Annotated in this window: 214 protein-coding genes, 1 tRNA gene and 2 pseudogenes (1 of these 217 only partly in view); 66 read left to right on the top strand and 151 right to left on the bottom strand. The window is 72.4% G+C overall.

Going from position 1 to position 227,499, the window contains the following annotated elements; genetic code table 11:
- Positions 1-242, bottom strand: the start of a protein-coding gene (locus ABT369_RS13690) for a polyamine ABC transporter substrate-binding protein (RefSeq protein WP_350612069.1). It extends 955 nt beyond the left edge of the window; the window shows 242 of its 1,197 coding nt (coding positions 1-242); the start codon lies at positions 240-242; the stop codon falls past the left edge of the window.
- Positions 243-489: 247 nt separating this feature from the next.
- Between ABT369_RS13690 and ABT369_RS13685 the strand changes: the two genes are divergently transcribed.
- The 6 genes from ABT369_RS13685 to ABT369_RS13660 all read left to right on the top strand — a co-directional run bounded on the left by ABT369_RS13685 (position 490) and on the right by ABT369_RS13660 (position 9,565).
- On the top strand, positions 490-990 hold the full coding sequence (locus ABT369_RS13685) for an Lrp/AsnC family transcriptional regulator (protein WP_350612068.1): 501 nt from the start codon (positions 490-492) through the stop codon (positions 988-990).
- On the top strand, positions 987-2,369 hold the full coding sequence (locus ABT369_RS13680) for an aspartate aminotransferase family protein (RefSeq protein ID WP_502891742.1): 1,383 nt from the start codon (positions 987-989) through the stop codon (positions 2,367-2,369). Before ABT369_RS13685 ends, ABT369_RS13680 begins: the two co-directional genes overlap by 4 nt.
- Positions 2,354-2,944: a pyridoxamine 5'-phosphate oxidase family protein gene (locus ABT369_RS13675; RefSeq protein ID WP_350612067.1), complete on the top strand. Its 591-nt coding sequence runs from the start codon at positions 2,354-2,356 to the stop codon at positions 2,942-2,944. The genes ABT369_RS13680 and ABT369_RS13675 overlap by 16 nt, the downstream gene beginning before the upstream one ends.
- Entirely contained in the window at positions 2,941-4,290 is a 1,350-nt protein-coding gene (locus tag ABT369_RS13670) for an NAD(P)/FAD-dependent oxidoreductase (RefSeq protein WP_350612066.1), read from the top strand. Before ABT369_RS13675 ends, ABT369_RS13670 begins: the two co-directional genes overlap by 4 nt.
- An 80-nt stretch (positions 4,291-4,370) precedes the next feature.
- Complete coding sequence (locus tag ABT369_RS13665; RefSeq protein WP_350612065.1) at positions 4,371-9,095, top strand: hypothetical protein; 4,725 nt, start codon at positions 4,371-4,373, stop codon at positions 9,093-9,095.
- A gap of 17 nt (positions 9,096-9,112) precedes the next feature.
- Positions 9,113-9,565 (top strand): hypothetical protein, encoded by a 453-nt coding sequence (locus ABT369_RS13660; RefSeq protein ID WP_350612064.1) that lies wholly within the window; start codon positions 9,113-9,115, stop codon positions 9,563-9,565.
- A 48-nt stretch (positions 9,566-9,613) separates the two neighbouring features.
- On the opposite strand, the gene ABT369_RS13655 is transcribed toward ABT369_RS13660, so the two are convergent.
- On the bottom strand, positions 9,614-10,063 hold the full coding sequence (locus tag ABT369_RS13655) for a metallopeptidase family protein (RefSeq protein WP_350612063.1): 450 nt from the start codon (positions 10,061-10,063) through the stop codon (positions 9,614-9,616).
- A gap of 164 nt (positions 10,064-10,227) precedes the next feature.
- Here ABT369_RS13655 and ABT369_RS13650 point away from each other — a divergent pair, with 164 nt between their 5' ends.
- Positions 10,228-10,581: a DUF3499 domain-containing protein gene (locus tag ABT369_RS13650; protein WP_350612062.1), complete on the top strand. Its 354-nt coding sequence runs from the start codon at positions 10,228-10,230 to the stop codon at positions 10,579-10,581.
- A gap of 88 nt (positions 10,582-10,669) precedes the next feature.
- On the opposite strand, the gene ABT369_RS13645 is transcribed toward ABT369_RS13650, so the two are convergent.
- A complete protein-coding gene (locus ABT369_RS13645) occupies positions 10,670-10,927 on the bottom strand; it encodes a WhiB family transcriptional regulator (protein ID WP_033364663.1) in 258 nt (85 codons plus the stop codon).
- A 383-nt stretch (positions 10,928-11,310) separates the two neighbouring features.
- Here ABT369_RS13645 and ABT369_RS13640 point away from each other — a divergent pair, with 383 nt between their 5' ends.
- On the top strand, positions 11,311-11,805 hold the full coding sequence (locus ABT369_RS13640) for a signal peptidase I (RefSeq protein WP_350612061.1): 495 nt from the start codon (positions 11,311-11,313) through the stop codon (positions 11,803-11,805).
- A 21-nt stretch (positions 11,806-11,826) separates the two neighbouring features.
- Here ABT369_RS13640 and ABT369_RS13635 read toward each other — a convergent pair whose 3' ends face one another.
- Together ABT369_RS13635 and ABT369_RS13630 are read right to left on the bottom strand one after the other, a co-directional pair.
- Entirely contained in the window at positions 11,827-14,295 is a 2,469-nt protein-coding gene (locus tag ABT369_RS13635; RefSeq protein ID WP_502891745.1) for a bifunctional FO biosynthesis protein CofGH, read from the bottom strand.
- 144 nt (positions 14,296-14,439) lie between these two features.
- Entirely contained in the window at positions 14,440-15,876 is a 1,437-nt protein-coding gene (locus ABT369_RS13630) for a hypothetical protein (protein WP_350612059.1), read from the bottom strand.
- Between the two features lie 124 nt (positions 15,877-16,000).
- On the opposite strand from ABT369_RS13630, the gene cofD reads away from it, so the two are divergent.
- Genes cofD through ABT369_RS13615 form a run of 3 tightly spaced genes read left to right on the top strand, consistent with a single transcriptional unit; the run spans position 16,001 to position 18,578 of the window.
- Positions 16,001-16,957, top strand: a complete 957-nt coding sequence (cofD, locus tag ABT369_RS13625; protein WP_350612058.1) for a 2-phospho-L-lactate transferase — start codon at positions 16,001-16,003, stop codon at positions 16,955-16,957.
- A complete protein-coding gene (locus tag ABT369_RS13620; protein ID WP_350612057.1) occupies positions 16,954-18,033 on the top strand; it encodes a coenzyme F420-0:L-glutamate ligase in 1,080 nt (359 codons plus the stop codon). Before cofD ends, ABT369_RS13620 begins: the two co-directional genes overlap by 4 nt.
- Positions 18,030-18,578 carry an NUDIX hydrolase gene (locus ABT369_RS13615; RefSeq protein ID WP_350612056.1) on the top strand — a complete coding sequence of 183 codons (549 nt, stop codon included), beginning with the start codon at positions 18,030-18,032 and terminating at the stop codon, positions 18,576-18,578. The genes ABT369_RS13620 and ABT369_RS13615 overlap by 4 nt, the downstream gene beginning before the upstream one ends.
- Before the next feature lie 565 nt (positions 18,579-19,143).
- On the opposite strand, the gene ABT369_RS13610 is transcribed toward ABT369_RS13615, so the two are convergent.
- The 3 genes from ABT369_RS13610 to ABT369_RS13600 all read right to left on the bottom strand — a co-directional run bounded on the left by ABT369_RS13610 (position 19,144) and on the right by ABT369_RS13600 (position 23,777).
- The gene (locus ABT369_RS13610; protein ID WP_350612055.1) at positions 19,144-20,262 is read right to left on the bottom strand and encodes a mannose-1-phosphate guanylyltransferase; all 1,119 of its coding nucleotides are present in this window, start codon (positions 20,260-20,262) and stop codon (positions 19,144-19,146) included.
- A gap of 110 nt (positions 20,263-20,372) precedes the next feature.
- Positions 20,373-21,521 (bottom strand): glycosyltransferase family 4 protein, encoded by a 1,149-nt coding sequence (locus tag ABT369_RS13605; RefSeq protein ID WP_350612054.1) that lies wholly within the window; start codon positions 21,519-21,521, stop codon positions 20,373-20,375.
- 168 nt (positions 21,522-21,689) lie between these two features.
- Positions 21,690-23,777 (bottom strand): FG-GAP-like repeat-containing protein, encoded by a 2,088-nt coding sequence (locus ABT369_RS13600; RefSeq protein ID WP_350612053.1) that lies wholly within the window; start codon positions 23,775-23,777, stop codon positions 21,690-21,692.
- 97 nt (positions 23,778-23,874) lie between these two features.
- On the opposite strand from ABT369_RS13600, the gene ABT369_RS13595 reads away from it, so the two are divergent.
- Positions 23,875-24,516: a TIGR03089 family protein gene (locus ABT369_RS13595; protein WP_350612052.1), complete on the top strand. Its 642-nt coding sequence runs from the start codon at positions 23,875-23,877 to the stop codon at positions 24,514-24,516.
- On the opposite strand, the gene ABT369_RS13590 is transcribed toward ABT369_RS13595, so the two are convergent.
- The 4 genes from ABT369_RS13590 to ABT369_RS13575 all read right to left on the bottom strand — a co-directional run bounded on the left by ABT369_RS13590 (position 24,500) and on the right by ABT369_RS13575 (position 28,882).
- Positions 24,500-26,449 (bottom strand): acetoacetate--CoA ligase, encoded by a 1,950-nt coding sequence (locus tag ABT369_RS13590; RefSeq protein WP_350612051.1) that lies wholly within the window; start codon positions 26,447-26,449, stop codon positions 24,500-24,502. The two genes, ABT369_RS13595 and ABT369_RS13590, sit on opposite strands and share 17 nt — an antisense overlap.
- An 89-nt stretch (positions 26,450-26,538) precedes the next feature.
- On the bottom strand, positions 26,539-27,654 hold the full coding sequence (locus tag ABT369_RS13585; protein ID WP_350612050.1) for a hypothetical protein: 1,116 nt from the start codon (positions 27,652-27,654) through the stop codon (positions 26,539-26,541).
- On the bottom strand, positions 27,651-28,196 hold the full coding sequence (locus ABT369_RS13580) for an RNA polymerase sigma factor (RefSeq protein WP_350612049.1): 546 nt from the start codon (positions 28,194-28,196) through the stop codon (positions 27,651-27,653). Before ABT369_RS13580 ends, ABT369_RS13585 begins: the two co-directional genes overlap by 4 nt.
- Positions 28,197-28,360: 164 nt before the next feature.
- On the bottom strand, positions 28,361-28,882 hold the full coding sequence (locus ABT369_RS13575) for an acyl-CoA thioesterase (RefSeq protein WP_350612048.1): 522 nt from the start codon (positions 28,880-28,882) through the stop codon (positions 28,361-28,363).
- Positions 28,883-28,906: 24 nt separating this feature from the next.
- On the opposite strand from ABT369_RS13575, the gene ABT369_RS13570 reads away from it, so the two are divergent.
- Positions 28,907-30,961 carry a hypothetical protein gene (locus ABT369_RS13570; protein WP_350612047.1) on the top strand — a complete coding sequence of 685 codons (2,055 nt, stop codon included), beginning with the start codon at positions 28,907-28,909 and terminating at the stop codon, positions 30,959-30,961.
- Between the two features lie 173 nt (positions 30,962-31,134).
- A complete protein-coding gene (locus ABT369_RS13565) occupies positions 31,135-32,508 on the top strand; it encodes a carbohydrate-binding protein (protein WP_502891741.1) in 1,374 nt (457 codons plus the stop codon).
- Between the two features lie 57 nt (positions 32,509-32,565).
- Here ABT369_RS13565 and ABT369_RS13560 read toward each other — a convergent pair whose 3' ends face one another.
- The 3 genes from ABT369_RS13560 to ABT369_RS13550 are packed head-to-tail and all read right to left on the bottom strand — an operon-like array spanning position 32,566 to position 36,620.
- Complete coding sequence (locus ABT369_RS13560; RefSeq protein WP_350612046.1) at positions 32,566-34,692, bottom strand: putative bifunctional diguanylate cyclase/phosphodiesterase; 2,127 nt, start codon at positions 34,690-34,692, stop codon at positions 32,566-32,568.
- A 10-nt stretch (positions 34,693-34,702) separates the two neighbouring features.
- Positions 34,703-35,857 carry an FIST signal transduction protein gene (locus ABT369_RS13555; RefSeq protein ID WP_350612045.1) on the bottom strand — a complete coding sequence of 385 codons (1,155 nt, stop codon included), beginning with the start codon at positions 35,855-35,857 and terminating at the stop codon, positions 34,703-34,705.
- Between the two features lie 52 nt (positions 35,858-35,909).
- Positions 35,910-36,620 carry a TetR/AcrR family transcriptional regulator C-terminal domain-containing protein gene (locus ABT369_RS13550; protein WP_350612044.1) on the bottom strand — a complete coding sequence of 237 codons (711 nt, stop codon included), beginning with the start codon at positions 36,618-36,620 and terminating at the stop codon, positions 35,910-35,912.
- Positions 36,621-36,716: 96 nt separating this feature from the next.
- On the opposite strand from ABT369_RS13550, the gene ABT369_RS13545 reads away from it, so the two are divergent.
- The gene (locus tag ABT369_RS13545; RefSeq protein ID WP_350612043.1) at positions 36,717-38,198 is read left to right on the top strand and encodes an MDR family MFS transporter; all 1,482 of its coding nucleotides are present in this window, start codon (positions 36,717-36,719) and stop codon (positions 38,196-38,198) included.
- On the opposite strand, the gene ABT369_RS13540 is transcribed toward ABT369_RS13545, so the two are convergent.
- The 3 genes from ABT369_RS13540 to ABT369_RS13530 all read right to left on the bottom strand — a co-directional run bounded on the left by ABT369_RS13540 (position 38,185) and on the right by ABT369_RS13530 (position 45,473).
- The gene (locus tag ABT369_RS13540) at positions 38,185-38,832 is read right to left on the bottom strand and encodes a VC0807 family protein (RefSeq protein ID WP_350612149.1); all 648 of its coding nucleotides are present in this window, start codon (positions 38,830-38,832) and stop codon (positions 38,185-38,187) included. The two genes, ABT369_RS13545 and ABT369_RS13540, sit on opposite strands and share 14 nt — an antisense overlap.
- Positions 38,829-43,925, bottom strand: a complete 5,097-nt coding sequence (locus tag ABT369_RS13535; protein WP_350612042.1) for an SCO7613 C-terminal domain-containing membrane protein — start codon at positions 43,923-43,925, stop codon at positions 38,829-38,831. The genes ABT369_RS13540 and ABT369_RS13535 overlap by 4 nt, the downstream gene beginning before the upstream one ends.
- Before the next feature lie 126 nt (positions 43,926-44,051).
- On the bottom strand, positions 44,052-45,473 hold the full coding sequence (locus tag ABT369_RS13530; RefSeq protein WP_350612041.1) for a UDP-glucose dehydrogenase family protein: 1,422 nt from the start codon (positions 45,471-45,473) through the stop codon (positions 44,052-44,054).
- A gap of 188 nt (positions 45,474-45,661) precedes the next feature.
- On the opposite strand from ABT369_RS13530, the gene ABT369_RS13525 reads away from it, so the two are divergent.
- Positions 45,662-46,810, top strand: a complete 1,149-nt coding sequence (locus ABT369_RS13525) for an acyl-CoA dehydrogenase family protein (protein ID WP_350612148.1) — start codon at positions 45,662-45,664, stop codon at positions 46,808-46,810.
- Positions 46,811-47,048: 238 nt separating this feature from the next.
- On the opposite strand, the gene ABT369_RS13520 is transcribed toward ABT369_RS13525, so the two are convergent.
- From ABT369_RS13520 to ABT369_RS13480, 9 genes are all read right to left on the bottom strand, one after another.
- Positions 47,049-47,450, bottom strand: a complete 402-nt coding sequence (locus tag ABT369_RS13520; RefSeq protein WP_350612040.1) for a PPOX class F420-dependent oxidoreductase — start codon at positions 47,448-47,450, stop codon at positions 47,049-47,051.
- A 36-nt stretch (positions 47,451-47,486) separates the two neighbouring features.
- Positions 47,487-47,780: a hypothetical protein gene (locus ABT369_RS13515; protein WP_350612039.1), complete on the bottom strand. Its 294-nt coding sequence runs from the start codon at positions 47,778-47,780 to the stop codon at positions 47,487-47,489.
- A gap of 104 nt (positions 47,781-47,884) precedes the next feature.
- The gene (locus ABT369_RS13510) at positions 47,885-48,193 is read right to left on the bottom strand and encodes a hypothetical protein (protein WP_350612038.1); all 309 of its coding nucleotides are present in this window, start codon (positions 48,191-48,193) and stop codon (positions 47,885-47,887) included.
- Between the two features lie 38 nt (positions 48,194-48,231).
- Positions 48,232-48,783: a 3'-5' exonuclease gene (locus ABT369_RS13505; RefSeq protein ID WP_350612037.1), complete on the bottom strand. Its 552-nt coding sequence runs from the start codon at positions 48,781-48,783 to the stop codon at positions 48,232-48,234.
- A gap of 70 nt (positions 48,784-48,853) precedes the next feature.
- A complete protein-coding gene (gene purE / locus ABT369_RS13500) occupies positions 48,854-49,339 on the bottom strand; it encodes a 5-(carboxyamino)imidazole ribonucleotide mutase (RefSeq protein WP_502891744.1) in 486 nt (161 codons plus the stop codon).
- Positions 49,340-49,368: 29 nt separating this feature from the next.
- Entirely contained in the window at positions 49,369-50,499 is a 1,131-nt protein-coding gene (locus ABT369_RS13495) for a 5-(carboxyamino)imidazole ribonucleotide synthase (protein ID WP_350612036.1), read from the bottom strand.
- A 107-nt stretch (positions 50,500-50,606) separates the two neighbouring features.
- A complete protein-coding gene (gene abmR / locus ABT369_RS13490) occupies positions 50,607-51,176 on the bottom strand; it encodes an ATP-binding transcription factor AbmR (RefSeq protein ID WP_350612035.1) in 570 nt (189 codons plus the stop codon).
- A 131-nt stretch (positions 51,177-51,307) separates the two neighbouring features.
- Positions 51,308-53,278, bottom strand: coding sequence for a thioredoxin domain-containing protein (locus ABT369_RS13485; protein WP_350612034.1), 1,971 nt, complete (start codon positions 53,276-53,278; stop codon positions 51,308-51,310).
- Between the two features lie 66 nt (positions 53,279-53,344).
- Positions 53,345-54,094: a class I SAM-dependent methyltransferase gene (locus ABT369_RS13480; protein ID WP_350612033.1), complete on the bottom strand. Its 750-nt coding sequence runs from the start codon at positions 54,092-54,094 to the stop codon at positions 53,345-53,347.
- 78 nt (positions 54,095-54,172) lie between these two features.
- Here ABT369_RS13480 and trpB point away from each other — a divergent pair, with 78 nt between their 5' ends.
- From trpB to ABT369_RS13465, 3 genes are read left to right on the top strand one after another with little or no spacing between them, the layout of a single operon-like run.
- A complete protein-coding gene (gene trpB, locus ABT369_RS13475) occupies positions 54,173-55,354 on the top strand; it encodes a tryptophan synthase subunit beta (protein ID WP_350612032.1) in 1,182 nt (393 codons plus the stop codon).
- Positions 55,351-56,061, top strand: a complete 711-nt coding sequence (gene trpA / locus ABT369_RS13470; protein ID WP_350612031.1) for a tryptophan synthase subunit alpha — start codon at positions 55,351-55,353, stop codon at positions 56,059-56,061. Before trpB ends, trpA begins: the two co-directional genes overlap by 4 nt.
- 46 nt (positions 56,062-56,107) lie before the next feature.
- Positions 56,108-56,833, top strand: a complete 726-nt coding sequence (locus ABT369_RS13465; protein WP_350612030.1) for a GntR family transcriptional regulator — start codon at positions 56,108-56,110, stop codon at positions 56,831-56,833.
- Positions 56,834-56,853: 20 nt separating this feature from the next.
- Here ABT369_RS13465 and ABT369_RS13460 read toward each other — a convergent pair whose 3' ends face one another.
- The 5 genes from ABT369_RS13460 to mca form a co-directional block, all read right to left on the bottom strand.
- Positions 56,854-57,489 carry a hypothetical protein gene (locus ABT369_RS13460; protein ID WP_350612029.1) on the bottom strand — a complete coding sequence of 212 codons (636 nt, stop codon included), beginning with the start codon at positions 57,487-57,489 and terminating at the stop codon, positions 56,854-56,856.
- Between the two features lie 115 nt (positions 57,490-57,604).
- Positions 57,605-58,219, bottom strand: a complete 615-nt coding sequence (locus ABT369_RS13455) for a TIGR03086 family metal-binding protein (protein WP_350612028.1) — start codon at positions 58,217-58,219, stop codon at positions 57,605-57,607.
- 112 nt (positions 58,220-58,331) lie between these two features.
- On the bottom strand, positions 58,332-60,977 hold the full coding sequence (locus ABT369_RS13450) for a putative bifunctional diguanylate cyclase/phosphodiesterase (RefSeq protein WP_350612027.1): 2,646 nt from the start codon (positions 60,975-60,977) through the stop codon (positions 58,332-58,334).
- A 224-nt stretch (positions 60,978-61,201) separates the two neighbouring features.
- Positions 61,202-61,423, bottom strand: coding sequence for a hypothetical protein (locus tag ABT369_RS13445; protein ID WP_350612155.1), 222 nt, complete (start codon positions 61,421-61,423; stop codon positions 61,202-61,204).
- 4 nt (positions 61,424-61,427) lie between these two features.
- A complete protein-coding gene (gene mca, locus ABT369_RS13440; protein ID WP_350612026.1) occupies positions 61,428-62,309 on the bottom strand; it encodes a mycothiol conjugate amidase Mca in 882 nt (293 codons plus the stop codon).
- Positions 62,310-62,406: 97 nt separating this feature from the next.
- Between mca and ABT369_RS13435 the strand changes: the two genes are divergently transcribed.
- Both ABT369_RS13435 and greA read left to right on the top strand, forming a co-directional pair.
- Complete coding sequence (locus ABT369_RS13435; protein ID WP_350612025.1) at positions 62,407-62,832, top strand: DUF4307 domain-containing protein; 426 nt, start codon at positions 62,407-62,409, stop codon at positions 62,830-62,832.
- A gap of 87 nt (positions 62,833-62,919) precedes the next feature.
- Positions 62,920-63,420: a transcription elongation factor GreA gene (gene greA / locus ABT369_RS13430; RefSeq protein ID WP_350612024.1), complete on the top strand. Its 501-nt coding sequence runs from the start codon at positions 62,920-62,922 to the stop codon at positions 63,418-63,420.
- 30 nt (positions 63,421-63,450) lie between these two features.
- Here greA and ilvA read toward each other — a convergent pair whose 3' ends face one another.
- From ilvA to ABT369_RS13410, 4 genes are read right to left on the bottom strand one after another with little or no spacing between them, the layout of a single operon-like run.
- The gene (ilvA, locus tag ABT369_RS13425; protein WP_350612023.1) at positions 63,451-64,674 is read right to left on the bottom strand and encodes a threonine ammonia-lyase; all 1,224 of its coding nucleotides are present in this window, start codon (positions 64,672-64,674) and stop codon (positions 63,451-63,453) included.
- On the bottom strand, positions 64,671-65,297 hold the full coding sequence (locus ABT369_RS13420) for a hypothetical protein (protein WP_350612022.1): 627 nt from the start codon (positions 65,295-65,297) through the stop codon (positions 64,671-64,673). Before ABT369_RS13420 ends, ilvA begins: the two co-directional genes overlap by 4 nt.
- Positions 65,294-66,682, bottom strand: a complete 1,389-nt coding sequence (locus tag ABT369_RS13415; RefSeq protein ID WP_350612021.1) for an amidase — start codon at positions 66,680-66,682, stop codon at positions 65,294-65,296. Before ABT369_RS13415 ends, ABT369_RS13420 begins: the two co-directional genes overlap by 4 nt.
- 42 nt (positions 66,683-66,724) lie before the next feature.
- A complete protein-coding gene (locus ABT369_RS13410) occupies positions 66,725-67,864 on the bottom strand; it encodes a cystathionine gamma-synthase (protein ID WP_350612020.1) in 1,140 nt (379 codons plus the stop codon).
- Between the two features lie 33 nt (positions 67,865-67,897).
- Here ABT369_RS13410 and ABT369_RS13405 point away from each other — a divergent pair, with 33 nt between their 5' ends.
- Both ABT369_RS13405 and msrA read left to right on the top strand, forming a co-directional pair.
- Entirely contained in the window at positions 67,898-68,314 is a 417-nt protein-coding gene (locus ABT369_RS13405; protein WP_350612019.1) for an HIT family protein, read from the top strand.
- A 63-nt stretch (positions 68,315-68,377) separates the two neighbouring features.
- A complete protein-coding gene (msrA, locus tag ABT369_RS13400; protein ID WP_350612018.1) occupies positions 68,378-69,049 on the top strand; it encodes a peptide-methionine (S)-S-oxide reductase MsrA in 672 nt (223 codons plus the stop codon).
- 79 nt (positions 69,050-69,128) lie between these two features.
- On the opposite strand, the gene ABT369_RS13395 is transcribed toward msrA, so the two are convergent.
- Positions 69,129-69,374, bottom strand: coding sequence for a hypothetical protein (locus ABT369_RS13395; protein WP_350612017.1), 246 nt, complete (start codon positions 69,372-69,374; stop codon positions 69,129-69,131).
- Between the two features lie 10 nt (positions 69,375-69,384).
- Here ABT369_RS13395 and ABT369_RS13390 point away from each other — a divergent pair, with 10 nt between their 5' ends.
- On the top strand, positions 69,385-69,846 hold the full coding sequence (locus ABT369_RS13390) for a hypothetical protein (protein ID WP_350612016.1): 462 nt from the start codon (positions 69,385-69,387) through the stop codon (positions 69,844-69,846).
- A 35-nt stretch (positions 69,847-69,881) separates the two neighbouring features.
- Here the strand turns inward: ABT369_RS13390 and ABT369_RS13385 are convergent, their stop codons facing one another.
- Positions 69,882-70,073, bottom strand: a complete 192-nt coding sequence (locus ABT369_RS13385; RefSeq protein ID WP_350612015.1) for a hypothetical protein — start codon at positions 70,071-70,073, stop codon at positions 69,882-69,884.
- Positions 70,070-70,537, bottom strand: coding sequence for a hypothetical protein (locus tag ABT369_RS13380; protein WP_350612014.1), 468 nt, complete (start codon positions 70,535-70,537; stop codon positions 70,070-70,072). The genes ABT369_RS13385 and ABT369_RS13380 overlap by 4 nt, the downstream gene beginning before the upstream one ends.
- A 194-nt stretch (positions 70,538-70,731) precedes the next feature.
- Here ABT369_RS13380 and ABT369_RS13375 point away from each other — a divergent pair, with 194 nt between their 5' ends.
- The gene (locus ABT369_RS13375; protein ID WP_350612013.1) at positions 70,732-71,421 is read left to right on the top strand and encodes a hypothetical protein; all 690 of its coding nucleotides are present in this window, start codon (positions 70,732-70,734) and stop codon (positions 71,419-71,421) included.
- A gap of 81 nt (positions 71,422-71,502) precedes the next feature.
- Here ABT369_RS13375 and ABT369_RS13370 read toward each other — a convergent pair whose 3' ends face one another.
- Both ABT369_RS13370 and ABT369_RS13365 read right to left on the bottom strand, forming a co-directional pair.
- Positions 71,503-72,720, bottom strand: coding sequence for an IPT/TIG domain-containing protein (locus ABT369_RS13370; RefSeq protein WP_350612012.1), 1,218 nt, complete (start codon positions 72,718-72,720; stop codon positions 71,503-71,505).
- A 369-nt stretch (positions 72,721-73,089) separates the two neighbouring features.
- Complete coding sequence (locus ABT369_RS13365; RefSeq protein WP_350612011.1) at positions 73,090-73,431, bottom strand: hypothetical protein; 342 nt, start codon at positions 73,429-73,431, stop codon at positions 73,090-73,092.
- 126 nt (positions 73,432-73,557) lie between these two features.
- On the opposite strand from ABT369_RS13365, the gene ABT369_RS13360 reads away from it, so the two are divergent.
- Complete coding sequence (locus ABT369_RS13360; RefSeq protein WP_350612010.1) at positions 73,558-75,213, top strand: aminotransferase class V-fold PLP-dependent enzyme; 1,656 nt, start codon at positions 73,558-73,560, stop codon at positions 75,211-75,213.
- Positions 75,214-75,256: 43 nt separating this feature from the next.
- On the top strand, positions 75,257-76,186 hold the full coding sequence (locus tag ABT369_RS13355) for a S1C family serine protease (protein WP_350612009.1): 930 nt from the start codon (positions 75,257-75,259) through the stop codon (positions 76,184-76,186).
- A 122-nt stretch (positions 76,187-76,308) separates the two neighbouring features.
- Here ABT369_RS13355 and ABT369_RS13350 read toward each other — a convergent pair whose 3' ends face one another.
- The 4 genes from ABT369_RS13350 to ABT369_RS13335 all read right to left on the bottom strand — a co-directional run bounded on the left by ABT369_RS13350 (position 76,309) and on the right by ABT369_RS13335 (position 80,709).
- The gene (locus tag ABT369_RS13350; protein ID WP_350612008.1) at positions 76,309-77,556 is read right to left on the bottom strand and encodes an acetyl-CoA C-acetyltransferase; all 1,248 of its coding nucleotides are present in this window, start codon (positions 77,554-77,556) and stop codon (positions 76,309-76,311) included.
- Between the two features lie 393 nt (positions 77,557-77,949).
- The gene (locus ABT369_RS13345; protein ID WP_350612007.1) at positions 77,950-78,732 is read right to left on the bottom strand and encodes an SGNH/GDSL hydrolase family protein; all 783 of its coding nucleotides are present in this window, start codon (positions 78,730-78,732) and stop codon (positions 77,950-77,952) included.
- A gap of 419 nt (positions 78,733-79,151) precedes the next feature.
- Positions 79,152-80,240 carry an SGNH/GDSL hydrolase family protein gene (locus ABT369_RS13340; RefSeq protein ID WP_502891740.1) on the bottom strand — a complete coding sequence of 363 codons (1,089 nt, stop codon included), beginning with the start codon at positions 80,238-80,240 and terminating at the stop codon, positions 79,152-79,154.
- A gap of 55 nt (positions 80,241-80,295) precedes the next feature.
- Complete coding sequence (locus ABT369_RS13335) at positions 80,296-80,709, bottom strand: PPOX class F420-dependent oxidoreductase (protein ID WP_350612005.1); 414 nt, start codon at positions 80,707-80,709, stop codon at positions 80,296-80,298.
- 129 nt (positions 80,710-80,838) lie between these two features.
- Between ABT369_RS13335 and ABT369_RS13330 the strand changes: the two genes are divergently transcribed.
- Together ABT369_RS13330 and ABT369_RS13325 are read left to right on the top strand one after the other, a co-directional pair.
- Positions 80,839-81,189: a YkvA family protein gene (locus ABT369_RS13330; protein WP_350612004.1), complete on the top strand. Its 351-nt coding sequence runs from the start codon at positions 80,839-80,841 to the stop codon at positions 81,187-81,189.
- 28 nt (positions 81,190-81,217) lie between these two features.
- Complete coding sequence (locus ABT369_RS13325) at positions 81,218-82,582, top strand: cystathionine beta-synthase (RefSeq protein WP_350612003.1); 1,365 nt, start codon at positions 81,218-81,220, stop codon at positions 82,580-82,582.
- A 6-nt stretch (positions 82,583-82,588) separates the two neighbouring features.
- Here ABT369_RS13325 and ABT369_RS13320 read toward each other — a convergent pair whose 3' ends face one another.
- The 3 genes from ABT369_RS13320 to ABT369_RS13310 all read right to left on the bottom strand — a co-directional run bounded on the left by ABT369_RS13320 (position 82,589) and on the right by ABT369_RS13310 (position 83,919).
- Positions 82,589-82,924, bottom strand: a complete 336-nt coding sequence (locus ABT369_RS13320) for a hypothetical protein (protein ID WP_350612002.1) — start codon at positions 82,922-82,924, stop codon at positions 82,589-82,591.
- The gene (locus ABT369_RS13315) at positions 82,924-83,691 is read right to left on the bottom strand and encodes a Bax inhibitor-1/YccA family protein (RefSeq protein ID WP_350612001.1); all 768 of its coding nucleotides are present in this window, start codon (positions 83,689-83,691) and stop codon (positions 82,924-82,926) included. Before ABT369_RS13315 ends, ABT369_RS13320 begins: the two co-directional genes overlap by 1 nt.
- Positions 83,692-83,838: 147 nt before the next feature.
- Positions 83,839-83,919 (bottom strand) — tRNA-Leu (locus ABT369_RS13310).
- Positions 83,920-84,116: 197 nt separating this feature from the next.
- On the opposite strand from ABT369_RS13310, the gene ABT369_RS13305 reads away from it, so the two are divergent.
- The gene (locus tag ABT369_RS13305) at positions 84,117-85,775 is read left to right on the top strand and encodes a hypothetical protein (protein WP_350612000.1); all 1,659 of its coding nucleotides are present in this window, start codon (positions 84,117-84,119) and stop codon (positions 85,773-85,775) included.
- Positions 85,776-85,781: 6 nt separating this feature from the next.
- On the opposite strand, the gene ABT369_RS13300 is transcribed toward ABT369_RS13305, so the two are convergent.
- The 10 genes from ABT369_RS13300 to ABT369_RS13255 all read right to left on the bottom strand — a co-directional run bounded on the left by ABT369_RS13300 (position 85,782) and on the right by ABT369_RS13255 (position 94,418).
- On the bottom strand, positions 85,782-87,146 hold the full coding sequence (locus tag ABT369_RS13300; protein WP_350611999.1) for an NAD(P)/FAD-dependent oxidoreductase: 1,365 nt from the start codon (positions 87,144-87,146) through the stop codon (positions 85,782-85,784).
- A gap of 94 nt (positions 87,147-87,240) precedes the next feature.
- On the bottom strand, positions 87,241-87,816 hold the full coding sequence (locus ABT369_RS13295) for a hypothetical protein (RefSeq protein WP_350611998.1): 576 nt from the start codon (positions 87,814-87,816) through the stop codon (positions 87,241-87,243).
- Complete coding sequence (locus ABT369_RS13290; RefSeq protein ID WP_350611997.1) at positions 87,816-89,144, bottom strand: DUF58 domain-containing protein; 1,329 nt, start codon at positions 89,142-89,144, stop codon at positions 87,816-87,818. The genes ABT369_RS13295 and ABT369_RS13290 overlap by 1 nt, the downstream gene beginning before the upstream one ends.
- Before the next feature lie 6 nt (positions 89,145-89,150).
- Positions 89,151-90,140 (bottom strand): AAA family ATPase, encoded by a 990-nt coding sequence (locus ABT369_RS13285; RefSeq protein ID WP_350611996.1) that lies wholly within the window; start codon positions 90,138-90,140, stop codon positions 89,151-89,153.
- Entirely contained in the window at positions 90,137-90,802 is a 666-nt protein-coding gene (locus tag ABT369_RS13280) for a hypothetical protein (RefSeq protein WP_350611995.1), read from the bottom strand. Before ABT369_RS13280 ends, ABT369_RS13285 begins: the two co-directional genes overlap by 4 nt.
- A complete protein-coding gene (locus ABT369_RS13275; protein WP_350611994.1) occupies positions 90,792-91,535 on the bottom strand; it encodes a DUF4129 domain-containing protein in 744 nt (247 codons plus the stop codon). Before ABT369_RS13275 ends, ABT369_RS13280 begins: the two co-directional genes overlap by 11 nt.
- Positions 91,536-91,544: 9 nt before the next feature.
- A complete protein-coding gene (locus tag ABT369_RS13270; protein ID WP_350611993.1) occupies positions 91,545-92,237 on the bottom strand; it encodes a uracil-DNA glycosylase in 693 nt (230 codons plus the stop codon).
- Positions 92,238-92,247: 10 nt separating this feature from the next.
- Complete coding sequence (locus ABT369_RS13265) at positions 92,248-93,210, bottom strand: DUF1700 domain-containing protein (RefSeq protein WP_350611992.1); 963 nt, start codon at positions 93,208-93,210, stop codon at positions 92,248-92,250.
- 85 nt (positions 93,211-93,295) lie between these two features.
- On the bottom strand, positions 93,296-93,622 hold the full coding sequence (locus tag ABT369_RS13260) for a PadR family transcriptional regulator (protein WP_350611991.1): 327 nt from the start codon (positions 93,620-93,622) through the stop codon (positions 93,296-93,298).
- A gap of 121 nt (positions 93,623-93,743) precedes the next feature.
- Positions 93,744-94,418 (bottom strand): LppU/SCO3897 family protein, encoded by a 675-nt coding sequence (locus ABT369_RS13255; RefSeq protein ID WP_350611990.1) that lies wholly within the window; start codon positions 94,416-94,418, stop codon positions 93,744-93,746.
- Between the two features lie 157 nt (positions 94,419-94,575).
- Here ABT369_RS13255 and ABT369_RS13250 point away from each other — a divergent pair, with 157 nt between their 5' ends.
- Positions 94,576-94,998, top strand: coding sequence for a hypothetical protein (locus tag ABT369_RS13250; RefSeq protein WP_350611989.1), 423 nt, complete (start codon positions 94,576-94,578; stop codon positions 94,996-94,998).
- A gap of 61 nt (positions 94,999-95,059) precedes the next feature.
- Here ABT369_RS13250 and ABT369_RS13245 read toward each other — a convergent pair whose 3' ends face one another.
- Together ABT369_RS13245 and ABT369_RS13240 are read right to left on the bottom strand one after the other, a co-directional pair.
- A complete protein-coding gene (locus tag ABT369_RS13245; protein WP_350612146.1) occupies positions 95,060-95,962 on the bottom strand; it encodes a Ppx/GppA phosphatase family protein in 903 nt (300 codons plus the stop codon).
- Between the two features lie 19 nt (positions 95,963-95,981).
- Entirely contained in the window at positions 95,982-96,485 is a 504-nt protein-coding gene (locus ABT369_RS13240; RefSeq protein WP_350611988.1) for an amino-acid N-acetyltransferase, read from the bottom strand.
- Between the two features lie 24 nt (positions 96,486-96,509).
- Here ABT369_RS13240 and ABT369_RS13235 point away from each other — a divergent pair, with 24 nt between their 5' ends.
- Entirely contained in the window at positions 96,510-96,995 is a 486-nt protein-coding gene (locus ABT369_RS13235; protein WP_350611987.1) for a cellulose binding domain-containing protein, read from the top strand.
- A gap of 76 nt (positions 96,996-97,071) precedes the next feature.
- On the top strand, positions 97,072-98,022 hold the full coding sequence (locus tag ABT369_RS13230; RefSeq protein WP_350611986.1) for a phosphotransferase: 951 nt from the start codon (positions 97,072-97,074) through the stop codon (positions 98,020-98,022).
- Here ABT369_RS13230 and ABT369_RS13225 read toward each other — a convergent pair.
- From ABT369_RS13225 to pdxR, 5 genes are all read right to left on the bottom strand, one after another.
- Positions 97,999-98,514 carry a DUF501 domain-containing protein gene (locus ABT369_RS13225; RefSeq protein ID WP_350611985.1) on the bottom strand — a complete coding sequence of 172 codons (516 nt, stop codon included), beginning with the start codon at positions 98,512-98,514 and terminating at the stop codon, positions 97,999-98,001. The genes ABT369_RS13230 and ABT369_RS13225 overlap by 24 nt on opposite strands.
- Entirely contained in the window at positions 98,511-99,062 is a 552-nt protein-coding gene (locus tag ABT369_RS13220) for an FtsB family cell division protein (protein WP_350611984.1), read from the bottom strand. The genes ABT369_RS13225 and ABT369_RS13220 overlap by 4 nt, the downstream gene beginning before the upstream one ends.
- Positions 99,063-99,142: 80 nt before the next feature.
- Positions 99,143-100,423 (bottom strand): phosphopyruvate hydratase, encoded by a 1,281-nt coding sequence (gene eno / locus ABT369_RS13215; protein ID WP_350611983.1) that lies wholly within the window; start codon positions 100,421-100,423, stop codon positions 99,143-99,145.
- 95 nt (positions 100,424-100,518) lie between these two features.
- Positions 100,519-102,120, bottom strand: a complete 1,602-nt coding sequence (locus ABT369_RS13210) for a DUF885 domain-containing protein (RefSeq protein ID WP_350611982.1) — start codon at positions 102,118-102,120, stop codon at positions 100,519-100,521.
- A 156-nt stretch (positions 102,121-102,276) separates the two neighbouring features.
- Entirely contained in the window at positions 102,277-103,647 is a 1,371-nt protein-coding gene (pdxR, locus tag ABT369_RS13205) for a MocR-like pyridoxine biosynthesis transcription factor PdxR (protein ID WP_350611981.1), read from the bottom strand.
- A 71-nt stretch (positions 103,648-103,718) separates the two neighbouring features.
- Between pdxR and ABT369_RS13200 the strand changes: the two genes are divergently transcribed.
- Complete coding sequence (locus tag ABT369_RS13200; protein ID WP_350611980.1) at positions 103,719-104,699, top strand: EamA family transporter; 981 nt, start codon at positions 103,719-103,721, stop codon at positions 104,697-104,699.
- Positions 104,585-105,373: a patatin-like phospholipase family protein gene (locus ABT369_RS13195; RefSeq protein WP_350611979.1), complete on the top strand. Its 789-nt coding sequence runs from the start codon at positions 104,585-104,587 to the stop codon at positions 105,371-105,373. Before ABT369_RS13200 ends, ABT369_RS13195 begins: the two co-directional genes overlap by 115 nt.
- Here ABT369_RS13195 and ABT369_RS13190 read toward each other — a convergent pair.
- The 9 genes from ABT369_RS13190 to ppc all read right to left on the bottom strand — a co-directional run bounded on the left by ABT369_RS13190 (position 105,343) and on the right by ppc (position 118,545).
- Entirely contained in the window at positions 105,343-106,392 is a 1,050-nt protein-coding gene (locus ABT369_RS13190) for a glycoside hydrolase family 26 protein (RefSeq protein WP_350611978.1), read from the bottom strand. The two genes, ABT369_RS13195 and ABT369_RS13190, sit on opposite strands and share 31 nt — an antisense overlap.
- Before the next feature lie 10 nt (positions 106,393-106,402).
- Entirely contained in the window at positions 106,403-107,149 is a 747-nt protein-coding gene (locus ABT369_RS13185; protein ID WP_350611977.1) for a methyltransferase domain-containing protein, read from the bottom strand.
- Entirely contained in the window at positions 107,146-108,624 is a 1,479-nt protein-coding gene (locus tag ABT369_RS13180; RefSeq protein ID WP_350611976.1) for a lipopolysaccharide biosynthesis protein, read from the bottom strand. The genes ABT369_RS13185 and ABT369_RS13180 overlap by 4 nt, the downstream gene beginning before the upstream one ends.
- Positions 108,621-109,493 carry a sulfotransferase domain-containing protein gene (locus ABT369_RS13175; protein ID WP_350611975.1) on the bottom strand — a complete coding sequence of 291 codons (873 nt, stop codon included), beginning with the start codon at positions 109,491-109,493 and terminating at the stop codon, positions 108,621-108,623. Before ABT369_RS13175 ends, ABT369_RS13180 begins: the two co-directional genes overlap by 4 nt.
- 2 nt (positions 109,494-109,495) lie before the next feature.
- Positions 109,496-110,704 (bottom strand): hypothetical protein, encoded by a 1,209-nt coding sequence (locus ABT369_RS13170; protein WP_350611974.1) that lies wholly within the window; start codon positions 110,702-110,704, stop codon positions 109,496-109,498.
- A complete protein-coding gene (locus tag ABT369_RS13165) occupies positions 110,701-112,086 on the bottom strand; it encodes an O-antigen ligase family protein (protein ID WP_350611973.1) in 1,386 nt (461 codons plus the stop codon). The genes ABT369_RS13170 and ABT369_RS13165 overlap by 4 nt, the downstream gene beginning before the upstream one ends.
- Positions 112,083-113,936 (bottom strand): Wzz/FepE/Etk N-terminal domain-containing protein, encoded by a 1,854-nt coding sequence (locus ABT369_RS13160; protein WP_350611972.1) that lies wholly within the window; start codon positions 113,934-113,936, stop codon positions 112,083-112,085. The genes ABT369_RS13165 and ABT369_RS13160 overlap by 4 nt, the downstream gene beginning before the upstream one ends.
- A gap of 214 nt (positions 113,937-114,150) precedes the next feature.
- Positions 114,151-115,665 carry an adenylyl-sulfate kinase gene (gene cysC, locus ABT369_RS13155; protein WP_350611971.1) on the bottom strand — a complete coding sequence of 505 codons (1,515 nt, stop codon included), beginning with the start codon at positions 115,663-115,665 and terminating at the stop codon, positions 114,151-114,153.
- A 69-nt stretch (positions 115,666-115,734) separates the two neighbouring features.
- Positions 115,735-118,545 carry a phosphoenolpyruvate carboxylase gene (ppc, locus tag ABT369_RS13150; RefSeq protein ID WP_350611970.1) on the bottom strand — a complete coding sequence of 937 codons (2,811 nt, stop codon included), beginning with the start codon at positions 118,543-118,545 and terminating at the stop codon, positions 115,735-115,737.
- 222 nt (positions 118,546-118,767) lie between these two features.
- Here ppc and mfd point away from each other — a divergent pair, with 222 nt between their 5' ends.
- From mfd to ABT369_RS13135, 3 genes are read left to right on the top strand one after another with little or no spacing between them, the layout of a single operon-like run.
- On the top strand, positions 118,768-122,370 hold the full coding sequence (mfd, locus tag ABT369_RS13145) for a transcription-repair coupling factor (RefSeq protein WP_350611969.1): 3,603 nt from the start codon (positions 118,768-118,770) through the stop codon (positions 122,368-122,370).
- A gap of 14 nt (positions 122,371-122,384) precedes the next feature.
- Positions 122,385-123,092 carry a hypothetical protein gene (locus ABT369_RS13140; protein ID WP_350611968.1) on the top strand — a complete coding sequence of 236 codons (708 nt, stop codon included), beginning with the start codon at positions 122,385-122,387 and terminating at the stop codon, positions 123,090-123,092.
- 5 nt (positions 123,093-123,097) lie between these two features.
- Positions 123,098-124,036, top strand: coding sequence for a nucleoside triphosphate pyrophosphohydrolase (locus ABT369_RS13135; protein WP_350611967.1), 939 nt, complete (start codon positions 123,098-123,100; stop codon positions 124,034-124,036).
- Positions 124,037-124,082: 46 nt separating this feature from the next.
- Here the strand turns inward: ABT369_RS13135 and ABT369_RS13130 are convergent, their stop codons facing one another.
- From ABT369_RS13130 to ABT369_RS13115, 3 genes are all read right to left on the bottom strand, one after another.
- Positions 124,083-124,622, bottom strand: a complete 540-nt coding sequence (locus tag ABT369_RS13130) for a phosphotransferase family protein (protein ID WP_350611966.1) — start codon at positions 124,620-124,622, stop codon at positions 124,083-124,085.
- Positions 124,623-125,378: 756 nt separating this feature from the next.
- On the bottom strand, positions 125,379-125,879 hold the full coding sequence (locus tag ABT369_RS13120) for a MerR family transcriptional regulator (protein ID WP_350611965.1): 501 nt from the start codon (positions 125,877-125,879) through the stop codon (positions 125,379-125,381).
- Positions 125,880-125,960: 81 nt separating this feature from the next.
- On the bottom strand, positions 125,961-126,776 hold the full coding sequence (locus tag ABT369_RS13115) for a WecB/TagA/CpsF family glycosyltransferase (protein ID WP_502891739.1): 816 nt from the start codon (positions 126,774-126,776) through the stop codon (positions 125,961-125,963).
- A gap of 80 nt (positions 126,777-126,856) precedes the next feature.
- On the opposite strand from ABT369_RS13115, the gene ABT369_RS13110 reads away from it, so the two are divergent.
- The 5 genes from ABT369_RS13110 to ABT369_RS13090 all read left to right on the top strand — a co-directional run bounded on the left by ABT369_RS13110 (position 126,857) and on the right by ABT369_RS13090 (position 132,064).
- Positions 126,857-127,780: a sulfotransferase gene (locus tag ABT369_RS13110; RefSeq protein WP_350611963.1), complete on the top strand. Its 924-nt coding sequence runs from the start codon at positions 126,857-126,859 to the stop codon at positions 127,778-127,780.
- Positions 127,777-128,733 (top strand): glycosyltransferase family 2 protein, encoded by a 957-nt coding sequence (locus ABT369_RS13105; protein ID WP_350611962.1) that lies wholly within the window; start codon positions 127,777-127,779, stop codon positions 128,731-128,733. Before ABT369_RS13110 ends, ABT369_RS13105 begins: the two co-directional genes overlap by 4 nt.
- Before the next feature lie 11 nt (positions 128,734-128,744).
- Entirely contained in the window at positions 128,745-129,500 is a 756-nt protein-coding gene (locus ABT369_RS13100; protein ID WP_350611961.1) for an alpha/beta fold hydrolase, read from the top strand.
- A complete protein-coding gene (locus tag ABT369_RS13095) occupies positions 129,497-130,702 on the top strand; it encodes a CysS/YqeB C-terminal domain-containing protein (RefSeq protein ID WP_350611960.1) in 1,206 nt (401 codons plus the stop codon). The genes ABT369_RS13100 and ABT369_RS13095 overlap by 4 nt, the downstream gene beginning before the upstream one ends.
- 144 nt (positions 130,703-130,846) lie before the next feature.
- Positions 130,847-132,064, top strand: a complete 1,218-nt coding sequence (locus ABT369_RS13090) for an NADP-dependent isocitrate dehydrogenase (protein ID WP_350611959.1) — start codon at positions 130,847-130,849, stop codon at positions 132,062-132,064.
- A 52-nt stretch (positions 132,065-132,116) separates the two neighbouring features.
- On the opposite strand, the gene ABT369_RS13085 is transcribed toward ABT369_RS13090, so the two are convergent.
- Positions 132,117-132,980, bottom strand: coding sequence for a bifunctional methylenetetrahydrofolate dehydrogenase/methenyltetrahydrofolate cyclohydrolase (locus tag ABT369_RS13085; protein ID WP_350611958.1), 864 nt, complete (start codon positions 132,978-132,980; stop codon positions 132,117-132,119).
- 31 nt (positions 132,981-133,011) lie between these two features.
- Between ABT369_RS13085 and ABT369_RS13080 the strand changes: the two genes are divergently transcribed.
- On the top strand, positions 133,012-133,929 hold the full coding sequence (locus tag ABT369_RS13080; RefSeq protein ID WP_350611957.1) for a serine hydrolase: 918 nt from the start codon (positions 133,012-133,014) through the stop codon (positions 133,927-133,929).
- A gap of 33 nt (positions 133,930-133,962) precedes the next feature.
- Here the strand turns inward: ABT369_RS13080 and purH are convergent, their stop codons facing one another.
- A complete protein-coding gene (gene purH / locus ABT369_RS13075; RefSeq protein WP_350611956.1) occupies positions 133,963-135,495 on the bottom strand; it encodes a bifunctional phosphoribosylaminoimidazolecarboxamide formyltransferase/IMP cyclohydrolase in 1,533 nt (510 codons plus the stop codon).
- The gene (gene purN / locus ABT369_RS13070; RefSeq protein WP_350611955.1) at positions 135,488-136,099 is read right to left on the bottom strand and encodes a phosphoribosylglycinamide formyltransferase; all 612 of its coding nucleotides are present in this window, start codon (positions 136,097-136,099) and stop codon (positions 135,488-135,490) included. Before purN ends, purH begins: the two co-directional genes overlap by 8 nt.
- A gap of 220 nt (positions 136,100-136,319) precedes the next feature.
- Between purN and ABT369_RS13065 the strand changes: the two genes are divergently transcribed.
- Positions 136,320-136,907: a DUF4190 domain-containing protein gene (locus tag ABT369_RS13065; RefSeq protein ID WP_350611954.1), complete on the top strand. Its 588-nt coding sequence runs from the start codon at positions 136,320-136,322 to the stop codon at positions 136,905-136,907.
- Positions 136,908-136,994: 87 nt separating this feature from the next.
- On the opposite strand, the gene ABT369_RS13060 is transcribed toward ABT369_RS13065, so the two are convergent.
- The 4 genes from ABT369_RS13060 to icmB all read right to left on the bottom strand — a co-directional run bounded on the left by ABT369_RS13060 (position 136,995) and on the right by icmB (position 141,191).
- Positions 136,995-138,299 (bottom strand): cell division protein PerM, encoded by a 1,305-nt coding sequence (locus ABT369_RS13060; RefSeq protein ID WP_350611953.1) that lies wholly within the window; start codon positions 138,297-138,299, stop codon positions 136,995-136,997.
- A gap of 64 nt (positions 138,300-138,363) precedes the next feature.
- Positions 138,364-139,251 (bottom strand): succinate--CoA ligase subunit alpha, encoded by an 888-nt coding sequence (gene sucD, locus ABT369_RS13055; protein ID WP_350611952.1) that lies wholly within the window; start codon positions 139,249-139,251, stop codon positions 138,364-138,366.
- 5 nt (positions 139,252-139,256) lie between these two features.
- Positions 139,257-140,432, bottom strand: a complete 1,176-nt coding sequence (sucC, locus tag ABT369_RS13050) for an ADP-forming succinate--CoA ligase subunit beta (RefSeq protein WP_350611951.1) — start codon at positions 140,430-140,432, stop codon at positions 139,257-139,259.
- A 360-nt stretch (positions 140,433-140,792) separates the two neighbouring features.
- Positions 140,793-141,191: a coenzyme B12-dependent isobutyryl CoA mutase small subunit gene (gene icmB, locus ABT369_RS13045; RefSeq protein WP_350611950.1), complete on the bottom strand. Its 399-nt coding sequence runs from the start codon at positions 141,189-141,191 to the stop codon at positions 140,793-140,795.
- A 304-nt stretch (positions 141,192-141,495) separates the two neighbouring features.
- Here icmB and ABT369_RS13040 point away from each other — a divergent pair, with 304 nt between their 5' ends.
- Positions 141,496-142,161: a M23 family metallopeptidase gene (locus ABT369_RS13040; protein ID WP_350611949.1), complete on the top strand. Its 666-nt coding sequence runs from the start codon at positions 141,496-141,498 to the stop codon at positions 142,159-142,161.
- A 591-nt stretch (positions 142,162-142,752) separates the two neighbouring features.
- On the opposite strand, the gene ABT369_RS13035 is transcribed toward ABT369_RS13040, so the two are convergent.
- Together ABT369_RS13035 and ABT369_RS13030 are read right to left on the bottom strand one after the other, a co-directional pair.
- Positions 142,753-144,318 carry a PQQ-binding-like beta-propeller repeat protein gene (locus ABT369_RS13035; protein WP_350611948.1) on the bottom strand — a complete coding sequence of 522 codons (1,566 nt, stop codon included), beginning with the start codon at positions 144,316-144,318 and terminating at the stop codon, positions 142,753-142,755.
- Positions 144,319-144,350: 32 nt separating this feature from the next.
- Positions 144,351-144,959: a CGNR zinc finger domain-containing protein gene (locus ABT369_RS13030; protein WP_350611947.1), complete on the bottom strand. Its 609-nt coding sequence runs from the start codon at positions 144,957-144,959 to the stop codon at positions 144,351-144,353.
- 38 nt (positions 144,960-144,997) lie between these two features.
- Between ABT369_RS13030 and ABT369_RS13025 the strand changes: the two genes are divergently transcribed.
- Complete coding sequence (locus ABT369_RS13025) at positions 144,998-145,411, top strand: hypothetical protein (RefSeq protein ID WP_350611946.1); 414 nt, start codon at positions 144,998-145,000, stop codon at positions 145,409-145,411.
- A 308-nt stretch (positions 145,412-145,719) separates the two neighbouring features.
- Here the strand turns inward: ABT369_RS13025 and ABT369_RS13020 are convergent, their stop codons facing one another.
- A complete protein-coding gene (locus ABT369_RS13020) occupies positions 145,720-147,024 on the bottom strand; it encodes an acyltransferase family protein (protein WP_350611945.1) in 1,305 nt (434 codons plus the stop codon).
- A gap of 93 nt (positions 147,025-147,117) precedes the next feature.
- Between ABT369_RS13020 and ABT369_RS57960 the strand changes: the two are divergent.
- A pseudogene (locus ABT369_RS57960) lies at positions 147,118-147,343 on the top strand (transposase domain-containing protein); the annotation flags it as partial.
- Between the two features lie 117 nt (positions 147,344-147,460).
- Here the strand turns inward: ABT369_RS57960 and ABT369_RS13010 are convergent.
- The 3 genes from ABT369_RS13010 to pcrA all read right to left on the bottom strand — a co-directional run bounded on the left by ABT369_RS13010 (position 147,461) and on the right by pcrA (position 151,073).
- Complete coding sequence (locus ABT369_RS13010) at positions 147,461-147,766, bottom strand: hypothetical protein (RefSeq protein WP_350611943.1); 306 nt, start codon at positions 147,764-147,766, stop codon at positions 147,461-147,463.
- Positions 147,759-148,553 (bottom strand): nucleotidyltransferase domain-containing protein, encoded by a 795-nt coding sequence (locus ABT369_RS13005; protein WP_350611942.1) that lies wholly within the window; start codon positions 148,551-148,553, stop codon positions 147,759-147,761. Before ABT369_RS13005 ends, ABT369_RS13010 begins: the two co-directional genes overlap by 8 nt.
- Positions 148,554-148,673: 120 nt before the next feature.
- Entirely contained in the window at positions 148,674-151,073 is a 2,400-nt protein-coding gene (gene pcrA, locus ABT369_RS13000; RefSeq protein WP_350611941.1) for a DNA helicase PcrA, read from the bottom strand.
- 297 nt (positions 151,074-151,370) lie between these two features.
- Between pcrA and ABT369_RS12995 the strand changes: the two genes are divergently transcribed.
- Entirely contained in the window at positions 151,371-151,664 is a 294-nt protein-coding gene (locus tag ABT369_RS12995; protein ID WP_350611940.1) for a chorismate mutase, read from the top strand.
- A gap of 17 nt (positions 151,665-151,681) precedes the next feature.
- Complete coding sequence (locus ABT369_RS12990; protein ID WP_350611939.1) at positions 151,682-152,410, top strand: PIG-L deacetylase family protein; 729 nt, start codon at positions 151,682-151,684, stop codon at positions 152,408-152,410.
- Between the two features lie 137 nt (positions 152,411-152,547).
- Here ABT369_RS12990 and ABT369_RS12985 read toward each other — a convergent pair whose 3' ends face one another.
- Both ABT369_RS12985 and ABT369_RS12980 read right to left on the bottom strand, forming a co-directional pair.
- The gene (locus tag ABT369_RS12985; protein ID WP_350611938.1) at positions 152,548-153,204 is read right to left on the bottom strand and encodes a response regulator; all 657 of its coding nucleotides are present in this window, start codon (positions 153,202-153,204) and stop codon (positions 152,548-152,550) included.
- Positions 153,201-154,481 (bottom strand): PspC domain-containing protein, encoded by a 1,281-nt coding sequence (locus tag ABT369_RS12980; RefSeq protein WP_350611937.1) that lies wholly within the window; start codon positions 154,479-154,481, stop codon positions 153,201-153,203. Before ABT369_RS12980 ends, ABT369_RS12985 begins: the two co-directional genes overlap by 4 nt.
- A gap of 160 nt (positions 154,482-154,641) precedes the next feature.
- Between ABT369_RS12980 and ABT369_RS12975 the strand changes: the two genes are divergently transcribed.
- The 3 genes from ABT369_RS12975 (at position 154,642) to ABT369_RS12965 (ending at position 158,336) form a co-directional block, all read left to right on the top strand.
- Positions 154,642-156,687, top strand: coding sequence for a PspC domain-containing protein (locus ABT369_RS12975; protein WP_350611936.1), 2,046 nt, complete (start codon positions 154,642-154,644; stop codon positions 156,685-156,687).
- Positions 156,684-156,926, top strand: coding sequence for a hypothetical protein (locus ABT369_RS12970; protein ID WP_350611935.1), 243 nt, complete (start codon positions 156,684-156,686; stop codon positions 156,924-156,926). Before ABT369_RS12975 ends, ABT369_RS12970 begins: the two co-directional genes overlap by 4 nt.
- Positions 156,927-157,082: 156 nt before the next feature.
- Positions 157,083-158,336, top strand: coding sequence for a phosphatidylserine decarboxylase (locus tag ABT369_RS12965; RefSeq protein ID WP_350611934.1), 1,254 nt, complete (start codon positions 157,083-157,085; stop codon positions 158,334-158,336).
- A 68-nt stretch (positions 158,337-158,404) separates the two neighbouring features.
- Here the strand turns inward: ABT369_RS12965 and ABT369_RS12960 are convergent, their stop codons facing one another.
- The 5 genes from ABT369_RS12960 to ABT369_RS12940 form a co-directional block, all read right to left on the bottom strand.
- Complete coding sequence (locus tag ABT369_RS12960) at positions 158,405-159,397, bottom strand: CDP-alcohol phosphatidyltransferase family protein (protein ID WP_350612145.1); 993 nt, start codon at positions 159,395-159,397, stop codon at positions 158,405-158,407.
- Between the two features lie 291 nt (positions 159,398-159,688).
- A complete protein-coding gene (locus ABT369_RS12955; protein WP_350611933.1) occupies positions 159,689-160,402 on the bottom strand; it encodes an NUDIX hydrolase in 714 nt (237 codons plus the stop codon).
- A 5-nt stretch (positions 160,403-160,407) separates the two neighbouring features.
- Positions 160,408-161,343, bottom strand: a complete 936-nt coding sequence (locus ABT369_RS12950; RefSeq protein ID WP_350611932.1) for an NUDIX domain-containing protein — start codon at positions 161,341-161,343, stop codon at positions 160,408-160,410.
- A 106-nt stretch (positions 161,344-161,449) separates the two neighbouring features.
- The gene (guaA, locus tag ABT369_RS12945; RefSeq protein WP_350611931.1) at positions 161,450-163,003 is read right to left on the bottom strand and encodes a glutamine-hydrolyzing GMP synthase; all 1,554 of its coding nucleotides are present in this window, start codon (positions 163,001-163,003) and stop codon (positions 161,450-161,452) included.
- On the bottom strand, positions 163,000-164,655 hold the full coding sequence (locus tag ABT369_RS12940; RefSeq protein WP_350611930.1) for an FAD-dependent oxidoreductase: 1,656 nt from the start codon (positions 164,653-164,655) through the stop codon (positions 163,000-163,002). The genes guaA and ABT369_RS12940 overlap by 4 nt, the downstream gene beginning before the upstream one ends.
- A 77-nt stretch (positions 164,656-164,732) precedes the next feature.
- Here ABT369_RS12940 and ABT369_RS12935 point away from each other — a divergent pair, with 77 nt between their 5' ends.
- A complete protein-coding gene (locus tag ABT369_RS12935) occupies positions 164,733-165,989 on the top strand; it encodes a M48 family metalloprotease (RefSeq protein ID WP_350611929.1) in 1,257 nt (418 codons plus the stop codon).
- A gap of 396 nt (positions 165,990-166,385) precedes the next feature.
- Here ABT369_RS12935 and ABT369_RS12930 read toward each other — a convergent pair whose 3' ends face one another.
- Positions 166,386-167,645: an ABC transporter substrate-binding protein gene (locus ABT369_RS12930; RefSeq protein ID WP_350611928.1), complete on the bottom strand. Its 1,260-nt coding sequence runs from the start codon at positions 167,643-167,645 to the stop codon at positions 166,386-166,388.
- 318 nt (positions 167,646-167,963) lie between these two features.
- On the opposite strand from ABT369_RS12930, the gene ABT369_RS12925 reads away from it, so the two are divergent.
- Positions 167,964-170,795: a sensor histidine kinase gene (locus tag ABT369_RS12925; protein ID WP_350611927.1), complete on the top strand. Its 2,832-nt coding sequence runs from the start codon at positions 167,964-167,966 to the stop codon at positions 170,793-170,795.
- On the top strand, positions 170,792-171,211 hold the full coding sequence (locus ABT369_RS12920; protein ID WP_425556692.1) for a roadblock/LC7 domain-containing protein: 420 nt from the start codon (positions 170,792-170,794) through the stop codon (positions 171,209-171,211). Before ABT369_RS12925 ends, ABT369_RS12920 begins: the two co-directional genes overlap by 4 nt.
- A gap of 213 nt (positions 171,212-171,424) precedes the next feature.
- Here the strand turns inward: ABT369_RS12920 and ABT369_RS12915 are convergent, their stop codons facing one another.
- Both ABT369_RS12915 and guaB read right to left on the bottom strand, forming a co-directional pair.
- Positions 171,425-172,543 carry a GuaB3 family IMP dehydrogenase-related protein gene (locus ABT369_RS12915; RefSeq protein ID WP_350611926.1) on the bottom strand — a complete coding sequence of 373 codons (1,119 nt, stop codon included), beginning with the start codon at positions 172,541-172,543 and terminating at the stop codon, positions 171,425-171,427.
- A gap of 38 nt (positions 172,544-172,581) precedes the next feature.
- On the bottom strand, positions 172,582-174,081 hold the full coding sequence (guaB, locus tag ABT369_RS12910) for an IMP dehydrogenase (protein WP_497980230.1): 1,500 nt from the start codon (positions 174,079-174,081) through the stop codon (positions 172,582-172,584).
- A gap of 122 nt (positions 174,082-174,203) precedes the next feature.
- Here guaB and ABT369_RS12905 point away from each other — a divergent pair, with 122 nt between their 5' ends.
- Complete coding sequence (locus tag ABT369_RS12905) at positions 174,204-174,596, top strand: DUF5319 domain-containing protein (RefSeq protein WP_350611924.1); 393 nt, start codon at positions 174,204-174,206, stop codon at positions 174,594-174,596.
- A gap of 69 nt (positions 174,597-174,665) precedes the next feature.
- Here the strand turns inward: ABT369_RS12905 and ABT369_RS12900 are convergent, their stop codons facing one another.
- A complete protein-coding gene (locus ABT369_RS12900) occupies positions 174,666-175,424 on the bottom strand; it encodes a helix-turn-helix transcriptional regulator (protein WP_350611923.1) in 759 nt (252 codons plus the stop codon).
- A 180-nt stretch (positions 175,425-175,604) separates the two neighbouring features.
- On the opposite strand from ABT369_RS12900, the pseudogene ABT369_RS12895 reads away from it, so the two are divergent.
- A pseudogene (locus tag ABT369_RS12895) lies at positions 175,605-175,979 on the top strand (WhiB family transcriptional regulator); the annotation flags it as partial.
- Positions 175,980-176,111: 132 nt separating this feature from the next.
- On the opposite strand, the gene ABT369_RS12890 reads toward ABT369_RS12895, so the two are convergent.
- The 3 genes from ABT369_RS12890 to groES all read right to left on the bottom strand — a co-directional run bounded on the left by ABT369_RS12890 (position 176,112) and on the right by groES (position 180,422).
- Positions 176,112-177,620, bottom strand: coding sequence for a molybdopterin-dependent oxidoreductase (locus tag ABT369_RS12890; protein WP_350611922.1), 1,509 nt, complete (start codon positions 177,618-177,620; stop codon positions 176,112-176,114).
- A gap of 754 nt (positions 177,621-178,374) precedes the next feature.
- The gene (groL, locus tag ABT369_RS12885; RefSeq protein WP_350611921.1) at positions 178,375-180,018 is read right to left on the bottom strand and encodes a chaperonin GroEL; all 1,644 of its coding nucleotides are present in this window, start codon (positions 180,016-180,018) and stop codon (positions 178,375-178,377) included.
- 95 nt (positions 180,019-180,113) lie between these two features.
- Positions 180,114-180,422 carry a co-chaperone GroES gene (groES, locus tag ABT369_RS12880; protein ID WP_497980226.1) on the bottom strand — a complete coding sequence of 103 codons (309 nt, stop codon included), beginning with the start codon at positions 180,420-180,422 and terminating at the stop codon, positions 180,114-180,116.
- A gap of 195 nt (positions 180,423-180,617) precedes the next feature.
- Between groES and ABT369_RS12875 the strand changes: the two genes are divergently transcribed.
- Complete coding sequence (locus tag ABT369_RS12875; RefSeq protein WP_350611920.1) at positions 180,618-181,823, top strand: class I SAM-dependent methyltransferase; 1,206 nt, start codon at positions 180,618-180,620, stop codon at positions 181,821-181,823.
- On the opposite strand, the gene ABT369_RS12870 is transcribed toward ABT369_RS12875, so the two are convergent.
- Positions 181,783-182,529 (bottom strand): hypothetical protein, encoded by a 747-nt coding sequence (locus ABT369_RS12870; protein ID WP_350611919.1) that lies wholly within the window; start codon positions 182,527-182,529, stop codon positions 181,783-181,785. The genes ABT369_RS12875 and ABT369_RS12870 overlap by 41 nt on opposite strands.
- 17 nt (positions 182,530-182,546) lie before the next feature.
- Here ABT369_RS12870 and ybaK point away from each other — a divergent pair, with 17 nt between their 5' ends.
- Together ybaK and ABT369_RS12860 are read left to right on the top strand one after the other, a co-directional pair.
- Positions 182,547-183,026, top strand: coding sequence for a Cys-tRNA(Pro) deacylase (gene ybaK, locus ABT369_RS12865; protein ID WP_350611918.1), 480 nt, complete (start codon positions 182,547-182,549; stop codon positions 183,024-183,026).
- Between the two features lie 13 nt (positions 183,027-183,039).
- Entirely contained in the window at positions 183,040-183,312 is a 273-nt protein-coding gene (locus tag ABT369_RS12860) for a DUF1707 SHOCT-like domain-containing protein (RefSeq protein WP_502891738.1), read from the top strand.
- On the opposite strand, the gene ABT369_RS12855 is transcribed toward ABT369_RS12860, so the two are convergent.
- Genes ABT369_RS12855 through tsaB form a run of 6 tightly spaced genes read right to left on the bottom strand, consistent with a single transcriptional unit; the run spans position 183,305 to position 189,185 of the window.
- Positions 183,305-185,035: an ABC transporter ATP-binding protein gene (locus ABT369_RS12855; RefSeq protein ID WP_350611916.1), complete on the bottom strand. Its 1,731-nt coding sequence runs from the start codon at positions 185,033-185,035 to the stop codon at positions 183,305-183,307. The genes ABT369_RS12860 and ABT369_RS12855 overlap by 8 nt on opposite strands.
- A gap of 2 nt (positions 185,036-185,037) precedes the next feature.
- Positions 185,038-186,711: an ABC transporter transmembrane domain-containing protein gene (locus tag ABT369_RS12850; protein WP_350611915.1), complete on the bottom strand. Its 1,674-nt coding sequence runs from the start codon at positions 186,709-186,711 to the stop codon at positions 185,038-185,040.
- Between the two features lie 46 nt (positions 186,712-186,757).
- On the bottom strand, positions 186,758-187,015 hold the full coding sequence (locus tag ABT369_RS12845; RefSeq protein ID WP_350611914.1) for a hypothetical protein: 258 nt from the start codon (positions 187,013-187,015) through the stop codon (positions 186,758-186,760).
- 25 nt (positions 187,016-187,040) lie between these two features.
- Complete coding sequence (tsaD, locus tag ABT369_RS12840; RefSeq protein ID WP_350611913.1) at positions 187,041-188,081, bottom strand: tRNA (adenosine(37)-N6)-threonylcarbamoyltransferase complex transferase subunit TsaD; 1,041 nt, start codon at positions 188,079-188,081, stop codon at positions 187,041-187,043.
- Positions 188,074-188,523, bottom strand: coding sequence for a ribosomal protein S18-alanine N-acetyltransferase (gene rimI, locus ABT369_RS12835; RefSeq protein ID WP_350611912.1), 450 nt, complete (start codon positions 188,521-188,523; stop codon positions 188,074-188,076). The genes tsaD and rimI overlap by 8 nt, the downstream gene beginning before the upstream one ends.
- 11 nt (positions 188,524-188,534) lie before the next feature.
- Positions 188,535-189,185 (bottom strand): tRNA (adenosine(37)-N6)-threonylcarbamoyltransferase complex dimerization subunit type 1 TsaB, encoded by a 651-nt coding sequence (gene tsaB / locus ABT369_RS12830; protein ID WP_350611911.1) that lies wholly within the window; start codon positions 189,183-189,185, stop codon positions 188,535-188,537.
- Positions 189,186-189,267: 82 nt separating this feature from the next.
- Between tsaB and ABT369_RS12825 the strand changes: the two genes are divergently transcribed.
- Complete coding sequence (locus ABT369_RS12825) at positions 189,268-191,331, top strand: Hsp70 family protein (RefSeq protein WP_350611910.1); 2,064 nt, start codon at positions 189,268-189,270, stop codon at positions 191,329-191,331.
- Between the two features lie 516 nt (positions 191,332-191,847).
- Here the strand turns inward: ABT369_RS12825 and tsaE are convergent.
- From tsaE to ABT369_RS12775, 10 genes are all read right to left on the bottom strand, one after another.
- Complete coding sequence (tsaE, locus tag ABT369_RS12820; RefSeq protein WP_350611909.1) at positions 191,848-192,327, bottom strand: tRNA (adenosine(37)-N6)-threonylcarbamoyltransferase complex ATPase subunit type 1 TsaE; 480 nt, start codon at positions 192,325-192,327, stop codon at positions 191,848-191,850.
- Positions 192,324-193,400: an alpha/beta fold hydrolase gene (locus ABT369_RS12815; RefSeq protein WP_350611908.1), complete on the bottom strand. Its 1,077-nt coding sequence runs from the start codon at positions 193,398-193,400 to the stop codon at positions 192,324-192,326. Before ABT369_RS12815 ends, tsaE begins: the two co-directional genes overlap by 4 nt.
- Positions 193,401-193,420: 20 nt before the next feature.
- A complete protein-coding gene (locus ABT369_RS12810; protein WP_350611907.1) occupies positions 193,421-194,857 on the bottom strand; it encodes an NAD(P)H-hydrate dehydratase in 1,437 nt (478 codons plus the stop codon).
- Between the two features lie 23 nt (positions 194,858-194,880).
- Complete coding sequence (gene glmS / locus ABT369_RS12805; RefSeq protein WP_350611906.1) at positions 194,881-196,752, bottom strand: glutamine--fructose-6-phosphate transaminase (isomerizing); 1,872 nt, start codon at positions 196,750-196,752, stop codon at positions 194,881-194,883.
- Positions 196,753-196,837: 85 nt separating this feature from the next.
- Positions 196,838-197,596 carry an SDR family oxidoreductase gene (locus ABT369_RS12800; RefSeq protein ID WP_350611905.1) on the bottom strand — a complete coding sequence of 253 codons (759 nt, stop codon included), beginning with the start codon at positions 197,594-197,596 and terminating at the stop codon, positions 196,838-196,840.
- 12 nt (positions 197,597-197,608) lie between these two features.
- Positions 197,609-198,955: a phosphoglucosamine mutase gene (gene glmM, locus ABT369_RS12795; RefSeq protein WP_350611904.1), complete on the bottom strand. Its 1,347-nt coding sequence runs from the start codon at positions 198,953-198,955 to the stop codon at positions 197,609-197,611.
- Positions 198,956-199,083: 128 nt separating this feature from the next.
- Entirely contained in the window at positions 199,084-199,596 is a 513-nt protein-coding gene (gene rpsI / locus ABT369_RS12790; protein WP_350611903.1) for a 30S ribosomal protein S9, read from the bottom strand.
- A gap of 20 nt (positions 199,597-199,616) precedes the next feature.
- On the bottom strand, positions 199,617-200,060 hold the full coding sequence (gene rplM / locus ABT369_RS12785; protein WP_350611902.1) for a 50S ribosomal protein L13: 444 nt from the start codon (positions 200,058-200,060) through the stop codon (positions 199,617-199,619).
- A 173-nt stretch (positions 200,061-200,233) separates the two neighbouring features.
- Positions 200,234-201,574, bottom strand: a complete 1,341-nt coding sequence (locus tag ABT369_RS12780) for a nitrate/nitrite transporter (protein WP_350611901.1) — start codon at positions 201,572-201,574, stop codon at positions 200,234-200,236.
- A 121-nt stretch (positions 201,575-201,695) separates the two neighbouring features.
- Positions 201,696-202,409: a hypothetical protein gene (locus tag ABT369_RS12775; RefSeq protein WP_350611900.1), complete on the bottom strand. Its 714-nt coding sequence runs from the start codon at positions 202,407-202,409 to the stop codon at positions 201,696-201,698.
- A 372-nt stretch (positions 202,410-202,781) separates the two neighbouring features.
- Here ABT369_RS12775 and nirB point away from each other — a divergent pair, with 372 nt between their 5' ends.
- Genes nirB through ABT369_RS12760 form a run of 3 tightly spaced genes read left to right on the top strand, consistent with a single transcriptional unit; the run spans position 202,782 to position 206,706 of the window.
- Positions 202,782-205,247, top strand: a complete 2,466-nt coding sequence (gene nirB / locus ABT369_RS12770) for a nitrite reductase large subunit NirB (RefSeq protein ID WP_350611899.1) — start codon at positions 202,782-202,784, stop codon at positions 205,245-205,247.
- Positions 205,244-205,570, top strand: a complete 327-nt coding sequence (gene nirD / locus ABT369_RS12765; protein ID WP_350611898.1) for a nitrite reductase small subunit NirD — start codon at positions 205,244-205,246, stop codon at positions 205,568-205,570. Before nirB ends, nirD begins: the two co-directional genes overlap by 4 nt.
- Positions 205,567-206,706, top strand: coding sequence for a uroporphyrinogen-III synthase (locus ABT369_RS12760; RefSeq protein WP_350611897.1), 1,140 nt, complete (start codon positions 205,567-205,569; stop codon positions 206,704-206,706). The genes nirD and ABT369_RS12760 overlap by 4 nt, the downstream gene beginning before the upstream one ends.
- A 15-nt stretch (positions 206,707-206,721) precedes the next feature.
- Here the strand turns inward: ABT369_RS12760 and ABT369_RS12755 are convergent, their stop codons facing one another.
- From ABT369_RS12755 to ABT369_RS12740, 4 genes are all read right to left on the bottom strand, one after another.
- Positions 206,722-206,967, bottom strand: coding sequence for a DUF2630 family protein (locus ABT369_RS12755; protein WP_350611896.1), 246 nt, complete (start codon positions 206,965-206,967; stop codon positions 206,722-206,724).
- Positions 206,968-207,323: 356 nt separating this feature from the next.
- Positions 207,324-208,124, bottom strand: a complete 801-nt coding sequence (thiD, locus tag ABT369_RS12750) for a bifunctional hydroxymethylpyrimidine kinase/phosphomethylpyrimidine kinase (protein WP_350611895.1) — start codon at positions 208,122-208,124, stop codon at positions 207,324-207,326.
- Positions 208,125-208,174: 50 nt separating this feature from the next.
- Positions 208,175-209,818 carry an ABC-F family ATP-binding cassette domain-containing protein gene (locus ABT369_RS12745; RefSeq protein ID WP_350611894.1) on the bottom strand — a complete coding sequence of 548 codons (1,644 nt, stop codon included), beginning with the start codon at positions 209,816-209,818 and terminating at the stop codon, positions 208,175-208,177.
- Between the two features lie 29 nt (positions 209,819-209,847).
- Positions 209,848-210,450: a class I SAM-dependent methyltransferase gene (locus ABT369_RS12740; protein ID WP_350612144.1), complete on the bottom strand. Its 603-nt coding sequence runs from the start codon at positions 210,448-210,450 to the stop codon at positions 209,848-209,850.
- A gap of 136 nt (positions 210,451-210,586) precedes the next feature.
- Between ABT369_RS12740 and ABT369_RS12735 the strand changes: the two genes are divergently transcribed.
- Complete coding sequence (locus ABT369_RS12735; protein ID WP_350611893.1) at positions 210,587-213,232, top strand: hypothetical protein; 2,646 nt, start codon at positions 210,587-210,589, stop codon at positions 213,230-213,232.
- 461 nt (positions 213,233-213,693) lie between these two features.
- Here ABT369_RS12735 and truA read toward each other — a convergent pair whose 3' ends face one another.
- From truA to ABT369_RS12605, 26 genes are all read right to left on the bottom strand, one after another.
- Positions 213,694-214,503: a tRNA pseudouridine(38-40) synthase TruA gene (gene truA, locus ABT369_RS12730; RefSeq protein ID WP_350611892.1), complete on the bottom strand. Its 810-nt coding sequence runs from the start codon at positions 214,501-214,503 to the stop codon at positions 213,694-213,696.
- A gap of 70 nt (positions 214,504-214,573) precedes the next feature.
- Positions 214,574-215,101, bottom strand: a complete 528-nt coding sequence (gene rplQ / locus ABT369_RS12725; protein ID WP_350611891.1) for a 50S ribosomal protein L17 — start codon at positions 215,099-215,101, stop codon at positions 214,574-214,576.
- A gap of 30 nt (positions 215,102-215,131) precedes the next feature.
- On the bottom strand, positions 215,132-216,154 hold the full coding sequence (locus ABT369_RS12720; protein WP_350611890.1) for a DNA-directed RNA polymerase subunit alpha: 1,023 nt from the start codon (positions 216,152-216,154) through the stop codon (positions 215,132-215,134).
- 83 nt (positions 216,155-216,237) lie between these two features.
- On the bottom strand, positions 216,238-216,864 hold the full coding sequence (gene rpsD / locus ABT369_RS12715; protein ID WP_350611889.1) for a 30S ribosomal protein S4: 627 nt from the start codon (positions 216,862-216,864) through the stop codon (positions 216,238-216,240).
- Positions 216,865-216,878: 14 nt separating this feature from the next.
- On the bottom strand, positions 216,879-217,289 hold the full coding sequence (rpsK, locus tag ABT369_RS12710; protein WP_223099064.1) for a 30S ribosomal protein S11: 411 nt from the start codon (positions 217,287-217,289) through the stop codon (positions 216,879-216,881).
- 41 nt (positions 217,290-217,330) lie between these two features.
- Complete coding sequence (gene rpsM, locus ABT369_RS12705) at positions 217,331-217,711, bottom strand: 30S ribosomal protein S13 (RefSeq protein WP_350611888.1); 381 nt, start codon at positions 217,709-217,711, stop codon at positions 217,331-217,333.
- A 172-nt stretch (positions 217,712-217,883) separates the two neighbouring features.
- Positions 217,884-218,000, bottom strand: a complete 117-nt coding sequence (rpmJ, locus tag ABT369_RS12700; RefSeq protein ID WP_014440745.1) for a 50S ribosomal protein L36 — start codon at positions 217,998-218,000, stop codon at positions 217,884-217,886.
- An 82-nt stretch (positions 218,001-218,082) separates the two neighbouring features.
- Positions 218,083-218,304, bottom strand: coding sequence for a translation initiation factor IF-1 (infA, locus tag ABT369_RS12695; RefSeq protein ID WP_007073013.1), 222 nt, complete (start codon positions 218,302-218,304; stop codon positions 218,083-218,085).
- Positions 218,305-218,490: 186 nt separating this feature from the next.
- On the bottom strand, positions 218,491-218,988 hold the full coding sequence (locus ABT369_RS12690) for a DUF1707 SHOCT-like domain-containing protein (protein ID WP_350611887.1): 498 nt from the start codon (positions 218,986-218,988) through the stop codon (positions 218,491-218,493).
- Positions 218,989-219,057: 69 nt separating this feature from the next.
- Positions 219,058-219,906, bottom strand: coding sequence for a type I methionyl aminopeptidase (map, locus tag ABT369_RS12685; RefSeq protein ID WP_350611886.1), 849 nt, complete (start codon positions 219,904-219,906; stop codon positions 219,058-219,060).
- A gap of 30 nt (positions 219,907-219,936) precedes the next feature.
- On the bottom strand, positions 219,937-220,590 hold the full coding sequence (locus ABT369_RS12680) for an adenylate kinase (protein ID WP_350611885.1): 654 nt from the start codon (positions 220,588-220,590) through the stop codon (positions 219,937-219,939).
- Positions 220,590-221,927: a preprotein translocase subunit SecY gene (secY, locus tag ABT369_RS12675; protein WP_350612143.1), complete on the bottom strand. Its 1,338-nt coding sequence runs from the start codon at positions 221,925-221,927 to the stop codon at positions 220,590-220,592. Before secY ends, ABT369_RS12680 begins: the two co-directional genes overlap by 1 nt.
- A gap of 196 nt (positions 221,928-222,123) precedes the next feature.
- Positions 222,124-222,582, bottom strand: a complete 459-nt coding sequence (gene rplO / locus ABT369_RS12670; RefSeq protein WP_350611884.1) for a 50S ribosomal protein L15 — start codon at positions 222,580-222,582, stop codon at positions 222,124-222,126.
- 4 nt (positions 222,583-222,586) lie between these two features.
- The gene (gene rpmD / locus ABT369_RS12665; protein WP_350611883.1) at positions 222,587-222,769 is read right to left on the bottom strand and encodes a 50S ribosomal protein L30; all 183 of its coding nucleotides are present in this window, start codon (positions 222,767-222,769) and stop codon (positions 222,587-222,589) included.
- A 2-nt stretch (positions 222,770-222,771) separates the two neighbouring features.
- Complete coding sequence (gene rpsE, locus ABT369_RS12660; protein ID WP_344615997.1) at positions 222,772-223,398, bottom strand: 30S ribosomal protein S5; 627 nt, start codon at positions 223,396-223,398, stop codon at positions 222,772-222,774.
- Positions 223,399-223,413: 15 nt separating this feature from the next.
- The gene (rplR, locus tag ABT369_RS12655; RefSeq protein ID WP_350611882.1) at positions 223,414-223,809 is read right to left on the bottom strand and encodes a 50S ribosomal protein L18; all 396 of its coding nucleotides are present in this window, start codon (positions 223,807-223,809) and stop codon (positions 223,414-223,416) included.
- Positions 223,806-224,348 carry a 50S ribosomal protein L6 gene (rplF, locus tag ABT369_RS12650; protein WP_350611881.1) on the bottom strand — a complete coding sequence of 181 codons (543 nt, stop codon included), beginning with the start codon at positions 224,346-224,348 and terminating at the stop codon, positions 223,806-223,808. Before rplF ends, rplR begins: the two co-directional genes overlap by 4 nt.
- A gap of 13 nt (positions 224,349-224,361) precedes the next feature.
- Complete coding sequence (gene rpsH, locus ABT369_RS12645) at positions 224,362-224,769, bottom strand: 30S ribosomal protein S8 (protein WP_350611880.1); 408 nt, start codon at positions 224,767-224,769, stop codon at positions 224,362-224,364.
- Positions 224,770-224,832: 63 nt separating this feature from the next.
- Positions 224,833-225,018: a type Z 30S ribosomal protein S14 gene (locus ABT369_RS12640; RefSeq protein WP_190249376.1), complete on the bottom strand. Its 186-nt coding sequence runs from the start codon at positions 225,016-225,018 to the stop codon at positions 224,833-224,835.
- A 12-nt stretch (positions 225,019-225,030) separates the two neighbouring features.
- The gene (gene rplE, locus ABT369_RS12635) at positions 225,031-225,594 is read right to left on the bottom strand and encodes a 50S ribosomal protein L5 (protein ID WP_350611879.1); all 564 of its coding nucleotides are present in this window, start codon (positions 225,592-225,594) and stop codon (positions 225,031-225,033) included.
- Entirely contained in the window at positions 225,594-225,908 is a 315-nt protein-coding gene (gene rplX, locus ABT369_RS12630; protein ID WP_350611878.1) for a 50S ribosomal protein L24, read from the bottom strand. Before rplX ends, rplE begins: the two co-directional genes overlap by 1 nt.
- A 2-nt stretch (positions 225,909-225,910) precedes the next feature.
- Entirely contained in the window at positions 225,911-226,279 is a 369-nt protein-coding gene (rplN, locus tag ABT369_RS12625) for a 50S ribosomal protein L14 (protein ID WP_033357657.1), read from the bottom strand.
- A gap of 87 nt (positions 226,280-226,366) precedes the next feature.
- The gene (gene rpsQ, locus ABT369_RS12620; protein ID WP_344615991.1) at positions 226,367-226,651 is read right to left on the bottom strand and encodes a 30S ribosomal protein S17; all 285 of its coding nucleotides are present in this window, start codon (positions 226,649-226,651) and stop codon (positions 226,367-226,369) included.
- A 2-nt stretch (positions 226,652-226,653) separates the two neighbouring features.
- A complete protein-coding gene (rpmC, locus tag ABT369_RS12615) occupies positions 226,654-226,893 on the bottom strand; it encodes a 50S ribosomal protein L29 (protein WP_350611877.1) in 240 nt (79 codons plus the stop codon).
- Positions 226,893-227,318, bottom strand: coding sequence for a 50S ribosomal protein L16 (gene rplP / locus ABT369_RS12610; protein ID WP_203845084.1), 426 nt, complete (start codon positions 227,316-227,318; stop codon positions 226,893-226,895). The genes rpmC and rplP overlap by 1 nt, the downstream gene beginning before the upstream one ends.
- Positions 227,302-227,499, bottom strand: a 198-nt coding sequence (locus ABT369_RS12605) for a hypothetical protein (RefSeq protein ID WP_350611876.1), incomplete at its 5' end; no start/stop codon positions are given. The genes rplP and ABT369_RS12605, both read right to left, overlap by 17 nt.

The following is a 227,499-nucleotide window of genomic DNA, read 5'->3' as shown; positions in this document are numbered from 1 at the left end:
GACGGGCGCTTCTTGTCGTCGTTGGCGTCGACGTCGATGTAGAGCGGCCAGTTGGACCAGTTGAGCTTCTTCTCCGTCGCCGAGGCGTCGGTGCCGATGCAGGCGGCCTTCTCCGCGTCGTTCTTCTTCGCGGGCTTCGTGCCGCACGCCGCCAGCGTCCCGCCGGACGCGACGATGGCACCGCTGGCCAGCAGACTGCGAATCAGGGTCCGGCGCGAGAGGCCGGCGGCTTGGTTTCGCACAGGGGCTCCTACGGATCTCGATATCGATCACCCGAACTGGGGGTGGTGACCGACGACTGATCCTGACACGGGGTGCCATCACTCACAAGGGATTCCGTTGTCACGATCGGGCCGCACAACGAAAAACGCTATGAAGTCAACTTGGGGTCACGATCGTCATCTCGCCGAAACGCGGGGAGGACAGTCTGCAACGTTTTCCGGGCCGTCGGCAACCCTAACGATTCCGTAGATTGATCGTTGGCCAGCCATGGAATCAGTTGCCAAAGCCCGCATCCTGGGTCAGAATCCACAGGTGACCGAGCCCGCCCTCGACGACGTGAACAAGCGCATCATCGAGCAGCTGCAGCGCGACGGCCGCATGTCCTACGCCGCCCTGGCGAAGGTCGTGGGGCTGTCGGAGGCGGCCGTGCGCCAGCGGGTGCAACGCCTGCTGGACACCGGCGTCATGCAGATCGTGGCCGTCACCGATCCCCTCACGCTCGGCTTCGCCCGCCAGGTGATGATCGGGGTCAAGGTCGAAGGGGATCTCCGCCCGGTCGCCAAGGCGCTCGCGGGGGTCCCGGAGATCGACTACGTGGTGATCTGCGCCGGCGGCTACGACCTGCTCGTCGAGCTGGTCTGCACCGACGACGAGCATCTCCTCGACCTCATCAACGACACGGTGCGGAGCATCCCCGGCGTCACCGCGACGGAGACCTTCGTCTACCTCAAGCTCGCCAAGCAAACCTATGCGTGGGGGACCCGATGACCACCGACCAGCAACCCGACGCCGCCGCGCTGGACAACGCGGCGCGCGATCACCTGTGGATGCACTTCACCCGCCTGTCGGACTACGCCGAGAACCCGGTGCCGGTCATCGTGCGGGGCGACGGCGCCTACATCTACGACAGCCACGGCCGCCGCTACCTCGACGGCCTCTCCGCGCTCTTCGTGGTGCAGACCGGCCACGGCCGCCACGAGCTCGCCGAGGCCGCCGCCAAGCAGGCATCCGAGCTGGCGTACTTCCCGCTGTGGTCCTACGCCCACCCCAAGGCGATCGAGCTGGCCGAGCGGCTCACCAGCCTGGCCCCGGGCGACCTGAACCGGGCGTTCTTCACCACCGGCGGCTCCGAGGCGGTCGAGAGCGCCTGGAAGCTCGCCCGCTCCTATTTCCGCAAGGTCGGCAAGCCGCTGAAGACGAAGGTGCTCTCGCGGTACGTCGCCTACCACGGCACCTCGATGGGCGCGCTGTCGATCACCGGCGTCCCGGCGTTCCGGCAGGACTTCGAGCCGCTGGTGCCGGGCGCCTTCCGGGTGCCCAACACCAACTATTACCGCCGGCCCGACCAGTCGATGACGCCCGAGCAGTTCGGCGTCTGGGCCGCGGACCGCATCGCCGAGATGATCGAGTTCGAGGGGCCTGACACGGTCGCCGCGGTCTACCTGGAGCCCGTGCAGAACGCGGGCGGCTGCTTCCCGCCCCCGCCCGGGTACTTCCAGCGGGTCCGCGAGATCTGCGACCGGTACGACGTGCTGCTCGTCTCCGACGAGGTGATCTGCGCGTTCGGGCGGCTCGGCGAGTACTTCGGGGCCGACCGCTACGGCTACCAGCCCGACATCATCACCTGCGCGAAGGGCCTCACCAGCGGCTACATCCCGCTGGGGGCGATGCTGGTGTCCGACCGGCTGGCCGAGCCGTTCCTGCACGGGCGGAACTGGTTCGCGCACGGCATCACCTACGGCGGGCACCCCGTCGCGTCCGCGGTGGCGCTGGCCAACCTCGACATCTTCGAGCGCGAGAACCTCAACGAGCACGTGCGCGCGAACTCGGCGCTGTTCCGCTCCTACCTCGAGCGCCTGCACGACCTGCCGATCGTCGGCGACGTGCGCGGGGACGGGTACTTCTTCGGCATCGAGCTGGTCAAGGACAAGACGACCAAGGAGACCTTCAACGAGGCCGAGTCCGAGGCCCTCCTGCGTGGCTTCCTGTCCAAGGCGCTCTTCGAGGCGGGGCTGTACTGCCGCGCCGACGACCGCGGCGACCCGGTGATCCAGCTCGCGCCGCCGCTGATCTGCGGCGAGGAGCAGTTCGCGGAGATGGAGCAGATGCTGCGCGCGGTCCTCACCGAGGCATGGAACCGCCTGTAGAGCGCACGCGGATTCGCCGGCTGCCCGACAAGGCGGTCCGTGAGCGTTCCGCGCTGCACGCCGTGCTCGACGCCGGGATGGTCGCCCACGTGGCGTTCGTCCACGATGGACAGCCGTACGCGATTCCGGTCGCGTACGGCCGCGACGGGGACTCGGTGCTGTTCCACGGTTCGAGCGGGAGCCGGCTGTTCCGCCTGCTGGCGGGCGGCGCCCCGGGCTGCCTCACGGTCACCCTGCTGGACGGGCTGATCCTGGCGCGCAGCGCGTTCGAGGCGTCGATGCGGTACCGCTGCGCCATGGTCCTCGGCTCGTGCACGGTCGTCGAGGATCAGGCGCCGGCGCTGCGGGTGATCAGCGAGCACCTCACGCCCGGGCGGTGGGACATGATCCGGCCCCCGTCCCGCAAGGAGCTCGCGGCGACGCTCGTGCTGCGGCTGCCGCTGGCCGAGTGGTCGCTGAAGGTGAGCGACGACTGGCCCGAGACCTCGCCCGAGGACGCCGGCTGGTACCCGCCGACCGGCGTGATCCCCATCCGCACCGAGCTCGGTGCGTTCCTGCCGGGCGAGGCGCCATGAGCTTCTGGACGGCGGTACTGCCGCCACAGCCCCCGCGCCCGCCCCTCGCCGGCGACGAGGAGGCCGACGTGTGCGTTGTCGGCGCCGGGTACACGGGCCTGTGGACCGCGTACTACCTCGCCGTGGCCGATCCCTCGCTGCGCATCACGGTGCTGGAGGCCGAGCACGCCGGCTTCGGGGCGAGCGGCCGCAACGGCGGCTGGTGCTCGGCCCTGTTCCCCAAGTCGGTCGGCTACCTGGAGCGGGCGTTCGGCCGCGAGGCCGCCCTCGCGCTGAACGCGGCGATGGAGTCCGCCGTGGACGAGGTCGGCCGGGTCGCCGCGGCCGAGGGCATCGACTGCGACTACGCCAAGGGCGGCACCGTGGTGCTGGCCCGCTCCCCGGCGCAGCTCGCCCGGGCCCGCGCGGAGGTCGCCGAGGCCGCGCGCTACGGCATCGAGCTGCACCTGCTCACGGCCGCGGAGGCGAAGGCGCGCGCGGGCGCGACCGACGTGCTGGGCGGCACCTACACCCCGCACTGCGCCGCGATCCAGCCCGCCAAGCTCGTGCGCGGCCTGGCCGCGGCGTGCCTGCGGCGCGGCGTGCGCATCTACGAGCGCTCCGCGGTGACGCGCCTCGACCCCGGGGTGGCCACCACCGCCCACGGCCGCGTCCGCGCGCCGATCGTCGTGCGGGCGACGGAGGGCTTCACGCCGCGCCTGCCTGGCCACCGCCGTGCCATCACGCCGCTGTACTCCCTCATGATCGCCACCGACCCCCTGCCCCCGGCGTTCTGGGCGGAGGCGGGGCTGGCCGCCCGCGAGACGTTCGCCGACGGCCGCCACCTGATCATCTACGGCCAGCGCACCGCCGACGATCGCCTGGCCTTCGGCGGCCGCGGCGCCCCCTACCACTACGGCTCGGCGATCGACCCCGCCTTCGACCACGAGCCCCGCGTCTTCGCCGACCTGGCCCGCGTGCTGCGCACGCTGTTCCCGTTCATCGGCGACGAGGTGCCGGTCGCCCGCACCTGGGGCGGTCCGCTGGGCGTGGCCCGCGACTGGATGGCCTCGGTCGGCCTGGACCCGGCGACGGGGCTGGCCTGGGCCGGCGGCTACGTCGGCGACGGCGTCGGCACCGCGAACCTGGCCGGCCGCACCCTGGCCGACCTGATCACCGGCGCCGGCAGCGACCTGGTCCGGCTGCCGTGGGTCGGCCACCGCTCCCCGAACTGGGAGCCGGAGCCCCTGCGCTGGCTGGGCATCAACGCGAGCCTGCGCCTGATGACGACGTCCGACGCCGCCGAGGCCCGCACCGGGCGCCCCGCGAAACGGGCCGAATTGATCTCCCGAATGCTCGGTAACTGATCATTCCGCACCATTCACGCGCCGCCGAATGAGCCGATCAGCCCAATCCATCCGGCTCATTCTTTCTTAGAATTCCAGACATGGCTGAGCCGGCCCGGATCGCCGAGATCGCGCGGGGCTTCGCGGTGCGTTCCTGGGCGCTCGGCCGGATCGAGACCTGGCTGAACCGGGTCGACGGACCCCCGGCCATGCTACTCACGGGCCGTCCGGGCAGCGGAAAGTCGAGCGTCCTGCTGCAGGCGTGGGCCGGCTTCGAGGCCGCCGGCGAGCACCGCCGGGTCATCGCGACCGTCCTGCGCCATTCCAAGGTCGACAATGCGTTCGACGCGAGTCATCTGCTCGTCCAGATCATCGACCGGCTCAAGGCGGGCACCGACGACGATCATGTGCTGAGTGTTCGCGCGCCCGCCGTCGTCATCGAAAACGTCAATCAACAGGTCGGCAGCGCCGAGCGCGTCGCGGCCGTCGCCATCACCGTGAACGCGACGAATTTCTCCGCGCTCAGCGGGCTCGTGCCCGAGGCCGAACGGCGCATCCGGGCCACCCCGCCTTCCGAGCCGGCCCTGATCCTGATCGACGCGCTGGACCAGGCCGAGGACGAGGGGGCCGAGGAGTTCCTCCGGGTCCTGAACACGCTGACCGCCGCCGCCCAGGGCACCGGCGTGCGGTTCCTGTGCGCCAGCCGGCGCCGCGGCTCCATCTGGCTCGACCCCGCCCGCAGCGTGACGCTCGACCTCGTCGACGACGCCGAGGACCTCGACGGGGAGCTGCGGACGTACCTCGGCCGGCGCTTCGCCGCGGTGCCCGGCGACGACCGCGGGCGCCTGGTCGAGGCCCTGGTCGGCGGCGCCCAGGGCAACTGGCTGTGGGCCACGACCAACGCGGCCGCGCTGGAGGCCGAGATCGCGGCGTCCGGCCGGGTGCCCCAGCCCATCCGGCTCTCGGCGGGGCTGGCCGGGCTCTACGAGGACGGCATCCGGCGCATCCAGCAGCACGTCAGTCGGCCGGCCTGGGAGTCGAAGGTCCGGCCGCTGCTGGGCGCCGTCGCGTGCTCGTTCAGCGGCGGCCTCGGCCCGACCGAGCTGCGCTGGGTCACCGGGCTCGACGACGCCGACCTCGACTCGCTCATCGAGGTCTGCCATCCGTTCGTGGAGCCCGACCCGCGGCGGCGGATCCGGCTCTTCCACCCGGACTTCGGCCGCTGGCTGCTCGCCGGGAACATCGCCGGCATCTCGGAGGCGGCCGAGCACCTGCGCCTCGCCATCGGGCTGACCCGGCTCGGCACGAGCGCCAACTGGGGCCCCGTCACCGAGGACTACGCGGCCTCGTGGGTGCTGGGCCACTGGTTCTCGCTGTTCGTGCTCGACCCCTTCCACCCGGACGCGGAGCGGCACGAGCGCGAGGTCGAGCGGATCCTCGCCGAGCCCCGCTGGCTGGAGCGGGCCGGGCCGATGCTCGAGACGATCGAGCAGGCGGGCCGGATCGTGCCGCGGCTGCGCCTGCCGGGGCTGGCCCTGCCGCTCTCCGTCGGGTTCCGGGCGCTGATGCACTCCGACTCCGTGAACCGGTACATCGGCGTGCAGGTGCTGTCGGCCCTGTCCATCCAGGACCTCGACGAGCACGCGGCGCTGGCCGGCAACGAGCGCACCGACTGGCTGAAGCAGCGGCTGCCCGACTACCAGGCGCGCGTGTCCCGGGCGATGTGGGGCGGCCTGCTGCGCGGCTACTACCTGGTCGTCAGCGACTCCGGGCGGCTCGAGGTCGCGCTGGCCCCGAGCTGCGTGGTCGACCTGCTGTCCCCGGACTCGGGCTGGCCGAACCCGGACAGCCTGGAGGCGGCGGCGATCGCCCTCGCCGGCACGGTCCGGCCCGGCCAGATCCCCGAGCTGCTGAGCCGGCTCGAGGCCATCGCCGCCGACCCCGCCCGGCCGTCGGAGATCCATCGGGTCGCGCACGTGTGCATCGGTACGGTGCGCCGGGACCGGGCCGCGGGCCGGGACGATCTCATCGCGGCCGTCGCCGCCTTCGTGGCCGCGTGGCGGCTGATGCGGCCCGACGACCCCAACCTGGTCGACGGCGCGATCAACGTGGCGAACACCGTCCGCGACCTGGCCGATCCGGCGCCGGAGCACCTCGACCTGCTGGTCCAGGCCCAGACCGAGATCCAGGAGCTGCGCCGGGCGGGCGACGACCCCGCCTGGCTGCTGTCGCTGAACCTGCTCGGCGACGCGCACCTCGCCCGCGCCGACGCCACCGAGGACGACGACGCCCGCGCCGCGGACCTCGAGGCCGCGCTCGCCGCCTACCTCCCGCCCTGGACGATGGCCCCCGAGGACGACGACCTCCGCCTCGTCTTCGCCATCGGCGTCGCCGACATCCTGCGCCGGCTGCCGTCCCCCTCCCCCGACCAGCGCGACCTGCTGATCCGGGCCCAGGCCGAGGTCCGGGACCGGCGCCGCGCCGCCGGCGAGCCGGCCTGGCGCAACTCGGCGAACCTGCTCGGCGACGCCTACCGGGCCCGGGCCGCCACCTGGCCGGACGACCTCGCGGTCGCCCGCGCGTTCGACCTCGGCGCCGCGCTCGACGCCTACCAGCAGGCCTGGTCGGGGACGCCCGGCGACGACGAGAACCGCCTCATGTTCACCGCCGACCTGGCCGACGCCCTCCGGGAGCTGCCGGACCGCTCGGCCGAGCAGGTCGAGCTGCTGATCGCGGCGCAGACCGAGATCCGCGACCGCAAACAAGCGGCCGGCGACCCCGGGTGGGTGCTGGCGGAAAGCCTGCTCGGCGACGCCTACGGCGAGCGGGCCGGGCACCGGCCCGAGGAAGACCCGGCCCGGGCCGCCGACCTCGACGCCGCCCGCGCCTCCTACCTGCGGACCTGGGAGGCGTCGGCCGCCGACGACTCCCTGCGCCTCACCTACGCCGCCGACCTGGCCGACGCGCTCCACGCGGTCGCCCAGCCCTCGGCCGCGCAGCTCGACCTGCTGATCAGCGCGCAGACCGAGGTCCGGGACCTCTCCCGCGCGGCGGGCAACGCCTCGTGGCCGCGCGCGGCCGGCCTGCTCGGCGACGCCCTCGGCGCCCGCGCCGTTACCCGGCCCGACGACGACCCCGGCCGCGAAGCCGACCTCGAGGCCGCCGTCGACGCCTACGTGGAGGCCTGGCGGGCGACGGCGCAGGACGAGGACGACGATGATCACGTCGACTTCGCCATCGACGTCTCCAACGCCGTCCGCCGGCTGGACGAGCCGTCGGCGGAGCACCTGGACCTGCGGATCGCGGCCCAGATCGAGATCCGCGACGCCCGGCACCGCGACGGCGATCCGCAGTGGCCGCTCGCCGCGGCGCTGCTCAGCGGCGCCTACCTGGACCGGGCGACCGCCCGTTCCGAGCCGCCCGACGCCGACGACCTCGCGGCGGCGCTCGAGGCCGCCCGGCCGGCCTGGACCGCGACCGCGGACGAGCCCGAGCACCGGGCCGACGCCGGGGTCGCCCTGGCCAATGCCCTGCTGACGATGCCGGACCGCACACCCGGGGAGCTGGATCTCTGGGTCGCCGTCCAGCGGGAGCTGCACGACCTGCGCGTCGCGGCCGGCGATCCGCTGTGGCCCCAGTCGGCGAACATCCTCGGCGACGCCTACACGGCCCGGGCCGAGGCCGCGCCCGACGACGACACCCGCGCGGCCGACCGCGACGCCGCGCTCGCCGCCTATCTCCAGGCCTGGCAGGGCGCGCTCCCGGACGATCCCCGCCGGCTCACCTACGCCATCGACGCCGCCCGGGCGCTGCGCGAGCTGCCGGAGCCGTCGCCGGGGCAGCTCGACCTGTGGATCCGCGCGCAGACGGAGATCCGCGACCTGCGCCTCGCGGACGGCGACGAGGACTGGCACCAGTCGGCGAGCCTCCTCGGCGACGCCTACACGGCCCGGGCCGGGGCCGCGCCGGACGACGACGCCCGCGTCGCGGACCTCCTCCGGGCGATCGAGGCCTACGACGAGGCGCTGAGGGCGGTGGCCGCCGACGACCCCGACCGCCGCCGGGACTACGCGATCATGCTGGCCGACACCATCCGCGAGCTGCCGGTGCCGTCCGACGCGCTGGTCGACCGGTGGGTCGAGGTGCAGCTGGAGATCCTGGACCTGCGCCGCGCGGCCGGCGAGCCGGGGTGGGAGTCCTCGGCGAACCTGCTCGGCGACGCCTACGCCCTGCGGGGCCGCCGGCGGCCGGACGACGAGACCGCCGCCGTGGACGTCGCGGCCGCGCTCGCCGCCTACCTCGAGGCGTGGCGGGCGGCGGCCCCGGACGACGAGCACCGGGTCACCTACGCGGTCGACGTCGCCGACACCGTTCGCGAGCTGCCGGCGCCGTCGGACGAGCAGCTCGACGTGTGGATCCGGGCGCAGACCGAGATCCGCGACCGGCGGCGCGCGGACGACGACCCGCTGTGGATCAACGCGGCGAACCTGCTCGGCGACGCCTACGCCGCGCGGGCCGACAGCCGCTCCGACGAGGCGCTGCGCGTCGCCGACCTCGGCCGGGCGATCGCGGCCTACGACGAGGCGCTGGCCGCGACGCCGGCCGACGACGCGCGCCGGCTCGACTTCGCCATCGACGCGGCCAACGCCCAGGTGATCCACGCGGCGATCGCCCGGCAGAACGGGCGCGCGGCCCTGGACGAGGCCCTGCGCAAGGTCATCGCCGAGGTGACCCGCACGCAGGATGACTACTCCAAGCTCCAGCGCCTGCTGCCGGTCATCTTCGCCCGGCTGCGGCGCCACGAATGGTGGACCTACTCCGGCTAGCCCGACTGGGAGACCCCATGGACATCGCGATCATCGCCACCGGAGCCGTCACGCTGCTGGCGCCCTACGTGCGCAAGGCCGCCGAGGAGTACGCCGGGGCGGCCGGGCAGGCGGTCTGGGAGGCGACCCAGCGGCTCTACCGGCGGCTGCGGAGCGCGCTGACCCCGGACCCGGCGGCGGCCGACGCGATGGCCCGGTTCGAGCGGGCGCCGGAGGCCGAGCAGGAGGCCTTCGTCCGCGTGCTCACCGCCCGGCTGGCCGCCGACCCGGACCTGGCCGACCAGGTCGCGGAGTCCATCGCCACGGCGAAGCGGGCGGGCGCCACCGTCCACGTCATCCAGCGGGTGGTCGAGGCCGAGCGCGTGGTCGGGGCCGAGGTGGGCCGCATCCGGGGGGACCGCTCGCTGCGGGTCGACCAGCAGGTCGAGCGGGGCAAGGACGTGCTGGGCGTGCGGATCGACGAGCTCTGAGACGCGGGCCCGCTCGACGGGTCCACAGTGGAGCCGTGCGGGGAGCGCTCAGCCCTCGAGCTCGTCCGGCGACACACCCAGCAGGTTGGCGACCTGCTCGATGATCACGTCGTGGACGAGGTCGGCCAGGTCGTCGTGGTCGGCGGCGCGGAACTCGAGCGGGCGGCGGTAGAGGACGATGCGCGGCGGGACCCCGTGCCGGCCCGGGCGGCCGGGCAGCAGGCGGGCCAGCGGGACCTCGCCGTCCTCGAGCACGTCGGAGTCGTAGACGTTGAGCTCCGGGGGCACGTCCTCGACGGCGAACTCGACCCCGGCCAGCTCCTGGGAGAAGCGCTGCTCCAGCTGCTCGACCGAGTCCAGGACGAGATCGTCGAACATCTCGGCGCGCGTGCGGGACATCGGCAGCGACGCGGGGACCAGGCGGCCGCGCAGCCCCCGGCCGTGCCGGTCGCGACCGCGCCGGCCCGGTCCACTGCGTCGTCGGTCTGGGCTCGCCACGATGTTCAGCGTAGCGCCAGGTTCCCGCCTCGGGCTCGGTGCGGCCGCCGCGGGTCGCCGGGCTCTTGCGACGGTCGCCCGTGCGGGCGTGTCGCCGTGGTCACGTCGGCGTGTCGCGAGCCTTAGGGGACGACGCGGAGGCCTTCGAGCGATACCGTCTGGCCGTGAGGACCCCACGTCGATGCTCGCGCAACGGTTGCCCCCGATCTCCCGTTGCGACGTTGACGTACGTTTATGCCGAATCGACCGCAGTTGTCGGTCCGCTGGCCGCGTTCGCCGAGCCGCACTCCTACGACCTGTGCGAGTCGCACGCCCGCGGGCTGACCGCGCCGCGGGGATGGGACCTGGTGCGGCACGAGGGCGAGTACGGTCCCCCGCCGCCGACCAACGACGACCTCGTGGCGCTCGCGGAGGCGGTGCGCGAGGCGGCCCGGCCGGCGCCCAACCGCGAGGAGCCTGACCAGCAGCATCCACTCGGCCGGCGCGGGCATCTGCGCGTCATTCCCCCCGACGCGTAGATTATTCCTCCGACCGCATAACAATTCCAAGAAAATGGGCGCCGACCCCCAAAAGGAGATCGGCGCCCGAATTCGAAAATCCGATCCGCTAAGCAGCCCGTCGTTTGAGCTTGCGACGCTCGCGTTCCGAGAGCCCACCCCAAATCCCGAAGCGTTCGTCGTGCCCGAGCGCGTACTCCAGGCAGTCCGCCCGCACCTCGCAGCGCGAGCAGATGCGCTTGGCCTCGCGCGTCGACCCGCCCTTCTCCGGGAAGAAAGCCTCCGGGTCGGTCTGCGAACACAGAGCGCGCTCTTGCCACTCCGGAGCGTTACCCAGCAGGTCGGCCACGACTGGTCGGCCGTCCATCAGCGTGCCTCCTTCTTGCGCACCGGCGTCAATGCCGGCGCAACCCCCCACGCGGAAGGCGCATGTCCTACAAGGTTGCTGTACCTCGGCGCGGTGTTCCTTATGTCCGCTTGACAGGTTGTCGGAACCCATCCGGCGAACATCCCCCGTGAAATTACACGCGTGTAATGCGTGCGTCGTCAAGCCGAACCTGCTAAATAGGCCCGCTCGGGCGATCGCTTGCACCCCGTGCCGTACCCATACCGACGAAGCCCCACCGGAGGTAACGGGCGACACGCCGGACGCGCCGGAAGAGTCTTGGAAAGTTTGCTCAAGCCGCGCGTGACCTGGCCGAACTGCGCCGATGTGCGGCAAAAGCTGAGATCCGACCTCACGGCCCGCCCATGATCCACCGAGTGCTCCTGGGCGCCGCCGTCTCCGTGATCATGTTCACCGTCGGCGTCGCCGGCCTGGGGTGGAAGCCCTACGTCGTGATGTCCGAGTCCATGGCGCCCTCGATACACGCGGGCGACCTCATCTTCGTCGACCCGCACGCGCAGTCCGTCGCGCAGTACGAGATCGTCACGTACAACGATCCCCGGGGCCCGGTCACGCACCGGGTCGTGGCACAGGCGGCGGACGGCGCGCTGACGGTCAAGGGCGACGCGAACGCGCAGGCGGACACGCGCGCGGTCGACCGCAAGCACGTGGTGGGGCCGGTGCGGCTGATCTTGCCCCACGTGGGGTGGCCGGTCGAGCAGGTCCGGACCCACCCCGTGAAGATCGCCCTGGGCGCGCTCGTGCTCGCCCTGCTCATCCCCGGCCGGCGCATCTTCGCCCTCATCTTGCTGGGCGCCCTCGTGGCCGGCGTGGCGATGGTCCCGACGACCGTGGGCTAGGCCCCGTCCCGGACCTCTTGCTCAGACGCGACCGTAGGTGGTGGTGCGGCGGCGCACCGGACGGCCGGCGGCCTGGCCGATCGCCTCCAGCTCCTCCTTGGTGCGGGCCGAGCCGTGCTCGGAGCCCGCCATGCGCGAGATGGTCTCCTCCATGAGCGTGCCGCCGATGTCGTTGGCGCCGCCGCGCAGCATCGCGACCGTGCCCTCGTCGCCGAGCTTCACCCAGGAGCACTGGATGTTGGGGATGCGCCCGTGCAGCAGCACGCGGGCCATGGCGTGCACGGCACGGTTGTCCCGCCAGGTGGGGCCCGGACGCGCGATGCCCGCGAGGTAGATGGGCGCGCTGTGGTGCACGAACGGCAGCGCCACGAACTCGGTGAAGCCGCCGGTGCGGTCCTGGATGCCGGCCAGGACCCGGAAGTGGCCGAGCCAGTGGCCGGGGTGGTCGACGTGGCCGTACATCATCGTCGAGCTCGACCGGATGCCCAGCTCGTGCGCCGTGCTCACCACCTCGACCCAGGCCGACGTGGGCAGCTTGCCCTTCGTGAGCACCCAGCGGACCTCGTCGTCGAGGATCTCGGCGGCGGTGCCGGGGATGGTGTCGAGGCCGGCTTCCTTGAGCTGGGTCAGCCAGTCGCGGATCGACACGCCGGCCTTGGACGCGGCGGTCACGACCTCCATCGGGCTGAACGCGTGCACGTGCATGCCGGGCACCCGCGCCTTGACCGCTCGCACGAGCTCGGCGTAGGCGCTGATGGGCAGCTTCGGGTCGATGCCGCCCTGCATGCAGACCTCGGTGGCGCCCGCGTTCCAGGCCTCCTCGGCGCGGTCGGCGACCTGCTCGTACGACAGCCGGTAGGCGTCGGCGTCGCGCTCCCGCTGGGCGAAGGCGCAGAACCGGCAGCCCACGTAGCAGACGTTGGAGAAGTTGATGTTCCGGTTCACGACGAACGTGATGTCGTCCCCGACGGCCTCGCGGCGCAGGTCGTCGGCGATGCCGACCAGCTCCTCCAGCCCGGCACCGTCCACATTGAACAGCGCCAGGGCGGCCGCCTCGTGCTCGGGCCGCAGCAGGGCGCCCGGGTCGCTCGCGGCCAGCTTGAGTCCACTGTGGACGTCGGAGTCCAGGCGCTCGGTCGCGGTCTGCCGCACGCGCGTGGCGACCTCGTTCCAGTCACCGTAGACGGTGTCGAAGTCGCCGCGGCGGTCCGCGCTGCGCCCCTGCTCGTCGATCGCGGTGTGCAGGTCGGTGCGGCCGCTGTCCTCGTGCCCTCCGTCCGGCTCCTGCCACGGCCGGCCGACCGGCATCGCGGACTCGTCGGCCAGGCCCGAGTCGCGCTCCATGAGGGCCTCGACGTGCTCCACGAGGCGGGCATCGAGCCACGGCACCCCGCGGCGGGCGTACTCGGGGTAGATGGTCAGGCGCTCGCGCAGTACGAAACCGGCCGCTTTTGTCCTTGTGGCCAGCTCGTCGAGGGCCGGCCAGGGGCGCTCGGGGTTCACGTGGTCCGGGGTCACCGGGCTCACGCCGCCCCAGTCGTCGATCCCGGCCCGGATGAGCAGCGCGTACTCCTCGTCGATCAGGTTCGGCGGGGCCTGGATGCGCGCCTTGGGCCCCAGCACCAGCCGGGCCACGGCGATGCTCGCGGCCAGGTCCTGCAGCTCGGCGTCGGGCATCCCGCGCATCGCCGTGTCCGGCTTGGCGCGGAAGTTCTGGACGATGACCTCCTGGATGTGGCCGTACTCCCGCATCGTCCGGCGCATCGCGAACAGCGACTCGGCCCGCTCGTCCAGCGTCTCGCCGATGCCGATGAGGATGCCGGTCGTGAAGGGCACGCCGACCCGCCCGGCGTCTTCGAGCACCCGCAGCCGGACCGCGGGCTCCTTGTCCGGCGAGCCGAAGTGCGGGCCGCCCGGCTCCGACCACAGGCGGGTCGCGGTGGTCTCGAGCATCATGCCCATGCTCGGCGCGACCGGCTTGAGCCGCTGCAGCTCCGCCCACGACAGCACGCCCGGGTTGAGGTGCGGCAGGAGACCGGTCTCCTCCAGCACCGCGATGGCGCACGCGCGCAGGTAGGACAGCGTCGAGTCGTAGCCGCGCTCGTCCAGCCAGCGCCGGGCCTGGGGCCAGCGCTCCTCGGGCCGGTCGCCGAGCGTGAACAGGGCCTCCTTGCAGCCCTGCCGGGCGCCCTCGCGGGCGATCTCGAGCACCTCGTCGATCTCGAGGTATTCGGCGGGCAGCCGGTGCGGCACGGTCGCGAAGGTGCAGTAGTGGCACCGGTCCCGGCACAGCCGGGTGAGCGGGATGAAGACCTTCTTGGAGAACGTGATGACGCCCGGGCGGCCGGCGTCGGCGAGCCCCGCGTCGCGCACCGCGCCCGCGATGCCGAGCAGTTCGTCCAGGGCCGCGTCGCGGGCGCTCAGCAGGACGGCCGCCTCGGTCGCGTCGAGCGTCCGGCCATCGGCCGCCCGCCGCAGTGCCCGGCGCATGGCGTTGCCTTCGGTGCCTCTACCTTCAGGTGTCACCACCGAACTGTAGGCCGCCGAGGGGCGATTCCTCGCCAGGCCGGTGTGTGACGTAATACGACCCGTGGCCGCGACTGGGTCGCGGCCACGGGTGTTCGGGCGGGACGGTCAGTTACCGGGCGGAATCGCCTGGGTGCGCTGGGTCGCCTCGCCCTCGTCGTCCTTCTTGGCACTCGGGTGCAGCACCGTGGTGCGGTCCGGGTCCACGGCCTCCTGCGCGGCCGTCTCCTGTGCGGCCGGCTCGGCCGGCTTGACCACGGGCGCCTGCTGGGTGGCGTCGGGGTCGGCCGGGCTGAGCACCGCCGTGCCCTCCTCCTCGGCCGGGGCCGGGTGAGTCGAGTGGCCACCCGGCCAGCCCGCCGAGGCGAACCCGCCGGGCGGCGTCGACGACTGGGCGTCGGCCGGAGAGGCCGAAACGGGCTCGTCGGCCACCGGGGTCGGGGCCGGCGCCGTGTAGGCGGCGAACGGCGAGCTCAGCGGCGGCCCGGAGGCCGGCTGGGCCGCGGGCGCCGCCGTCTCGGCCGCGGCCGGAGCAGCGGGCACAGCCGGAGCGGCCGGCGTCGCGTACGCCGGGGTCGCGTAGGCGGGCGCCGCGTATCCACCCGAGGTCGGCTGGGCCGGGTAGCCCTGGGGCTGCGCGGCGACCGCCGGCGTGCCGCCCGTGGTCGGCTGCTGCCAGCCCTGGGTGGTCGGCTGCGGCTGGGCGTAGGCCTGCTGGGCCGGCTGCTGGGCGGCGCTCGGCTGCGGCTGGGCCGCGGCGGGCTGGGAGCCGGTGACGTAGCCGGTCTGCTGGGCGGCGTACGCGGCCTGGTGCTGCGCGTACTGCTGGGCGTACTGCTGCTGGGCGTAGGCCTGCTGCTGGTACTGGTAGCCCTGGTACGGCGAGGCGACCGGCTTCGGGGCCGTGTAGGCGCCGAGGTAGATCCTCGCGGCGAGGAACAGCCCGAGGCCGATGAGCGCGAGGCCCGCCAGGTGCTCGAGGAAGCCGCCGAGCGCCCAGCCGATCGGGCCCTCGCTCTGGAAGTCGCCGATGAGGCCGCCGAGCAGCAGCACGAGACCGAGCACCGCGGCGATGGCGTATTCGATCATCGCCATGAGCACGACGATCTTCGCCCGCGGCGTGACCGGGTCGAGGAGCAGCACGAGCACGACCGCGACGATCGGCAGCAGGATGACCTCGAAGCCGATCACGTTGGAGAACGACGCGGTCGCCGTGGCCAGGAACGAGTTGAACAGGCCGGTGAGGACGCGCACGAGCCCCGCGAGCAGGATCAGCGCGACGGCGCCGAGCAGGCCGAACGCGGCCAGCTCCCGGTAGGGCTCCAGCAGCCCGCGGGCCTTCTTCACATCCGGGGGCGCGACCGGCGCGACGGGAACGGTCTGATACTGCTGCGCGGCTCCGGAGACCGGGGCGGCCTGGTACTGCTGCTGCGCGGCACCCGAGACGGGAACAGCCTGCGTCGCCGGGGCCGGGGTCTGATACTGCGGCGCCGCCTGGGGCTGGTAGGCCCCGGTGGGGGTCGGATCGGGTGGCTGGGTGCTCACTGGCTCTCCCGAAGTGAAGCGGTCCGTGCAACAGGTCGCCAGCAGCCTAGCTGCCGGCGGCGATTCTCGCGTCCGTGAGAGACCCCCAACGGCGGCGTGACGGCGGTGGGGCAGGATTGGACGCATGCGGATCGTGGTTCTTGCAGGTGGCATCGGCGGCGCGCGCTTCCTGCTCGGGGTGCGCGCGGTGGCCCGGGAGACGGGCGCCGACGTCACCGCGGTGATCAACGTGGGCGACGACGTGACCCTGCACGGGCTGCGCATCTGCCCCGACCTGGACAGCGTGATGTACACGCTCGGTGGCGGAGCCGACCCGGAGCGCGGCTGGGGCCGGGTCGGCGAGAGCTGGACGGTCAAGGAGGAGCTGGCCGCCTACGGCGCGGAGCCCACCTGGTTCGGCCTCGGCGACAAGGACATCGCGACCCACCTGGTGCGCACCCGGATGCTGGAGGCGGGCTACCCGCTCTCGGCGGTCACCGAGGCGCTCTGCGACCGCTGGCAGCCCGGAATCCGCATGCTGCCGGCCAGCGACGACCGCGTGGAGACGCACGCCGTCGTGGAGGTCGACGGGGCGACCCGCGCGATCCACTTCCAGGAGTGGTGGATCCGCCACCGCGCACAGATCCCGACGCAGCGGTTCGTGTTCGTCGGGGCCGAGACCGCGAAGCCGGCCGCGGGAGTGCTGGACGCGATCGCGCAGGCGGATGTCGTACTGGTGGCGCCGAGCAATCCCGTGGTCTCCATCGCCCCGATCCTCGCCGTGCCCGCGATCCGCGACGCCGTGGCCGGCGGCCGGGCGCCGGTCGCCGGGTTCTCCCCCGTCATCGGCTCCGCCCCGGTGCGCGGGATGGCCGACAAGTGCCTGGAGGTGATGGGCGTGGAGTGCAGCGCGGCCGGCGTCGGCGGGCTGCTCGGGGCCCGGTCACAGGGCGGGGTCCTCGACGCCTGGCTGGTCGACTCGTCGGATGCGGGTGTGGTCGTACCAGGCCTGCAGGTGCGGGCCGTCCCGCTCTGGATGACCGACGAGGCCACGACCGCGACCATGGTCCGCGACGCGTTCGCCACGGTGGGTGTCGCATGATCCCGTCGCTGGAGGTCCGCCCCGTCGCCGGCATCGGCGAAGTGCGGCCGGGCGACAACCTCGCCGAGCTCATCACCGGGGCGGCCGACTGGCTCCGCGACGGCGACGTCCTCGTGGTCACCAGCAAGATCGTGAGCAAGGCCGAGGGCCGGCTGGTCGAGCTGCCGCCCGAGGGGCCCGACCGCGACGCCGCCCGCGAGGCCGCGCTGCGCGCCGAGACCGCCCGCGTGGTCGCCGAGCGCGGCCCGACCCGCATCGTGCAGACGCACCACGGGCTCGTGCTCGCCCAGGCCGGCATCGACGCGTCCAACGTCGACTCCACGCACCTGGTGCTGCTGCCCAAGGACCCGGACGCCTCGGCCCGGGCGCTGCGCGAGGAGCTGCGCGAGCGCTTCGGGCTCGACGTCGCCGTCGTCATCACCGACACCATGGGCCGGCCGTGGCGGCTCGGCCTCGTCGACTTCGCGATCGGCGCGGCCGGCGTCGACGCGGTGGTCGACTACCGGGGCCAGCGGGACGCGTACGGCAACGAGCTCCAGCTGACCCAGATGGCCCAGATCGACCAGCTGGCCGCCGCGGCGGAGCTGGTGAAGGGCAAGACGGCGCAGGTGCCGGTCGCGGTGGTGCGCGGGTTCGCGCCCGGCTTCGCGCCCGACCACGGCCGCGGCGCCGCCGAGCTCATTCGCGGGGCCGATGCCGATCTGTTCGCGCTCGGTACCGCCGAGGCCACCGCCCGCGGCCTGCGCGCCGCCGCCGAGCTGCCCGACGCGACCGGCTTCGCCCCAGCCGACGGACCCGTGCGCCTGCCCGCCCTGCCGTTCCCGCAGACACGCAGCGTGACGGTTCCGGCCGACACCGTGGCGGCCGTGATCGTGTGGTCCCCGGCCGGCGATCTGCGCGCCGCGGCCGAGGCGGGCCGGACAGCGGAGCGGTTGCGAGCCGTACTCGCAGCTGACGGGCTTGCGAGCGGCTGGCTGGAGGTCGCCGATCCGGCGACACTCGCCGCCGAGCTGCCCGAAGGCGGCGTGCCCCTCGGCGTGCTCGTCATCGGGCGCGGTAGCCTGCCGTCACTATGACGACGCTGCACGAGGACGCACTGGCGGTGCTGTCGGACTGGGCGGCTCCCTCGCCGGAGGCCGAGGCGAGCCGACAGCGGTTCCTGGATTTCGTACGGCCCGATCCGACCACCGTCTGGCGCGAGCACACCGGCGGCCACGTGACCGCGAGCACCCTGGTCGTGGACGCCAACGCGGAGCGGGTGCTGCTGTGCCTGCACGGCCGGGTCAACCGCTGGATGCAGCTCGGCGGGCACTGCGAGCCGGTGGACACCACGATCGCGGGCGCGGCCCTGCGCGAGGCGTCGGAGGAGTCGGGCATTCTCGGTCTGCGGGTGAGCGAGGCGCCGATCGACCTCGACGTGCACCATGTGCACTGCTCGGGCGGGTCGTCGCTGCATTACGACATCCGGTATGCGGCGATCGCGCCGGCCGGGGCCGTTGAGCTCGTCAGCGCGGAGTCCAGTGCGCTTGGGTGGTTTGCGCCTGATTCGCTGCCTGAGCCGCTTGCTGATGCTACTGAGCAGTTGGTTGGGCCGGCGCTGGCTTGGGCCAAGCGCGTCTGACTCGGCTGGTGCTGATCCGGGATATGTCATGACTCGTTCCTCGTCACGACATATCCGGATTTATGCGGTGCCGGGTCAAATATCGGGTGTGCTGGGGTCAGCGGCGGGCGAGTTCGGCTTTTGCCGCAAAACGGACGGGAGCTGAACCGCTCGCGAAGTCCGGGGATGGCCGCGGTCGCGCATGAGCGGGGGCCTCGAGAAGGGGCCGTGCATGGGTCGCGGCCGGCGACTCGAAGTGCGAGAAGCAGTCGTGCATAACCGGGGCCCGCACACGCGAAGTACGAGAAGCGGTCGTGCACAGGCGGGGACCGGCGCGCACACAGCACGGGAAGCAGTCGTGCCCGAACGGAGACCGACGCACACAAAGCGCGAGAAGCAGTCGCGCATAGGCGGAGAGCGGCGCGCACAGAGCACGGGAAGCAGTCGTGCACGAACGGAGACCGGCGCGCACACAGCACGGGAAGCAGTCGTGCGCGAGCGGAGAGTGCGCACACACAGCGCGAGAAGCGGTCGGGGGGAACGTTCGGGCCCGGACGAAGCGCCCGGGCCCGGGGCAAGCGCCGCCCTACAGCAGTTCGCTCGAGCCGCGCTCCTTCAGGGAGTCGACCAGCTTCTTCACGTCCTGGGCGCGGGCGCGCGGGCAGATCAGCAGCGCATCCGGCGTGTCCACGATGATCAGGTCGCTCACGCCCACCGCGGCCACCAGGCGGCCCGAGCGCGGGACCACGACCACGCGCTCCGCGTCGTGCATGAGGACCGTCGGCTTCGGGGAGACGACCGGGTCGTCGATGACGCCGCCGAGCTCGACCACCACGTTGCCCGCGGTGTCGGTCTCCAGCAGCTCGCCCAGGGTGTGGAAGTCGCCGACGTCGTTCCAGCCGAAGTTGCCCGGCACCGTGCCGACCAGGCCGGCTCGGCCCGCGCCCTCCATGACGCCGAAGTCGACCGAGATCTTGGTCAGGCCGGGCCAGATCTCGGCCAGGACCTCCTCGCGCTCGCGCGACTCCCAGGACTCGGCGATGCGCCGCAGGCCGTCGTGCAGGGCCGGCTGCTGGCGGGCGAGCTCGTCGAGGAACACGTCCACGCGCCAGACGAACATGCCGGCATTCCAGAGGTACTCCCCCGAGTCGACGTAGCGCTGGGCCACGTCGAGCGCGGGCTTCTCCGCGAACTCGGCGACCTTGCACACGTCGCCGGTGCCCGTGGGCTCGCCGACGTGGAGGTAGCCGTAGCCGGTCTCCGGGTGGGTCGGCGTGATGCCGATCGTCATGAGCAGGCCGTCCTCGGCGCCCTGGATCGCCCGGTGGAGCGTGTCCTGGAAGGCCGGGACGTCGCGGACCAGCTGGTCGGCGGCGAACGCGCCCATGATGGCGTGCGGGTCGCGGCGGGCGATCACCGCCGCGGCGAGACCGATCGCGGCGCAGGAGTCGCGCGGCGTGGGCTCGACGAGGATGTTGCCCTCCGGCAGGCCCGGCAGCTGCCGGGCCACGGCGGCCGCGTGCGCTACGCCGGTCACCACGAATGTGGACTCGGGCGTCGCCAGGCCTTCGAGACGCCCGTACGTCGCCTGGAGCAGCGACAACGGGGTCCCGGTGAGGGCGTGGAGAAACTTCGGATGGCCGGCTCGCGACAGCGGCCATAGCCGCGTGCCGCTGCCACCTGCAGGAATCACCGCGTAGAACACGCGCCCATCATGCCCGGAAAAGGGCGCCTTCTCACAACTCGGGGGTGTCAACACCATTACCGAAATTGCCTCGCACCGTTTCGGCGGGTGACATTCGGGGTCACCCGGGGTCAGTAACCGCGGGGGCCCGCGGCTCTGGCCCATGCGGCGAGGTGGACCTCGGCGCTGGACTCCCAGGTGAACTCCTTGGCGCGCGCGGCGCCGGCCTTGGCCAAAGCGTTACGTCGCTCCGTGTCGTCGAGCAGTGCCGCAAGGTCGCGGGCGATCTCGTCGGGGCTCGGCCCGGTGTAGGCCACCGCGTCTCCGCCCACCTCCGGCAGGGAGAGTCGCGGCGTGGTGAGCACCGGCGCGCCGCAGGCCATCGCCTCCAGGATCGGCAGGCCGAAGCCCTCGCCGAAGGACGGGTAGGCCGCGACCACCGCGCCGCCGAGGAAGCCCGGCAGGTCCGCGTAGCGCAGGTAGCCCGGGCGCAGCAGGCGCAGGTGGCTGGGGACCTCCGCGATGGCCCCGTCGATCTCGTCGTCGTGGCCCTGGCCGCCGGCGACCACCAGCGCGGGCGGGTCCGGCCGGTCGCGCACGGCCGAGATCCAGCCGCGGATCAGGCTGGGCACGTTCTTGCGGGGCTCCTTGGCCCCCAGGAAGGCGACGTACTCCGTCGACCCGAGCCCCAGCCGCGCGCGCACGCGGGCCTTCTCGTCGTCGCTGGGCGCGTGGAACGCATCCGGGTCGACGCCGTGGTAGGCCACGTCGATGCGGGTCGGGTCGGCGTCGAGCAGGCGGATCAGCTCGTCGCGGGTCGCCTTGCTGGGCACGATCACCCGGCTGGCGCGCCGCAGCGACGTCTTGATCGCGGAGCGGAAGAACGTGCGGCGGGACTTGTCGTAGTGCTCGGGCTCGGTGAAGAACGTGGCGTCGTGGACCGTCACCGTCACCGGGCACCCCGCGCGCAGCGGGCACGTGTAGAAGGGCGAGTGCAGCACCTGGGCGCCGACCTGCTGGGCGAGCATCGGCAGGCCGGTCTGCTCCCACGCCAGGCGGGCCGGGCGGTGCGCGGCCGCGGCGGGGGCGGACATGATTCGCGCGTTCGGCAAAAGCCGCCCGTAACGCTCCGCGTCGGTGCGCTGGCACACGACGGCCAGGTCGGCGTCGAGCGCGCCCAGCGCGCCCAGGAGACCGTCGACGTAGCGCCCCACCCCGCCTCGGTCGGCTGGGACACTCGTGGCGTCTACGAGCACGCGTGGCGGTCGGCCGGGGGTCACGGGGCACTCCCTTTGAACTCGATGCGGATCTTCGGTGCGACGGTCTCGCGGCAAAGCCTACGCCCGATCCGCCGGTGATCGATGTCCACGACGCGACTCGCATCGTGAGTTCCACCCAGGATTCAGCCTGAATCAACTCATGTGCCGGTCGCGGAGTTCAAGTTTTGCTCAATTCAGCGGCATCGGTACGTCGCCGGGCGCTCCGACCTCGTACTTCCCTATTCCCCGCACGTCGAACCGCCCGTCGTGGTACACCGCGAGGTCCGCGCGCCCGTCCCCGTCGTACTGCCCCGGCACCGGCGTGTCGCCCGGGTCGCCGAGGCGCACAGGTGCCTGGCCGGTGACCGTGAACTGCTGCGTCGACGGGGACCACACGGCCGCGTCGAGCCGGCCGTCGCCGTCGTAGTCCGCGGGCACCGCGATCGCGCCGGGCTCGCCGAACTGCCACTCGCGGATCGCGCGGATCGCCCACAGGCCGGTGGACGGGCGCCAGATCGCGGGCTCGGCCTTGCCGTCGCCGGTGTAGTCGCCGGGCACGGGCTGGTCGCCGGTCTGCCCGAGCTGCAGCTCGCCGACGCCCTTGATGTACCAGACCCCGTTGGACGGCCGGAACACGGCGAGATCGGCCTTGCCGTCGCCGTCGTAGTCGGCGGGGGCCGGCACGTCGCCGGGCAGGCCCCACTGGGCGACCGAGCGCCCCTCGCCGGTGAGCAGCATCGTCCAGTTGCCGGTGATCGGCGACCAGGTGGCCACGTCGGCCTTGCCGTCGCCGTTGTAGTCGGCCGGCACCGCGATCTCGTTCGGGCCGGACGTGAAGATGGGCTGGGCGATCCCCTGCAGCCGCACGGTGCCGTCGGCCGGGCGGTAGGCCGCCATGAGCGACCGCACGGTCTGCGGCTTGACCAGGTCCCCGAGCAGCTCGGCGGCGCGGTCGCGGATCGCCGGCAGGGCGTCCGTCCCGCGGGCGCCCGGGCACTCGGTGGGGTTGGTCTGGCGGTGCGGGAAGACGCGCGGGACGGTGACGGTGGTGCCGGCCGGATACCGCGACGTGGAGCCGCCCCCGGTCAGCGTCACGTTTCCGCGCGGGTCGATGGCCTGGCTGAGTGAAAGTTTCCACGCGGTGTACTTGGCGGCCGACTCCACCACGGCGGACGGGACGGTCACGGAGGAGTACGTGCCGATCATGGCGATGCCGGCCGTGCCGGTGTTGAAGCCGCCCGCCTGGGCCCCGACCACGGGACGGCTCAGCCCGCCGGCCCGGCCCTCCCAGAGCCGGCCGAACCGGTCCACGAGCACGTTGTAGCCGATGTCGCCCCAGCCGCGGCTGACCGTCTGGTACTGGTAGATCGAGCGCAGGATCTTGGGTACGTCGGCCTCGGAGTAGTCGTTGCCCGTCGCCGTGTGGTGCACCGCGACCGCCTTGACCATCGGCGCGTACTGCGGCCGCCAGTCCATCAGCTGCTCGTTGGCCCCCCAGGAGGCGCGGCGGTTGATGGCCGGCATGAACGGCCGCAGCGCGACCGGCGCGTCCTCGAGCACGGGCGGGACCGGGGGCGCGGCGTCGGCGGGCGAGTCGGTCGGGTCGATGAGGTCGGCGGCGAGATCGTGCGGGGCCGAACCACCGGTGGCGCTGACGGTGATCTGCACGCCGTCGCTCGGCCCGACCCAGACGAGATCGGAGCCGCCGCGCTCGACGGGGCCGGCGGCCGGCGCGCTCGGCGAGGGCGAGGCCTTGCCACGCGGCCGGGCCGGCGCGGTCTCCGGATCGCGGTCGGCCTCGCCGGCGCCGACGGTCTGCCACGCGCTCCAGGCGCCGCCCGGGGTGTGGTGGCGCACGGCGACGCTGACCGCGCCGATGCGCTCGGTCTCGCGCCAGGTGACGCCGACGGCGCTGAAGGGCGCGACGGAGGTGCGGGTGACGGTGAGCGTCCGGCTGCGGGTGGTCTTGTGGTAGCCGCCGTCCAGCGGCACGTCCTCGAGCACCCCGCTCTGGGCGCTCACCCCGTCCGCGGGCCGGTCGAAGTCGCCGAGCGCGACGCGGGTCACGCGGGTGGGCACGCCGCTGCCGCCCGGGGCCGTGGCCGCCGGGTTGGCCCACTCGACCGGCGCGGTGAGCCCCTCGGCGGCGACCGGGGGCTCGCTCGTGCGGGCCGCGGCGCCACCGCCGATGGCCCCGGCGGCGAGGAGGGCGAGCGAGCAGCCGGCGAGGGCGACCAGCCTGTTGCGCCGGTATCGTCGCGTTGCCCAGACACCCATCTCGCTTGCCCCATCTCGCTAGAAATCAGGTGAGATGCTATGGAAGGGATTAATTGGACATATGGGGAATACAGTTCCTTCACTCTTTGCGGCATTTGTGGGTAAAGACCCGTCACTTCCGTTCCTGACGTTCTATGACGACGCGACCGGGGAGCGGACGGAGCTGTCCGGGGCGACGCTGGCCAACTGGGTGTCGAAGACCGCGAACCTGCTGGTCGACGGGTGCGGGCTGGGGCCGGGCGACGTGGCCGCGGTGCGGCTGCCCGCGCACTGGCAGACCGCGGCGGTGCTGCTCGGCGCGTGGACGGCCGGGCTGAGCGTGGCCTACGGGGAGCCGACGGGCGCGGGGGCCGATGTCGAGTTCGCGTCGCTGACGGCAGCGGAGACGGGCGCGCCGGGGCCGGCCGACCGGTACGTGCTCGGGCTCGCGCCGATGGGGCTGCCGATGCGTGGCGGGGTGCCGGACGGGTTCGCGGACTACGTGGCCGAGGTACGGCAGTTCGGCGACCACTACCCGGGGCCGGTCGGCGGGGCCGGGACCGAGGACCTGGTCGAGCGCGCGCGGGCGCTGGGCTACCCGGCCGGGCGCGTGCTCGTGGACGCCGTCGCGCACCCGGACCCCGTCGAGTGGCTCGTCGCGCCGCTCGTCGCCGGGGCCAGCATCGTGCTGAGCGTCAACAGCGACCCGGCGAAGCTCGAGCAGCGCGCGGCGTCGGAGCAGGCTACCGCCGTGCTGTGACGAAGTACTGCAGCGACTCCGGGTTCGCCAGCGCGCCCTTGGCGGCCGCCCGATCCACCGGCGTTCCCGTGAGAATGCGCTTCACGGGCACCTCCAGCTTCTTGCCCGACAGCGTGCGCGGCACGGCCCCGACCTGGAAGACCTCGTCGGGGACGTGTCGCGGCGAGAGCGCGGTGCGCAGCTCCCGGGCGATGCGCGCCCGCAGCGCGTCGTCGAGGGTCACGCCGTCGGCCAGCACCACGAACAACAGCAGCTCACCGGCCCCGCCCTCGGGGTCTTCCAGGTGTACGACCACAGAGTCCACGACCTCGTCCAGCCCCTCCACGACCGAGTAGAACTCGCTCGTGCCGAGCCGGACGCCGCCGCGGTTCAGGGTCGCGTCCGAGCGGCCGGTGATCACGCACGCGCCGCGCTCGTCGATGGTGATCCAGTCGCCGTGCCGCCACACGCCCGGGTAGGTGCCGAAGTACGCCTCGGCGTAGCGGCTCCCGTCCGCGTCGCCCCAGAACCCGACCGGCATGCTCGGCATCGGGGCGGTGATCACCAGCTCGCCGAGCTCGCCCACCACCGGGGTGCCGTCCGCCGCGAACGCCTCGACCCGCGCGCCGAGCGCCCGGCAGGCGATCTCGCCGGCCCGCACCGGCAGCAGCGGCACTCCCCCGACGAAGGCGGTGCAGACATCGGTACCGCCCGAGGCCGACGCCAGCAGCACGTCCTTCGACACGGCGTCGTAGACCCACTCGAAGCCCTCGGGCGGCAGGGGCGCGCCGGTGGAGCCGACCCCGCGCAGGCGGCTCAGGTCCGCGAAGTCCTTCGGCACCAGCCCGGCCTTGCGGCAGGAGAGCAGGAAGGGGGCGGAGGTGCCGAAGTACGTGGTGCCGGTCTCCTGCGCCACCCGCCACAGCCAGCCGAGGTCGGGGTGCGCCGGGTTGCCGTCGACCAGCACGACCGCGGCGCCGACGGCGGGGCCGGAGACGAGGTAGTTCCACATCATCCAGCCGGTCGTGGTGAACCAGAAGAACCGGTCCCCCGGGCCGAGGTCGTGGTGCAGGGCGAGCATCTTGAGGTGCTCGAGGAGGATGCCGCCGTGGCCGTGCACGATCGGCTTCGGCAGGCCCGTCGTGCCCGAGGAGTAGAGGACGTACAGCGGGTGCGCGAACGGGACCGCGGCGAACTCCAGCGGCTCGTCGGTCGCCGCGGTGAGCCCGGACCAGTCGTCCCGAGCCGGGTCTGTGTCTTGGTTCAGGTATCCGATGCGCACCACGTGCTCGACCGACGGCAGGGCCGCGTGGATGGCCTCGACCTCGGCGGTACGGTCGATGGGCTTGTCGCCGTAGCGGTAGCCGTCGACCGCCACGAGCACCTTCGGCTCGATCTGCTGCCAGCGGTCGACGACGGAGCGGGTGCCGAACTCGGGGGCGCAGCTGGAGAAGATGGCGCCGAGGCTGGCCGCGGCGAGCAGGAGCACGAAGGTCTCGGGGATGTTCGGGGCGTAGGCCGCGACCCGGTCTCCCTCGCCGACCCCCAGCCGCCGCAGCCCCGCCCGCGCCCGGCGGACCTGCTCGCGCAGCTCGGCGGCGGTCAGGTCGACGGGTCCGCGGGTCTGCGAGCGGGCGATCACGATCGGCTCGTCGCCGGCGACCCCGGGCATGCGCAGGACGTGCTCGGCGTAGTTGAGGCGGGCCCCCGGGAACCACCGGGCGCCGGGCATCGTCGCGTCGGGCAGGGTGTCGCTGGGCGCCACATGCGCGAGGACCTCGAATTGGTCCCAGATCGCGCGCCAGAACTCGGCGGGCTCGTCGACCGACCACTGCCACAGTGCCTGGTAGTCGTCGAAGGCCAGGCCGCGCTCGGCCTCCAGCCGGTGCAGGAATGCCCCGATGCGGGTGTTCTCGCGCACGTCCGACGGGGGTTCCCAGAGCACCTTTGCCATTGGTCCATCTTGCGATACGCGTGAACGGTCGCTCAGTGTGGGTGAACCCCATCCGACCCCTCGATCGGATGGGGCCCGCCCACATCGCGCTACTTCGTCCTCACGGACCCGCTCGGCTTGGGCGGGTTGCTCGGCCGCACGGCGGGGGCCGGGCGGGGCTGGGTGCCGTAGTCGATCAGGCCGACGTTGCCCGGGTTCAGGGCCAGATTCTTGGACGGCCAGGCGCTGCCCGCGTGGCGGCCCGTGGCCGAGTCGAACAACCAGCAGTCCACGGTGCCCCCGCCGTTGGGTTCACGATCCATGCAGACGAGGTCGTACGGCCGGTTGTCGATCTTCGCCGTGGTCGCCTTCACGTCGGGCATCTTCGCGAGCGCCTTGTAGATGGCGGCCCGCTGCTGCGGTGTCCAGAACGGCTCGGAGTAGTCGATCAGCTCGAAGGCGTCCTTCCAGATCATGGAGTCGGCCGGGCGGCCGGGGTACTCGGTCTGGGCCCACTGCCGCCAGTACGTGAGGAGCCGGCCCGGGTCGGTGGGCAGGCCGGCCAGGAACTGTGCGGTCGGGCGGTACATGCCCGCCGGGGTGGCCGCGGCCTGGTCGATCTCCGCCTGGGTGCTCGGCGCGTCCATCGTCTGCGTGCCGTCGGTCCGGCGGACGCGGAGGGTGACCATGGTGACCGGGTCCATCCAGAGTTCGTGGATGTAGGCCTGCTCGCCGGCGGTCAGGTTGTACGTCTTCACGTAGAGCACCTGCCCCGCCGGGACCGGCATCGGCTGGGCGCTCGCCCCCGCGTCGGCCAGGCGATCCATCGCGGCGACCGCCTTGGCGTGCGTCGCGCCCCCGTCACCGCTGACCTTGGCGTTGAGCGGAGCCCGGGTGCCGATCGCGACCGGGATGTCCGCGGGCTTGCCGTTCGTGGGTGCGCCGGTCGTGGGTGCGCCGCTGGTGGCCGGGCGCCCGGCCGGGGCCTGGCCGCCGTCGCCCGCCGGGCCGCCCGCTTCCTTCACGGCCACCGCCGCGCCCACGACCACGGCCAGGGCCGCGGCCGCGCCGGCGGTGGCCAGCAGCCACTGGCGGCGGCGCGCCGGGGGGCGGTACTCGCCGCCGGCCAGCCGGTAGCGGCCCTTCACGAGCACCCCCTCCGGCGGGGCGTCCAGGGCCCCGCGGAACTCCCGCAGGGCCAGAAGGTCCTTATCGTCAGTGCTCATCGTCGCTCCGCCTCGTCGAGTGCCTTGCGCAACTTGGTCCGGGCCCGGTGCAGCGCCGACTGGACAGTGCCGAGGGGCAGGTGCAGCGCCTCGGCGATCTCCGCGTACGACAGGTCGGCGACCGCGAACAGCAGCAGAACGTCGCGCTGGCGGGCCGGCAGCTTGGCGAGCACTCGCGCGACAAGGCGCGCCCGCTGGCCGGCGTCCACCCGTTCGTCCGTCCGGGCCGCGTGACTCTCCGCCGACACCCGCACCAGCAGCGGGTCCGCGCCCGTCCGGGCCAGCGCCCGGTAGCCGCGCACCTCGTCGCGGCGATGGCGGAACAGCACGTTGGTGGCGATGCCGAACAGCCACGGGAGTGGGTCGGCGCCGGGGTCGACGGTGTGGCGTTTCTCGTACGCGACCAGAAACGTCTGGGCCACCGCGTCCTCGGCGAGATCCGGCCCCACCCGGCGCGCGCAGTAGCGGTACAGCGCCCGCGCGTGCCGGTCGTAGAGGGCGGTGAAGCCGTCCGCGATCAAGAGGTTGCCTTCCGGGTCCACACACCTTCTTGTCCGGTGTCCGGCGCGCTGTTCCCGGGTTTTTCTCGCCCTTGCCACCGCGGAGGCCGGGATGTCTGGCGGGAGCGACGGTCAGTGACTGACGCGGACCCGAGCCATGGACCGCTTCTGACCTTTCAGCTTTTGGCCCTTCAGCTCTTGACCCTTCAGCGGCTTGATCGATGCTGCTGGATCGCGTCCCGGCGGGCGAGACGGTGCTCGCGTCGGATTTCCGCCTCGCGCCACCGGCTCTCGTCGACGGGCGAATCGGGAACCACGGCGGGGACGGGGCGGGGCTTGCCCTCGGCGTCGATGGCGACGAAGACGAGGTACGCCGTCGCCACGACCAGCGGGGCGGCCTCGCTGACCACGTCCCAGCGCTCGGCCTCGAGCCGCACGCCCACTTCCATCGAGCTCGTGCCGGTCCAGTTGACCTGCGCGAACGCGTGGACGAGGTCGCCGACGCGCAGCGGTTCGAGGAACGCGATCTCGTCGATCGAGACGGTCACGGCCGTCCCGCCGCTGTGCCGCGCGGCCGCCGCGCCCGCCACGTCGTCGATGAACTTCATGATCACGCCGCCGTGGACGGTGCCGTAGAGGTTGACGTCGACCGCGGTCATGATCCGGCTCAGCGTGACCCGCGAGTAACCGGTGGGGCGGCCGGGCGTTCGGGCGGTGTGCTCGGTCATGCCAAAGACGGTACGGTGCGAGCCATGCGACACGTCGGAAGCCTGATCGCGGGGATGTTCATCGCCCCGATCGCCTGGCTGCTGATCGCGATCGGTCAGCAGCAATCCGCGGAAACCGTGGCGAAATGGGTCGAGCGCGGCGCTTTCGACTCCGTCGACCTGCTCGTGCCCGCCGCCTACCTCCTGGGCGCCGGCCTGCTCATCGGGCTCATCGCCAGCCTGCGCATCTCGCCCGTCGGCCCGATCGTCGCGGGGCTCGCGCTGCTCGCCACCTACGTGAGCCTCTTCATCGACCCGCTGTCGGTGATGAACAGCCTGCCCCGCGACCTGGCGATCGCCTCGCTGAAGGTGGACCTGCGCCTGCCGATCGTCAACGGCACCACCGCGGTGCTCGGGCTCGCGCTGCTCATCGCCGCCTTCAGCGTCAAGCGCTGGCGGACCTGGCCGACCGCGGTGCCGCTGGTGCCGGCGGCGGGCGAGGGGCCGGCGGATGCGCACGAGTACCCGCTCGGACAGGGCCCGGCGGCTCCGCCCCCCATGGCCCGGCCCGCGTACTCGCCGTCCTCCACCACGACCGCGTTCCCGGCCGCCGCCACGTCGGTGCTGCCGGCGGCGGGCGGGTTCGGCGCCGCGCCGCCCGCGCCCACCGACGAGACGCAGCCGGTGCCGCGGTTCGCCCCGCCGGCCGCCGCGCCGTTCGTGCCCGCGCCGCCGCCGGTCTCCACGCCGCCGGTTTCGGCGCCGCCGGGGGCCTTCGTGCCGCCCGGGTCGGCTCCGCCGCCGTTCGCCGCGCCGCCGCTGCCGGTGTCCACGCCGCCGTTCATTCCGCCGGCGCCGCCCGTCTCCGCACCTCCCGTCTCCGGACCGCCCGTCTCAGGACCGCCTGTTTCCGGGCCGCCGCCCGTGCCGTTCCCGCCGGCGCCGCCCGCGGCCGCGCCGCAGCCGGTCTTCACGCCGCCGCCCGTCTCCGCGCCGCCGCCCGTCTCCGCGCCGCCGCCCGTCTCCGCGCCGCCGCCCGTCTCCGCGCAACCGGTCGTTTCCGCGCCGCCGGTCGTTTCCGCGCCGCCTGTGGCTGCTGCGGAGCCGGGCTGGTTGACGCCCGAGGACGACGCGCCCGCTACCGGGGCCGTGGCCTACAGCCGGGGGGCCAGCTCGCCGCCGCCGGCCGACGACGCGCCGCCGTCCTGGCCGGTGCCCGCCTCGCCCGCGCCGACGCCCGGGTCGCCAGACACGCCGTCGGGCTCCTGGCCCGTCGTCCCGGCGCCGAGCGCGCCCGCCGACACCGACACCGCGGCCGACATTGAGGCCGAGAGCGAGTCGGAGGCGACCCGGCCGCTGCACGCGGGCGAGAGCGCCAGCGGGCTGCCGTCGCGCGCGGCTCGGGGGCCGGCCGAGGAGGAGCGGTCGATTCTCGCCGGGCCCTCGTTCGACGGGTTCGCCGTTCCGCCGGCGCGGCCGGGGCGCGAGGAGGAGACCGAGGCGTTCCACCCGGGCTCCCAGTCGCCCGCGGCGCCGCGTCCGCGGCATTCGGCCCCGCCGGCCGGTGCCGGCGAGCCGGAGGAGCGGCGCGGACGGTTCCAGCCGATGGCGCCGCAGCCGCCGGTCGAGGAGGCCACCACCGTGATCAAGGCGCCTTCCGCGGACGAGGCCACGACCGTGCTGCCGTCCGGCGCCCCGGCCCGTTCCGCGGAGCCGGTCGAGGATCCGGATGCCACGACGCTGTGGCCGTACGGCGGCGGCGACGAGGCCACGACGCAGCTCGCGGCGCCGGTGGCCGATGCCGAGGCGACCGCGAACTTCGGGTTCGGGGAGCAGGCAGTCAGCCCGGCCGAGGCGGCCGAGCGGCGGGCGGCGTTCGCGCGGGGCGAGGCGGAGCGGCGGGCGACCGCGGCGCAGTCCCAGCTCGATCGCATCGCGGCGGAGCGGGCCACCTCCCAGGCGACCGGCCCGCAGCCGGCCGCGAACCAGCCGGACGCGGGACAGCCGGACGCGGGACAGCCGGACGCGGCCGCCACGGCGGACGATCCGCAGCCGCGCCGGGACAACCCCTGGGCACAGCCGCCGCGCGATCGGGCCTGAGCCGCACGTCGATCACCTTCTGGCCCCGTCGCTCGGCTCGAGCGGCGGGGCCATTGTCGTGCACGTCCATCGATGGATCAATCGACGGCGCTTTAAGGTTCCCGACCCTTACATTTAATAGTGTTAACTGATAACGTCCCTGCTCATCGATCCATCGATGGGCAGGAGGTCCCGTGAGATCTCGTCGTCGCACAATCGCCCTGGTGACCGGGGCGGCCGCGGCTCTCGTTACGGCACTGGCCCTCGCGCCCGTGCTCGGGGCCCAGGCCGCCACGAACGTCGCCGCCGCCGCGTGTTCGGCGCCGGTCTGGGCCGAGGGCAACACATACACCGCCGGCCAGCAGGTGACGTACAACGGCCACACGTACCAGGCGCTGGTGACCCACACCGCCTATGTGGGCGCCGGCTGGAACCCCGCGGCCACGCCGTCGCTGTGGAAGGACCTCGGTGCCTGCTCGGGCGGCGGGACCACCTCCCCCACCGCCTCGCCGTCGCCGTCGCGCACCACGTCCCCGTCGCCGTCGACCTCCCCGAGCCAGTCGCCGTCGGCCTCGCCGAGCAAGTCCCCGAGCACGTCGCCGACCGGCGGCACGGGCTCCTGCGCGGTGAAGTCCCGGCCGGCCGGGAAGGTGCTGCAGGGCTACTGGGAGAACTGGGACGGCGCCTCCAACGGAGTGCACCCGGGCCTCGGCTGGATTCCGATCACTGACAGCCGGATGGCGCAGCACGGGTACAACGTCATCAACCTCGCCTTCCCGGTCATCCGCTCCGACGGCACCGTGCTGTGGGAGAACGGCATGGACTCGGGCGTGAAGGTGCCGACGCCGGCCGAGATGTGCCAGGCCAAGGCGAACGGCATGACGCTGCTGATGTCCATCGGCGGCGCCGCGGCCGGCATCGACCTGAGCTCGTCGACGGTCGCGGACCGGTTCGTGGCCACGATCGTGCCGATCCTCAAGGCCAACAACTTCGACGGCATCGACATCGACATCGAGACCGGGCTCACCGGTAGCGGCAACATCAACACGCTGTCGACGTCGCAGGCCAACCTCATCCGCATCATCGACGGCGTGCTGGCCCAGATGCCGTCGAACTTCGGCCTCACCATGGCGCCGGAGACGGCCTACGTGACCGGCGGCAGCGTGACGTACGGCTCCATCTGGGGCTCGTACCTGCCGATCATCAAGAAGTACCTGGACAACGGCCGCCTGTGGTGGCTGAACATGCAGTACTACAACGGCTCGATGTACGGCTGCGCCGGCGACTCGTACTCGGCCGGCACGGTCCAGGGCTTCACGGTGCAGACCAACTGCCTGAACTCGGGCCTGACGATCCAGGGCACCACTATCCGGATCCCGTACGACAAGCAGGTCCCCGGCCTGCCCGCGCAGTCGGGTGCCGGCGGCGGCTACATGGCCCCGTCGCTGGTGTCGCAGGCGTACAACAGCGTCAGCGGCATCAAGGGCCTGATGGACTGGTCGATCAACTGGGACGGCTCGAAGAGCTGGACCTTCGGCGACAACGTGAAGTCGCTGCAGGGCCGCTGACCGCACACTTCGATTCCGCACCGAGGAAGGGCCGGGCGCGCATGCCCGGCCCTTCCGTCATGCCGCCCGGTGCAGGGACGGCGACTCCAGCAGCGGCGGGATCGCGGCCGGGTCGAGCGGCCGGTGGAGGTGGAACCCCTGGCCGAGGGAGCACCCCAGCCGCTGTACCGCATCCAGCTGCGCCTGGTTCTCGATGCCCTCGGCGACGACCCGCAGCCCGAGGATGTGCCCGAGCTCCATGATGGTCGAGACCAGCGCCATGTCCCGCCCGGTCAGCTGGGTGCGCGCGATGAACGCGCGGTCGACCTTGAGCTCGTCGACGGGCAGGTCGCGCAGGTAGGCCAGCGAGGAGTACCCGGTCCCGAAGTCGTCGATCGACATCTGCACCCCGCGCGCCCGCAGCCGGCTGAGCGCCAGCACCGCCGGCTTCGGGTCGCTCATCAGCACCGACTCGGTGAGCTCCAGCGTGACCGCGTTCGTGGGCAGCCCGGCGGCGGCCAGGGTGCGGGTCACGTCCTCGACGAAGCCCGGCCGCACCAGCTCCCGCCCGGAGATGTTGACGTTGAGCGTGAGCCCGGGCCGGCGCCGCCGCCAGGCCGCGACCTGCCGGGCCGAGCTGGCCAGCACCCACTGCCCGATGTCGGCGATGAGCCCCGACTCCTCGGCGATCGGCAGGAACTCGCCCGGCGCGACGATGCCGCGGCCCGGGGAGTTCCAGCGCAGCAGCGCCTCCACGCCCACGACCGAGCCGGCGTCGAGGCGGACCAGGGGCTGGTACACCAGCCCGAACTCCCCCTCGGCGAGCGCCCGCTGCAGGTCGGCCCGCAGCGAGAGGTAGTGCAGCGCGGCCGCGTGCATGGCCGGCTCGTAGACGACGACCCGCCCGGGGCCGTCCTGCTTCGCGCGGTACATCGCCAGGTCGGCGCAGTTGAGCAGCTCATCGGGCGACCCGTTGCCGTCGGCGCCGGGCAGGGCCGCGCCGATGCTCGCGCCGATGTAGACGGTGCGGCCCTTGACCCGGAACGGCTCCCGCACCGCGGCGATGATCCGCTCGCCGGTCGCCACCGCGGTGTCGCGGTGCGCGTCGCCGAGCAGCACCGCGAACTCGTCGCCGCCGAGGCGGGCCACGGTGTCGCCGACGCGCACGCAGCCGCGGATCCGCTCGGCGACGTCGGCGAGCAGTTGGTCGCCGGCGTCGTGGCCGAGGCTGTCGTTGACCGCCTTGAACCGGTCCAGGTCGATGAAGAGCACGCCGGCCCGCGGGCGGCCGTTGAAGGCCTTCAGGAACAGGGCTCGGCTGGGCAGGCCGGTCACGTGGTCGTGGTGGGCCTCGTGGACCAGCTCGACGGTGCGCGCGTCGGTGAGCGCCAGGCCGACCTGCTGGGCGAAGGCCTCGAGCTGGTCGGCGTGGTAGCCGGCGGCGTCGCCGGCCCGGGCCACCAGACTCCCGGCGATCTCCCCGGTCACGAGCACCGGCACGGCGATGACCGCGTGCCCCTGCTCGTCCTCGTCCACCTGCAGCGAACCGGTGTCCATCGCCGCCCGGGCCGCGTTGCCGGGGCGGTCGCCGGGTCCGACGCCGCCCGCGGAGGACGCCACCCGCGGCGCCGGGTCGGCCAGGATCAACGCGACGTAGGCGTCGCCCAGCAGCTCGGCCGCGCCGCCGGTGATCGCGTCGAAGGTCTCCTGCAGCGGGCGCCGGCTCACGATGCCGCGCTGGATGGCCAGGAGGGTCTCCACGAGCCGGGTCTCCCGCTCGCGGTCGGCGCGCAGGGTCTGCTCGGCGGCCAGCGCCCGGGCGCCGCGCATGGCGGCACCGAGCATCTGGGCCATGCCCTGCAGCGTCTGGCGCTCCTCGGGCGTGAACGGCTCGTCGAGCCGGCCCAGGATCAGCGCGCCCGGTAGGCCCGAGCCGAGCTGGCTCGGCACGGCGTGGACGTCGCCGAGCCCCGGGATGTCCACGATCCCGCCCGCCGAGGACAGGGCGAGCAGGTCGCGCTCGGGCGCGGCGCCGCCGAAGCCCCACGCGCCGCGCGGGCGCCCGCCGAGCACGACGAGACCGATCTCGGCCTCGACGATCTCGGCGGCCCGCTCCACGGCGAGCGCGATGGCGGCCTCCTCGGAGCCGGCCGCGTTGACGGCGACGAAGTACTCGGTCAGCTGAGCGGTCGACCAGGCGGTCACGAGACTCCCCTCAGGCCAGCGCGAGGGCGACCAGGGTGAGCTGGTGCAGCCCGGAGGCGCCGCGCACCCGTGCGATCTCGCCCAGCGTGTAGAGGCCGGCGAAGGGCACGTCGCCGAGCGCGGCGCGCATGGCCGCCACCTCCGCGGCGATGCCGTCCTCGCCGAGGGTGAGCTTGCGGCCGCCGCAGTCGAAGGCGAGCAGGCCGAGCGGCTCGGCGCCGCCCAGGGCCGCCGTCGCCGCGCCGATCGCGTCTCCCGCGCCGCGGACGAGCTCGTCGCGCTCGGCCTCCATCAGCCAGACCAGGGCGCCCTGCGGGATCTCGGCGGTCCCGGAGACCGAGCGCTCCTCGTCGTCGCCCGCGTGCAGCGAGCGGATATCGAGGCCGCTGCGCCGGGCCAGGCCGACGGGCTGGAGGTTGACCCCGTCCTGGAACAGCTCGGCGGCGGTGCCGGGCGCGCCGGCGCCGGACGCGGCGGCCCTGCGCAGGAGCACGTCGAGGGCGGGTTCGCCGTCGAGCTCGTAGATGCGCTCGCCCACCGAGCGCGTCACGATCAGCGGCGGCTCGACGCGGCGCCAGCCGTGCGCGATGCCGATGCCGATCGGGCGGTCGGAGCCGAGTGCGACGCCGACGACGCTGCCGGCCAGCACGCGGTCGCCGAGGAACTGGGCCCGGCCGTGGGTGAGGCCGCCGACGAGCGGTACCGCCGCCCCCACCACCGAGTAGGCGCCGCGCACGATCTCGTGCGGGCCGAGCGCGGTGCCGTCGCCGACGAGCAGCAGCGCGGTGTGGGGCGCGTCGATCTCGGCCATCGCCGCGGCCGCCTCGGCCCCGGCCGCTCGGGCGCCGAGCCCGGCGATACCGGCCGCGCGGGCGCACACGGTGAAGCCAGGGCCGCCCAGGGCCGCGACCGCCACGCCGTGCTCCGTCGCGCCGGCCCCGGTCAGCTCGCCGAGGCCGACGCCGCCGACCACGACGGCGTCGCCCGCCTCGGCCCGGACCCCCGCGAGCACCGCCACCGCGTCGTGCCCGCCGGAGGTGAAGACGAAGACCGCGGCTGGAGTACGCCCGGCGATCGCCTGGGCCGCGGCCTCGCCGCCGGCCTTCGCGGAGTCGGCGGCCGTGCTGTGCCCGGCGCCGAACCAGCGCTCACTCGTGCTTGACATGGCCCTGCTATCGGCACGGCCCCGGGCAAGCTGAGCCGCCGTAACGCGGACCTCAGGGCAGGGTCGCGGCGAAGCCGTCCAGCAGCCAGTCCAGCCCCTCGTCGAACTCGGCGATCCACTCGTCGACGCCGCCGCGCAGCAGCCCGTGGCGCCCGGCCTCGGCCAGGTGCGGCAGCTCCCCGCCGGCGACGAGGCCCTCGAAGTACGCGTCGGTCGAGGCGCGCCACTCCTCCTCGGTGAGCTGGTCGCGGCGCCGGGCCGCGAGCTCCTGGCTGCCGAGCGTGGCGAACCCCCACAGATAGGTGTCGACCGCGCGCAGCAGGCGGACCGAGCGCTCCGGGGGCAGCCCGAGGCTCGCGATCGCGGCGAGGGACTGCTCGGCGTGGCGGGCCGCGTTCGGGCCGATCGGGGCGCGGGCGCCGAACTGGGACATGATCCACAGGTGCCGGCGCCCGACCGCGATCTGGCGGTGGAGCACGGCCTTGAGCGCCCGGCGCCAGTCCCCCTCCGGCACCTCGTCGACCAGCATCTCGCCGAGCACCTGGTCGACCATGAGGTCCACCAGGTCGTCCTTGCGCTCGAAGTACGAGTACAGGCTCATCGGCCGCGCCGAGAGCTCGGCGGCCACGCGGCGCACCGAGACGGCCTCGAGCCCCTCCCGGTCGGCGATGTCGACGGCGCAGGCCACGACCGCCTCGCGGGTGAGCTTGTCCGGCTTGGCCGCGGCGGGACGGGTCCAGACGGGTCCGCGGGCTTCGGTCACGGCGGCCAGTCTAGCGGTGTACGAGGATCCGATACGCCGTATCAATCGATGATACGCTGTATCGCATTCCGATACGACGTACGAGGGAGTGGGGAGATGGCGGAGAAACTGCCGCGGGAGCTGGTCGCGCTCGTCGGCGCGATCCTGCTGGGCGTGTTCCTGGTCCAGATGGACTCGACGATGGTCAACATCGCGCTGGAGAGCCTCCGGCGCGACTTCGGGGCCGACCTCGGCACCGTGCAGTGGGTCAGCGCCGCGTACCTGCTCGCGATGGCCGCGGTGATCCCGGTGGCCGGCTGGGCGATCGACCGCTTCGGTGCCCGGTCCGCGTGGCTGGCCTCGCTGGGGCTGTTCACGCTCGGCTCGCTGCTGTGCGGGCTGGCCTGGTCGGCCGGCAGCCTCATCGCGATGCGGGTCGTGCAGGGCGCCGGCGGGGGGATGCTCATGCCGCTGTTCCAGACGATCCTCGCCCGCCGCGCCGCCGGGCAGCGGTTCGGGCAGGTGATGGCCCTGGTCGGCGCGCCGATGCTGCTCGGGCCGGTACTAGGACCGGTGCTCGGCGGCGTGCTGGTCGACGGCCCGGGCTGGCGCTGGATCTTCCTCGTCAACCTGCCGATCTGCGCCGTCGCGGCCTGGGCGGCGGCGCGCGTGATGCCGGTCGAGCGCATCGAGCGCCCGGCCCGCCTCGACGTGCTCGGGCTGGCCCTGCTCTCCCCCGCCCTCGTCGCGATCGTGTGGGCCCTGTCGCGGGCCGGCACCGACGGCGGCCTGCACCCGGCGTCCGCGCTCGCGCTCGGCGCGGGTGCCGCGCTGCTGGGCTGGTTCGTCGTCCACGCGCTGCGGGCGGCCGATCCGGTGGTCGACCTGCGCCTGTTCCGCAGCCGGGCCTTCACCGCGTCGTCGGTCGTGATGTTCCTCGGGATGATCGCGCTGCTCGGCACGCTGCTGCTGATTCCGCTGTACTACCAGCAGGTCCACGGCTTCACCCCGCTGCACGCGGGCCTGCTCATGGCCCCGCACGGGGTCGGCTCGGCCCTGGCGCTCACGGTCGCCGGGCGCCTGGCCGACCGTTTCGGCGGCCGCCGGATCGCGCTCACCGGCGCGCTGCTGCTGCTCGGGGTGACGATCGCGCTCACCCGGCTCTCGGCCGGGACGAGCCAGTGGACGATCGCGGCGCTGATCGCGCTGGGCGGGGCCGGCTTCGGCGGCATCATCGTGGCCGCCCAGTCCGGGGTCTTCGCGGGCCTCAACCGGGCCGAGGTGCCGCACGCCACCACCGCGGTGCGGGTGTTCCAGCAGGTCGGCGGCTCGTTCGGGGTGGCCGTGCTGGCCGTGGCCCTGCAGCGCGGCGCGTCCGGCGCCCGCTCCCTCGACGCGCTCGCCGGCGCCTTCGGCCACACCTTCTGGTGGGCCGCCGGGGCCGCGGCCCTGGCCCTGGTCCCGATCCTGCTGATGCGCGGGAAGACCCCGGACGGCGCGGTGGCCCCGGCCCCCTCGCCCGGGACCACCGCACACGGGACCGCCGCACCCGAGGCCACCGCGTCCGAGGTCACCGCGTCCGAGGTCACGCGAGCCTGACGGCGGCCTCCGCCGCGGCCGCGCGGGCCTGGATGCGCCGGATGTACCGGACCTGCCAGGCCGCCAGGATCACCATCGTGGCGATGAACAGCACGGTGGAGGCGGTGACCGCGGCCGACGTGGACAGGGCCAGCACCAGCGGGATGCGCGCGGCCGCGTCGAAGAGCAGCCCGGCGCCCCAGGTCGCGGACATGACGCGGAAGCTGCGCCGGAAGCCGGGCAGGTCCCGCCACTTCTGCTCGAACTCGGCCGCCTTGGCCGGGTCGCCCTCCTGCATGCGCAGCGCGGCGTGGTAGATCAGCGGGCGGCCGACGAAGCAGGACACCACGAAGGCGAGGCCGGCGATGCCGGTGCCGAAGGACTCCTTGATCAGCAGGAACTTCGGCGAGCCGGTCAGGAACGACAGGCCGAGGCCGACCAGGAACACGCCGAGCATCACGGCGGCGAAGACGTCGAAGCGGCGGGCCCGGGTCGCGACCCAGAGGATCCGGGCACGCGCAGGGCTATTCGCGCTACGCCGCGGAGTTCGGCCGGCGCTACTACGCCCTGCAGCGCGACTGGGCCCGCTGGGTCGTCGAGCAGATGGACCGGGACGCCGCCGGCCCGCCGGACGGCACGGACTGACCCCGTTCAGCGCATCCCGCGGTAGACGCCCCGCAGCCGGTCCAGCCGCTGCCGCTGCTCGTAGGTGGCGCCCAGGCTGATCAGCAGCACGCCGGTGCCGGTGAACAGCAGCAGCATCATCCAGAACGGCAGGCCGATGCGGAACAGCTCGTTCACCGTCGCGATCACCGTCACCGCGGCGCCGACCGCGACCGGGGCCTTCTGCTGCCGGGCCGCGCCGATGGCCACGCAGATGACGCCGGCCAGGATCAGCAGCACCTGGCGCAGCGCGGGCGATTCGGGCTGGGCCACGGCGATCGCGAGGCTGGGGCCGAAGCCGGCCACGAGCGCCGGCCCGTAGGCGAGCCAGCTGCCCAGCTCCGGCCGGTTGCGAATCTCGATCAGGCCGGTGATGAGGGCGAGGCCGGCGAACGGGAGCGTGTAGGCCTCCGGGACCGCGACCCGCACGGTCATGAGCAGCAGCCAGATCGCCAGCAGCTCGGCGACGGACGCGGCCACGATGAGGGTCGTGCGCTGGCGCGGGCTGCGGCCCTTGCGCGCCGCCGACAGGCCCAGGATCGCCCCGACGGCGGTCAGGGCGGCCGCGGTGTGCGCCCACGAGCCGAGGGTCATCAGCACGGCGATGACGGCGCCGGCGTACCCGGCCGCCTCGACCGTCATCGCCTCCCGGTTGATGCTGTCGCTGGGCCGCAGCCGGGGCATGGCCGCGCCCAGCACCAGCAGCGCGGTCGCCACGATCAGCAGCGGGAACGCACATTGCTTCAGGCCCAGGCCGGCCGCGAGCCCGGCGGCCACCGCGAAGCCCTCGGCGGTCGAGGCGGCCACGTTCCAGCCGAGCATCCGCGCGGTCGCGGTCTTGCCCCAGATGCCGCCGATCGCGCCGACCACCACCGAGCCGGCCAGCCAGGTCAGGGTCTGGCTGCGGGTGGCCATGCTCCCGGCGCCGCCCGCGCCCGCGGCCAGCACCGCGATGACGAACACCAGCCGCCGGGCGCCGGTCATGAGCCGCGCGTCGGGGCTGTCCGGGCTCGGCGGCAGCGTCAGGGCCAGGCCCAGGCCGGCGATGGTGGCCACCAGCAGCGCCAGCGTCGGCTGCACCGGCCACGGCGCGTCGAGCGCGGCCGGGGCGATGAGCAGCGTCAGGGCCGCGCCGGGCACCACGATCGCCACGGCCCGGTTGGCGATCGCCTGCGCGTCGCCGCCCAGCCCCACGGCCATCAGGGCGGCGGCGACGGTGAGCAGGAAGGCGCCCAGCACATGGGTGCTGTTGCCTGCGTACTGCGCCAGCGGCCCCAGATGCGCCGCGGTGGCCGGGGTGCCGGTCCACGGCTGCTGGAGCCAGCGGTACGGCCCGGCGAGCGCGGCGAACAGTGCGGGCGCGATGAACACCACGACGATCGCGGCCGGGATGCCGGCGGCGGCCGCGACGCCCATCGCGAAGTTGCGCGGGATGCGCTGCTCGCCGGCGCGCGCGCCCGGGCGGCGGCCGGAGCGGTCGGGCCGGAAGCGCCCGAGCTCGGGTTCGGCCGGGCGGTACCAGTTCGCCCGCAACAGCTCCGCGAGCACCCCGAGCAGCGCGGCGGCCGCGGCGTAGACGACCGCGCCGTCGCGCTGGACCACGAGCGCCGCCACGGCCGTCGTGGTCGCCGCGACCGCGACGCCGGTGCTGACGTAGGGCATGTATCCGGGCGCCTGCTGCGCCCCGGCCGCGGCGACGGCGAGGCCCACGGCGGCGGTCGCGAGCGCGGCGATGAGGATGGTGCTGGGCCGGTCCGGGTGCAGGCTGCCGACCATGGCCGCGGCCGCGCCGGTGAACGCGAACAGGGCGCCGGCGACCCCGGCCCCGCCGACGACGGTCAGCGGGCCGCCGTCGACGTCGTCCGCGCCGTCCTCGCCATCCTCGTGGGGATCACTGGCGCGCTCGCCCGCGGCCGCGCGCCGCAGGGCGACTGTGCGGGCCAGGGCGGCGACGAAGGCGCCGCTGATGCCGAGCGCGGCCAGGGTGCCCGCGGTCGCGCCCGGGCGCACGAGGCTCGCCCCGGCCGCGTAGAGCCCGGCGACGAGGGCGGCGCCGAGGCGCGTGTAGACCCCGCGCCAGCTGCGGGCGAAGGAGGCCCACGCGGCGACGCCGGTGGCCGCGGCCCAGCCGATGACCATCGGGGCCGACCAGCCCAGGCCCAGCCCGACCGGCGCGCCGAGGGTGGCGAGCACGAGGGCGGCCGAGGCGGTGTCGTCGCCGTAGGGCTGCGGCAGCGCGATCGCGGCCGCCCCGGCGAGCAGCAGCAGGGCGATCGGGATCTGCCAGCCGAACTCCGCGAGCCCGTGCGCGGTCTGCGCCCAGCGGGCGTCCAGCGGGGCGTGCCACATGGGGTCGGCTGCCCGGATCACCCCGATCGCGCCGATCACCGACAGCGCACCGGCGTAGAGGCCGGTGCCGAAGCCGACCATGGCCGCGCCCGCGACCGGCCCCCGCCGCCACTCCTCCGGCAGCGACGAGCGGGCCGCGACCGCGACGAGGAACACGAGCACGGCGAGGACCACGACCTCGATGCCGGAGGCGGCCAGGGACACGGCCCGGGCCAGGGCGCCGATCGCGGCGATGGTGACCGCCGCGGCGGCCGCGTCGGAGCCGGTGAACTCGACGCCGAAGGTCTGCCGGTCGTCCATGCGCGGCGCCGCCCACAGCATCACCGCGGCGACGAGCATGAGCAGGCCGATGACGAAGTCGATGGTGGTCGCGCCGGGCGCGATGACCGTGGCGAGGCCGACCGCGACGGCGCCGGCGGTGGCCCCGGCCAGCAGCGGCACGCTCGGCTCCCCGCCGGCGCGGTCCCGGGCGACCTGGATCAGGGCGGCCACGCCGAGGCTGACCGCGAGCGCGAGGAAGCTCAGCACCAGCACGACGGTCGCGCCGCCCGGCAGGCCGCCGAAGACGATCGCGGCACTGGACGCGGCCGCGCCGGGCAGGGCGAAGAGCGCGCCCCCGGCGGCGGCGTCGGCGACCCGCTGGGTGACCGCGAGCCGGTCGCCGTCGGTCTGGTGCGGGCGGGGCAGCCATGCGATCGCGGCCCCGGCGACGGCGATCGCGGTCAGGGTGAGCGCGGTCGCGCCCGGGCGGACCAGGGCGGCCGCGGCGGCGTAGAGGCCGAGCACGAGCGCGGCGCCGAGGCAGACCCACGCGGTGTGCGGGGCGCGCACGCGCAGGGCCAGGGCCCCGATCACGACCGCCGCACTGACCGCCAGGGCCGGGATCGCCAGCCAGCTCAGGCCGAGCGCGGCGGGCGCGACGAGCAGGGTCAGGGCCGCGCCGACGACCGCGATGTCGGTCCGCAGCTCGTCCGGGGCCACCTCGGGACCCACGTTGTCGCGCAGCCGGACCGCCACCGGGTCGCTGCGGCCGCTGAGCATGAGGATGCAGGCGCCCGTGAGCAGCAGGATGGCGACGACGTACTGCCAGCCCTCCGGCCCGACGGCGGCGTGGATGCGGGCCTCGTACGCCCCCAGATCCGCCTTCCAGACCGGCCACGCGGCCCGCAGCGGCGCGGCGATGCCGGGGAAGGCCCGCACCAGCACCAGCAGCGTGGCCCCGGCGGCCGCGACCGACACGGCGTAGCGCGGCCCCCGGCGGGCGTCCTCGGGCAGGAACGGCACCCCCGCGGCCGCGACGGTCACCGCGAGCGCGAGGAACAGCGGGGTGGAGCCGGGCAGCCAGACGGCGCCGACCCGCGCGATGGCCACGATGACCGCGCCGGTGGCCACGCCCGCGGCGATGTCCGGCAGCATCCCGCGGCGCCAGGTCAGCGCGCCGCCGACGCCGAGCGCGGCGGCCACGAGCATGGCCGCGGCGGCCTGCAGGGTGGGGACACGCTCGTCGGTGAGGGCCAGCCCGACCGCGGCCGCCAGCAGCGCGACGCCGGTGGCCACGGCGAAGAGGATCCAGGCCAGGTCGCGCATGAGCCCGTCGGCGATGCGGTTGGTGCGGCCGGTGTGGGCGAGCTCGTCCTCGGCGGCGGCGTCCTCGTGGTGCGCGTCGAGCCGTCGTTGGATCGACTGCTTGAGCGCGACGGCGAAGCCAAGGTCGATCAGCGCCACGCCCGACAGCGCGATCGCCCAGCCGGTCGGGCCGTGGATCGCGTCGTAGAACAGCAGCGGCAGGACCGGCTGCAGGGCCAGCAGCGTCGCGTAGCGGGAGGCGATGAGGTGGCTCTGCATGCTGTACACGGCGGCGACCCCGGCCGTGAGCAGACAGACGAGGCCCAGATAGGTGCTGAACTGGGGCCGGTCCGCGCCCAGCAGCTTCTCCGAGCGCACCACGTAGCCGTCGAGCAGCACGAGCAGCAGGGCGACGGACGCGACGGTCTCGGCGGTCGCGCTCAGCCCGCGCTTGACCAGCACGAGCGGCAGGGCCAGGGCGATCGCGGTGATGACGGCCAGGGACAGCACCCGGCCGACGGTGCCGATGCTGCCGAACGCGTCGAGGGTGAGCACGATCGCGGCGCCGGCCAGCAGCAGGCCGCCGAGCGCCAGGACCGACGCCTGCATGCTGCTCTCGGTGGCCTCGGGCTGGTCGCCGGGCGGGAGGCTCTTCTGGCCCCCGCTCGGCCGGCGCGGCGGAGGGGGCGCGTTGAGCGGCGCGATGCGGGGCCCGCCGGCCGCGGGCACGTGCCCGCTCTCGGCCGTGTGCGGCGCGCGGGGCGAGAAGCGCTGCTGGCTCGGCGGCAGCGTCGTGGTCGCGGTCGTGGTCGTCGTGACGGCCACCGGCTCCGCGGGCGCGCTCGCCGGGGTCGCCGCGGGCGGGACGGCCTCGCGCTGGCGGCCCAGGAGCGGCCGCTTCGCCTTGGCTTCCTGGGCGGCGCGCTCGGCGTCGACGGCCGCGCGGACCTTGCGCCGGAGGCTGTCGCGCTGCGCGGAGGTGTGCGCGAGCTGCTTGCGCAGCATTTGCGTGTTTTCGGTGAGGTCCCGCTTCTTCTGCTCCAGCGCCGCGACGGTCCGCTGGAACAGCGCGAGGGCCGCCGCGTCCGAATCGTGCGGCCGGCCGCACGAACGGCAGCCGGTGGCCTCGCTGGCCGGCCCACCGCACGCCGGGCACGGATACGTCTCCACGCCACTCCTCCCCCGGTGCTCTCGGCCGGGACTCCGCGGTGCGGTGCCCCGGCCGTTCACGCCCTACTGGGAAGAATGCCTTGTTTCGCCGGGCGACGAAAGCGATGTGCCCGTTCGGGAGGTTCTCTATGAAACGACCGGGCGCCCCATGCCGCGGTACTCCCAGCCGGCCGCGACCCAGACCGCCTGGTCGAGGCAGTTCCGGCCGTCGATGACCTTCTTCGCGGAGACGAGCGGCGAGAGCGCCTGCGGGTCGGTGTTGCGGAACTCTTCCCACTCCGTGAGCACACAAACGAGGTCGGAGTCGGTGACCGCGTCGGTGAGCGTCTTGGCGTAGGAGACGTCGCCGACCTCGGCCCGGGCCTGCTCCATGCCCTCCGGGTCGTAGACCGTGACCTCGGCGCCGGAGCGGGCGAGCTTGCGCACGACCGAGAGGGCCGGCGAGTCGCGCACGTCGTCGGAGTTGGGCTTGAAGGTCGCGCCCAGCACCGTGATCTTGGTGCCGGCCAGGTCCGGGCCGGCCGGGCCGTAGCCGCGGCCGAGCAGCTCGGCGGAGAGCTGGACGATCTTCTGCCGGCGGCGCTGGTTGATCAGGTCGACCTCGTGCAGGAACCGCAGCGCCTCGCCGACGCCGAGCTCCTGGGCGCGGGCCTGGAACGCGCGGATGTCCTTGGGCAGGCAGCCGCCGCCGAAGCCGACGCCGGCGCGCAGGAACTTGTTGCCGATGCGGGCGTCGTAGCCGATGGAGCGGGCCAGCTGGGTGACGTCGGCGCCGGCCGCCTCGCAGACCTCGGCCATCGCGTTGATGAAGGAGATCTTGGTGGCCAGGAACGCGTTGGCCGCGACCTTCACGAGCTCGGCGGTGGCGAAGTCGGTGACCACGACCGGGACCTCGCGGTCCTCGGTGACGGCGAGGTCGAAGACGCCCTTGTGGGCCGAGTAGAGCATGCCGGTCGCCCACTCGGACTTGACGCCGAAGATGACGCGGTTGGGCCGCAGCACGTCCTCGACGGCCACGCCCTCCTGCAGGAACTCGGGGCTCCAGGCCACCTCGACGCCGAGGTCGACGGTCGAGTGCCGGGCGACGAGCTGCTCGATCCACTCGGCGGTGCCGACCGGGACGGTCGACTTGCCGACGATGAGCGCCTTGCGGGTCAGGTGCGGCGCGAGGTTGGAGACGGCGCTCTCGACGTGGGAGAGGTCGGCGGCCATGCCGTCGGGGCGCTGCGGGGTCCCCACGCAGATGAAGTGGATGTCCCCGAACTCGGCGACCTCTTCGTAGGAGGTGGAGAACCGCAGCCGACCGGCCGACAGGTTCTTGCGCAGCAGCTCGTCGAGGCCGGGCTCGTGGAACGGCACGTCGCCGCCCGCCAGCTTGGCGATCTTGGCCTCGTCGATGTCGAAACCGATCACCTCGTAACCGAGTTCCGCGAAGCAGATGGCGTACGTCGCGCCGAGATATCCGGTGCCCAGGAAGGTCAGCCGGGGCCGCGCCGAACCGGACGGCGGGGCTACGACAGGTGGGGTGCTGGGGTACGCGATGGTCACGCCTTGTCTCCGCTCGATCGAGGTCTGCTCGGCCGACCCTCACCTGGTGGGATCGGGCCGACGTCGCCACGGCGAGGATAGACCCTTGGAAGCTACCGTGCCTCCGGCCATTTCGTTACTCGTCGGTATGCTCACAGCGGCGGGCTACTGAACGCGGGTTCAGTAGCGCTGTGACGAGGGGGTTTGCCGTGTTCGAGGTGTATGCACTGCCCGAGGAGCACATCGCTGTGCGTGAGGCTGTGCGCGCGGTCTGTGACGGCAAGGTCGCACCGAACGCGGCGGCTGCGGACGAATCCAGCGAGTTCCCTCAGGCGTCGTACGACGCGCTGCGTGCATCCGACTTTCACGCGCCGCACATTCCTGTCTCCTATGGCGGCGCCGGAGCCGACGCGCTCGCCACCGCGATCGTCATCGAAGAGGTCGCGCGGGCCTGCGCCTCGTCCTCACTCATCCCGGCCGTGAACAAGCTCGGCACCATGCCGCTGCTGCTGGCCGGCTCCGAGTCGCTGAAGCAGCGCTACCTGCCCGCGGTGGCCCGCGGCGACGCGATGTTCTCCTACTGCCTGTCGGAGCCCGACGCCGGCAGCGACGCAGCCGGAATGAAGACCCGCGCGGTGCTGGAAGGCGACACCTGGGTCCTCAACGGGGTCAAGCGCTGGATCACCAACGCCGGCGTGAGCGAGTACTACACCGTCTTCGCCGTCACCGATCCCACCGCGCGCGCGCGAGGCATCTCGGCCTTCGTGGTCGAGAAGTCCGACGCCGGCGTGAGCTTCGGCGCACCCGAGAAGAAGCTCGGCATCAAGGGCAGCCCGACCCGCGAGGTCTACCTCGACAACGTCCGCATCCCGGCCGACCGCATCATCGGCGCGCCCGGCACCGGCTTCGGCACCGCGATGCGCACCCTGGACCACACGCGCGTGACGATCGCGGCGCAGGCCCTGGGCATCGCGCAGGGGGCGCTGGACTTCGCGCTCGGCTACGTCCAGGAGCGCAAGCAGTTCGGCAAGCCCATCGCGGACTTCCAGGGCATCCAGTTCATGCTGGCCGACATGGGCATGAAGCTGGAGGCCGCGCGCCAGCTGACCTACGCCGCGGCGGCGAAGTCGGAGCGCGGCGACGCGGATCTGACGTATTTCGGCGCGGCGGCGAAGTGCTTCGCCTCGGACGCGGCCATGTCCATCACAACGGACGCGGTGCAGCTGCTCGGCGGCTACGGCTACACGAAGGACTTCCCGCTGGAGCGCATGATGCGCGACGCGAAGATCACGCAGATCTACGAGGGCACGAACCAGGTCCAGCGCATCGTCATGGCCCGCCAGCTGCTGCAGGCCTGACCGATCGCGAGAGGCCGGCCCCGGCGCTCGGCGGCGCGACCGGGACCGGCCTCTGCTGTACTGCCACGACGACCATCTATCTATTTACGTCTTGTGTCAAGTCCGGAATTAACACCCGCGTTACAGACCGGGCGCGCCGCCGTTCTCGTCGGCCGCGTTCACCTGGGTGATTTCGGTCGGCCCGAGGTGAACCCGGGCCCGCCGTGGTGACCCCGCCGTCACCCTGGAGCCGGTTTGCCTACTGGTCGAGGGCGTGCGGCGGCCAGACGTGCCATGCGGCGATGTCGATGATCGCGGTGGTCCGCGGCTGCTCCCGGTTCGCGTAGGGCTTGCCGGTGTAGTGCGTGGCGATGCGGTCGATGTCCACGAGCTCCGGGTCGTCCTTGAGCTCGGCGACGGTGCCGGTGACGGAGATGTGGGTGTACCAGTTCTCCTTGTCGAGCACCGTCAGGCTGACGCGGGGCTCCTGGCGCAGGTAGGCGAGGCGCTTGCGACCGGCGTCCATGTTCACGACGATGCGGCCGTCCTCGAAGAGGTACCAGGTGGCCACCGAGACGGGCTGCCCGTCCTGGCGCACGGTCGCGATGACGGCTGGGTTGGGCTGGGCGAGCAGCCGCTGCAGAGACTCAGGAAGTGTCACGTCTCCACCGTACGATCCCGCCGGCGGGCGCGGTCGCTACCCGATGCGGTCGCGGAGCCAGGCGATGAGCGCCGGGTATTCGCCGAGGATCCGGGCCACGGCCGCGGTGTCCTCGGGCCGCAGGAGCCGCTGCTCGGCGATGCAGGCCGCCTGCTCGGCCAGCAGCCGCTCGGCCTCGGCGTCGTTGCCGCCGGCGACGGCCCGGTTGCGCAGGCGCGCGTAGCACGCGATCGCCTCTTCGACGGCCTCGAGCGCGGCGTCGTAGCGCGCGCTGTCCCGCCGGTTCCACTCGAACGACCCGACCCCGCCGACCGCCGAGTAATCGGACATCGATCCTCCTCACCGTCAACGCGACGCGGTCACTGTACCGCTACGCCATGGCTGCGTGGGGTCACCGATCGAAGTTCGAAAAGCCCGACCTTTTCCGCCCCAGATCAGCGCACCTGACGGCGGGCGTTGATGATTCGCACGAGTCGAATCAAGCGCGGCGCCACGACGAGGATCGTGCCCGCGAGAAGCAGCAGCAGGGTCACCGAGGCCACCCCGGCGACGACGACACCGCTCACCGCGCGGGCCGGCTCGGCGCCGGGAACGGTCCTCGGCGGCGCGGCGGCCGCGCGGCCGAACGCGAGCGCGGAGGCCACGGTGGCACCGCCGACCAGCGCGTGCGCCGTCCACCGGTGGAGCTTGCCGCCCTGGTGCGCCGTCATGCCGTACCCGCCCTCGTCCGCCCGAACCAACACCTCCGATAACGGAAGAAACAGACAAAGAGTTGCGCCGATCAGGCGATGCGGGCCCATTGGCCGCGCTCGGCCAGGTGCAGCACGAGCGCGGCGATGTTCCAGGCGTCGTCCGCGCCGTTGTGGTGGCGCCCCTCGAGGGGCAGGCCCGCCGTCTGCAGGGCGCCGGCCATGCCCTGCCTGCGCAGTCCGTGCGCGTCGGCGAAGACGGCCTTCGCGTTGGTGTGGTCGGAGCCGAAGGGGTACCGCTGCCGCCCCTGACATTGCCGCTCGAACTGCTTGCGGTCGTAGTCGCCCCAGCTCGCCCAGGGCCGCGAGTCACTGCGGTGCACGGTGCGCAGGCGCTCGCACGCCTCGGCGAACGAGAGCCCGGCCGCGGCCTCGGCGGGGGTGATGCCGGTCAGCTCGGTGCAGAACGCGCTGACGGCCGAGCGCGCGGGCCGCACCATGATCCGGTCCCGGTCGACGCGCTCCCGCGCGTCGAGGTCCACGACGCAGACCCCGACCTCGATGATCTCGTTCACCTGCCCGGCGGGCGGCTGCCCGGCCCAGCACGTCGCCTCGACGTCGATCACATTGAGCAGCCGTCCCATGACCGCCGAGGGTAGGCGCGACCGGCCCGGCCGCGCCTCCGGATTATCTCGGTGGCGCCAGTCGGTGCTGCTAATCGGTGATGGGCTCGATCAGCGACGCCGACAGGGCGGCGTCCTTCTCCGCGACCATGGCGCGCAGGGACTCCTGGAAGTCGCGGACCTTGGCCAGCAGCTCCGGGTTCGCGGAGGCCAGAATGCGCACGGCGAGCAGACCCGCGTTGCGCGCGCCGCCGATGGACACGGTGGCGACCGGGATGCCGGCCGGCATCTGCACGATCGACATCAGCGAGTCGAGGCCGTCCAGATATTTCAGCGGTACCGGCACGCCGATCACCGGCAGCGGCGTGGCCGAGGCGACCATGCCCGGCAGGTGAGCGGCCCCGCCCGCGCCCGCGATGATGACCTTCAGGCCCCGGGCCACGGCATCGCCCGCGTAGTCGAGCATCAGGTGCGGGGTGCGGTGCGCCGAGACGACGCGGACCTCGTAGCCGATGCCGAACTCATCGAGGGCGTCGGCCGCGAGCCGCATGACCGGCCAGTCGGAGTCGCTGCCCATGATGACGCCGACCTCGATCACTGGCGCGCTCAATGCTGGTACCCCTCCTCGAGAATGCGGGCGGCCTTGCGAGCCCGTCGACGGCAGTCTTCCAGGTCGTCGCCGAGCACCGTCACGTGCCCGATCTTGCGGCCGGGGCGGACCTGCTTGCCGTAGAGGTGGACCTTGGCCCCGGGCTCCTCGGCGAACAGGTGGTGCAGGCGCTCGTCGATGGACATCCCGCCCGCCTCGCCGCCGAGCACGTTGGCCATGACCACGGCCGGCGCGGTGAGCCGCGTGTCGCCCATCGGGTAGTCGAGCACGGCCCGCAGGTGCTGCTCGAACTGCGAGGTGCGCGCGCCCTCGATGGTCCAGTGCGCGGAGTTGTGCGGGCGCATCGCGAGCTCGTTGATGAGCAGGCGCCCGTCGGTCGTCTCGAACAGCTCGACGGCGAGCACGCCGACCACGCCGAGCCCGGTCGCGATGTCGATGGCGAGCCGCTGGGCCGCGATCGCGAGGTCCTCGTCGAGGCCGGGGGCGGGCGCCAGCACCTCCACGCAGATCCCGCCCTCCTGGACGGTCTCCACGACCGGGTAGGCCGCGACCTGCCCGAGCGGCGAGCGCGCGACGACCGCGGCCAGCTCGCGCTTGAGCGGCACCATCTCCTCGGCGATCACTTCGACGCCGGGCGGCACATCGGCCATCGAGTGCGCGACGAACACGCCCCGCCCGTCGTACCCGCCGGTCACCGTCTTCACGATCACCGGCCAGCCGACCTCGTCGCCGAAGGCCTGGACGTCGCCGTCGGTCCAGCGCGGCATCGGGAGCCCGAGCCCGCCGAGGTGCTCGCGCATGGCCCGCTTGTTCTGGGCGAAGCGCAGCGCGTCGGCGCCCGGCAGCAGGGTGAAGCCCTCGCTCGCCAGCTGCCGGATCAGGTCGCCGGGCACGTGCTCGTGGTCGAAGGTGACCACGTCGCAGCCCTTGGCGAACTCGCGCAGCGCGTCGATGTCGTCGTGGCGGCCGATCCGCACGTCGGCGGCGACGAGCGCGGCGCCGTCGTCGGGCGAGACGGCGAGCACGCGCAGCGACTGGCCGAGGGCGATCGCCGCCTGGTGGGTCATCCGGGCCAGCTGCCCGCCGCCCACCATGCCGACGACGGGAAGTCCGGTTCGGGTGTCCATAGGCTGGCCAGCCTATCGTTCCCGCGTTCGGGCCCGGTGCGCGGACGATATGCCGGGCGCCGAGGCGCCCCGACATATCGCACATCTCGCAGGTGCACCGGGCCCGGTCAGACCGCCGGTCCGCGCTTGCGCAGCTCGTCCACGGACTCCATGGCCTGCCGCAGCTCGGTCAGCCACGTGTCCGCGTGCTGCCCGACGAGCGCCACGCACCACGCGAGCGCCTCGGACCGCGACCGCGCCACGCCTGAGTCGACCAGCGTGTCGAGCACCTGCCGCTCGGCCTGGCGCAGGCGGGTCATCACCGGCGCCGAGTGCGTGGTGAACAGCTCCCGGGCCTCGCCGACCTGCACGCCCCAGGAGACCTTGCGGCGGTAGCGCCGCTCGAGCTGCTGGGCGATGCCGATCCGCTGGTCGCGGGTCGTCTCGCGGAAGCCCGCGATCCGGCCCTGCTCGGCGGCGGCCCGGTCGGCGTCGCTCGCGTCCTCGGCCAGGGCCGGCGCGCTGAGCCGGCCCACGATCAGGATCTCGTCGCGGTCGATGGTCACCTCGGCCGGACCTTGGAACCAGCTCTCCGGCAGCGCCCCGCCGATCCAGGCGGTGGCGTCGTCGGCGGGCGGGGGCTCGCTGCGCGGCCCGCCGCCGCGCCCCCAGGGGGCATCTCCTCGTCGCATCATCATGATTACACGATTACACCGTTACAGCGGTCGGCCAACCGCGAGCGCTACGCTGCCAGCGGAATACCGTGAATGCCGATAAGTCCGAAATATCCGGTGAGGGGCGAGCCGGATATTTCGCGACCCACCTTCGCTCACGCGAGCTTGGCGACCAGGTCCTCCAGCGCGGTGACCGGCGCGTCGCACACGAAGCCGCGGCAGACGTACGCCGTTGCCTGGCCGCCGCGCAGGGGGCGGTCCGACAGCAGCGGCACCCCGGGACGATCGGGCGCGCCGGAGACCACCACGGCGCCGGGCGGGGCGTGCCACCACGCCGCCGCGACCAGCGGGTCCGATGGGTCGGTGGTGGCGATCGCGATCTCGAACGGCCCCGAGCGCAGCGCCTCCCCCGCGGCGCACGCGTAGCCCGTGAACCGCCCGTGCGTGGCCGCCACGACGGAGACCGTCGCGAGGGCGCGCTCGGCCGCCTCGCGGTACGCCGTGTCCGCCGTCAGCGCCGAGAACGTCACGAGCGCCGCGCACACCGCGGACAGCCCGGCCGGGGTGGCGTTGTCGGTGATGTCGGCCGGGCGGGCCACGAGCGCCTCGGCGTCGTCGGCGGTGTCGAAGAAGCCCCCGGACTCGGGGTCGCGGAAGTGCTGAAGCGCCACGTCGAGCAGCTGCCGGGCCAGGTCGAGCCAGCGGCCGTCGCCCGTCGCCTGGTGCACGGCGCAGAACGCCTCGGCGACCGCGCCGTAGTCCTCGAGCACGCCCGCCGGCTCACCGGCCACGCCGTCGCGGGAGACCCGGCGCAGGCGGCCGCCGACGAGATGCGTGCCGGCCAGGAACTCGGCGGTCTCGACGGCCAGCGCAATCGCTTCCGGGTCGCCGTACGCCTTCCCGAACTCGACCAGCCCCGTGATCGCCAGGCCGTTCCAGGCCGCGACCACCTTGCCGTCGCGGGCGGGCTGGGGCCGGATCGTGCGGGCCGCCAGCAGCCGGGTGCGGATGTCGTGCCAGCGCTCGGCGTTCATCGGGTCCTCGGGCAGCTGGAGCACCGACGAGCCGTGCTCGAAGGTGCCCTCCGGCGTGACCTGCAGCAGGTACCGCGCCCAGGCCCCGTCGACCTCGCCGAGCACCTCGTCGAGCTGGGCCGGGGTCCAGACGTAGGTCAGGCCCTCCTCGCCGTCCGCGTCGGCGTCGAGCGCGGAGATGAAGCCGTGCCCGTCGTGCAGCTCCTGCGAGAGGAACGCGACGAGCTCGTGGGCGACCCGGCGGCCGGTCCCGCTGCCGGCGATGCGGTCGAGGTGGGTGTAGACCCGCAGCAGCATCGCGTTGTCGTAGAGCATCTTCTCGAAGTGCGGCACGGTCCAGGTGCCGTCGACGGCGTACCGCGCGAAGCCCCCGGCGAGCTGGTCGTACATGCCGCCGCGGGCCATCCGCTCGCAGGTGTGCCGGACCGCGTCGAGGATCGCCTCCTCCCGCGTGCGCTGGTAGTGGCGCAGAAGGAACAGCAGCGCCATGTGCGGCGGGAACTTGGGCGCGCCGCCGAAGCCGCCGTGCTCCGCGTCGTAGGACTTCATGAGCGAGGTCGCGGCGGCGCGCAGTACCGCATCGTCCATGGGGTTGGACGGCGGACGCTCCGCCACCTTGCGGATGGCCTCGACCACCGCGGCGCCCTGCTGCAGCACGCCCTCGCGCTGGTCGCGCCAGGCGGCCGCGACGGCCTGGACGAGGCTCGCGAACGCCTCGCGCGGGAAGTAGGTCCCGCAGTAGAAGGGCTCGCCGTCGGGCGTGGCGAACACCGTCATCGGCCAGCCGCCCTGGCCGCTCATCGCCTGGGTGGCGGTCATGTAGACGGCGTCGACGTCGGGCCGCTCCTCGCGGTCGACCTTGATCGGCACGGTGAGCTCGTTGACGAGCTTGGCCACGCCCTCGTGCTCGAAGGACTCGTGGGCCATCACGTGACACCAGTGGCAGGCCGCGTATCCGACCGAGATGAGCACGGGCACGTCGCGGCGGCGCGCCTCCGCGAACGCCTCGGGCGACCACTGCCACCAGTCGACCGGGTTGTCCTTGTGCTGCTGCAGGTAGGGCGAGGTCGCCCCGGCGAGACGGTTGGCCATGGGGGTCAGGCTACCCAGGCCGGGTGCGGACATGTACCGATCCGCCGGGCCGCTCGGCGGCGGTCGCTAGGACTGAGCGGCGGCTTCGCCGGAGGCCCGCAGCACGAGCAGGTCGAGGGCGTCGACGACGGGCTGCGTCGGATCGGCGGACCGGAGCCGGGCCAGGCCGCGCGCGTACTCCTCGTCGCCGATCAGCAGGAGCGGGGTGTGGGCCGCGCGGTCGAAGGTGTCGACGATGTGGCCCAGGGTCGGCGCCGTCAGCTGGGGAACGGGTTCGAGGGCCAGGGCGGCGAAGCCGGCGGAAGCGAATCCGCGGGCGACGTCCAACGCGGACGGGAATCGCGTGGCCATCGCGGTCGCGGCCTCCGGGAAGTGCGTGAACAGCGAGATGCCGTCGGGGCGGCCCGCGAACGCCGAGCGGATCAGCACCAGGCCGCCGGGGCGCAGGACGCGGCGGATCTCCGCGGCCGCGGCGGGCAGGTCGGGGAGGTGGTGCACGACGGTGGAGAGCCAGACCGCGTCCACGTCGCCGTCCGGGAGCGGGATGTGCTCGGCGTCGCCCCCGAGGATCGACTCCTGCGCGAGCGCGCGCATCGCGGCGGACGGCTCGATGCCGAGGGGGGTCAGGCCGTACCAACGCCGGAACGCCGACATCCACTGACCCGTTCCGGCCCCGAGGTCGAGCAGGCGCGTCTCGGCGGTGGGGCGCAGGTAGTGCGCGATGCGCTCGCGCCATCCCCGCAACGCGTCGTCGTCGAGGTGCCGTCCGGCGGCGAACGCGGTCGCGGCCCTGGTGTCGTACTCGATGAGCGCCACGGCATCAGTCTGGACATCTCGCGCCCCTCGTGCCACAGTTCTAGAACAGTCACTGTTCTAGAACTGTGGAGGCTCACCATGACTGAGCTGCTCATTCGGCCGCGCCACTCCGTGATGACCGACCCGGGCGCGCTCGGGCGGTTCGGGGAGTACGGCGGGCGGTACGTGCCCGAGTCGCTCATCGGCGCCTGCCGCGAGGTCGAGGACGCGTTCCGGGAGGCGTGGGCCGACCCGGCGTTCCGCGGGCAGCTCGACCGCCTGCTGGCCACGTACGCGGGCCGCCCGACCCCGCTCACGCCCGCGCTGCGGCTCTCCGCCGAGCTCGGGCTGACGGTGCTGCTCAAGCGCGAGGACCTGACCCACACCGGCTCACACAAGATCAACAACGTGCTCGGGCAGGCGCTGCTGGCGAAGCGGATGGGGCGTACGAAGCTCATCGCGGAGACCGGCGCCGGCCAGCACGGCGTGGCCACGGCGACGGCGGCAGCGCTGTTCGGCCTCTCCGCGACCGTCTACATGGGCGCGAAGGACATCGAGCGCCAGGAGCTCAACGTCTTCCGGATGCGCATGCTCGGCGCCGAGGTCGTGCCCGTGCACACCGGGGCCCAGACGCTGAAGGACGCGACCAGCGAGGCGATGCGCGCCTGGGTCGGCGAGGTCGCGACGGCGCACTACTGCATGGGCTCGGTGCTGGGCCCGGCGCCGTACCCGTGGATGGTCCGCGAGTTCCAGCGCGTCATCGGCGACGAGGCCCGGCGCCAGTGCGCGACCGAGCTGCGCGCGGCCGTGCCCGACTACGTGGTGGCCTGCGTGGGCGGCGGCTCGAACGCGGCCGGCACCTTCGCCGGCTTCGTCGACACGCCGGCCCGGCTGATCGGCGTCGAGGCCGACGGCGGAGCGGGCGCGAGCCACGGCCAGCTCGGCGTCCTGCACGGCGTGCGCTCCCTGTTCCTGCAGGACGACGACGGCCAGGTGGCCGAGGCCCACTCCATCGCGGCCGGCCTGGACTACCCCGGCGTCGGCCCCGAGCACGTCCACCTGCGCGACCTCGGCCGGGCCCGCTACGTCACCGTCTCCGACGCCGAGGTCGTGACCGCGTTCGGCCGGCTCGCCCGCACCGAGGGCATCGTCGCGGCCCTCGAGTCCGCGCACGCGCTGGCCTGGGTCATGCGCGGCGAGCTGCCCGCGGGCTCGACGGTGCTCGTCACCGTGTCGGGCCGCGGCGACAAGGACCTCGCGTCGATGCGGGAGGCGTTGTGAAACTGCTGATGCCGTACGTCACCGCCGGCGTGACCTCGTCGTGGACGGACTATCTGACGGCGTTCGCGGACGCCGGGGCCGACTATCTGGAGGTGGGCCTGCCGTTCTCGGATCCGACCCTGGACGGCCCGACGATCCAGGAGGCCACGGAGACCGCGTTGTCCCGCGGCGCGACCCTGGATCGCATCTTGGCCGATCTTGCCGCGGTCTCCGTTTCGGTACCGCTCATCGCCTCCACCTACGCCAACCTCGTGATCCGCTCGGGCGCCGCGGCGTTCTGCGCCCGCCTGAAGGCGGCGGGCTTCACGGCCCTGATCGTGCCGGACCTGCCCCTGGAGGAGTGCGAGGAGGTGGCCGCCCACATCGACCTGATCCTGCTGGCCTCCCCCGCGACTCCGGACGCCCGCCTGGCCGAGATCGGCCGGAGAAGCCGCCACTTCGTCTACGGCGTCACGGTGATGGGCACGACGGGCGAGCGGACGTCGCTGGCCTCGTCCGCCGCCGACCTGGCCGCCCGCCTGAAGCCGCAGACCTCGCTGCCGGTCCTGCTCGGCTTCGGCATCTCGACACCGGCCCAGGCGGCGCAGGCCGCGTCACTGGCGGACGGCGTGGTGGTGGGCGCGGCCCTGATGCGCAGGATCCTCGACGGCGCGAGCGCGGCCGAGGCGGGCGACTACGTTCGCGCCTTGCGGGCGGCGATATCGTAGCGGCCTGCTTGCATCAGGCTTCAGCTTCAGGCTCCAGGAGGACCGGTTGCCCCGCGACGGCGAACCCCGCTACCGCGCCATTGCGACCGACCTGGCCGCGAAGATCCGCAGCGGCTTCTACGCCCCCGGGGCGGCCCTCCCGGCCCAGCGCGACCTGAGCACCGCCTACGGCGTCACCTTGATGACCCTGCGGCAGGCCCTGCGCCAGCTGAGCGACGAGGGCCTGATCGTCCAGCAACCGGGGCGGGGCACCTTCGTGTCCCCGCCCCACCTGGCCTACCGCCTGGGCTCCCTGCGCAGCCTGACCGACGACCTGCGAGACCAGGGCTTCGCGGTGGCCACCACGGTGATCTCGTCGACCCTGACGGACTCGAAGACCTTCGGCGGGCGCGCCCTGCGCCTGGAGCGGGTCCGCACGTTCGCCGGCCGCCCCTCGGTGCACCAGGTGTCGTGGGTGCCGGCCCCGTACGCCACCCCCTTGCTGGAGGTGGACTTCGCGACGACGGCCTTGTACACGGCCCTGTCGAACGCGGGCGTCCCGGTCCTGCGGGCGACGGAGACCGTGAGCCCGGGCCTGCTGGACGCCACGTCGTCGGCGCTGCTGGCCGAGCCCGCGAACACCCCGGTCTTCATCAGCACGCGGCAGACGTACACAGTGGACGACGCGCTGGCGGTGTCGGACCGAGCGGTGATTTTGGGCTCGGCAATGGAGATCCGGGCCGAACGAGCGGCGACGGCCCTGTCCATGACGTGGTCGGGCACGACCCCCTAGAGCCTTCACCCTCGCGGCACTCAGACGTGTCCTCGCAGCGATTCGTCGTACGTCACCACGGGGTTCCCGCCGAGCACCCCCTTGGCCGCCCGCTGAAACGCCGTGGCCTCGCTGGGCCGCCGAAGCTGCACGGCGATCTCCGCACAGCCACTCCCCCCGTCGAGCCGAGCCATCGCCCCCGCCGGCAACAACGCCACGGCATCCGGCTGCCCGGAGGGACGGGCCACAACTCCGACCACGCTCCCCGCCACCCCGCGCCCGCCCCGCGTCACGGTGACCCGGTCCCCGAGCGTCAGCCCCCGCCCGTCCACGGCAAGCATCTCGGCGTCGCCCCGCACCGCCCGCCCTTGCACCAGCGCCGCCCGCTGCAGCCCCGGGCTCCGCACCGCCGTCAGCACCGTCACCTGCTCGAGCTGGAGCCGCCCGCTCGCGATCCCCACGTCGTACAGCGTGTCGTCGCACTCGACGGCCTGCGCCTCCGGGAGCCCGGCGAGCCGCTCGACCTGCGGCGGCGTGAACCGCCCGACGAGCCGCACGTCGGCGCCCCCGGGCAGATCGGCGAACCGGTCGCTCCCCCCGAAGTGATCGAGCACGACAAACGCCCCGACCGCGGCGACCACAAACCCGGCGACCCCGGCCATCCCCCGCCTGCTCACATTCGGTGACGCTAGGGCAACGGAACTCCAACGCCGAGCACCCGCCCGGTGTGTCAGCCCTCGATCACCCGTTGTCTCACATCCGTCCACAGTGGATGCGCATCGGCGGCACCGGTCAGACCGCGGACTCGGCGGTCCAGCGGGGGTCGCGGCCGAGGTAGCGCAGGAGGGTCGCGGTGTCGTCGTCGGAGGGGTCGGCGGGCAGGACCGCGGCGTACGCGCCCCAGGCCCGGAGCGGCTCCACGAGCTCGCGGGCGACCTTCAGCAGGTCGCACGACAGAGCGTTGGTGAGCGGGGAGGGCTGGTCGGTGGCGAGCGCGATGTCCCAGGCGTGCACGGCGGCGTCGAGCGCGCAGGCGCCCGCGCCGAGCCAGCCCGGGAGCTTGCCCTGCGGGAGCGGGGTGGCGACCTCCGTGGCGTCCTGCGCAACGGTGGCCCACGCCGCGACGGAGGCGCGCATGGCCTCGTCGGCGAAGTCGGCGGGGCTGCCGGCCGTGTCGAGGTGGCCCGTCGGGGCGAAGGGGTCGAACGTCGGCCAGCCGGATCCGGTGATCGAGGCGGCGTAGCCGAGCTGGTCGCCGGCCGCGTGCTGGAGGACCTGGGCCACGTTCCACTGGGAGCACGGAGTCGGGCGCGTCCAGTCGCCGGGCCGGACGCCCGCGACGGTGGTGCGCAGGGCGAGGTGAGCCTCGTCCAGCACGGCCCAGGTGCTCGTCAGCTGCTCGTTCATGATTGCGGCTCCCATCGTGTCGCCCTCTCGCTTGCGCCTCCAGTCTATCAGAACGGAATGTTCCATTCCAATAGCCGGGCACGACGGGGAGCCGAAGGAGTCGAGTGGTGGATCAGCCGGTGCCCTCGGCCCTCAGGTGGCGGCGCTGGACCTGGCGGCGCTCGCGCAGGACGGACTGGAGGCTCTCCGGTGACATCGGCGGGTAGAAGAGGAAGCCCTGGGCGGCCGTGCAGCCCAGCTCCGCCAGCCGGGCCCGCTGCTCCGGGTTCTCCACTCCCTCCGCGACCACGCGGAGGCCCATCCGGCGGCCGAGGTCCACCGTGGTCTGGACGATCGCGCCGGCCTTCGGCGAGTCGAGCATCTGGGCGACGAACTCGCGGTCGATCTTCACCTCTTGGACCGGCACCCGGGTCAGGAGCGTGAAGGCGGAGTAGCCGGTGCCGAAGTCGTCCACGGCGAGCTGCACGCCCAGGCGGCGGACGCGCGCCAGGACGTCGTCGATCACCGGGGAGTTGGAGAGCATGACGGTCTCGGTGATCTCCAGGACGAGAAGCTCGGCGGGGAGGCGGTAGCGGCCCAGGAGTTCCTTGATCGTCTCGGGGAGCTGGCGCTCGGCGAGGCTGCGGGCCGAGATGTTCACGGCGACCGGCACGGCCGAGCCGGCCCGGCGCCAGCCCGCGGCCAGGAAGATGGCCTTCTCCAGGACCCAGTGGGTCAGGGGGCCGATGAGCTCGCTCGCCTCCACTGCCGGGAGGAACTGCGCGGGCATCAGGCGGCCCCGGCGGGGATGGCGCCAGCGGATCAGGGCCTCGACGCCGGTGACAGGAGCGGCGCCGGCCGCGAGGGCGATGGCCGGCTGAAGGTCCAGGGTCAGCTGCTCGTCGCCGGTGGTGGCGTTCAGGGCCTCGCGCAGTTCGGCCAGGAGGGCGAGGCGGTCGGTGCTGGCGTCGTCGCGCGCCGGGTCGTACCAGGCGACCGGCTGGCCGCCGTTCTTGGCCTGGTACATGGCGATGTCGGCGCGGCGCAGGAGCTCGGTCAGGTCGGCGGAGCCGGCGGCCGCCACCACCACGCCGATGGAGGTCTCCTTGGACATGACCACACCGTCGATCTCCATGGGCGCCGCGATCTGGGCGCCCAGGCGGCGCGCCCGCTCCACGGCGGCGGCCAGGGCCAGGTCTTCGGCGCCGTCGGCCAGGTCGGTGATGAGGATCGCGAACTCGTCGCCACCCAGACGGGCGTGGAGGTCGGTGGAGGGGTGGCCGTCGTTCGCGGCGGGCGGGTTCGCGGCCGGGTTCGCGGCCGGGTTCGCGGCCGGGTCCGGGGAGTACGACGCGCCGGGGGCCGACCGGGCGAACATGGGCGAGGAGGCGGTCCTGGGGCGCGGGATGACCGGGCCGGAGGGCTGATCCTCGGCCGCGGCGCCCTGGACCCGGCGCGCGATCACCTTCAGGACCTCGTCGCCCGCCGTGTGGCCCAGAGCGTTGTTGACCTCTTTGAAGTCGTTCACGTCCAGGAGGAGCAGGGCCACCGGGGCGCCCGGCGAGCGGGCGGACAGCCGGCCGTTGCCCCTCGCCAGCAGGGCCGCCCGGTTGAGGAGGCCGGTCAGCGGGTCGCGCACGGCGTCGTAGGTCGTGCGCTCGCTCATGGCCCGCAGCTCGTCGTGCGTGATGGCGTCGTGCAGGGCCGCGGCCAGAGCGTCGCCGAAGGTCGCCAGCATCAGGCGGTCCCTCGAGCGCCGGGGCTCCGGGCCGGCCAGCTGGAGCTCGCCCACTGGGACCGAGCCGACCGTCAGGGCTCGGCTCGTGTACGGACCCGGGGGGAGATCGCCGTGGGAGCGGCCGCCCGAGAGGACGATCTTGGCAGCCGGCACACGGAAGAGGCGCACCGCGCCCGCAATGCCGGCCATCGCCGCGTCTCGTTCGTCCAGGCGGTTCAGGTCGCGGGCCACGTCGGCGAACTCGGCCCACGTGCGGCGCTCGTCGTCCTCGCCGATGCGGTTCGCGTAGAACTGGTGCATCAGCCAGAGCACGGGAGGCAGGAGCAGGAGCAGAAAGCCGCTGGTGGCGCAGGCCCAGACGATCACCAGGCCGACCGCCACGTTGCCGATCAGCATGAGCGGGATGCTCGTGGCCATGGACGACACCGTGTCGCGCAGGTCACCGCCGGCGGCGACGATGCGCAGGACCACCAGGGCGAACGTGGCAACGAAGTACACGGCGGCGGCCGCGCACAGGGCCGCGATGAAGCGCGGCGGAAGGCCCTCGCGGGCGGTGCCGTTGCCCCAGATCGCGACCATGACCAGCGTGGCCAGGGCGGCGCCCACGGTCAGGGCCGCCACGCCGTAGATGCTCTCGCGGACGGGGCGGGCGCGGCTCGCGCGGGCGTCGACCAGGTGCAGGGCGGCGTGGGCGGCGGCGAAGCCCAGCAGGGCCACGGGCGGGACGACCTGCGGGGGGAGGTTCGCGAGCAGCACCACGATCGCGGCCTCGCCCCAGGCCAGCCGGGCCAGGCCACCGCCCGCGCGCACGCGCACGCGGGCCAGCTGCGAGACCATCGCCACGGCGGCGCCGGTGAGCACGGCCGACGGTACGGCCGGCAGACCTTCGATGTTGAACCGATTCAACGCGGCGACGACGGCTCCCTCGGGGAGACGCGTGGCGGCCACCAGCGCGGCGACGACGCTCAGCCCGGCGGCCGCGACCATGAGCGCGACGAGCCGGGACGGCAGGGCCCGATGCGCACGCGCCAGGGCGATCACGGCCACCCCCGCGGGGGCGCGGCGGCCCTCTGCCCGGTGGCGATCGGGAGAGACGAGGGCGGGTGTAACGGGGCGCGCGCCATCGCGGTCACCATTGCTCCCTTCCCTGCCTCACAGGGATGCGCGCATGGCGAAGCAAACACGCACCCCGTGAAGGCTAAGCCACGCAGGAAAGGGACAACAGTGGCCAGCGATGCGTTTCTAACTCAGATCGCTGCTACCGACTACTCAGACGATGTGGTCGAGTCGTTCCGGTCCGGGTTCTTGTGGGCGTCCGGATCGGGGAACTCGGCCGGCAGGCGGCGGATCCGCGCGGTCATGTTGCGGATCAGGAACACCGTCGCGATGCCCAGGAGCACGATGATGAGCAGCCCCATGGGGCCGGCCAGGCCCCCGGAGCGGGTGTCGCCGAAGTTGTTCTCGGCCAGGACGGCCAACGCGCTCATACCCTCACCTTACGCCGGTGAAGAGGTCGTCCTCGGGCGTGGTGGTCTCGACGAAGCTCTTGACGAGCTCGTAGTCCTCCGTGGGCCAGATCTTCTGCTGGATCGGCATCGGCACCGCGAACCAGAAGCCGTCCGGGTCGACCTGAGTGGCGTGGGCGCGCAGGGCGTCGTCGCGGACCTCGAAGAACTCGCCGCAGGGGACCTTCGTGGTGACGCGCTGGTCGGGGTCGGGCCGGTCCTCGCCGTCGCGGCGCTCCTGCCACTCCTTGAGCCACTCGGTGTAGGGCGACTCGCCCGTCGCCTCCAGCATGGCCTCGTGCAGGAGCGTCATCCGCTTCCGCGACCAGCCCATGTTGTAGTAGAGCTTCAGGGGCTGCCACGGCTCGCCGGCGTCCGGGTAGCGCGACGCGTCGGCGGCGGCCTCGAAGGCGACCATGCTGACGTTGTGCGTCATCACGTGGTCCGGGTGCGGGTAGCCACCGCGCTCGTCGTAGGTGGTGATGACGTGCGGCTTGAACGTGCGGATGAGCTTGACGAGGGGCTCCGCGGCGACCTCGGGGTCCATGAGCCCGAAGCAGCCCTCGGGCAGCGGCGGCAGCGGGTCGCCCTCGGGGAAGCCCGAGTCGACGAAGCCGAGCCACTCCTGGCGGACGCCGAGGATCTCGCGGGCGCGGTCCATCTCGGCGCGGCGGATCTCGCCGATGTTCTCCCAGATCTCCGGGCGGTCGAGCTTCGGGTTGAGCACGCTGCCGCGCTCACCTCCGGTGCAGGTCACGACGAGGACGTCGACCCCCTCGGCCGAGTATTTCGCCATGGCGGCCGCGCCCTTGCTCGACTCGTCGTCGGGGTGTGCGTGCACCGCCATCAAACGCAACTGCTCGGTCACGAGCTATCCCTCCAGAGAGACCCACCGCGAGGCGAGGAAACGGAACGACCCTATTGTGGTCGGTACCTCTGACAAAAAACGACGAGGACGCACTCCCGTGACCACTGCCAAAGAGACGCACACCACAGCCAAGTACCCGCCGGGCCGCTACGGCCGGCGGCGCGAGCCGCTGCCGCGGCGCCGCTGGCTGGTGGTCGTGCTGGCCGCGGTGGTGGCCGCGGCCGGGCTCGCGATCGCGTGGCAGCTCTTCCAGCAGTACGGTCCGCAGGACTTCGAGCCGCAGGTCCAGCGCTTCTACAACGTCACCGACGACGGCATCACCGTCGACTTCGTGGTGCGCAAGGAGCCCGACCAGCGCGCGACCTGCAGCGTGCGGGCGCGTTCGGCCAGCGGCCAGGAGGTCGGGCTGGCCCAGGTGGACGTGCCCGAGGGGGCGGAGGCGTACGTCACATATCGGCTGGCGACGAGCGACCGGCCGGTCACCGTCGAGGTCCCCGCGTGCGGGCCGCTGAAAAGCAGGTAACGCCCGGGAAAATTCAAGTGGCCGCGGTGATGCGAGTCACTGGTACTTTGGTGGTTTGACCCGAGCGTGCTCGTAAGGAGATCTTCAGTGTCGACCACCGACGGCAACCAGGCCACCACCTGGCTGTCGCAGGACGCCTATGACCGGCTGCAGGCTGAGCTCGACGAGCTCATCGCCAACCGCCCGGCAGTAGCTGCCGAGATCAACGCACGCCGCGAAGAGGGCGACCTGCGCGAGAACGGCGGCTACCACGCCGCCCGCGAGGAGCAGGGCAAGGCCGAGGGTCGGATCTTGTACCTCAAGGAGTTCCTCCGCAAGGCGGTCGTCGGCGACGCGCCCACCTCGGACGCGGTCGCGCCCGGCACCGTCGTCACCATCCAGTTCGACGACGACGAGGACGACACGGAGAAGTTCCTCCTCGGCTCGCGCGAGATCGCCGCGACGACCGACCTGACGGTCTACAGCCCGGAGTCCGCCCTGGGCAAGGCGATCCTGGGCACCAAGCAGGGCGACATCGTCACCTACACGGCCCCCAACGGCGCCGCGATCACGGTGAAGGTCATCGCCTTCGAGCCCTTCGCGGGCTGAGCAAGCGTCGAGAACCCTACGGACGGCGGGCTACACGCCGAACGTCACCGTGTAGCCCGCCGACCGCAGGGCGTTGACCAGGCGATCCGAGTGCTCGGACCCGCGCGTCTCGACGGACAGTCCGAGCTCGACCTCCCCCAGCTGCAGCCGCGAGTCCTGGCGGCGATGCGCCACGTCGACCACGTTGGCGCCCTGCTCCGCGATGTACGTCAGCAACTTCGCCAAATGCCCGGGCCGGTCCCCGCAGCGCACGGTGAACGTGAGGTACCTCCCCGCGGCCGCGAGCCCGTGCTCGATCACCCGCAGCATGAGCATCGGGTCGATGTTGCCGCCGGAGAGCACCGCCACCACCGGCGTCCGCACCGTCACGACCCCGGCGAGCAGCGCGGCCACCCCGACGCTCCCGGCCGGCTCGACCACCATCTTCCCGCGCTCGAGCAGCATGAGCAGCGCCCGGGAGATGTCCTCCTCGGTGACCGTCACGACCTCGTCGACGAGCTTGGCCACGTGCTCGAAGGTGATGTCCCCGGGCCGGCCGACCGCGATGCCGTCGGCGATCGTCCCGAAGTTCTCCAGCCGCACCGGGCGCCCCTGGGCCAGCGAGGGCGGGAACGCGGCGGCGTCCGCGGCCTGCACGCCGATGACCCGCACGTCCGGGCGCAGCGCCTTGATCCCGACGGCGAGCCCGGAGATCAGCCCGCCGCCGCCGACCCCGGTGATCACGGTCTTGACCTCGGGCACCTGCTCGAGGATCTCGAGGGCGACGGTCCCCTGCCCGGCGATGACGTCGGGGTGATCGAAGGGGTGAATGAACACGGCGCCGGTGCGCTCGGCGAACTCCTTCGCGGCGACCAGGGCCTCGTCGACGGTGGAGCCCGCGAACTCGACGGCGGCGCCGTAGCCCTTGGTCGCGGCGATCTTGGGCAGCGGGGCGCCGTGCGGCATGTAGACCGTGCTGCTGATGCCGAGCAGCCCCGCGGCCAGCGCGACGCCCTGCGCGTGGTTGCCGGCGCTGGCGGCCACGACCCCGCGGCGGCGCTCCTCGGCGGAGAGGCGGGCGAGCCGGACGTATGCGCCGCGCACCTTGAACGAGCCCGCGCGCTGGAGGTTCTCGCACTTGAGCCACGCCGGGCCGCCGAGCTTGGCGGTCAGTGGCCGGCTCGGCTCCACCGGGGTCAGGCGGGTCACGCCGGCCAGCAGGTGCCGTGCCGCTTCAATCTCGGCCAGCGTCACGAGATCCGAGGAGACGGTCATGGCCCGATCGTCCCACCAACGACTCCGCGCAGCCGGGCCACCCGTCCGTACTGCGCGCTGGTCACATTGGCGATCAGGAAGAGCGCGGCCCCCGCGGCCAGAACGAACAGGGCGGCCGGAGGCAGATAGAGGATCAGCTCCCGCCCGAACAGGTGCGCGGCCAGCGCGTCGTCCACCGGGTGCCCGGCCCGGGCCTGGTCGCGTACGGAGGCGATCTCCGCCGCGGTCTCGTGCCCCGCCAGCCAGGCCACCCAGACCCACACCAGCGCCACGGACGCCGTGCCGTAGAAGACCCACTGCAGGATCGTCACGCGGCGACGCAGGTCCGGTGCCCGCCCGACGCTGTCGACGACCCGGCGCGACCGGACCCCGAAGGCGACCAGATTGCCGCGGGCCCGAAGCAGCCAACCGGCCCAGGCCACGGCGGCTATCAACAGACACCCGACGAGCAGGGTCCGGGCGAACCAGCGCAGGAACAGGGCGATCGTGGCGGACTCGACGCCGGGGTGATGTACCGCATGCAGATCGGCCAGGGGCAGGAACGCGATCCCGAGATTGACCAGCGCCGCGGCCGCGACGCCGAGCATCGCGGCCGCCGCCAGGCCCGAGATCGCCCGGATCATCGGCGCCGCGCGGCGACGCGGGGCCACCCGGGCGCATGCCGGCGCCAGGGCGAGGCCTGCTCCAGCTGCCCGGCCAGGGCGAGCAGCAGCGGCTCCGACCCGGGCGGGCCGACGAGCTGCACCGCGGCCGGCAGCCCGTCCGGGCGCACCCCGACCGGGAACACGAGCCCGGGGAAGCCGGCGAAGTTCCACGGCGCCGCATAGGGCGCGTAGCGGGTGTTGACCAGCATGTTCGCGGCCCACGAGCGCGCCGACCAGCGGTCCGCGGACGGGGGCGCGGCGGCCAGCGCCGGGGTCACGAGCACGTCGAAGCCGCCGTCGCCGAACCAGTTGCGGCAGCGCTCCCGCCAGGTCGCCCGGTCGGCGTCGCGGACCAGGCCCTGCTTGAGCGCCCGCTCGCCGAGGGCCACGTGGCGGCGGGTCCGCGGCTGCAGCGCGGCCTTGTCCAGCTCCGCGGCGTCGAGGCTCGCGGCCCCGAACCAGGTGGACAGCACCCGGGCGGCCAGCGCGGGCGGATACGACGGGTCGGCGCGCACGGCGGCGTGGCCATGGGCGAGCAGCAGCCGTACCGCATCGCTGAGGCCCTTGCGCGACCCGGCGTCCGGCCACACCCCCGCGACCGGGCTGCGCAGCGACACGGCGACCCGCAGCCGGGCCGGCTCGGTGAGCGCGTGCGGGGTGCGCCCGGCCAGCACCGAGTAGCCCAGGTGCGCGTCGGCGACGGTGGTGGCCAGGATGCCGTTCTCGGCCAGCCCGTACCAGTCGTTGCTCCCGATCCCGGCCGGCACCGAGCCCGAGCCGGGCTTGAGCCCGACGATGCCGCAGCAGGCGGCCGGGATGCGGATCGAGCCGAGCCCGTCGTTGCCGTGTGCGATCGGCACCAGCCCGGCCGCGACCGCCGCGGCCGAGCCGCCCGAGGAGCCGCCGGGCGTGCGGTCGGTCCGCCACGGGTTGCGCGTGACGGTGCCGGCGTCGTCGGTGGTGGCCCAGATGCCCAGCTCCGGCATCCGGGTCACGCCCACGACGACCGCCCCGGCCCCGCGCAGCCGCCGGACGACCTCGTGGTCGCGGTCGGCCACGGGGCAGCGCGCGGTGGCCGAGCCGTTCCACGTCGGCAGCCCCGTGACCGGGACGTTCTCCTTGACCGCGACCGGCACCCCGGCGAGGGCCAGGTTCGCGAGGTTCGGCTGGTCGTCGACGATCTCCGCCTCGGCGATCGCGGCGCCCCCGCGGACCTCGCGGAAGGCGCCGACGATCCGGTCGTAGGCGCGGATGGAGTCCAGGTGATCGGCGACGACGGCCGTGGCCGAGGTGTCGCCGCGGCGCACCGCACGGGCGATCTCCCTGGCCGTGGCCCCTACCCAGGTGGTTGCGCGGTCCAGCATCGATGACACCTTCCGTACCCGTCCATGGTGCGGTCAAGTGTGTCAACGAGCGAGCGCGTACTCCAGATCGGCCAGAAGATCGTCGATCGTCTCGATTCCGACGGACAACCGGACGAGGTCCCCCGGCACCTCCAGCGGGCTGCCGGCCGCGCTCGCGTGCGTCATCCGGCCCGGGTGCTCGATGAGCGACTCGACGCCGCCGAGCGACTCGCCGAGCACGAACAGGCGCGCGCGGTTGCAGATCTCGACCGCGTGCTCCTCGGACTGCGCGCGGAAGCTCACCATGCCGCCGAAGCGCCGCATCTGCTTGGCCGCCGTCTCGTGCCCGGGGTGTTCGGGCAGCCCGGGGTACAACACCTGCGAAACGGCCTTGTTCCGCGACAGGAACTCGACGACCTTCTCGGCGTTGTCGCAGTGGCGGTCCATGCGCACGCCGAGGGTCTTGATGCCGCGCAGGGTCAGCCACGCGTCGAACGGGCCGTTGATCGCGCCCATCGCGTTCTGGTGGAACGCCAGCTCGCCCATCAGCTGCTCGTCGGCGCCGATGAGCGCGCCGCCGACGACGTCGGAGTGCCCGCCGATGTACTTCGTCGTCGAGTGCACGACGAGGTCGGCGCCCAGGTGCAGAGGCTGCTGCAGATACGGCGAGGCGAAGGTGTTGTCGACCACCAGCAGTGCCCCGCGGTCGTGCGCGACCTGGGCCAGCGCGGCGATGTCGGCGATGCCCAGCAGCGGGTTGGTCGGAGTCTCGACCCACACGATCCGCGTGCGGTCGGTCATCGCGGCGCGGATCGAGTCGACGCTGTGGATCGAGGCGGCGCTCCAGGTCAGGCCCCAGCGCTCGGCGACCTTGGAGAAGAGGCGGAACGTGCCGCCGTAGGCGTCGTCGGGGATGACGACGTGGTCGCCGGGGCGGCAGACCGTGCGCAGCAGCGTGTCCTCGGCGGCGAGGCCGGAGGCGAAGGTGAGCGCGCGGCGGCCGCCCTCGAGCGCGGCGAGGCACTCTTGCAGGGCGTCGCGGGTCGGGTTGGTGGTGCGGCTGTATTCGTACCCGAGCCGCGGGCTGCCGACGGCGTCCTGGGCATAGGTGCTGGTCTGGAAGATCGGCGGGACGACCGCTCCGGTTGCCGGGTCCGGGTCCTGCCCCGCATGGATGGCGAGGGTTTCGAAGCCGTGGGTCATGGGCCGACAGTAGTCGCGACTAGGCTGGCGATCGTGTCGGACTGCCTGTTCTGCTCGATCGCGTCGGGCGCCTCGCCCGGCTACCTGGTGGCCTCGACGGACACCGCCGCCGCCTTCCTCGACATCCGCCCGGTGTTCAAGGGCCATGTGCTCGTGGTGCCCAAGGCGCACGTGGTGACGCTGACCGATCTCGACCCGGCGGACATCCCCTCGTACTTCACCTTCGTCCAGCGGATCGCGGCGGCCGTCGAGACCGGGTTGTCCGCGGGCGGCACCTTCGTCGCCATCAACAACCGGGTGTCACAGAGCGTCGCCCATCTGCACACGCATGTGGTACCGCGGACGAAGGGCGACGGCCTCAAGGGCTTCTTCTGGCCGCGGACGAAATACGCGAGCGAGGAGGAGGCGTTCTCCTTCTCGGAGAAGGTCTCCGCCGTAATGAGCTCATAAGGCATCGCGGCGCATTTCGCGGCAAACTTGAGCCCGAGAGCCTCAAGTTTTAAGGAGCGGATCGTGTTCCTGCGGTACAACAAGCAGCTTGACCTGCCGACCGCCGAGTCGGCCATCCCCGGGCGCGACACCGAGATGCCGGTCGCCGCGAAGCACACCGTCCTCGGCACCCCGCTGCGCGGCCCCTGGCCCGCCGGGCTCGAGGTGGCCTACTTCGGCATGGGCTGCTTCTGGGGCGCGGAGCGCATCTTCTGGCGGATTCCGGGGGTGTACTCCACCGCGGTCGGCTACCAGGGCGGCTTCACGGCGAACCCGACGTACGAGGAGACCTGCTCGGGCCGCACCGGGCACACCGAGGCCGTGCAGGTGGTCTACGACCCGGCCAAGGTGTCGTACGAGACGCTGCTCAAGGCGTTCTGGGAGAACCACGACCCGACCCAGGGCATGCGCCAGGGCAACGACGTCGGCACCCAGTACCGCTCAGCGATCTACACCACCACGCCGGCCCAGGCGACCGTGGCCGAGGCCTCGCGGGCGGCGTTCGCGCCGGTCGTGCAGAACACGGGCCACGGCGAGATCACGACGGAGATCGGGCCGGCCGGGCCGTTCTACTACGCGGAGGACTACCACCAGCAGTACCTCTCCGACGCCAAAAATCCGGGTGGCTACTGCAACCACGGCCCCAACGGCATGACCTGCCCCATCGGCGTCGCAGCGGTCCCTGACGCCGTCTGACCTGCCGGAACCAGATGGCCGCCAGCCACGCTGGCGGCCATCTTGTACGGAACAATCAGATCGGGCCAGACGTACAACTTCAACGTTTGTTCGGTACGCCCCGCAGCTCGAGCGTTGCGCGGCGTGCTCGCTCCTCTCCCGGGTACTGCTCGCCGAACAGCCGCGGAATGACGGCCAGCCCGAAGCCGACCACCAGCGGCAGGAGCACGACGAGCACCGGCCCGAAGGCGACGAGCCCGCGCCCGGCGTCGCGCTCGTGGGTGGGCGCGTGGCGCAGCCAGTGCCGCCCCCAGAACACGCCGGGGACGACGAGCGCTACGTACACGTAGCCGACCATGTCCTCGCCGCGTGATGAGCTGTGCGCAGCCGCGCCGGTGAGCAGCCACGCCACGGCCGCCGCGCCGCCTCGACGAGGCGGCGACGCGCACTGTACCGGCCGACGGTCGGACCGGCGCGCGGATATTCATGGCGGTCTGGGGCGTCCGTGGGCGTGGAAACGCGCGGGCGGTCAGGCGGTCGCCAGCCGTGTTGGCACCCTGCCCGCCTGGCCTTGCTTGCGATATAGCGAAGCCGCCGCGCCGGCCGATGCCGGCGCGGCTTACATTGTCAGCATGATCGTATTCGATATGGAAGACGAGGAAGCCGAGCCCCGTCCTCCCCGGTGGCGGAGGGTGCTGTCGCTTTCCGGTGGCTTCGTGAGCCTTCTGGTCATGACGATGCTCCTGCTCGCCGCGCTGGCCTTAGTGGCCTGGGCGCTGTTGTGGCTGGGCGTGCTCTACTACGACATGCGAGGCTGACGGCACCGGCAGGCGGCAGCCTGACTGTCTGCGGGCTACTGGAGAAGCTCTGCCCGCTGCAGCAGGCGCAGCCAGGCGTCGGTGAGCTCGCCCTTGTTCCGGCCCTTGCGGATGCGGTGCCCCAGCTCGGCGAAGAAGGTCACCGCATCCGGCGCGATCGGGTGGTGGACCTCTTCGACGACCTCCCAGTCGATGTTCTCCTCGACCGGGTCGAGGGAGATGGTCACACCGAGGCGGCCCTCCGTTGGGGATCGCCACGACCACATCTCCCGACCGTCGACTCCGGCATGCCGAGAAACCTCAGCGCCGCCGCGATCCGCCGCTCCTCGCGACCCATCGCCTCGACGGCCGGCGCAAGGATCGCGAATCGGGCGAGGTAGCGCCGGCGGGTTCCGGTGACACGCGCCTCGACCTCGCCCGTGGAGAGCCAGTCGGGCTCGGCCGCCTCGGGTGCCGCGTCGCCACCCTCGTCCGCGGCGGACGGGCCGTTCCGGATGGTCCTGATCAGGCTGCCCACCGCGACCACGGCCAGCACCAGGGTCAGGGCACCGGCCCCGAGCACGGTTCCGCGCCGGAATCCGAACAGGAGCGCACCGACTCCGGCGCAGATCACCGGGCCGGCTCGGCACGGCGAGCAGTGTGGCACGCGGCCGCCATCCAACGGCATGACCTGCCCCATCAGCGCCGCCACGCTGCCGAGGTAGCTGATTTGGGGGTTTTTGTCACTACTTCGGTGGGATGATCGGGGCTTGAGGCCGCCCCGCGGAGGCTTCCGCACGGGCGGCCGGCCATCGAAGCAGTGACACACGCGGGGGACTGAAGAGTATGGGCCACGCCGACGAACGTCGTGCCGAAGCGAAGAACCATCAGTCAGCGGATGAGAGGGTGCCCCGGTGGGCACGGCGGCGCCGGCCGTTCGTGCTCGGGGGCGTCGGGCTGGCGGCGATGCTGGGGGTCGGGGGCTTCATGGCCCTGCAGACCAGCGCCGGGGCCGCCACCGACCCGGTCGCGAGGGCGGCCGCGCAGAACGTGGCCGCAGGCAATCCGTCCGTGGCCGCCAGTGACGACACCGGCCCGTCGGCCGCCCCGGCCCCATCGGCCGGCGCGGTCACGAGCGAGCCGGGCGCCGCGGCCATGGACACCACGGCTACGCCGAGCCCGATGACGAGCGAGCAGCGCATCGGCGCGGCCCGCTCCGCCGCGGCGATGGCCAGCAACAACGTGCGGCCGCCACTCCCGCCGGCACCGGGCGGGGCCTCGGCCTCGGCTTCGGTGAGCGAGACGACGGGTCCGGGCAAGACCACGCTGCGCATCGTGAGCGCGCACGCCGACCTCACCGGGCAGCGCGAGCTGGCCTGGGTCGCCGACGACGGTCACGCGGTGGGCGACGCGCAGTGCTCGCAGAACTTCCGGCTGAGCGCGAACCAGCCGGTCTCGCACAAGCCGAACATGCTGATCTGCTGGCGGGTGAGCGCCGCGAAGAGCGTCTTCACGGTGCTCATCGACCAGAGCGGCCACCCGTCGGAGGCGGACAGCGTGGCCGCGATCGACCGGACGTGGTCCGAGCTCGGCTGATCACGCACGACAAACAGCAAACGGCCCGGGAGCTGAGCTCCCGGGCCGCTTTGCTGTGCTGGATCAGTAGCGCACGCTCGATCAGTAGTCGGACACCGTGAAGGTGGCGCCGCTGACGATCAGCGAGACGCTGTAGCCGGTGCCGGACTGCGCACCGACCGAGCCGTCGTTGACGACCGTCAGCGTGTAGGTGCCCTTCGGCACCGGCGTACCCGACACGGCCGCACCGGTCGTGTCGTCGAGGCTGTCGTGCAGGTCCATCGTGCAGATGAGCTCGGTGTCGCTGACGACCAGCACGCTGCCGCACTCCGCGACGCCGCCGAGGGTCTTGTTGCTCGAGTTCGTCGTCGGGTCGTACTTGCCCGGCACCAGGTACACGTGCGCCTTGGTGTCGATCGTGCCGACGGTGTTCGAGCTGGTGAAGTCCATCGCCGAGAAGCCGACGCCCTGGACGTCGACGTCGACCACGGTGTTCTGCGGGGCGGTGTTCGGCGAGATCACGATGCCGTTGGTGTACGAGTACGCCGTGGTCTTCGTGGCCATGCCGCCGGCCGAGTTGATGATCAGCGACACGCCCGTCTGGGCGGCGTGGGCCGGCACGGTGGCGGTGAAGCTGGCGCCGCCCGTCGCGACGACGATGTTGCTCAGCGCCAGGCCGCCCAGCGTGCCGGTCATGCCGGTGCTCGGGAAGTTGGTGCCGGCGACGGTGATGGTGTTGCCACCCAGCGCGGGGCCGGTGGACGGCGTCACGGTGGTGAGCGTCGGCTGCCCGGCGATCGCGTACGCCGCGTTGCCGATCAGCGGGCTGCCGGACGCGCCGGTCGTGGTGCCCGTGTAGACGCACAGGTTGTACTTCGCCGTGGACTGGTTCGTGCCGCCGCTGCTGCCGAGCACGACGCCGGCCGGGACGGTGACGGCGATCTTGTTGGTGGCGTTCGTGCCGAGCTTCTTGACGGTCGTCGCGGCGATGACGCCGGCGTTCTGCACGAAGGCGCCGCCCGTGACGGTGCCGGCGACCGCCGCCGGCGCCAGGTAGGTCGCGGAGCAGCTCGCCGCCGTGCCGGTGCCGACGTACTGGAACTCCACAACCGGCGTGATCGCGGTGGTGAAGATGTTGGTCGTCGCCGTGGCGGTGATGGTGTTGCCGCCGCCGCTCGGGCCCGTGGCCGAGCTCAGCGTCAGGGGCACCGTCGCCGCCAGGGCGGGGGCCGCGGTGGCCGCGATCATTGCGGTGACGGTGCCGCCGACGAGGGCGGCCCGAGTCCGCCAGGTGCGAAGACGCGTCTTCGGGTGGTTCATGTGTGGTCTCCTCCGGTGGTCGCCACAGCAAAGCTGACTGAGGGCTTACATCACGCAAAGTAGCAGCGAAATAGCTGAGAGTTACTCAAATCAGCCAAGAAGAGCCCCGGCCGCAGCCGGGGCTCTCGAGGTACCACATGAAGGGTTTTGGCAGGCGAGGGCACATTTTCGCGATATATGCGGGGGAACCACGAGAAGTGCCCTCGCCTGCCGGGTAGACCCGCCCGTTCCCTGGGGAGGACGCCTGGCCGGAGGCGTTCGGAGCCGACGGAGGCATGTCGGCAACCGCGTCCGGGCGGGTCTTTGTGTCGCGGGACTGCGTTGCACTGGCGGGGCGCGCCGAAGTCTCCGCTGGTATCAACGATCGTGTTACAGGAAGGTTCCCCGATTTCCGCCGGCTCGATGCCAGCCGCCGCGCGAGCGCGGCTTGCCGAGGTCGATCCGCCAGTCGGGCATGGTCCGCAGGCTGTAGAGGTCGTGACGCGCGGTCCAGGCCTCGTTCCAGGGGCGGCGCGAGGCCTCGGCGGCGTTCTCCGCGAGCCGGCGCGGCGCACAGGGCCACTCCCGCCCGCACCAGAGGCACAGCCCCTCCCCGTCGGACTCGCTGTGCCGACTCAGGATCTGCGTGGCGTCCCGCCACAGGAGTCGATCGACGACGTCTGTTGGCTCGGACTGGTCAACACTGACCAACTTCCCTACCCCCAGTCTCATGAGGCTTCCTGAGCACCTCCGGACGAAACGTTAAACAGTCCGACCCTCCAGTGGAGCGGACAAGCAGTGCGACATTCTCCCGACCACACGAAAGAGGACGGCGTGGCGCCTGGGATGATGACGGCCATGCAGAACCCCCTCTTGCAGCGCATTCGTGCCGCGGTGATCGGCGATGACCAGGTCATGCGGGGGCCCTTCGGCGCGCGCCGGGTGACCTATGCGGACTACACCGCCTCGGGCCGGGCGCTGGACTTCATCGAGCGCTTCGTCCGGGACGAGGTTCTGCCGCTGTACGCCAACACGCACACGGAATCGTCCGGCACCGGCCTGCAGACGACCCGCCTGCGGGAGGACGCGCGCCAGATCATCAACGAGGCCGTGGGCGGCGACGCCGACACCGTCGTGATCTTCACCGGATCCGGCTCCACCGCGGCGATCGACAAGATGGTGCACATCCTCGGCCTGCGGGTGCCGGCCGCGCTGGAGGACCGCTACGAGCTCTCGGCGCGCATCCCGGCCGCCGATCGCCCGGTCGTGTTCATCGGCCCCTTCGAGCATCACTCCAACGAGTTGCCGTGGCGGGAGTCCATCGCGGACGTGGTCGTCATCCCCGAGGATCACAACGGCCACATCGACCTGGACCGGCTGCGCGCCGAACTCGTGCGGCACGCCGATCGACCGCTGAAGATCGGATCGTTCTCGGCGGCCTCCAACGTGACCGGGATCGTCAGCGACACGCACGCGATCTCGGCGCTGCTGCACGAGCACGGGGCGCTGTCGTTCTGGGACTTCGCGGCCGCCGCGCCCTACATCGACATCGAGATGTACGACAAGGACGCCGTCTTCATCTCGCCGCACAAGTTCGTCGGCGGCCCCGGCACGCCGGGTGTGCTGGTCGTGCGCCGGGCGCTGCTGACCAACCGGGTCCCCACCGTGCCCGGCGGCGGGACCGTGGACTACGTCAATCCGACCGACCACCACTACATCGCCGACCCGGCCCACCGCGAGGAGGGCGGCACCCCGGCGATCGTCGAGTCGATCCGCGCGGGCCTGGTGTTCCAGCTCAAGCGGGCGGTCGGCACGGACACGATCCGCGCCCTGGAGGAGGGGTTCCTGCGCGAGGCGATCGCGTCGTGGCAGACCAACCCCAACCTCGAGATCCTGGGCAACCTGGACGCGCCCCGCCTGTCGATCGTGTCCTTCGTGATCAAGAAGCCCCGGGGGCGGTACCTCCACCACAACTTCGTCGTCTCGCTGCTGAACGACCTGTTCGGCATCCAGTCGCGGGGCGGCTGCTCGTGCGCGGGCCCCTACGGCCACCGGCTGCTGGGCATCGACATCGAGCGCTCGCACCGCTTCGAGCAGGAGATCATCGCCGGCTGCGAGGGCATCAAGCCGGGCTGGGTGCGGGTCAGCTTCAACTACTTCATCTCCGAGGCGGTCTTCCGGTACATCGTCGACGCCGTCCACCTCGTGGCGACGCACGGGTGGGCGTTGCTGCCGCAGTACCGCTTCGACCCGCGGACGGGCCTGTGGAAGCACCGCGACGGCGTGGTCGAGCCCCCGCTGCGGCTGTCGGAGCTGTCCTACTCGGACTCCGGCGAGCTGACCTGGCCCTCGCACCACGAGCGGGCGCCCGAGTCCGACCTGGCCGGCTACCTGCGCTACGCCCGGGAGCTGTTCGAGTCGCTGCCCGCCGAGGCGGAGCCGGACGGGGTCGTGTCGGCCAACTTCGAGGCGCTGCGGTGGTTCGACCTGCCGGCGGTATCGCTGTTGGCGTAACGGCGGGCGGCATTGCAGGGCCATCCCCGGTGTTTCTCCCGGCATGGACCCCGAAATCGATGCGCTCGACGCGTACAGCCGGGTCGTCTCCACCGTGGCGGCCACCCTGCTGCCGAGCGTCGCCAGCCTGACCGTGCGCAGCCGCCGCGGCGAGGGCGCCGGCTCGGCCGTCGTCTACACCCCGGACGGCTTCACCCTGACCTCGGCGCACGTCGTCGCCGAGGCCGACGGGGGCGTCGCCGAGTTCACCAACGGCACCCAGACCCGCTTCGACGTGGTCGGCGCCGACCCGCTCGCGGACCTGGCGGTGCTGCGCATCCGCGAGGCCGGGGTGCCGCCGGCGACCCTGGGCAACGCCGACGACCTGCGCATCGGCCAGCTCGTCGTGGCGGTGGGCAACCCGCTGGGCCTGGCCGGCTCGGTCACCGCCGGCGTGGTCTCGGCGCTCGGGCGCTCGCTGCCGGTGCGCGACGGGCGGCACGCCCGCCTCATCGACGACGTCATCCAGACCGACGCGGCTCTGAACCCGGGCAACTCGGGCGGCGCCCTGGCCGACTCGGCCTCGCGGGTCGTCGGGATCAACACCGCCGTGGCCGGGATCGGGCTCGGCCTGGCGGTGCCGATCAACGGCACGACCCGCCTGATCATGTCCGAGCTGATGGCCACCGGCCGCGTCCGGCGCGCCTGGCTGGGCGTCGCCGGGGCCACCGTCCCGCTGCCGCCGCCCCTCGCGCAGCGCCTGGGGCAGTCCAAGGGGCTGCGGCTGGCCGAGGTGGTGCCAGGGAGCCCGGCCGGCCTGGCCGGGCTCTACGTGGGCGATGTCGTGCTCAGCGCCGGCGGGAAACCCATCACCGGCGTGCAGGACGTGCTGCGGCTGATGCTCGGCCCCGCGATCGGCACGAGACTGCCGATCACGGTGCTCCGCAAGGACGCCCTGGTGGACGTGGTCGCCGTCCCGGCCCCACTGGAGTAAGCGCCCCGGGTGCGCTTTGTGGAGGCCGGGACCTGAGACGATCCCGGCTCCCGCAACCGACTACGGCGACCAACGTGTGGGAGGGGGTTTGGGTGGAGCGGAGCTCCCCCAAGAAAGGCAATTCAGCTCAGGCGCTCCAGCACCATCGCCATGCCCTGACCGCCGCCGACGCACATCGTCTCGAGGCCGATGGACTTGTCGTGCCAGTTCAGCGAGTTGATGAGCGTCCCGGTGATGCGCGCGCCCGTCATGCCGAAGGGGTGCCCGACCGCGATCGCGCCGCCGTTCACGTTGAGCTTCTCCAGCGGGATGCCCAGCTGCCGGTACGACGGGATGACCTGCGCGGCGAAGGCCTCGTTGATCTCGACGAGGTCGACGTCGTCGATGGTCATCCCGGCCCGCCGCAGCGCGCTGCGCGAGGCCTCGACCGGGCCGATGCCCATGATCTCCGGCGACATCGCGGTCACGCCGGTGGAGACGATCCGGGCCAGCGGCGTGATCCCGAGCTCGCGGGCCTTGGTGTCGCTCATGATGACCACCGCGGCCGCGCCGTCGTTGAGCGGGCAGCAGTTGCCGGCGGTCACGCGGCCGTCGGGCCGGAACACCGGCTTGAGCCCGGCCACGCCCTCGAGCGTGACGCCCGCCCGCGGCCCGTCGTCGGTGGAGACGACCTCGCCGGTCGGGGTGGTGACGGGGGTGATCTCGCGGGCCCAGAAGCCGTTCTTGATGGCCTCCTCGGCGAGGTTCTGCGATCGGACGCCGAATTCGTCCATGTCCTGCCGGGTCACGCCCTCGAGCTCGGCCAGGTTCTCGGCGGTCTGCCCCATGGCGATGTAGATGTCGGGCAGCTCACCGTCCTCGCGCGGGTCGTGCCACGCGTCGGCGCCGCCCTCGGAGCGCTTGGTGGTGCGCGCGTAGGCGTCCGCGAACGCCGGGTTCTGCCACGGCCCGCCGACCGCCGCCTGCGCGTCGGGCGGGAGGGCGTCGGAGTTGCCGCGGGCGTACCGCGACACGCACTCCACCCCGGCCGAGACGAACACGTCGCCCTCGCCGGCCTTGATCGCGTGGAAGGCCATCCGCGTGGTCTGCAGCGACGATGCGCAGTACCGCGTGGTCGTGGCGCCGGGCAGGTGGTCGAACCCGAGCAGCGTGCTCACCACGCGGGCCATGTTGAAGCCCTGTTCGCCGCCGGGAAGGCCGCAGCCCAGGTAGAGGTCCTCGATCGCGCGCGGATCGAGCTGCGGCACCTTGTCGAGAGCGGCACGGACGATGGTGGCGGCAAGATCGTCGGGGCGGAGGTCGCGCAGCGATCCCTTGACGGCACGGCCGATCGGGGACCGGGCGGTGGCAACGATGACAGCTTCCGGCATACCTCGGATGCTACTTCGAGGTAACCCCGGCCCATCCGCCTTCGTCCAGCCAAAATTGTCACACGACGTGCGTAATCCCAGGGACCATGACTCGGGTCCGCGGTGGTCCGGACCGTCGCTCCCGCCAGACACCGCTGGGCGCTGGCGCGCCGACGCTGCCAGGCCCGCGGAGGGTCACCCTTCCCGTCCCAGCCCTGCACAGAGGGCTCGCGGCCGGTCACCCTACGCCGGCCGGTCCCGCACAACCCGGCGCACGGCTGGTCGCCGTCTCCCGGCTGCAAGTCCTCGCGACAGGTCGGCCGACGATTGCCGGTCCTACGCGGCCCGGCGCACGGCTGGTCGCCGTCTCCCGGCTGCAAGTCCTCGCGGCAGGCCGCCCGACGATTGCCGGTCCTACGCGGCCCGGCGCACCGCCGCGGCCTCCTCGACGGCGGGCAGCAGCGCGTGCGCCCAGACCCGATACCCGTCCGCCGACGGATGGAAGCCGTCATGGCAGAGCGTCCCCGCATCCGCCCGGAACACCGCCCCGGTGCGCGCCCCCAGGTCGACCACCACCGCGCCCGCGGCCCCCGCCTCGGCCGCCTGGAGCCGGGCCATCCGCCGGCTCCGCAGCCCCAGGAGCTGCCGCAACGGCGGCGCGAAGGCACGCAGCGCGCCGAAGTCGGGGCAGGTCCCGACGACCACGGGAATGCTCGCGTCCTGCAGCCGCCGGCAGGCCGCCCCGAGGTGCTCGGCCGCGTCCGAGGTGCGGCCGGGGTGGGTGACGTCGTCGGTGCCGACGAGTATGAGGGCCACGTCGGGCACCGGCCCGACGAGCGCCCGGGCGACCTGAGTGGCCAGGTCGGAGGAGCGTGACCCCGCCACGGCGACGCTGGAGAGCTCGACCCGCCGCCCCGAGGCACCGCTCGCCAGCAGCGCCGCGAGCTGGCCGCCGACGGTGTCCGCCACCCGCTCGACCCCCACGCCGAGCGCGGTCGCGTCGCCGAGCAGCACCAGGCGCATGGGCGGCTTCCCGGCACCCCCGATCGACGAGCGCATCGCGAGCCGCATGTCGGGCTTCGCGTAGGTGCGGGTGCGGGCGGCAACCGCCTGCGCTGCGAGCACGGCGGCCCCGCCGACCGTGCCCGCGATCACCGTCACGGTCGCGAGCTTGGCGAGGCGCTTGACGACACTCACGCCGTCACCTCCGTTCCGGGCCAGTCAATCGAATCACGGTCCGGGTGACACGAACAAGGGGCAAATCCGGACGAATTGCAAAACGCCAGGTGACGGAAACCACCCTCGGCCCGTTCACGCCGCCGACTCCCGGGCCGGCACCGGGCCGTCGGCTATGCGGCATGTCACTGGCGCCACGTGATGGCCCACGAGCCGCCCGGCCCCGCGGACTCGCGCCCGCCGCCGAGCGCCGCCCCACGGCCACCCGAGGAACCGCTCCGAACGACGGCCCACGAACCACCCGAGAGACCGCTCCGGGCCACCGCCCACGGTCACCCGAGGGACCGCTCCGAGCCGCCGCCCCACGCCCGCCCGAAGGACCAGTCCGGGCCGCCGACGCACGCCCGGCCGCGCCGGCCCCGGTCGCCGGTCCACCTGGCTCACGCGGGCTCCGCGGCTCGGTCCGGGGTGCGGTCCCTGGTGCCGTCCGCAGCTCGGTCCGGGGTGCGATCGGCCTGCTGCGGGAGCCGGTGCCAGACCCTCCGGCGCAGCTGGGCCCAGCGTCCCGCCGGACCCCGGTCGTGCCCGGCCACCTGGGCCGCGCTGACCTCGGTGCCCGGCCGGTGCGCGGCCTCCACCGCGGCCTGCGGCAGCGCCCGCACCCCCTCGCCGGACGCCAGCGCCTGGGCCGGTGCCACGAGCGCGCCCGCGACCGGGACCGGCTCGGTGAGCGCGGCGACGACGGTGGGCAGGACGGCCTGGGCAGCGGCCAGGTATCCGGCGCCCGACGGGTGGAACCGGTCGAGGCTGAACATCCGGTCGGGCTCGGCGTAGAAGAGCTCGCCGAGCAGGTCGCCCAGCGAGACCGTCCGGCCGCCGGCCTCGACGACCGCGATCGTCTGCGCGGTGGCCATCTGCCGGCTCCAGCGCCGCGCCAGCCAGCGCAGCGGCGGCTGGATGGGGCGGATGGTGCCGAGGTCGGGGCACGTACCCACGACGACCTCGACGCCCGCCTCACGCATCACGCGCACCGCGCGCACCAGGTGCCGCACGGCGGTCGGGATGCTCACGCGGTGGGTCACGTCGTTGCCGCCGATGCAGATGACGGCGACGTCCGGCCGCTGCCGCAGGGCCACCTCCACCTGCGGCGGGAGGCCCTTGGACTCGGCGCCGACGACGGCCAGGCAGCGCATCCAGACCGGCCGGCGCAACTGCTCGGCCAGCCCGGCCGCCACCGCGGCGGCGAACGTCTCGCTGGGGCTCAGCGCGCCGTACCCGGCGGCGGAGGAGTCCCCGAGCACCACCAGGCGCACCGGCGTCCCCTCGAACTGGGTGCCGTAGAGCCCGTTCGCGCGCGGCGGCGGGCTCACCACCTGCGGAATCGTCTTGCGCGCCAGCAGCGCCTGACCCAGCACCAACCCGTAGAACAGCGCGCCCGCCCCGGCCACGCCACCGCCACCGACCACCGCCGCCGTGGCTATCCGCTTCACCCGCTCCGACTGCAGCTTCACCGCCCCCGCCCTTTCCATCCCCGAGGTCCCTGCGGCCCCCGAGGCTAACCCCCGCCCTCCAAGTAACCGTCACTCATCCGGACCGGTCCGGCCCCGCTCGGAGCAGGGTGATCCGAATCAGCACCCGCTGTTCCGCAACCATCGCGGCGCGATATTCATCCCAGTTGTCGTGTTCCCGTCCCGATGCCCGCCGGTAGTAGTCGACCAAACCTTCAACGCTCTGCGGGAGCGAAACGATCTCAGCTTCACCCTCGACCTGGACCCATCGGCCGTAAAACCCGTCGGGCAGCACGCACACCGCCGCGCGCGGGTCCCGCCGCAGGTTGCGCACCTTGTAGGCGGGCTCGCGGCTGCTGATCACCACGCGGCCCTCGGCGTCCACCGCGACCACGACCGGCGACATCTGCACCCCGCCGTCGGCCCGGCGGGTGGCGAGCACGGCCTGGTGCTGGTCCGTCAGGACGGCACGAGCCTCATCGAGATCCATGTCGCCATTGTCCCTCAGCCCGGTTCGTGGCCGCGTCGCGCGGACGAACCGGTCCGGGAGCCGACAGTGACTCCGGCACATGGTGACGGGCACCGTTACATTCGATGCAAGGCAGAGAGGGCGGTCATCATGGCGGACAGTGTGCTGCGACGGCGGATGGCGTGGACGGCGCTCGCGCGCGTGTTCCGCTCCGACACCCCCGGGATCGGCAGGCGGCTCGCGGCGATCCCGCGCATGGTCAAGGCGACCATGAAGGGGCAGTACGACGGCGGCACGCGCCTGGCGATGCTGGCCGTCGCGGGGGTGTACATCGTCTCCCCCATCGACGCCGTGCCGGAGGCGTTCCTGCTGGTCTTCGGGCTCGTCGACGACCTGGCCGTGGCCGGGTACTTCGCCGGCGCCCTGATGGACGAGCTCGAGCGCTTCCTGGAGTGGGAGGAGCAGCGGGAGCACATCATTCCCGGACACGTCGTCGGGTAGTCCCGGGCAGGCCGGATACGCTGGCGGCGTGCGCTACTACGACAACGTCGTCGAGTTGGTGGGCAACACGCCCCTGGTCCGGCTCCGCAACGTCACCGCCGGCATCTCCGCCACCGTCCTGGCCAAGGTCGAATACCTCAATCCGGGCGGCAGCGTGAAGGACCGCATCGCGCTGCGGATGGTCGAGGAGGCCGAGAAGGCCGGGCTGCTCGGGCCGGGCGGGACGATCGTCGAGCCCACGTCCGGCAACACCGGCGTCGGGCTCGCGCTGGTGGCCCAGCTCAAGGGGTACCGCTGCGTCTTCGTCTGCCCCGACAAGGTGAGCGAGGACAAGCAGAACGTCCTGCGGGCCTATGGAGCCGAGGTCGTGGTCTGCCCCACCGCCGTCGCCCCCGAGGACCCCCGGTCCTACTACAACGTCTCCGACCGCCTGGCCCGGGAGATCCCCGGCGCCTGGAAGCCCGACCAGTACGCGAACCCGGCGAACCCCCGCTCGCACTACGAGACCACCGGCCCCGAGATCTGGGAGCAGACCGAGGGCCGCGTCACCCACTTCGTGGCGGGCGTCGGCACCGGCGGCACGATCTCCGGCGCCGGGCGCTACCTGAAGGAGGCCTCCGGGGGCCGCGTGCGCGTCGTCGGGGCCGACCCCGAGGGCTCGGTGTATTCGGGCGGCACCGGCCGCCCCTACCTCGTCGAGGGGGTCGGCGAGGACTTCTGGCCGACGACCTACGACCGCACCATCTGCGACGAGATCGTCGAGGTGTCGGACAAGGACTCATTCGACCTCACCCGCCGCCTGGCCCGCGAGGAGGGCCTGCTCGTCGGCGGCTCCTGCGGCATGGCCGTGGCCGCGGCGCTGAAGGTCGCCCGCGAGGCCGGCCCGGACGACGTGGTCGTGGTGCTGCTGCCCGACGGGGGCCGCGGCTACCTCTCCAAGATCTTCAACGACGACTGGATGGCTCGGTACGGCTTCCTCCGTACAGCCGAGCAGACCCCGACGGTCGCCGACGTCCTGGTCGGCAAGGACGGCCGGGTGCCCGGCATGGTGCATGTGCACCCCAACGAGACCGTGCGCGACGCGATCGACTACATGCGCGAATACGGCGTCTCGCAGCTGCCGGTGCTCAAGGCCGAGCCGCCCGTCGTCACCGGCGAGGTCGCGGGCTCGATCGCCGAGCGGGACCTGCTGGACGCGCTCTTCTCGGGCCACGCCCACCTGCACGACATGGTCGAGCGGCACATGGGCGACCCGCTGCCGATGATCGGCGGCGGCCAGCCCGTCAGCGAGGCGGTCGCGCTGCTGGAGAAGGCCGACGCCGCGGTGGTGCTCATCGACGGCAAGCCGGCCGGCGTCATCACCCGCCAGGACCTGCTCGCCCACCTGACCTGAGGCCGTCTACCCGAAGGCGCCGCGGACCGCCGTGATGCGGGCCGCGGCGTCCTGCCGCACCGCGAGCGGGGCGAAGCGGCGCAGGTCGGCCGCGACCACCTGGAGCTGGTCGGGCAGGGCCAGGTCGTTGTCGAGCCGGGGCACCGGGATCGGCGGCCGGCCCTCCGCCTCCGCGCACCGGTCGGCCATCCACTGCACCAGGTCGTGCATGAGGTCGGCCCGGCTTGGCCCAGACAGCCCGGAAACAGACAGACCGGACGCCGCCCATCGGGGCGGCGTCCAGTGTGAGACCTGGCCGACCAGCTTGCGCACCGCGGTGTCGAGCTGATCGTCGTGCGTCATCAGCGGCGCAGGTAGCTCAGCATGCGCAGGATCTCGTAGTACAGGAAGATCAGGCCCACGAGGATGCCGAACGCGCAGTACCAGGCGTACTTCTCCGGCATCCCGTAGCGGGTGCCCTGCTCGATCGCGTCGAAGTCCAGGATGAAGGTCAGCGCGGCCACGCCGATGATCACCAGGCTGAAGACGATCGGCAGCCAGCTGACCTGGCCGTTCATCGTGTACTCACGCAGGCCCAGGTTGACGCCGAACAGGTAGAACAGCCAGTTGGCGAAGGACAGGACCACGACGCCGATGAGAGCGCCGATGACGAACTTGGTGAAGCGCGGCGTCGCCCGCAGCACCTTGAGCTTGTAGAGCACCGCCATCACGGCGAAGATGCCGAACGTGCCGACGATCGCCTGCAGCACGATCCCCGAGAACCAGCTCTCGAAGGCGCGGCTGAAGATGCCGAGCGCGACGCCCTGCAGCGCCGCGTAGGGGATGATCACGGCCGGGCTGGTGACCCGGCGGAACGAGATGACGAGGCCAAGCACGAGCCCGGCGATGCCGGACATGAAGGCCGCGAAGTAGGTCACCGGGCTGCTGGCCGGCAACAGGATCCACGCGCCGGCCCCGACGACGCCGGTGATGGCGAGCAGGGCGACGGTCCGGACGACGACGTCGTCCATGGTCATGGCGCGCGTGGGCGCGCCCGGATACGCGGTCTCGTAACGGGAAGCCCGCGCCGCCTCGCCAAGGCGGGTGAGCACCGGGTTCGAACTCTGCACGATCGGCCTCCATGGGCTCTCATTCACGTGTAAGCCCAGGGTACCGCGAACTCGCCCGCGTGAAACGAGCACCATACAGCCCGACGTTACGGTCGAAGATAACGACGGAATTCGTGCGATTTGTGGGGGCAATGACCATAAACTCGGTGCCCGGGGCGGGGTTCGAACCCGCACGCCTCGCGGCAGCCGCTTTTAAGGCGGCCGTGTCTGCCGTTCCACCACCCGGGCGTAGAAACGCGATCTCACGGTAGCCCGTCCGACGAACCCCCAACACCGACAAGGGGTTGGCCGTTACTGTCGTCCGGGTGACCAGCGCCCCACAGACCGACGAGGCGGGCACTGCGCCGGTTGACCATGAAACACCGGCCGCGCAGCCATTGCGCATTCGCCGCTTATGGATTAGCGACCTTGCCGCATGCGCCCTCATGGTGCTCGCGGCCGCCCTGCTGACGCGGGGCCTCTGGGCCGATCCAGCGGGTCGCGGCCTCGCGCTGAACGCCAATGACCAGGCTCTCGACGAGTGGTTTCTCGCCTACGCCACCCGAGCGTATCGCGGCGACTTCCATTTCGTGACCGGCGCTCTCAACGCGCCCGAGGGCATCAACGTGCTCGGCAACGCCTCGCTCGTCGGGCTCGGCGTGCTCTTCGCCCCCTTGACCCTCGCGTTCGGGGCGCCCGTGACGTTCGCGGTCGTGACCGGGTTCAACCTCGCGGCCAACGGTGCCGGGTGGTACCTCCTCTTCGCCCGCACCGCCGGACTCCACCGCCTGGCCTCGCTCATCGGCGGCGCCTTCTGCGGCTTCGCGCCGGGCATGGTGAGCCAGTCCAACGGCCACCTGCACATGACCGCGGCGTGGCTGGTGCCCGCGATCGCCTGGTGCGTGTTCAGCCTCGCCAAGGGGCAGCGCAGTGTCCGGCTCGGGCTGCTGCTGGGCGGGCTGGTCGTCGCGCAGTTCTTCCTCGGCGAGGAGGTACTGCTCCTGGCCGCCATCACCCTCACGCTGTTCTGCCTGGCGTTCGCCGCGACCACCCGGCCGATCCCGAGGCACGTGCTGCCGTCGCTGGGCATCGGGCTCGGCGTCGCCGCGGCCGTCGCCCTGGTCGCGCTCGCGTACCCGATCTGGCTGCAGTTCCGCGGACCGCAGAGCGCGCACGGCGGCGTGTTCAAGCCGGAGTTCTACTCGGCCGACCTCAAGAGCTTCGCGGCCATCTCCCCGCTCTCGCTGGCCGGCGGCGACGGCGCGGCGAGGCTGGCGAGCGGGCCGGCGGAGTACACCGCCTTCTTCGGCGCCCCCCTGCTCATCGTGGTCCTGGGCGCGACGCTGTGGATGTGGCGGCGCCCGGCCGTCGTGGCGTGCACGGTGGTGTCGGTCGTGCTGTGCGCGCTCGCGCTCGGCCCGCACGTCGTGGTCGGGCACGAGCGCACCGAGCAGTGGGCGCCGTACTCCCTGATCGCCCACGTCCCGATCGTGGAGTGGGCGCTGCCGACCCGCTTCGCGCTGGCCGCCGTCCCGCTGCTCGGATTCGTGCTGGCGTGCGTGGTACACGCCGCGCTGACCCAGACCGAGACGCTCAAGCTGCTCGTGCCGGTCGCGGTGGTGGCCGCGCTCGTGCCGCTGGCCCCGATGCCGCTGCCCACCGCCGAGCGCGCCCCGGTGCCGAAGTTCTTCACCGAGGGGTACTGGCGCGGCTGCGCCCCCCGCGACGGCACGATCGTCCCGGTGCCACTGCCCGACTGGAACGACCCGCAGGCGATGCGCTGGGCCGCGGCCACCGGGGTGTCGTTCGCGACCCCGCAGGGCTGGTTCATCGGCCCGTACGGCGACGGCGGCGCCTCGGCCGTGGGCGTCTTCCCGCGGCCGACGTCGCAGCTGCTGCACCGGGCGGTGGCCAACGACAGCCCGCCGGTGCTCACCGACCAGGACCGCATCGACCTGCGCCAGGACGTCGCCTACTGGCACGCGTCGTGCTTCGTGCTCGCCGACGGCCAGCGGGGCGCCGCGGCGCTCAAGAGCACCCTCGACGCCCTGCTCGGCCCCGGCGAACGCGTCGCCGACGTGTTGGTCTGGCGCGCCCGAAGCTAGTCGGGCTCAGGCCGCCTTCTTCTCGGCGGTCTGGCCCCGCACGGGCAGCGGGATCGGGACCGCGACCTCGGTGAAGGCCTCGCGCGGCTCGTGCAGGGAGCCGAGCGCGACGACCTCGCGGCGCAGCACGAGCTGCAGGGTCCAGTCCACGAGCACCCGGATCTTGCGGTTCAGGGTGGGGATGCGGCTGAGGTGGTACGTCCGGTGCATGAACCACGCCGGAACGCCCCGGACCTTGATGCCGTACACCCGCGCGGCCCCCTTGTAGAGCCCGAGCCCGGCGACCGAGCCCACGTGCTTGTGCCGGTAGTCGACGGGCGCCCGGCCCCGCACCACCGCCGCGATGTTGTCGGCGAGCTGGGAGGCCTGCCGCACCGCGTGCTGGGCGCTGGGCGAGCACAGCGCGCCCGGGTCCGCGGCGGTGAGGTCCGGCACCGCGGCGCAGTCCCCGGCGCTCCACGCGCCCTCGACCACGTTGCCCTCGGCGTCGACGACCTGCAGCGTCGGCTTGCAGGTGATCGCGCCGCGGGGGCTCCTCGGCAGGTCGGTGTCCTCGAGCATCGGGTGCGGCTTGACGCCCGCGGTCCACACGATCGTGTCGGCCTCGAAGGCGTCGCCGTCGGAGAGCTTCACGAGGCCGTCGACGCACGACTCCAGCCGCGTGCCGAGGCGGATGTCGATGCCGCGCCGCGTCAGCTGTACCGCGGTGTAGGCCCCCATCTCCGCGCCGACCTCGGGCAGGATGCGGTTGGCCGCCTCCACGAGCATGAAGCGGACCTCGTCGCGGGGGATCTCCGGGTAGTACCGCAGCGCGCCCCGGACCATGTCCTCCATCTCGGCCAGCGCCTCGACGCCCGCGTAGCCGCCGCCGACGAAGACGAACGCGAGCGCGCGGCGCCGCGTGGCCTCGTCGTCGGTGGTCGCGGCGACGTCGAGCCGGTCGAGCACGCTGTTGCGCAGGAACACGGCCTCGCCGATGGTCTTGAAGCCGACCGCCTGCTCGCGCAGGCCGGGGATCGGCAGGGTGCGCGAGACCGAGCCGGGCGCGACGACGATGTGGTCGTAGGGCACCTCGCGCGCCGGGCCGATGATCGGCTGGACGATGGCGACCTTCCGCGCGTGCTCGATGCTGGTCACCGTGCCGGACAGCACGTGACAGTCCTTGAGCTCGCGGCGCAGCGGGACGACGCTGTGCCGGGGGGAGATGTTGCCGGCCGCCGACTCTGGCAGGAACGGCTGGTAGGTCATGTGGGGCTGGGGGTCGACGACGGTGACCTCAGCCTCGTGCCGGTTGAGCTTCTTCGACAGGCGCAGGGCGGCATAGAGCCCGACGTGCCCGGCCCCGACGATCAGGATTCGCTTCGCAGCCACGGGTGCAACGCTAGGGACGAGCGTCGCTCTCTGCTGCCGCGGGCCGGACACATGTAATGCCCGTTACCAGGGCTGTAACGGGGGCCACAGGGGGTCAGCCGGACACCCGGCGGGCCACGAGATAGGCCAGGACACCGGCCGCGGCGACCCCCACGAGGGACGCGACGAGGAACACGGGGCCGATCGTCGCCCGCACGAGGAACAGCATCGCCACGCTGACGACCGCGCTCACGGCCACCACCGCGCCGGCCCGCAGCAGCCAGCCGCTGATCACGCCCGGGGAGACCACGGCGTCGTACGGCAGCACCGCGGCCAGGGCGGCCAGGGAGTGCATGAGGTACAGCACCGTCGAGAGCCCGATGAGCCGGGGGACGGAGACGCTCTCGCCGTACACCAGGGGCCCCAGCAGCCAGCCGAACGCGCACGCGAAGATCGCGAGCCCGGGCAGGCGCGAGCGCGGGAACGTCGCGGGCAGCAGTGCCACGATGGCGGCCAGCACGATGGCGGCCACGTTGTGCATGACCTCGGCCGGGAACGCGAGCACCAGGCTCAGCGCCGCGAAGAGCACGATCGCGCCGCGGACCAGCAGCGGCCCGGCCGCGGCCCGCTCGACCTTGTCCCGCAGGCGGCCGATGCGCCCGGAGAAGTACTCCGCCAGCTCGTCGAGCATTACGCCGTCACCGTCCGCCCGACCGCCACGCGCGCGACCCCCTGCAGCACCTCGTCGAGGCTGCCGGCCCCGCCCCAGGCGACGACCGGCACGCCGTGCTCCCGCAGCTGGCCGATGATGGCCTCGCGCTCCAGGCGCCACATGCGCTGGGCGACGTCGCCCCACTTGCCGGTCGCGCGCAGGCGCAGTACCGGATCCGCCAGTGTGTCCACGGCCACCACGAACCTTCCGGCGCGGGCCAGGTTGGCCAGCATCGCCGCGCTGCGCACGTCCAGCAGCGGGGTGAGCACCATCACCAGCGCGTTGCCCTGGATCATGTGCGGGCCGAACGACGACGGCGGCGGCTCGTCGGACTGCTCGCCGGCGGCGACGTCGAGCAGGAACTCCAGCGCGGTCATGTAGTGCCGCCGGCCGCTGGCCGCGCGCAGGTGCCGGACGGTCCCGCCGTACTGCAGCAGCGCCACCCGGTCGCCCCGGTGCAGGTAGTGCTCGGCGATGCCGGCCGCGGCGCGCACGGTGATGTCGAGCACCGAGGCGCGCCCGTCGATGCCGCCGGAGCGGCCGGCCTCGTGCAGCGCGTCGAGCAGCACGACGACCTCGGCGTCGCGGTCGGAGAGGGTGCTCACGACGTGGATCTCGCGGGTGCGCAGCGACACCCGCCAGTCGATGCGGCGCAGGCGGTCGCCGGGGCCGAAGCGGCGCACGCCCGCGAGCTCGCCGCCCTCGCCGGTGCGCCGGGAGCGGTGGCCGCCGACGTGCCCGGCCGCGCGGGGCATCGCCTCGGCCGCGTCGAAGTGCTCGGTCGCCGGATACGCCTTGAGCGGCAGCGGCGGCGTCTGCACCGCGCGGCCGACGAGCAGCCCGTCGGAGGCGACGGCGTGCGCGGTCACCGGGCCGAGCGGGTGGCGGCCCCAGCGCAGCACCCGGCCCTCCAGGTCGACGCCCGAGATCGTCCCGCCGTCGACGGTGACCGCGTAGGGGCGGTCACTGTGCTTGAGCCGGACCCAGCGCGGGACCACCGAGCGGACCACGAGCAGGTCGAAGCCGACCGGGTTCGGGTTGCCGACGTTGATCGTGACGCCGAGGTCGGCCCCCTCGACCAGGAACGGCTCGGCCGCGATGGCCTCGACGGTGGGGCCACGGCGCGGGCGGCGCACCAGCGACACGGCGGTGCCGATGGCGAACGGCGCGGCGATGACCACCAGGTCGAAGCGGCCGGTGAGCACGGCGACGAGCACGAGCGCGCCCGTGACCAGCACGGCCCGGCCCAGGGCGTGGGTCGGCTCGAACGCCCGCGCGTGCGACCGGGGTGCCCCGCGCTCGCTCATCGGACCTCAGCCACGGCGACCGCCGTAGGACGGCAGCGCCCCGCTGGCCGGGGCCGGCGTCTGGGCCAGCACCTCGGTGACCACGGAGCGCGGGTCGATGCGCTTGAGCCACATCTCCGGGCGCAGCGAGATGCGGTGGGCCAGAGCCGGGATCGCGACCGCCTTGACGTCCTCGGGCACCACGTAGTCCCGGCCGCTCAGCGCCGCCGACGCGCGGGACAGCAGCAGCAGCGCGAGGGAGCCGCGGGGCGACGCGCCGACCAGCACGTGCGGGTGCACGCGGGTGGCGGCGGTCAAGGCGACGATGTACCGCCCGATCGAGTCCTCCACCACGACGTCCTCGAGCGCCGCCTGCATGGCCAGCAGCGTCTCGGAGTCGACGACCGGCTCGAGGATCGCCTCCTCCTGCCGCCGCGACATCCGCCGCCGCAGCACGTCCCACTCCTCGTCGGCCTCCGGGTAGCCGAACGACACCCGCAGCAGGAACCGGTCGAGCTGGGCCTCGGGCAGGGGGTAGGTGCCCTCGTACTCGATCGGGTTCGCGGTGGCGAGCACGTGGAACGGCGCGTCGAGGCGGTAGGTGGCGCCCTCGACGGAGACCTGCCGCTCCTGCATCGCCTCCAGCAGCGCGGACTGGGTCTTCGGGGGCGTGCGGTTGATCTCGTCGGCGAGCAGCAGGTTGGTGAAGACCGGCCCGGCCCGGAACGAGAACTCGTGGTTGCGCTGGTCGTAGAGGAACGAGCCGGTGACGTCGGCGGGCAGCAGGTCGGGGGTGAACTGCAGGCGGCGGAAGCCGATGCCGAGCGCCTGCGCGAACGAGCGCGCGGTCAGCGTCTTGCCCAGGCCGGGCAGGTCCTCCAGCAGCACGTGGCCGCCGGCCAGGATCCCGGCGAGGACCAGCTCCAGCGAGTCGCGCTTGCCGACGACCACCGTGCCGACCTGGTCCAGGACCACCTTGGCGATCCGGCCCACCTCGGCCGGTGCGAGCGTCTTCATAGCGCCTCCACCTTCGCGACGATCGATGCTATGTCCTGCGGGCTGGGCACGCGGGACGGTGTGTAGTGCAGCAGCTGCCAGAGCTCCTCGCCGACGAGCCGGCGCGCCTGCTCCGGCTGGCCGGCCAGGGTGATGCCGTGGCGCTGGCGGAGCCGGGCGTCGACCAGGTCGGTGAAGCGGGGCACGACGACGGCCGCGAAACGGTTCGGGTCGCGTTCGCCCCACACGAACCGGTCGTCCCACTTGGCCACGGCCAGCAGGATGCCGTCGCCGGACGGGATCGCGTCGCGCAGGTCGCGCCGCCCCGGCGCCCGCTCCGGCCGCCGCCCCTCCCGCGGCCGGGCGACCGGCTCCAGGCCGGCGCCGGTCAGGGTGGCGGGCAGCTCGTCGGCGCGGACCTGCTGCAGCATCTCCCAGATCACCTGGATGGCGACGATGACGAGCAGCAGGAGCGCGTACTGCAGGGTGTAGCCGACGAAGTACAGGATGCCGCCGCCGACCGTGGTCAGCGCGACGGCGACGAACAGCCGGCGCACCCACCAGCGCCAGTCGAACGGGCGCGACGGGCGGCGGGCCGGACGCGGCGCCTGCTCGCGGCGCGGGACCGCGGGGCCGCCGTCGAAGAGCTCGTCGAGGCCGACCACCTGCTCCTCACGGGGCACCGGGCTCACCTCCACGCGCGCCCACGCCGGCGAGCTCGGCGCGGATCTGCCGCAGGGCGCCGATCGCGTCCTGGCGGGAGCGCTCGCCGACCGGGTGGGTGGCGTAGCGGGCCTCGCGGTACACCTCGGCGAAGCCCTCGAGCGTGGGGCGGCTCACCTGATGGGCCGACAGCAGGCGGGTGACGAGCTCGGTCGGGCTGTCGCCGACCAGGCGCGGGGTGCCCGCGGCCGCGGCGGCGCGCTCCAGGCGCACCCAGCAGGCGATCACGGCCCGGCGGGGGTCGGTGTCGGTGTCGCTGAGTTCGACGATGCCCGCCTCGACGGCGGCCATGACCTCCTCGGCCGCGCCCGCGGTCATCGGGCGGGGGGCCTCGGGCTCGACATAGACCCGCGGTTTGGCCTTGGCGGTGCGGTTGCTCAGCAGGTAGTACACCAGGCTGCCGACCAGGACCAGGACCAGCAGCCCGCACAGCGCGGTCGCGCCGGTCAGCACCCAGTCCGGGATCTCGAGGTCGTCGTTGCGCCCGGCGTCGGCCGGCGGCTCGGGCGCCTTCTGGTCGCTCGGGGCCAGGACGGTCGGGGTCGGCCGGTCCACCGCCGGCGTCGCCACCGGCACGTTGTTGATCTCCAGCGTGGACATGGACGACGCCAGCCCGCCGATGATGAGCACGGCGATGACGCCCAGCACCGGCCACCATCGGCTGAAGGTGCGGTCCCGAGCCTCCACCAGCATCCCGTCGCTCTAAGCAAGCCCGGCGAGCTGCTTCGCCCGGGCGAGAATCTCGTCCAGCATTCCTGGCGTGAGCCGACCGGTAAAGGTGTTCTGTTGACTCACGTGGTAACAACCGAGCAACGCAGGGGCGCGTTCGGCCTGCCACAGGGTCCCGTGGCCGAACGGTACCTTCCTTGCCGGTGCTACACCGTAGACGGCTCGCAGCGCCGGCCAGAAGGCGGCCCACGCGAATGCGCCGAGGGCGATCACCACGCGCAGGTCAGGGGCGATCTCGCGGAGCTCGCGATGCAGGAAGGGCGCGCAGGTGTCGCGCTCGACCGGGGTGGGCTTGTTGTCCGGCGGGGCGCAGCGCACGGCGGAGAAGATCCGCAGGCCGGTCAGCGTGAGCCCGTCGTCACGGGAGGTGCTGGTGGGCTGGTTGGCCAGGCCCGCGCGGTGCAGCGCCGCGAAGAGCACGTCGCCGGAGCGGTCGCCGGTGAAGATCCGGCCGGTGCGGTTGCCGCCGTGGGCGGCCGGGGCGAGCCCGAGGATGGCGATGGGCGCCCGGTGCGAGCCGAAGCCCGGCACCGGGCGCCCCCAGTACTCCTGGTCACGGAAGGCCGCGCGCTTGACGGTGGCGACCTCCTCCCGCCACGCCACCAGCCGGGGGCAGCGGCGGCACTCGGAGATCTCCTGATCGAGCCGGTCGAGCGCGTCTTCCACAGGTCCGACGTTAGCCGGACGCCGACGGGCTCCCGCTCGGGCTCGGGTTCACGCTCGCGCTCGGCGTCGGCGTCGGCGTCGGCGGTGACGTCGGCGTCGGCGTCGGCGTCGGCGTCGGCGTGGTGGTCGTGGTGGGCTGCGGCGCGGTGCCTTCCGACGGGGCGGTGCGGCCCAGCGGGCACAGCGGGTAGGCCGGGGTCGCCCGGGGCTCGGGGCCCTGACCGGCGTAGCAGCGCCAGGCGTCGCCCATCGAGATCGGGTTGCCGTTCTGGTCGTACAGCGTGACGTTCTGCAGCGGCCGACCGTCCTGGTCCACCGGGTACACGTCCACGATCCCCTGGTAGGGGTTGGACGAGGCCTGCGGCAGGTAGGACTGCGAGTTCCCGAGCTGATCCAGGTTCACGGCCATGACCAGCACGCCGATGATCCCGAGGGCGGTGATCCCGTAGCCGACGAAGCGGTGCATGCGCGGCCGGCCGACGGCCCCCAGCCGCACCGAGGCGATCACGGCCGCGACGATGAGCACCCAGCCGAGCGGGTCGTCGATGCGGTCGGACGGCAGGATGTCCATCGCGAAGATCAGCACCACGATCGCGACCCCGCGCGCGACCCACCAGGCCGGGCGCAGCAGGCGCAGGAAGTCGGTGGCGCGCTCGTAGCCGATGAGCCGCCCGCCGCGCTCGTCCGCGATCCGCAGCCGGCCTCGCAGCCGCTCCAGGTCGACCCGGGCGGTGCTCGCGGCGCCGGCGCCGGCCTCGATGCCGGCCGCGGCGCGCAGCTCGGCGGCGTAGGCGGCGGGCGGGCCGAGCCGCTCGACCAGCGAGCCGCCCTGCTCCTCGAGGACCTCGACGAAGTGCGCGGGCAGGTCCTCCATGAGGTCCTCGCGCACCTCCAGCGGCAGGTCGGCCAGCGCCTCCCCGACCCGCTCCAGGTAGTAGTCGATCTCCAGGCTGCTGCCGCTCGGCGCGATCATGCCGCCACCTCCGCTTCGCTCCGGCGCCGGCATGACAGGACCTGATCCTCCTGATGAGCGGCCACTCCGCTTCGCTCCGTACCGCTCATGCCGCCTCCTCCCCGATGAGCCGGTCCATGGTCTGCGCGAAGCCCGTCCAGACCTTGCCGGACTGGGCGAGCTGGGCCCGGCCGGCGGCGTTGAGCGCGTAGTACTTGCGATGCGGCCCCGCCTCGCTGGGCACCACGTAGGTGGTCAGCGCGCCGGCCTGGAAGAGGCGGCGGAGGGTGCCGTAGACCGACGCGTCACCGACGTCGTCGAGGCCGGCCGAGCGCAGCCGGCGCAGGATGTCGTACCCGTAGCCGTCTTCGTCGCGCAGCACGGCGAGAACGGCGAGGTCGAGCACCCCCTTGAGCAGCTGGGTGGTGTCCACGGCAAGCAGAGTAGTACGCAATGCACAGTAGTATCAAGCGCGTAGGACCGAGGCGCGCAAAAAGGCGGCCCGCTGCTGATGCGGACCGCCCTGCGAAGCTGTTGCCGGTTCTTGCTGCGCCCTACTTGGCGTCGTCGAGGCAGAGGGCGTCGCCGCTGCTGACGTCGGTGCCCTGCCACAGCACGTACTTCGCGTCGGAGTACGCGTCGCAGACGGTGGCCTCGTCCTGCAGGGACTCGGTCTGGGACACGCCGTTCTTGATGCCCACGACCTTGTACTTCGCGGTCGCGTCGTCGCACTTCACGATCTTCACGCTGACGTTCTTCGACGTGCTGTCGCTGATCGAGTCGCCGGCCAGGCAGTCGCCCACCTTGGCGTTCGACGGGTCCGAGTTGACGCTGTCGACGATGTCGTTCCAGGTGCTGCGGGCGAAGAAGAAGATGCCGCCGCAGCAGACGAGCGCGAGCACCAGGATGACACCGAGGATGATCAGAATGATCTTGCCGGCGCTGGACTTCTTCGGCGGCGGGGCACCGAACGGCGCACCACCGGGCGCGGCCGGGGCACCGTAGCCGGACGCCGGCGGCTGGCCGTAGGACTGGTCGTACGGGGCGCCCGAGGAGGGCTGACCGTACGGGGAACCCGACGAGGGCTGGCCGTACGGGGAACCCGAGGAGGGCTGGCCGTAGGGTGCGCCGGACGACTGCCCGTACGGCGGCTGGTCACCGCCGGGCGGCGGGTAACCCCCGCCACCGGGTGGCGGGTAGCTGCCGGGCGGCGGGTACTGATCAGACATTGCGTTTCCTTCCGGGGTATGCCGCAAAGATCACCCTAACGGGCAAAATGACGGTTGAGCTTGGAAAACCGACCTCTTGCCTGCTGGAGACGGCTCACGATATCGGTAGAGGGCCAATGCGCGCAGCACTGAGCGTGCTCGTATTACGGTGTGCGCCGTGACCGATCTGTTGAAACGGCTCGCCGCGGCGCCCGGTGTCTACCGAGGCCGCGGAGACGGGCTGGAGTCCGGACCATTCGTCGCCCGGATCAAGGTGACCTCGGTGGTGCGGGGCAATGCCATCACGCTGGACTACGAGGCCGTCAGCGACAGCAAGGGCCTGCAGCACGTCGAGCACACGATCCTCACCGCGAGTGAGGCCGGCCGGCTGGAACTGCACGTCACGTGCCTGGAGCTGCCCGGGGTGACCCGATTCGTGCAGAGCGAGCCGGGGGTCTTCAACGCCTACGAGGGCGCCCTCCTGGCGAAGATCATCGTCACCATGCCGAGTGACGGCGTGCTCACGTACGGCTGGTGGTGGTCCCGCGACGACGCCGAGCCCCGCGAGCAGTCCCGGGCCGAGGTCCGCCGGACCGGGTGACCCTCCGTGCATGGCACCTGAGCTGCTCTGACACAAATCCGACAGGGCAAACCTGAGGAACTTACGCGAGTGACAGGGCGATTCCGTCGAGAATGTCCGACTCGGAGGCGATCACCGAGTCCACTCCCACCCGATCGACGATCACCCGCAGGATGAGCGCCCCCGCGCCGATCACGTCGGCGCGGCCGGGGTGCATGACGGGGTGCTCGAGGCGCTGGGCGGCGGACTGGCCGAGCAGCCCGGTGGTCACCTTGGCCACGTCGGCGGCGGAGATCCGCGCGCGGTGGATGCGTTTCGGGTCGTACTCCCCCAGCCCGAGCGCCAGCGCCGCCACCGTCGTCACCGAGCCGGCCAGCCCGACCAGCGTGCGCGCCCGGGCGCCGTCGACCGCGGCCAGGGCCCGGTCCACCGCGGCCTCGATGTCCGCCTCGGCCGCCGCGATCTGCTCGGGGGCCGGCGGGTCCGTGCGCAGGTGCCGCTCGGTCATCCGCACACAGCCGATGTCGACGCTGATGGCCGCCTCGACGTCGCGCTCCCCCACCACGAACTCGGTCGAGCCACCGCCGATGTCGACCACGAGGAACGGCGCCTCGGCGGTGAGCCCGCGCACGGCGCCGGAGAAGGACAGCCGCGCCTCCTCGTCGCCGGTGATCACCTCGGGCGGGAAGCCGAGCGTGTCGAGCACCATCGCGCGGAAGTCGCCCGCGTTCTCGGCGTCCCGGGAGGCGCTGGTCGCCACCATCCGGGCCGCGTCGACCCCGGCCCCGGCGATGTCCGCGGCGTAGTCGACCAGGGCCAGCCGGGTGCGCTCGATGGCGGCCTCGGACAGCCGCCCGGTCCGGTCCACGCCCTCGCCCAGCCGGACGATACGCATCTGCCGGGTCACGTCCGAGATCTCCGAGTCCTCGGAGACGTCGGCGATGAGGAGTCGGACCGAGTTGGTCCCGCAGTCGATGGCCGCCACGCGCTTCACACCCGGAAGCCTACAAATGCAGCAGCATCCGATGGTTGCCGAGGGTGTTGGGCTTGACCCGCTCCAGGTCGAGGAACTCCGCGACACCCTCGTCGTAGGAGCGCAGCAGCTCCTCGTAGATCTGGTGGGTGACCGGGGTGCCGTCGATCGGCACGAAGCCGAACGAGGCGAAGAAGCGGGTCTCGAAGGTCAGCACGAAGACCCGGCGCACGCCGATCTGGCGCGCCGCCCCGAGCAGCTCGGCGACGATCCGGTGGCCGATCTTGTGCCCGCGCAGGAGCGGGTCGACGGCGACGGTGCGGACCTCGGCGAGGTCCTCCCACATCACGTGCAGAGCGCCACAGCCGACGATCGTGCCGTCGCTCGTGCGCTCGGCGACCCAGAACTCCGGCACGGCCTCGTAGAGCGCGACGGTGGGCTTGGAGAGCAGGCGCCGGTCCGCGACGTACATCGCGACCAGTCGCCGAATCCCCCGCACGTCGGCGGTTCGGGCCCGCCGGACGGTTACCTCCATGGACGTAAGGGTAGTGGCGCGCGGATGTGGCTCCTGACACGCGATCGGGTGCTGATGGTCACCACTGCGCTCATGACGGTGGTGGCCGGCACCATGACGGTCCTGTACGTGACCAAGGACGCGCCCGCCGAGCGCCCGCCGATGGCCTCCGTGGCCGGCACGACCCAGCCGCCGCGGCCGACCGCTCACACGTCCGCCGCCCCCGGATCGGTCAAGGCGGCGTACGCGGTGCGCAGCAAGTGGAAGGACGGCTTCAACGCCGAGGTCACCGTCACCAACCTGGGCAGCCAGCCGCTCATGGGCTGGATCGTCCAGCTGAACCTGCCCAAGGACGTCGATGTCACATCGACCTGGGGCGCCACCGCCGAGCAGGGGCCCGGGCGGCTGGTGCTGCGCTCGCAGGCGTACAACACCTATCTGGAGGCCGGCGGGGCGATCCGGATGGGGTTCGAGGCCAAGGGACCAGCCGATCCACCGCCAAGCTGTTCCGTCAATGGCTCACCCTGCTAACGTCAACAATCCGACTGTTCGGCCGCGAACGGCCTCCGGTCCCGCTCGCGGGTGAAGTCTGACGTACCTTCTTTGGGTGCTGACCCCACCGGCCGGACTCCCCGAGGACGCCCTCGGGGCGGTGCTGACCAAGGAGTGGGGCATTCCGGTCAAGTCGCTGAGCTATCGGCCCGTCGGCTTCGGCAGCCACCACTGGGAGCTCACCGACACCGCGGGTTTCCGCTGGTTCGTCACCGTGGACGAGCCGGCCGACCCGGCGAAGCTCGGCGCCTCGTTGCGGGTCGCCGCCGATCTGCACGCCACCGGGCACTCCTTCGTCGTCGCGCCGGTCCCCGCGCTGGACGGCGCCGTCGCGGTGCACCAGGGGCCGTTCACGATCGCGCTGTACCCGTTCGTCGAGGGCGCCAGCTTCGAGTGGAACGCGTTCACCGGCCCCACGCACCGCCGGGCCACCCTGGACATGATCATCCGGCTGCACACGGCCCCGCCCGTCGCCCGCCGGCACGCGCGCGTGGACGACTTCGCGGTGCCGCACCGCGACGAGGTCGAGGAGGCCCTGCGCCGGCCCGGCGACGAGGTCGCCTGCGGCCCCTACGCGGTGCCCGCGGCCGACCTGCTCGAGGCGCACCGCCGGCCGCTGCAGCGGGTGCTGGCCCGCTACGACGAGCTCGTGCTGCAGAGCCGGGCCGAGCCGGTGCGGGCGGTGCTCACCCACGGCGAGCCGCACTCGGGCAACACCATGCGCACGCCGACCGGGTGGCGGCTCATCGACTGGGACACGGTGCTGGTCTCCCCGCCGGAGCGGGACCTGTGGCTGATCGAGCCCGGCGACGGGTCGATCTTCGAGGCCTACGCCGAGGCCACCGGAGTGCTCGTCCGCCCGTCCACGATCATGCTGTTCCAGCTGCGCTGGGCGCTGTCGGACATCGCGGTCGAGGTGCGCCGCTTCCGCCGGCCACACACCGGCACCCAGGACGACGCCGAGGGCTACGAGATCCTGCGCTCAGTCGTCACCAGCATCGAGTGACACGCAGGGCCCCTGCGCCCACCACTCGCCGGCCAGCCGCACGGTCTCGTCGCCGAACGGGTTCACGCCCGGCCCGACCGCCAGGGCGTGCCCGAGGTGGACGTGCAGGCACTTCACGCGGGTCGGCATGCCACCCGCGGAGACGCCGTCGATCTCGGCCACGTGCCCGACCGCCTCGCGGCGGCGCAGGTAGTCCTCGTGGGCGGCCTGATACTGGGCGGCGAGCTCGGGGTCCGCGGCGAGCCGGGCGCCCATCTCGCGCATCAGGCCCGCCGACTCGAGCCGGCTGCACTCGTGCACGGCCCGGGGGCAGGTCAGGTAGAACAGCGTCGGGAAGGGCGTGCCGTCGGGCAGCCGCGGCGTGGTCTCGACGACGTCGGGCAGGCCGCAGGGGCAGCGGTGGGCGACGGCGCGGGTGCCCCGGGGCGTGCGCCCGAGCTGCTCCGCGACCACGGCGAGATCCTTCTCGGTGGCCGGCTCGAATGAACTCACTGCTTGTCCGCCGCCTCGACGCTCGACCAGAGTTTGTCGTACCAGGGCCGGGGCGGCTTCGGCGCGCCCGGCAGCTCGGCGGGGTCGGTGGCCTGGTTGTTCGCCGGGTCGACGACCACGTAGGGCTTCTCGCCGGGCAGCACCATGTGCAGCCGCTGGCGGGCCTGGGAGATCACGTATTCGGGGTCGTCCCACTTCTTCGCGCGCGCCTGCATCTCGGCGACCTTGACGGACTGGCGCTGCTGGCTCTCCTCCAGCGCCTCGATCTCGGCCTGCTGGGCGAGGTAGACCCGCACCGGATAGGCGTAGGCGAGCAGCAGCACGAGGAGCACCAGGCTGAGCACGACCGCGCGGCTGGTGAACCGGCGCGGCTGCGGGGCCCGGGTGCGCAGCGCGGCCCCGGCGCCGGTGGCCACGGCCCGGCGCGCGACCATCGGCCGCGACGGAGCCCGGCCGGCCCGCTGGGTGCCCCGGCGCTCGCCCTGCCCGCGCGGTGCCGAGCCCCGGGGGCCGATCCCGCGCCCGCCGGGCCTGGTGCGCTGCTGCATGTGCTCCTCCCCCAGGTCCGTGCGGCCCGTGACCCCGGTCCGCCCGGGGCAGATCGGGGTCGCGGGCCAATCAGAACGATTTATGCACGGTAGCGCGGGAAGGCGCCACGGCCGGCGTAGCGCGCCGCGTCGTCGAGCTCGTCCTCGATGCGCAGGAGCTGGTTGTACTTCGCGACCCGCTCGGAGCGGGCCGGCGCACCGGTCTTGATCTGGCCGCTGCCCACGGCGACGGCGAGGTCGGCGATGGTGGTGTCCTCGGTCTCACCCGAGCGGTGGCTCATCATCGTGCGGAAGCCCGCGCGGTGCGCGAGGTCCACGGCGTCGAGCGTCTCGGTGAGCGAGCCGATCTGGTTCACCTTCACCAGCACCGCGTTCGCGGTGTCGGTGGCGATGCCCCGGGCGATGCGCTGCGGGTTGGTGACGAACAGGTCGTCGCCGACGATCTGGATGCGGGAGCCGAGCGCGTCGGTCATCGCCTTCCAGCCGTCCCAGTCCTCCTCCGACAGCGGGTCCTCGATGGAGACGATCGGGTAGGCGTCGACGAGCTGGGTGTAGTAGGCGATCATCTCGTCGGACGACTTGCCGGCGCCCTCGAACGCGTAGGCGCCGTCCTTGAAGAACTCGGTCGCGGCCACGTCGAGCGCGAGCACGATGTCGCTGCCCAGCGAGTAGCCGGCCTTCTCGACGGCCTCGGCGATCAGGTCGAGCGCGGCCGCGTTGGTCGGCAGGTTGGGCGCGAAGCCGCCCTCGTCGCCGAGGCCGGTCGACAGGCCCTTCTTCTTCAGCACCGACTTGAGCGTGTGGTAGACCTCGGCGCCGGTGCGCAGGGCCTCGCGGAAGGTCGGGGCGCCGACCGGCGCGATCATGAACTCCTGCACGTCGACGTTGGAGTCGGCGTGGGAGCCACCGTTGAGGATGTTCATCATCGGCACGGGCAGCAGGTGCGCGTTCGGGCCGCCGAGGTATTTGAACAGGCTCAGCCCGGCCGAGTCGGCCGCGGCCTTGGCCACCGCGAGCGAGACGCCGAGGATGGCGTTCGCGCCCAGCTCCGACTTCTCCGGGGTGCCGTCGAGGTCGAGCATGGCCTGGTCGACGAGGCGCTGCTCGGTGGCGTCGAAGCCGCGCACGGCCTCGGCGATGCGCTCGTTGACGTTCTCGACCGCCTTCTCGACGCCCTTGCCGAGGTAACGCTTGCTGTCGCCGTCGCGCAGCTCGTTGGCCTCGAACGCGCCGGTCGAGGCGCCCGAGGGAACCGCCGCCCGGGCCAGGGTGCCGTCGTCGAGGACGACCTCGACCTCAACCGTCGGGTTGCCCCGCGAGTCGAGGATCTCCCGCGCGCCGATTGCTTCGATAGTGGCCACTGTCGTGTCACTCCTTGCCGAAAAATTTGTGGTCGGCCGCCACGGTGCGGCACCCCTGAGCCTATCTCCCGGCGGGATCTCGCCCGCCGCTCGGGTTACAGATCCAGCAGCGTGCGCAGGTGGCGCGGGGGCGGCGAGCCGTGCGCGAGCATCCGGTCGTGCCAGTCGCGGAGGGTGACGTTCGCCGGGCGTTCATCGGCGATCTGCCGGACCTCGGTGTAGCCCACGAAATACGTCGACAGCTGCGTCGAGCTCAGCAGGGAGCGGCGCCACTTGCCGGCCGCCTCACCCTCCTCCTGGAAGCCGCGCTCCATCATCAGCGCCATGGCGTCGGCCTCGGTCATGTCGTCGCAGTGCACGCGCTGGTCGATGATGGCATTGATGCTCATGCGCAGCTGCATCTTCAGCTGCTGTAGGCGCACCGGCAGGCCGCCGAAGCCCCGCTCGGCCATGAGCTCCTCGGCGTAGACCGCCCAGCCCTCCACGAACGGGCCGCTCCAGCCGATCGCCCGGGCGCGGGTGCGGCCGCGGAAGCGGCGGGCGTGGGCCAGCTGCAGGAAGTGGCCCGGCGTCGCCTCGTGGACGGTCAGGTCGCGCAGCATGTGGCGGTTGTACTCGCGGTAGAACGACGCCACCCGCTCGCTCGACCAGTCGGCCGGCGTCGGGGAGATGCAGAAGAACGTCGGCAGCTCCGCCGGCTCCAGCAGGCCCGGCGGGTCGCAGTAGGCCACGGCCACGCCGCGCGCGAACTCGGGCATCTCCATGATCACCAGGGGGTCGTCGATGAGGGTGATCAGGTCGTGCTCGCGCACGAAGGCGGTCGCCTCGTCCAGGGAGACCTTGGCCAGCTCGACGATGGTGTCGTTGTCCGGCACGTCGGCCGCGGCCCGGGCCAGTGCCGCGCGGATGTCGCGGTCGCCGGTCAGCTCGGCCGCGGCCTCCCGCAGCTCCTCGGTCACCCGGTCCAGGTTGGCCTCGGCCCGCTCCAGCACCGTGCGGGCGCCCAGCTCGGTGTCCAGCGTGTGCCAGAGCCGCGCCTCCCACAGCCGGCGGCCCAGGCGGGGGTCGCGGTCGCTCGAGTCGAGGCGGCCGCGCAGCCAGTCGGCGAAGGCGTCCAGCTCGGTCGCGGCGCGCTCCTGGGCCGGCGCGATCACCTCGGCCAGGCCGGGCTCCTCCTTGAGCAGCTCGCCGAGCTCCTCGCGCACCAGCCGGGCGGTGCCCGCGAACTGGCCGATCGCCGTCTCCACGTGCACGCGGGGCGACTCGCCGAGCACCTCGCGGGCGGTGGCCAGGGCGTCGGGGATCGCGCTCAGCCGCGCGGCGAGCGACATCAGCCGCTGCTCGGCCGGGGCGAAGGGGCGTGAGATCAGGCCGTGCAGCAGGGTGCCGGGGTTGTGCACGAGCGGGTTCCACTCGTGCTCGCGGATCTCGGTGCGCTCGAACAGCATCCGCTCCACCCGGGCCAGCAGCACCGCGTGGTCGACCTGGTCCTGCGGGTCGAGCTCGTCGACGTCGATCTGGCTCAGCGCGGCGGAGGCGTCGCGCAGCATGTCGACGTCGCCGGCCACACCCTCGGCGGAGTAGTCGGGCAGCCGGTTGTCGAAGCGGTGATCCCCGGCGCCGGCGGCCAGCCCGGGCGCACACTCGAGCAACGCGTCCGCGATGTGCTCGGCCAACGGAACAAAGTGCTGGGACATGCCCCGACCGTATCCGGTGCACCGCCCCGCGCGCGCCCCGAGGCGGCCCCGACGCGCCAGACGCTGGTCCGGGCGCGGCGGATCACGCACATCATCCGGGGGCGAGCGCGCGGGCGACCGCGGCACGCGACACCGGCCGGCACCGAAGGTGACGGCTCACATGAGCGTGGCGAGTTTGCGCACCGCGGCCGTCAGCTCGTGCGGCGTGTGCGCGGCGTAGCCCAGGACCAGCCCGCCCGGCCCGCCCTTGCGCACCCGCAGCGTCGACAGCGCCAGCGGGCCCAGACCGGCCTCGGCCGCGCGTTCGGCCAGGGCGCGGTCGTCGACGCCCGGCGGCAGCTCCACGACCAGGTGCAGGCCCGCCGCGATGCCGCCGATGCGGGCGCGCGGCAGGTGCCGGCGCACGGCCGCGACCACGGCGTCGCGGCGCTCGCGGTGCAGGCGGCGGGCGCGGCGCAGGTGCCGGTCGTAGCCGCCGCCGGCCAGGAACTCGGCGAAGGCGAGCTGCTGCAGGGCCGGGCCGCCGTTGTCGGCGTCGTGCTTGGCCGCGACCAGGTCGGGCAGCCACTGCGCCGGCGCGGCCAGCCAGCCCAGCCGCAGGCCGGGCGCGAGGACCTTGCTCACCGAGCCGACGAGGGCCACCCGGTCCGGGGCCAGGCCCTGCAGGCAGGCCACGGGCTCGCGGTCGTAGCGGTACTCGGCGTCGTAGTCGTCCTCCACCACGAGCCCGTCCAGGCGGCGCGCCCAGGCGATCACGTCGGCCCGCCGGCCGGGGGCGAGGACGACGCCGGTCGGGAACTGGTGGGCCGGGGTCAGCACCACCGCGCGGACGCGGGTGCGGGCCAGGGCGGCGACGTCGAGGCCGTCGGCGTCCACGGGCACGGCGAGCACGTCGAGGCCGAGCCGGGCCAGGTGCTCGCGCAGCGCGGCCGGGCCCGGGTCCTCCAGCGCGATCCGCTTGACCCCGCGGGCCAGCAGCACCCGGGCCAGCAGCGCCAGGCCCTGCGTGACGCCGGCGGTGACGATCAGCCCGTCGGCGGGCACGAGGGCCGCCCGGACGCGGCCGAGGTAGCCCGCGAGCTCGGCCCGCAGCCGCGGCACGCCGGTCGCGTCGGCGTAGTCGAAGTCCGCGTCGAGCGCGCTGGTCAGGGCGGTCTCGTAGGCGCGGCGCCAGGCCGTGCGCGGGAAGGCGCCCAGGTCCGGCACGCCCGGGCGCAGCGGGGCGACCGCGGCGCGCCGCTCGACGACGTCGGCGCGGCGGCGGGGCACGGCCGCGACCACCTCGGCCACCACGGTGCCGGAGCCGCGCCGGCTGACCAGGCGGCCCTCGGCGGCCAGCTGCTCGTAGGCGCCGACCACCAGGCCGCGGGACACGCCCAGGTCGGCGGCGAGGTCGCGGGTCGAGGGCAGCCGGGTGCCGGGGGCGAGGCGGCCCCGCGTGATCGCCTCGCGCAGGGCGCCGACGAGCTGCTCGCCGACCCGTGGGCGGGTGCGGTCGAGCTCGACCAACGCCTCCCATACCGACAAAAAGTGGCCCTTCAAAACGGTCCCTCAGTGGCACTGTAGCGGGTACCACTGGCGCTCGTAAGTTCGTGCGTATGAACCGGCGCCACTCCGCGTACTGCGCGCTGACCTGCGCGATTCTCGGCGGCTCGTTCGTCGTGAGCCGCTCGATCGTCGCCTATCCGATCCTGTCCGGCCAGGCCCTTCGCTACGCGCTGGCCGCCGTCGCGCTCTTCGCGCTCGTCCGGCGCGAACCCGCCCGGATTCACCCGACCGGGCGAGAGCTGGTGCGCCTCGGGCTGGTGGCCGCGACCGGGCTGGTCGCGTTCAACATCCTGCTCCTGTACTCCCTCAAGCACGCGGACCCGGCCGTCATCGCCACCATCGTCGGCGTGAGCCCGCTGCTGCTGGCCCTGCTCGGACCGCTGTCGGAGGGCCGCCGCCCGGCCCCGCGGCTGCTCGGCGCGGCCGCGGTGGTCGTCGCCGGCGCGGCGCTGGTCTCCGGCTTCGGCGCGCACGACACCGCGGGGCTCGTCGCGGCCGGTGGCGTGCTGGCCTGCGAGGCCGCTTTCTCGCTGCTCGCCGCGCCGCTGCTGCCCCGGCTCGGACCCGTGCGCGTCTCGGCCTGGAGCACGGCTCTGGCCGTACCGATGCTGCTCCTGCTCCTGCCCCTGACCGGCGAGCGGCCGCGCCTGCCGCACCCGTCCGAGGCGGCCGCCCTCGCGTTCCTCGGGCTGGTGCTGACCGTGGTGGCGTTCGTGTGCTGGTACACGGGCGTGGCCGGGCTCGGCGTCGACCGCGCGGGCGTCTTCCTGGCCCTGGTGCCGGTGTTCGCCCTGGGTACCGCGGCCGTGGCCGACCACGAGGTTCCGGGCCCGGCGAAGGTCTTCGGCGTGTTGCTGGTGGGTGCCGGACTCCTGCTGACCGCGAGGCGTTCAGCAGCGCGTGTTAAGCAGGATGGATGCAACGCACCGCGCTCGTCCTCGGCGCCGGCGGCATCACCGGCGTCGCCTGGCAACTCGGCATCCTCGTCGGCCTGCACGACCGGGGCATCGACCTCGCCCGCGCCGATCTGATCCTGGGCACCTCCGCCGGCGCGATGACCGGCGCGCTGATCGCCGCGTTCGGCGACCCGCGCACCGCCGCCGCGATCGAGGCCCCGCTCGGCCCCGGCGACCCGCCGATCCGCGCCGACTGGAACCGCGGGGCGCTCGCCTTCCAACTGCTGCAGGACGGCTCGCTGGAGCCGGCCGAGATGCGCCGGCGGATCGGCGCGATCGCGCTCGAGGCCGAGGTCGGCGCGCCGGATCCGTGGCTGGCCGCGTTCGGGCGCCGGCTGCCGATCGAGGGCTGGCCGGACCGGCTGACGGTGACCGCGGTGGACACCGCCACCGGAGAGCCCGTCGCCTGGGATGCCGATTCGGGTGTACCGCTGGTGCCCGCCGTCACCGCCAGCTGCGCGGTGCCGTGCATCTTCCCGCCGATCCCCGTCAACGGCTCGCACTTCATGGACGGCGGGGTGCGGTCGCGGACCAACGCCGACCTGGCCGCCGGCTACGACAAGGTCTACGTGCTCGCGCCCCGCATGCCGCTGCTGCAGCGCGAGGCGCTCGACCCGGCGTTCACCCTCATCGAGCCCGACGACCCCGCGACGGAGGCGATCGGCGGCAACGTCTTCGACGCCGGGCGCTGGATTCCGGTGCTGGCCGCGGCCGAGCGTCAGGGCCGCGAGCTCGTCATCGGCTTGTAGTACGTGTCCTGCGCGAGCGAGGAGCGGAACGCGTCCAGCACGCCGGGGTCGTCCGAGACCATGAACTGGTTCGTCGGCCCCTTGTTGTCGGTGGGGTCGGACTCGAAGTACAGCACCGCGCGGATCTGCGGGTTGGCCTTGAACGTGGCCGAGGCGTCGCGCAGCCACGACGCCCGCTGCTCGGAGCCCCAGCTGCGGGCGATGCCGAACTCGCCGACCATCACCGGCTTGCTCGGGTGCCGCGCGCAGAACTCGAGGAAGGGGCGCATGAGCGCGCCGATGGTGCCGTACTTCGTGCCGGCGTACACGTCCACGCAAGTCCAGTCGACCTGGTCGTCGCCGGGGTAGAAGTCCGCCGCGTAGCCGCCCTGGAAGCCCTCGGCCGTCGGGCACCACACCCACGAGGCGTTCGTCGCGCCCTCCTGGGTGAAGATGTTGCGCACGTACTTCCACGCCGCGATGTAGTCCGCGCCCGACCACATCTGCGCACGCAGGTTCGGGCGGTCCATCTCCCAGCGGTAGCGCAGCAGCACCGGATGGCCGAACGCCTTGAGCTCCCGGGCCCGCTGGCGGATGAGGTCGTCGTAGCGGCCCATGGTGATGAGCCGGGTGTCGCCGCCGGCCCACGACAGCATCAGCGTGCTGCCGCGGGCCGCGAACTGCCGGTCGGAGGCGGTGTTGAAGTCCTCGTCGAAGCGGCGGTAGGTGTTGACGATCGCCATCTTGCGCCCGAGCGACTTCTCCCAGGCCGTCATCGCGGTCACCCGGCCGGACTCGGTCAGGCTGCCGGGCCGCACCCAGGCGCCGAGGTAGGAGCCCTGCTTCGGCGGCCCGACGGGCCCGGCCTGGAACGGCCCCTCCGACGTGGCGATGGCCGGCGGCCCCGTGTCCACTGTGGACGAGGGGGCCGCCGACGGCGGATGCGGCCGGCTCCCGTGGTTGAGCACCGTCAGGGTGATCCCCGCGGCGACCGCGACGGTCACGGCCACCACGGCGACGGTAACGACGATCCGCTTCAAAGGGGCTCTCCTACTTCGGAATGCGCCTGGCTACATAGAGAACGTCCGTGGCCACCCCGGAGAGACTGCGCGAGCGGGTGGCGAGGTCGTCGGCCCTGCGGGCCATCGGGCGCAGCCACTCGCGGCGGTACGCGCCGGCCGGGAACACCGCGAAGCCGCGCCGGTCGATGACCTCGAAGCCGTGGCGGGCCAGCAGCTGCTCGACCTCTCCGTGCTGCAGCTCGGCGAACCAGGCGTTGCCGCGGTGCCGCCGGTGGCGCAGGTGGCGCAGCGACGAGCGGTTGCCGTGGTTCTCCACCACCAGCAGCCCCGAGTCGGCCTCGGGCAGGATCCGGGCGGCGAACGCGATCGCCCGGTCGCGCACGTCCCTCGGGGCGTTGAGCAGCAGCCGGAACACGGTCACCAGGGCCGGCCCGTCGACCGTCGCCGGCTCCGGCAGCGGCCCCTCCTCGCTCACCTGGTGCAGCTTCGCGTAGACGCCCGCCTCCCGGGCCTTGGTCAGCATCTGCTCCGAGGTGTCGTAGCCGTGCGCGGCCCGCACCACCCCGTGCAGCAGCTTGATGGCCCGGCCGGTGCCGCAGGCGAAGTCGTGCTGAACGGGTCGCCGCGCCGTGAACTCCCGCCGCACCAGCCGGCGCAGGAAGGCGCGCTGGCGCCCGCTCACCGCCGTGGCGTAGGTCTCCGGCGCGTACACCACCCGCTCGTACTTGTCGACCGCCGCCTCCGACTGGAAGACCTCCGCGTAGTCCGTTCTCATCGCTCCCCCTGCATCAGAACCCTTTTCATGCGCACCGCCGCGTAGCAGTACGCGACGGCACCCGCCCCCGTGGCGGCGAATTTCACGATCAATCCGGGGTGCAGCGGCCACAGCGCGAGCTGCGGCACCGCGAAGCACGCGGTCGCCATGGCGGCGGCGAGCAGCGTGGCCCGGCCGAAGGGGTGCAGTCCGAGCCCGCGCACCACCTGCACGAGCGGGACCAGGTTGTTCACGAGCACCGCGGCCGCGAGGCCCACGGAGGCGCCGAGCGCGCCGCTGCGGGGGATGAGCAGCGAGTCGGCGGCGAGCATCACGACGAGGGCGAGCCCGACGTTGGCCAGGTTCCACCAGGTGCGCCCGGCCATCGCCAGCACCACGTCGACCATGCCGCAGGCGGTGGCGACCAGCATCGCGGAGGCGAGCACGCGCACGACCCCGACGCCGCCGTCCTCGTAGTGGTCGCCGAAGAGGCTCAGGTACAGCGGGGCGTAGGTGAACACCAGCAGGTACAGGGGCCAGCAGCACAGCACCACCCACGCGGTGGCCTGCCGGTAGAGCAGGTTGGCGCCCGCGGTGTCGCGGACCGCCAGGCGCTCGGCGAGCCGCGGCTGCACAGACTGGGACACGCCCTGGTTCACGAACTGGCCGAGGATGACGAACCGGCCGGCGACGGCGTACATGGCGGCCGGGGCGAGCCCGGCCAGCGCCGCGACCATGAGCACGTCGACGCGCTGCAGGGCCATCTGGGCGAAGCTCGCCACCGCGCGGGGGGCGGTGAAGTACCAGAACCGCTTCGGGGTGAAGTCCGAGGTCTCCTTCCGGTCCGGGTCGAGCCGGACCCGGAGGCGCTTGAGCGCGTACCCCGCCAGCAGCGCCGTCGGGATGTACGGCAGCGCCCAGAACGCGGCGAACAGCTGCTCGCCCCAGCCCGCGGCCCAGACCAGCACCAGCAGCACGAGCTGCGCGGCCGGGCGCATGACCCGGTCCAGCAGCACCGTGGGGCGCATGGCCCGCAGCCCGCGGGTGGTGGACAGCAGCACGTCGGTGAACGCGGCCGCGGGCAGGAACAGCGCCAGCGCCCGCACCAGGTCGGGCCGGCCCGGCAGCAGGTCGGCCGCGAACCACAGCCCGCCCGCGATGCACACGGCGGCGACCGCCACCGGCAGCAGCGCGATGCGCAGGCACTCGCCGAAGCGGGACAGGTCGCCGACCGCGCGCATCCGGGCCGGCCAGTAGACCAGCGACGTCTGCACGCCGAGCTTGGCGAAGGTCACGCCGAGGCCGAAGGTGGCCGTGGCGGCGAAGAACGCGCCTGCCGCGTGCGGGTCGAGGGCCCGGGCGGCCAGCCAGGTGACCCCGACCCCGGCCAGCCCGGTGCAGGCGGTGCCGGCCAGGTTGGCGATCCCGCCGCGGGCGGCACCGCGCAGCATCCCGCCGGGCGACTCTAAGGCCGGCCGCTCCAGCGTTGCCGTCACGATGTCATCCAGGAGGGTTTGTACCCGAGGAAGTTCGCCAGCCGCTCGTCGTAGGGCGCGTAGTGCTCGGCCAGCCGCTGGGCGATCGAGTCGTCGAGGCGGTTGCGCGGGCGGGCGTTGTGCCGCTCGAACTTCGGGTAGGTGTTCACGTGCGGCAGGTCGAGGAAGTCCACGACGGCGTCGTAGACGGGCTCGGGCCGGGTGAAGAACTCGCCGCTGTCCACCACGTGGATGCGGTCGCGGCCGAGCAGGCGGGCCATCGGCTCGAGGTACTCGATGTACTCGCCGCGGGCCCGGTAGGCGTGGTGCTGGTGGGCGAAGCTGTAGGCGAACGGGTCTTGCAGCAGCTTCTCGCGCTCGCCGGCCAGCCGCTCCTCCTCCAGCTCGAGCGCGCGGCCGAACTCGACCTCGGGCTCGAAGCCGCGGGCGACCTCGTGGGCGTGCTGCGAGTAGGCCCGCTCGACCGGGTCGCGCACGAGCACGACGAGGCGCACGCCGGGCAGGTCGGCGGCGATCCGGGTGAGCGCGTGCGGGTGGTACATGTAGTACGGGCTGGACTCGAAGGTCTGCGCGGGCACGCCGAACTCGGCCCGCACCCGCTCGGCCCGCCGCTGCAGCGGGAAGTGGCCGCGGTACCAGCGCAGGCCGTTGTGGTAGCCGACGTCGAAGTAGTGCACGCCCTTGTGCAGCACCGCCTTGATGACCGCGGGGTGCGCGGCCAGCGCCCGGTAGAGCGAGGTGGTGCCGCAGCGCTGCCCGCCGCAGATGAGGAACTGCGGCAGCATCCGCCGCCCGGCGGTGAGCTGGCCGTAGTTGCGGGATCCGAAGTGGACGATGCGCTTCATCGTCTCGGGTACCTGCACGGGCATGGTTACAGCGCCTCCACTCGCGCGACGAGGACGGGCAGCAGCCAGCTGCCGAGCACGCCCAGCCGGGCGCCGGCCTCCGCCTGCCGGTCGGTGACGTACCGGGTGGCCAGGTCGATGAGGTACAGCAGCGCGGTCACCTCGACCGCCTGGCGGTGCACCACACCGAAGGGCAGCAGCAGGTCGGGCGCGGCCGCGACGAGCTCGTTGACGGCCTGTCCCGCCGAGGGCGAGCGGCCGATGCCGAGCTGGAGGGCGTGGTGCAGCCCGTCGTAGCCGATCGGCACGCCCGGGGTGAACCGCTCCCAGTCCCAGACCAGAACCCCGTCGGCGACGGCGGCCATGTTCCACGGCGACCAGTCCCCGTGCCACGAGCCGAAGTGCAGCTCCACGTCGCCGGCGGCGCGCGCGACGCGCTCCGCGGCCGTGCGCAGGGCGGCGCCCTCGGCGTGGTCGGCGACGGCGTCGAGCCGCGCGCGCAGCCGGTTCCAGTAGCCGCTGCCGTCGAGGCGGCCGTGGCTCGTACCGCAGCAGCGCGCCACCTCGAGCATGGCGCCCGCGAGCCGCGGCGCGGTCAGCGCCACCCGCGGCTGCCACACCGGCAGCGCGGACTGCACGAGCACCTCGTGCTCGCCCCATTGCCCGGCGTGCAGCGCGTCCGGCACGCGGGTCTGGGTCAGGCCGGCCGCGCCGACAGTGCTCAGCGCGGCGGCCTCGGCCCGCACCAGCTCGCGGGTCAGCGCCGAGGTGCCGAGCTTGGCGAAGGCGAGGGTGCGCCCGTCGCCGTCGAGCAGCTGCAGCACCGGCTTGCGGTTGGCCCGCGCGGGTCCGATGTGGACGCTCAGGCGCAGGCCGTCGCCGAGGTGCCGGCCGAGGTAGGTGTCGATGGTGTCCTCGGCCGGGCTCAGCGTCAGCCGGTCGCGCAGCAGCAGCCCGGACAGGCCGGTGCGCAGGGCGGCCACGACGGCGTCGCGCTTGAGCCGGGCCAGGCGCGACTGCGGCTCCGCGTAGCGGCGCACGGCCGCGGCGGCCACCCGCCGATCGTCGGCCGGCACCAGCAGGCGCGGCTTGCGCGCGTTGGGGATCACGAGGTACTCGACCGGCCGCTCGCCGTTGCCGGGGTACAGCAGGCCCAGGACCTCCTCGATGTACTGGGCGCGCAGCTGTTCGTCGTCGGCCCGCAGTGCGGCCGGCGCGGTCTTCATCGGACTCATCGCTCGCTGAAACCCTTCTGCTGGTTGCGCCACAAGACGGCGTACGCGAGGAACGTCAGGGCCAGCGGGGTGACCAGGGCGTTGTACCAGAGCATCGCCGCGAAGCCGGACACGAGCGCGGCGCTGCCGGCGAGGCCGATCGGGCTCGCGTCGCGCCGGAACCGCCACAGGCCGGCCAGGAAGAAGCCGATGTACGACAACGTGCCGAGCAGCCCGTGCGCGTAGAGCAGCTGCCACAGCTGGCCGTTGCCGCCGATGGTGAAGTTGCCGCAGCGCGCGCAGCTGCTGCTCTCGCCCACCGCGATCGAGTTGCGCCCGCCGATGGTGCTGCGGGTCGAGCCGAAGCCGATCAGCGGCGACTCCCACATGCCGGTGAGGGCCTTCTGGGTGGTGTACATCCGCACGCCGTTGGACTTGCCGTCGTCGACGCGCGCGTTGACCACGTCGCCGAGCGGGGTGACCGCGAGCGCCACGGCGAGGCCGACGGTGACGACCGCGACGAGGCCGAGCGCGGCCACGCGGCCCTTGAGCGCGAGCCGCACGGCCACGTAGACGGCCATCACGCCGAGGCCGATCCACAGGCCGCGGTTGAGCGAGTACACGATCGGCACGACGGCGATGAGCAGCGTCGCGGCCGCGGCGAACTTGGTGTGCCGGCGGCGGGCCAGGCAGAAGCCCGCCACCGCGAGCCAGCCCGCCAGCAGGCACACGTTGTTGCCCCAGGTGTTGGTGTACCCCCACGGCGCCCCCGGCCGCGGCGTCTCCCCGCCGAGCAGGTTCATGATCTGGGCCGCGGTCGGGTGCACCAGCGACTGCACGAACCCGTCGTGGCGCACGTGCGCGGGCAGCAGCAGCTCGAACGGCGCGGTGAACTCGAAGCGGGGCGCGGCCATGCCGAGCACGCCGCCGGCCACCGTGACCGCGAACAGCCAGGCGAGCAGGCGCACGAAGCGCTCCTGCGTGAGCACCCGGCGCTCGAGGTTGCCGGCGTAGATCAGCAGCACGGTGAGCGCGCCGTAGCCGCCGAGGCGGAAGGCGTAGGACACCGAGCGGCTCGACCACGTGCCGGGGACGGTCCCGGCGGGGTCGGCGCCGAGGGTGAACAGCCCGAAGCCGACGGTGGCCAGGAACAGCAGCCACAGCAGGAACCCGGGCGGCAGCTTCACCACGTGGCCGGCCGCGCGGTGGCGGATCAGCGACCACGCCATCGGCACCGCGGCGAGGAAGAAGATGAGGACGCCGAGGCCCAGGGCCCACCACAGGGGGTACAGCAGGAGGATCCCGGTCACGGGCCAGGCGGCGAGCCGGTGGACCGGTTTGCGGGGCCGGGACGGCGCGCCGAGGCCGGCTTCGGCGGAGGGGTGGCTCGTCAGGGTCGTCATCGGCGCTTGTCGGCACCGTTCTCGCTGGGGGCCTCGGCCGGGATGCGGGTGACCGAGATGGTGCGGGTCTGCCGTGTCGGCGGGACCGTCTTGGCCTTGTTCACGGTGGGCGGCGCGGGGGTCGCGGGGGCCGGGGACGACGGGGCCGCGGCCGGGGCCGTGCGGATGCGCTTGGCCACCACCGGGTCCTCCTTCTCCTCCTTGGCCGGGAGCTTCTCCAGCACCGTGGTCATGTCGTCGGCCATGGTGGGCGTGACCGCGGCGGTGTCGCGCTCGTCGCCGCCGCGCGGGGCGGCGAGCTTGGGCAGCACCACGGCGCCGAGCAGCGGGGTGCCGACCCGGCGCAGCTGGTCGGCGGCGTCGGCGATCTCGGTGTTGCGGGTGCGGCGCACCTCGACCGCGACGATGGCCGCGTCGGCGAGGGCGGCCAGGCTCTGCGCGTCGGCGCTGGTGGCGGTGGACGGGGCCTCGACCACGACGTAGGCGGCCCGTTCCCGCAGCGTGGCCAGGGTGTCCCGCAGCGCCTGCGACTGCAGCAGCCCGCCGGCGCTGGCGGTGCCGCCGGTCGTCACGACGCTGAGGTTCGGGTGCCGCGGGGCGCGCTGGGTGGCGCTGCTGAGCGAGAAGCGGCCGGCGAGCACGTCGGAGAGGCCGGGCACCGCGCGCACGCCGAGCATCCGGTTCACCGAGGTGGTGTCGACCATGCTGTCGGGGAGGTGGGCGCAGACGAGCACGGTCTCGGCGCCGGTGCGGGCGAACGCGGCGGCGAGGTTGGCCGCGACCACGGTCGAGGCGGCGCCCCGGCTCGCCCCGGCGACGACCACGACCTGGCCCGCGAGCGCGACGCGGGCGTCGCCGCCGGCCGGGGCCGGGATGCTCGCGAGGACCTCGTTGCGCAGCCGGTTGAAGATGCGCCCGCCGGCCCCGAAGGGCGCGAACACGTCGTCGAGGCGCGGCTTGACCCGGCCCGGGACGCTGGCGAGCACGGCGACGTCGACGCGGCGGGGCAGGTCGGAGGCGCGGCGGACGCGCTGGTCGAGCCGCTCGCGGAGCATGGCCGCGCCGACGCCGAGCAGCAGGCCGGCGGCCGCGCCGCTGGCCAGGTTGAGCAGGCGGTTGGGCTTGACCGGGGAGCTGGGCAGGTCGGCGTCGCGGGTGATCTTGCCGGCGCTCACGGTCGTGGTGAGCAGCTGGTTGAGCTGGCCGGCGAGGGTGTTGATCTGCGCGGTGGCGGTGCTGCGCTGGCTCTCGAGGTTGGGCCGGTTGGGGTCCGACGGCTTGAGCGTGGCGAGCTTGTTGTTGATCTGGGTCAGCCCGGTGTTGAGCTGGTTGATCTTGTCGTTGAGGATCGCGATGCGGCCGGCGACGTCGGCCTTGGCGGACTCCTCGCGGTTGCGCAGGTAGGCCTCGGCGAACGCGTGCGAGCCGGCCTGGGCCTGCTCGGCGGTGCTCGCCGAGAAGGTGATCACCAGGAAGGTCGTGTTCGGCGGGACCTCGACGCGCACGCTCGCCGCGAGCGTGTCGGGCGGGGTGCTGGAGCGCATGAGCGCGGCGGCGTCGGTGGCGACCGTGGTGCTGGCGACGAGCTGGGCCTCGTTGTCGAGGTTGATGTCGCCCTTGGTGCGGCCGCTGGTCGAGTTCGCGTCCTGCCCGTTGCCGATCGGCGAGACGAGGACCGACGTCGAAGACTCGTAGATCTTGGTCTGCATCGAGGTGAACTGCACGGCGCCGGCCAGGCCGACCAGCACGAGCACCAGCACCAGCCACCAATGGCGCCGGGCCATGCCGAGCAGATCGACGCCGGAGGAGTCGGTTGCGGCTTCGGCGTTGTGCAGGCGTGTGGCGTCCATTGAACGGCGGCCCCTTCGGCGTCAGGTTCTCCAGCCCTTAACGCCGTGACCGCTATGTTCGTAATGGCCGATTGGTCCGTGTCCGCGCGAGTTCACCCGTGCTCGCTACTGAGTCCAACGCGCCGAGCCTGCTCTTGTCACCGCGGAGGCCGGGATTTCTGGCGGGAGCAACGGTCCGCCGGTGACACGGACCCGAGCAATGAACGTTCTTGGCTTATGGAATGGGCCTAGGGTCCAGCCAGCCGTTGCTGCCCAGGTAGCGCAGGACCGTCGTGACCGCCTCGCCCTGGGACAGGTCGGTCGTGTCGATCGTCAGCTCGGCGTCCAGCGGATCCTCATACGGGTCGTCGATGCCCGTCATGCCCTTGATGAGGCCCGCCCGCGCCTTCGCATACAGCCCCTTGCGGTCCCGCCGCTCGCACTCGGCCAGCGGCGTCGCCACGTGCACCAGCACGAAGTCGGCGCCCGCGTTGTGCGCGAACTGCCGGGCCGCGGCCCGGGCGTCGCGGTAGGGGGCGATCGGGCAGCAGATGGCCACGCCCCCGTGCCGGGCCGTCTCGGCGGCCACCCAGCCGATGCGGCGGATGTTCGTGTCGCGGTCCTCGGCCGAGAAGCCCAGGCCCGCCGACAGGTGCCGGCGCACGATGTCGCCGTCGAGCAGGGTGATCGTCCGCTCCCCGGTCTCCAGCAGCACGTCCGCGAGGCCGGTGGCCATCGTGGACTTGCCGCTGCCCGACAGGCCGGTGAAGAAGACGACCAGGCCGCGCTGGCGGCGGGGCGGGCGGGCGCGGACCAGCTCGCGGGCGACGGCCGGCGGGGTGTGCCACTCCGGCAGGATCGTGCCCCGGTCGAGGAAGTCGTCGATCTCGGCGAAGGTGAGCGGCAGGCGGCGGTGCCGCGGCGGGATGTCGTCCAGGGAGCGCCACTGGCCGTCGCGGCCGTCGTAGGCGAGCTCGCGCGGGACCAGCACGCGCAGGCCGCCGCCGGAGAGCATCGACTCGCTCGAGGCCAGCAGGTGGGTCACACCGTAGGACGCGGCGACCCGCGTGCGCAGCATCGCGTCGCGGATGTCGTCGCCGTCGTGGTTGGGCAGCGGCAGGGCCACGATCGTCGAGGCCGGCATGCGGTCGCGGGCGGCCAGCACGCAGCGGACCAGGGCCTCCGGGGCCAGGCCGTCCGGGCCGGGGCCGTCGACCGGGACGAGGACCACGAGGTGCGCGGCCAGCGTGCGGGCCGCGCGCGCGATCTGGGCCAGCTGCGGGCGGTGCAGCGGCCGGTCGGCGATGACCCCGAGGATTCGCCCGGGCGGCAGGGAGCCCCTGACCTCCGCCGGGGTGCGCCGCATCCGCCGGAACGCCCCGTGGCCGCCGTCGCCGAGCCGCCGGACCCGGCCGGCCACGCCGGCCGTGGTCTTGCGGGCCGGGTAGACCTCCTGCACGTCCAGGGCCGCGACCGGGGCGCCCTCCAGATCGGCGAGGATCAGCACCCGCCGCGCCGGGTCGGTCACGTCGAACTGCTCCGCGAGGGTGCGGGGCAGTTCGAGCGTGACCGGCACCGGCCAGGCGGTGCCGTCGGCCAGCCGGCCGGTGCGCCGCAGCGCGATCAGGTCGGCCGAGCCGAGAAACCCGGTCAGGGGCGCATACGCCCCCGACACGAGCAGCTCCAGGTCCGCGAGTTCGGACGGTTTGGGGGTATAGGTCGGGGCGTCCCGCAGGACGTCATCCGGCAACGTGAAACCCTCGACACCCCAACCGTTCACAGACACCTCGCAAGCCTGCCATAGGAACGGTCCCGGGGCTCAGCCGGTGTTGCGCATGCCGGCCGCGATGCCGTTGATCGTGGTCAGCAGCGCGCGCTCCAGGGCCGGGTCCGGCGACGAGCGCCGGCCGCCGGGCCAGGCACTGGCGTCGGCCGACTTGCTGTCGCGGTACTGCCCCAGCAGCGTGACCTGCAGGTGGTGCAGCGGCTCGAGGTAGCTGTCGCGGACCCCGAGCGTGCGCTGCAGCACCGGCTGGCGGTCGAGCAGGGCCGTCTCGCCGGTGATCGCCAGCACCTCGGCGACCGTCTGCTCGTACTCCGCGCTGATCACCTCGAAGATCGGGCGCAGCGGGGCCGGCACGAGCGTGTCGACGTACCGCGACGCGATCTCCAGGTCGGTCTTGACCAGCATCATCTCCACGTTGGACAGGAACGTCGCGAAGAAGTGCCACTTCTCGTGCATCTCGCGCAGCACGTCGCCGAGGCCGGCCTCGCGCGCCGCCTTGAGACCGCTGCCCACGCCGAACCAGCCCGGCACGATCTGCCGCGACTGCGTCCAGCCGAACACCCACGGGATCGCCCGCAGGCCCGACAGGCCCGCGTCGGCGTTGGGGCGCTTGGCCGGCCGCGAGCCGATGTTCAGCGCGCCGAGCAACTCGGTCGGGGTGGCCGCCCAGAAGTACGCCGGCAGGTCCGGGTTCTCCACCAGCGCCCGGTAGTTGGCGAAGGCCGCGGAGGACACGGTCTCCATCGCCGAGTCCCAGCGGGCCAGCGACTCGGCGGGCTGGCGGGGCTCGGTGTGCAGCAGCGCGCTCTGCAGCACCGCGGCCAGCGTCAGCTCGAGGTTCTCGCGGGCCAGGGCGGGCAGGGTGTACTTGTCCGAGATCACCTCGCCCTGCTCGGTCACCTTGATCGCGCCGTCCAGCGTGCCCCACGGCTGGGCCAGGATCGCCTCGTGGGTCGGGCCGCCGCCGCGCCCGACGGTGCCGCCCCGGCCGTGGAACAGCCGCAGCCGCACCCCGTGCCGGGCCGCGACGTCGCGCAGCTGGCGCTGGGCCTTGTGGATCATCCACTGCGACGTGGTGATGCCGGCGTCCTTGTTCGAGTCGGAGTACCCGAGCATGACCTCCTGCACGTCACCGCGGGCGCGCACGATCGCGCGGTACACCGGGATCGACAGCAGCTCGTCCAGCATCTCGCCGGCCATCTCGAGCTCGCGGGCCTGCTCCAGCAGCGGGGCGAAGCCCACCCGGGCCCGGGCCGACTCGATCGAGGCGCCGCCGAAGCCGGCCCCCGCGCTCACCTCGACCAGGCCCCACTCGCGGGCCAGGACCACGGCCGCGAGCACGTCGTCGATGCCCTGGGTCATCGAGATGATGTACGTCTCCACGACCTCCGGCCCGAAGCGCTCCTGCACCTCGCGGATCGCGGCGAACACGTCGAACGTCTTGCGCGCCGAGTCCGACAGCCCGGTGTCGCGGGTGGCCAGCGGGCGGCGGCCGTTGAGCTCGTCGATGAGCAGCTGGCGGCGGGAGTCGCGGGACAGGGCGTTGTAGTCGACCTCGCCGACGCGGCGGTACAGCTGGGCCAGCACCTCGTGGTGGGCGTCGGCGTGCTCGCGCACGTCCAGCGTGGCCAGCTGCAGGCCGAACGCCGACAGGGTGCGGATCGCCGAGGCCAGCTTGCCGGTCGCGGCGAGCTGGCCGCCGTTGCGGGCCAGGGACGCGCGCATGAGCTCGAGGTCGGCGATGAGCTCGGCGGTGCCGAGGTAGTCGCGGCCCGGCTTGTGCGGCGTGCCCGTGGCCAGGCGCTGGCGGGTCTGGCCGAGCTTCAGGCGGATGCAGCGCAGCTTGAGCCGGTACGACTCCTCCATGTTGACCCGGCGGTAGCGGGCCGGCAGCTCCGGGAGGTTGTCGAGGTCGGCCGCGAGGCTCGCCGAGAGGTCCAGCGAGACGCCGCGCAGGCGCTTGGAGACCGAGATCTCGTCGATGAGCGTGTCGACGACGCCCTCCGCCATGCGGATGCCGTACTCGTGCTGGATCAGCAGCACGTCCCGGGTGACCGCCGGGGTGACGAACGGGTTGCCGTCGCGGTCGCCGCCGATCCACGAGCCGAAGCTCAGCGGGCGGGCGGTCGGCGGCAGCTGTACGCCGAGATCGCGCAGCGTCTCGTAGAGGTCGTCGAGCACCTGCGGGGCCGCGCCCTCGGCCAGGTCGGCGAGGTAGTAGACCGCGTTGCGGGCCTCGTCGCTGGGCTCCGGGCGCTCCAGGCGCAGCTCGTCGGTCTGCCACAGCAGGTCGAGCACCTCGGCCAGGCGCCGGTCGGTGCGCGCGGTGCGGGTCTTGTCCGGCTCCAGCGAGCCGTCCAGCGCGGTCGCCACGGCCTCGGCGTCGAGCTCGTCGCCCACGGCGCGCAGCTTGGTCAGCACCGAGCGGCGGGAGGCCTCGGTCGGGTGCGCGGTGAAGACCGGGCGCACGGCCAGCTTCGAGGCGATCTGGCCGATCTCGCGCACGCCCACGCCGCGGTCCGCGATGAGCTTCGCGGCGCGCTCGAGCCAGCCGCCCTCGCGGACGCGGATCCGGCGCAGCTCGCGCGCGCGGTGGACCTGCTCGGTGATGTTGGCGAGGTGGAAGTAGGTCGAGAAGGCCCGCGCCAGCTGCGTGCCCGTCACCACGTCGAGCCCGTGCAGCCGCTCGGCGGCCGCCTCCGGGTCGGTGCGCACCAGCGCGCGCACTTCCTCGACGAGGTCGAGCAGCTGCTGGCCGTCCTGGCGGACCAGGCTCTGGCCGAGCAGCGAGCCGAGCCGGCGGATGTCCGCCCGCAGGGCGGCGTCAGCGGCGTCGTCGGACATGTGTCCCCTCCAAGTTGCGGTCGGCTTCAGGCGACTCGGGGCGGGGACGGCGCTGTCCGATTTCTTCGGCATCGTATCGGCTCCGTCGTCGGCCCGTGCCGTTCCGGTGAGCCATGTCTCGGTTTCTGTCATACCCTCCGGATAGGGTTGAACCCGCATCGACCACCCCCGCCCGAATCTCGGCGCGGGGCTGTTTGCCGTGCAGATTGGGTGCAAAACGCCATGAAGCTCGCCGGTCTCACCGACGCCGTCCTCGCCGATCCGGCCCTCGCCCGCGCGCGTGACCTCGCCCGCGCCGGGCACAGCGACCAGGTCGACCTGACCGGGCCGCCCGCCCTGCGCGCCTTCGTCGCGGCCGCCGTCGCCGGTGAGCGCCCCGTCCTGGCCGTCACGGCCACCGGGCGCGAGGCCGAGGACCTGGCCGCGGCGCTGACCTGCCTGCTGGAGCCGGACACGGTCGCGGTCTACCCGTCGTGGGAGACGCTGCCGCACGAGCGCCTCTCCCCCCGCTCCGACACCGTCGGGCGGCGGCTGTCGGTGCTGCGCCGCCTGGCCCACCCGACCGCCGAGGCGCCCCGGCCCCGGGTCGTCGTGGCACCGGTCCGCTCGGTGCTCCAGCCGCAGCTCAAGGGCCTGGGTGACCTGGAGCCGATCGAACTGCGCCCGGGCGGCTCGGCCGACCTCGACGCGCTCACGGTGCGACTGGCCGAGCTGGCCTACGCCCGCGTCGACCTCGTCACCAAGCGGGGCGAGTTCGCGGTGCGCGGCGGCATCCTCGACGTCTTCCCGCCGACCGAGGAGCACCCGCTGCGGGTCGAGTTCTGGGGCGACGAGGTCGAGGAGATCCGCTCGTTCGCCGTCGCCGACCAGCGCACCATCGAGAAGGTCGAGCGGCTGTTCGCCCCGCCCTGCCGGGAGCTGCTGCTCACCGACGAGGTCCGCGACCGCGCCCGGGCCCTGTCCACCGACCACCCGCAGCTCGCGGAGATGCTCGACAAGCTCGCCGGGGGCATCCCGGTCGAGGGCATGGAGTCCCTCGCGCCGGCGCTGCTCGGCGGCACCGACTCGCTCGAGCTCGTGCTGCACTGCATGCCCGAGGGCACGCACGTGCTGCTCTGCGACCCCGAGCGCATCCGCACCCGGGCCCACGACCTGGTGCGCACGAGCGACGAGTTCCTGGAGGCCAGCTGGGCCGCGGCCGCCGTGGGCGGCAAGGCGCCGATCGACCTCGGCGCGGCGGCCTTCCGCCACCTGGGCGACGTCCGGGCCGCGGCGGCCTCGCTGGGGCAGCCGTGGTGGTCGCTGAGCCCGTTCGCCGCGACGCCCGATTCGGCGCTGCCCGCCGAGCCCTGGGAGGACGCGGCCCCGGCGGTCGCCGTCTCGGACGACGCCGTCTCGATCACGCTGGCCGCGCAGGCCGTGCCGCTCTACCACGGCGAGACCGCCCGGGTCGTCGACGACCTCAAGCGCCTCACCGGCGACGGGTGGCGGGTCGCGCTCGTGTTCGAGGGCACCGGGCCGGCCCAGCGCGCCGCCGAGGTGCTGCGCGGCTCCGACCTCGGCGTCTCCTTCGCCGAGGCGATCCCGGCCGCGCCCGACGCCGGCCTCGTCACGGTCGCCACCGGCTCGCTCGAGCTCGGGTTCCTCGACGAGGGCGCCAAGCTCGCGGTCATCACCGGCACCGACATCTCCGGCGGCCGGGGCGCGTCCACCAAGGACATGCGCAAGATGCCCAGCCGCCGGCGCAACCAGATCGACCCGCTGGAGCTGCGCGCCGGGGACTACGTGGTGCACGAGCAGCACGGCATCGGCCGCTACGTGGAGATGGTCCAGCGCACGGTCAACGGGGCCGACCGCGAATACCTCGTCATCGAATACGCGGCGACCAAGCGCGGCCAGCCCGGCGACCGGCTCTTCGTCCCCACCGACCAGCTCGACCAGCTGTCGCGCTACGTCGGCGGCGAGGCGCCCACGCTGCACAAGATGGGCGGCTCGGAGTGGCAGAAGGCCAAGTCGCGGGCGCGCAAGGCGGTGCGGGAGATCGCCGCCCAGCTCATCCAGCTCTACGCGGTCCGGCAGAACTCGCAGGGCCACGCGTTCGGCCCCGACACGCCGTGGCAGCGCGAGCTCGAGGACGCCTTCCCCTACCACGAGACCCCCGACCAGCTCGCCGCGATCGAAGAGGTCAAGGGCGACATGGAGAAGTCGGTGCCGATGGACCGCCTGATCTGCGGCGACGTCGGCTACGGCAAGACCGAGATCGCGGTGCGGGCGGCGTTCAAGGCGGTGCAGGACGGCAAGCAGGTCGCCGTGCTCGTCCCCACGACGCTGCTGGCCCAGCAGCACTTCAACACGTTCTCCGAGCGGGTCTCGCAGTTCCCGGTCGAGGTGCGGCAGCTGTCGCGGTTCCAGACGCCGACGGAGACGAAGCTGACGATGGAGAAGGTCACCGACGGCACCGTCGACATCGTCATCGGCACCCACCGGCTGCTGCAGACCGCGACCCGGTTCAAACAGCTCGGCCTCGTGATCGTCGACGAGGAGCAGCGCTTCGGCGTGGAGCACAAGGAGTTCCTCAAGCAGCTGCGCGCCTCCGTCGACGTGCTCACCATGTCGGCGACCCCGATCCCGCGCACCCTGGAGATGGCGATCACCGGCATCCGCGAGATGTCCACGATCGCCACCCCGCCGGAGGAGCGCCACCCGGTGCTCACGTTCGTCGGCGCCCAGGACGACAAGCAGGTGGCCGCGTCCATCCACCGCGAGCTGCTGCGCGACGGGCAGGTCTTCTACCTGCACAACCGCGTCGAGTCGATCGAGCGGGCGGCGCGCCGGCTGCGGGAGCTGGTGCCCGAGGCGCGGGTCGCGGTCGCGCACGGCCAGATGACCGAGGAGGCCCTCGAGAAGATCATGGTGGGGTTCTGGGAGAAGGAGTACGACGTCCTCGTCTGCACCACGATCGTGGAGAGCGGCATCGACATCCCCAACGCCAACACCCTGATCGTCGAGCGCGCCGACCTGCTCGGCCTCGCCCAGCTGCACCAGATCCGCGGCCGCGTGGGCCGCGGGCGCGAGCGGGCCTACGCCTACTTCCTCTACCCGCCGGACAAGCCGCTGACCGAGCACGCCCACGAGCGGCTGGCGACCATCGCGCAGCACACGGAGCTCGGCGCGGGTATGTACGTGGCGATGAAGGACCTCGAGATCCGCGGCGCGGGCAACCTGCTGGGCGGCGAGCAGTCCGGGCACATCGAGGGCGTGGGCTTCGACCTGTACGTGCGGATGGTCGGCGAGGCGGTCCAGCAGTTCAAGGGCGAGCGGCCCGAGGAGGAGGAGCCGGACGTCAAGATCGACCTGCCGGTCGACGCGCACCTGCCGCTGGAATACATCGCGGCCGAGCGGCTCCGGCTGGAGATCTACCGCAAGATCGCCGGGGCCAAGGACGACGCGGCGCTGGACGAGATCGTGGCGGAGATGAAGGACCGCTACGGCGAGCCCCCGCTGCCCGTCGCGAACCTCCTGGCCGTCGCGCGCTTCCGGTTCCTGGCCCGCTCCTACGGGCTGACGGACGTGTCGCTGCAGGGCAAGCACGTGCGGTTCGGGCCGCTCGCGCTGCCGGACTCCAAGCAGATGCGGCTCAAGCGGCTCTACCCGGAGTCCGTCTACAAGGCCGCGGCCGACACGGTCTCGCTGCCCCGGCCGTCGACGCGCCGGGTCGGCGGCGAGCCGATGCGGGACACGCAGCTGCTGGACTGGGCGGGCGAGCTGCTCAAAACGGTCCTGGGCGAACCCGCGTCGCTCCGGGCCACGGCCAACACTGCGTGAGAGGCTGCAGCACTATGCGTGTTCGTCGCCTCGCCGGCGTGGTCGCCCTGGCCCTGGCCGCCGGCTCCGCCCTGGCCGCCTGCCGTTCCCAGCCGGACGTCGCCGTCTACGTCGGCGAGCGCCAGGTCTCCGCGGCCTCGGTCGACGCGATCGTGAAGAGCGTCAACGACGAGGCCGACCGGCGCATCGCCGCCTTCGCCGAGGCCCACGCAAAGAACCCGGGCACCCTGCCGCCGCCGCTCGTGCGCACCAACGGCACCGAGGTCGTGTCGCTGATCGTGCTCGCCGACCTCGGCAAGCGCGTCATCGCCGAGCGCGGCCTGAGCGCGCGGACGGCGCCGGTCGACACGATCGCGAAGACCTTCGGGATGTCGCCGTCGGACCCGTATGTGGTGCTGTGGACGGAGTACCTGAGCGGCCTGCAGTCCGTGGCCGCGGCCGAGCAGGCGCGGCCGCTCACCGACGAGGAGGCCGACCGGCTCTGGGAGGCCGGCGGGGCGGACGCGGACGTCGACTACGACGAGGCCACGCACCACTTCAAGACCCAGATCAACCTGGGCCCGCTGTTCTCGGCCCAGCGGCGGCTGGCCGGCGCCCTGGACGCGGCGAACGTGTCGGTGAACCCGCGGTACGGCCCGGTGGTCATGCCCGTGGTCTTCGAGGGCAAGCACCTTGACGTAGGGTTCCCCTCCGAGAAGGACATGCTTTCGGAGGAGGGCTGACGGCGGTGTCGGGCAGCGTGGTCCTGCTGGTGACGTCCCCCCGACTGCCGGCGGGCGTCCTGACCGCCGAGGCCTGGGACCTGGTGCGCGCGCACCCCGTGTTCACCGCCGCCGCGACCCCGCAGTCCGACGCCCTGGTGGCCGCGGGCGCCTCGGTGTCCGTGCTGACGTCCGCCTTCGTCGACACCTTGCTGACCGCCGTGTCCGCCCACGGCACCGTGGTGTGGCTGGCCGCGCCGGACGGCGACGAGGACCTGGCCCGGGAGCTGGGCCTCCGCCTGGCCCGCGAACCCGGTCTGGCCGCCCTGGAGCTCGTGTACGGCTCGTGGGATCCCCCGGGCGCACGCCTCCTCGACGTGGTGACCGTGATGGATCGCCTGATGCACCCGACCCACGGCGACGCCTGGAAGCGGGCCCAGACGCACGAAAGCCTGGCGCCGTTCCTGCTGGAGGAGTCGTACGAACTCTTCGACGCCATCGCTTCCGGGGATGCGCCCGCCGTGCGCGAGGAGCTCGGCGATGTGCTCCTGCAAGTGGTGCTGCACGCCCGCCTGGCCGAGGAGACGTCGGACTTCACGATCGACGACGTGGCCGGCGACCTGGTAGCCAAACTGATCCGGCGCAACCCGCACGTGTTCGCCGACACGGAGGTGGGCGGCATCGACGAGATCATCGCGAACTGGGAGCAGATCAAGAAGGCGGAGAAGGCCCGGGGCTCGGTCGTGGACGGCGTCGCGTTGTCGCAGCCGGCGCTGGCTCTGGCCGCGAAGCTCCTGCAGCGCGTCGCCCGCGCGAACCTGGACGTTCCCCTGCCACCGCCCACTTCCCTGGGCGGCCGGCTGTTCGCGGACGTGGCTGCTTCGTCGGAGGACGCGGAGACGGCGCTGCGAGCGGCGGCCTTGGCGTACATGGAGTCCGTGCGCGCAGCCGAGCGCGGCCGATGACACTGGGTTTCTGACGGTCGCTCTGCGTGTTCGACCCGGAGATCGATTAGGTCGAGCGGGTTACGCTTGAGGTGTAAATCGGAACGCCAGGCCGAGGCAGATTCTGCAATTTCTTGGATGTGCGGGCCGGTCTTTGTAGACGGCCTTTTCCTGGCCTGGTCGTTCGCCGGGTTCCTCGCTGGTCGAGGGTGCCGGGTGGGTTGCGGTGTTCGGCGGGGCCGCCGGGGCGGAGCGTGTGTAGCCAGAAGATGGCGTAGAGCCGGCGCGCGTTGAGTAGTCGGTCGCCGTCGAGGTCGAACATGGTGAGGAACTCGGTCCAGTCAGCGTGACGGGCCGAGAGGTGTTCGACCAGGTCGGCCAGCTCAAACTCGCGGTCGGACCGTCCGGCGTCTTCGAAGTCGACGATCCGGATCCGCCGCCCGTCCCACAGGTAGTTGGCGAGGTTCGGGTCGGCGTGGCCCAGCACGGTGTTGCCGGCGGGGCCGAGGCGAAGGCCAGCCAGGAAGGACCGGGCGGCGCGGGCGGCCTCGCGCGCCGGGCCCGGCAGGTCCAGGCCGGCCATGCGCTTGGTCATCAGCGCGTGCATCTCGGCGGGCGGGTAGGTCGGGGCACGGTACTGACCAGAATTGGCGCAGCGACGCGGCCAACGCGGCTTGCTGATCGGTGTCCAGGTCGTCGGTCAGTGGGGTGCCGGGTAGCAAGGCCATGCTGACGGTGGGCGGATCGGCATCCAAGTCGGCTTCGATCGGCTAGGGCACCAGGTCGGGATGTTGGGCGCGTACCCGGTGCGGCACGGCCCACTCCCGGAGGTGTTCGCCGCGCGACCACGACACGTAGCGCTTGGTCAGTCGATCTCCGTCGATAAACAGCTGGTGCGTCTGCGACACCCGTCGAATCTAGGCCTTGATCCCACGGTGACGCAGGTGCCGGCGGTTCGCGCGGTCACGAGGGCATGGCCGGCGGGATCCTGTTCGACCCCGCCCGGCGGCTTGCGCTGCAGGTCATCGTCGCGGCGGGCGCCGGCGGCGTGGCTGACGTCCCAGGTGATCAGCCCGGCCGCGTCAGCGTGGGCCTGCGGCCCGGTTACGGCGCGCTGTCAGCGGCGGAGACCACAGGCGTGGCGGAAGATGTCAGCGCCAGGAGTCCCGCCGCGGATTACAGCAGGGCTCGCGAACGCGCGTTGATGTTCACGTCTCGTGCGTGGAGGCGTTCAGGGGCGGGATGCGGTACCCGGCGAGGCGCAGCTGGTGCACGACTCGCGCATCGCGCACGTCCGCGGGGCGTAGACGCGAACACGTCCGCGGGCGGCCCGCCGGGGGTTAGCAGGCCCTGGCGTTCGCAGCTACGTCGAGGTGGGCACCGCCAGCGCGGCAGCCAGTTCCGAGATGGTCATGGCGTCGTCGGGGCGGATGTCGTCGAACGGTTCGGCGCCGATCGCGGCTGCGGCTCCCCTTGCCAGTTCGACGTCTCGGTGTGTAGGCGGGCGTGTGCCGCGTCGACGAGCGCGAGCACGTCTCGCATGATCGTGTCCGGCGGCGGACGCGAGGGCTACGTAGGTTGCCGCGGCGCGCGCGTGGGCCTCGGTCCAGGTGCGATAGCCGGACGGGGTGCGCGCGGTCGGTTCGAGTACCCCGTCGCGCTCGAGGTTGCGCACCTGCTGGACAGAGCGGCCAGCTTGCCGGGCCACGTCGGCGGTGCGCAGGGGGCGAGGGTTCGCATCGCCGGCGTCGAGCCCTCCGTGATCCAAAGTCTCCTCAAGCAAGAACACATGGACATCGACGCTGGACGCTGTCATCGTCCTGCGGCCGCAGCCCCCGTCGACGCAGCCGTTCGCCACGATCATGACGAAGGACCATCCCGACGAACCTGGACGAGCCGGGCACCTTCCGGCTCAACATCGCCGTGCCCAAGGCCGAGTTCGCGATCAGGCCCGGTGGGCCGGGCGGCGGGTCAGGCGGTAGTGCAGCGAGCGGGCCAGCAGGGCGGCGGCGAAGGGGGCGTCCTCGCGGAGGTAGCGGCGGGCCAGCCGCCGGGGCTCGCGGGCCAAACGGTCCAGCCATTCGAGGCCGGCCTTCTGCATCGCCGGGCGGGCCCGCTGAACGTCTCCGGCCACGAAGTTCACGGCCGCGCCGCAGCCCAGGAACCAGGTCGCGGGTAGGGACCTGCGCAGGGACGCGATCAGATGCTCCTGGCGGGGGAAGCCGATCCCGACGTACACCATCTGGGGTTCGGCCTCGATGACGCGCGCGCAGACGTCGCGTAGCTGGGTTCGGTTGCGGTCGAAGCCGAACGGGGGGCAGTGGGCGCCGGCGATCTGCAGGCCCGGGCACTCCTCGGCCAGGCGGGCGGCCGCGCGGTGAGCGCCGTCCTCCTGCTCGGAATCCGCGGGAGTGCCGCCCAGCACGAAGACGTTGCCGCCCTGGCTGGCCAGGCCGCGCGACAGCGACCAGATCAGGTCGGAGCCGGGCACCCGAGCGGGTAGAGCCCGGCCCGCCAGGCGCGCCGCCCAGACCAGGGGGGCGCCGTCGGCCACCACCAGGTCGGCCGCGCTCAGTTGGGCTCGCAGGGCGGCGTCTCGGGCCACCTTGCGCAGGATGTCCACGTTCGGGGTCACGATCCAGCCGCCCCGGCCCCGCTTCAGGGCGCGCAGGACGCGTGTGACCACCTCGGACTCCGTTACCGGGTCGACGGGCAGGCCGCCGATCGGTACTCGACGGGTGTGGGAGTAGCTGCGCAGCATCGTTCGTCCGCGATTCCTCGTTAGACCTACCAGATGCCAGCGAAACTGGCATATCCACCAAAACGACCAAGGAGGGCGCTTTGGTACGCGTTCTGTTCCTCGGAGGGCTTGGGCGCAGCGGCACCACGCTGCTCGAACGCCTGCTGGGGGAACTGCCCGGCGTGGTACCGCTCGGGGAGGTCGTGCACCTCTGGGAGCGCGACATCGCCGGCGACGAGCGCTGCGCGTGCGGCGACCACTTCTCGGAGTGCGGGTTCTGGCAGGCCGTCGGGGAGAAGGCGTTCGGCGGGTGGCAGCACGTCGACGTGTGGCGGGTGCTCGCACTGCGCCACGCCGTCGAGCGCACGCGGCACATTCCGCGGCTCGCCAGTGTGCGGATGAGTCCGGCGCACCGGCTGCTCGTCGAGGAGTACGCCGACTGGTACGCCCGCCTCTACGAGGCCGCCGCGATCGTCTCCGGGGCCGATGTGCTCGTCGACTCCTCCAAGCACGCCGCGCTGGCCTACTGCCTGCGGTTCGCGCCGAGCATCGACCTGCGCGTCGTGCACATGGTCCGGGACAGCCGAGGGGTGGCCTACTCCTGGACGAAGAAGGTCTCACGGCCGGAGACCGACAATGCCGAGGAGATGACGCGGTACTCCCCCGGCCGCTCGGCCCTCCTGTGGAACGCGCACAACGTGGCGTTCTCGGCGCTGCACCGCTGCGGGGTGCCGGTGCAGCGGGTGCGGTACGAGGAGCTGCTCGACCGGCCCGAGGACACCCTGCGCGAATTGTCGAGATTTATCGAGATAAAGCCGGGCAGCCTGCCGTTCCTGGCCGACAACACCGCCACCCTCGGCGCCTGTCACAGCGCCGCCGGCAACCCGATGCGCTTCACCGTCGGGCCGGTGCCCCTGCGCCGCGACGACGCCTGGCGCACGTCTCTGCCCGGCCGGCAGCGGCGGGTCGTGAGCGCGCTGACCGCCCCCCTGCTCGGCGCATACGGCTACCGGGGCGCCCGATGAGCGCGCCCGCCGGCCACACAAGCTCAACGAGCGCGGCCGGGCATTGGCCGAGCGTCGGCGTCATCATTCCCACGCGCAACCGGCCCGAGCTGCTGCGCCGCGCGGTGACCGGGATCGTCGCCCAGGACTACCCGGGGCCGGTACGCACCATCGTGATCTTCGACCAGCACGACCCGGACGCGAGCCTGTGCCGCGGGGGTGAGCGCCCGCTCGACGTGCTGCCGAACCTGCGCAAGCCCGGGCTGGCCGGCGCGCGCAACACGGGCATCGTCGCGCTCGACACCGACCTGGTGGCGTTCTGCGACGACGACGACGTGTGGCTGCCGACGAAGCTGCGCCGACAGGTGCACGCGCTGCAGCAGCGGCCGCAGGCCGAGTTCTGCACGTCGGCGATCGAGGTGGAGTTCGCCGACCGGCTCACGCCGCGGTTGGCGGGCGCCTCGCTGGTCGGGCTGGACGACCTGGTCCGCTCGCGGATGTCGATGCTGCACTCCTCGACGTTCCTGGTGCGGCGCTCCGCGTTCGCCGCCGACGAGATGGGGCTGGTCGCCGAGGACGCGCCCGGCAGCCAGAACGAGGACTGGGACCTGCTGCTGCGGGCGGTCAAGCGCGGCGAGATCGTGCACGTCGACGACCCGCTGGTGCGGGTGCTGTGGGGGCGCTCGTCGCTGTTCGCCTACGAGTACGGGACGAAGATGGCCTCGCTGCGCTGGATGATGACCCGCCACCCCGAGATCGCGGCGTCGACGACCGGGGCGGGCCGCGTGTACGGGCAGCTCGCCTGCTGGTCCGCGGCGACCGGCAACCGCCGGGACGCGTGGCGCTGGACGAAGGCGGCGATGCGCTCGAACTGGCGGGAGCCCCGCGCCGCGATCGCCCTCGCGGCCGTGACCGGCGTGGTCAAGGTCGAAAGCGTGCTCGGGGCCCTGCACCGGAGGGGTCGCGGCATCTAGGCTGCGTATCCATGAGGCTTCACGTTCGCGTGCACGGGGAGGGCCTCGAGGGAGCGCCGTTCCTGCTCGTGCACGGGCTGTCGTCGAACGCCCGGCTGTGGGACGGGGTGGCCGGGCACCTGGTGGCGGCGGGGCACCCGGTCTTCGCGGCCGACCTGCGATCGCACGGGGAGTCGCCGAGCCCGCCCGACGGGTACGACACCGCGACCGCCGCCGACGATCTCGCGGAGCTGGGCCTGCCGCCGGCGATCGTGGCGGGGCAGTCGTGGGGCGGCAATGTGGTGGTACAGCTGGCGGCCCGTCATCCCGAGCGCGTGCGCGCCCTGGCCCTCGTCGACGGCGGGTGGATCGACCTCGCGGCGCAGTTCCCGAGCTGGGCGGCGTGCGAGGAGCGGCTGCGGCCGCCGGACGTGAGCGACCTGACCGCGACCCGGCTGCGGGCGCGGCTGCGGGCCGCGCACCCGGACTGGGAGCCGTGGGCGATCGAGGCGACGGTGAGCAACCTGCACGTGCACCCGGACGACTCGCTGAGCCGGCGGCTGCCCGTGCCCGAGCACATGCGGATCGTGCGGAGCATGTGGGACGACCCGCCGCAGCCGTACTTCCCGCGGATCGCCGTCCCCGTGCTCGCCATCCCGGCCGGCTCGCACACGCCCGACCTGACCGGTCTCGCCGACGTGAAGCTGCGGCCGTATCCGGGCGCGGACCACGACGTGCACGCCCAGCACCCCGCGTCCGTCGCGGCCGACCTGCTGAGCCTCGCATGAGCGGGCTGCTGGTGATCATGGGCTCGGGCGAGACCGCGCCGACGATGGTCAAGCCGCACCGCGAGATCTTCCGGCGCTGCGGGGACCGGCCGGCGGTGCTGCTCGACACGCCGTACGGCTTCCAGGAGAACGCCGACGACATCTCGGCCAAGGCCGTGAAGTACTTCGCGGACAGCACGGGCCGCGCGCTCTCGGTCGTCAGCTGGCGCAGCACGCCCGCGGCCGGCCTGCCGCTCGAACGGGCGCTGAGCGGCCTGCGCGAGGCCGGCTGGCTCTTCGCGGGGCCGGGCAGCCCCACCTATGCGCTGCGGCAGTGGTCGGAGACGCCCTTCCCAGGTGTACTGGCTGAGGTCCTCGCGGCCGACGGCGTGGTCTGCTTCGCCTCGGCCGCGGCGCTGACCCTCGGCTCGCACACGATCCCGGTGTACGAGATCTACAAGGCCGGCAGCGACCCGCACTGGGTGCCCGGGCTGGACCTGTTCCACCAGGTGACCGGGCTGCCCGCGGTGCTGATCCCGCACTACGACAACGCCGAGGGCGGGCACCACGACACCCGCTTCTGCTACCTGGGCGAGCGGCGCCTGGCCCGGCTGGAGCCGCTGCTGCCGCCCGAGGCGTTCATCATCGGCATCGACGAGCACACCGCCGGGCTGTTCGACCTCGGCGCGCGCACGGTGACGGTGGTCGGCAACGGCGGGCTGACCCTGCGCCGGGGCGGCCGCTCGCAGCGCTGGCCGGCCGGCACGACGCTGCCCTTCTCGGTCTTCACCGGTCTCCCCGAGGCGGACTCCACGCCCGATGCACCCGCCGCCGTGCGGGAGCCGCCGCCGCCCACCTCGCTGGCCGCCTCGACGCAGGCGGCGACGGGCAGGTTCGACGCGTGCCTGGCGGCCCGCGACCAGGACGGCTGCGTGGCCGCGGCCCTGGAGCTGGAGCAGGCGCTGCAGGACTGGATCGCGGACACGGACGTGTCCGACGAGCGCGAGCAGGCCCGGGCGGCGCTGCGCGGGATGCTGGTGCGGCTCGGCTCGCTCGCGGGCCCGGACCGCTTCGGCCCCTTGGTCACGGCCCTGGTCGCGCTGCGCAAGGAGGCGCGCACGGCGAAGAACTGGGCCCTGAGCGACTCCCTCCGCGACGTCCTGGCCGACGCGGGCGTGACGATTCGGGACACTCCGACCGGCCCGTCGTGGTCCGAACGATAAGTCGGGCACTCCGTGCCGCGACTTATCGGACATTTCACGATATAGCGATATCCTGCCAGCTCAGGGCCCGACTTCGAGCCCACCCCAGCCATGCAGTACGCTCGTACTGCTAAGCGTGGACAGCGCGAGAGGAGCGCCCGGCCGATGGCGAAGATCAAGGTAAACAACCCTGTCGTCGAGCTCGACGGCGACGAGATGACCCGGATCATCTGGAAGCAGATCCGCGAGCAGCTGATCCTGCCCTACCTCGACGTCGATCTGAAGTACTACGACCTGTCGATCGAGTACCGCGACCAGACCGACGACCAGGTCACGGTCGACGCCGCGAACGCCATCAAGCAGCACGGCGTCGGCGTGAAGTGCGCCACGATCACGCCGGACGAGGCGCGGGTCGAGGAGTTCTCGCTCAAGAAGATGTGGCGCTCCCCGAACGGCACCATCCGCAACATCCTCGGCGGCGTGGTCTTCCGCGAGCCGATCATCATGTCGAACGTGCCGCGCCTGGTCCCCGGCTGGACCAAGCCGATCATCATCGGCCGCCACGCCCACGGCGACCAGTACAAGGCGACCGACTTCGTGGTGCCCGGCCCGGGCAAGGTCACGGTGACCTACACGCCGGCCGACGGCGGCGCCCCGATGGAGTTCGAGGTCGCCAACTTCCCCGGCGGCGGCGTCGCGATGGGGATGTACAACTACGACGACTCGATCCGCGACTTCGCCCGCGCCTCGCTGCGCTACGGCCTCGACCGCGGCTACCCGGTCTACCTGTCGACCAAGAACACGATCCTCAAGGCCTACGACGGCCGCTTCAAGGACCTGTTCGCGGAGATCTTCGAGACCGAGTTCAAGGACGAGTTCGCGAAGGCCGGCATCACCTACGAGCACCGGCTCATCGACGACATGGTCGCCGCGGCGCTGAAGTGGGAGGGCGGCTTCGTGTGGGCCGCCAAGAACTACGACGGCGACGTGCAGTCCGACACCGTCGCGCAGGGCTTCGGCTCGCTCGGCCTCATGACCAGCGTGCTGATGACCCCCGACGGCAAGACCGTCGAGGCCGAGGCCGCCCACGGCACCGTCACCCGGCACTACCGGCAGTGGCAGAAGGGCGAGAAGACCTCGACGAACCCGATCGCGTCCATCTTCGCCTGGACGCGCGGCCTGGCCCACCGCGGCAAGGTCGACGGCACGCCCGAGGTGACCAACTTCGCCAACACCCTGGAGCAGGTCTGCGTCGACACCGTCGAGGGCGGCCAGATGACCAAGGACCTGGCCCTGCTGATCTCGCGCGACGCCCCGTGGCTGACCACGGACGAGTTCATGAACGCGCTGGACCAGAACCTCGCGAAGCGCCTGAGCGCCTAGTTTTTCCGCGAAACGGCCCCGCCGCCCGATGGGTGGCGGGGCCGTTTTCGTATCAGGCCTGACGCTCGGCCAGCTCCACGACGTTGGCCAGCAGCATCGCGCGGGTCATCGGCCCGACGCCGCCCGGCATCGGGGCCAGGAAGCCGGCCACCTCGGCCACGTCGGGCGCCACGTCGCCGACCAGCCGCGCCTTGCCGGACTCGTCCACGACGCGGGTCACGCCCACGTCGAGCACCGCCGCGCCCGGCTTGACCATGTCCCGGGTGAGCAGCCCGGCCGAGCCCGCCGCGACGATCACGATGTCGGCGTTGCGGGTGTGCGCGGCCAGGTCCCGGGTGCCGGTGTGGCACAGGGTCACGGTGGCGTTCTCCGTCTTGCGGGTGAAGATCAGCCCGAGCGGCCGGCCCGCCGTCGTCCCGCGCCCGATCGCGGTGATCTCGGCGCCGTTGATCGGCACGTCGTACCGCCGCAGCAGCTGCACGATGCCGTTGGGCGTGCACGGCAGCGGGGCCGGGATGTTCAGCACGAGCCGGCCCAGGTTGGTCGGGTGCAGCCCGTCGGCGTCCTTGCCGGGGTCGATGAGCTCCAGGAGGCGCTGCTCGTCGAGGCCGGGCGGCAGGGGCAGCTGCACGATGTACCCCGTGCACGCCGGATCCTCGTTCAGCTCCCGCACCGCCGCCTCGACCTCGTCCTGGGTCGCGGTCGCGGGCAGGTCGCGGCGGATCGAGGCGATGCCGACCTCGGCGCAGTCGCTGTGCTTGCCCGCCACGTACGCGTGCGAGCCCGGGTCGTCGCCCACGAGCACGGTGCCCAGGCCGGGCGTGATGCCCCGGGCCGTCAGCGCCGCCACCCGCACGCGCAGCTCGTCCTTGATGGCGGTCGCGGTCGCCTTACCGTCGAGAATCGTTGCCGTCACGGGACCCGATACTGCCATTAGAGTGCAGGGCGTGCTGCTTCGGCGCGGGGTTGTCGCCCTCCTCACCTTGGTCGTTCTGACGGCGTGCGGCGACGACGCGGCCCCGCAGCCGATGGCGGGCCAGCCCTCGGGCGGGCAGAGCCAGGGCCGCCAGGTCGACGACGGCTCGGCCGGTCTGGCCGGCAGGGGAGCCTCGGCCGCGCCCGGGAACACCGCGGACCAGGCCACGAAGGCGCTCGCGTTCGTGAAGAAACAGCCGGGCACCTTCGGCATCGTCGTGCGGGACCGGCAGACCGGGCAGGTCTGGCGGGCCGGGGACACGAAGGCGACGACCTGGACCGCGTCGACCATCAAGCTCGCGATCGCCACCGACCTGCTCGAACGCCAGCAGGCCAAGGCGATCACGCTCGCCGCGGCCGACAAGGCGAACCTCGACAAGGCCCTGATCAACTCCGACAACGACGCCGCCACGGCGCTGTGGAACAAGTTCGACGGGCCCGGCATGCTCGACCGGTTCACGGCGAGGTTCGGCATGGGCGATCTCGCCGTCATCGACGGGTACGACACCTTCTGGCGCAATCTGCGGTGCAGCGCCGAGGACCTGCAGAGCCTGATGACGTACGTGCTGGAGAAGCTCGACGCGACGAGCCGGACGTATCTGGTGACGACGCTGCGGAAGGTCGCGGCCAACCAGCACTGGGGCGTGTGGGCGGCCGGCTCGGCGCTGCGGCCCGGCAACAAGGACGGCTGGGCGGAGAAGCCGGTCGACGGCAAGAACGTCTGGGTGACCCACACCGTCGGGTTCGCGGGCGACGGCGAGCGCTATGTGGTGGCCGCGATGTACGAGCAGAAGCCGGGCGGCACCCTGGAGAAGGGCGCCCACGCGGTCAGCGACGCGGTCGCGACCTACTTCGGGGCCAAGGTGCCCGCCCCCGTCACGCTGCCGTAGCCGGGGGCGGGCCGCCTTCGCTAGTGGAATTCGCTAGTGGAAGAAGTGCCGGGTGCCGGTGAAGTACATCGTCACGCCGGCGGCGTTCGCGGCCGCGATGACCTGGTCGTCGCGGATCGAGCCGCCGGGCTGGACGATCGCCTTCACGCCGGCGGCGATGAGCGCCTCCGGGCCGTCCGGGAACGGGAAGAACGCGTCGGAGGCACAGACCGAGCCGGTGACCCGCTCGCCGGCCCGGCTGATCGCCAGGCGCACCGAGTCGACCCGGTTGACCTGCCCCATGCCGACCCCTACGGTCGCGCCGCCGGAGGCGAGCAGGATCGCGTTCGACTTGACCGCGCGCACCGCCCGCCAGGCGAACGCCAGGTCCGCCAGCGTCTCCTCGTCGGCGGCCGAGCCGGTGACGAGGGTCCAGTTCGCGGGGGCGTCGCCGTCGGCGTCGATGCGGTCGGCCGCCTGCACGAGCACGCCGCCGGAGATCTGGCGCTGCTCGGCCGGGGCCGGCGTCCAGACCGGGGCGCGCAGCACGCGCAGGTTCTTCTTGGCGGTCAGCACCTCCGCGGCGCCCTCTTCGTAGGCGGGCGCCACGACGACCTCGGTGAAGATCTCGCTGATCTGCTTGGCCAGGTCGACGGTGACCGGGGCGTTGACGGCGATCACGCCGCCGTAGGCGCTGACCGGGTCGCAGGCGTGGGCCTTGCGGTGCGCCTCGGCCACGTCGGCGCCGACCGCGATGCCGCACGGGTTCGCGTGCTTGATGATCGCGACGCAGGGGTCGGTGAAGTCGTGCGCGGCGCGCCAGGCGGCATCGGCGTCGACGTAGTTGTTGTAGGACATCTCCTTGCCGCCCAGCTGCTCGGCCTGGGCCAGGCCCGGGGCGGCGGCGGGGTCGGTGTAGAGCGCGGCGGCCTGGTGCGGGTTCTCGCCGTAGCGCAGGGTCGCCGCGTGGCGCAGGGCCGTGCCGGCGAACCGCTGGTCGTCGCGGGCGAACCAGGCGGCCACGGCGACGTCGTACTCGGCGATGTGCGCGAAGGCCTGGCCGGCCAGGGCGCGGCGCTCGTCCAGCGTGAAGCCGCCGTCTGCCACTGCCTGCAGTACCGAATCATAAGAAGCGGGCGACGTGACCACCGCGACGCTCGGGAAGTTCTTGGCCGCGGCCCGCACCATGGCCGGCCCGCCGATGTCGATCTGCTCGACGCATTCGTCGTCCGACGCGCCCGAGGCCACCGTGTCGGTGAACGGGTAGAGGTTGGAGACCAGCAGCTCGAACGGCTCGATGCCGAGTTCGCCGAGCTGGGCGGCGTGGGCCTCCAGGCGCAGGTCGGCCAGCAGCCCGGCGTGCACCTTCGGGTGCAGCGTCTTGACCCGCCCGTCCAGCGTCTCCGGGAAGCCCGTCAGCTGCTCGACCCGGGTGACCGGCAGCCCGAGGGCCTCGATGCGGCCCGCGGTCGAGCCGGTGGAGACGAGCTCGACACCGGCGCCGGCGAGGGCGCGCGCGAGCTCCTCGAGACCGGTCTTGTCGTAGACGCTGATGAGCGCGCGCCTGATGGGACGGCGGTTAGCCACGGCCCAGCCTGACCTTTCGTTCGTTGACGGTCCAGCCTTCGCGCACCATCCGCCCGACCGTGTCGACCAGCTGGCGGCGCTCGGCCACTTTGATCCGCTCCAGCAGCGTGTCCTCGGTGTCGTCGTCGAGAACCGGCACCGCGACCTGCGCGATGATCGCCCCGGTGTCGACGCCGCTGTCGACGAAGTGCAGCGTGGCCCCGGCAAGCTTCACGCCATAGGCGAGGGCGTCGCGGGGCCCGTGCGTCCCGGGGAACGCCGGAAGCAGGGCGTTGTGCGTGTTGACATACCTGCCCTCGTACTCGCCGAGAAACCGCGGCCCGACAAGTTTCATGAACCCGGCGGAGACCACGAGATCCGGCTCGAAGCGCGAGCACTCGGCCAGCAGCGCGGCGTCCCACTCGTCGCGGGTCGCGAAGTCCTTGACCGACGCCACGAACGTGGGCACGCCGTGACGCTCCGCGCGCGCCAGTCCTTCGATGCCGGGGCGGTCCGCGCCGACCGCGACGACCTCGGCGCCATAGGCCGGGTCGGCGGCCGCGTCGAGCAGGGCCTGCAGGTTTGACCCGGAACCGGACACGAGCACGAGAAGCCGAACGGTCACCGCAAAACTCTATCGACCGGGTCGGCCCTGCTCAGCGGCGGGTCGGCCGCCATTTGCGGACAAACTACGCAAAAGTCTAGCGCGTTACCGATACTCCATCGTTTACCACTGCGAAGAGTTGATCGGTCCAAGTAGGCTGCCGTGGTTCCGTATCCCCTCGGGACTACCCTGGTGCGAACCACCACACAGCGATAGTCCCCAGTCTTAGGAGCCAGAAGTCATGGGCTACCCACCACCGGGCCAGGATCCGTACGGGCAGCAGCCCAACCAGGATCCCTACGGCCAGCAGCCGCAGTACGGTCAGCAGCCCCAGTACGGGCAGCAGCCCGGCTACCAGGACCCGTACGCGCAGCCGCAGCAGCCCGCCTACCAGGACCCCTACGCCCAGCCGCAGCAGCCGGCGTACCAGGACCCGTACGCGCAGCAGCCGCCGGTCTCCGGCCAGCCGTACCCGACCTCGGGCGGGGCGTACCCGACCTCCGGTGGCGCCTACCCGGCCGCCGGCTACCAGGCGCCGTACGGTCAGCCCGCGGGCGGCCAGCCGCAGAACACGCTCGGCCTCGTCGGCATGATCCTGGGCATCGCGGCCATCCCGCTGCTGTGCTGCTTCTCGATCGGTCTGCCGCTCGGTATCGCGGCGGTCGTCGTGAGCTACCTCGGCATGAACAAGGTGAAGCAGGGCCTGGCGAACAACCGGGGTCAGGCGCTCGCCGGTCTCATCTGCGGTGGCGTGGCCGTCGGCCTCTGGGTGATCCTGCTCATCCTGTCGCTGACCCTCAACCTCAGCACCGGCTACAGCTACCCGTAAGCCTTCTCGCAGGGCTTTTCTGAAGGGGCGTGCGGGCTCGGCTCGCGCGCCCCTTTTACGTGTCCGCGTATTCGCGCTTGCTCGCGCTTACTCGCGTGCCGCTTTTGCCCGCAGGGCGATCTTGGTCGCGGCCGTCGACAGCAGCGTGCCGATCGCGACCATGAACATCGCGACGAAGCCGACCGCGCCCGAGTGGGGGCCGACGTCGGTCAGGCCGCCGGAGCCCAGCGAGCCGCTGGCCGCCGCGCTCACCAGCCCGAGCAGCCCCCCGGCCACGGGCCCGGCCAGCAGGGCGGCACCGAGCAGGGCGTACCACGAGCGCCCGGGATCGAGCCGCAGCGACCGGCGGGCCAGCAGCCAGCCCGCGATCAGGGCCGCGAGCAGGGGCAGCCCGAGCAGCAGCGGGGCGTAGCCCGTCGCCGGGGTCGAGGGAAGACCGGCCAGCAACGGTACGGCGGGCAGGGGCCCCACCGTCACGTGCGCCGCGCTGATGAACGTCTCCGAGCCGATGGTGAAGCCGGGCCCGACCAGGTAGCTGGCGGCCCACGTCGCCACGTCCGGGGCGAAGAACCCGCACACCACCACGAGCCCGACCTGCCCGGCGATGCCCGTGTGGTAGTCGTCGATGATCTGGCTCGCGTCGCCGCCGCTGAACGCGACCGCCATGCCGGTGGTCGCCGCGCCGGCCCCGAGCACCAGCAGCGCGGCGACGGCCCCGGTGCGGGCCGCGTCGCGCAGCATCCGCGGCGTGCGGGCGGCGAGCCGGGCGATGCCGCGGGCCTCGGCGAACGCCCCGAGGGAGCCCGCGACCAGGCCGAAGCCGGCGAACGTGAGCGCGGCGCGGACCGGGGACACGCTGATGCCCTTGTGGCCGGCGATCGTCGCGGCGAGGGCGCCCAGCAGGCCGTACACCACCATGATCCCGATCCCGGCGCGCGTCGCCGGCCATGGGGACCACGGTGTGCCCTTGTGGTGGGCGCGCGCCCCGATCGCGCGAGCGGTGTGCACGCCCGCGCGGTAGACCCGCCACGCGGCGATCGCGGTGAGCCCGAGGGGGGCGAGGCTGATGGGGCCGATGCCGGTTTGCAGCGGTACCCAATGGGCCAGCACCCAACCGGCCAGCCCGAGACGCAGCACCTGCCCGAGCGGGGCGCCGGAGCTGTCGAGGGCGAAGAGCAGCCAGACCACCAGCAGGGTCGGCAGCAGCGACACCAGGGCGGCCCAGAGGGAGTTGACCACCGCGGCCAGGGCCAGCGGGGCACGCCGAGCCGGGCGCTTGGCGGGGTCCTTCCCCCGCACCGCGCGCCGCTGGATCGGCAGCCGGACGGTCTCGCGGTCGGCGAGCCGGGTCTGCGCCCCCTCTTCCGGGTCTTCAGGGGTGGTGGTCGGCATCGCCTTTTACTCTGCCAAAGACCGGACGGCCGGTCACTAACCCCGGCCGTCCGGACCTATGTCTTTACAGGGCGGTGACGATGTCCCGCATGAGGTTCGCCGTCTCCGTGGGGGTCTTGCCCACGGCGACGCCGGCCGCCTCGAGCGCGAGCTTCTTGGCGTCCGCGGTGCCCGCCGAGCCCGAGATGATCGCGCCCGCGTGGCCCATGGTCTTGCCGGGCGGGGCCGTGAAGCCCGCGATGTAGCCGACGACCGGCTTGCGCACGTTGGCCTTGATGAAGTCCGCGGCCCGCTCCTCGGCGTCGCCGCCGATCTCGCCGATCATGACGATCGCCGCGGTCTCCGGGTCCGCCTCGAACGCGGCCAGCGCGTCGATGTGCGTGGTGCCGATGACCGGGTCGCCGCCGATGCCGATGCACGTCGAGAAGCCGATGTCGCGCAGCTCGTACATCATCTGGTAGGTAAGCGTGCCCGACTTGCTCACCAGGCCGATCTTGCCCGGGCCGGTGATGTCGGCCGGGATGATGCCGGCGTTGGACTTGCCCGGGCTGGCGATGCCGGGGCAGTTCGGGCCGATGATCCGGGTCTTGTTGCCGGTCGCTTGGGCGAGTGCCCAGAAGGAGGCCGTGTCGTGCACCGGCACGCCCTCGGTGATGACCACCGCGAGCGGGATCTCCGCGTCGATCGCCTCGATCGCGGCCGACTTGGTGCCGGCCGGCGGGACGAAGATGACGGTGGTGTCGGCGCCGGTCTGCTCCATCGCCTCACGGACGCTGGCGAAGACCGGCAGCTTCGTGCCGTCGAAGTCGACCTGCTGGCCCGCCTTGCGCGGGTTCACGCCGCCGACCACGTCGGTGCCCGCGGCGAGCATGCGCCGGGTGTGCTTTGAGCCCTCGGCGCCGGTCATGCCCTGGACGATGACCTTGCTGGACTCGGTCAGCCATACCGCCATGGTCGTTACACCCCACTCGCTGCGAGCTCGGCGGCCCGGCGGGCGGCGCCGTCCATCGTGTCCACCCGCTCGATCAGCGGGTTGCCGGCCTCGTCGAGGATCCGGCGGCCCTCTTCGGCGTTGTTGCCGTCGAGGCGGACCACGAGCGGCTTGGTGACCGCCTCGCCGCGGTCGGTGAGCAGCTGCAGCGCCTGCACGATGCCGTTGGCGACCGCGTCGCAGGCGGTGATGCCGCCGAAGACGTTGACGAAGACGCTCTTGACGTCGGGGTCGCCCAGCACGATCTCGAGGCCGTTGGCCATGACCTGAGCGCTGGCGCCGCCGCCGATGTCGAGGAAGTTGGCCGGCTTGCTGCCGAGGCCCTCGCCCGCGTAGGCCACGACGTCCAGGGTCGACATGACCAGGCCCGCGCCGTTGCCGATGATGCCGACGTTGCCGTCGAGCTTCACGTAGTTGAGGTTCTTCTCCTTGGCCGCCTGCTCCAGCGGGTCGGCCGCGGCCTTGTCCTCGAGCTCTTCGTGGTCCGGATGACGGAAGTCGGCGTTGGCGTCCAGCGTGACCTTCGCGTCCAGGCAGAGCACGGTGCCGTCGGCGGTCTTGGCCAGCGGGTTGACCTCGACGAGCGTGGCGTCCTCGGCGACGAACGCCTGCCACAGCTTGACCGCGATCGACACGACCTGGTCGGCGACGTCGGCCGGGAACTTGGCCTGCTCGACGATCTGGCGGGCCAGGGCCTCGTCGACGCCCTTGACGGCGTCGATGGCGACCTTGGCCACCTTCTCCGGGGCGTCGTGCGCGACGGTCTCGATCTCCATGCCACCCGCGACGCTGGCGATGCACAGGAACGTGCGGTTCGCCCGGTCGAGCAGGTAGGAGAAGTAGTACTCCTCGGCGATGTCGGCCGTGGTGGTGACCATCACCTTGTGGACCGTGTGGCCCTTGATGTCCATGCCGAGGATGTTGGTCGCGTGCGTGGTCGCCTCGTCGGCGCCCTCCGCGAGCTTGACGCCGCCGGCCTTGCCGCGGCCGCCGACCTTCACCTGGGCTTTGATGACAACCCGGCCACCGAGTTGTTCGGCGATCGCCCGGGCCTCTTCAGGGGTCTCGGCGACACCGCCGCCCAGCACGGGCAGCCCGTGCTTGGCGAAGAGGGCGCGCCCCTGGTACTCGTACAGGTCCACAGTTGGTCCCGTTCCGTCAACCGTGCCGCCTGCCCCATCGCGAGGACGGCTCAACGATCGCAGCCTAACCAGGCGCGGGCCGTCCGGCTTCGCGCGGGTTCCCGATGTGCCCCATTCCACTCCCTGTGCCTTTTCACTTCCGGGGGACACGGGCAGGACCGCGTAACCGCCCCGGCGGAGCGTCGTTGAGAGCAGTGTCGGCCCGCCCACGGGAAACCCGGAGGCGAGGCCGGCACCAAAAACGGCCGATGCCCTGTCGGTCGAGGGGTGGCGGCGGGGCATCGTGCGATAGAGGGGCCGGACGTGTGAGGGGTGCGTCCGGCCCCTCCCCCTTTTTGCCCTTTTCTCGTTGACGTACGCCTATTCGGCGACCAGATTTCCCTGCGCCCATTCCACGATGGACTGCGTCGTCGCGCCCGGGGTGAAGATGGCGGCCACGCCGAGCCGCTGCAGTTCGGGCAGGTCCTCGTCCGGGATGATCCCGCCGCCGAACACGGTGACGTCGGCGGCGCCCCGCTCGGCCAGCAGCTCGATCACCCGGCGGAACAACGTCATGTGCGCGCCCGAGAGCACCGACAGCCCGACGGCGTCGGCGTCCTCCTGGATCGCGGTCTCAACAATCTGCTCGGGCGTCTGGTGCAGCCCGGTGTAGATGACTTCCATGCCGGCGTCGCGCAGCGCGCGCGCCACGATCTTGACGCCTCGGTCGTGCCCGTCGAGGCCAGGCTTGGCGATGACGACGCGGGTCCGCGCGCTCATCCTCACGGTCCTTCCCGGCCGTTCGTGGCGGCCACTGGGTCGAGCCCGCACCGTTGCGGGATCTCAGCCGAAGGTACCGCACGCCGGGCCGCCCATTCCGCGATGCGCCCGCAACGACGACCCGACAATGCGGTTACGCACAATTAACCCGACGGGCTTTTATTCGGCGCGGCGCGCACCACAGCTTGTGCGAACGATTCCGGCGTGGCTACCGTGACCTTCGGCTTTCAGCATTCTTGATTTATGTTCACGATTTCTTTGTACTTTGTCCGACTCGGAGGTTCCCGCGTTGCCAGCACGGAACATGCGCGCGAACTACCGTGGCCGCCGCCGTCTCGAGGACCCCCGCAGCCGCTATCTCGCCGTGTTCACGACCGCGCTCGTCGCCTCGGGAATCGTGGCGCTCGGCACCGCCACCACGCTGCCCGGGTCGCACACGGACGGCCTGTCCATGGAGTCGACGGGCAACTACGACGACATCTCAACCCGTTCGGGCGACCGCGCGAGCCGCGGCGACGCCCACAGCACGGTGACGACGGCGAACCAGCCCGCGCCCGACGTGTGGATCCTGCCGCTGCGCAAGTACACGCTGACCTCGTTCTACGGCCAGCGCTGGGGCCGCCTCCACCCCGGCGTCGACCTCGGCGCCGCCCAGGGCACCCCGTTCGTCGCGGTAGCCGCAGGCAAGGTCATCTTGTGCCGCTGGAACGCCGGCTACGGCAACAACGTGATGATCGACCACGGCGACGGCGTCGTGACCGTGTACGGCCACGCCTCCAAGCTCCTCTGCAAGGAGGGCCAGCAGGTCAAGGCCGGGGATCGGATCGCGCTGGTGGGCAACACCGGGCATTCCTTCGGGTCACACCTGCACTTCGAGGTACGCGAGAACGACAAGCCGATCGAACCGCTGTCCTTCATGCGCGTACACGGCGTGGACATCCAGCGGCACACGGAAGCGATCTATTCGTAAATCCGTTTCGGCTCTCGGCCGCTTTCACGTTTTGGCGCCGGGACCGACTCCGCACTCAAAGCTCCAAGGCCTTCGATCACGCTCTATTCACCCCGGCTCCGTTCCTCAGGGCACGCACGCAATTCGACAGCCGACGATTCCGCACAGCCGGGGTGCCCCCACTCCCTGACCGGATTGAGCAGCACGACGCTCGCCTGCACCCAGCCGCAGCCCGATCTCCGCGCCGGCTCGAACGGCTGACGTCTCGGCCGCCCGCGCTCTCCTAGCCGGCCCCGTTCGCGCTTTTCTCCCAACCGTGGCCCCGCGGACTCGGTTCTGCGGACTCGGCCCCGCAGACCCGGCCTCGCGAATTTGGACGCCGGGATGCCGTTGTTCGCCTCCGCCCGGTTTGGCTGGCCGACTGTTCGCTTCCGCCCGGTCCGGCTGGCCGACGCGAACTCCCCCGCCGCCCGACGCTCAGCCGAACCACCCCAGACCGGCCGGCCGACGCGAGCCCGAACCGGCCGCCGGGCTCCGGGGCGCTCCCCGCGCAGGGCGCCGCGAACCCCGATGCGTCGCCGCGCCCGCCCAACTGCCGACGCGTGCCCATGGTCAGATGACGCTCAGATACACCTTCGTGGCCTTCTCCTCTCGAGTCGCGACCACCGCGCGGCCGTCCGCCGCCTCGATCGTGGCCTCCGGGCAGCGCGTGTCGCAGGCGATCGCGCGCTCCTCCGTCGTCGAGCCGTCGTTCGTCGAGGCCGTGAGCAGACGAAGAGCACCGGCGGTGTTGCGCCACAGCGTGTAGACGCGGCCGTCGGCCGTCGTCGCCGCCACCGGCTGGTAGCCGCCGAGTCCCGCGAGGTCGGCCTTCCACTGCTCCTTGCCGGTCGCCGCCTCGACGGACGCGATCCGGGCCTTGGCCGAGCCCGGGTCGGCGTAGACGATGCTCGCGCCCACGGCCAGCGGCAGCGTGCCGGGCGCCTCGTGGCGGGCGCCGACCGAGCCGCTCACCGCGTCCATGTACGTCACCCGCTGCGGAGCCGCGCCCGTCAGCGTGACGAACCCGGCGCCGGAGGAGAGGACTCGAAGCTCGGTCGTGCCGCGCTGAATCGCGTGCCAGGACCAGCGCTCGGCCCCCGACCCGGTGTCGAGCCCGACGGCGACGTCGTCGACGCCCTGGGCCCGGCACCGCAGCGCGACCGCGACGGTCTGCGGGGAGCCGGCCACGTCGGTCACGTCGCACGCCGCCCCGCCCCGCGCCGGAGTCCATCGCCAGCGCTGGGTGCCGTCGTGGGAGTCGATGCCGAGCAGGTCCCCGGCGCCGATCCCGGCCCCGGACAGCACCGCCGTGCTCCCGGCGGCGTGGACGGTCGCCATTTTCCCCGATTGGTACCGCCGGGAGAACCGCTCCGCCCCGCTCGCCGCGTCGAGCGCGGTGACGAGCACGCCGTCGTCGGTGCCGAACACGACCACGACCGCGCCGTCGACCAGCCCCGCGGCCTGGCTGGGCAGATCGGATCGCAGGTATTGCCACGCCGGGGTGCCGTTGCCGAGCCAGACCGCCCGGATGCCGTCGGCGGCGCGAACGACGGCCAGGCCCTTGTGGACTCCGACGAGCTGCACGCCCGGGAACGCCAGCGGCCACGTCTGCCCCTGCGAGGTCGCCGGGGCCGCGCCGGCGGTCGTGGCGTCCACGAACCTTCCCTCGCGCGCCCAGGAGATGGCGTATCCGGCGGCCACGGCCAGTACGACTGCGAAAACCCCGACGGGAGTCCACCGCCGCCAGTTCGCGCCGGGCAGGCGGCCCACGCCGGTGACGACCAGCAGCACCCAGCCCAGGACCAGCGCGGCGGTCCCCACCACGGTCACGGGCCCGCCGAGCCCGATGCCCGCGCTGGGCTCGACCAGGCGGGCGAGCGCCACCGCGATCACGGTCGCCGCCGCGGCCGCGACCCCGGCGACCACCGAGATCAGGCGCGAGCGGCGCGGCTCACTCCGCCCGTACACCACGCAGAGCCCGCTCAGCAGGGGCCCCAGGAACGCGACTCCGGCGATGGTGACCAGGTCGGGATGCCGGCCGCCGGCCATCGTCCACGGCAGCGCCAGGCCGGCGACGGTGGCGACCACGCCGAGCCCGATGACGACGACGCCTGCTGCGCGAGCGATGAGGTTCACGAGGACAGGATGACGGGTGGGTACGACAGTTTCTATTCGGGCTGCTCGCGGCGCTTCTGACGGTAGGCGGCCGACTTCGCGCGGTTCTGGCACGCGAGCGAGCAGAAGCGGCGGGAGGCGTTCTTCGTGGAGTCGAGGTAGTACGCGTCGCAGCTGTCGGCGCCGCACTGCCCGAGCCGGTGGGTCTGCTGCGTGCCGACGAGGAAGGCCAGCGCGGTCGCGGACTCGGCGGCCCAGGCGTCCACGATCGGCGCGTCCGCCGCGTGGAAGGTCAGGTGCGGCACTTCCCCGGCTGCCGCATGCAGATTTGGTACCGCTCCGAACTCTGCCAGCACCGTGTTCAACGCGAACGCGGCGGTCAGCAGGTCCCCGGCGATGCACGTGTCGATCGCGATGTGCAGCCGCCGCGCCGCCGACGCCAGGTCGTCCACGTCGGCCGACGACACCTCGAAGTCCCTGGTCAACGGGTCGGCCGCGAGCCGGGCGAACGCGTCGGCGAGCCCGGCGTCGGCCGGCACCCGGCGCCCCTGCCGGACCTCGATCGCGAGGTCGTTGACGATCGCGAGACAGAGTTCGACCCAGGTCGAGACGTGACTGTCTATCGCGGCTTGACCAGTGATGCTCCCGCCGGATATCGTCACTGCCATAGCGTACCAAGGCAGTGACGGGGAGGACCGAAATGCAGTTCGAGTTCACCGACGCCGGCCGCATCCTGGCCGGAATCGCCCTGCTCTCGATCGTCACCATCGAATTCGGCGGCTACTTCCTCACCAAGATCGTGCGCGGCTCCGTGCCGATGACCCCCTTCCAGCAGGCCTTCGCCCGCGCAGGCCACGCCCACGCCGGTGTCCTGGTCACCCTGGGGCTGGTCGGCATCCTCTACGCGGACCTCGCCCGGCTCGACGGCGTCGTGGGATGGCTCGGACGGGTCGGCATCCTGGCCGCGGCAATCCTGATGCCGGGCGGGTTCTTCGCATCCTCGGCCGGGAAGGACCGCACGAAGCCCAACGGGGCGATCGTCATGGTCTGGCTGGGGGCGGCTTGCCTGGCCGCGGGGGCACTGGGCCTGGGAATCGGCGTACTGACGTCCTGAGCGGAGCCGCCACCGACTCGGCAAAGCCCGCGACTAGCCGGGACTAGCCGGACGCGAGCAGCCGCGCCATAGGCCCTTCACTGTTGCCTTGAGCACGCGAGTTGGCTTTCCCGTCCTGCGGCTGCCGCGAGCGACCGCCGTGGTGTTCGTGCTGGCGGGAAGGGGTGCAGGTGCTGGAGGAGACGCAGGACCGGGAAGAGATCATCGAACGGGGTCGCCGCCCTGGACATCGGTAAAGCGTCGCTGGCGTGTTGCCTGCGAGTGCCCGATGAAGGTAAGCCGGGACGGCGGTTGCAGGAGCAGTAACGTCAGCTGCCTACCCGCGCGACCACCGGCACGTCCAGATCGGTCTGCGGCGATTGTTGAATGTGCCGCCCTCGCCCATCCAGAGCCTGCGCCACGCGACGCCCGAGCCGCTGCGCCGGCCGCTCGATAAAACGATGGGTCAATTCGCTGACGCCCAGCGTCAGGGCCAGGAACCCAAGCGCCCATAGCAACTGCACAAACACGGGCTCATGCCCGTGGCGTTTCATGACCGGCCCCATCCACAAAATCAACACATAATGCACCACGTACACCGAGTAGCTGATCACCCCCAGCCGTACCAGAACCCGCGGAACGCGGCGGCGACGCAACCCCATCCCGATGACGAACAGCACCGCCACGAGCGTCAGCGTTCCCATCCACGGGCCGGCCGAACGCAGACTCGCCGCGCTCAGATCGGACAGCGCCCACCAGGTGCTGGCCATGACGCAGGCGAACACCACCCCGATCGCCGGCGCGGTGACCCGCCAGGAGAACTGGCCCTGCTCAGCTCGGTACACTGCCGTGCCGGCGAACATCAAGGCCGGAATCGAGAGCAAGAACCAGCCGGGAAACCGGCCGCTGGTCACCAGCAGCGCCGCGGCCAGCCCTGTGAGCACCACTGCGCCCGCCCCCACCAGCACTTTTCGGCGACTGACCAGGGCGCCGACACCCAGAACGACGGCCACCACGACCAGAACGGCCGCACGCCGTGGACCCAGTCCGAGCGCGGGCAGCGTGACGAGCGGCAACACGCCCCCCAGCCCGACCGCGACGGCGGCGAACGCGACCGCCCACGCAGCGCTGAACCGGTGCCATCGGACCACGAACAACGCCGATACCAAGAGATAGAAAATCATCTCGTAAGACAGCGACCACAGCACCGCCGGCACCGACGGAAGACCCAAAATGTCCTGCAGCATCACCGTCGACGCGATCGCCGCCGCCAACCCGTGCTTGACCCCCAGCGACTGCGCAGACACCACACCGGTCACCAGCATGATCAGCGTTGCGGCCATACCCGCCAGCATCATCGGGTACAACCGGAACACCCGACCGGTCCAAAACGCACGCAGGTCACCCCGGCGCTCCAGCGACGCCGGCACGATGTACCCGCTGATCACAAAAAACAGGAACACCCCGGCCTGACCAGGGTTGAACCAGGAATCCAGGTGCACCCGCACCGCGCGCAGGATGTTGTCAGTGGCGTGCTCATACACCACCAGCAGCACCGCGACCCCTCGCAGCGCATCCAACCAGTCCAACCGCGCGTGCCGGTCAATCTGCTCTCCAACACCCTGCCGTCGCACCAAGGCAGCCTAGAGGACCACCGACTTTTCGTCAGCCGCCCCAACAGACACCTCACGCACCGTCCAACATGCCGCCACCAACCGGAATCGGCGATACCCCACCACCGCATCGGGGGCTTCGTTGCTTCGGGTCGGTTCGCGCCGGGTCATCTGGGTGAGCTGACGCAGCAGGTGCCCGTTCGAGATGGTCGATGCGGTGCTGGCCGAGACCCGTACCGCGCAGCGGCGGATTCGTGATCTGCCCGCCCGGGTGGTGGTGTACCTGCTGCTGGCTGGGTGTCTGTTCGCCGGTCAGGGCTACCGGCAGGTCTGGCAGCGGCGGCCCCGGCGACGGGAATCATTGCGATCCCGACATCGGCCACGATCGCACCGGCGGCGATGACGACACCTGCGGTGCTGATGCGGCCTTACCGAGACGGCGTGTACGGCCCCCATCTCACTCGGCGCCGCCGGCCGAGTCCAGGCCGAGTCCGTTTCGATCGAGCACCTCGATGTCGACGACAGCCGTACCGGTGGGATCGAGGCTGAGCCAGATGACGTCCATCCCGTCCCGCTCCAGTTGAGCAAAGCAGGGTCCAGCCGACCCGGGCGGCGCGGTCAAGAGGTTGGTGCAGGTCTCCGTGCAGGGGCAGCGACCGTAGAACCGCAGGCTCCCCACTGTGCCGGCGAGCGGGTGCGACGGATCGTCGAGCCTCAGGAGTCGGTCGATTTCGGCCACTAGCGTCGGGAACACCTCAGCCATCCGAGGCAGGTCGGCGTCGACGCGAGCCTGGCTCCCATCGCCCACCCTGTGAGCGTACGGCGAGAGACTGATTCCGGGCGGCAGGGAGCCGACTCCCGGCCGCGAAGGTCCGGATGAGTTCGATGTCGCTTTGCCAGGCGTCGAGCACATCTGCATGCCCGTGATGGCGGGCCAAGGCTTCGACCGCGGGGAACAAGGCGAACGCCTGGGCGAAGACCCGCTCCGGCATGAGTGCGGCGTTCCAGTCACCGGGCAGCGGGAACTGCTCCAGTTCCCACTGGAGGTACTTGTTGTAGGGACGCAGCCGTCCGAACAACGCGAACACGGTCTCCAAGAGCCAGGGCACGCTTTCCATCTCGTCCAGGTATGCCGCCTCGGCACGGCCGTCCCGGTGGCTCTTGACCGCCCGGTAGAGCTGGTTGATGTACGCGTCGAGTGCGGTGCGCGCATGCTGGCCGGCTTCCTCGTTCGAGAGGACCGCCTGCCGTTCGACCAGGTTCGCGATGCCGCCGTCGAGACGGTCCAGGAGCACCCGCGCGCCGCGGTAGGCGTATCGCTGCCAGTGCACCGAGGTGTCGGCCAAGGCATCCGGCGTGCACACCACCTCGTCCAGTTCGGCTGTGCGCGTCGCGTGGCGCCAGGGCACGGTCTGCTCGGCGACCACGATGACCACGTCGTAGTCGGACCATGCGCCGGCCGTGCCGCGGGCCTGCGATCCGGTCAGGATCACGCCAAGAACGGCCGGATCGGCGTCCGCACGGGCGAGCACCCGCTCAAGGATCCCCATCCATACACCTCACCACGGACATGGCTAGGGCGGTCCCTCCGGCCGAAGGCCATCCGGACCGCCCTTTTGTCTGGCGGGAGCAACGGTCCGCAAGTGACGCGGACCCGAGCAAGAAGCGTTTCAGATCTTCTCCACCGCGGCGTGCCGCAGCACGATCCACATCACCTGGTCGCCGAAGTCGATCTGGGCCTGGGCTCGGGGGCCGGCGCCCTCCACGGCCAGGACCCGGCCGAGGCCGTAGCGCTGGTGGTTGACGCGGTCGCCCACGGCCAGGGCGGGCACGTCGCGCTGGAGCTCGCTGGCCGTCGAGAGCTTGGACGCGTCCAGGCCCAGCTTCGCGGCCAGCTGGGCGGCCTTCGGCGTTCCGCCCACGAAGGACGAGGTGCGGGACTGGGTCGCGCCCGAGGAGCGGCCGCCCACGCCCGCGCGGCCGGACCAGCTCGTGTAGGACGCCTCGGTGCGCTCCCAGCGCATGAGCTCCGGGGGGAGCTCCTCCAGGAAGCGCGACGGCGGGTTGTAGGACGGCTGGCCCCAGGCGGAGCGGGTCACGGCGCGGGAGATGTAGAGGCGCTGGCGGGCCCGCGTGATGCCCACGTAGGCCAGGCGGCGCTCCTCCTCGAGCTCCTTGCGGTCGCTCATGGCCCGCTGGTGGGGGAAGACGCTGTCCTCCAGGCCGGTCAGGAAGACGACCGGGAACTCCAGGCCCTTGGCGGTGTGCAGGGTCATGAGGGTCACGACGCCGGTGTGGTCGGGGTCGTCCGAGGGGATCTGGTCGGCGTCGGCCACCAGGGCGACCTGCTCCAGGAAGCCGGCGACGCTCGGGGGCGGGGCGACGGTCGCGTCGCCCTGCTCGGCGGCCACGGCGACCGTGGCCTCGGCGCGCTCGGTGTATTCGCGGGCCACGCTCACGAGCTCCTGGAGGTTCTCGACCCGGCCGGCCTCCTGCGGGTCGGTGCTCTCCTCGATCTCGCCCAGGTAGCCGGAGCGCTCCAGGGCGGCCTCGAGGACCTCCTCGGGCATCGCGGTCTCGGCCAGGGTGCGCAGGTCGTCGAGCAGGGCGACGAAGTCGCCGATGGCGTTGACGGCGCGGCTGGAGATGCCGGGGGCCTCGGCCGCGCGGCGCAGGGCGGCGCCGAAGGAGATGCGGTCGCGGCTCGCGAGGGCCTCGACGCAGGCCTCGGCGCGATCGCCGATGCCGCGGCGCGGGGTGTTCAGGACGCGGCGGACGCTCACCGTGTCGTCCTCGTTGACCACGGCGCGCAGGTACGCGAGCGCGTCGCGGACCTCCTTGCGCTCGTAGAAGCGGACGCCGCCGACGACCTTGTAGGGCAGGCCGAAGCGGATGAACATCTCCTCGAAGACGCGGGACTGCGCGTTGGTGCGGTAGAACACGGCGACGTCGGCGGGGCGGACGCCCTCGTTGTCGGAGAGGCGGTCGATCTCCCGGGCGACCCAGTCGGCCTCGGCGTGCTCGGTGTCGGCGACGTAGCCGACGATCTGCTCGCCCTCGCCCTGGTCGCTCCACAGGCGCTTGGGCTTGCGCTCGGTGTTGCGACCGATCACCGAGTTGGCCGCGGACAGGATGGTCTGGGTCGAGCGGTAGTTCTGCTCCAGCAGGATCGTGCGCGCGTTGGGGTAGTCGCGCTCGAACTCCAGGATGTTGCGGATCGTGGCGCCCCGGAAGGCGTAGATCGACTGGTCGGCGTCGCCCACCACGCAGAGCTCGCCGGTGGTGCCGACCAGCTCCTTCACCAGCATGTACTGCGCGTGGTTGGTGTCCTGATACTCGTCGACGAGCACGTGGCGGAAGCGCCGGCGATAGGTCTCGGCGACCTCCGGGTGGCTCTGCAGCAGGTTGACCACGCGCATGATCAGGTCGTCGAAGTCGAGCGCGTGGGCCTCGGTGAGGCGCTGCTGATAGAGCGTGTAGGCCTCGGCGAGCGCCCGCTCGGCCGGGCCCTTGGCGGTGCCGGCGAAGGTCTCGGGATCGACGAGCTCGTTCTTGAGGTTGGACACCTGCGTGGCCAGGCCACGGGCCGGGTAGCGCTTCGGGTCCAGGTCGAGCTCGCGCGCGACGAGCTGCATGAGGCGGCGCGAGTCGTCGGCGTCGTAGATCGAGAACGTCGACTTGAGCCCGGCGTGGCCGTGCTCGGCGCGCAGGATGCGCACGCAGGCGGAGTGGAACGTGGACACCCACATCAGCCGGGCGCGGTTGCCGACCAGCTTGGCGACCCGCTCCTTCATCTCGCCGGCGGCCTTGTTGGTGAACGTGATCGCGATGATCTCGCCGGGGTGCACGTGGCGCTCGCCGAGCAGGTAGGCGATGCGGCTCGTGAGCACCTTGGTCTTGCCGGATCCGGCGCCGGCCACGATGAGCAGGGGCTGCCCCTCGTGCGTCACCGCGTCGCGCTGGGGGCCGTTGAGCCCGTCCAGCAGGTCGCGCCTAGGTGGCCTGGACTGCGCCGCCGGACCCTCGGGCTGCGGCGGGCGGGACTGAGGTACCTCGAAGAGAGCATGCATCGCAGGGGCGACTCTACGCCGACCCCCCGACAGTTTCCGGCGGCCCGGGCCCGGCGGGTCGAACGGGTGACCGAAAACCGACGGCGTCCCAACTTTCGGAAGACCTTTCCGCTGACCTTGACGCCGTGCCATACTCGGCAACGTGATCGAGAGCGCGCGCTACTTTTTTTACGGCTACCGGAGTCCGGCAGCCGTAGGTCGCGCCTGATCGCAGAACCTACCGACGCCCCGGGCTCCGAAGCCCGGGGCGTTCGCGTTCCCGGGGAGCCCAACCCCGAGTCAGAGGAACGAAGAGAAATGGCCGCCATCACCATGGAGCAGCAGCCCGCCGACGCCCAGACGGCAACCCCCGACCAGCACATCTCCGGTCTGCGGACCCGGATCGACGAGATCGACTCGGCGATCGTGGCGCTGTGGAAGGAGCGCGCCGCGATTTCGGCGGAGGTCGGCAAGACCCGCGTCGCGGCCGGTGGCACCCGGCTCGTGCTGAGCCGCGAGCGTGAGATCCTCGAGCGCTTCTCCCAGGAGCTCGGCGCCGACGGCACGCAGCTGGCGCTGTTGATCCTTCGCGCGGGTCGCGGGCCGCTGTAGGCGGTACAAATAGGAGCATGACGTTTCCTCCCTCGGCCGCGCCCCTGACTGACGTCGAGCGCGCGCTGTGCGTTCTCGCGCACCCCGACGACGTCGACTTCGGCTCGGCCGGCACGATCGCGACCTGGGTCGATGCCGGCATCGAGGTCGCCTACCTGCTGGTGACGCGCGGCGACGCGGGCGGTTTCGACGACACACCGCGCGAGGAGATGCCAGTGCTGCGCGAGGCGGAGCAGCGGGCGGCCGCGGCCGCGGTGGGCGTGAAGCAGGTGGAGTTCCTCGACGGATACCGCGACGGCATCCTCGAGCCGACGATCGGGCTGCGCCGGGACATCACGGCGGCCATCCGCAGGTTCCGGCCCGACCGTGTGCTGACCAGCTCGCCGCTGCGGCGCTGGGAGCGGCTCGCCGGGCCGAGCCACCCCGACCACCTGGCGGCGGGCGAGGCGACGACCTGCGCGGTGTACCCGGACGCGCGCAACCCGTTCACGTTCACCGACATCGGGCTCGAGGCCTGGACCGTGCGGGAGATCTGGTACAGCGGCGGCCCGGACCCGGATCACATCGTCGACATCACCGACACGTTCCCGCGCAAGGTCGCCGCCCTGCGCGCGCACGCCTCGCAGACCTCCCACCTGGACGGCTTCGAGGAGATGCTGCGCGAGCGCCACGCGATGGTCGCCCGGGCCGGCGGCCTGCCCGAGGGACGGCTGGCCGAGGGCTACTCGATCTTCGCGACGGCCTGAAGAAGACGGCCTGAAGAAACCGCCAAAGACCATGACTCGGGCCGTCGGGGTGCGGACCGTCGCTCCCGCCAGACACCGCTAGGCGCTGGCGCGCCGACGCTGCCAGGCCCGCCGTTGGTCACCCCACCCCAGCGACCTCAGACCAGACGGCGGTCGGCGGCCCAGCGCGACAGCTCATACCGATTCGACATCTGCAGCTTCCGCAGCACGTTGGAGACATGCGTCTCGACCGTCTTGATCGAGATGAAGAGCTCCTTGGCGATCTCCTTGTACGCGTACCCCCGAGCGAGCAGTCGCAGCACCTCCCGCTCGCGGTTGGTCAGCTGGTCCAGCTCCGGATCGGCGACGGGCGCGTCCGGGCGGGCGGCGAACGCGTCGAGCACGAAGCCCGCCAGGCGCGGCGAGAACACCGCGTCGCCGTCGGCCACGCGGCGGATGGCGTCGGCCAGCTCGTCCGGGGAGATGGTCTTGGTGACGTAGCCGCGCGCGCCGGCCCGGATCAGGCCGATCACGTCCTCGGCCGCGTCGGAGACCGACAGGGCCAGGAAGCGCACCTGCGGATGGGTGCGGCGCATCGCGTCGAGCACCGCGCGGCCGCCCCCGTCGGGCATGTGCACGTCGAGCAGCACCACGTCGGGCTCCAGCGCGGAGATCTTCTGCACCGCCTCCGCCACGGCGCTCGCCTCGCCGATCACGTCGACGTGCAGGCCGAGCTCGGCCCGGACGCCCGCCCGGAACATCGCGTGGTCGTCGACCAGGAACACGCGCAGCCGCTGGGTCTCTTCGGTGCTCATCGCTCTCCGCTTTCAGAAGACGAACTGGTGGCCGCGGGTTTGCGGCGCCGGGCCTCGGTGTCGATCGGCATGCTGAGGCGCACCTCGGTGCCCTCCCCCGGCGTACTGCGGATCTCCGCCTTGCCGCCGTGGCGCTGCATGCGCAGGACGATCGAGCCGCGCACCCCGTGCCGATCGTCGTCCACGGCGGACAGGTCGAAGCCGGCGCCCCGGTCGCGCACGAAGACGCTCACGCAGTCGGGCTCGACCTCGGCGTACAGCGAGATCGTCTGCACCTTCGCGTGCTTGGCCGCGTTCACCAGCGCCTCCCGCGCGGCCGCGACGATGGCGCCGACCTTCTCGTCGACGTCCACGTCGCCGACCACGACGGTCTCCACGGCGACCGCGAACGTGTCCTCGACCTCGGCCGAGGCCTCCTCCAGCGCGGCGCTGAACTTCTCCATGGGCGACGCCGTCGGCTTGTACAGCCAGTTGCGCAGCGTCCGCTCCTGCCCGCGCGCCAGCCGCTGGACCTCCTTGAGGTCGCCCGCGTTGCGCTGGATCAGGGCGAGCGTGTGCAGCACCTGGTCGTGAATCATCGCCGCCAGCTCGGCCCGCTCCTGCTCGCGCACCCGGGCCTCGCGCTCGGCGCTGAGCTGGGTGAACATGCGGTACAGCAGTGGCGCGAGGGCAAGCCCGACGCCGGCCAGGGCCACGGCCGCGAACGCGAGCCCGTAACCGATCGAGGAGAACGGCACGCCCCGCAGCGGGAACACCCCGACCACGAACACGCCGATGATCCCGGCCACGACGAGCAGGCCGCCGCCGACGAAACGCAAGAGGTAGGACTTGCGGTTGTTGTCGACCGCCGCACCCAGCCACGGCATCCCGGGAACGGTCGCCGACCAGCGCTCGCGGCGCTTCGGGTCCGCCTGGTGCCAGATGATGCCGGCGCCGAGCGCGATGATCGCGGCGAGCCAGCCGATCACCGAGGAGACGCTGCCGTCGGGCTGCACCATGAGGCGCAGGATCACGATGCCGACGCCGAGCGCGAGGAACGAGAACAGCTGGTTGACGTTGCGCCCGCCACCGCGCCCGTGCGGCTGCAGCGGCAGGACGGCCCAGAACGCCGCGTAGAGCAGCGCTCCGAGCCCGTTGAACGCGGCCAGCACCACGAACGCCGCCCGGACCAGCACGACCGGCGCACCCAGGTGCGCGGCGATGCCGGCGGCAACCCCTCCCACGACCCGGTCGGCGGGCTCGCGGTAGAGGCGGCGGACGGGGAACGGGCTGCTCATCGGGCTCGTCTCTGCTCGGGTTCCGGATTCGGTACCTCCAGATCGTCACATGGATCCAGGGCGCGAAACCACTCCGAGCGCCCCGGAGCCGCAGAATCAGGGTGGCGTCAGGGTCGATGCCTGAGGCGGCCGACCCCGCGCGTCCGCCAGCATGGATGGCATGACGAACCCGCCTGCCGCCGACGAGCCGGCCGCCCACGCCGTCGCGGGACGGGCCGCGGAGCCAGAGCCCGCGCCGCCCGCCGCCCCCGGCGCCGGCGGCGCGACACCCGAACCATCGACACCCGAACCATCGACCCCGGAACCATCGACCCCGGAACTGTCGGAATCGGACACCGCGCGGCTCGACGCCACCCCGGCGCCCGAATCCGACAAAACGCCCGAGTCGGAGTCGGACACCGCCATCGCGGCGAACGAATCCGGCAAAACGCCCAAGGACGACGAGCCCCGGCTCGAGGCCGAGTACGAGCCGTCGAACCCGTCCGCGCCGTTCGAGTGGCCGACGGGCGACACCCAGACTCCCCCGCCGCCCGGGAACGTGCCGCCGCCCCCACCGCCTCCGCCCGGGGGCGCGCCGCCGCCGTTCGGAGCATCGGCGCCACCACCGCCCCCGTTCGGGGCCGCGGGGTTCAACCGCCACCTGCTCGTCCGGCCGCAGCAGGGCCGGTACATCGCGGGCGTCTGCGCCGCCATCGGTCGCGCCACGAACACCGACCCCACGCTGTGGCGGGTCATCTTCGCCGTGCTCACCCTGGCCGGCGGCGTGAGCATCGTCGCCTACCTGCTCGGCTGGCTCCTGCTGCCCGCCGAGGGCGACACCGGCTCCCCGCTCGAGGCGCTGCTCGGCCGCGGCCGCTCCGGCACCTCCGCGCCCCTGGCGATCGTCATCGGCGTCGGCGCGGTGCTCGCGTTCCTGCTGGTCATGTCGCAGAACTTCGGCGCCGCGCTGGTCGGGCTGGCCGTGGTCGTCGGCGTGATCGCGCTGGTCCTGCGCGGACAGGTCAGCAACGGCCAGCCACCGCCGGGGCCGTTCGTGCCGCCGGCGGTGCCGAACCCGCCGCCCACGCCGTTCGCGGCCGCCGGCGCACCGTTCGGAGGCCCGCAGTTCCAGCCGACCGCGCCGGCACCCTCGTTCGGTCCCATGTCGTTCGGCGCCCCCTCGTTCGGTGCCCCGCCGTCCGGGCCCACGTCGTTCGGCCAGGCACCGATGCAGCCCCAGGCCCCAGTGACCCCAGGAGCACCCACGATGTCCACCGCACCCGGCGCGCCCCCGGCGCCCGAGTCCGACACCGGCCCGGCCGGGGACTTCCGCTCCGCCTCGACGCCGCCGGCCCCGCAGCCCGCGGCGTACGCGGAGGGCAAGTCGCCGACGATCGGCCCGCGACCGCCGCAGCTGCCGCCGTTGCCGCCCCTGCCCCCGCTGCCGCCGATGCCGGGCAGCGGACCCGGGGCCGGCTACCGGCCGCCGTTCGCGCCGCACGGGCCCTACGCGGCCTCCAGCCCGTACGCGGCCAGCCTCGGCTACCCGCCCCCCGGCGTGCCGATGTCGCCGTATCCGGGTCTGGCCCCGACCCCGCCGCCGAAGAAGCCCAAGGAGCGCTCGCGCCTGGGCCGGATCACGTTCTCGCTGATCCTGCTCTCGCTGGGCATCCTCGCGGCGCTCGAGGTCACCGTGGCGGACTTCAAGGCCTCGACGTTCTTCGCGGTACCGCTGGCGATCACCGCCCTCGGCCTGATCACGGGCGCGTGGCTCGGCCGGGCGCGGATCCTGATCCTGCTGGGCGCGGTGCTGAGCATCGCGCTGGCGATCGCGACCGCGGCGACGGGCACCTCGGTGCCGCACCGCAGCGACAACATCAGCATCCGGCCGACCTCGTTCGACGAGCTGGGCGAGCGGTACTCCACCGACATCGGCAACATCGACGCCGACCTCACGCAGCTCAACTTCAAGACGCAGGAGGTCACCCCGACGGTGGTCGCCTTCCGGATCGGCACAGCGGGCAACCTGACAATCACGGTCCCGCCGGACGTGGACGTGACGGTGACCGTGCACATCCAGGGCGGGGACTGCCGGGTGTTCGAGTCCAGTTGCGGCGGGTTCAACACGACCACCACCGTCACCGACTACGGCGCCGACGGGCCCGGTGGCGGCAAGCTTCAACTGGACCTGGACACGCAATGGGGAGATGTGAGGGTGGACCGATGAAGCCGCACCGTCTGGACGGCGTCTCGCTGACGTTCGGCCTGATCTTCCTGGGCATCGTGGTCGTCTGGCTGTTCAACCAGGCCGTCTCGGTGCACCTGAACGCCGGCTGGATCGTGGCCGTTGGCCTGATCCTGTTCGGGGGACTCGGCCTGCTGGGGGCGCTGCGCTCGGACAAACCCGAGCGCGGCAAGGCCGGGCAGCACGGCGACGGGCTCGACTACGACCTGGACGCGGAGTAACCCGGCCGGGCGGGGGGCCCGGCTCGCGCACCAGGACGTGGACCGCCACGTCGCGGCACGGAATATGCTGGCCGACGGGGTTCGTGACCCCGTCGGCCAGCTGCCTGTTGCGGCCAAGACATCTTCACCCTTCTGCCTTTGAGGAGCCCTTCCGAGATGACCCAGTTTCCCGTTGGCGGCACATCCGGCGCTTCCCGCCGCCCGATCCAGATCGGTGACCGGGCCGCCCGGGTCCTCGCCTCCGAGCTCGCCCGCCACGGCGGTCCCAAGACCGGCCTGGTGATCGGCGCGGCGGCCGGTTCCGCGGCGCTGGCCGCGGTGATCGACGCACTGCTGCCCGACGACCGGCTGGCCCTGGTCGGCACCGGTCCCGGCGCGGCCGCCGCCCTGCGCGAGCACGTGGAGCGCCAGGGCCGCTGGGTCGCCGACCGCACCCGGGTGATCGACTCGATCGACGCCGCCGAGCCCGCCGACGTCGTGATCCACGCCGAGGCGCTGAGCGGCAGCGCCGAGGACGCCCGCGAGGTGCTCGGCGGCCTGGCCAAGCTGGTCGCCGACGGCGGCGTGCTCACCGTCGTGGTGGCCGCGACCCGCCTGCCCAGCGGGGCGGCGGACGAGGTCGAGCGGCAGGCGGCGCTCTACGGCGTCGGCAGCGACCTGGTCCTGCGCAACGTCCCGCCGGTGCGCATCCACCGGCTGCGGCATACCCCGGCCCACCACAGCGCGGCCGCGAAGCTGCTGCCGGCGCTGCGCCCGTCCAGCGTGCCGCTGACCCGGGGCATGAACATCGACTCCAACGGCGTGGCCGCCGCCGGCATCGCGCTGGGCCTGGCCGCCCTGGCCAAGGCGGCCCGCCCGAAGTCGAAGCTCTGGCTGGTCCCGGCCCTGGCCGCGGCCCCGGTGGCGGCGTTCTTCCGCGACCCGCAGCGCGACGTGCCGGAGGACGCGAAGGCGGTCGTGGCGGCCAGCGACGGCAAGGTGCTCGGGGTCGAGCGCATGCACGACAAGCGCTTCGGCGACATGGAGTTCCTGCGGATCGCGGTGTTCCTGTCGGTGCTCGACGTGCACGTCAACCGCGCGCCGGTGGCCGGCAAGGTGGTCGACTACTTCGTCGAGGACGGCGGCTACGCGGCGGCGATGAAGCCGGAGGCGGAGCACAACGTCGCGGCGTACACGCTGCTCGAGACGGCCCACGGCCCCGTCGCGGTCGTGCAGCGCACCGGGCTGATCGCGCGCCGGATCGTGCAGCGCGCCCCGATCGGCTCGCTGCTGGCCAAGGGCGAGCGGTTCGGCCTGATCCGCTTCGGCTCCCGCACCGACGTCTACCTGCCCGCGGACAAGGCCGACCCCGAGGTCGCGCCCGGCGACCGCGTGGTGGGCGGCCAGACGGTCATTGCCACCTGGAAGTAACGGCGAAGCAGAACGGCCCCGCTCCTGCGACCAGGAGCGGGGCCGTTTTTCGCTGTGGGGACCGCGACTCAGGCGGCCTTGTGGCGCTGCTTGAGCCACAGCAGGGGGCCACTGACCAGGTAGGCGAAGACCACCACGACGAACGTGATGCGGTAGTTCACCAGGGCGCCGAGCACCGGCAGCGCCAGCAGCCACGGTGGCAGCTTCACGAGGCGGGCGAGCTTCGCGTAGGGGAAGCTCGAGACCATCGCGAGGCCCAGCAGCGCCACGCCGGCGACGCGCAGGGCGGCCGGCATCTGCGGGGCGATCAGCGTGGCCAGCGCGAGGACCGCGGCGCACATCGTGGTCGGCACGCCGCAGAAGAAGCGGCCGTCCTTCGGCGAGACGTTGAAGCGCGCGAGGCGGATCGCCGCGGCCGCCGCGACCAGGGCACAGGCCGGGATGAGCAGCCAGCCGGGCGCGGACGCGTTCAGCCAGGAGTAGACCACGACGGGCGCGGCCAGGCCGAACGAGCACATGTCGGCGAGCGAGTCCATCTGCGCGCCGAAGGGGCTGGCCACACCGAGGCGGCGGGCCAGGAAACCGTCGAGGCCGTCGAAGATGACGCAGGCGATGAGCAGCGAGGCCGCGACCCGCACGTCACCCTGGTTCACCGCGATGAAGATCGCCGACAGGCCGAGCATGAGGCTGCTCAGGGTGCAGGCGTTGACGAGCGCGAAGCGGATGCGGCGGGCGACGGTGCGCTCGCCGGGCAGCAGCGGGATGGCGAGCGACTGCGGCTCGTCTTCCACCGGCGACGTGACCGCCGGGGTGGCGACCGTCGCCGCGGTCTCGACGGCCGGGCTGACCGGCGCGAGCGCGATGGCCTCGGCCGTCAGGTCCCGTGACACTCCGTCACGGCGGCGCATGCGCAGACGCGGCAGGCGAACGCGTCCGGTGCGGGTGTCGGTCTCCGCGGCGGGGACGAGCAGGGAGGTCGCGCCGGCCACATTGCCCTCACCACGGCGCCCCACACGTCCGGCGAAGAGCACCTGGCGGGCGAGGGAGCCGCTGCGTCGCAGCCGTCCCGCCCATTGCCTTCCGCCACCGGGGCGCGGGCTGTCCGTAGTGCGTCGTCGCTGCCAAGGTGTGCTCGGCACTGATCCTCCACTGTAGGAACGAGGTTCCCACGGTCGCTTTTCGGGGGCTTTCGACCCTCGATGTCCGTTTCGCGAGACGGTCTCGCGATCTACACGGTCTCATATCAGGTCGCGATTGGCGATGCCTCAGGACGGAAACCGCCGGTTCAGGCGAGCCATGGAACTACTGAGTGTAGTTTTTCGTTAACCTCTAGTCCATTTTAACGACGTCGGTCACTCGCCCGTTGCGGGCAGTGAAGCGGCCCACTGCACCACCTCGGTGACGGGCAGCCCAGCGAGGTCGCCCGGCTCGAACCAGGCCGCCGACGCGGTCGAGCCGCCGGCCTCCTCCGTCACGCTCGGTGTCGAGGGCTCGGGCACCAGGACGCGGTAGAGCGCCCGGACCGCGTGCCAGTTCATCGGGTACCCCTCCGGGCCGACAAGACCCGAACTGCGCCGGTGCGTCACCCCGAGCAGCTCGACGATCTCGCCGCGCTGGCCGGTCTCCTCGTACAACTCGCGCAACAGGGCCTCGGCCGGCTGCTCGCCGACGTCGGTCCCGCCGCCCGGCAGGTGCCAGCGGCCCGCCCCGGGGAACCCGCGGGCGATCTCGGTGAGCAGGACGCGTCCGGCCGGGTCGGTGACGAACCCGTAGGCGGCGAAGCGCTGCCCCTTCGGCAGTTCGGACTCGCTCGCCGGCTCGGCGTCGGCGGGCCCGGGCGCGTCGGCGGGGACGACGTCGAAGAGGACGCGATCCTCGTGGAGATCGGGGGTGGTCAGGGCGAGCACGTCGCGTACACCCGAAACCGCCACCGGCAGCCCGGCGCTCTCGCGGAACAGCCGGACCACCGCGGTCGCCGGATTCTCCCCGTGCCGGATCGGCCCGCCGACCTCTTCGGCCGTGCCCGGCAGCCGCCCGTAGACCGTGATCACCCGTGTCCGCGTCATGGTGATCAGCGTAGGCCGACCCCGCGAAGGGCCTCCTCCGTCACCTCGGTCAATGGCAGCTCGTCCAGGTCGTCCGGGTCGAACCAGCGCGCCTCGGCGGTCGAGCCGCCCACGTCGTGGATCACCGGCCGGCTGGAGCGGGCCACCTGGACGCGGTAGAACGCGCGGACCCCGTGCCAGTCGATCGGGTAGCCCTCGGGGCCGAGCTGGGCCGCGTCGCGGTGGCTGGCCACGCCGAGCAGCTCGACGATCTGCCCCTCCTGGCCGGTCTCCTCGACCAGCTCGCGGATGAGCGCGACGCCGGGCTGCTCGCCGAAGTCCGTGCCGCCGCCGGGCAGGTGCCAGCATCCGCCGCCGGGGTAGCCGTCGGAGATGCGGGTGAGCAGGACGCGGTTGCGCCGGTCGGTGCATACCGCGTAGGCGGCGAAGCGCTGGGCGCGGTGCAGCCCGTCGGGGCCGGGCACCGCGTAGAAGGACGGCACCTCGGGCGTGCCGTCGGGGCGGATGTCGGCGGTGGCGTCGGGCAGGCCGAGCGCGTCGGCGGTGAACCGGCGCAGCGGCAGGGTCTGGGCCTCCTCGCGGGTGACCCAGCGGGCGAGGTCGGTGGGCTGCCCGACCCGGTCGCGCAGCGCGCCGCCGCGCATCGAGACCTCGTAGATCAGCCGATCGGTGTGGATCGTGAGCCCGCGCGTCGGCAGGGCCCGCATGTCGGCCAGCACGTCGCGCAGCTTGACCACGGCGACGGAGAGGCCGGTCTCGGCCGCGGTCTCGCGCACGACGGTGTCGACCGGGTTCTCACCGTGGTCGACGGCGCCGCCGGGCAGCGACCAGGCCCCGGGCGTCCCGGACTTGGCCGAGGCCCGCACGAGCAGGAAGGCATCGCCGTCGACGCAGACGCAGTAGGCCGCGATGCGCCGCAGCGGCTGTAGCGCTGGAGTCACGGAAATGAATTGTCCGGCTTTCTCAGCCGCTCGCCAAGAGCGAGTTCAGCCTGAAATGGCTGAATGAAATTCCTCTCAGGGGTGGGTGGTCGGGGCGGCAGCCGGGTCACTCCCATTCAATGGTGCCCGGCGGCTTGGACGTAACGTCCACGACCACGCGGTTGACCTCGCGGACCTCGTTCGTTATCCGGGTCGAAATCTTGGCGATCAGCTCGTGCGGCAGCCGCGACCAGTCCGCGGTCATCGCGTCGTCGCTGGAGACCGGGCGCAGCACGATCGGGTGACCATACGTCCGGCCGTCCCCCTGCACCCCGACGCTGCGCACGTCCGCGAGCAGCACCACCGGGAACTGCCACACGCTGCGGTCCAGCCCGGCGGCGGTGAGCTCCTCACGGGCGATCAGGTCGGCGGCCCGCAGGATGGCCAGCCGCTCCTCGTCCACCGCGCCGATGATCCGGATCGACAGGCCCGGCCCCGGGAAGGGGTGGCGCATGACAATCTCCTCGGGCAGCCCGAGCGCGGCCCCGATCTGGCGCACCTCGTCCTTGAACAGCGTCCGCAGCGGCTCGACCAGCGCGAACTGCAGGTCGTCGGGCAGCCCGCCGACGTTGTGGTGGGACTTGATGTTGGCGGTGCCGGTGCCGCCGCCGGACTCGACCACGTCCGGGTAGAGCGTGCCCTGCACGAGGAACTCGACGTGCTCGTCGGCGTCGAGCTCGCGGGCGGCCGCCTCGAAGGTGCGGATGAACTCGCGCCCGACGATCTTGCGCTTCTGCTCCGGGTCGGTCACCCCGGCCAGCGCGCGGAGGAAGGTCGCGGACGCGTCGACGACCTTGAGGTTGATCCCGGTCGCGGCGACGTAGTCCTTCTCGACCTGCTCCGCCTCGCCCGCGCGCAGCAGGCCGTGGTCCACGAACACACAGGTCAGCTGGTCGCCGACGGCCTTCTGCACCAGGGCCGCGGCCACCGCGGAGTCGACCCCGCCGGACAGCCCGCAGATCACCCGCTTGGTGCCGACGCGGGCCCGGATCGCCTCGACCTGCTCCTCGATGATGTTGTTCGAGGTCCAGGTGGGCTCGATGCCGGCGATGTCGTAGAGGAAGCGGCGCAGCACCTCCTGGCCGTGCGGGGTGTGCGCCACCTCGGGGTGGAACTGCACACCGGCCAGCCGGCGGTCGGTGTCCTCGAACGCGGCCACCGGCGCGCCCGGCGAGCCGCCGGTGACCGTGAAGCCGGCCGGCGCCGCGGTCACGCAGTCGCCGTGGCTCATCCACACCGACTGCTCGGCCGGCAGGTCGCGCAGCAGCACGCCGCCGTCGGCGGCGAGGGTGAGCGGGGTGCCGCCGAACTCGCGGTTGCCGGTGTGGGCCGCCTCGCCGCGCAGGGCCACCGCCATCGCCTGGAAGCCGTAGCAGATGCCGAAGACCGGCACCCCGGCCTCGAACAGCGCCGGGTCGACCTGGGGCGCGCCATCCTCGTAGACCGACGAGGGACCGCCCGAGAGGATGATCGCCGCAGGGCGCTTGGCCAGCAGGTCGGCGACCGACATCGAGCTCGGCACGATCTCCGAGTAGACGTGGGCCTCGCGCACCCGGCGGGCGATCAGCTGGGCATACTGCGCACCGAAGTCGACTACGAGCACTGGCTGCGGCGTGGTCATGGGCAAAAGCCTAGTCGGAGCGCGGCCGGAGCCTCCGCGGGGACGGCGGGACGTGACGGAGCTATCGGTGCGACCGGGAGATACGGGGCGCCCAGGTCCGGGCGCCGATCCGGCTCACCCTTGTTCGGCCACATCGACGCCGCCCGCTCGGCCTGCGCCGCGATCGTCAGCGACGGGTTCACCCCCAGGTTGGCCGAGACCGCGGCGCCGTCGACGACGTGGAGTCCCGGATGGCCGAAGACGCGGTGGTACGCGTCCACGACGCCCGTCTCCGCCGAGTCCCCGATCGCGGCGCCGCCGAGGATGTGGGCGGTGAGCGGGATGTTGAAGACCTCCGACCAGCCGCCGCCAGGCAGCCCGCCGATCTCCTCGGCCAGCAGCCGGACGGCCTCGTTGCCGGCCGGGATCCAGGCCGGGTTCGGCTCGCCGTGCCCCTGGGTCGTGGTGAGCCGCCGCCGACCCGTCCACGAGCGCTTGTAGTGCACGTCCAGCGAGTTGTCGAGCGACTGCATGACCAGCGCGATCACGGTCTTGTGCGACCAGCGGCGCACCGAGAGCACCCGCAGGTGCCGCAGCGGGTGCCGGAAGAACACGCCGAACCAGCGCAGCGGCCGCCAGGGGCCGCCGTCGGTGAGCACGGTCTGCAGCAGGCCCATCGCGTTGGAGCCGGGGCCGTAGCGGACCGGCTCGATGTGGGTGTTCGCGTCCGGGTGGAAGGAGCTGGTGATCGCCACGCCGTCGGTGAAGTCGGCGCCCTTGCGCAGCGAGCGGGCGCCGACGATGGACTCCGAGTTGGTGCGGGTCAGCTTGCCCAGGCGGGGCGAGATCCGGGGCAGCACGCCGTCGGCCCGCATCCTGTGCAGCAGGCGCTGGGTGCCGATCGCGCCGGCGGCGAAGACGACCTGGCCGGCCTCGAAGGTCTGCCGCCGGCGGCGCCGGTCGGTGCCGCGGGTCTCGACCGAGTAGCCCTCGGCGGCGGGGCGCACCGCGGTGACCGTCGTGAGCGGGTACACCCGCACGCCCTGCTGTTCGGCGAGGTGGAGGTAGTTCTTCACGAGCGTGTTCTTGGCCCCGACGCGGCAGCCGGTCATGCAGGAGCCGCAGTGCGTGCAGGTCTGGCGGATCGGCCCGGCGCCGCCGAAGTAGGGGTCCACGCCGGAGCGGCCGAAGTACACCCCGACCGGCGTGGCGTGGAAGGACTCCCCGACGCCCATGCGCTCGGCCACCGCGCGGAAGGCGCGGTCGGCGGCGGTGGTGCGGGCGTAGGTCGCGACCCCGAGCATGCGCTCGGCCTGGTCGTAGAAGGGCTCGAGCTCGGCCCGCCAGTCGGTGATGCCCCGCCACTGGGGGTCCTCGTAGAAGGGCAGGAGGGGGCGGTACAGCGTGTTGGCGTAGACCAGCGAGCCGCCCCCGACCCCGGCGCCGGCGAGCACCAGCACGTTGCGCAGCATCGTGATCCGCTGGATGCCGAAGCAGCGCAGTGCCGGTGCCCACAGGAAGCGCCGCGCGTCCCAGGACGTCTTCGGGAACTCCTCGTCGGCGAAGCGGCGCCCGGCTTCCAGGACGGCGACCGAGTACCCCTTCTCGGCCAGGCGCAATGCGGTCACACTGCCGCCGAACCCCGATCCGATGACCACGACGTCGTAGCGCATGCCCCATAGTGACCCGTGAGTAACTTAGACGGAAGCCCCTTCGGTTTCGGTGGTCATTTGCGGCAGACTGGTCAACTATGGCGAGACTTCCCGGCGGGCTGCCCGTCTGGCGTGGTCGCCGGCTGCTGGGCGCCGACGACGCCGGTCGCGCCGTCGGGGCGACGACGCCGCCCGCGCTACCGGCCGTCGACGCGAGCCACCACGCGGCGCTGCACTCCGTGGTGCTCGACGCCCTGAAGTTCGCCGACGTGGGGGCTCCGCAGTCGGTACACCTGGGAGGCTCCCCAACGGTGGAGTTCCGGGGCGGCGCGCTCGTCATCGGCCTGCCCCTGGCCTGGGGACTCTCCGCCGACCAGCTGCGCATGCTGCTCACCCACGAGCTCGCCCTGCCCGCCTCGCGCCACCCCGACCTCGTGCGGGGCCTGCTCGACGCCCGCCACCGCACCCCCGCCGGCGAGAAGGCCGCCGCCCGCCACGCCCGCCTGCTCGGCGCCACCGAGCCGCTGCTGGCCGAGGCCGAGCAGGTCCGCGACGCGGCCGCGATCACGGCGGCCGGCGGCGGCCTCTCCGCCGTCGAGGACGCGGCCCGGGCCCTGCTCAAGGCGGCCGCGATCCACGCCGCGTTCTCGACCTTCGCCGCGGCCCCGCTGGCCTCGGGCACCATGTCGGCCTTCAACACCGGCTCCCTGCCGACGACCGGCCCGATCCACGCGGAGGACCTGCACGCGGGCTGGCGGCTGCGGCTCTCACGCTGGGGCGCGCCCACCGCCGACGTCGACCGCGAGGAGCTCGCCCGGCACCACCCCGGGCTCGCCGAGGAGCTGCGAGCCCCGGCCGACGGCCCGCTGGTGACACTGGACCCCGACGCGGCCCACATCGACGAGCTCGGCCCGGCGGCGCTGCGAACCCTCGCCGCCGAGGTGCTGCCGTCCGGCTCCGGCGAGCCCTGGGTCCGGCTCGCCGACCTGCCCGTCGAGGCCTACCTGCCGGACGTGGAGCGACGGGCCCGGCAGTACGTCGAGGCGGTCAACGAGGTCCTGGGCCGCACGCCGGACGGGCGTGACGAGCTGGCCGGGACGCTGCTGCGCCGCCCGGTGGACGTGGAGCGGGCGCGGCGGGGGCTGCCGGCGGCCGCCGACTCGGAGCCGCCGCCACCGTGGATGGGGGCGGCGCTGCTGGCCGTGGTGGTCGAGTACACGCTGCTGCGCAAGGGGTGGCGGCGGGAGCATCCGCTGCTGCCGCGGCGGCTGGTCGCGCCCGACTCGGACGCGGTGCTGGACCTCAACGAGCTGGTGCGCAGCGACCCGGGCGCCTTGCGCAGGCACCTCGGCTGACGCCGGTCGCGCGTCAATTTGCCGGACGCGGCGCCGGACCTCAACGAGTGCACGAGCACCTCAGCGCTGGTCGCTCGCCGATATGCCGGACGCGGCGCCGGACCTCAACGAGCTGGTGCGCAGCGACCCGGGCGCCTTGCGCAGGCACCTCGGCTGACGCCGGCCACTCGCCGATATGCCGGACGCCGCGCTGGACCTCAACGAGCTGGTGCGCAGCGACCCGAGCGTCCCGCGTAGGCACCTTGGCTGACGCTCGTCGCGCTCCCAGGCCTGCGGACAGCGATCTTCGATATGTCGGGCGCTCCGCGCCGCGACATATCGGATTTATACCCCGCCAGGCGATAAGTCGGAAATATCTGTGCGCGAAGCGCCGGATATTTCCGAGAAGCGCGAGAGCTACAGGTTCGGCACCTGGGTGATCGAGAGCTCGGCGGGCTGGATGACCATGTAGCCGTTCTGCGTCCGCTGCTCCACCACGCCCGCCGCGAGCTGGTTCACGCCCGTGCCGTCGAACCGGACCCCGTTCCACGGCATGATCGTCTGGGTCGCGGGCATGCTGAGCTGCTGGACCGAGTTGCGTACCGCCTGCTTCGTGTAGTCGCCCGCCTGGTCCATGGCCATCGCCAGGGTGAGCGTCGCCATGAACGCATCCGCCGCGACCTCGGTCAGCTTGGTGTGGAACGCCTGCTCGAACATCGCGCCGATGACCTGTGCGGTCGGGTTGCGCGTGGCGAACTCGTTCGACCAGCCCGAGGCCCGCAGCGCGGTCGGGTTCTTCACGCCGTCGAGCGCGGCGACGCCCGGGCCGAGCGCGATCACCGAGGCGGTGCCCTTGAGCTTCACCGCGAGGTCGTTGGCGGCGCTCGCCTCGGCGGGGCTGGTGACGATGGCGAGCACCGCGTCGCCCTTCTGCACCTGCCCGTTCGGCTGGCCGGCCTCGCTGCCGGTGAGGGGCAGCACGTGATCCTTGCCCGCGACCTCGTAGCCGGAGGACTGGCTGAGGTCCTCGATCGAGTTCTTGAGGCTCGCGACCTCCTTGCCGAGCTCGCCGCCGGGCGCGCCGGACGCGGTCACGATGCGCTTGACCTGGCCGTTCGTGCCCTTGTAGCGGTAGAGCAGGTCCAGCGCGGTGTTGACCAGGTGCCGGTCGGTCGGCTGGATGCGGAAGTGCCCGGCGCGGTTGGACTCACTGAAGGTGTCCGACGTGGTCAGGCCGTCGATCAGGGAGACGCCGAGGAAGTCGGCGACGCGGCTGGTCGTCTGGGCGACGTCGATGGTGTCGGCGAGGATCAGGCCGACCGCGCCGTCGTCGACGAGCTTGGTCGCCTCCTTCTCGATCCGCTCCGGCGCGCTGGCGGTGTCGCCGGTCAGCAGCGTGATCTTGGTGCCGCTGCGCAGGCCGACGCCGGGGCCGAGGGGCAGGGGCAGCGGCTTGCTCGGGACGTCGCGGTTGACCACCTCGAGGGCGAGCCGGGCGCCGAGGGTGGCCTGCTGGCCGAGCTGCGCGTTGGGGCCGCTCGTGGGCACCAGGAGCCCGATCGCGACGCTGGCCGGCGGGGTCACGGCCGGCTTCGCGTCGCCCGTGCACGCCGACATGAGTAACGCCGACGCCAGCACCAGGGCGGTCACTGCGGGCCGTCGGCCCCGGGTGAGCACGGCGTATGACTCCTTGTGGCGGGTGGCTGGTCGGACGGCCGTATCCTTCCCGTCTGATCAATGCCTAGCAAGCCCGCTGTCCGGCTTCGAGTATTGTGACCTGCGCCACTATGACGTGGTTGGACACTGGTCGCAACCCTGGTTTGATAAGTGCCGCACGCTGCTCAGCAGCGCGATGACGCATGCGAAAGGTGTGGAGGGGTGCAGACCTTCGCTTCGCCGCCTTCGACGAGGGCTCCGGCCGTCGTAATGAAGGTGAACAGCCATCGCCGTAGGCGGCCGGGGGAACCGCAACGGCGCAGCGCATCCCTGTTCCGGGTGCGCGACTGGCGCGTGCCCACGAAGCTCGCGGCGGTGCTCGTGCTCCCCGCGGTGGCGTTCCTCGTCATCGCCGGCGTGCAGATCAACGTCTCCGTGCAGGACGCGACGAAGCTGGACCAGTTCGCCCAAGGGGTCAAGGTCGGCCGCCAACTGACCGATCTCATCCACCAGTTGCAGCTGGAGAGGGACCGAACGGTCGGATATCTCGCCAAGTCGACCAGCGGGCCCCAGCCGTCCGGTCCGAATCAGGCCGCCGACGACCTGGCCGAGAGCCAGGCCGCGACCGACTCCGCGCTGCGCGCCTTCTCCGAGCAGGCGCGCCCGCTGCTGAAGAACCCGATCTTCAGCGGCGTGCAGAACCGGATGACCGCCGACTTCACCGACCTCGGCCTGGTCCGCGACGGCGTCGCGCACCGGTGGCTGCGCGAGGAGGCGGTGTTCGAGCAGTACTCGGTGACCATCCAGCACCTCTTCGACCTGGTGCCGGACCGGCCCGACATCGGCGGCGACTCCCAGTCGGTGGCCGAGGTCTCCTCGCTCATGGACCTCGCCCAGGCCAAGGAGCTCAAGGACCAGCTGCGCGGGCGGATCTTCGCCGCGGCCAGCGCCGGCAAGTTCGCGCCGGACGACTTCGAGACCTTCTCGGAGATCCAGGCGCGGCAGGTCGCCGCGGTCGAGCGGTTCCGCGCGTCGGCGAGCCCGGCCCACCTCGCGCTCTACGTGCGCAACCTGCGCCAGGACGCGGTCTCCACCGTGGCCCGGCTGCAGCAGGACATCATCTCCCGCGCCCGGGGGGCCGCGGTCGGCGTCTCCGCCGAGGACTGGTGGCGGGCGAGCACGCTGGAGCTGGGGTACATCCGCAGCATCGAGAAGGCGATGCTCGAGGACGCGATCACGGGCGCCGCCGACCGCAGTAGCACCCAGCGGACCAACGCCATCGTCGCCACCTCGGCGATCGTGCTGGTCATGCTCCTGGCACTGCTGCTGTCCTGGCTCATCGGCCGATCGATGGCCCGCTCGCTGCGCCAGCTGCGGGCCCAGGCGCTCGACGTGGCCCAGCACCGGCTGCCGGAGGCGATCCAGCGCCTGCGAACGCTGCCGCGGGGCGAGACGGTCACCGTCGACACCACGACCCGCGTGCGCTCGTCCGACGAGATCGGCGAGGTGGCGGACGCGTTCACCGCCGTGCACCGCAGCGCGGTCAGCCTGGCCGTCGAGCAGGCAGTCATGCGGCGCAACGTCAACTCGATGTTCGTCAACCTGGCCCGCCGGTCGCAGACGCTGGTCGAGCGCCAGCTGCAGCTGCTGGACCAGCTCGAGTCGGCCGAGACCGACCCGGACCAGCTGGCCAACCTGTTCCGCCTGGACCACCTGGCCACCCGCATGCGCCGCAACGACGAGAACCTGCTGGTCCTCGCGGGCAGCGAGGCGACCCGGCGGTGGGCCCAGCCCGTGTCGCTGTCCGCGGTCATGCTCGCGGCCATGGCGGAGATCGAGCAGTACGCGCGCATCCGCCAGGACGTGTCCAACGACGTCTTCGTCGTCGGCCACGCGGTCTCCGACATCGTGCACCTCTTCGCGGAGCTGCTGGAGAACGCGACCACGTTCTCGCCGCCGGACACCGTGGTGGCGGTGACCGGCTGGCCGGCCCAGCAGGCCCGCGAGGCGACGATCGTCATCGAGGACAAGGGCATCGGCATGACCGAGTCCGGCCTCATCGAGGCGAACGAGCGCGTGTCCAGCCCGATCGCGATCGACGTGGCCGCCTCCGAGCGGATGGGTCTGGTCGTCGTCGGCCACCTCGCCGACCGGCACGGCGTGTCGGTGCGGCTCACGGCGAGCGAGGAGGGTGTGACGGCATACGTCACCCTGCCCGCCCGCCTGCTCGCGGCCCCGCCGGACGGGGTCGGGCTCTACGGCAACAACGCGGCCACGCGGCTCGCGGGCGCGGCTCGCCTGCCGATCCCGGTCGACGGCGGCACCTCGCAGGCCCCGGCCGCGAGCGAGCCCTCCGGCGAGCACCCGACCGCGGTCCTGCCGGCGCTGCCGTCCCGCCCCTCGATGCCGGCCGAGGAGCCCGCCGATGACGAGGCGGATTCGGATGTACCGGCGGTAGCGGCGCCCCGGCTGCCGGACGTCCCCGCGGCCGCGCCGGTCTCGGCGGTCCCTGTGTCCGCCGCGCCGGTATCCGCCGCGCCGGTGTCCGCGGTGCCGGTGTCCGCGGTGCCGGTCTCGGCCGCACCAGTCTCAGCCACGCCGGTCTCGGCGGTCCCTGTGTCCGCGGCGCCCGTCTCGGCCGCTCCGGTGTCAGCCGCGCCCGTCTCGGCTGCTCCGGTGTCAGCCGTGCCCGTCTCGGCGGTCCCTGTGTCCGCGGCGCCGGTTGCGGCCGTGCCCGGCTCGGCGCCGCCGAAGAGCACCAACGGCGTCAAGCGCGGCCCGGCCCGGGCCGAGGACATCATCGCCGGTGCGTCGCGGCCCAATGGTGCGCCCGCGACGGCCGCGAAGGGCACCCGCTGGTGGTCGCGCGGCGGGGGCGGCGACGCTCCGGCTCCGGCCCCGGCCATCCCGGCGCAGCGGCAGCCGGTGACCGCCGGTACGAGCAGCGCCGGGCTGCCGATCCGGGTGCCGCAGGCGCAGCTGCCGGGCGATCCGAGCGTGCCCGCGCCCGCGCCGGAAGAGACGCAGCAGGTCACGGTGGCGCACACCGAGCCGGACCCGGCCAGCGTCGGCAGCATGCTGACCCGGTTCTACAGTGGCGTGCATCGGGCCGCGAACGAGGACGAGGTGCCCACGGTGCCGATCAACGAACATCGAGGGAGCACGGCGTGACCCTGAGCCAACAAGCACGGGACCTGAGCTGGCTGATCAACGCGTTCACCGAGCGGGTCCCCGGCATCGCCCATGCTGTGGTGGTGTCCTCCGACGGCCTGCTCGTGGCCGTCTCGGACCATCTGCCCCGTGACAGCGCCGATCAGCTCGCCGCGGTCACGTCGGGCCTGGTGAGCGTCACCAGCGGCGCCGCGCGGATCTTCGACGGCGACGAGGTCAAGCAGACCGTGGTGGAGATGGGCCAGGGGTTCTTCCTGGTCATGTCGATCCGCGACGGCTCGATCCTGGCGACGCTGGCCGGCCGCGAGGCCGACATCGGTGTGGTCGGCTACGAGATGGCCCGCCTGGCCAAGCAGGCGGGCGAGATGCTGACCCCGGCGCTGCGCGCGGAGCTGCAACAGGCGCTGCCCCGCTGACCAAAACGGCCTCGGGTGGGCTTTCAGGGGAAATGCCGACCCGGGGCCGCCCCGCTGACGAGACGACCTCGGGTGCCCGGCTTTTCGCCCGGCACCCGAGGTCGTGTGCTGTCGTGATGAGCGCGATGGTCCGGCCGCCGCGCCCACCGCGAACGGTGAGGCCACGGGAGTAACGGTCCGGACCACGACGGACGTCGCGGTAGCTCTCTGCTGCTACTTATCGAGAATGAGCCCGACCTTCTGGAATTCCTTGAGGTCGCGGTACCCGCACTTCGCCATCGCCCGCTTGAGCGCGCCGAACAGGTTGAGCGCGCCGTCGGGGTCCTCGGACGGGCCGTAGAGCACCTTCTCCAGCGTGCCCAGCACCGGCTCGGCCGAGCCGAAGGAGCCGCGGGGCAGCTTCGGGTGGCTCGCCGCCGAGTGCCACCAGGCGCCGCCGCCCGGGGCCGAGTCGCTGCGCGAGAGCGGCTCGCCGACCATCACGGCGTCGGCGCCGCAGCCCAGCGCCTTGGCGATGTCGCCCGAGGTCTGGATGTTGCCGTCGGCGATGATGTGCACGTAGCGCCCGCCGGTCTCGTCCAGGTAGTCGCGGCGCGCGTCCGCGGCGTCGGCGATCGCGGTCGCCATCGGCACCCGGATGCCGAGCACGCGGTCGGTGGTCGACCACTCGTCGGCGCCGATGCCCACGATGACGCCCGCGGCGCCGGTGCGCATCAGGTGCAGCGCGGTCTGGTAGTTGGTGCATCCGCCGACGATGACCGGCAGGTCGAGGTCGGCGATGAACTCCTTGAGGTTCAGCGGCTCGTCGGTGGTCGAGACGTGCTCGGCCGAGACCAGCGTGCCCTGGATCACCAGGATGTCCACGCCGGCGTCGAGGATCACCGGGGCGAGGGCCAGGGTGTGCTGCGGCGAGACGCGCACGGCGACCGTGATGCCGCCGTCGCGCATCTCCTTGACCCGCTCGCCGATCAGCTCGGGCTTGATCGGCTCCGCGTAGACCTCCTGGAGGCGCCGCGTGGCGGGGGCCTCGTCGTCGAGATCGGAGAGCTCCTCGAGGATCTTGGTCGGGTCGGCGTACCGCGTCCAGAGCCCCTCCACGTTGAGCACGCCCAGGCCGCCGAGCTTGCCGAGCGCGACCGCGGTGGCCGGGCTCATCGTGGCGTCGGACGGGTGAGCGACGCAGGGGATCTTGAACGGGTACGCGTCGAGCTGCCAGTTCGTGGAAACGTCGTCGACGTCGCGGGTGCGGCGCGTCGGGACGATCGCGATGTCGTCCAGGTGGTAGCCACGCCGGGCACTCTTGCTGAGCCCGATCTCGACCACGTCACGCATGTCAGCTCCTGTTGGAATAGGGGTGTTCGTCCACCGCGTCAGCGCGAGTGGTAGTTCGGGGCCTCGACGGTCATCTGGATGTCGTGCGGGTGGCTCTCCTTGAGGCCCGCCGCGGTGATCCGGATGAGCCGGGCGCGCTCGTGCATGTCGGCCATCGTGGCCGCGCCGACGTAGCCCATGCCGGAGCGCAGGCCCCCGATGAGCTGCTGGGCGACGGCGGAGAGGGGGCCGCGGTAGGCGACCTGGCCCTCGATGCCCTCCGGCACCAGCTTGTCGTCGGAGCTCACGTCGTCCTGGAAGTAGCGGTCCTTGGAGTAGGAGCGTGCCTGGCCGCGGGACTGCATCGCGCCGAGGGAGCCCATGCCCCGGTACGTCTTGAACTGCTTGCCGTTGATGAAGATCAGGTCGCCGGGGCTCTCCTCGCAGCCGGCCAGCAGGCTGCCCAGCATCACGGTGTCGGCGCCGGCCGCGATGCCCTTGGCGATGTCGCCGGAATACTGCATGCCGCCGTCGGCGATGACCGGCACGCCCAGTGGACGACAGGCCCGGGACGCCTCCATGATTGCCGTGATCTGCGGCACACCGACGCCGGCGATGACGCGCGTGGTGCAGATCGAGCCGGGCCCGACGCCGATCTTGACCGCGTCGGCGCCGGCCTCGGCCAGCGCCCGGGCGCCCTCGTAGGTCGCCACGTTGCCGCCGACGACGTCGACCGCGGTGTCCTTCTTCAGCCGCTGCACCATCTCCACAACCATCCGATTGTGCCCGTGCGCGGTGTCGACCATCACGATGTCCAGGCCGGCGTCGATCAGGGTGCGGGCCCGCTTGTAGCTGTCCTCGCCGACCCCGACCGCGGCGGCGACGCGCAGGCGTCCGGCGTCGTCCTTGGTCGCGTGCGGGAACTTCTCGCTCTTCGAGAAGTCCTTCACGGTGATGAGGCCGCGCAGCTTGCCGGAGCCGTCCACGATCGGCAGCTTCTCGACCTTGTGCTTGCGCAGCAGCGCGAGGGCCTCGTCCTTGCTGACCCCGACCTGCGCCGTGATGAGCGGGGTGACGGTCATGATGTCCCGCACCCGGGTCTCGGGGTCGGAGACGAAGCGCATGTCGCGGTTGGTGACGATGCCCACGAGCTGGCCGTCGGCGTCGGTGACCGGCACGCCGGAGATGCGATACCGCCCGCAGAGGGCGTCCACCTCCCGCAGCGTCGCGTCGGGCGAGCAGGTCACCGGGTTGGTGACCATGCCGGCCTCGGAGCGCTTGACCAGGTCGACCTGCTGGGCCTGGTCCTCGATCGAGAGGTTGCGGTGCAGGGTGCCGATGCCTCCCTGCCGCGCCATCGCGATCGCCATCCGGGCCTCGGTGACCGTGTCCATCGCGGAGGACACCAGCGGTATCCGGAGGGTGATGTTCCGGGTGATCCGGCTCGAGGTGTCGACGCCGCTGGGCACGACGTCCGATTCGCCCGGAAGCAGCAGCACGTCGTCGAAGGTCAGGCCCAAAGGCAGCACGTCAGGTCGGGAGAAATCCATGAAGCGCATCCCAGCTCTCGGTCGTCCGGCGGGTGCGTCTCATCGTACTTCCGCCCCGGCGGTGCACCCGTCCGCCATGGCAGAGCCGTGCCCGGCCCCACACCAGGGCCGAATGGGGATACCGTTGAGGCGTGCACGAAGAGCCCATCGACCCGTTCGCCGGCGACCCGGCCGATCCTTCGGCCGAGCTCGACGACAGCGGGAACGAAGACCCGTTGACCGCCGCCGAGCGCCAGGACGTTCTCGAGGACCTCGCGGACCTCGAGATCTACCAGGCGCTGCTCACGGCGATCGGCGTCCGCGGGCTCGTCATCGAGTGTGAGGACTGCCACGAACCGCACTATTTCGACTGGGATTTGCTGCGGGGGAACCTGAAACACCTGCTCACGTCCGGTCGACCGCGCGTGCACGAGCCCGCCTTCGACCCCGATCCGGACCATTACGTCACATGGGAATACGCGCGGGGTTACGCTGACGGTGTTCACGACGCACTGGCGAGTGCGACCGACGACGGCGACGGCTAGCAGGCCCTCGTTTAGGTTTGCTGCGCGGCGGGTACCGCAGCGGCATGCCCCGGATGGCCTGCAGCGCCGCTAACTCACGAGCCCGGCGCGGAACGCCGCCGCTACGGCGTGTGCCCGGTCGCGTGCTCCGAGCTTCCGGAACAGCCGGCGAGCGTGCGTCTTGACGGTGTCCTCGGAGACGAACAGCTCCCGCCCGATCTCGGCGTTGCTCTTCCCGTCCGCCATCCCGCGCAGCACCTGCAGCTCCCGCTCGGTCAGCTCCACCCGCCGGCGCGGAGGCTCGCCGGGCACGTCGCCGCGCTGCTGCGGCACGCCGGCCCCGGTCACCCGGGCCCCGGGCATCCCGACCGCGGTCCGCGCCGTCCCGGGCAGTCCGCGCCCGGCCTGCAGCACTCCCCCGGCCGCCTGGCTCGGCGCGCCCATGCGCGCCTGGAGCACCGGCTCGCCGTTGCTGCGGCCCACCTGGCTCAGCACCAGCAGCACCGCCTTCGCGAGCGTCGTGACCGGGTCAGCCGTGTCGACCCGGATGACCGCCCGCGCGCCGGCCGCGATCGCCGCGGCGGCGGCCCGGGGCTCCTCCGTGCCGAAGAAGACCACCGTCGCGCCCGGCGCCACGGCCAGCACGCGGCGGGAGAACTCCGCGCTGTCGGGACGGGCCAGCGTCGGGTCCGCCAGCACCAGGTCGGCCGGCTGCTCGGAAAGACGCGCCAGGGCCTCGACCATCGTGACGGCGGTCCGCACCGCGTGTGCCACTCCCAGTCTGGCCGCGGCCGCGGCAACCGTCTGTGCCGCGACCTGTGTTCGCACACACACCAAAATCGTACGCACCGTCGTGCTCCTCTCTCTCAAAGAGAGAAACACGAAAAGGCGAGATCTAGACGTGGTTTTACCGCGATTGGCCTACGAGAAATTGACCGACGACATGCCGTTACCTGTGGCGGTCTCGCGCGTTGTACCGGAAATGGGCAGCACGCGAATTCCAGGCCGCACGCCTGGAAGGAGGAGCGAATGACGAATGTGACTCGCCTGCCCGGTCCGATCGCGGACATTTGGGACTGGCAGCGACTCGGGCTGTGCCGCGGACGGGACAGTGCCCAGTTCTTCCACCCCGACGGCGAGCGCGGCGCTTCGCGTGGTCGCCGGGAGTCCGCCGCCAAGAACGTGTGCCGGGCGTGCCCGGTCCGCGCGGAGTGCGCCGCGCAGGCGCTCACCACGCGGGAGCCCTACGGCGTGTGGGGCGGCTTCACCGAGGGCGAGCGGCTGCGGCTGCTGGCGCTGGGCTGGGAGGACGCCGCGGACCGGCGCCGCTCCCGGGTCGATGTCGGGCGCCTGGAGTCGAAGCTGGGCCTGCGCCCGACCGCGCCCACGCCGTCGCCGAACCAGGGCGCCCAGCAGCCGCTGCGCGCCGTGCCGGCCCGCCCGGGCCCGACGCACCCCGCCCCCGGCGTGCCGTCGCAGCGGCGCCCGCAGGTGTCGGCCGGCAACTCGCGGTCGCGCACCGCGGCGCGCTAGGCGCTACTTCACCTCAATATTGATCGAGTGCCACCCCGTGGCGCCGTCGGGATCCGGCGGCGCCACGGCGTCTGTCTGCGTGTCGCCGCCGTTGTCGGTGGCGCGCACGGTGATGCGGTGCCGCCCCGGCGTGGCCTGCCACTTGAGGGTCCACTGCCGCCAGGTGTCGATCGACGGTACGGGCAGCAGGCTCGCGACCTGCCAGGCCCCGCCGTCCACCTGGATTTCGACCTTGGAAATGCCGCGGTGCTGCGCCCAGGCCACGCCCGCAATCATGATCTCGCCCGCCCTGGGATTGCTCCCGTCCCGTGGCGTGTCGATTCTTGACTCGGTCTTGATCGGCCCCTTGGCGGCCCATCCACGCTTGATCCAATAGGCGTCGAAATCGGCGAACGAGGTCAGCTCGAGCTCGACCAGCCATTTCGTGGCGGAGACATATCCGTACAGGCCCGGCACCACCATCCGAACCGGGAACCCGTGATCGACGGGCAGCGGCTCGCCGTTCATGGCGATGGCGAGCATGGCGTCGCGGCCGTCCTGGAGCACCGCCGTCGGGGTGCCCGCGGTGAACCCGTCGATCGAGCGGCTCACGACCTGGTCGGCGCCGGACTTGGGCCGCGCCTCGGCCAGCAGGTCGGCGATGCGCACGCCCTGCCACTTCGCGTTGCCGATGAGGCCGCCGCCGACCTCGTTGGAGACGCAGGCCAGGGTGACGTACCGCTCGATCATCGGCCGTTTGAGCAGCTCGTTCCAGCTGATCGTGAGCTCCTTCTCGACCCGGCCGTGGATGCGCAGCTTCCAGTCCTCCGTGGTGAGCTGCGGCACGACCAGCGCGGTGTCGATCTGGTAGAAATCCTTGTTCGGTGTGACAAAAGGGGCTAGATCGGGCAGGGCCGCGTCGGCCTGGGGCGGCAGCGGCGCCACGGTGTTCGGCGGGACGCTGGGCAGCTCGATCGACGCCCGGTCCGCCTCGACGTTGCGCCGGGTGGACCACCAGCGCCCGGCGAAGCCCACGATGGCGGCGCCTAGGAGGGTGTACCCGCTCGCGCGCAGGAACCACCGGCGCTCCTCGGCCGTGGCGTTGTCGCCGGCCTCGTGGGTGAGCAGCCAGTGCAGGACCCCGGCGCCGGCGGCCGCGCCCAGCAGCGTGGGGACGAACGCATACCAGGGCGCGTTGTGGCGACTGAGCGCGGCGGCGATCCCGATGACGCCGAAAAGGGCGATTCCGGCGTACCCCCACACGCGCCGCCTGATCGCAAGCATCCCGATGCCCGCCGCGAAGGCCGCGAGGATGACGAGCGTACCGATGCTGAGCGCAAGCTTGTCGTAGGTGTAGAACACCTCGACGGCGAGATCCTTGACCTTGGCCGGAACGCTGTCGATGACCACGCCGCCGACGCTGACCAGCGGCGATGTGGACGCGCCGGTGAAGATCGCGACCACTTCGGCCACGCCGAGAGCGGTGCCCGCGGCGGCGAGGCCGGCGAGCGCACCGAACTTTCGAGTGTGCACGGTTACAGCATGCGGCGATCATCCCTACCGCACCAAGCGGCGTAATGGGTCCCTAACCTTTTCCTGAGCCGGCTGTGACGTTCGCACACTCCGCCCGGCACCCAACGTGACCGCGCTCGTCGCCGCCAGCCGCGCCACCGTTACACGCCCTGCGGCGCTGTGGGTTCACGGTGCCGCACCGTTCGCACGCCCCGCGGCAACCGTGGCGCCATGCACGCACCGCTCGCCCCCACGCACCGCTCGCCCCAAGCGCACGCTCGCCCCCACGTGCCGCTCGCCCCCCACGGACAGCTCACCCGCTCGGACGGCTCGATCCGCGTGGCCCGCTCGCCGCTGGCCACTCGCCACGGCACCGTTTCGCAAGCCCGCAGCACCATGGCGCTCACTTGGACCGCTCGACGCGTCCGGCTTCGACCTGCTCAACAGGCCGGCGAGGACCGCAAGCACCACGCACGCCGCCCGCCGCACGAAACGACGCCACGACCACCTCAATAGGAACGCCATCGCCATCTCAGTCGCCGCGCACCGCACCCACCGCCGGCGCCACACACGCCACCAGCGCGCATGACCGACGCCCGGCAGCGAAACGGCCAGGCGCCCCCAAAAGCCCTAAACCAGATTTATCGCCCCACAGGCGAAAAATCCGATAAGTCGCGGCGCGAAGCGCCCGACTTATCGCGCTAACACCAAGCGAAAACGCCAACGAGCCCCGGGCCGAAACCCAGGGCTCGTCGAACGTGCAGTGCGGAACCGGTCAGAAGCCCGGCCCGTGCGAGTGCCCGTGACCGTGCCCGTGGCCGTGACCACCGGCGGCCGGCTCAGCCGCCTCCGGCTTCTCCACGATCAGGCTCTCGGTGGTGAGCAGCAGACCCGCGATCGACGCGGCGTTGGCCACCGCGCTGTGGGTCACCTTCACCGGGTCGACGATGCCGGACTTGACCAGGTCGACGTACTCGCCCGTGGCCGCGTCGAGGCCGTGGCCGAAGTCGAGCGCCTGGACCTTGCCGACCACGACGTAGCCGTCGAAGCCCGCGTTCTGGGCGATCCACCGCAGCGGCTCCACGAGGGCCTTGCGAACGATCGCCACGCCGACCTTCTCGTCGCCGGTCAGGCCGAGGTCGCCGTCGAGGACCGAGGCGACCTGGGCGAGGGCCGCGCCGCCGCCCGGGACGATGCCCTCCTGCACCGCGGCCTTGGTCGCCGAGATGGCGTCCTCGATGCGGTGCTTGCGCTCCTTCATCTCGATCTCGGTCGCGGCGCCGGCCTTGACGACCGCGACGCCGCCGGAGAGCTTGGCGATGCGCTCGTTCAGCTTCTCCTTGTCCCAGTCACTGTCGGAGGCCTCGACCTCCTTGCGGAGCTGGTCGACGCGCCCGCTGACCTCGGACTGCTCGCCGCCGCCGTCCACGATCGTGGTCAGGTCCTTGGTGACCACGACGCGGCGGGCCGTGCCGAGCTGCTCGAGACCGGTGTTCTCGAGCTTGTAGCCCAGCTCGGGCGCGACGAGCTCGGCGCCGGTCAGGATCGAGATGTCCTGCAGCATGGCCTTGCGGCGCTCGCCGAAGCCGGGGGCCTTGACCGCGACGACCTTGAAGGTCTTGCGGATGGCGTTCACCACGAGGGTCGACAGGGCCTGGCCCTCGACGTCCTCGGCGATGATCAGCAGCGGCTTGCTGTTCTGGACGATCTTCTCCAGCAGCGGCAGGAGCTCCTCGATGGCGGAGATCTTCTGCGTGGTGATGAGGACGTAGGCGTCCTCGAGGACCGCCTCCTGCGCCTCGCCGTCGGTGACGAAGTGCGGGGAGACGAAGCCCTTGTCGAACTGCATGCCCTCGGTGACGTCGAGCTCGGTGGTCAGCATCGAGCCCTCCTCCACCGTGATGACGCCGTCGCGGCCGACGCGCTCCATGGCCGAGGCGATCAGGTCGCCGATGGTGGCGTCCTGGGCGGAGATGGTGGCGACCTGCGCGATCTCGGTGTGGCTGTCGACCGCGGTGGCCTTGTCCTTGAGGGCCTTGACGATCGCGGCCGCGGCCTGGTCGATGCCGCGCTTCACGCCGGCCGGGTTGGCGCCGGCGGCCACGTTGCGCAGACCCTCGCGGACGAGCGCCTGGGCCAGGACGGTCGCGGTGGTGGTGCCGTCACCCGCGACGTCGTTGGTCTTGGTGGCGACCTCTTTGACCAGCTGCGCGCCGAGGTTCTCGTAGGGGTTGGCGAGCTCGATCTCCTTGGCGATCGTCACGCCGTCGTTGGTGATGGTCGGGGCGCCGAACTTCTTGTCCAGGACGACGTTGCGCCCGCGGGGGCCGAGCGTGACCTTGACCGTGTCGGCCAGGTGGTTGACGCCGTGCTCCAGAAGGTGGCGCGCCTCGTCGGAGAAGCTCAGGATCTTCGCCATGCGTGTGGATTCCCTTCAAAGCGACACCGCCCCGGCTGCCTCGCGCCTGTTCGCACGGGTCCGGGGCGGTGGCCACTGCTTCTAGTGAAAAACGGTCACTTCTCGATGACGGCGAGGACGTCGCGGGCCGAGAGCACGAGGTACTCCGAGCCGGCGTACTTGACCTCGGTGCCGCCGTACTTCGAGTAGATGACGGTGTCGCCGACCTTGACGTCGATCGGCACCCGGTTGCCCTTGTCGTCGATGCGACCCGGGCCCACCGCGATGACGGTGCCCTCCTGGGGCTTCTCCTTCGCGGTGTCCGGAATGACGATGCCCGAGGCGGTGGTCGTCTCAGCCTCGTTGGCCTGGACCAGGATGCGGTCCTCGAGCGGCTTGATCGCAACCTGCGTCGCGGTAGTCACGGGCATACCCTCCTGGGGTATCGAGCTTGCTAATCGAGTGCCCGGTGAAGCCGTCGTCGCGGGTGCCGGCCCCGGCCGGGTATGTCTGGCACCCTCGGCAGGAGAGTGCTAACTCGGAGGTTATGCCGGTGGCTAGCACTCCGTCAACTAGAGTGCCAGACACGCCACGAAATCACCCCGGACTTGAAGGATCACGTGCGCCCCGAGGATGTGCAGCCCCTGTTCACGGCGGCCGGGCGGGACGCGCTGGCGGCCGCGTCCGAGCTGCCCGACGGCGATCCGCTGGCCGCGGCCTCGGCCCTGCGCGCGCAAGGTCTGCCGCCCGAGCTCGCCGCGGCGGCGCTGACCCAGGTCGCGCTGCGGCGGAAGGCGGCGGCGAAGTTCGGTACCGATGCCGCCGTCATGTTCTTCACCCGGGCCGGGCTGGAGCAGGCGACCCGCGCCGCGGTCGCGCGGAGAAGGGCCGAACGGCTGGCCGCGGCCGGCGCGACCCGGGTGGCCGACCTGGGCTGCGGGATCGGCGCGGACACCATCGCGTTCGCCCGGGCCGGGATGCGCGTGCTGGCCGTGGACGCCGACCCCGCCACGGCCGCCGTCGCCCGGGCCAACGTCCAGGCCCTCGGGCTCGCCGACCAGGTGCTCGTCGAGGCGCGCGACGCGACCGAGACCCCGCTGGTCGCGGTCGACGCGGTGTTCTGCGACCCGGCCCGGCGCACGTCGGGCGGGCGGCGGGTGTTCGACCCGCGGGCATATTCGCCGCCGTGGGACTTCGTCACCGCGCTCCCGGGCCGGGTCCCGCACACGGTGCTCAAGCTCGCGCCGGGGATCGATCACGCGCTGCTGCCGGAGGGCGCGGAGGGCGAGTGGGTGTCGGTCGACGGGGACGTGGTCGAGGCGGCCGCCTGGTGCGGGCCCCTGGCCGAGGTCCCGCGGCGGGCGACACTCATCCGAGACGGGCAAGTTGCGCACATCACGGGCACCGGGGACCGGAAAGCCCCGGTCGGACCCATCGGCTCGTACCTCTATGACCCCGACGGCGCCGTGGTGCGCTCGCACCTGATCGCCGAGCTGGCCGAGACGCTGGACGGCACGCTGCTGGACGCGTCCATAGCCTACATAACCACTAAATCACCCATCGCCACAGTATTCGCCAAATGCTATGAAATAACCGAAGCCCTGCCGATCGCGCTCAAGAAGCTGCGCGCGGCGCTGCGAGACAGGAACATCGGCGCCCTGCAGATCCTCAAGCGCGGCTCGGCTCACGACGTGGAGGACCTGCGCCGGCAGCTCAGACTCCAGGGGACCGAAAGCGCCGTCCTGGCGCTCACCCGCATCAACCACCAGCCTGCGGCCATACTCCTCAGACCAGCGGATGCCCCAGGCGCCGCTGCAGGTCGCTGAGCGTGTCGTCGGCCAGCGCCTCGGGCGAGCGCAGGCCGAGCTGGCCGAGCAGGTGCCGCCCGGTGTCGCGGCACATCTCGTAGGTGAGGCGGTCGTTGAGCCAGCGCAGCCACTCCACGATGTCGTTGACGTAGAAGGCCACGCTCTGCTCGGAGTTGCGCTGCCGGCGCTCCTCGGCCACCACCAGCAGGGCCGCGGCCAGGCGCCGCCGCGCGAAGTCGTGCCCGGCCAGGGCGTCGGCGAACGCGTCGGCCCGGTGCCGGGGCGCGGTCGGGGACACGGTCAGCTTCGGGAACGGCGGCTCCCCCGCGGTCCACACCTGCGCGCTGCGGGGCACGAACTCGGGGTCCAGCACGACCTCGACCCGCGAGGCGTGGCCGGGGTCGTCGACCGCGATGAGCACGCGCGGGCTGTGGCTGGTGACCTTGGTGACGTACCGCGAGAGCCCCCCGCCCTCCTCCACGCAGAACTTGGCGTCCGGCAGCTTCAGCGGCCCGTCGAAGACCAGCTTGCCGACCCGGGGACCGGCTCCCTGCCACAGCCGCACCCGCACCAGACCGACCTGCGGGCGCGCGGCGATGCGGACATGGTGCTCGGTCGCGGTCACCGCGCCGTCGCCGTCGAACACCGACAGGTCGACGCCGCTCGTCGCGCCCAGGAACAGGTGGCCGTGGCCGAGGTACAACTGGACCGAGCCGATCTGCATGTCGCTATTGTGGGCCAGTGGCGAGCAAGGGCACCCCGGCGACCGCACTGCTGACGCGCTCGAAGATCGCGTTCACCCCGCACACCTACGAGGTCGACCCGCGCGCCTCCTCCTACGGCGAGGCGGCCGCCGCGGCCCTCGGCGTCGACCCGGCGCGGCTGTTCAAGACGCTGGTGACGACCGTCGACGGGCAGTTGACCGTCGGCGTGGTGCCGGTGTCGGCCTCGCTGGACCTCAAGGCGCTCGCGGCCGCGGTCGGTGGCAAGCGCGCCGCGATGGCCGAGCCCGCCGCGGCCGAGCGCGCGACCGGCTACGTCACCGGCGGGATCTCCCCGGTCGGGCAGCGCTCGCGGCTGCCGATCGTCATCGACGCCTCGGCCGAGGGGTTCCCCACGATGTACGTCTCCGGCGGCCGCCGCGGCCTGCAGATCGAGCTCGCCCCGGCCGACCTCGTCCAGGTCACCGGCGCGACCCTGGCGCCGATCGCGTCGCACTGACAGCATGTCCGTCGTGCGGGCATCGGACGAGGACCGGCAGCGCGTGATCGGCGTGCTGCAGCGGCACACCGAAGAGGGCCGCCTGTCGCTGGACGAGTTCTCCGACCGGGTCGGGACCGTGTACGCGGCGAAGACCCTCGACGATCTGCGCGCCGCGATCGTGGACCTGCCCGCGCTCGCCCCGAAGCCCGCTCCCGAGACTCACGACCGCCAACTCCTGGTGATCTTCGCCCTGGCCATCGCCGTGGTGGCGGTCTTCGCGGTCGTGTACGCGCTGCTCAAGTAGCGCGGGAGCCGTGCCACGACCGCCACAGCGCGGCGTAGGCGCCCCCGGCCGCGACCAGCTCGTCGTGGCTGCCCAGCTCGGTGATCCGGCCGTCCTCGACCACCGCGACCCGGTCGGCGTCGTGCGCGGAGAAGAGCCGGTGCGCGATCGCGATCACGGTCCGGCCCTCCAGCGCCCCGGCCAGCGACCGCTCCAGGTGCCGGGCGGCGCGCGGGTCGATGAGCGACGTCGCCTCGTCGAGGACCAGCGTGTGCGGGTCGGCGAGGACGAGCCGGGCGAGCGCGAGCTGCTGCGCCTGGGCCGGCGACAGCGACAGCGACGCGGTGTCGAGGCCCTGCGGCAGCGCGAGCGCCCAGTCCAGCGCGTCGACGGTGGCCAGGGCCGCGCACAGCTCGGCGTCGGTCGCGCCCGCGCGGGCCAGGGTCAGGTTGTCGCGCAGGCTGCCCATGAACACGTGGTGCTCCTGGGTCACGAGCGCGACGTGGCCGCGCAGCTCGTCGAGGGGCAGATTTTGCAGCGGTACCGCGCCGAGCTCGATCACCCCCGACCGCGGCGCGTGAATCCCGGCGAGCAGCCGGCCCAGCGTGGACTTGCCGGCGCCGCTGGGGCCGACCATGGCGAGCCGCTCGCCGGGCCGCACCGCGAGGTCGATGCCGTGCAGGACGTCGCGACCGTCCACGTAGGAGTAGCGGACGTCCTTGGCCGTCAGCACCTCGTCGACCGGCTGGGGGCCGCCGGCGGGGATCGGCGGCTCGGCCGCGGCGCGCACGCCGATGAGGCGCGCGAAGGAGGCGAGGCCGAGCTGCAGCTGGTCGATGTAGCTGAGGATGCGGTCGAGCGGGTCGATGATCGACACGAAGTACAGCACCGCGGCGGTGACCTGGCCGACGCTCGCCCAGCCCTCGAGCACGAACCAGCCGCCGGCGACCAGGGTGGCGGCGGCGGGCAGCGCGTAGCCGAACTCGGAGAGCGGGAACCACACCGTGCGCAGGCGCAGGGTGTACATCGCCGCGGCGTACGTGCCCTCGAGCTGTTCGCGGGTCCGCTCGAGGCGGCGCTGCTGCCAACCGAGGGTCTCGACGGTCCGGGCGCCCTCGACGGTCTCGGCCAGGCCGTCGGCCATGCGGGCCAGGGCCGCGGACTCGCGCAGGTAGCCGGCGTTGGCGCGGCGGAAGTACCAGCGCGACGGGAGGTACAGCAGCGGCAGGGCCAGCAGCCCGGGCAGCAGCAGGATCGGCCCGACCACCGCGACGGCGACCAGGGTCAGCAGCATCTGCAGGCCGCCAACGACGATCGTGGGCAGCGCCGACTGCACCGAGTCGGAGGTCTGCGAAACGTCCCGGGAGGCGCGGCTGAGCAGGTCGCCGGTGCCGGCCCGCTCCACGGTGGACAGTGGCACCGCGAGCACCCCGTCGACGAACTCCTCGCGCAGCCGGGCCAGGACGCGCTCGGCGAGCTGGGCGGCGGCGACGCGGGCGTAGCGCACGAGCACCGCCTGCGCGACGACGAACCCGGCGATGGCGAGCGCGATGCGATCGACGGTCCACGCGGTCGTCCCGGCCGTGACCCGCTCGACGAGCGCGCCGAGCAGCGGGGGCGCGGCGAGGCCGGCGGCGGCCCCGACGACGTGCAGCGCGAGGACCCCGGCGAGCCGCCAGGGGTAGTCGGTGAACAGCGTGCGCAGGTAGGCGCGCACCTCCCCGCCGGATGCGATCGGCAGCACCGTCAGTCCTCCCCACGCGTGACGGTCATGGCGTACTGCGGGCAGCTGTCGAGCAGCTCCCGATGCGCCCCGGTCGCGGCGACGCGCCCGTCGGCGCCCACGAACGCGACGGTGTCGGCCCGGTCGAGCAGCAGCGGGCTGGTCGTGCACACCACGGTCGTGCGCCCGGCCCGCGCGGCGGGCAGCCGCTCGGCGATGCGCGCCTCGGTGTGCGCGTCGACGGCGCTCGTGGGCTCGACGAGCACGAGCACCGGCGGGTCGGCCGCGAGCGCCCGGGCCAGCCGCAGCCGCTGCTGCTGCCCGCCGGAGAAGTCGCGACCGCGCTCGGCGATCTCGGCGTCGAGCCCGCCGGGCAGCGCCTCGACGACGTCCAAGGCCGCGGCGTCGGCGAGTGTGGCCCCGTCGCCGACCTCGTCGCGCAGCGGGCCGCGGAACAGCGTCGCGTCGTTGTCGCTGAGCAGCACGTGGCGCCGGACGTCCGCGATCGCCATGTCCCGCAGCGGTACGCCGTGCAGGCGCGCCCGCGACGCCGGATCCAGCAGCGCGAGCCGCTCCGCGATCGCGATCGCGTCCTCGGGCCGCACGGCCGCGACCGCCGTGAGCCGGTGCCGGGGCACGCGCAGGCCCGAGTCGGGGTCGTCCAGGTCGCCGTCTTCAGCCGGTACCGAATCCGGACGCTCCTGAAAGTCGGGCTCGAGCCGGAGCACGGCGACCACGCGGCCCGCGGCGACCAGGCCGCGGGTCAGCTTCTCGGCGAACTCGGTCAGGGTGCGCAGCGGCCCGATCAGGAACGCCGCGTAGGCGTAGAAGGCGACCAGTTCCCCCGGGCTGATCCGGCCCGCCACCGCGAACCGCGCGCCCAGCCACGTCACCAGGGCGATGAAGCAGCCCGGGAGCAGGATCTGGGCGGCCTCCAGCGTCGACTCGACCCTGGCCACGCGCACGCCGGCGAAGCGGACGCGCTGCGACTCCGTGCGGTAGCGCCGGGAGAACTCCGCCTCGCCGCCGACGCCGCGCAGGACGCGCAGGCCGGCCACGATGTCCCCGGCGCGGCCGGTCAGCTCGCCGGCGAGCTGGCGCTGGTGGCGGCGCCGGCGGTGCAGCGGCCGCAGCAGCAGGCCGACCACGGCGACCAGCAGCGGCACCCCGAGCACCACGACGAGCCCGAGCGGCACCGACACCCGCAGCAGCAGCGCGGTCACGACGACGATCGCGACCACGGAGCCGCTGGCGCGGGCGGAGACGTCCACGGAGTAGCCGATGTGGTCGAAGTCCGTCGTGCCGATGCTCACGACCTCGCCGGTCGCGACCCGCTTCTGCAGCGCGGCCCCGAGTCGGGTGGCGTGGCGCGCGGTCACCTGGACGGTCCGGAACCCGGCGCTGAGGAAGTTGGACACCGCGAACCGGTGGCGCAGGATCCCGGTAACCGCGGTGGCGGCGCCGAGGCCGAGCACGGCCGCGCCGGCCTTGAGCAGCCCGTGCCGGTCGCCCCGCGCGAGCGCGTCGACGCCGGCCCCGATCGCGGCGGGCACGAGCGCCTGGCTGATCATCCACAGCACGCCGAAGCACACGCCCCCGGCGATCAGGGACAGTTGCCCGCGCGCGATCCAGAGCAGATAGCGGCCGGCCGATCGGCAGTCAGGCTCTCCGGGCTCGGCTTGAGGCAGTCTCCGCACAGCCCCCGACGGTAACCGTTCGGGTCCCCAGGGCGCCTTACATTTATTACCGGTCGACCTCAGTGAAGTCCCAGAACTGCGGCTTGCGGGCGACCAGGTGCGACGGCGGCTCGGCGAACGGCTCGGGCGTGCTGCCCCGCCACTTCGACAAGACGACGAGGCGCTGGTCCGTCGATGCGTACACCTCGCTGCTCAAATGCATCGGGTGCACCTCGACCTTGGGCAGCATCGCCTCACACACCCAGGACAACAGCTCCCCGAACCCCTCCGGGTGCGCCCTGACCTCCCACATGCGCACGATCACGGCGCTGGACTCTACCCCCACGGCGTCAGGCGGTCACGAGGGTGATCGGCATGGCCGAATCCGAGGGCAGGCCGAGCTCGCCCGGCGTGGCCCCGGCCGCGACCAGGTGCGAGCCGAGCGCGGCGACCATCGCGCCGTTGTCGGTGCAGAGCTTCGGCCGCGGCACGCGCACCGTGATGCCGTGCTTCTCGGCGCGCTCCTGGGCCATCGACCGGATGCGCGAGTTGGCCGCGACGCCGCCGCCGATGACCAGGGTCTCGATCCCGTGCTCGCGGCAGGCGTCGATCGCCTTCGCGGTGAGCACGTCACAGACCGCCTCCTGGAAGCTCGCGGCCACGTCGGAGACCGGCACCGGCTCGCCGGCGCGCTCGCGGGCCTCGACCCAGCGCGCCACCGCCGTCTTCAGGCCCGAGAACGAGAAGTCGAAGCGGTGCTCGGCGAGGTCGCGGGGGCCGGTGAGTCCGCGCGGGAAGGGGATCACGACCTGGCCGTCGCGGGCCGCCTTGTCGATCGGCGGTCCGCCCGGGAACGGCAGCCCGAGCAGGCGCGCGACCTTGTCGAAGGCCTCGCCGGCCGCGTCGTCGATGGTCGCGCCGAGCGGGACCACGCCCCCGGCGAGATCGTCGACCCGCAGCAGCGAGGAGTGCCCGCCGGAGACCAGCAGGGCGACCGCGGGCTCCGGCAGCGCCCCGTGCTCGAGCGTGTCGACGGCGACGTGCGCGGCGAGGTGGTTGACGCCGTAGATCGGCTTGCCGGCGGCGAGCGCGTAGGCCTTGGCCGCCGCGACCCCGACGAGCAGCGCGCCGGCGAGCCCGGGGCCGGCCGTGACCGCGATCGCGTCCACATCGGACAGCGTCACGCCGGCCTTGTCCAGCGCCCGCTGCATGGTCGGGACCATGGCCTCGAAGTGGGCCCGGCTGGCGACCTCGGGCACCACGCCGCCGAACCGCGCGTGCTCGTCGACGCTGGACGCGATCTCGTCCGCGAGCAGCGTGTGCCCGCGCACGATCCCGACGCCGGTCTCGTCGCACGACGTCTCGATCCCCAGAACGAGCGGCTCAGACATGTTCACGCTTCATCACCAGTGCATCCGTGTTGCTGGGCTGGTAGTAGCCGCGGCGGATGCCGACGGCCTCGAACCCGTACTCCGCGTACAGCCGCTGCGCGGGGCCGTTGTCCACGGCCACCTCCAGCAGCACCTGCTCGACCCCGCGCCGCCGCGCCTCGGCGAGCAGCGCCTCCAGGAGGCGCCGGCCGATCCCGCGCCGCTGCGCGTCCTTGCGCACGCCGATGTTCTGCACCCAGGCCTCGTCGGGCGCGGCGACCGCCAGCCCGGCGTAGCCCACGACGCGCTCGCCGTCGAGGGCCACGAGGTAGTGGTGGCCCATCGCCAGCTCGTTCCAGAACATGCCCGCCGACCACCGCTCCTCGCCGAAGAGCTCGTCCTCGATCGGCAGCAGGTCGGCGATGTGGAACCAGCGCAGCTCGGCGAGCTCGACGTCGTGCACGACCGCGTCCGTCACTGCAGCGCCGGTTTCCGCTCACCGGGCAGCACCGCGTCGGGCCGGCGCAGATAGAGCGGCGTGAGCGTCTCGGCGGGCGCCTTGCCCCGCACCCGGTCGGCGGCGAGCTCGGCCAGGGCGAGCGACGGCGGATAGCGCGGCCCGTCGACGGGGAGCTTCAGGACGTCGGCGTACTTCACCGCGCCGTCGCCCGCCGCGAGCCCGATCCCGTCGAGCGCGACCGCCGCCGGCTTGGCCACGTCGGGCCCCTCGAGCCGCTGGCCGTCGACGTAGGTGGCCCAGTAGATCTCCTTGCGCCGGGCATCGGTCGCGACCAGCGCGCGGCCCGGCAGCCCCAGCCCGATCGCGTCGAGCGTGCAGACGCCGTAGACCGGGATCGCCAGGGCGTGCCCCAGCGCCGCGGCCGTCACGAGCCCGGCGCGCAGGCCGGTGAACGGGCCCGGTCCGACGCCCGCGACCACCCCGGCCAGGTCGCCGGCGGTGACCCCGCCGTCGGCCAGCACGGCGGCGATCTGCGGGGCCAGCAGCTCCCCGGCGCCGCGCGCGTCGACCGTCACCCGCTCGGCGAGCAGCGTGACCTCGTCGTCGATCCGCGCAAGCGCCGCGGTCACCGCCGCCGTCGCCGTGTCCACCACCATCACCAGCACGGCCCCAACTCTAAATCAGTTAACAGCGACGCAATGAGGGACACCTAGCATCGGCGCCTATCGACGCGGGGAGAGAGCCGCCGTGAACTCACCGATTCTGGTCGTGGACCTCGGGTCCTGGGCCCTGTCCGCCGCCGTCGTCCTGCCCGATGAGCTGCACCCGGTGCGCGAGCCGGCGACGGGCGCGCCCCGCTGGCCGGGCAGCGCCACGATGGCCGGCCGCTCGCGCCTGCTCGTCGGGGCCGCGGCCGAGCAGGCCCGCGACAGTCACCCGCGCGAGTACGTCGACGGCGTGCGCCGCGCGGTCGACGCCGGCGCGCCCATCTGGCTCGGCGACCAGCTCGTGAGCGGCGTGGAGCTGGTCGGCGCGGCGCTGGAGTCCATCGTGGACGAGGCGCGCCGGGTGTACGGCCCGGTCGCGCGCCTGGTGCTGAGCGCTCCGGCGGCGTACCGAACCCATGATCCGCGACGCGAGGCGCTGATCGCGGCCGCCTCCGTGGCCGGCTTCCCCGACGCCGAGCTCGTCGTGGACGCGAGCGCCGCGGTGCTCGACCCGATGACGATGCTGGAGGTGCCCGAGGGCGGCTACGTGCTCGTCTGCGACCTCGGGGCGACCTGGACGGCAACGCTCGCGCAGGTGCAGCACGGCCGGCCCGTACCGCTGAGCCAGGAGAGCTCGGGCACCGGCCGCGACATCGACGTCATGCTCGTCGCCGACCTGCGGGCCGCGCTGGCCGAGTGGGTCGAGCCCGCGTTCGCGGCCGGCGGGGACACCAGCGTGCGGGCGAACCTGCACGCGCTGGACATCGTGCGCCGGCTCAAGCACCGCCTCGCCGACGTCCCCGAGGCCGCGGAGGAGGTGGAGGCGGGCGTTCCGCCGTACCGGATGGACCGCCGGCTCCTCGACCGGCTCACCGAACCCGCCGCGCGGTGGCTGATCGCCAGCGCCCGGGCGGTCGTGGCGCGCGCGGGCATCCGGCCGTCGGACGTGGCCGCGGTGCTGCTCGTCGGCGGGGCGGCCCGGCTGCCGGGGATCGGCCAGGTCCTGCACGAGGGGCTCGGGTGCCCGGTGACCCGCCCGGCCGACCCGGAGCTGGCGGTGCTGCGCGGGGCGGCGGCGTGGGCGCGGGGGCGCGCGACCCGCAGCGTGCCCGCCGATCCGCCGTCGTGGCGCGTCGAGCCGCTGTCCTGGACCATCCCGGGCGGGCGCGGGCGGCTGGTGCGCTGGCTGGTGAAGGAGGGCGAGGCGTACGGCCGTGAGGCGCCCCTGGCCCAGGTCCGCACCGCCGACGACCGCGTCTTCGACCTCTCGTCCGGCCGCGGCGAGGGGATCCTGCTCGAGCAGCGGGTCGCGATCGGGGGCATGGTGGTCTCCGGCGCCGTGGCCGCGCACGCGCGCCTGGAGCCGGCCGGGCCCGAGCGGTTCCAGCTGGCCAAGCTCCATCACCTGCGCGTGGCCGGGGACTGGCTGCTCATGCCGGACCGGCGCACGCTCGTGGAGTGCTCGGGCGACGGCGAATACGTCAAGGTGCGCGCGATCGCCACCGGCGCCCTGGTCACCGAGCTGCGGCCGGGCCGCGGCGCCGGGCGGGGCGGGCACGCGCAGGTCGCGCTGGGGCCGGGCCAACAATTGGCCCTCGTGACCTGGGACGCCGAGGGGCACTTCGCGGTCTGGGACGTGCTCTCCGGCCGCGTGACGGCGAGCTTCTCCGATGTGCACAAGCCGGATGCCGTACTGCTCAATGAGGCCGAATGGCGCCTCGTCACGACGGGCGAAGGCGCGGCGCACGTCGGCCGCTACCGCCGGGACGTCGCGACCGTGTGGGACCTCGCCACCGGCGCCCGCCTCGACCGGATCGTGGGCGAGGACCTGCCCAGGCGCTTCTCCGGCTACACCGAGTCGAGCCGCGCGGACGCGTTCGCGGCCGAGATGGAGAGCCCGGACGGCCGGCTGCGCGCCGCGGCGCTGGACGGCACCCTGTCGGTCCGCGATCTCGAGACGGAGGCCGAGGTGTTCCGGGCCGACCTGACCCCGGGCCGCTCGGTCAGCACGGCGTTCTGCCACGAGGGGCGGCACCTGCTCGCGCGCGGCACCGACGACGCCGGCACCTGGGTCGACGTCTGGGAAGTGCTCCAGCCCGCCTGAGCGCCCCGCCCGGCCACCACCACGCGGGCCGACGCTCGCCTGCGCGCCACGACGGCGGATCAGCATGCACGCCGCGCGAGCGGCGCGGCCCCCGCGCCCACGCCGGCGCCCCGCGCAGCACCGCCAGCTCCGGGTCGGCCGGGCGGGTCACCGGCCCCTCGCGGCACCCACAACGCCGGCAACCCGCCCACGCCCGGCACCCGCAACGCCTCCACCTGACCGCGCACGGCACCGGCCCCGAGCGGCTGACCACAACGCTGGCACCCGCTTCCCGCGCGGCACCGGCAGCGTCGGCACCGGCCCTGCTCGGCCGCTTACAACGCCCCTTCACCTGACCACGCAGGGCACCGGCGACGGCAGCATCGGGCAGCGGCGCGGCCCGGTCCCCATGCCGAGCTGGGCTTTTCTGGCAACCAGCCGCAGAAATCCGACTTAAGGTATAAATCCGATAAGTCGTGGCACGGAGTGCCCGACTTATCGTGTCCACACGGCGGCGCCAAGCACCCCGGCCCCGGCTCAGCTCGCGAACGCCTCCGCGCGGGCGGGCCAGTCCCCGCCCCGCGGGATCAGGGCCACCACGCGCGAGTCGTCGTCGCGGCGGTCGAGGCGCACCTCCAGGTGCTCGTCGCTGAGCTGCTCGACCAGCCCCTCGCCCCACTCGACCAGCGTGACGGAGTCCTCCAGCGTCGCGTCGAGGTCGAGCGCGTCCACCTCGCCGATCGGGTCGGAGACGTTGCCGAGCCGGTACGCGTCGACGTGCACCATCGGCAGCGTGCCCCCGCGCTCGGCGTCGGGCCGGTGCACGCGCGCGATCACGAACGTCGGCGAGGTGACGTCGCCGCGCACGGCGAGCCCCGCGCCCACGCCCTGGGCCAGGGCGGTCTTGCCGGCGCCGAGCGGGCCGGTGAGCACGACCAGGTCGCCCGCGCGCAGCACGGACGCGAGCGCCTTGCCGAAGTCCCGCGTCTGCTCGACGGTGGACAGGATTCGAGTCACTGCAGCACCTTCGTGAGGAACAGGTCGATGGCCTCGTTGACCTCGTCGGCGTGCTCGAGGAGCACCACGTGGCCGCCGTCGGCGACGACGACCAGCTCCGCCTCGGGCAGCACCGACGTTATCTCGTACGTGTGGGCCAGCGGCGTCAACACGTCCTTGTCGCCGCAGACCAGTAGCACGGGGACCGAGCGTAGCGGGCCGAGGACGAGCAGCCGCGAGTGCGTGTAGAGGGTGCGCAGGTACCTGGCGATGACCTCGGTCGACGTGGTCGAGTTCATCTTCTCGACGTACGACACCAGCGCCGGGCTGGGGCGGGACGTCCCGAACCCGTAGCGCCGGGTCAGCAGCCAGGCGAGGTCGGTCGAGGCCTTCCGGGCGCGGTCGATCACGGCCGAGCTGATCGGGCCGGCGAGCCCGACGACCGGCAGCAGCGGCCGGCGGAACCGGGCCACGACCTCGGGGAAGCCGAACGTGACCTGGTCCAGCTTGCCGGCCGAAGTGGAGATGAGCACGCAGGCCAGGACCCGGTTCTCGAACAGCTCGGGCAGCTGCTCGGCCAGGGCCATGATCGTCATGCCGCCCATCGAGTGCCCGACCAGGATGATCGGGCCCTCGGGGCACGTGGCCGCGATCACCGCGCGGAGCCCGGAGCCGAGGGAGTCGATCGTGTACTCCCCCTTGCTCAGCCGCCCCGAACGACCGTGCCCGGGCTGGTCGTAGAAGACCATGCGGTGCTTGCCCTCGAAGTACGTGCGCTGGAAATGGAACGTGCCCATGTCCAGGCAGAACCCGTGCACGAAGACCAGCGTGGGGCCGGGCTCGCCCGCGGGCCCCTCGACGACCTCGACGTGCAGGTCGATGCCGTCGTCCGTGGTGACCACCAGCTCCTCGTCGGCGGCCCAGACCCCGAACTCCTCGTCGGCGTGCGGGTCGTCGGCGTTCTTGGAGCGGCGCACGATGTACCGCTCGGTGGCCACCCCCGCCGCGACGCCGGCCGCGGCGAGGCCGACGATCGCCCCGATGATCCCGGCCGTGCGCTTGCGGTTGCCGCCCTTGACCACCTCGGTACCCATGACAAGAGCCTAAACGGTCGTTACCGGCGGGTTAAGCTCCCGACGGCCCCGCGCAGGTGGGAGGCCACCTCGGCGGCGGTCACCGGCCCGCCCTCGGCCGCGCGCCGCCCGGCCAGCCCGTGCATGTAGGCGGCGGCCACGGCCGCGTGCTCGGCCTGCATGCCCCCGGCGAGCAACGAGCCGAGCAGCCCCGCGAGCACGTCCCCGGTGCCGCCCGTGGCCAGCGCCGCAGTGCCGGTCGGGTTCACGTAGACCCGCCCGTCCGGGGTCGCCACGATGGTCCGGTCGCCCTTGAGCAGGACCACCGCGTCCATCCGGCCCGCGAGGGTCACGGCCGCGGCGACCCGGTCGTCGCCGGGCGCGCCGCCGGAGAGCCGCTGGAACTCCCCGTCGTGCGGGGTGACCACGGTGGGCGCGTCGCGCTCGCGCAGCCAGTCGGCCAGGCGGGCGTCGGCGAGCAGGGTGAGCGCGTCGGCGTCGAGGATCACGGGCACCGGGGCGCCGAGCACCGCGCGCAGCTCGCCGTAGGCGCGCTCGTCGGTGCCGAGGCCGCTGCCGCAGACCCAGGCCTGCACGCGCCCGGCGTCGGCGACCCGCTCGGTGGCAATGACCGGCGGATGGTGCAACCGCACGGCGTCGGCGGCGCCCCCGGCGTACCGCACCAGCCCGGTCGGCCCGGCCAGCGCCCCGGCGGTGGAGAGCACCGCGGCGCCCGGGTACTTGTCCGAGCCGGTCGCGAGCCCGACGACCCCGCGGGAGTACTTGTTGTCGCTGGCCTGCGGCCGCGGCCACCACGCCGCGATGTCGTCCGAGTCCGGGACGTACAGCGCGGGGTCCCCGTCGAGGTGCTTGGTGAGTCCGATGTCGACGAGCTCGACGATGCCGGCGTGCACCGCGCCCGCCCCGACGAGCAGGCCCGGCTTGAGCACGCCGAAGGTCACGGTGATGTCGGCGTGCACCGCCATGCCGGTCACGGCCCCCGTGTCGGCGTCGACGCCCGAGGGCACGTCCACGGCGATCACGGGCGCGCCGATGAGGATGCCGGCGATGTCGGCGACCTTGGCGGCGGCGGGCTCGCGCAGGCCGCCGTGCCCGCCGATGCCGAGGATGCCGTCGACCACGAGGTCGGCCCCGGCCGGGGCGGCCTCGCTCAGGCGTCCCCCGGCCCGGTACAGCGCCTCGGCCCCGCCCCGGTGCACCCGGTCGGGGTCGACGAGCAGCGCGTCGACACGGGCGCCACGGCGGGCCAGCCGGGCACCGGCGTAGAGCGCGTCGCCGCCGTTGTTGCCGGGGCCGACGAGGAGCAGGACGCGCGCGCCGTACACCCTGGGCAGGGTGTCGGCGCAGCGCCGGGCCAGCCCCGCCGCGGCGCGCTGCATGAGCGCGCCGTCCGGCAGGGTTTTCATCACGGACTCTTCGGCCGCGCGCACCTGCGCGACCCGCCAGGCTGCTCTCACGGAACAACCCAACCACACGGGCCCTATTCGACGGTCACGGACTTGGCCAAGTTGCGCGGCTGATCGACGTCGTGACCGCGGGCCGAGGCGATCTCGCAGGCCAGCACCTGCAGCGGCACCGTGGTGACCAGCGGGGCGAGCAGCGTCGGGGTGACCGGGACGTAGAAGAGGTGATCGGCGTAGGGCTTCACGGCCACGTCCCCCTCCTCGGCGATCACGATCGTGCGGGCGCCGCGGGCGCGGACCTCCTGGATGTTGGAGACGACCTTGTCGTGCAGCACGCCGCGGCCCCGGGGCGAGGGCACCACGCACACGACGGGCGTGCCCTCGTCGATCAGCGCGATGGGGCCGTGCTTGAGCTCGCCGGCGGCGAAGCCCTCGGCGTGCATGTACGCCAGCTCCTTGAGCTTCAGCGCACCCTCCAGGGCCACCGGGTAGCTCACGTGCCGCCCGATGAACAGCACGCTCTTGGCCTCGGCCAGCTCGCGGGCGAGCTCGCGGATCGGGGCCATCACCGCCAGCACCTGCTCGATCTTGGCCGGCATCTCCTGCAGCTGGGCGACGACGGCGGCGACCTCGTCGGCGTACTTCACCCCGCGCACCTGGGCCAGGTGCAGCCCCACGAGGTAGCAGGCCACCAGCTGGGTCAGGAACGCCTTGGTCGAGGCGACCGCGATCTCCGGGCCGGCGTGGGTGTAGAGCACGGCGTCGGACTCGCGCGGGATCGTGGAGCCGTTGGTGTTGCAGATCGCCAGCACCCGCGCCTTCTGCTCCTTGGCGTGGCGCAGCGCCATCAGGGTGTCCATGGTCTCGCCGGACTGGGAGATGGACACGACCAGCGTGGAGCGGTCGAGCACCGGGTCGCGGTAGCGAAACTCGCTGGCCAGCTCGACCTCGCAGGGGATGCGGGTCCAGTGCTCGATCGCGTACTTGGCCACCATCCCCGCGTGGTAGGCCGTGCCGCAGGCGACGATGAACACCTTGTCGACGTCGCGCAGGTCCTGGTCGGAGAGGCGGACCTCGTCGAGCATGAGGTCGCCGTGCTCGTTGAGCCGGCCCAGCAGCGTCTCGGCGACCGCGTGCGGCTGCTCGGCGATCTCCTTGAGCATGAAGTAGTCGTAGCCGCCCTTCTCGGCGGCCGAGGCGTCCCAGTCGATGTGGAACGTCTTGCCCTCGGCGGGGTTGCCGAGGAAGTCGGTGATCACGATGTCGTCGCCGCTGATGAGCACGACCTGGTCCTGGCCGAGCTCGACCGCCTCGCGGGTGTGCTCGATGAACGCGGAGACGTCGCTGGCCAGGTAGTTCTCGCCCTGACCGCGGCCGACGACGAGCGGGGAGTTGCGCCGGGCGCCGACCACCACGCCCGGGGCCTGCACGTCCACGGCGAGCAGGGTGAACGCGCCCTCGAGGCGGCGGCACACGGCGCGCATGGCCTCGGCCAGCCGCTCGGCCGGGGTGTCCCCCGCGGCGCCGGCCAGGGCCTGCGCGAGCAGGTGGGCGGCGCACTCGGAGTCGGTGTCGCTGGCGAACTCGATGCCGCCGTTCTCCAGCTCGGCCCGCAGCTTGGCGAAGTTCTCGATGATGCCGTTGTGGATGACCGCGACCCGGCCGTCGAACGAGCGGTGCGGATGCGCGTTGCGGTCGGTCGGGCCGCCGTGCGTGGCCCAGCGGGTGTGGCCGATGCCGGTCGTGCCGACGTCCAGGCCATGGGAGCTCTCGTCGGCGAGCGCCTTCTCCAGGTTGGCGAGCTTGCCGGCGCGCTTGGCGGTGAGCAGCTCACCGTTCACGATCGCCACGCCGGCGGAGTCGTAGCCGCGGTACTCCAGCCGCCGCAGCCCGTCCAGCACGATGTTCAGAGCCGGCCGGGCGCCGGCGTACCCCACGATTCCGCACATGCCCGTACCGTAGCAGAATTTCGCGCAGGACCCGTGCGCGAAACTGTCGCATACGCGCACGGGAACTGCGCACGAACGGGTATGACTAGATGAGCGAGGAGCGGATCTGCGCCCCGCCGTCGACCACCAGGGCCTGGCCCGTCATCCAGCGTGACGCAGGACCGGCCAGGAAGGTGATGACATCGGCGATGTCGTCCGGCTCGCCGATGCGCCCGAGCGGGAGCTTGTCGTTGAGGAAGTCCTCGTTGCTCTCCCACAGCCCGCGCGCCAGATGGGTGCGCACGATCCCGGGCGCGACCGCGTTCACCCGGACGGGGGCCAGCTCGGCCGCCATCTGGCGGGTCAGGTGGATGACGGCGGCCTTGGTCGCGTTGTAGTAGCCGATCCCCGGCTCGGTGAGCACGCCGCCGACCGAGGCGACGTTGACGATCGTGCCCGCGCCCCGCTGCGACATCGACGCCTTCCACACCAGCTGGCTCCACAGCACCGGGCCGAACTGGTTGAGCCGGACGGTCTTCTCGGCGCGGACCGGGTCGATGTCCATGAGCGGTCCGAAGTACGGGTTCGTGCCGGCGTTGTTGACCAGCACGTCGATCGCGCCGAAGCGGGCCATGGCGGCCTCGACCACCGCCGCGGCCTGGTCCGGCTCGGCGGCGTGCGCGGCGTGGGTGAGCACGCCGACGGCCGGGAACCGTTCGGTGATCTCGGCCGCGACCTCGTCCAGGGTCTCGATCTTGCGCGAGGTGAGCACGACGTTGCAGCCCTCGGCGGCGAAGGCGAGGGCGCTCGCCTTGCCGATGCCGCGGGACGCGCCGGTGACGATGACGGTGCGGGGTTCTGTCATGCGCGCACGTTACTACTGAGTAGGACTGACCGTCCGCACGATGTGAGCGATCCGCTCGGCGGCCGCCTTGGCGATCTCCTGCGTGCCGGCCTCGACCATGACCCGGACGAGCTGCTCGGTGCCGGAGGGGCGCAGCAGCACCCGGCCCGTCCCGCCGAGCTCGCCCTCGACCTGCTTGGCCGCGTCGAGCACCTGCGGCGAGCGGGCGGCCGCGGCCCGGTCGAGCACGGGCACGTTGATCATCACCTGCGGCAGCCGGTGCACCACGGACGCGAGCTCCTTGAGGCTCTTACCCGTGCGCTCCATGCGCCCCATGAGGTGCAGGGCGGTCAGCACGCCGTCGCCGGTGGTGGCGAACGCGGGCATGACGATGTGCCCGCTCTGCTCGCCGCCGAGCGCGAAGCCCTTGGCCCGCAGCTCCTCCAGCACGTACCGGTCGCCGACCTTGGTCTCCAGCAGCCGGATGCCGGCCTCGGCCATGGCCAGCTTCAGCCCCAGGTTGCTCATCACGGTCGCGACGAGGGTGTCCTCGGTCAGCTGGCCGGCCTCGCGCATGGACAGCGCCAGGATCGCCATGATCTGGTCGCCGTCGATCTCGGTGCCGTCCGCCGCCACCGCGATGCACCGGTCGGCGTCGCCGTCGTGCGCGATGCCGAGGTCGGCGCCGTGCTCGACGACCGCCTGGCGCAGGGCGGCGATGTGGTTGGAGCCGCAGTCCTCGTTGATGTTGAGGCCGTCGGGGTCCGCGTTGATCGCGATGACCGAGGCGCCGGCGCGGCGGTAGGCCTCGGGCGCGGCGGACGAGGCGGCCCCATTGGCGCAGTCGACCACGACGGTCAGCTCGGCCAGCGGGCTCGGCAGCGAGGTCAGCAGGTGCTGGACGTAGCGGTCCTCGCCGTCGGCGTAGTCGGTGACCCGGCCGACCCCGGCGCCCGTGGGGCGGCGGTGGCTGGCGCCCTCCATGAGGCGCTCGATCTCGTCCTCGACCTCGTCCGGCAGCTTGTGCCCGCCGGCCGCGAAGAGCTTGATCCCGTTGTCGGGCATCGGGTTGTGTGAGGCCGAGAGCATCACGCCGATGTCGGCGTTCAGCACGCCGGTGAGATAGGCCACCGCGGGCGTCGGCAGCACGCCGACCCGCACCACGTTCGCGCCCGCGCTGGTGAGGCCGGCCACGACGGCCGCCTCCAGCATCTCGCCGCTCGCGCGCGGGTCCCGCCCGACGACCGCGACCGGCGCGTGGGAGTGATCGTGCTCGAACAGCGCCTGGGCCGCGGCGATGGCGACCCCCATCGCCAGCTCGGGAGTCAGGTCGGCGTTGGCCCGCCCACGGACTCCGTCAGTGCCGAAGAGTCGCCCCATCGCGAAACCTCCCATGGTCGAACCACCGCGCGCGCCCCAGCCGGCCCGCTGCCCGCCTGTACCCGTCCGCACGACACGAAACGGCCGGGCGACCACCTCCCAGGGTGGCACCCGGCCGACATGCTTCGTTAGCGCTTCGAGTACTGAGGAGCCTTACGGGCCTTCTTCAGACCGTACTTCTTGCGCTCGGTGGCGCGGGCGTCCCGGGTCAGGAAGCCGGCCTTCTTGAGCGCCGGGCGGTCGTCGCCGTCGTTCTCGACCAGCGCCCGGGCGATCGCGAGGCGCAGCGCGCCCGCCTGGCCGGTGGTGCCGCCGCCGCGGAGGTTCGCGAAGACGTCGAAGGCCTCGGCCTTCTCCGCGATCACGAGCGGCTCCTTCACCGACTGCTGGTGGACCTTGCTCGGGAAGTAGTTCTCGAGCTCACGGCCGTTGAGCAGGAACTTGCCGGTGCCGGGGACCAGGCGGACCCGGACGATGGCCTCCTTGCGGCGGCCGACGGTCTGGATCGGCTGGCCGGCGCGGCGCGCACGGGTCGGCGCCGAGCTGGTGGCCGTCGCCGTGGCCGTGGCGGCCGGGGCGGCGGGGGTCTCGACGGTCGCGACAGCGGCCGGCGTCGGGGCGGCGGTGGTCTCGTCGGTCACGCTCAGTCCTTCGTCCGCGCTCACTGCGCGATCTGCTTGATCTCGAACGGCTGGGGCAGCTGAGCGGCGTGCGGGTGCTCGGACCCCGCGTACACCTTCAGCTTGTGGATCTGGCGCGCGCCCAGACGGTTGTGCGGGAGCATGCCCTTGACGGCCAGCTCGATCGCCCGCTCGGGGTTCTTGGTGAGCAGCTCCTCGTAGCCGACCCGCTTCAGACCACCCGGGTAGCCCGAGTGGCGGTAGGCCACCTTCGTCTGCCGCTTGTTGCCGGTCAGCGCCACCTTGCCGGCGTTGATCACGATGACGAAGTCGCCGGTGTCCACGTGCGGGGCGAACGTCGGCTTGTGCTTGCCGCGCAGCAGCGTCGCAGCGTGCGTGGCGAGGCGGCCGAGCACAACGTCGGTGGCGTCAATGACGTGCCACACGCGCTCGATCTCGCCCGGCTTCGGGCTGTACGTACCCACAGGTCTACCTTGTCTTCCACGTCGTCGGTTCTGGGGTGCGTCTCGATGACGGCGCTGAACCGAATCAGTCCGGGCGCACGATCATCCAGCGTACCCGAACGGTGGGAACGCCTTGTCATCGCACAACAGCAATCCACGATACTCGGCGTCCCCAGCGGAGCCAAATCGGGGGGTCAGACCCCATTGAGCTTCCGCGGCGATCGGCGCAGGTAGACCAGCCAGGTGACGCCGAAGCACAGGGCGTAGAAGGCGATGAACGCGATGTACGCCCCGTCGCCGGTCTTGTACGTCAGGAAGGACTCGCGGAAGGCGAGGTTCACGAGCACCCCGCCGGCCGCCCCGATCGCCCCGGCCACGCCGATGAGCGCGGTCGCCAGCCGCCGGGCCTCGCGCTCGTCGGCCGGGAACTTGGCCTTGAAGATCGCCGGGATCATCTTGTACGTCGATCCGTTGCCGAGGCCGCTGAAGAGGAACAGGAACACGAACCCGGTCACGAACAGCGGCAGCGAGTGCTGGCGGGAGGCGAGCAGGACGGTGACCGCGCCGAGCGCCATGGCCACGAAGTTCCAGAAGGTGATCAGCGCACCGCCGAAGCGGTCGGCCAGCAACCCCCCGACCGGGCGGATCAGCGAGCCGAGCAGCGGCCCGAGGAAGGTGAGGTAGGCCGCCTTCACGGGGGTGTCGAAGTCGGCCTTGAACTGCACCTGGAGCACCTGCCCGAAGGCGAACCCGAAGCCGATGAACGAGCCGAACGTCCCGATGTACAGCAGCGACATGATCCAGGCGTGGCCGTCCTTGATCACGTCCCGCATCGCCCGCCGGTCGTTCGAGGCGTGCGTCAGGTTGTCCATGTAGATCGCGGCCAGCGCCGCGGCGATGACGATCAGCGGCAGATAGATCAGCACGATGAGCCGCGGGTTGGCGGCCCCGGCGGTGGCGAGCACGAGCAGCCCGACGAGCTGCACCGCGGCCACCCCGATGTTGCCGCCGCCGGCGTTGATGCCCAGCGCCCAGCCCTTCAGGCGCTGCGGGTAGAAGGCGTTGATGTTGGCCATCGAGGAGGCGAAGTTGCCGCCACCGACGCCGGCCACGGAGGCGGCGACGAGCAGCATGGGGAACGAGACGCCCGGCTCGAGGATGATGCCCGCGAAGATCGTCGGCACCAGGAGCAGCAGGGCGCTGAAGATCGTCCAGTTGCGCCCGCCGAACGTGGCCACGGCGAAGGTGTACGGCAGCCGCAGAACCGCTCCGACCAGCGTCGGCGCGCTCGTGAGCAGGAACTTCTGGGCGGGGTCGAGCCCGTACTTGGGGCCCAGGAAGAGCACGAAGACCGACCACAGGCTCCAGATCGAGAAGCCGATGTGCTCGGAGAGGATGGAGACGATCAGGTTGCGCCGGGCGATTTTCGCGCCGGTCCGCGCCCAGAACTCGGGGTCCTCGGGGTGCCAGTCGTCGATCCAGCGGCCGCGGCGCGGCTCGGGCTGAGACTGCGGTTTGTCCACGGCAAGAGTCATGGCCGTGGATGCTAGGGGCGGCCCGTTTCGGCTCGTCGCATCGATGTTGTCGACGCCGAAACGTTTCCCCCACGGCGGCGCATCTCCGCTTGTGAGATCCGCCGCCGGGAAGAAAGTCCTGCTAGGCCTTCTTGAACGTCCAGGTGCCGGTGTCGTCGGCGCCCGCGGGCGGCGAGAGCTTCAGGGTGCCGCTGCCGCACTCGTACTGGCTCTTCTTGAGGATCGGCTGGGAGTCCACGGCCCCGCCGGTGTTGGCGGTGCCCGTCCCGGCGAACTCGGAGATCGAGACCTTGTCGGCCACGCGCTGGGCGACAGGCGCGGTGAGGTCCACGGTCACCGTGAGCGTGCTGAAGTCCACGGAGCCGCTCGGCTCGAGCGTGCCGGTCGTGCCGGACGCGCTCTTGACCGCGCCGTTGACCTTGCCGCCGTACGAGAAGCTGCCCTTCACGTCGTTGCCGGAGACGGAGAACGTGAAGGTCACGGGCTGCATGGGGCCGAAGTCGACCTGCGCCTTGCCGCCGGAGTCGATCGTGAGCAGGGCGCCACCGCCGCCCTGGAACGTGCCGCCCACCGGGCCGGAGAGCTTGCCGGTGATGTTGTCGGCCTTCCACGTGCCGACCAGGCACGACGCCACGCTGCCCTGGCCGCCGCCGGTGGTGCCGCCGGTGTCGCCCGAGGCACCGGTGGAGGCGCCGGCCGACGTGCCGGTGCCCGCGGCGCCCGAGGCTCCGGCCGAGGTCCCGGCCCCGGGTTGAGCCTTGTCGCCACCGCATCCGGTGAGCCCGATGCTGAGCACCGCAACGGCCGCGAGTGCGGCCTTGCCGGTCGTGCGCATCTGCTTCCTCCTCGTTGCTACATAGGGGTCGATGGTTCTATACCCAGCCGCGAACCGTCGCCACCCTACAGTGTGAGGATCTGGCACAACCGGCGCCCAAATTCCGGGATTCCATCGAAGGTTATCGACACTGATTCCAACACGGAACGGTAACGACCCGATGCCGATGCGTGTGAGGCGCTCTTAGCAGGCGCGAAACATTCGGGACTTTGGAGCGAAACCGCCCACCGGCAGCCTTTGGGCCATGTCCGAAGCGGTTGACGCCTGCCGCCCCGCCCGCGAGCGATGCGGTCGCAGGGTTGTTACAGCACCGAAATGGCTGTGTCATGCCAGCGTTACCGGGGCGCCCGAATGAAAAACTCAGACTCGTCGATGCATGTCGTGGTCGTCGGGCACGGCATGGTCGGGCACCGGTTCGCCGAGGCGCTGACCGCTCGCGACCCCGGGCGCCGGTGGCACATCACCGTGCTCGCCGAGGAGGGCCGCGGCGCCTACGACCGGGTCCGCCTGTCGGCGTACTTCGACGGGGTCACGGCCGAGGAGCTGACCTACGGCGTGCCCGAGGGGGTCGACGTCCGGCTCGGCGAGCCGGTGCTGTCGATCGACCGGGGCACCCGGCGGGTGCGCACGGCCCGCGCGGAGTACCAGTACGACGCCCTGGTCCTGGCCACGGGCTCGTCCGCGTTCGTGCCGCCGATCACCGGGGTGGACCAGCCGGGCGTCTTCGTCTACCGCACCCTCGACGACCTCGAGGCCATCCGGGCCCACGCCCGCGGGCGCGAGGTCGGCGCGGTCATCGGCGGCGGGCTGCTCGGCCTGGAGGCGGCCAACGCGCTGCGCCTGCTCGGCCTGCGCACGCACGTGATCGAGTTCGCCCCGCGGCTGATGCCGATGCAGGTCGACGCGGCCGGCGGGGCGGTGCTGCGCCGCTACGTCGAGGACCTCGGCGTGCGCGTGCACCTCGGCGCCGGCACGACCGCGATCCGGCAGACCTCGCCGAGCGGGCGGCTCAACCTCACGCTCTCCGACGGCGCCCACGTGCCGGCCGACCTCGTGGTGGTCGCGGCCGGCATCCGGCCCCGCGACGAGCTCGCCCGGGCCGCCGGGCTGACGACGGGCGCACGCGGTGGGGTGCTCGTGGACGCCGGCTGCCGCACCGACGACCCCGCGATCTACGCGATCGGCGAGTGCGCCGCGGTCGACGGCAGCTGCTACGGGCTGGTCGCGCCCGGGTACGCGATGGCCGAGGTGGTCGCCGACCGGCTCCTCGGGGGCTCGGCCGAGTTCCCCGGGGCCGACCTGTCGACCAAGCTCAAACTGCTCGGCGTCGACGTCGCGAGCTTCGGCGACGCCCTGCCTTCCGAGACGGGCGCCCGGGCGGACCTGCTCGACATCGTGTACCTCGACCCGGCGAACGGGCGCTACGCGAAGCTGGTGCTCTCCGACGACGCGCAGACGCTGCTGGGCGGCATCCTGGTCGGGGACGCGAGCGCGTACCCCACGCTGCGCGCCAGCGTCGGCGGCCCGCTGCCCGGGCACCCGCTCGCGCTGCTGGCCGGGGACGCGTCAGGCGACGTGGCACTGCCCGCCGAGGCGCAGGTGTGCAGCTGCAACGCGGTGACCCAGGGCCAGGTGGTCGCCGCGATCGCGGAGGGCTGCACCGACGTCGGCGCGCTCAAGGAGTGCACGCGGGCCGGGACGAGCTGCGGGTCCTGCATCCCGCTGCTGAAGAAGATCCTCTCCGCGCAGGGGGTCGCCGCCTCGAAGGCGTTGTGCGAGCACTTCGACTTCAGCCGCGCCGAGCTCTTCGACATCGTGCGGATCCGCCAGATCCGCACCTTCTCCCAGCTCATCGCCGAGCACGGGACCGGGCGCGGCTGCGACGTGTGCAAGCCGACGGTCGCCTCGATCCTCTCCTCGCTGCACAACGACTACGTCCTCGACGGGGAGCAGGCCTCGCTGCAGGACACCAACGACCACTTCCTGGCCAACATCCAGCGCAACGGCACCTACTCGGTGGTGCCGCGCATCCCCGGCGGGGAGATCACACCCGAGAAGCTGATCGTGATCGGCGAGGTGGCGCGGGACTTCAAGCTGTACACGAAGATCACCGGCGGCCAGCGCATCGACCTGCTCGGGGCGCGGGTCGAGCAGCTGCCCGCGATCTGGGGCCGGCTGGTCGCGGCCGGGTTCGAGTCCGGGCACGCCTACGGCAAGGCGCTGCGCACGGTGAAGTCCTGCGTCGGGTCGACCTGGTGCCGGTACGGCGTGCAGGACTCGGTCGCGCTGGCGATCGAGCTCGAGCTGCGGTACCGCGGCCTGCGCGCCCCGCACAAGCTCAAGTCCGCGGTGTCCGGCTGCGCCCGCGAGTGCGCCGAGGCCCGGGGCAAGGACTTCGGCATCATCGCCACCGACCAGGGCTGGAACCTCTACGTCGGGGGCAACGGCGGCTTCCGGCCTCGCCACGCCGACCTGCTCGCGTCGGACCTGTCGACGGAGGAGCTGATCCGGGTCGTGGACCGGTTCCTCATGTTCTACATCCGCACCGCCGACCGGCTCCAGCGCACCGCGGCCTGGATCGAGGGGCTCGAGGGCGGGCTGGACTACCTGCGCGCGGTGATCGTCGAGGACTCCCTCGGCATCGCCGCGGAGCTCGACGCCCAGATGGCGCGGCACATCACGTCGTACGCCGACGAGTGGCGCGCGACGCTCGAGGACCCGGAGCGGCTGGCCCGGTTCGTGTCGTTCGTGAACGCGCCCGGCACGCCCGACCCGACGATCACCTTCGTATCCGAACGCGGACAGCCCGTACCCGTCGTCCTGGGAGCGCGCCCATGAAGTGGACCGTCGTGTGCCCGTACCTCCGCCTGGAGCCGGACCGCGGAGTGGCCGCGCTGGTGGGCGGGCAGCAGGTGGCGCTGTTCCGCGTGTTCGACGGCGGGGTCTATGCCATCGGCAACCTCGACCCGATCAGCGGTGCGGCCGTGCTCTCGCGCGGGATCGTGGGCAGCCGGGGCGATCGGGCCGTGGTCGCGTCGCCCATGCACAAGCAGTCGTTCGACCTCGTCACCGGCGAGTGCCTGGACGATCCGGGCATTCGGGTTCCGGTGTACTCCGTGCGCGTCAACGACGGCATGGTGGAGATCGGCGGTCTCGAATGAGCGCCGGCAGCCGGCTCGAGGCGCGGCCCTCCTCCGGCGAGGACCTGCCGCTCGCCGGGTTCACCGTGGCCGTGACCGCGGACCGGCGGCGCGACGAGCTGAGCGCGCTGCTGGAGCGCCGCGGGGCACGGGTCGTGCTCGCCCCGGCGCTGCGGATCGTGCCGGTCGCGGACGACACCGAGCTCAAGGCGGCCACGGTCTCGTGCGTCGACGTGGCCCCCGACATCGTCATCGCGACCACGGGCATCGGCCTGCGCGGCTGGATCGAGGCCGCCGAGGGCTGGGGTCTCGGGGAGGCGCTGCGGACGCGGCTCAGCGAGGCGTACCTGATCGCGCGCGGCCCCAAGGCCAAGGGCGCCGTCCGCGCGGCCGGCATGCTGGAGGCCTGGTCCCCGGAGACCGAGAGCTGCGACGAGGTCCTCGACTACCTGACGCAGTCCTTCCCCGGCGGCCTCACGGGCCGGCGCATCGCCCTGCAGCTGCACGGCGAGCCGCACCCCGAGTTCACGTCCGCCCTGCGCGAGGCCGGCGCGATCGTCGTGGAGATCCCGGTGTACCGCTGGGCGCCTCCGGTCGACCCCGCCCCCCTGCGCCGCCTGGTGGACCTGACCTGCTCCCGCCTGGTCGACGCGGTGACGTTCACGTCGGCCCCGGCCGTGAGCTCGCTGCTGCGCGTGGCCGGCCCGGAGGCGCCGGACGTGCTGGAGGCACTGCGCACGGACGTGCTCGCGGCGTGCGTGGGCCCGGTGACCGCCGCCCCGCTGCAACGCCTGGGCGTGCCGGTGGCGGCCCCGTCCCGGGCGCGCCTCGGCGCCCTCGTCCGCATCCTCGTGGACGAGCTGCCGAAGCGCTCCCCCACCCTGCACGTGGCGGGCGCGGCGGTGACCCTGCGCGGGCACGCCGCGATCATCGACGGCACCTTGAAGCCCTTGGCGCCCGGCCCCATGGCGGTCCTGCGCGCCCTGGCCGCCTCTCCGGGCCGCGTCCTGTCGCGGGCGGCCCTGCTGCGCGAGCTGCCGCGGGGCGCGGACGAGCACGCGGTGGAGATGGCGGTGGCACGGCTGCGGGCGGCCCTGGGCGGCTCGGCCTTCGTCCAGACGGTGGTGAAGCGCGGCTACCGCCTCAGGGTCGACTGACGCCCCTGCCCCTTGTTACTGGAGGTAGTGCTCGACCTCGTCGACGGAGTGCGCCTCGACCTCGTCGGGCGAGACCCCCTGCAGCTTCGCCGCGCGCCGGCGCCGGAGCAGGTCCCAGAGCTGATCGAGCTGCTCTTCCAGCCCCCGCAGCCGGTCGTGCTCCTCCTGCTCGGTGATCTTCCCGGCCTGCAGCTGCGTGCGGAGCTTGTGCTCCTCGTCGACCAGGGTCGAGATCTGGTGGATCAACGTCTTCTCGTCCATGGGTTGCATCATCCACCACGCGTCGAGAAGTTCTCGGCCACGCGCCTGTCTCGCTCGCCACACCACCCACCGCACCGGCTCACCCCCGCGCCGACTACGCGCGGACGCCGGACGCGGGCGCGGACGCGGCACCACGCGCGGACGCCGGACGCCGGGCGCGGACGCATTGCCATCCGCTCCCGACGTCGCCTCAGGCCGCGCCGGAGGCGACATTTCGAGCGGCACAGACCTCAGCGCAAACGCGACGTGGACCTCAGCGCAGCGCGAAACCGCGTCGACCTCAGCCGTGAACCGCGACGAGACGCAGGAAGCAGGCGAGCGCGGAGCGGCACGCAGCGGGCCCAGCGGCGACGGCGTCAGCGCAGGGTCAGGGAAGACCAGCCGAACTGGTCGATCGGGCCGGTGCCGCCGCCCAGGCGCCAGTCCGACGCGTCGCCGATGGCCCGGCCCACGAAGCCCTTCGCCCACGATACGGCCGCGTCCGCCTCGTCGCCGATGGCCAGGCGCGCGGCCACCGCCGTCGCGAAGGTCGCCCCGCTCCCGTCGGTGTTGCGGCTCGCGATGCGCGGGCTGTGCAGGACGCGCGCCTCGCCGTCGGACCAGAGGACGTCGATCGCGTCCCGGCCGGCCGCGAAGTCGCCGCCCGTGATGACCACGCAGCGCGGGCCGCGGGCGGAGAGCTGGGACGCGGCCGCGGCCATGTCGGTCGGGGTGAAGACGTCCCAGCCGAGCAGGGCCGAGGCCTCCTCACGGTTCGGCGTGAGGACGCTGGCGTGGGGCAGTAGGCGCTCGTACGCCGCGACCAGCCCCCGCCGCGAGCCCGACACCGCCGTGAGGACGGGGTCGACGACGAGGTTCGGCAGGGCGCCCGTCCGGGCGCGAGCCGCGATCGCCACCGCCGTCTCCGGGGTCGGCAGGATGCCGGTCTTCACCGCGGCCACCGGCAGGTCCTCCAGCACGCAGCCGAGCTGCGCGGTGACGACGTTCGTGGGCTGCGGGAAGAGGTCGGTGACGTCGCGCGTGTTGCGCGACATCACCGCGGTCACCACCGAGGCGCCGTGCATCCGCAGCGCGGCTAGGGTGCGCAGGTCGGCCTGCAGGCCCGAGCCGCCGGAGGAGTCGGACGCCCCGATGGTGAGTACAACAGTCGGCTCCACGGGCGATAGATGACCACGGAGCGTGAGCAGTGCACCGCACAAGCAGTCCGTCAGGAGCGGCCCTCCCAGACCGGCTCGGGGACCTCGACGACCTCGCCGTCGGCGCGGAAGAGCACGTACCGATCGAAGGAACGACTGAACCAGCGATCGTGCGTGACCGCGATCACGGTGCCGTCGAAGCCCGCCAGCCCCTCCTCCAACGCCTCCGCGCTGGCCAGGTCCAGGTTGTCGGTCGGCTCGTCGAGCAGCAGCAGCGTCGCCCCGGACAGTTCGAGCAGGAGCACCAGGAACCGGGCCTGCTGACCGCCGGAGAGGGTGCCGAAGCGCTGGTCGGCCTGGGCCGCGAGCTCGTAGCGCCCGAGCGCGGGGATCGCCTGCGGCCGCGGCAGGCCGGCTCGCCAGTCGTCGCCGCGCCACAGGATCTCGGCGAGGGTCTTGTCCAGCAGCTCCGGGCGGTCGTGCGTCTGCGAGAAGTGGCCTGGCCGCACCCGCGCGCCGAGGCGCACCCGGCCTCCGTGCGCCACGGGTGAGAGCTCGACGCCGATCTGGGGCCCGTCGGGGTCCGTGCCGCCGCGGGCCAGCAGCCGCAGGAAGTGCGACTTGCCGGTGCCGTTGCCGCCGAGGACGGCCACGCGGTCGCCGTACCAGATCTCCAGGTCGAACGGGTAGGTCAGCCCGTCGAGCTCCAGCTGCTCGCACATGACGGCGCGTTTGGCCGTACGACCCCCGGAAAGGCGCATGCGAATGTCCTGCTCCTTCGGGGGTGCCGGCGGCGGCCCGGCCTCCTCGAACTTGCGCAGGCGGGTCTGGGCGGCCTGCAGGCGCGACGCGAGCCCGTCGTTGTAGGCGGCCTTGGTGCGGTACATCAGCACGAGCGCCTTGAGCTTCTCGTGCTCCTCGTCCCAGCGCCGCCGCTGCTCCTCCAGGCGCTCGTGGCGCGCGCCGCGGGCCTCGTGCCAGGACGCGAACCCGCCGGGGTGCACCCACGCGGAGCCGCCCTCGACCGCGACCACGCGATCCGCGGACCGGGCCAGCAGCTCACGGTCGTGCGAGACATAGAGCACGCTCTTCGGGGATTCGCGGAGCCGCTCTTCCAGCCAGCGTTTCCCCGGTACGTCCAGGAAGTTGTCGGGCTCGTCCAGCAGCAGCACCTCGTCCTCGCCGCGCAGCAGCAGCTCGAGCGCGAACCGCTTCTGCTGCCCGCCGGACAGCGTGCGCACCGGCCGGTCCCGCGTGGCATCCCACGGCAGGCCCAGCGCCGCGACGCTCACGGTGTCGAAGAGAACCTCCGCGTCGTACCCGCCCGCCTCGCCCCACGCCGTCAGCGCATTCGCGTATCTGAGCTGCGACTTCTCGGTCCCGTCGGCCAGCGCGCGCTCGGCCGTGGCCAGCCGGTGCCCGACCTCGCTCAGGCGCGGCGGCGCGAGCTGCAGGGCCAGGTCGTACAGCGTCCGATCGTCGCCGATCATGCCGATGAACTGGCGCATCACGCCCAGCCCACCCGAGCGCGCGACGGCGCCCTCGCGCACCGGCAGGTCGCCGGCGACCATCTTCAGCAGGGTCGTCTTGCCGGCCCCGTTGGGCCCGACGAGCGCCACCTTCGCGCCCTCGCCGACCCGGAACGAGACCTCGGAGAAGAGCTCACGGCCGTCCGGCAGCGTGTGCCCGACCCCTGCGACGTCCACATATCCCACGTCTGAAGAGCTTCATCGGCAGCGGTACGTCACGAAAGCGGTTTTCCGACGCGCAGCACCCGGAAACCCTTGTCGGTCGCGTGGCGCTCGGCCGTGAAGCCCTGCTCGGCGAGCCAGCGCTGCAGCGAGTCGCCGCCCAGGTTCTTGGCCACGACCAGCCACGCGACGCCGTCCGGGGTGAGCCGGGGCAGCCACCGCAGCAGCAGCGCGTGCAGCTCGGCCTTGCCGATGCGGATCGGCGGGTTGGACCAGATCTGCGCAAAGCTGACAGTCTCCGGCACCTCGTCGGGCAGCGCCGCGACGATGCGCCGCCCGCCCGCGTTCTCCCGCACCAGGTCCAACGCGCGCTGATTCACGTCGATCGCGTACACCGTCGTTCTGGGCGCGGCGGTGGCGAGCACGATCGAGATCGGGCCATATCCGCAGCCCAGGTCCAGCAGCGCGCCCTCCGTGTCCGGCCCCGGCGGCGGGGCCTCGGCCAGCAGCACCGCGGTGCCCCGGTCCAGCCCGCTCCAGGAGAACACCCCGGATGCCGAGGCCAGGCGAAACTCCTGGTCAAGGGCCTCGAACACGACCTCGTGGCGCTCGTGCGCGACCGCCGGGTCGGCCGAGAAGTAGTGCTCGCCTGACAACATGCCCTCCATCGCCCGCGTTCCGCAACGCATTGTCCACGCGCAGGTGACCGGCGGTTTGCGCGGCCACCCGTTCGGATTGTGCGCAACATCGCCGACAAGCCACCGCGCGGCGGCGTCGGCTACCCTGTGCGACATGACTTCTCGGGACGAGCAGCGCCGGAAGCGGCGATCCGACTCGTTCCGCCGGGACGAGGCGGACGAAGCCGACAACTGGCTGGCCGGTCTGCGCGGCAGCGGACGCGGCGAGCCCGACCCCTTCGCGGGGCCGCCCGACCCCTTCGATCGCCCCGGCCCTCCCGACCGCTCCGGCTCGTTCGACTTCGACCGTCCCGACCCGATGGACCGCTCCGGATCCTTCGACCGCCCGGGTCCGCTCGACCGTCCGGGCCCGCCAGACCGCTCGGGCTCGTTCGACCGCCCGGGCCGGATGGAGCGCTCGGGCACGGGCGAGCGCGCCGCCTCCTTCGAGCGCCCCGGCCGCATGGAACGCTCCGGCACCGGTGAGCGCGCCGGCGACTTCGACCGCACGACGGCCATCCGCCGCCCCGGCGCCGACTCCCGCCCCGGCGACCCGCGCGGAGGCGACCCACGCGCCGACTCCCGCACGGGCGACATCCGCGAGCCGCGGACCGGAGACGCTCGGCGCGGCCGCCGGTCGCGCGACGACTCCCCCAGCGGCGTGTTCGGCCCCGGCTCGCTCCCGCCGGCCGCGCCCCCGAGCCGCCCGGCCAACGTCGACGGCTGGTCGACGCCGGACGCCTCCGCGCCGCCCGCGGGTCGCCGCCGGGCCGCCGACGACGACTCCGCCAGCGGCGTCTACGGACGCCCGGCGGCACCCCCGGCCCGCCCCCCGCTCGACCAGCAGCTTCCCGCCGCCGGCCTCGACGAGCCGCGCGGGGGACGCCGGCGCGCGCGGGACGAGGAGGAGGCCCGCGCCTCGGAGTCGTACGATCACGGTCCCCAACTGACCCCGATCATCAAGCCGCTCGGCGAGCTGGGCGCGGCCAACCCGCCGGCCGACCCGCCGCCGCTGGTGCCGATCTTCCCGAACATGCGCCCGGACGCGTCGCCCACGAGCGGCGCCGCCCGCCGGGCCCGCCGCGCCGCCGAGGAGCAGCGCACCTACGCGGCCGACCCGCGCACCGGCGACTTCACCCCGCGGACCAGCGATTTCGGCCCCCGGGCGGGTGACACCGGCCCGCGCACCGGCGACCTCGGCTCCCGCACAGGCGACCTCGGTCCCCGCACCGGCGAGGTCAACGGTGGCGGGAGACGCCGGGCCGCCGATGAGCCCCGCACGGGTGACGCGGGCGGGCGCCGGCGCGCGGCCGAGCCCGAGCCTCGCAAGGGGTTCGGGGACCCCGGCGACGAGGCGAACGGCGGCCGCGGAGCGCTCTACACCGGCGAGACCACGATGTTCCGCCCCGGCGACGACACGGGCGCCCGCCGTCGGCGCGACGGTGCCAACGGGGCAGGCAACGGCTCCGCCCGCACGTACGGCGCCCCGGCCAACGACCCGCCCGCGCGCGGGTTCGACGAGGACGGGCCTCGCAGCGGCGCGCCCTACGCCGGCGAGACCACGATGTTCCGCCCGGGCGAGGACCCGCGCGGGCGTCGGGGGCGCCCGGCGTACGACGACGACCTCGAGAGCACCGGACGCCGCGCCCGCGCCGGGTTCGAGTCGGCGGCCCCACCCGAGACCGGGCGCCGCGACGAGACCGGGCGCCGCGACGACAGCGGGGTGCGGCGGCGCGACGAGGCCATGCGGCGCCGGCCTGCGTACGACGAGCCCCCGCAGCAGCGCCGCGCGCCCGAGGACGAGCCGGGCCACGACCGCTACGACGAGCCCTCCGGCGCGCGCCGGGGCCGCGGGGGTCGGGGCTCCGGGGAGTACACGGGCGAATACACCACCGGGGGCACCAAGCGGGCCCTGCGTGAGCCGCCCCGCCGCCCCGAGCGCGGGGACCCGCCGGAGCGCCTCGACCGGCTGGACCGCCCGCGAGCCGTCATCGACCCGGTGCGCCCGGTCCCGCGGCCGCACCGATGGGTCGCGCTGCTCAGCGCGATCGCGGTCGTCGTCGTGCTCGGCGTGTGCGGCGTGGGCACCTGGTTCATCTTCAAGGACGAGAAGAACGGGCCGGAGTCGGCCAAGTCCGGCCAGTCGTCGGCGCCGAAGAAGCGCGACATCAGCAGCCGCGACGTGGACCCGAAGGCGCTCACCGAGGCCGAGGTGTTCCCGAGCAACAACATCGTGGCGGTGCCGGACGAGGCGCCCTACGTGATCCTGGCGACGAAGGCGTCCAACGACTGCAAGGTGGCCGCGACCGAGCAGCTGGCGACATTGCTCGCGGGGGCGGGGTGCTCGGAGGTCGTGCGCGCGACGATGAAGTCGCCGAATCAGGAGTACCTCATCACGGCCGGCATCTTCAACGTGACCAGCGAGGAGGTCGCGGCCAAGACCTTCGACGGGATCAAGCCCATCGTCGACGGCCAGAAGGGCCGGTTCGCGGGCATGAGCGTGGGCGCGGGCACCGGCACCGACGCGCTCGTGCGGGCGCCTACGCAGCTCGGGTGGAACTACAAGGGCCACTTCATCACGTACTGCGTGATCGCCCGCGTCGACGGCAACAACTTCACCCAGGGCGACCCGTATCCGAACCAGATCACGTACGACATCGTCGAGACGTACCTGGACAACGGGATCATCGAGAGCCGCTCGGTCATCCAGCCCGAGGCGACCCCGGCCGCGTCCCTGCCCGGCTCGGCCCCGCCGAGCTGATCGCCCGCGGGCTCCCGCTGCGCCCTCGTCCACCGCGAGCGCAGCGGTCTCAGCACGGACTCCGGGCCGAGTTTGCGGCCCGCCGCCACGCGGTTCCGCCCGGCCTCAGCGCGGGCCAGGGCTCAGCGCCGGCCTGCCGCAGCGCGGACGCCGAGTCGCCGCCGACTCGATCGGGCCCAGCGTGCGGCCCGCCGCCACGCGGTTCCGCCCGGCCTCAGCGCGGGCCAGGGCTCAGCGCGGGCCCGCCGCAGCGCGGACGCCGAGTCGCCGCCGACTCGATCGGGCCCAGCGTGCGGCCCGCCGCCACGCGGTTCCGCCCGGGCTCAGCACAGGCCCGCCGCCAACGCTAGGCGCCGGACCGGCTGAATGCCGCGAAACGGCCATGTGCCGCACCGCACGAAAAATGCCGATAAAGGCGATAAGTCGCGGCGCGGAGCGCCCGACTTATCGAGCCCCAACCGTCAGAGATCCCGGCGACGCCGAGTCAGCTCCGCCCGCGCGCTCAACGCCTCCGCGTCACCCGGATAGGTCACCTCGACCAGCGTGAGCCCGTGCGCCGGCGCCACCACCACCTCGTCGGCCCGCACCGTCCGCGTCAGCAGCGATCCCGGCCACGAGGTAGCCCGACGCCCGTCCCCCGCCACCAACTGCGCCCCCACGAGACTGCGGACCATCGACCAGCAGAACGCGTCCGCCGCCACGGTGGCCACCACGGTGCCGTCGGCATCGCGGCGCCACTCCATCCGCGACACGGCCCGGATCGTGCTCGCGTGCTCCTTGCGCCGGCAGAACGCGGCGAAGTCGTGCTCGCCCACCAGCCCCGCCGCGGCCTCGTTCAGCAGCGCCAGGTCGAGCGGGCGCGGCCAGGCGAGCGTGTCGCGGCGGCGCAGGGGCTCGGCGCCGAAGGGGGCATCCGTGACGCGGTACTCGTACCGCCGCGCCAGCGCCGAGAAGCGTGCGTCGAACTCGGGCGGCACCGCACCCGCGGCGAGCACGCGCACGTCGGGCGGGAGGAGCCCGGCCAGCTTGCGCACGAGGGCGGACTCGAGCACCGCCCAGCGCTCCTCCTCCACGTCGACGTGGCACACCTGCCCGGTCGCGTGCACGCCGGCGTCGGTGCGCCCCGCCACGGTCAGGCCCGCGACCGAGCCGAACAGGCGCTCCAGGACCGCGAGGAGCTCACCCGCGACCGTCCGGCGGCCCGGCTGCACGGCCCAGCCGGAGAAGTCGGTCCCGTCGTAGGAGACGTCCAGGCGGATGCGCACGCTCATGCGGTACAACTCCCAAAAGAAAGCCCGGCACCCCCGAAAGGGTGCCGGGCCGACGAACCTCGACCGGTGATCAGGCCTTGGTCTCTTCGTCCTTCGCCTCGGCGGCGTCCTCGTCCGCGGGCGAGGTCGCCGCGGCCGGGGCCGGGGTCTCGTCCGCTTCGTCGCCGGCGAGCACCGCGATCGAGTCGGCCTTGGCGGCCTTCCGGGCGGTCTTGCGCGGCGCCTTGGGGGCGGCCACCTCGAGCTCCTCGACCAGCTCGATGATCGCCATCGGAGCGGCGTCGCCCTTGCGGGGGCCCGTCTTCACGATGCGGGTGTAGCCACCCGGACGGTTGCTGAACCGCGGCGCGATCTGGTCGAACAGCGCGAACACCACGTCCTTGTCCCGCACCACGGAGAGCGCTTGACGGCGCGCGTGCAGGTCGCCGCGCTTGGCCTTGGTGATGAGCTGCTCGGCGAGCGGGCGCAGCCGCTTGGCCTTCGTCTCGGTCGTCGTGATGCGACCGTGCTTGAACAGCGACGTGGCGAGATTCGCCAGCATCAGCCGCTCGTGCGCGGGGCTGCCGCCGAGGCGGGGACCTCTGGTGGGCGTGGGCATTGTCAGGGCTCCTCTAATACAGCGGCTGAACTACAGCTGCTCGGTCTCGCGGTAGTCGTCGGCGTCGTAGTCCACCTCGGCGAAGGAGTCCACGACGTGGGCCGGGTCGAACGTCGGGGCGGAGTCCTTCAGACCCAGACCCATCCCGGCGAGCTTCATCTTGACCTCGTCGATCGACTTCTGACCGAAATTCCTTATATCGAGGAGGTCTGCTTCCGTGCGGCTGATCAGCTCACCGACGGAGTTGATGCCCTCGCGCTTGAGGCAGTTGTAGGAGCGGACGGTGAGGTCCAGCTCCTCGATCGGCAGCGCCAGGTCGGCCGCGAGCTGCGCGTCCTGCGGCGACGGGCCGATGTCGATGCCCTCGGCGGTCTCGTCCAGCTCGCGCGCGAGGCCGAACAGCTCCACCAGCGTCGAGCCGGCCGAGGCCAGCGCGGTGCGCGGGGTCAGCGACGCCTTGGTCTCGACGTCGATGATGAGCCGGTCGAAGTCGGTGCGCTGCTCGACACGGGTCGCCTCGACGCGGTACGTCACCTTGAGCACCGGCGAGTAGATCGAGTCGACCGGGATGCGCCCGATCTCCTGGCCCTGCTGCTTGTTCTGGTTGGCCGTGACGTAGCCGCGGCCCCGCTCGACGGTGAGCTCCATGTCGAGGCGGCCCTTGCCGTTGAGCGTGGCCAGCTTGAGGTCGGGGTTGTGCACGGAGACGCCGGCCGGGGGCTGGATGTCGCCCGCGGTGACGTCGCCGGGGCCCTGCTTGCGCAGGTACATCGAGACCGGCTCGTCAAGCTCGGAGCTGACGCACAGCTCCTTGATGTTCATGACGAGCTCGACCACGTCCTCCTTGACGCCGGGGATCGTGGTGAACTCGTGCAGCACGCCGTCGATCTTGATGCTCGTCACGGCCGCGCCCGGGATCGAGCTGAGCAGGGTGCGCCGCAGCGAGTTGCCGAGGGTGTACCCGAAGCCCGGCTCGAGGGGCTCGATGGTGAACTTGGACCGGACCTCGCTGATCGACTCTTCCGCGAGGCTGGGCCGCTGGGAGATAAGCACGTTCTTTCCTCCAGTTTCGTTGCGCGCCCGCTATTTGACGCGCTCCGTATCGGAGGGGCCATGAGGCCCCTCCGACAGTCTTGCTACTTGCTGTAGAGCTCGACGATGAGCTGCTCCTGGACCTGGGTGTCGATGACCTGCCGGGCCGGCAGGCTGTGCACCAGGACCTTGAACTCGCTCGGGATGAACTCGAGCCACGCCGGGACGGTCTTGCTGCCCGCGAGGCCCTGCGCGACCTGGAAGGGGGTGAGCTCCCGCGACTTCTCCCGCACCTGCACGATGTCGTGCTCACGCAGGCGGTACGACGGGATGTCCACCTTCCGGCCGTTGACCACGATGTGGCCGTGCTTGACGAGCTGGCGAGCCATGTCGCGCGACGACGCCAGGCCGGCGCGGTACACGACGTTGTCGAGCCGCGACTCGAGGATGCGCAGCAGCTCCTCACCGGTCTTGCCCGGCTTGGCCACGGCCTCCTCGTAGTAGCCGGCGAACTGCCGCTCCAGCACGCCGTAGATGCGGCGGGCCTTCTGCTTCTCGCGCAGCTGCAGGAGGTACTCGGTCTCCTTCGGCCGGCCGCGGCCGTGCTGGCCGGGCGGGAAGGGACGCGACTCGAACGGGCACTTCGGCCCGTCGCACTTGCTGCCCTTGAGGAACAGCTTCATCTTCTCGCGCCGGCAACGGCGGCAGTCGGCACCTGTATAGCGAGCCATGTTCTTCTCTTCCCTTAGACCCGGCGGCGCTTCGGCGGACGGCAGCCGTTGTGCGGCTGCGGCGTGACGTCAGAGATCTGCCCGACCTCCAGGCCCACGGCCTGCAGCGAACGGATCGCGGTCTCCCGGCCGGAACCGGGGCCCTTCACGAAGACGTCGACCTTGCGCATGCCGTGCTCCATCGCGCGACGCGCAGCGGCCTCGGCGGCCAGCTGGGCGGCGAACGGGGTCGACTTGCGCGAGCCCTTGAAACCCACCTGGCCGGCGGAGGCCCAGGAGATCACAGCACCGGTCGGATCGGTGATCGACACGATGGTGTTGTTGAACGTGCTCTTGATGTGCGCCTGCCCGTGGGCGACGTTCTTGCGTTCCTTGCGCCGGACCTTCTTGACAGCGGCCCCACCGGCGCGAGCCTTCGGCGGCATTCTCTATGCGCTCCTAGATACGTTTCTGATCGGACCGGTGGTTACTTCTTGCCCGGCTTCTTCTTGCCGGCGACCGTGCGCTTCGGACCCTTACGGGTGCGCGCGTTGGTCCGCGTGCGCTGACCGCGCACGGGCAGGCCCTTACGGTGCCGGATGCCCGCGTAGCAACCGATCTCGACCTTGCGGCGGATGTCCGCGGCGACCTCGCGGCGCAGGTCGCCTTCAACCTTGTAGTTGGCCTCGATGTAGTCGCGCAGCTGCACGACCTCTTCATCGGTCAGGTCCCGGGCCCGCTTGTTCGGGTCAATGCCGGTGGCGGCCAGGGTCTCGACGGCGCGGGTACGCCCGATGCCGTAGATGTAGGTGAGTGCGATCTCGGTGCGCTTGTCGCGCGGGAGATCGACACCGACGAGACGTGCCATAAGTGGGCGTGCTCCTCAAGTGTGCGGAGGTCTGTGCCCGCTCCACTCCCGTCTGCCCACAGACGGGCCCTGGCCTCCGACCAGGGGTGCAGCCCCACGCACGCCACGCCGTTGCCGGCGGGCCGCCCGAGGCTGGAACGGGCTGTTACTCAGAAAAGCGGGTGCCGGGGACTCAGCCCTGGCGCTGCTTGTGGCGCGGGTCAGTGCTGCAGATGACCATGACCCGGCCATGCCGCCGGATGACCCGGCAGTTGTTGCAGATCCGCTTGACGCTCGGCTTGACCTTCACGGTTTGCCTAACTCTCGCTGCGCACGCGCTCATGGCGAGCGGGCACGACAGAACCCGACCGTTAACTGGGTACCGACACCGATTACTTGTAGCGGTAGACGATGCGCCCGCGAGTGAGGTCGTAGGGCGAAAGCTCCACGACCACACGGTCCTCGGGCAGGATGCGGATGTAGTGCTGTCGCATCTTGCCGCTGATGTGCGCCAAGACCTTGTGGCCGTTGGCGAGCTCCACCCTGAACATCGCGTTCGGCAGTGGCTCGATCACTCGGCCCTCGATCTCGATGGCCCCGTCTTTCTTCGGCATGTCCTCCGCTACCTGACATCGGGTCGGTTGGTCGACGCTCGCATCCATTTCTCGAGGTCACGGGACCCCGAGCCAGCCGCGGCTCCGGTCATGCCACTAGAAGCGCGTGGGGGCATGCCGGAGTGGACGCTCTGCGCCAATCGGCAAGTCTACGCGCGGGTCCCCCAGCTACCAAATCGGGGGTATCTAACTGTCCCGGTAGCGTCGCTGTTCGTTCTCGTCCGGGCTGTGGCCGAGCGCCTTGACCGAGAACGTCGAGACGAGCAGCACCGCGCCCCACGGGCCCGCGACCCACATCGGCCAGAAGTAGACGGCCTCACCGGAGGACAGGCTCACCAGCGCCCAGATGACCACGTTGACCGAGACGGCGACGAGCCAGGCGCTCCAGATGCCGATCAGCCAGCGCGGGTTGCTCCTGGTGTCGCTGCGCCCGCGGCGCTCGTCCGGGTCGTCGACCACGGGCTCCTGCGGCGCCAGCTGGGAGCCGCCCGCCGGGTGGAAGCCGGGGAGGTCCTTGAGGATGCCGTCCAGGTCGCCGTACGTCCGGGCGGCGTAGGCCTCCTTGAGCCGGTCGTCGTACTCGCCGAGCGACAGCCGGCCCTCGTCCAGCGCCGCCTTCAGGCGCTCCGCCACGAACTGCCGGTCCACGTCGGCCGCGCGCAGGTCTTCCCGCCGGTCTGCCACCGTTCCCCCTTCGGACACTGCACACAGCATCGCATCGAGGCGCACACCGGTTCCACCCCGGTATTTCCCTTACTCGGCGGCGGGGACGGGCTCGCGGGCCGTGACCAGGTCGCCGAGGCGGCCGCGCCCGCCGTCGTGCGCGGTGAGCACCCAGACGCCGTCCTCGCAGAAGGCCATCGTGTGCTCCACGTGCGCCGCGGCCGAGCCGTCGACGGTCACCACGGTCCAGCCGTCGTCGAGCTCCGCGACCTTCGGCTTGCCCCGGGTGATCATCGGCTCGATGGCGAGCGCCATGCCGGGCCGCAGCAGCGGGCCCTTGCCCGGGCGGCCGGAGTTCTGCACGAACGGGTCCTGGTGCATGGCGCTGCCGATGCCGTGCCCGCCGTAGCCCTCGACGATGCCGAAGCGGCCGGCCTTGCGGATCGAGGACTGGATGGCGAACGAGATGTCCGTCAGCCGCCCCTTGCCCGAGCGCGCCCCCCGGGCGGCCGCGGCGATGCCCGCCCACATGGCGTCCTCGGCGACGCGCACGAGACTGCGCAGATCCGGGTGTACCGCTCCGACGCCGACCGTGATCGCCGCGTCCCCGTGCCAGCCGTCGAGGTCCGCGCCGCAGTCGATGGAGATGAGGTCGCCCTCGGCCAGGATCTGCCGCGGGCTCGGGATCGCGTGGACGACCTGGTCGTTGACCGAGGAGCAGATCGAGGCCGGGTAGCCGTGGTAGCCCTTGAAGGACGGCACGGCCCCCGCGGCGCGGATGGTCTCCTCGGCGATGCGGTCCAGCTCCGCGGTGGAGACGCCGGGCGCGACCGCGGCCCGCATCCGCTCCAGCGCGTCCGCCACGACCAGCCCGGCGCGGCGCATGAGGCCGATCTGCTCGGGCGTCTTGAGCTCGATCTCGAGCTGATGAGGGGCCATGAGACTTACCCGTCGTGTGCTGTTGTGCGCTCAGGCGCCGTAGGAACGGAGGGCGTCGATCGCGCGAACGGTGACGTCCTCGACCGGACCCGTCGCGTCGATGCCCACCAGCTTGCCCTGTGCGCCGTAGTAGTCCACCAGCGGCGACGTGTCGCGCGCGTAGACCTTCAGCCGCTCGGCGATGGTCTCGGCCTTGTCGTCGTCGCGCTGGAACAGCTCGCCGCCGCAGCGGTCGCAGACGCCGTCGTGCGTCGGCGCGTCGAACTCGACGTGCCAGATCTTGCCGCAGCCACGGCAGGTCCGCCGGCCCGAGAGCCGGCGGATGACCTCTTCGTTCTCCACGACGAGCTCGAGGACGATGTCCAGCCCGGTGCCGAGGTCGGCCAGGAGCTTGTCCAGGGCGTTGGCCTGCGGCACCGTGCGCGGGAAGCCGTCGAGCAGGAAGCCGTCGGTCGCGTCCCCCTCGGCCAGCCGGTCGGACACCATGTTGATGGTGACCTCGTCCGGCACCAGCTGCCCGGCGTCCATGTACCGCTTGGCCTCGACGCCGAGCGGGGTGCCCTGCCCGACGTTGGCCCGGAAGATGTCGCCGGTGGAGATTTTGGGCACGGCGAGATGCGCGGCGATGTACTCGGCCTGGGTCCCCTTGCCCGCCCCGGGGGGACCTACCAGCACCAGCCTCACTACCGGAGGAACCCTTCGTAGTTGCGCTGCATCAGCTGGCTCTCGATCTGCTTCACCGTCTCGAGGCCCACACCAACAATAATGAGTACCGCGGTGCCACCGAACGGGAAGTTCTGCAGAGCCTGCCCGCCGCCCACGATCCCGATGAGCAGGTTGGGCAGGATCGAGATGATGCCCAGGTAGAGCGCGCCGGGAAGCGTGATGCGGCTGAGGATGAAGTCAAGATACTCGGCCGTCGGCTTGCCCGGGCGGATGCCGGGCACGAAACCACCGTACTTCCGCATGTTGTCCGCCACCTCAGTCGGGTTGAAGGTGATGGACACGTAGAAGTAGGTGAAGAAGATGATCAGCAGGAAGTAGATCGAGATGTGCCAGGCGCTGTTCTGCGGCACGATGTTCCGGTTGATCCAGAGGATCGTCTTGTTCGTCGAGTCGGAGCCCGCGAACGAGGTGATCAGCTGCGGGATGTAGAGCAGCGACGAGGCGAAGATGACCGGGATGACACCCGCCTGGTTGACCTTCAGCGGGATGTAGGTCGAGGTGCCGCCGTACATCCGCCGGCCGATCATCCGCTTGGCGTACTGCACCGGGATGCGGCGCTGGGCCTGCTCGAGGAAGACCACGAAGGCGATGACCACGACCGCGAGGCCGACGATCACGAAGAACGTGGTCTTGTTGTCCTGCCAGATCTGGATGCCCTCGATCGGGAGCCGGGCCGCGATCGAGGTGAAGATGAGGACCGACATGCCGTTGCCGACGCCGCGGTCGGTGACCATCTCGCCGAGCCACATGATGACGCCGGTGCCGGCGGTCATGGTGACGACCAGGGCGCCCAGCGTCAGCCACATCGGGATCTTGCCGGTGTCCGGGATGATCGGGTACTGCGACTGGTCGCACGCGCCGCCGAAGAGCTGGCCGGACCGCGCCAGGGCGACGAACGCCGAGGCCTGCAGGATGCCGAGGCCGAGGGTCAGGTAGCGCGTGTACTGCGTGATCTTCGCCTGGCCGGACTGGCCTTCCTTGCGCAGCTGCTCAAGGCGCGGGATCACCACCGTCAGCAGCTGGAGGATGATGCTCGCGGTGATGTAGGGCATGATGCCCAGCGCGAACACCGACAGCTGGAGCAGTGCCCCACCGGAGAACAGGTTCAACAGGGTGAAGACCTGGTTGTCCTTGCTGTTCTCGACGATGTTGAGGCACTTCTGCACGTTGCCGTAGCTGACGCCGGGGCTGGGCAGCGTGGCGCCGAGCCGGTAGATGGCGATCATCAGCAACGTGAACAGGATTTTCTTGCGCAGGTCAGGCGTTCGGAACGCACTAACAAAGGCGGAGAGCAACTTCATCCTCCTGCGCAAGGCGGCCGGTCGTTCGGCCGACGAGGTGGGGTCCGGGTGGTGCGGGTGACGCTGTCGAACGTATGAGTCGAGTGTGCTACTGCGCAACGGACTCTAACAGGATGTCCGGGGCACATCACGTCCGGCTTTGAAGGCGCCGCGTGGCGCCCACCAAGATGGTGGACGCCACGATAGCGCTCTATTCGCTGTCGCCGCCGAGCAGCTTCACAGAGCCGCCGGCCGCCTGGATCTTCTCCTTGGCCGACGCGCTGAACTTGTGCGCGCTGACCTGCAGCTTCACGCCGCCGAGCTCCCCGTCGCCGAGGACCTTCACCAGCTCGCCCTTGCGGACGGCGCCGGCGTCGACCAGCTCGGCCACGCCGACCTCGCCGCCCTGCGGGAAAAGCTCCGCGAGGCGTGCAAGATTCACAACCTGGAACTCGATCCGGTTGCGGTTGCGGAAGCCCTTGAGCTTCGGCAGGCGCATGTGGAGGGGCGTCTGCCCACCCTCGAACGCCGCCGAGATGTTCCTACGGGCCTTGGAGCCCTTGGTACCACGACCGGCGGTCTTGCCCTTGGAGCCCTCACCGCGACCCACACGGGTCTTGTCGGTCTTGGCGCCCGGGGCGGGCCGCAGGTGGTGCAGCTTGATCGTCATCGGATTACTCCACCTCTTCCACGGTGACGAGGTGCGCCACAGTGTGGATCATGCCGCGGATCTCCGGGCGGTCCTCCTTGACGACCACGTCGCGGATCCGCTTCAGGCCAAGCGTCCGCAGCGTGTCGCGCTGGTTCTGCTTGCCACCGATCTCGGACCGGATCTGGGTCACCTTCAGACGGGCCATGGCTATGCCCCCACCCCGGCGCGAGCGGCCAGCATGGCGGCCGGCGCGACGTCCTCGACCGGCAGGCCACGGCGCGCGGCCACGGCCTCCGGGGACTCGAGCTTCTTCAGCGCCGCCACCGTCGCGTGAACGATGTTGATGGCGTTGGAGGAGCCGAGGCTCTTGGAGAGCACGTCGTGGATGCCCGCGCACTCCAGGACGGCACGAACCGGGCCGCCGGCGATGACGCCCGTACCGGCGGAGGCCGGCTTGAGCAGCACGACACCGGCCGCGTCCTCGCCGATCACCGGGTGCGGGATGCTCGCCGCGAGCCGCGGAACCTTGAAGAAGTGCTTCTTGGCCTCCTCGACACCCTTGGCGATGGCCGCGGGCACCTCCTTGGCCTTTCCGTAGCCGACGCCGACCGTGCCGTCGCCGTCGCCGACGATGACCAGGGCGGTGAAGCTGAAGCGACGACCACCCTTCACGACCTTGGCGACACGGTTGATCGCGACGACCCGCTCGAGGTGCGGGGTCTTCTCGGCGGGCGCGTTGCCGCGGCCGCCACCCTCGCGACGATTCTCGCGACGGCCGCCACCACCTTCTTGGGTGTTACCGGACCCGCCGCCCCTGCGCTGAGGACCAGGCATGAACGTTTCTCCTTCTCAGAACTCGAGTCCGGCTTCGCGGGCGGCATCCGCCAGAGCCGCGATGCGGCCGGCGTACTTGTTGCCACCACGGTCGAAGACGACCTTGCCGACACCCGCGGCCGTGGCGCGCTCGGCGAGCAGCTTGCCCACCTTCGCGGCCTGGGCCTTCTTGTCGCCCTCGGTGCCACGGATGGTCGCGTCGAGCGTCGAGGCCGAGGCCAGCGTGTGGCCCTTGAGGTCGTCGACGATCTGCGCGGTGATGTTCCGCAGCGAGCGGGTGACCACCAGGCGAGGACGCTCGGCGGTGCCACCAACGTGCTTGCGGATACGGAAGTGCCGGCGAGCACGCCCCGTGCGGCGCGCGGCGGCAATGCCGCCGGAGTTGCGGCGCTTGAGCAGCGTGGCGCTCATTTCTTACCAGCCTTTCCGGCCTTGCGGCGGATGACCTCGCCCTGGTACCGCACGCCCTTGCCCTTGTACGGCTCCGGCGGGCGAATCTTGCGGATGTTCGCGGCGATCTCGCCGACCTGCTGCTTGTCGATGCCGGCGATGTGGAACACCGTCGGCTTCTCGACCGTGAAGGTGATGCCGGGCGGTGGGGTCACCAGGACCGGGTGCGAGAACCCGAGCGCGAACTCGAGGTCGCTGCCCTTGGCGGTGACGCGGTAACCGGTGCCGGCGATCTCCAGGCTCTTGCGGTAGCCCTCGGTCACGCCGACCACCATGTTGGAGACCAGCGTGCGCGACAGGCCGTGCAGCTCCTTGGACTTCCGCTCGTCGTTCGGGCGGACGACGCTGTAGGTGCCGTCCTCGGCCCGCTCGATCGTGATCGGCTCGGCCAGCGTGTGCGAGAGCTCGCCCTTGGGGCCCTTGACGGTGACGACCGGGCCGTCGATCTTGATTTCGACGCCGGCGGGCACCGTGATCGGCTTACGTCCGATTCGAGACATGTGATGCCTTCCCTTACCAGACGTAGGCGAGGACTTCCCCGCCCACCCCTCGCTTGCGAGCCTGCTTGTCGGTCAGCAGACCCTGGGACGTCGAGATGATCGCCACACCGAGACCGCCGAGCACGCGCGGCATCTCGACCGACTTCGCGTAGACGCGGAGGCCGGGCTTCGACACGCGGCGGATGCCGGCGAGGCTGCGCTCACGGTTCTGGCCGTACTTGAGGTCGACGACAAGGGTCTTGCCGACCTTGCCCTCTTCCGGGTCCTGAACCAGCCACGCGGACACGTAGCCCTCGGACTTGAGCACCTCGGCGATGTTCGCCTTGATCTTCGAATATGGCATCGACACCCGGTCGTGGTACGCCTGGTTGGCGTTGCGCAGACGGGTCAGCATGTCTGCGATCGGGTCGGTCATGGTCATGGGTTTGTCAGCCTTTCTCGCCGCGGTTCCGCACCGGGTCGGTGGGCCTGCGGCGAAGGAGGATTACCAGGAAGCCTTGGAAACGCCGGGCAGTTCGCCACGGTGCGCCATCTCGCGGATGCACACGCGGCACAGGCCGAACTTGCGGTAGACGGCCTTGGGCCGGCCGCAGCGCTGGCAGCGGGTGTACGCGCGGACCGCGAACTTGGGCTTCGCGGCGGCCTTGAGGACGAGAGCCTTCTTCGCCATGGTCAGTTCTCCCTAGTTCTCACGGAAGGGGAAGCCGAGCAGCTTGAGCAGCGCGCGACCTTCCTCGTCCGTGCGGGCGGTGGTGACCACGGTGATGTCCATCCCTCGCGGCCGGTCGATGCGGTCCTGGTCGATCTCGTGGAACACCGACTGCTCAGTGAGACCGAACGTGTAGTTGCCGTTGCCGTCGAGCTTGCGCCCGTCGAGACCGCGGAAGTCGCGGATACGCGGCAGCGCGATCGACAGCAGCCGGTCCAGGAACTCCCACATGCGGTCGTTGCGCAGGGTGACCTTGGCGCCGATCGGCATGCCCTCACGGAGCTTGAACTGCGCGATCGACTTGGTCGCCCGCCGGACCTGCGGCTTCTGACCGGTGATGGTGGCCAGGTCGCGCACCGCGCCGTCGATGAGCTTGGAGTCGCGAGCGGCCTCGCCGACACCCATGTTCACGACGACCTTCACCACGCCCGGGATCTGCATGACGTTGGCGTACTTGAACTGCTCCTGCAGCGCGCCGGCGATCTCGTCGCGGTAGCGCTGCTTGAGGCGCGGGTTCACCTTCTCGACCGTCGTCATCACAGTTCCTTACCGGAACGACGGGACACGCGGGTCTTCACGCCGTTCTCGTCCTCGCGGGAGCCGACCCGGGTGGCGTTGCCGTCCGAGTCGATCACCATCACGTTCGAGATGTGGATCGGGGCTTCCTGCGTCACGATGCCGCCGGTCTTCGAGCCCCGCTGGGTGGTGCGGATGCGGGTGTGCTTCTTGACCCGGTTGACGCCCTCCACGACGACCTTGTCCTCGCGGGGCAGCGCGGCGAGAACCTTGCCGCGGGAACCCTTGTCCTTGCCGGCGATGACGAGGACGGTGTCGCCCTTCTTGACCTTCACGGCTACAACACCTCCGGCGCGAGCGAGATGATCTTCATGAAACGCTTGTCCCGCAGCTCACGGCCGACCGGGCCGAAGATGCGGGTACCGCGCGGGTCGCCACCGTCCTTGATGATGACGGCGGCGTTCTCGTCGAAGCGGATGTACGAGCCGTCCGGCCGGCGCCGCTCCTTCGTGGTGCGGACGACGACGGCCTTGACCACGTCACCCTTCTTCACGCCGGCGCCCGGGATGGCGTCCTTCACCGTGGCCACGATGATGTCGCCGATGCCTGCATAGCGGCGGCCGGAGCCACCGAGCACACGGATGCACAGGATTTCCCGGGCTCCCGTGTTGTCGGCGACGCGCAGCCGCGACTCCTGCTGAATCACGCTTGTCTCCTAATGTCTGCCAGTTCTCGGCGCCAGGTGCCTAGGCGATCCTGGTCGCCCGGCGCCGAGCTTGGCGGAACGACGGCCTTACTTGGCCTTTTCGAGGATCTCCACGACCCGCCAGCGCTTGGTCGCCGACAGGGGGCGGGTCTCCATGAGCAGCACCCGGTCACCGACGCCGCACGCGTTCTGCTCGTCGTGCGCCTTGAGCTTGCTCGTGCGGCGCATGACCTTGCCGTACAGCGGGTGCTTGACCTGGTCCTCGACCGCCACGACGACGGTCTTGTTCATCTTGTCGCTGACCACGAGGCCCTCGCGGACCTTGCGGCGGCCGCGCACCTCGGTGCCCGACTCGGTCGTCTGCTCGCTCATGCTCATGCCACCTCAGCCACAGCGTCGGGCGCAGCCGAAAGACCCAGCTCACGCTCGCGCATGATCGTGTAGATCCGGGCGATGTCCCTGCGGATGATCTGCAGGCGCCCGTGGTTGTCCAGCTGGCCGGTGGCCGACTGCACGCGGAGGTTGAACAGCTCCGCCTTGGCTTCCCGCAGCTTCTCGACCAGGCCCTCGTCGGACAGCTCACGCAGGTCGGTCGCCTTGATACCGGCGGCCATCACACATCAGCCCCTTCGCGCGTGACGATCCGGCACTTCAGCGGAAGCTTGTGGATCGCGCGACGCATTGCTTCCCGGGCGATCTGCTCGTTCGGGAATGACATCTCGAAGAGGATCCGGCCCGGCTTGATGTTGGCCACCCACCACTCCGGCGAGCCCTTGCCGGAACCCATGCGGGTCTCGGCCGGCTTCTTGGTGATGGAGCGGTCCGGGAAGATCGTGATCCAGACCTTGCCACCACGCTTGATGTGCCGGGTCATGGCGATACGGGCCGCCTCGATCTGGCGGTTCGTGATGTATGCGGGCTCAAGCGCCTGAATACCGAACTCGCCGAAGACCACGCGCGTGCCACCCTTGGCCGGACCGTGCCGGTCCGGGTGGTGCGGCTTACGGAAGCCCTTCGGGGGCTTACGAGGGATCAGCATTCGTCAGCCCTCCTGCTGCGTCTCTGCCGGAGCCGGAGCGGCCGCCTCGGCGGGTGCGCTCTCGGTCGCGGCGGCCTCGGCGGCGTGCGCGGCGGGACTGGGCGTAGAGCAGGGCCTGGGTCACCTTCACGTCGTCGCCCTTGGCGTCGTCGAGCCGGTGCAGCAGGTCCTTGCAGACCTG

Source organism: Dactylosporangium sp. NPDC000244 (assembly GCF_040300725.1).
Taxonomy (GTDB): Bacteria; Actinomycetota; Actinomycetes; order Mycobacteriales; family Micromonosporaceae; genus Dactylosporangium.
This window is presented reverse-complemented; position numbering and strand designations above follow the sequence as displayed.

Excerpts from the sequence above, each read along its gene's own strand:
- ABT369_RS13685 (WP_350612068.1), top strand. The coding sequence starts at position 490 with ATGGAATCAGTTGCCAAAGCCCGCATCCTGGGTCAGAATCCACAGGTG.
- ABT369_RS13680 (WP_502891742.1), top strand. The coding sequence starts at position 987 with ATGACCACCGACCAGCAACCCGACGCCGCCGCGCTGGACAACGCGGCG.
- ABT369_RS13675 (WP_350612067.1), top strand. The coding sequence starts at position 2,354 with ATGGAACCGCCTGTAGAGCGCACGCGGATTCGCCGGCTGCCCGACAAG.
- ABT369_RS13670 (WP_350612066.1), top strand. The coding sequence starts at position 2,941 with ATGAGCTTCTGGACGGCGGTACTGCCGCCACAGCCCCCGCGCCCGCCC.
- ABT369_RS13665 (WP_350612065.1), top strand. The coding sequence starts at position 4,371 with ATGGCTGAGCCGGCCCGGATCGCCGAGATCGCGCGGGGCTTCGCGGTG.
- ABT369_RS13660 (WP_350612064.1), top strand. The coding sequence starts at position 9,113 with ATGGACATCGCGATCATCGCCACCGGAGCCGTCACGCTGCTGGCGCCC.
- ABT369_RS13645 (WP_033364663.1), bottom strand. The coding sequence starts at position 10,927 with ATGGACGGCCGACCAGTCGTGGCCGACCTGCTGGGTAACGCTCCGGAG.
- ABT369_RS13640 (WP_350612061.1), top strand. The coding sequence starts at position 11,311 with ATGATCCACCGAGTGCTCCTGGGCGCCGCCGTCTCCGTGATCATGTTC.
- ABT369_RS13635 (WP_502891745.1), bottom strand. The coding sequence starts at position 14,295 with ATGCGCCGGGCACTGCGGCGGGCGGCCGATGGCCGGACGCTCGACGCG.
- cofD (WP_350612058.1), top strand. The coding sequence starts at position 16,001 with ATGCGGATCGTGGTTCTTGCAGGTGGCATCGGCGGCGCGCGCTTCCTG.
- ABT369_RS13620 (WP_350612057.1), top strand. The coding sequence starts at position 16,954 with ATGATCCCGTCGCTGGAGGTCCGCCCCGTCGCCGGCATCGGCGAAGTG.
- ABT369_RS13615 (WP_350612056.1), top strand. The coding sequence starts at position 18,030 with ATGACGACGCTGCACGAGGACGCACTGGCGGTGCTGTCGGACTGGGCG.
- ABT369_RS13600 (WP_350612053.1), bottom strand. The coding sequence starts at position 23,777 with ATGGGTGTCTGGGCAACGCGACGATACCGGCGCAACAGGCTGGTCGCC.
- ABT369_RS13590 (WP_350612051.1), bottom strand. The coding sequence starts at position 26,449 with ATGGCAAAGGTGCTCTGGGAACCCCCGTCGGACGTGCGCGAGAACACC.
- ABT369_RS13585 (WP_350612050.1), bottom strand. The coding sequence starts at position 27,654 with ATGAGCACTGACGATAAGGACCTTCTGGCCCTGCGGGAGTTCCGCGGG.
- ABT369_RS13575 (WP_350612048.1), bottom strand. The coding sequence starts at position 28,882 with ATGACCGAGCACACCGCCCGAACGCCCGGCCGCCCCACCGGTTACTCG.
- ABT369_RS13570 (WP_350612047.1), top strand. The coding sequence starts at position 28,907 with ATGCGACACGTCGGAAGCCTGATCGCGGGGATGTTCATCGCCCCGATC.
- ABT369_RS13555 (WP_350612045.1), bottom strand. The coding sequence starts at position 35,857 with ATGTCAAGCACGAGTGAGCGCTGGTTCGGCGCCGGGCACAGCACGGCC.
- ABT369_RS13545 (WP_350612043.1), top strand. The coding sequence starts at position 36,717 with ATGGCGGAGAAACTGCCGCGGGAGCTGGTCGCGCTCGTCGGCGCGATC.
- ABT369_RS13515 (WP_350612039.1), bottom strand. The coding sequence starts at position 47,780 with ATGTCCGATTACTCGGCGGTCGGCGGGGTCGGGTCGTTCGAGTGGAAC.
- ABT369_RS13505 (WP_350612037.1), bottom strand. The coding sequence starts at position 48,783 with ATGGGACGGCTGCTCAATGTGATCGACGTCGAGGCGACGTGCTGGGCC.
- purE (WP_502891744.1), bottom strand. The coding sequence starts at position 49,339 with ATGGGCAGCGACTCCGACTGGCCGGTCATGCGGCTCGCGGCCGACGCC.
- ABT369_RS13495 (WP_350612036.1), bottom strand. The coding sequence starts at position 50,499 with ATGGACACCCGAACCGGACTTCCCGTCGTCGGCATGGTGGGCGGCGGG.
- abmR (WP_350612035.1), bottom strand. The coding sequence starts at position 51,176 with ATGATGATGCGACGAGGAGATGCCCCCTGGGGGCGCGGCGGCGGGCCG.
- ABT369_RS13485 (WP_350612034.1), bottom strand. The coding sequence starts at position 53,278 with ATGGCCAACCGTCTCGCCGGGGCGACCTCGCCCTACCTGCAGCAGCAC.
- trpB (WP_350612032.1), top strand. The coding sequence starts at position 54,173 with ATGACTGAGCTGCTCATTCGGCCGCGCCACTCCGTGATGACCGACCCG.
- ABT369_RS13455 (WP_350612028.1), bottom strand. The coding sequence starts at position 58,219 with ATGAACGAGCAGCTGACGAGCACCTGGGCCGTGCTGGACGAGGCTCAC.
- ABT369_RS13445 (WP_350612155.1), bottom strand. The coding sequence starts at position 61,423 with ATGAGCGCGTTGGCCGTCCTGGCCGAGAACAACTTCGGCGACACCCGC.
- ilvA (WP_350612023.1), bottom strand. The coding sequence starts at position 64,674 with ATGACCGTCTCCTCGGATCTCGTGACGCTGGCCGAGATTGAAGCGGCA.
- ABT369_RS13420 (WP_350612022.1), bottom strand. The coding sequence starts at position 65,297 with ATGATCCGGGCGATCTCGGGCCTGGCGGCGGCCGCGATGCTCGGCGTC.
- ABT369_RS13415 (WP_350612021.1), bottom strand. The coding sequence starts at position 66,682 with ATGCTGGACCGCGCAACCACCTGGGTAGGGGCCACGGCCAGGGAGATC.
- ABT369_RS13410 (WP_350612020.1), bottom strand. The coding sequence starts at position 67,864 with ATGACCCACGGCTTCGAAACCCTCGCCATCCATGCGGGGCAGGACCCG.
- ABT369_RS13390 (WP_350612016.1), top strand. The coding sequence starts at position 69,385 with ATGTCCTCGCCGCGTGATGAGCTGTGCGCAGCCGCGCCGGTGAGCAGC.
- ABT369_RS13370 (WP_350612012.1), bottom strand. The coding sequence starts at position 72,720 with ATGAACCACCCGAAGACGCGTCTTCGCACCTGGCGGACTCGGGCCGCC.
- ABT369_RS13365 (WP_350612011.1), bottom strand. The coding sequence starts at position 73,431 with ATGAGACTGGGGGTAGGGAAGTTGGTCAGTGTTGACCAGTCCGAGCCA.
- ABT369_RS13360 (WP_350612010.1), top strand. The coding sequence starts at position 73,558 with ATGCAGAACCCCCTCTTGCAGCGCATTCGTGCCGCGGTGATCGGCGAT.
- ABT369_RS13355 (WP_350612009.1), top strand. The coding sequence starts at position 75,257 with ATGGACCCCGAAATCGATGCGCTCGACGCGTACAGCCGGGTCGTCTCC.
- ABT369_RS13350 (WP_350612008.1), bottom strand. The coding sequence starts at position 77,556 with ATGCCGGAAGCTGTCATCGTTGCCACCGCCCGGTCCCCGATCGGCCGT.
- ABT369_RS13340 (WP_502891740.1), bottom strand. The coding sequence starts at position 80,240 with ATGGAAAGGGCGGGGGCGGTGAAGCTGCAGTCGGAGCGGGTGAAGCGG.
- ABT369_RS13335 (WP_350612005.1), bottom strand. The coding sequence starts at position 80,709 with ATGGATCTCGATGAGGCTCGTGCCGTCCTGACGGACCAGCACCAGGCC.
- ABT369_RS13330 (WP_350612004.1), top strand. The coding sequence starts at position 80,839 with ATGGCGGACAGTGTGCTGCGACGGCGGATGGCGTGGACGGCGCTCGCG.
- ABT369_RS13320 (WP_350612002.1), bottom strand. The coding sequence starts at position 82,924 with ATGACGCACGACGATCAGCTCGACACCGCGGTGCGCAAGCTGGTCGGC.
- ABT369_RS13305 (WP_350612000.1), top strand. The coding sequence starts at position 84,117 with ATGGTGCTCGCGGCCGCCCTGCTGACGCGGGGCCTCTGGGCCGATCCA.
- ABT369_RS13295 (WP_350611998.1), bottom strand. The coding sequence starts at position 87,816 with ATGCTCGACGAGCTGGCGGAGTACTTCTCCGGGCGCATCGGCCGCCTG.
- ABT369_RS13290 (WP_350611997.1), bottom strand. The coding sequence starts at position 89,144 with ATGAGCGAGCGCGGGGCACCCCGGTCGCACGCGCGGGCGTTCGAGCCG.
- ABT369_RS13285 (WP_350611996.1), bottom strand. The coding sequence starts at position 90,140 with ATGAAGACGCTCGCACCGGCCGAGGTGGGCCGGATCGCCAAGGTGGTC.
- ABT369_RS13275 (WP_350611994.1), bottom strand. The coding sequence starts at position 91,535 with ATGCTGGTGGAGGCTCGGGACCGCACCTTCAGCCGATGGTGGCCGGTG.
- ABT369_RS13265 (WP_350611992.1), bottom strand. The coding sequence starts at position 93,210 with ATGATCGCGCCGAGCGGCAGCAGCCTGGAGATCGACTACTACCTGGAG.
- ABT369_RS13255 (WP_350611990.1), bottom strand. The coding sequence starts at position 94,418 with ATGTCTGATCAGTACCCGCCGCCCGGCAGCTACCCGCCACCCGGTGGC.
- ABT369_RS13240 (WP_350611988.1), bottom strand. The coding sequence starts at position 96,485 with ATGGAGGTAACCGTCCGGCGGGCCCGAACCGCCGACGTGCGGGGGATT.
- ABT369_RS13235 (WP_350611987.1), top strand. The coding sequence starts at position 96,510 with ATGTGGCTCCTGACACGCGATCGGGTGCTGATGGTCACCACTGCGCTC.
- ABT369_RS13220 (WP_350611984.1), bottom strand. The coding sequence starts at position 99,062 with ATGCAGCAGCGCACCAGGCCCGGCGGGCGCGGGATCGGCCCCCGGGGC.
- ABT369_RS13210 (WP_350611982.1), bottom strand. The coding sequence starts at position 102,120 with ATGTCCCAGCACTTTGTTCCGTTGGCCGAGCACATCGCGGACGCGTTG.
- ABT369_RS13200 (WP_350611980.1), top strand. The coding sequence starts at position 103,719 with ATGAACCGGCGCCACTCCGCGTACTGCGCGCTGACCTGCGCGATTCTC.
- ABT369_RS13195 (WP_350611979.1), top strand. The coding sequence starts at position 104,585 with ATGCAACGCACCGCGCTCGTCCTCGGCGCCGGCGGCATCACCGGCGTC.
- ABT369_RS13185 (WP_350611977.1), bottom strand. The coding sequence starts at position 107,149 with ATGAGAACGGACTACGCGGAGGTCTTCCAGTCGGAGGCGGCGGTCGAC.
- ABT369_RS13175 (WP_350611975.1), bottom strand. The coding sequence starts at position 109,493 with ATGCCCGTGCAGGTACCCGAGACGATGAAGCGCATCGTCCACTTCGGA.
- ABT369_RS13170 (WP_350611974.1), bottom strand. The coding sequence starts at position 110,704 with ATGAGTCCGATGAAGACCGCGCCGGCCGCACTGCGGGCCGACGACGAA.
- ABT369_RS13165 (WP_350611973.1), bottom strand. The coding sequence starts at position 112,086 with ATGACGACCCTGACGAGCCACCCCTCCGCCGAAGCCGGCCTCGGCGCG.
- ABT369_RS13160 (WP_350611972.1), bottom strand. The coding sequence starts at position 113,936 with ATGGACGCCACACGCCTGCACAACGCCGAAGCCGCAACCGACTCCTCC.
- ppc (WP_350611970.1), bottom strand. The coding sequence starts at position 118,545 with ATGTCCGACGACGCCGCTGACGCCGCCCTGCGGGCGGACATCCGCCGG.
- mfd (WP_350611969.1), top strand. The coding sequence starts at position 118,768 with ATGAAGCTCGCCGGTCTCACCGACGCCGTCCTCGCCGATCCGGCCCTC.
- ABT369_RS13140 (WP_350611968.1), top strand. The coding sequence starts at position 122,385 with ATGCGTGTTCGTCGCCTCGCCGGCGTGGTCGCCCTGGCCCTGGCCGCC.
- ABT369_RS13130 (WP_350611966.1), bottom strand. The coding sequence starts at position 124,622 with ATGCACGCGCTGATGACCAAGCGCATGGCCGGCCTGGACCTGCCGGGC.
- ABT369_RS13120 (WP_350611965.1), bottom strand. The coding sequence starts at position 125,879 with ATGATCGTGGCGAACGGCTGCGTCGACGGGGGCTGCGGCCGCAGGACG.
- ABT369_RS13115 (WP_502891739.1), bottom strand. The coding sequence starts at position 126,776 with ATGCTGCGCAGCTACTCCCACACCCGTCGAGTACCGATCGGCGGCCTG.
- ABT369_RS13105 (WP_350611962.1), top strand. The coding sequence starts at position 127,777 with ATGAGCGCGCCCGCCGGCCACACAAGCTCAACGAGCGCGGCCGGGCAT.
- ABT369_RS13100 (WP_350611961.1), top strand. The coding sequence starts at position 128,745 with ATGAGGCTTCACGTTCGCGTGCACGGGGAGGGCCTCGAGGGAGCGCCG.
- ABT369_RS13095 (WP_350611960.1), top strand. The coding sequence starts at position 129,497 with ATGAGCGGGCTGCTGGTGATCATGGGCTCGGGCGAGACCGCGCCGACG.
- ABT369_RS13090 (WP_350611959.1), top strand. The coding sequence starts at position 130,847 with ATGGCGAAGATCAAGGTAAACAACCCTGTCGTCGAGCTCGACGGCGAC.
- ABT369_RS13065 (WP_350611954.1), top strand. The coding sequence starts at position 136,320 with ATGGGCTACCCACCACCGGGCCAGGATCCGTACGGGCAGCAGCCCAAC.
- ABT369_RS13060 (WP_350611953.1), bottom strand. The coding sequence starts at position 138,299 with ATGCCGACCACCACCCCTGAAGACCCGGAAGAGGGGGCGCAGACCCGG.
- sucD (WP_350611952.1), bottom strand. The coding sequence starts at position 139,251 with ATGGCGGTATGGCTGACCGAGTCCAGCAAGGTCATCGTCCAGGGCATG.
- icmB (WP_350611950.1), bottom strand. The coding sequence starts at position 141,191 with ATGAGCGCGCGGACCCGCGTCGTCATCGCCAAGCCTGGCCTCGACGGG.
- ABT369_RS13040 (WP_350611949.1), top strand. The coding sequence starts at position 141,496 with ATGCGCGCGAACTACCGTGGCCGCCGCCGTCTCGAGGACCCCCGCAGC.
- ABT369_RS13025 (WP_350611946.1), top strand. The coding sequence starts at position 144,998 with ATGCAGTTCGAGTTCACCGACGCCGGCCGCATCCTGGCCGGAATCGCC.
- ABT369_RS13010 (WP_350611943.1), bottom strand. The coding sequence starts at position 147,766 with ATGGCTGAGGTGTTCCCGACGCTAGTGGCCGAAATCGACCGACTCCTG.
- ABT369_RS13005 (WP_350611942.1), bottom strand. The coding sequence starts at position 148,553 with ATGGGGATCCTTGAGCGGGTGCTCGCCCGTGCGGACGCCGATCCGGCC.
- pcrA (WP_350611941.1), bottom strand. The coding sequence starts at position 151,073 with ATGCATGCTCTCTTCGAGGTACCTCAGTCCCGCCCGCCGCAGCCCGAG.
- ABT369_RS12995 (WP_350611940.1), top strand. The coding sequence starts at position 151,371 with ATGGCCGCCATCACCATGGAGCAGCAGCCCGCCGACGCCCAGACGGCA.
- ABT369_RS12990 (WP_350611939.1), top strand. The coding sequence starts at position 151,682 with ATGACGTTTCCTCCCTCGGCCGCGCCCCTGACTGACGTCGAGCGCGCG.
- ABT369_RS12985 (WP_350611938.1), bottom strand. The coding sequence starts at position 153,204 with ATGAGCACCGAAGAGACCCAGCGGCTGCGCGTGTTCCTGGTCGACGAC.
- ABT369_RS12980 (WP_350611937.1), bottom strand. The coding sequence starts at position 154,481 with ATGAGCAGCCCGTTCCCCGTCCGCCGCCTCTACCGCGAGCCCGCCGAC.
- ABT369_RS12975 (WP_350611936.1), top strand. The coding sequence starts at position 154,642 with ATGACGAACCCGCCTGCCGCCGACGAGCCGGCCGCCCACGCCGTCGCG.
- ABT369_RS12970 (WP_350611935.1), top strand. The coding sequence starts at position 156,684 with ATGAAGCCGCACCGTCTGGACGGCGTCTCGCTGACGTTCGGCCTGATC.
- ABT369_RS12965 (WP_350611934.1), top strand. The coding sequence starts at position 157,083 with ATGACCCAGTTTCCCGTTGGCGGCACATCCGGCGCTTCCCGCCGCCCG.
- ABT369_RS12955 (WP_350611933.1), bottom strand. The coding sequence starts at position 160,402 with ATGACGCGGACACGGGTGATCACGGTCTACGGGCGGCTGCCGGGCACG.
- guaA (WP_350611931.1), bottom strand. The coding sequence starts at position 163,003 with ATGACCACGCCGCAGCCAGTGCTCGTAGTCGACTTCGGTGCGCAGTAT.
- ABT369_RS12940 (WP_350611930.1), bottom strand. The coding sequence starts at position 164,655 with ATGCGCTACGACGTCGTGGTCATCGGATCGGGGTTCGGCGGCAGTGTG.
- ABT369_RS12935 (WP_350611929.1), top strand. The coding sequence starts at position 164,733 with ATGGCGAGACTTCCCGGCGGGCTGCCCGTCTGGCGTGGTCGCCGGCTG.
- ABT369_RS12915 (WP_350611926.1), bottom strand. The coding sequence starts at position 172,543 with ATGCGTGACGTGGTCGAGATCGGGCTCAGCAAGAGTGCCCGGCGTGGC.
- guaB (WP_497980230.1), bottom strand. The coding sequence starts at position 174,081 with ATGCGCTTCATGGATTTCTCCCGACCTGACGTGCTGCCTTTGGGCCTG.
- groL (WP_350611921.1), bottom strand. The coding sequence starts at position 180,018 with ATGGCGAAGATCCTGAGCTTCTCCGACGAGGCGCGCCACCTTCTGGAG.
- ABT369_RS12870 (WP_350611919.1), bottom strand. The coding sequence starts at position 182,529 with ATGCAGATCGGCTCGGTCCAGTTGTACCTCGGCCACGGCCACCTGTTC.
- tsaD (WP_350611913.1), bottom strand. The coding sequence starts at position 188,081 with ATGTCTGAGCCGCTCGTTCTGGGGATCGAGACGTCGTGCGACGAGACC.
- ABT369_RS12815 (WP_350611908.1), bottom strand. The coding sequence starts at position 193,400 with ATGGGTACCGAGGTGGTCAAGGGCGGCAACCGCAAGCGCACGGCCGGG.
- glmS (WP_350611906.1), bottom strand. The coding sequence starts at position 196,752 with ATGTGCGGAATCGTGGGGTACGCCGGCGCCCGGCCGGCTCTGAACATC.
- ABT369_RS12800 (WP_350611905.1), bottom strand. The coding sequence starts at position 197,596 with ATGACAGAACCCCGCACCGTCATCGTCACCGGCGCGTCCCGCGGCATC.
- glmM (WP_350611904.1), bottom strand. The coding sequence starts at position 198,955 with ATGGGGCGACTCTTCGGCACTGACGGAGTCCGTGGGCGGGCCAACGCC.
- ABT369_RS12780 (WP_350611901.1), bottom strand. The coding sequence starts at position 201,574 with ATGACTCTTGCCGTGGACAAACCGCAGTCTCAGCCCGAGCCGCGCCGC.
- ABT369_RS12775 (WP_350611900.1), bottom strand. The coding sequence starts at position 202,409 with ATGCGCACGACCGGCAAGGCCGCACTCGCGGCCGTTGCGGTGCTCAGC.
- nirB (WP_350611899.1), top strand. The coding sequence starts at position 202,782 with ATGCATGTCGTGGTCGTCGGGCACGGCATGGTCGGGCACCGGTTCGCC.
- nirD (WP_350611898.1), top strand. The coding sequence starts at position 205,244 with ATGAAGTGGACCGTCGTGTGCCCGTACCTCCGCCTGGAGCCGGACCGC.
- ABT369_RS12760 (WP_350611897.1), top strand. The coding sequence starts at position 205,567 with ATGAGCGCCGGCAGCCGGCTCGAGGCGCGGCCCTCCTCCGGCGAGGAC.
- ABT369_RS12755 (WP_350611896.1), bottom strand. The coding sequence starts at position 206,967 with ATGGACGAGAAGACGTTGATCCACCAGATCTCGACCCTGGTCGACGAG.
- ABT369_RS12735 (WP_350611893.1), top strand. The coding sequence starts at position 210,587 with ATGACTTCTCGGGACGAGCAGCGCCGGAAGCGGCGATCCGACTCGTTC.
- truA (WP_350611892.1), bottom strand. The coding sequence starts at position 214,503 with ATGAGCGTGCGCATCCGCCTGGACGTCTCCTACGACGGGACCGACTTC.
- rplQ (WP_350611891.1), bottom strand. The coding sequence starts at position 215,101 with ATGCCCACGCCCACCAGAGGTCCCCGCCTCGGCGGCAGCCCCGCGCAC.
- rpsD (WP_350611889.1), bottom strand. The coding sequence starts at position 216,864 with ATGGCTCGCTATACAGGTGCCGACTGCCGCCGTTGCCGGCGCGAGAAG.
- rpsK (WP_223099064.1), bottom strand. The coding sequence starts at position 217,289 with ATGCCGCCGAAGGCTCGCGCCGGTGGGGCCGCTGTCAAGAAGGTCCGG.
- rpsM (WP_350611888.1), bottom strand. The coding sequence starts at position 217,711 with ATGGCACGTCTCGTCGGTGTCGATCTCCCGCGCGACAAGCGCACCGAG.
- infA (WP_007073013.1), bottom strand. The coding sequence starts at position 218,304 with ATGCCGAAGAAAGACGGGGCCATCGAGATCGAGGGCCGAGTGATCGAG.
- map (WP_350611886.1), bottom strand. The coding sequence starts at position 219,906 with ATGGCCCCTCATCAGCTCGAGATCGAGCTCAAGACGCCCGAGCAGATC.
- rplO (WP_350611884.1), bottom strand. The coding sequence starts at position 222,582 with ATGACGATCAAGCTGCACCACCTGCGGCCCGCCCCGGGCGCCAAGACC.
- rpmD (WP_350611883.1), bottom strand. The coding sequence starts at position 222,769 with ATGGCCCGTCTGAAGGTGACCCAGATCCGGTCCGAGATCGGTGGCAAG.
- rpsE (WP_344615997.1), bottom strand. The coding sequence starts at position 223,398 with ATGCCTGGTCCTCAGCGCAGGGGCGGCGGGTCCGGTAACACCCAAGAA.
- rplR (WP_350611882.1), bottom strand. The coding sequence starts at position 223,809 with ATGAGCGCCACGCTGCTCAAGCGCCGCAACTCCGGCGGCATTGCCGCC.
- rplF (WP_350611881.1), bottom strand. The coding sequence starts at position 224,348 with ATGTCTCGAATCGGACGTAAGCCGATCACGGTGCCCGCCGGCGTCGAA.
- rpsH (WP_350611880.1), bottom strand. The coding sequence starts at position 224,769 with ATGACCATGACCGACCCGATCGCAGACATGCTGACCCGTCTGCGCAAC.
- ABT369_RS12640 (WP_190249376.1), bottom strand. The coding sequence starts at position 225,018 with ATGGCGAAGAAGGCTCTCGTCCTCAAGGCCGCCGCGAAGCCCAAGTTC.
- rplE (WP_350611879.1), bottom strand. The coding sequence starts at position 225,594 with ATGACGACGGTCGAGAAGGTGAACCCGCGCCTCAAGCAGCGCTACCGC.
- rpsQ (WP_344615991.1), bottom strand. The coding sequence starts at position 226,651 with ATGAGCGAGCAGACGACCGAGTCGGGCACCGAGGTGCGCGGCCGCCGC.
- rpmC (WP_350611877.1), bottom strand. The coding sequence starts at position 226,893 with ATGGCCGCCGGTATCAAGGCGACCGACCTGCGTGAGCTGTCCGACGAG.
- rplP (WP_203845084.1), bottom strand. The coding sequence starts at position 227,318 with ATGCTGATCCCTCGTAAGCCCCCGAAGGGCTTCCGTAAGCCGCACCAC.